The 224,600-nt window shown below is 68.7% G+C and carries 211 protein-coding genes, 2 tRNA genes, 3 pseudogenes and 2 riboswitches (2 of these 218 running past the window's edge); of the genes and pseudogenes, 95 read left to right on the top strand and 121 right to left on the bottom strand.

Annotation, left to right across the window (positions count from 1 at the left end):
* The 3 genes in view from leuD to ASF43_RS19200 are tightly spaced (each overlapping or abutting the next) and all read right to left on the bottom strand, a layout consistent with a single transcriptional unit that may run on beyond the window.
* Positions 1–302: the beginning of a 3-isopropylmalate dehydratase small subunit gene (gene leuD / locus ASF43_RS19210; protein WP_056184318.1), read on the bottom strand. It extends 334 nt beyond the left edge of the window; only the first 302 of its 636 coding nucleotides appear in the window; it begins with the start codon at positions 300–302; its stop codon lies off the left edge, out of view.
* A complete protein-coding gene (gene leuC, locus ASF43_RS19205) occupies positions 299–1,714 on the bottom strand; it encodes a 3-isopropylmalate dehydratase large subunit (RefSeq protein WP_056184316.1) in 1,416 nt (471 codons plus the stop codon). Before leuC ends, leuD begins: the two co-directional genes overlap by 4 nt.
* Positions 1,711–2,610, bottom strand: a complete 900-nt coding sequence (locus ASF43_RS19200) for an alpha/beta fold hydrolase (protein ID WP_056184619.1) — start codon at positions 2,608–2,610, stop codon at positions 1,711–1,713. Before ASF43_RS19200 ends, leuC begins: the two co-directional genes overlap by 4 nt.
* 99 nt (positions 2,611–2,709) lie before the next feature.
* On the opposite strand from ASF43_RS19200, the gene ASF43_RS19195 reads away from it, so the two are divergent.
* From ASF43_RS19195 to ASF43_RS19185, 3 genes are read left to right on the top strand one after another with little or no spacing between them, the layout of a single operon-like run.
* Positions 2,710–3,624, top strand: a complete 915-nt coding sequence (locus tag ASF43_RS19195) for a LysR family transcriptional regulator (RefSeq protein WP_056184314.1) — start codon at positions 2,710–2,712, stop codon at positions 3,622–3,624.
* Between the two features lie 38 nt (positions 3,625–3,662).
* Positions 3,663–4,118, top strand: coding sequence for a hypothetical protein (locus tag ASF43_RS19190; RefSeq protein ID WP_200932573.1), 456 nt, complete (start codon positions 3,663–3,665; stop codon positions 4,116–4,118).
* Positions 4,115–6,130 carry a tetratricopeptide repeat-containing protein gene (locus tag ASF43_RS19185; protein WP_056184310.1) on the top strand — a complete coding sequence of 672 codons (2,016 nt, stop codon included), beginning with the start codon at positions 4,115–4,117 and terminating at the stop codon, positions 6,128–6,130. The genes ASF43_RS19190 and ASF43_RS19185 overlap by 4 nt, the downstream gene beginning before the upstream one ends.
* 12 nt (positions 6,131–6,142) lie before the next feature.
* On the opposite strand, the gene ASF43_RS19180 is transcribed toward ASF43_RS19185, so the two are convergent.
* Positions 6,143–7,318 (bottom strand): patatin-like phospholipase family protein, encoded by a 1,176-nt coding sequence (locus ASF43_RS19180; protein WP_056184307.1) that lies wholly within the window; start codon positions 7,316–7,318, stop codon positions 6,143–6,145.
* Between the two features lie 173 nt (positions 7,319–7,491).
* Here ASF43_RS19180 and ASF43_RS19175 point away from each other — a divergent pair, with 173 nt between their 5' ends.
* Positions 7,492–8,178, top strand: a complete 687-nt coding sequence (locus ASF43_RS19175; protein ID WP_156373413.1) for a hypothetical protein — start codon at positions 7,492–7,494, stop codon at positions 8,176–8,178.
* Here the strand turns inward: ASF43_RS19175 and ASF43_RS19170 are convergent.
* Positions 8,164–8,892, bottom strand: a complete 729-nt coding sequence (locus tag ASF43_RS19170) for a tRNA-uridine aminocarboxypropyltransferase (RefSeq protein ID WP_056184303.1) — start codon at positions 8,890–8,892, stop codon at positions 8,164–8,166. The two genes, ASF43_RS19175 and ASF43_RS19170, sit on opposite strands and share 15 nt — an antisense overlap.
* Before the next feature lie 152 nt (positions 8,893–9,044).
* A complete protein-coding gene (locus ASF43_RS29975) occupies positions 9,045–9,203 on the bottom strand; it encodes a DUF3309 family protein (protein ID WP_082497970.1) in 159 nt (52 codons plus the stop codon).
* A gap of 161 nt (positions 9,204–9,364) precedes the next feature.
* On the opposite strand from ASF43_RS29975, the gene ASF43_RS19165 reads away from it, so the two are divergent.
* From ASF43_RS19165 to ASF43_RS19155, 3 genes are all read left to right on the top strand, one after another.
* The gene (locus ASF43_RS19165) at positions 9,365–10,336 is read left to right on the top strand and encodes a tripartite tricarboxylate transporter substrate binding protein (protein ID WP_056184301.1); all 972 of its coding nucleotides are present in this window, start codon (positions 9,365–9,367) and stop codon (positions 10,334–10,336) included.
* 89 nt (positions 10,337–10,425) lie between these two features.
* The gene (locus ASF43_RS19160; protein WP_056184299.1) at positions 10,426–10,671 is read left to right on the top strand and encodes a type II toxin-antitoxin system CcdA family antitoxin; all 246 of its coding nucleotides are present in this window, start codon (positions 10,426–10,428) and stop codon (positions 10,669–10,671) included.
* Positions 10,672–10,680: 9 nt separating this feature from the next.
* Entirely contained in the window at positions 10,681–10,938 is a 258-nt protein-coding gene (locus tag ASF43_RS19155; protein WP_082497968.1) for a CcdB family protein, read from the top strand.
* Positions 10,939–10,952: 14 nt separating this feature from the next.
* Here ASF43_RS19155 and ASF43_RS19150 read toward each other — a convergent pair whose 3' ends face one another.
* The 5 genes from ASF43_RS19150 to lptF all read right to left on the bottom strand — a co-directional run bounded on the left by ASF43_RS19150 (position 10,953) and on the right by lptF (position 15,808).
* Positions 10,953–12,116, bottom strand: coding sequence for a pyridoxal phosphate-dependent aminotransferase (locus ASF43_RS19150; protein ID WP_056184295.1), 1,164 nt, complete (start codon positions 12,114–12,116; stop codon positions 10,953–10,955).
* A 146-nt stretch (positions 12,117–12,262) separates the two neighbouring features.
* Entirely contained in the window at positions 12,263–13,204 is a 942-nt protein-coding gene (locus ASF43_RS19145) for a CysB family HTH-type transcriptional regulator (protein ID WP_056184292.1), read from the bottom strand.
* A 43-nt stretch (positions 13,205–13,247) separates the two neighbouring features.
* Positions 13,248–13,610 carry a sirohydrochlorin chelatase gene (locus ASF43_RS19140; protein WP_056184290.1) on the bottom strand — a complete coding sequence of 121 codons (363 nt, stop codon included), beginning with the start codon at positions 13,608–13,610 and terminating at the stop codon, positions 13,248–13,250.
* Positions 13,611–14,711: an LPS export ABC transporter permease LptG gene (lptG, locus tag ASF43_RS19135; RefSeq protein ID WP_056184617.1), complete on the bottom strand. Its 1,101-nt coding sequence runs from the start codon at positions 14,709–14,711 to the stop codon at positions 13,611–13,613.
* Positions 14,708–15,808 carry an LPS export ABC transporter permease LptF gene (gene lptF / locus ASF43_RS19130; RefSeq protein ID WP_056184288.1) on the bottom strand — a complete coding sequence of 367 codons (1,101 nt, stop codon included), beginning with the start codon at positions 15,806–15,808 and terminating at the stop codon, positions 14,708–14,710. Before lptF ends, lptG begins: the two co-directional genes overlap by 4 nt.
* Before the next feature lie 23 nt (positions 15,809–15,831).
* On the opposite strand from lptF, the gene ASF43_RS19125 reads away from it, so the two are divergent.
* The 4 genes from ASF43_RS19125 to ASF43_RS19110 all read left to right on the top strand — a co-directional run bounded on the left by ASF43_RS19125 (position 15,832) and on the right by ASF43_RS19110 (position 19,471).
* Positions 15,832–17,364, top strand: coding sequence for a leucyl aminopeptidase (locus tag ASF43_RS19125; RefSeq protein WP_056184287.1), 1,533 nt, complete (start codon positions 15,832–15,834; stop codon positions 17,362–17,364).
* 17 nt (positions 17,365–17,381) lie between these two features.
* A complete protein-coding gene (locus ASF43_RS19120) occupies positions 17,382–17,816 on the top strand; it encodes a DNA polymerase III subunit chi (protein ID WP_056184285.1) in 435 nt (144 codons plus the stop codon).
* Positions 17,813–18,151, top strand: coding sequence for a hypothetical protein (locus ASF43_RS19115; RefSeq protein WP_056184283.1), 339 nt, complete (start codon positions 17,813–17,815; stop codon positions 18,149–18,151). Before ASF43_RS19120 ends, ASF43_RS19115 begins: the two co-directional genes overlap by 4 nt.
* Before the next feature lie 117 nt (positions 18,152–18,268).
* Positions 18,269–19,471, top strand: a complete 1,203-nt coding sequence (locus ASF43_RS19110) for a branched-chain amino acid ABC transporter substrate-binding protein (protein ID WP_056184281.1) — start codon at positions 18,269–18,271, stop codon at positions 19,469–19,471.
* A gap of 59 nt (positions 19,472–19,530) precedes the next feature.
* On the opposite strand, the gene mnmC is transcribed toward ASF43_RS19110, so the two are convergent.
* Genes mnmC through ASF43_RS19095 form a run of 3 tightly spaced genes read right to left on the bottom strand, consistent with a single transcriptional unit; the run spans position 19,531 to position 22,186 of the window.
* Positions 19,531–21,366 carry an FAD-dependent 5-carboxymethylaminomethyl-2-thiouridine(34) oxidoreductase MnmC gene (gene mnmC, locus ASF43_RS19105; RefSeq protein WP_056184279.1) on the bottom strand — a complete coding sequence of 612 codons (1,836 nt, stop codon included), beginning with the start codon at positions 21,364–21,366 and terminating at the stop codon, positions 19,531–19,533.
* Positions 21,367–21,388: 22 nt separating this feature from the next.
* The gene (locus ASF43_RS19100; protein ID WP_056184277.1) at positions 21,389–21,661 is read right to left on the bottom strand and encodes an oxidative damage protection protein; all 273 of its coding nucleotides are present in this window, start codon (positions 21,659–21,661) and stop codon (positions 21,389–21,391) included.
* Positions 21,662–21,718: 57 nt separating this feature from the next.
* A complete protein-coding gene (locus tag ASF43_RS19095) occupies positions 21,719–22,186 on the bottom strand; it encodes an EVE domain-containing protein (protein WP_056184275.1) in 468 nt (155 codons plus the stop codon).
* A 128-nt stretch (positions 22,187–22,314) separates the two neighbouring features.
* Here ASF43_RS19095 and ASF43_RS19090 point away from each other — a divergent pair, with 128 nt between their 5' ends.
* The 6 genes from ASF43_RS19090 (at position 22,315) to ASF43_RS19065 (ending at position 31,757) form a co-directional block, all read left to right on the top strand.
* Positions 22,315–24,501 carry an ATP-binding protein gene (locus ASF43_RS19090; RefSeq protein WP_056184274.1) on the top strand — a complete coding sequence of 729 codons (2,187 nt, stop codon included), beginning with the start codon at positions 22,315–22,317 and terminating at the stop codon, positions 24,499–24,501.
* A gap of 9 nt (positions 24,502–24,510) precedes the next feature.
* Positions 24,511–24,987: a response regulator gene (locus ASF43_RS19085; RefSeq protein WP_056184272.1), complete on the top strand. Its 477-nt coding sequence runs from the start codon at positions 24,511–24,513 to the stop codon at positions 24,985–24,987.
* Complete coding sequence (locus ASF43_RS19080) at positions 24,984–26,918, top strand: response regulator (RefSeq protein WP_082497967.1); 1,935 nt, start codon at positions 24,984–24,986, stop codon at positions 26,916–26,918. The genes ASF43_RS19085 and ASF43_RS19080 overlap by 4 nt, the downstream gene beginning before the upstream one ends.
* A gap of 116 nt (positions 26,919–27,034) precedes the next feature.
* On the top strand, positions 27,035–29,986 hold the full coding sequence (locus ASF43_RS29970) for a PAS domain-containing protein (protein WP_200932572.1): 2,952 nt from the start codon (positions 27,035–27,037) through the stop codon (positions 29,984–29,986).
* Positions 29,987–30,133: 147 nt separating this feature from the next.
* Positions 30,134–30,427 (top strand): hypothetical protein, encoded by a 294-nt coding sequence (locus ASF43_RS19070; protein WP_056184268.1) that lies wholly within the window; start codon positions 30,134–30,136, stop codon positions 30,425–30,427.
* A gap of 262 nt (positions 30,428–30,689) precedes the next feature.
* Positions 30,690–31,757 carry a toll/interleukin-1 receptor domain-containing protein gene (locus tag ASF43_RS19065; RefSeq protein WP_056184613.1) on the top strand — a complete coding sequence of 356 codons (1,068 nt, stop codon included), beginning with the start codon at positions 30,690–30,692 and terminating at the stop codon, positions 31,755–31,757.
* A gap of 2 nt (positions 31,758–31,759) precedes the next feature.
* On the opposite strand, the gene mntP is transcribed toward ASF43_RS19065, so the two are convergent.
* Positions 31,760–32,329: a manganese efflux pump MntP gene (gene mntP / locus ASF43_RS19060; RefSeq protein ID WP_056184267.1), complete on the bottom strand. Its 570-nt coding sequence runs from the start codon at positions 32,327–32,329 to the stop codon at positions 31,760–31,762.
* 281 nt (positions 32,330–32,610) lie between these two features.
* Between mntP and ASF43_RS19055 the strand changes: the two genes are divergently transcribed.
* The 3 genes from ASF43_RS19055 to ASF43_RS19045 all read left to right on the top strand — a co-directional run bounded on the left by ASF43_RS19055 (position 32,611) and on the right by ASF43_RS19045 (position 35,062).
* A complete protein-coding gene (locus ASF43_RS19055) occupies positions 32,611–33,186 on the top strand; it encodes a hypothetical protein (protein ID WP_056184265.1) in 576 nt (191 codons plus the stop codon).
* Complete coding sequence (locus ASF43_RS19050; RefSeq protein ID WP_056184263.1) at positions 33,187–33,837, top strand: LanC-like protein; 651 nt, start codon at positions 33,187–33,189, stop codon at positions 33,835–33,837.
* 73 nt (positions 33,838–33,910) lie between these two features.
* Complete coding sequence (locus tag ASF43_RS19045; RefSeq protein ID WP_056184611.1) at positions 33,911–35,062, top strand: MFS transporter; 1,152 nt, start codon at positions 33,911–33,913, stop codon at positions 35,060–35,062.
* Here ASF43_RS19045 and ASF43_RS19040 read toward each other — a convergent pair.
* Entirely contained in the window at positions 34,956–35,909 is a 954-nt protein-coding gene (locus ASF43_RS19040) for a DMT family transporter (RefSeq protein WP_056184261.1), read from the bottom strand. The two genes, ASF43_RS19045 and ASF43_RS19040, sit on opposite strands and share 107 nt — an antisense overlap.
* A 126-nt stretch (positions 35,910–36,035) precedes the next feature.
* Between ASF43_RS19040 and ASF43_RS19035 the strand changes: the two genes are divergently transcribed.
* From ASF43_RS19035 to ASF43_RS19020, 4 genes are read left to right on the top strand one after another with little or no spacing between them, the layout of a single operon-like run.
* Positions 36,036–37,088 carry a methionine ABC transporter ATP-binding protein gene (locus tag ASF43_RS19035; RefSeq protein ID WP_056184609.1) on the top strand — a complete coding sequence of 351 codons (1,053 nt, stop codon included), beginning with the start codon at positions 36,036–36,038 and terminating at the stop codon, positions 37,086–37,088.
* Positions 37,081–37,752, top strand: coding sequence for a methionine ABC transporter permease (locus ASF43_RS19030; protein ID WP_056184259.1), 672 nt, complete (start codon positions 37,081–37,083; stop codon positions 37,750–37,752). The genes ASF43_RS19035 and ASF43_RS19030 overlap by 8 nt, the downstream gene beginning before the upstream one ends.
* Positions 37,753–37,781: 29 nt before the next feature.
* A complete protein-coding gene (locus tag ASF43_RS19025) occupies positions 37,782–38,570 on the top strand; it encodes a MetQ/NlpA family ABC transporter substrate-binding protein (RefSeq protein WP_056184257.1) in 789 nt (262 codons plus the stop codon).
* A 47-nt stretch (positions 38,571–38,617) separates the two neighbouring features.
* Positions 38,618–39,172 (top strand): NADPH-dependent FMN reductase, encoded by a 555-nt coding sequence (locus ASF43_RS19020; protein ID WP_056184254.1) that lies wholly within the window; start codon positions 38,618–38,620, stop codon positions 39,170–39,172.
* On the opposite strand, the gene ASF43_RS19015 is transcribed toward ASF43_RS19020, so the two are convergent.
* Together ASF43_RS19015 and ASF43_RS19010 are read right to left on the bottom strand one after the other, a co-directional pair.
* The gene (locus tag ASF43_RS19015; RefSeq protein ID WP_056184252.1) at positions 39,173–40,570 is read right to left on the bottom strand and encodes an MATE family efflux transporter; all 1,398 of its coding nucleotides are present in this window, start codon (positions 40,568–40,570) and stop codon (positions 39,173–39,175) included.
* Positions 40,567–41,163: a TetR/AcrR family transcriptional regulator gene (locus ASF43_RS19010; protein ID WP_056184607.1), complete on the bottom strand. Its 597-nt coding sequence runs from the start codon at positions 41,161–41,163 to the stop codon at positions 40,567–40,569. The genes ASF43_RS19015 and ASF43_RS19010 overlap by 4 nt, the downstream gene beginning before the upstream one ends.
* Positions 41,164–41,221: 58 nt before the next feature.
* On the opposite strand from ASF43_RS19010, the gene ASF43_RS31800 reads away from it, so the two are divergent.
* The 3 genes from ASF43_RS31800 (at position 41,222) to ASF43_RS19000 (ending at position 43,065) form a co-directional block, all read left to right on the top strand.
* The gene (locus ASF43_RS31800) at positions 41,222–41,584 is read left to right on the top strand and encodes a hypothetical protein (protein ID WP_235578301.1); all 363 of its coding nucleotides are present in this window, start codon (positions 41,222–41,224) and stop codon (positions 41,582–41,584) included.
* 107 nt (positions 41,585–41,691) lie between these two features.
* Positions 41,692–42,198, top strand: a complete 507-nt coding sequence (locus tag ASF43_RS19005; protein WP_056184250.1) for a disulfide bond formation protein B — start codon at positions 41,692–41,694, stop codon at positions 42,196–42,198.
* A 120-nt stretch (positions 42,199–42,318) separates the two neighbouring features.
* Positions 42,319–43,065 (top strand): hypothetical protein, encoded by a 747-nt coding sequence (locus ASF43_RS19000; RefSeq protein ID WP_056184249.1) that lies wholly within the window; start codon positions 42,319–42,321, stop codon positions 43,063–43,065.
* Between the two features lie 72 nt (positions 43,066–43,137).
* Here ASF43_RS19000 and ASF43_RS18995 read toward each other — a convergent pair whose 3' ends face one another.
* The 12 genes from ASF43_RS18995 to ASF43_RS18940 all read right to left on the bottom strand — a co-directional run bounded on the left by ASF43_RS18995 (position 43,138) and on the right by ASF43_RS18940 (position 56,591).
* Positions 43,138–43,752: a response regulator transcription factor gene (locus ASF43_RS18995; RefSeq protein WP_235578311.1), complete on the bottom strand. Its 615-nt coding sequence runs from the start codon at positions 43,750–43,752 to the stop codon at positions 43,138–43,140.
* 314 nt (positions 43,753–44,066) lie between these two features.
* Entirely contained in the window at positions 44,067–45,080 is a 1,014-nt protein-coding gene (locus ASF43_RS18990) for an aldo/keto reductase (RefSeq protein ID WP_056184247.1), read from the bottom strand.
* Positions 45,081–45,253: 173 nt separating this feature from the next.
* The gene (locus ASF43_RS18985) at positions 45,254–45,487 is read right to left on the bottom strand and encodes a hypothetical protein (RefSeq protein WP_056184245.1); all 234 of its coding nucleotides are present in this window, start codon (positions 45,485–45,487) and stop codon (positions 45,254–45,256) included.
* Positions 45,474–45,827, bottom strand: a complete 354-nt coding sequence (locus ASF43_RS18980; protein WP_082498016.1) for a hypothetical protein — start codon at positions 45,825–45,827, stop codon at positions 45,474–45,476. Before ASF43_RS18980 ends, ASF43_RS18985 begins: the two co-directional genes overlap by 14 nt.
* 95 nt (positions 45,828–45,922) lie before the next feature.
* A tRNA-Asn gene (locus ASF43_RS18975) sits at positions 45,923–45,998 on the bottom strand.
* A gap of 73 nt (positions 45,999–46,071) precedes the next feature.
* On the bottom strand, positions 46,072–47,313 hold the full coding sequence (locus ASF43_RS18970) for an MFS transporter (protein WP_056184241.1): 1,242 nt from the start codon (positions 47,311–47,313) through the stop codon (positions 46,072–46,074).
* A 74-nt stretch (positions 47,314–47,387) separates the two neighbouring features.
* Positions 47,388–48,029 (bottom strand): pseudouridine synthase, encoded by a 642-nt coding sequence (locus ASF43_RS18965; protein ID WP_056184239.1) that lies wholly within the window; start codon positions 48,027–48,029, stop codon positions 47,388–47,390.
* The gene (locus ASF43_RS18960; RefSeq protein ID WP_082497966.1) at positions 48,029–50,125 is read right to left on the bottom strand and encodes an ATP-binding protein; all 2,097 of its coding nucleotides are present in this window, start codon (positions 50,123–50,125) and stop codon (positions 48,029–48,031) included. The genes ASF43_RS18965 and ASF43_RS18960 overlap by 1 nt, the downstream gene beginning before the upstream one ends.
* A 31-nt stretch (positions 50,126–50,156) precedes the next feature.
* A complete protein-coding gene (gene gcvP, locus ASF43_RS18955; protein WP_056184237.1) occupies positions 50,157–53,039 on the bottom strand; it encodes an aminomethyl-transferring glycine dehydrogenase in 2,883 nt (960 codons plus the stop codon).
* Positions 53,040–53,045: 6 nt separating this feature from the next.
* The gene (gcvH, locus tag ASF43_RS18950) at positions 53,046–53,414 is read right to left on the bottom strand and encodes a glycine cleavage system protein GcvH (protein WP_056184235.1); all 369 of its coding nucleotides are present in this window, start codon (positions 53,412–53,414) and stop codon (positions 53,046–53,048) included.
* A gap of 37 nt (positions 53,415–53,451) precedes the next feature.
* Positions 53,452–54,576 (bottom strand): glycine cleavage system aminomethyltransferase GcvT, encoded by a 1,125-nt coding sequence (gene gcvT, locus ASF43_RS18945; protein WP_056184233.1) that lies wholly within the window; start codon positions 54,574–54,576, stop codon positions 53,452–53,454.
* Positions 54,577–54,623: 47 nt separating this feature from the next.
* Positions 54,624–54,723: riboswitch (glycine riboswitch) on the bottom strand.
* 4 nt (positions 54,724–54,727) lie between these two features.
* Positions 54,728–54,822, bottom strand: a riboswitch (glycine riboswitch).
* A 71-nt stretch (positions 54,823–54,893) separates the two neighbouring features.
* Positions 54,894–56,591, bottom strand: a complete 1,698-nt coding sequence (locus ASF43_RS18940; protein ID WP_056184231.1) for an electron transfer flavoprotein-ubiquinone oxidoreductase — start codon at positions 56,589–56,591, stop codon at positions 54,894–54,896.
* A 127-nt stretch (positions 56,592–56,718) separates the two neighbouring features.
* Here ASF43_RS18940 and ASF43_RS18935 point away from each other — a divergent pair, with 127 nt between their 5' ends.
* Entirely contained in the window at positions 56,719–57,501 is a 783-nt protein-coding gene (locus ASF43_RS18935; protein WP_056184230.1) for an SDR family oxidoreductase, read from the top strand.
* A gap of 3 nt (positions 57,502–57,504) precedes the next feature.
* Here ASF43_RS18935 and ASF43_RS18930 read toward each other — a convergent pair whose 3' ends face one another.
* The 4 genes from ASF43_RS18930 to eat all read right to left on the bottom strand — a co-directional run bounded on the left by ASF43_RS18930 (position 57,505) and on the right by eat (position 61,793).
* On the bottom strand, positions 57,505–58,092 hold the full coding sequence (locus ASF43_RS18930) for a peroxidase-related enzyme (RefSeq protein WP_056184228.1): 588 nt from the start codon (positions 58,090–58,092) through the stop codon (positions 57,505–57,507).
* Between the two features lie 69 nt (positions 58,093–58,161).
* Positions 58,162–58,965, bottom strand: coding sequence for an ethanolamine ammonia-lyase subunit EutC (eutC, locus tag ASF43_RS18925; protein WP_056184226.1), 804 nt, complete (start codon positions 58,963–58,965; stop codon positions 58,162–58,164).
* Positions 58,962–60,362 carry an ethanolamine ammonia-lyase subunit EutB gene (locus tag ASF43_RS18920; RefSeq protein ID WP_056184223.1) on the bottom strand — a complete coding sequence of 467 codons (1,401 nt, stop codon included), beginning with the start codon at positions 60,360–60,362 and terminating at the stop codon, positions 58,962–58,964. Before ASF43_RS18920 ends, eutC begins: the two co-directional genes overlap by 4 nt.
* A gap of 21 nt (positions 60,363–60,383) precedes the next feature.
* Positions 60,384–61,793 carry an ethanolamine permease gene (eat, locus tag ASF43_RS18915; protein ID WP_056184222.1) on the bottom strand — a complete coding sequence of 470 codons (1,410 nt, stop codon included), beginning with the start codon at positions 61,791–61,793 and terminating at the stop codon, positions 60,384–60,386.
* A 175-nt stretch (positions 61,794–61,968) separates the two neighbouring features.
* On the opposite strand from eat, the gene ASF43_RS18910 reads away from it, so the two are divergent.
* Positions 61,969–62,979, top strand: coding sequence for a helix-turn-helix domain-containing protein (locus tag ASF43_RS18910; RefSeq protein ID WP_200932571.1), 1,011 nt, complete (start codon positions 61,969–61,971; stop codon positions 62,977–62,979).
* On the opposite strand, the gene ASF43_RS18905 is transcribed toward ASF43_RS18910, so the two are convergent.
* Positions 62,969–63,523: a PAS and helix-turn-helix domain-containing protein gene (locus ASF43_RS18905; RefSeq protein ID WP_056184220.1), complete on the bottom strand. Its 555-nt coding sequence runs from the start codon at positions 63,521–63,523 to the stop codon at positions 62,969–62,971. The genes ASF43_RS18910 and ASF43_RS18905 overlap by 11 nt on opposite strands.
* A 77-nt stretch (positions 63,524–63,600) precedes the next feature.
* Here ASF43_RS18905 and ASF43_RS18900 point away from each other — a divergent pair, with 77 nt between their 5' ends.
* The 5 genes from ASF43_RS18900 to ASF43_RS18880 all read left to right on the top strand — a co-directional run bounded on the left by ASF43_RS18900 (position 63,601) and on the right by ASF43_RS18880 (position 67,489).
* Positions 63,601–64,413: a CoA transferase subunit A gene (locus ASF43_RS18900; protein ID WP_056184218.1), complete on the top strand. Its 813-nt coding sequence runs from the start codon at positions 63,601–63,603 to the stop codon at positions 64,411–64,413.
* A 2-nt stretch (positions 64,414–64,415) separates the two neighbouring features.
* Positions 64,416–65,051 carry a 3-oxoacid CoA-transferase subunit B gene (locus ASF43_RS18895; protein ID WP_056184216.1) on the top strand — a complete coding sequence of 212 codons (636 nt, stop codon included), beginning with the start codon at positions 64,416–64,418 and terminating at the stop codon, positions 65,049–65,051.
* Positions 65,052–65,062: 11 nt separating this feature from the next.
* Entirely contained in the window at positions 65,063–66,028 is a 966-nt protein-coding gene (tilS, locus tag ASF43_RS18890) for a tRNA lysidine(34) synthetase TilS (RefSeq protein WP_056184214.1), read from the top strand.
* A gap of 57 nt (positions 66,029–66,085) precedes the next feature.
* Complete coding sequence (locus ASF43_RS18885) at positions 66,086–67,357, top strand: aspartate kinase (RefSeq protein WP_056184212.1); 1,272 nt, start codon at positions 66,086–66,088, stop codon at positions 67,355–67,357.
* Between the two features lie 39 nt (positions 67,358–67,396).
* Positions 67,397–67,489, top strand: a tRNA-Ser gene (locus tag ASF43_RS18880).
* A 60-nt stretch (positions 67,490–67,549) separates the two neighbouring features.
* On the opposite strand, the gene ASF43_RS18875 is transcribed toward ASF43_RS18880, so the two are convergent.
* The 21 genes and pseudogenes from ASF43_RS18875 to ASF43_RS30840 all read right to left on the bottom strand — a co-directional run.
* Positions 67,550–69,007, bottom strand: a complete 1,458-nt coding sequence (locus ASF43_RS18875) for a nickel-dependent hydrogenase large subunit (RefSeq protein ID WP_056184210.1) — start codon at positions 69,005–69,007, stop codon at positions 67,550–67,552.
* Positions 69,004–70,014: a HupU protein gene (locus ASF43_RS18870; protein ID WP_056184208.1), complete on the bottom strand. Its 1,011-nt coding sequence runs from the start codon at positions 70,012–70,014 to the stop codon at positions 69,004–69,006. Before ASF43_RS18870 ends, ASF43_RS18875 begins: the two co-directional genes overlap by 4 nt.
* Positions 70,015–70,018: 4 nt before the next feature.
* A complete protein-coding gene (locus ASF43_RS18865; protein WP_056184206.1) occupies positions 70,019–71,470 on the bottom strand; it encodes a sigma-54 dependent transcriptional regulator in 1,452 nt (483 codons plus the stop codon).
* A gap of 32 nt (positions 71,471–71,502) precedes the next feature.
* Positions 71,503–72,567, bottom strand: coding sequence for a hydrogenase expression/formation protein HypE (gene hypE / locus ASF43_RS18860; protein ID WP_056184205.1), 1,065 nt, complete (start codon positions 72,565–72,567; stop codon positions 71,503–71,505).
* Positions 72,564–73,709 carry a hydrogenase formation protein HypD gene (gene hypD / locus ASF43_RS18855; RefSeq protein WP_056184203.1) on the bottom strand — a complete coding sequence of 382 codons (1,146 nt, stop codon included), beginning with the start codon at positions 73,707–73,709 and terminating at the stop codon, positions 72,564–72,566. Before hypD ends, hypE begins: the two co-directional genes overlap by 4 nt.
* Positions 73,706–73,930 carry a HypC/HybG/HupF family hydrogenase formation chaperone gene (locus tag ASF43_RS18850; protein ID WP_056184201.1) on the bottom strand — a complete coding sequence of 75 codons (225 nt, stop codon included), beginning with the start codon at positions 73,928–73,930 and terminating at the stop codon, positions 73,706–73,708. The genes hypD and ASF43_RS18850 overlap by 4 nt, the downstream gene beginning before the upstream one ends.
* Complete coding sequence (locus ASF43_RS18845) at positions 73,921–75,093, bottom strand: carbamoyltransferase HypF (RefSeq protein WP_304437966.1); 1,173 nt, start codon at positions 75,091–75,093, stop codon at positions 73,921–73,923. Before ASF43_RS18845 ends, ASF43_RS18850 begins: the two co-directional genes overlap by 10 nt.
* Complete coding sequence (gene hypB / locus ASF43_RS18840) at positions 75,050–75,895, bottom strand: hydrogenase nickel incorporation protein HypB (protein ID WP_056184199.1); 846 nt, start codon at positions 75,893–75,895, stop codon at positions 75,050–75,052. Before hypB ends, ASF43_RS18845 begins: the two co-directional genes overlap by 44 nt.
* 21 nt (positions 75,896–75,916) lie before the next feature.
* Positions 75,917–76,261 carry a hydrogenase maturation nickel metallochaperone HypA gene (locus ASF43_RS18835; RefSeq protein ID WP_056184198.1) on the bottom strand — a complete coding sequence of 115 codons (345 nt, stop codon included), beginning with the start codon at positions 76,259–76,261 and terminating at the stop codon, positions 75,917–75,919.
* The gene (locus ASF43_RS18830; RefSeq protein WP_156373411.1) at positions 76,254–77,393 is read right to left on the bottom strand and encodes a hydrogenase formation protein; all 1,140 of its coding nucleotides are present in this window, start codon (positions 77,391–77,393) and stop codon (positions 76,254–76,256) included. The genes ASF43_RS18835 and ASF43_RS18830 overlap by 8 nt, the downstream gene beginning before the upstream one ends.
* Complete coding sequence (gene hybE / locus ASF43_RS18825) at positions 77,386–77,889, bottom strand: [NiFe]-hydrogenase assembly chaperone HybE (protein WP_200932570.1); 504 nt, start codon at positions 77,887–77,889, stop codon at positions 77,386–77,388. Before hybE ends, ASF43_RS18830 begins: the two co-directional genes overlap by 8 nt.
* Before the next feature lie 32 nt (positions 77,890–77,921).
* On the bottom strand, positions 77,922–78,137 hold the full coding sequence (locus ASF43_RS18820) for a rubredoxin (RefSeq protein ID WP_156373410.1): 216 nt from the start codon (positions 78,135–78,137) through the stop codon (positions 77,922–77,924).
* A gap of 8 nt (positions 78,138–78,145) precedes the next feature.
* Positions 78,146–79,015 carry a hydrogenase expression/formation protein gene (locus tag ASF43_RS18815; RefSeq protein WP_056184192.1) on the bottom strand — a complete coding sequence of 290 codons (870 nt, stop codon included), beginning with the start codon at positions 79,013–79,015 and terminating at the stop codon, positions 78,146–78,148.
* A 4-nt stretch (positions 79,016–79,019) separates the two neighbouring features.
* Positions 79,020–79,523: a hydrogenase gene (locus ASF43_RS18810; protein WP_056184190.1), complete on the bottom strand. Its 504-nt coding sequence runs from the start codon at positions 79,521–79,523 to the stop codon at positions 79,020–79,022.
* A 22-nt stretch (positions 79,524–79,545) separates the two neighbouring features.
* Positions 79,546–79,851 carry a HypC/HybG/HupF family hydrogenase formation chaperone gene (locus ASF43_RS18805; RefSeq protein ID WP_056184188.1) on the bottom strand — a complete coding sequence of 102 codons (306 nt, stop codon included), beginning with the start codon at positions 79,849–79,851 and terminating at the stop codon, positions 79,546–79,548.
* 13 nt (positions 79,852–79,864) lie between these two features.
* Positions 79,865–80,482 carry a HyaD/HybD family hydrogenase maturation endopeptidase gene (locus ASF43_RS18800; protein WP_056184186.1) on the bottom strand — a complete coding sequence of 206 codons (618 nt, stop codon included), beginning with the start codon at positions 80,480–80,482 and terminating at the stop codon, positions 79,865–79,867.
* 2 nt (positions 80,483–80,484) lie between these two features.
* On the bottom strand, positions 80,485–81,219 hold the full coding sequence (cybH, locus tag ASF43_RS18795; protein WP_056184184.1) for a Ni/Fe-hydrogenase, b-type cytochrome subunit: 735 nt from the start codon (positions 81,217–81,219) through the stop codon (positions 80,485–80,487).
* Between the two features lie 25 nt (positions 81,220–81,244).
* A complete protein-coding gene (locus tag ASF43_RS18790; protein WP_056184182.1) occupies positions 81,245–81,832 on the bottom strand; it encodes a HupE/UreJ family protein in 588 nt (195 codons plus the stop codon).
* A gap of 35 nt (positions 81,833–81,867) precedes the next feature.
* A complete protein-coding gene (locus ASF43_RS18785) occupies positions 81,868–83,724 on the bottom strand; it encodes a nickel-dependent hydrogenase large subunit (RefSeq protein WP_056184180.1) in 1,857 nt (618 codons plus the stop codon).
* A 31-nt stretch (positions 83,725–83,755) separates the two neighbouring features.
* A complete protein-coding gene (locus ASF43_RS18780; protein WP_056184178.1) occupies positions 83,756–84,841 on the bottom strand; it encodes a hydrogenase small subunit in 1,086 nt (361 codons plus the stop codon).
* A 439-nt stretch (positions 84,842–85,280) separates the two neighbouring features.
* Positions 85,281–85,373: pseudogene (locus ASF43_RS30840) on the bottom strand (universal stress protein); the annotation flags it as partial.
* Here ASF43_RS30840 and ASF43_RS18775 point away from each other — a divergent pair.
* The 9 genes and pseudogenes from ASF43_RS18775 to fba all read left to right on the top strand — a co-directional run.
* Positions 85,372–86,109, top strand: a pseudogene (locus ASF43_RS18775) (RuBisCO large subunit C-terminal-like domain-containing protein); the annotation flags it as partial. The pseudogenes ASF43_RS30840 and ASF43_RS18775 overlap by 2 nt on opposite strands.
* 14 nt (positions 86,110–86,123) lie before the next feature.
* A complete protein-coding gene (locus ASF43_RS18770) occupies positions 86,124–86,558 on the top strand; it encodes a ribulose bisphosphate carboxylase small subunit (protein ID WP_056184175.1) in 435 nt (144 codons plus the stop codon).
* A gap of 9 nt (positions 86,559–86,567) precedes the next feature.
* The gene (gene cbbX / locus ASF43_RS18765; RefSeq protein WP_056184173.1) at positions 86,568–87,536 is read left to right on the top strand and encodes a CbbX protein; all 969 of its coding nucleotides are present in this window, start codon (positions 86,568–86,570) and stop codon (positions 87,534–87,536) included.
* Positions 87,514–88,287: an HAD-IA family hydrolase gene (locus ASF43_RS18760; RefSeq protein WP_369803298.1), complete on the top strand. Its 774-nt coding sequence runs from the start codon at positions 87,514–87,516 to the stop codon at positions 88,285–88,287. Before cbbX ends, ASF43_RS18760 begins: the two co-directional genes overlap by 23 nt.
* Positions 88,266–89,333, top strand: a complete 1,068-nt coding sequence (locus tag ASF43_RS18755) for a class 1 fructose-bisphosphatase (RefSeq protein WP_056184172.1) — start codon at positions 88,266–88,268, stop codon at positions 89,331–89,333. The genes ASF43_RS18760 and ASF43_RS18755 overlap by 22 nt, the downstream gene beginning before the upstream one ends.
* Positions 89,334–89,347: 14 nt before the next feature.
* A complete protein-coding gene (locus ASF43_RS18750) occupies positions 89,348–90,232 on the top strand; it encodes a phosphoribulokinase (protein WP_056184170.1) in 885 nt (294 codons plus the stop codon).
* A 1-nt stretch (position 90,233) separates the two neighbouring features.
* A complete protein-coding gene (tkt, locus tag ASF43_RS18745) occupies positions 90,234–92,252 on the top strand; it encodes a transketolase (RefSeq protein WP_056184168.1) in 2,019 nt (672 codons plus the stop codon).
* Positions 92,249–92,914 (top strand): phosphoglycolate phosphatase, encoded by a 666-nt coding sequence (gene gph, locus ASF43_RS18740; protein ID WP_056184167.1) that lies wholly within the window; start codon positions 92,249–92,251, stop codon positions 92,912–92,914. Before tkt ends, gph begins: the two co-directional genes overlap by 4 nt.
* Before the next feature lie 25 nt (positions 92,915–92,939).
* Positions 92,940–93,944, top strand: a complete 1,005-nt coding sequence (gene fba, locus ASF43_RS18735) for a class II fructose-bisphosphate aldolase (RefSeq protein ID WP_056184165.1) — start codon at positions 92,940–92,942, stop codon at positions 93,942–93,944.
* A 26-nt stretch (positions 93,945–93,970) separates the two neighbouring features.
* Here the strand turns inward: fba and ASF43_RS18730 are convergent, their stop codons facing one another.
* From ASF43_RS18730 to ASF43_RS18720, 3 genes and pseudogenes are all read right to left on the bottom strand, one after another.
* Positions 93,971–94,249 carry an XRE family transcriptional regulator gene (locus ASF43_RS18730; protein WP_200932569.1) on the bottom strand — a complete coding sequence of 93 codons (279 nt, stop codon included), beginning with the start codon at positions 94,247–94,249 and terminating at the stop codon, positions 93,971–93,973.
* A pseudogene (locus ASF43_RS31795) lies at positions 94,249–94,515 on the bottom strand (type II toxin-antitoxin system RelE/ParE family toxin); the annotation flags it as partial. The pseudogene ASF43_RS31795 and the gene ASF43_RS18730, both read right to left, overlap by 1 nt.
* Before the next feature lie 182 nt (positions 94,516–94,697).
* Positions 94,698–96,077 carry a sensor histidine kinase gene (locus ASF43_RS18720; RefSeq protein ID WP_082498014.1) on the bottom strand — a complete coding sequence of 460 codons (1,380 nt, stop codon included), beginning with the start codon at positions 96,075–96,077 and terminating at the stop codon, positions 94,698–94,700.
* 148 nt (positions 96,078–96,225) lie between these two features.
* Here ASF43_RS18720 and ASF43_RS18715 point away from each other — a divergent pair, with 148 nt between their 5' ends.
* Complete coding sequence (locus ASF43_RS18715; RefSeq protein WP_082497964.1) at positions 96,226–97,488, top strand: MFS transporter; 1,263 nt, start codon at positions 96,226–96,228, stop codon at positions 97,486–97,488.
* Positions 97,489–97,497: 9 nt separating this feature from the next.
* Here the strand turns inward: ASF43_RS18715 and ASF43_RS18710 are convergent, their stop codons facing one another.
* Genes ASF43_RS18710 through ASF43_RS18690 form a run of 5 tightly spaced genes read right to left on the bottom strand, consistent with a single transcriptional unit; the run spans position 97,498 to position 103,686 of the window.
* The gene (locus tag ASF43_RS18710; RefSeq protein WP_056184161.1) at positions 97,498–98,604 is read right to left on the bottom strand and encodes a DUF418 domain-containing protein; all 1,107 of its coding nucleotides are present in this window, start codon (positions 98,602–98,604) and stop codon (positions 97,498–97,500) included.
* A 15-nt stretch (positions 98,605–98,619) separates the two neighbouring features.
* Positions 98,620–99,699 (bottom strand): lytic murein transglycosylase B, encoded by a 1,080-nt coding sequence (mltB, locus tag ASF43_RS18705; protein WP_056184160.1) that lies wholly within the window; start codon positions 99,697–99,699, stop codon positions 98,620–98,622.
* Positions 99,696–101,768, bottom strand: coding sequence for a DUF3488 and transglutaminase-like domain-containing protein (locus tag ASF43_RS18700; protein ID WP_056184158.1), 2,073 nt, complete (start codon positions 101,766–101,768; stop codon positions 99,696–99,698). Before ASF43_RS18700 ends, mltB begins: the two co-directional genes overlap by 4 nt.
* On the bottom strand, positions 101,762–102,769 hold the full coding sequence (locus tag ASF43_RS18695; RefSeq protein WP_056184155.1) for a DUF58 domain-containing protein: 1,008 nt from the start codon (positions 102,767–102,769) through the stop codon (positions 101,762–101,764). The genes ASF43_RS18700 and ASF43_RS18695 overlap by 7 nt, the downstream gene beginning before the upstream one ends.
* Positions 102,766–103,686 carry a MoxR family ATPase gene (locus tag ASF43_RS18690; protein WP_056184153.1) on the bottom strand — a complete coding sequence of 307 codons (921 nt, stop codon included), beginning with the start codon at positions 103,684–103,686 and terminating at the stop codon, positions 102,766–102,768. The genes ASF43_RS18695 and ASF43_RS18690 overlap by 4 nt, the downstream gene beginning before the upstream one ends.
* 43 nt (positions 103,687–103,729) lie before the next feature.
* Between ASF43_RS18690 and ASF43_RS18685 the strand changes: the two genes are divergently transcribed.
* The 3 genes from ASF43_RS18685 (at position 103,730) to ASF43_RS18675 (ending at position 106,074) form a co-directional block, all read left to right on the top strand.
* Positions 103,730–104,683 carry a histone deacetylase family protein gene (locus tag ASF43_RS18685; RefSeq protein ID WP_156373409.1) on the top strand — a complete coding sequence of 318 codons (954 nt, stop codon included), beginning with the start codon at positions 103,730–103,732 and terminating at the stop codon, positions 104,681–104,683.
* 97 nt (positions 104,684–104,780) lie between these two features.
* On the top strand, positions 104,781–105,464 hold the full coding sequence (locus ASF43_RS18680) for a mobilization protein (RefSeq protein ID WP_056184151.1): 684 nt from the start codon (positions 104,781–104,783) through the stop codon (positions 105,462–105,464).
* Between the two features lies 1 nt (position 105,465).
* A complete protein-coding gene (locus ASF43_RS18675; protein ID WP_056184150.1) occupies positions 105,466–106,074 on the top strand; it encodes an ATP-binding cassette domain-containing protein in 609 nt (202 codons plus the stop codon).
* A 27-nt stretch (positions 106,075–106,101) separates the two neighbouring features.
* Here the strand turns inward: ASF43_RS18675 and ASF43_RS18670 are convergent, their stop codons facing one another.
* Positions 106,102–107,073 carry an SDR family oxidoreductase gene (locus ASF43_RS18670; RefSeq protein ID WP_235578299.1) on the bottom strand — a complete coding sequence of 324 codons (972 nt, stop codon included), beginning with the start codon at positions 107,071–107,073 and terminating at the stop codon, positions 106,102–106,104.
* Positions 107,074–107,343: 270 nt separating this feature from the next.
* Here ASF43_RS18670 and ASF43_RS18665 point away from each other — a divergent pair, with 270 nt between their 5' ends.
* From ASF43_RS18665 to ASF43_RS18640, 6 genes are all read left to right on the top strand, one after another.
* Positions 107,344–108,093, top strand: coding sequence for an electron transfer flavoprotein subunit beta/FixA family protein (locus tag ASF43_RS18665; protein ID WP_056184145.1), 750 nt, complete (start codon positions 107,344–107,346; stop codon positions 108,091–108,093).
* Positions 108,094–108,107: 14 nt separating this feature from the next.
* Positions 108,108–109,040 carry an electron transfer flavoprotein subunit alpha/FixB family protein gene (locus ASF43_RS18660; RefSeq protein WP_056184143.1) on the top strand — a complete coding sequence of 311 codons (933 nt, stop codon included), beginning with the start codon at positions 108,108–108,110 and terminating at the stop codon, positions 109,038–109,040.
* A gap of 82 nt (positions 109,041–109,122) precedes the next feature.
* Positions 109,123–110,910 carry an acyl-CoA dehydrogenase gene (locus ASF43_RS18655; protein WP_056184592.1) on the top strand — a complete coding sequence of 596 codons (1,788 nt, stop codon included), beginning with the start codon at positions 109,123–109,125 and terminating at the stop codon, positions 110,908–110,910.
* Between the two features lie 11 nt (positions 110,911–110,921).
* Positions 110,922–111,662, top strand: a complete 741-nt coding sequence (locus tag ASF43_RS18650; RefSeq protein ID WP_056184141.1) for an SDR family oxidoreductase — start codon at positions 110,922–110,924, stop codon at positions 111,660–111,662.
* A gap of 72 nt (positions 111,663–111,734) precedes the next feature.
* Complete coding sequence (locus ASF43_RS18645; protein WP_056184139.1) at positions 111,735–112,691, top strand: nitronate monooxygenase family protein; 957 nt, start codon at positions 111,735–111,737, stop codon at positions 112,689–112,691.
* Positions 112,692–112,695: 4 nt separating this feature from the next.
* Positions 112,696–113,829 (top strand): acyltransferase, encoded by a 1,134-nt coding sequence (locus tag ASF43_RS18640; protein WP_235578298.1) that lies wholly within the window; start codon positions 112,696–112,698, stop codon positions 113,827–113,829.
* A gap of 130 nt (positions 113,830–113,959) precedes the next feature.
* Here the strand turns inward: ASF43_RS18640 and ASF43_RS18635 are convergent, their stop codons facing one another.
* From ASF43_RS18635 to ASF43_RS18570, 14 genes are all read right to left on the bottom strand, one after another.
* On the bottom strand, positions 113,960–114,637 hold the full coding sequence (locus ASF43_RS18635; protein WP_056184137.1) for a glutathione S-transferase: 678 nt from the start codon (positions 114,635–114,637) through the stop codon (positions 113,960–113,962).
* On the bottom strand, positions 114,634–115,554 hold the full coding sequence (locus tag ASF43_RS18630) for a rhodanese-related sulfurtransferase (RefSeq protein WP_056184135.1): 921 nt from the start codon (positions 115,552–115,554) through the stop codon (positions 114,634–114,636). The genes ASF43_RS18635 and ASF43_RS18630 overlap by 4 nt, the downstream gene beginning before the upstream one ends.
* 4 nt (positions 115,555–115,558) lie before the next feature.
* Positions 115,559–115,921, bottom strand: coding sequence for a monovalent cation/H(+) antiporter subunit G (mnhG, locus tag ASF43_RS18625; protein WP_235578297.1), 363 nt, complete (start codon positions 115,919–115,921; stop codon positions 115,559–115,561).
* A gap of 103 nt (positions 115,922–116,024) precedes the next feature.
* Complete coding sequence (locus ASF43_RS18620; RefSeq protein WP_056184131.1) at positions 116,025–116,303, bottom strand: K+/H+ antiporter subunit F; 279 nt, start codon at positions 116,301–116,303, stop codon at positions 116,025–116,027.
* Entirely contained in the window at positions 116,300–116,788 is a 489-nt protein-coding gene (locus ASF43_RS18615; protein WP_056184130.1) for a Na+/H+ antiporter subunit E, read from the bottom strand. The genes ASF43_RS18620 and ASF43_RS18615 overlap by 4 nt, the downstream gene beginning before the upstream one ends.
* Complete coding sequence (locus tag ASF43_RS18610) at positions 116,785–118,476, bottom strand: monovalent cation/H+ antiporter subunit D (protein WP_056184128.1); 1,692 nt, start codon at positions 118,474–118,476, stop codon at positions 116,785–116,787. The genes ASF43_RS18615 and ASF43_RS18610 overlap by 4 nt, the downstream gene beginning before the upstream one ends.
* Complete coding sequence (locus ASF43_RS18605; RefSeq protein ID WP_056184126.1) at positions 118,473–118,826, bottom strand: Na+/H+ antiporter subunit C; 354 nt, start codon at positions 118,824–118,826, stop codon at positions 118,473–118,475. The genes ASF43_RS18610 and ASF43_RS18605 overlap by 4 nt, the downstream gene beginning before the upstream one ends.
* A gap of 4 nt (positions 118,827–118,830) precedes the next feature.
* On the bottom strand, positions 118,831–121,779 hold the full coding sequence (locus ASF43_RS18600; RefSeq protein ID WP_056184124.1) for a monovalent cation/H+ antiporter subunit A: 2,949 nt from the start codon (positions 121,777–121,779) through the stop codon (positions 118,831–118,833).
* 94 nt (positions 121,780–121,873) lie between these two features.
* Entirely contained in the window at positions 121,874–122,311 is a 438-nt protein-coding gene (locus ASF43_RS18595) for a VOC family protein (protein WP_056184122.1), read from the bottom strand.
* Between the two features lie 5 nt (positions 122,312–122,316).
* A complete protein-coding gene (locus ASF43_RS18590; protein ID WP_056184588.1) occupies positions 122,317–122,754 on the bottom strand; it encodes a VOC family protein in 438 nt (145 codons plus the stop codon).
* A 137-nt stretch (positions 122,755–122,891) separates the two neighbouring features.
* Positions 122,892–124,631 carry a cation acetate symporter gene (locus ASF43_RS18585; protein WP_056184119.1) on the bottom strand — a complete coding sequence of 580 codons (1,740 nt, stop codon included), beginning with the start codon at positions 124,629–124,631 and terminating at the stop codon, positions 122,892–122,894.
* On the bottom strand, positions 124,628–124,936 hold the full coding sequence (locus ASF43_RS18580) for a DUF485 domain-containing protein (protein ID WP_056184117.1): 309 nt from the start codon (positions 124,934–124,936) through the stop codon (positions 124,628–124,630). Before ASF43_RS18580 ends, ASF43_RS18585 begins: the two co-directional genes overlap by 4 nt.
* Positions 124,937–125,032: 96 nt before the next feature.
* Positions 125,033–125,779 (bottom strand): response regulator transcription factor, encoded by a 747-nt coding sequence (locus ASF43_RS18575; RefSeq protein ID WP_056184116.1) that lies wholly within the window; start codon positions 125,777–125,779, stop codon positions 125,033–125,035.
* Positions 125,776–127,752, bottom strand: coding sequence for a PAS-domain containing protein (locus ASF43_RS18570; protein ID WP_056184114.1), 1,977 nt, complete (start codon positions 127,750–127,752; stop codon positions 125,776–125,778). The genes ASF43_RS18575 and ASF43_RS18570 overlap by 4 nt, the downstream gene beginning before the upstream one ends.
* A 193-nt stretch (positions 127,753–127,945) precedes the next feature.
* Here ASF43_RS18570 and acs point away from each other — a divergent pair, with 193 nt between their 5' ends.
* Both acs and ASF43_RS18560 read left to right on the top strand, forming a co-directional pair.
* Complete coding sequence (gene acs / locus ASF43_RS18565) at positions 127,946–129,925, top strand: acetate--CoA ligase (RefSeq protein ID WP_056184112.1); 1,980 nt, start codon at positions 127,946–127,948, stop codon at positions 129,923–129,925.
* A 163-nt stretch (positions 129,926–130,088) separates the two neighbouring features.
* The gene (locus ASF43_RS18560) at positions 130,089–130,586 is read left to right on the top strand and encodes a hypothetical protein (RefSeq protein ID WP_156373408.1); all 498 of its coding nucleotides are present in this window, start codon (positions 130,089–130,091) and stop codon (positions 130,584–130,586) included.
* A gap of 7 nt (positions 130,587–130,593) precedes the next feature.
* On the opposite strand, the gene ASF43_RS18555 is transcribed toward ASF43_RS18560, so the two are convergent.
* The 13 genes from ASF43_RS18555 to ASF43_RS18495 form a co-directional block, all read right to left on the bottom strand.
* On the bottom strand, positions 130,594–131,148 hold the full coding sequence (locus ASF43_RS18555) for a hypothetical protein (RefSeq protein ID WP_056184109.1): 555 nt from the start codon (positions 131,146–131,148) through the stop codon (positions 130,594–130,596).
* A 19-nt stretch (positions 131,149–131,167) separates the two neighbouring features.
* A complete protein-coding gene (locus ASF43_RS18550) occupies positions 131,168–131,419 on the bottom strand; it encodes a GlsB/YeaQ/YmgE family stress response membrane protein (RefSeq protein WP_056184107.1) in 252 nt (83 codons plus the stop codon).
* Between the two features lie 135 nt (positions 131,420–131,554).
* A complete protein-coding gene (locus ASF43_RS18545; protein WP_056184105.1) occupies positions 131,555–133,516 on the bottom strand; it encodes an ABC-F family ATP-binding cassette domain-containing protein in 1,962 nt (653 codons plus the stop codon).
* 40 nt (positions 133,517–133,556) lie between these two features.
* Positions 133,557–134,429, bottom strand: coding sequence for a 50S ribosomal protein L3 N(5)-glutamine methyltransferase (gene prmB / locus ASF43_RS18540; RefSeq protein WP_056184103.1), 873 nt, complete (start codon positions 134,427–134,429; stop codon positions 133,557–133,559).
* Positions 134,426–135,604, bottom strand: coding sequence for a succinyl-diaminopimelate desuccinylase (gene dapE / locus ASF43_RS18535; protein WP_369803295.1), 1,179 nt, complete (start codon positions 135,602–135,604; stop codon positions 134,426–134,428). The genes prmB and dapE overlap by 4 nt, the downstream gene beginning before the upstream one ends.
* Complete coding sequence (locus tag ASF43_RS18530; protein WP_056184101.1) at positions 135,601–136,749, bottom strand: PilT/PilU family type 4a pilus ATPase; 1,149 nt, start codon at positions 136,747–136,749, stop codon at positions 135,601–135,603. The genes dapE and ASF43_RS18530 overlap by 4 nt, the downstream gene beginning before the upstream one ends.
* A 118-nt stretch (positions 136,750–136,867) precedes the next feature.
* Entirely contained in the window at positions 136,868–137,701 is an 834-nt protein-coding gene (gene dapD, locus ASF43_RS18525; RefSeq protein WP_056184100.1) for a 2,3,4,5-tetrahydropyridine-2,6-dicarboxylate N-succinyltransferase, read from the bottom strand.
* Between the two features lie 5 nt (positions 137,702–137,706).
* Entirely contained in the window at positions 137,707–138,924 is a 1,218-nt protein-coding gene (gene dapC, locus ASF43_RS18520; RefSeq protein WP_056184097.1) for a succinyldiaminopimelate transaminase, read from the bottom strand.
* Positions 138,925–138,956: 32 nt separating this feature from the next.
* On the bottom strand, positions 138,957–139,856 hold the full coding sequence (gene mmsB, locus ASF43_RS18515; RefSeq protein WP_255358132.1) for a 3-hydroxyisobutyrate dehydrogenase: 900 nt from the start codon (positions 139,854–139,856) through the stop codon (positions 138,957–138,959).
* A 12-nt stretch (positions 139,857–139,868) separates the two neighbouring features.
* A complete protein-coding gene (locus ASF43_RS18510) occupies positions 139,869–140,984 on the bottom strand; it encodes an enoyl-CoA hydratase/isomerase family protein (protein WP_056184096.1) in 1,116 nt (371 codons plus the stop codon).
* The gene (locus ASF43_RS18505; protein ID WP_056184093.1) at positions 140,981–142,135 is read right to left on the bottom strand and encodes an acyl-CoA dehydrogenase family protein; all 1,155 of its coding nucleotides are present in this window, start codon (positions 142,133–142,135) and stop codon (positions 140,981–140,983) included. The genes ASF43_RS18510 and ASF43_RS18505 overlap by 4 nt, the downstream gene beginning before the upstream one ends.
* Positions 142,136–142,145: 10 nt before the next feature.
* Complete coding sequence (locus ASF43_RS18500; RefSeq protein WP_056184582.1) at positions 142,146–142,496, bottom strand: lysozyme inhibitor LprI family protein; 351 nt, start codon at positions 142,494–142,496, stop codon at positions 142,146–142,148.
* A gap of 17 nt (positions 142,497–142,513) precedes the next feature.
* On the bottom strand, positions 142,514–144,043 hold the full coding sequence (locus ASF43_RS18495; protein WP_056184092.1) for a CoA-acylating methylmalonate-semialdehyde dehydrogenase: 1,530 nt from the start codon (positions 144,041–144,043) through the stop codon (positions 142,514–142,516).
* Between the two features lie 139 nt (positions 144,044–144,182).
* Here ASF43_RS18495 and ASF43_RS18490 point away from each other — a divergent pair, with 139 nt between their 5' ends.
* Entirely contained in the window at positions 144,183–145,139 is a 957-nt protein-coding gene (locus tag ASF43_RS18490; protein WP_082497963.1) for a LysR family transcriptional regulator, read from the top strand.
* Here ASF43_RS18490 and ASF43_RS18485 read toward each other — a convergent pair.
* On the bottom strand, positions 145,123–145,905 hold the full coding sequence (locus tag ASF43_RS18485; RefSeq protein WP_235578296.1) for a PEP-CTERM sorting domain-containing protein: 783 nt from the start codon (positions 145,903–145,905) through the stop codon (positions 145,123–145,125). The genes ASF43_RS18490 and ASF43_RS18485 overlap by 17 nt on opposite strands.
* A gap of 276 nt (positions 145,906–146,181) precedes the next feature.
* Here ASF43_RS18485 and smc point away from each other — a divergent pair, with 276 nt between their 5' ends.
* The 6 genes from smc (at position 146,182) to ASF43_RS18460 (ending at position 153,937) form a co-directional block, all read left to right on the top strand.
* Positions 146,182–149,709, top strand: a complete 3,528-nt coding sequence (gene smc / locus ASF43_RS18480; protein ID WP_056184088.1) for a chromosome segregation protein SMC — start codon at positions 146,182–146,184, stop codon at positions 149,707–149,709.
* A 25-nt stretch (positions 149,710–149,734) separates the two neighbouring features.
* Positions 149,735–150,784 (top strand): cell division protein ZipA C-terminal FtsZ-binding domain-containing protein, encoded by a 1,050-nt coding sequence (locus ASF43_RS18475; RefSeq protein WP_056184086.1) that lies wholly within the window; start codon positions 149,735–149,737, stop codon positions 150,782–150,784.
* Positions 150,785–150,792: 8 nt separating this feature from the next.
* Positions 150,793–152,829 carry an NAD-dependent DNA ligase LigA gene (gene ligA / locus ASF43_RS18470; RefSeq protein ID WP_056184580.1) on the top strand — a complete coding sequence of 679 codons (2,037 nt, stop codon included), beginning with the start codon at positions 150,793–150,795 and terminating at the stop codon, positions 152,827–152,829.
* Between the two features lie 6 nt (positions 152,830–152,835).
* The gene (locus ASF43_RS18465) at positions 152,836–153,126 is read left to right on the top strand and encodes a nucleotidyltransferase family protein (RefSeq protein WP_082497961.1); all 291 of its coding nucleotides are present in this window, start codon (positions 152,836–152,838) and stop codon (positions 153,124–153,126) included.
* Positions 153,119–153,292 carry a hypothetical protein gene (locus tag ASF43_RS30835; RefSeq protein ID WP_156373407.1) on the top strand — a complete coding sequence of 58 codons (174 nt, stop codon included), beginning with the start codon at positions 153,119–153,121 and terminating at the stop codon, positions 153,290–153,292. The genes ASF43_RS18465 and ASF43_RS30835 overlap by 8 nt, the downstream gene beginning before the upstream one ends.
* 99 nt (positions 153,293–153,391) lie before the next feature.
* Positions 153,392–153,937 (top strand): peptide deformylase, encoded by a 546-nt coding sequence (locus ASF43_RS18460; protein ID WP_056184083.1) that lies wholly within the window; start codon positions 153,392–153,394, stop codon positions 153,935–153,937.
* 18 nt (positions 153,938–153,955) lie between these two features.
* Here ASF43_RS18460 and ASF43_RS18455 read toward each other — a convergent pair whose 3' ends face one another.
* Genes ASF43_RS18455 through ASF43_RS18440 form a run of 4 tightly spaced genes read right to left on the bottom strand, consistent with a single transcriptional unit; the run spans position 153,956 to position 157,816 of the window.
* Positions 153,956–154,882, bottom strand: a complete 927-nt coding sequence (locus tag ASF43_RS18455) for a dihydrodipicolinate synthase family protein (protein ID WP_056184081.1) — start codon at positions 154,880–154,882, stop codon at positions 153,956–153,958.
* A gap of 28 nt (positions 154,883–154,910) precedes the next feature.
* A complete protein-coding gene (locus ASF43_RS18450) occupies positions 154,911–155,897 on the bottom strand; it encodes a TRAP transporter substrate-binding protein (RefSeq protein WP_056184079.1) in 987 nt (328 codons plus the stop codon).
* A gap of 31 nt (positions 155,898–155,928) precedes the next feature.
* On the bottom strand, positions 155,929–157,194 hold the full coding sequence (locus tag ASF43_RS18445; protein ID WP_056184078.1) for a TRAP transporter large permease: 1,266 nt from the start codon (positions 157,192–157,194) through the stop codon (positions 155,929–155,931).
* Between the two features lies 1 nt (position 157,195).
* Positions 157,196–157,816: a TRAP transporter small permease gene (locus ASF43_RS18440; RefSeq protein ID WP_056184076.1), complete on the bottom strand. Its 621-nt coding sequence runs from the start codon at positions 157,814–157,816 to the stop codon at positions 157,196–157,198.
* Between the two features lie 107 nt (positions 157,817–157,923).
* On the opposite strand from ASF43_RS18440, the gene ASF43_RS18435 reads away from it, so the two are divergent.
* Positions 157,924–158,583 (top strand): GntR family transcriptional regulator, encoded by a 660-nt coding sequence (locus ASF43_RS18435; protein WP_056184075.1) that lies wholly within the window; start codon positions 157,924–157,926, stop codon positions 158,581–158,583.
* A 3-nt stretch (positions 158,584–158,586) separates the two neighbouring features.
* On the opposite strand, the gene ASF43_RS18430 is transcribed toward ASF43_RS18435, so the two are convergent.
* Genes ASF43_RS18430 through map form a run of 3 tightly spaced genes read right to left on the bottom strand, consistent with a single transcriptional unit; the run spans position 158,587 to position 163,108 of the window.
* A complete protein-coding gene (locus tag ASF43_RS18430) occupies positions 158,587–159,600 on the bottom strand; it encodes a formylglycine-generating enzyme family protein (protein ID WP_056184073.1) in 1,014 nt (337 codons plus the stop codon).
* Between the two features lie 5 nt (positions 159,601–159,605).
* Positions 159,606–162,269, bottom strand: coding sequence for a [protein-PII] uridylyltransferase (locus ASF43_RS18425; protein WP_082497960.1), 2,664 nt, complete (start codon positions 162,267–162,269; stop codon positions 159,606–159,608).
* The gene (gene map / locus ASF43_RS18420) at positions 162,266–163,108 is read right to left on the bottom strand and encodes a type I methionyl aminopeptidase (protein ID WP_056184071.1); all 843 of its coding nucleotides are present in this window, start codon (positions 163,106–163,108) and stop codon (positions 162,266–162,268) included. Before map ends, ASF43_RS18425 begins: the two co-directional genes overlap by 4 nt.
* A 140-nt stretch (positions 163,109–163,248) precedes the next feature.
* Between map and purL the strand changes: the two genes are divergently transcribed.
* The 5 genes from purL (at position 163,249) to ASF43_RS18395 (ending at position 171,623) form a co-directional block, all read left to right on the top strand.
* The gene (gene purL / locus ASF43_RS18415) at positions 163,249–167,232 is read left to right on the top strand and encodes a phosphoribosylformylglycinamidine synthase (protein WP_056184070.1); all 3,984 of its coding nucleotides are present in this window, start codon (positions 163,249–163,251) and stop codon (positions 167,230–167,232) included.
* 19 nt (positions 167,233–167,251) lie between these two features.
* Positions 167,252–168,583 carry a cache domain-containing protein gene (locus tag ASF43_RS18410; RefSeq protein ID WP_056184067.1) on the top strand — a complete coding sequence of 444 codons (1,332 nt, stop codon included), beginning with the start codon at positions 167,252–167,254 and terminating at the stop codon, positions 168,581–168,583.
* Positions 168,576–169,214, top strand: a complete 639-nt coding sequence (locus ASF43_RS18405; protein WP_056184065.1) for a response regulator transcription factor — start codon at positions 168,576–168,578, stop codon at positions 169,212–169,214. Before ASF43_RS18410 ends, ASF43_RS18405 begins: the two co-directional genes overlap by 8 nt.
* Before the next feature lie 131 nt (positions 169,215–169,345).
* The gene (locus tag ASF43_RS18400; protein WP_056184064.1) at positions 169,346–171,418 is read left to right on the top strand and encodes a carbon starvation CstA family protein; all 2,073 of its coding nucleotides are present in this window, start codon (positions 169,346–169,348) and stop codon (positions 171,416–171,418) included.
* A 43-nt stretch (positions 171,419–171,461) separates the two neighbouring features.
* A complete protein-coding gene (locus ASF43_RS18395) occupies positions 171,462–171,623 on the top strand; it encodes a YbdD/YjiX family protein (RefSeq protein WP_235578308.1) in 162 nt (53 codons plus the stop codon).
* On the opposite strand, the gene mobA is transcribed toward ASF43_RS18395, so the two are convergent.
* From mobA to ASF43_RS18365, 6 genes are all read right to left on the bottom strand, one after another.
* Positions 171,593–172,225, bottom strand: coding sequence for a molybdenum cofactor guanylyltransferase MobA (gene mobA, locus ASF43_RS18390; protein WP_056184060.1), 633 nt, complete (start codon positions 172,223–172,225; stop codon positions 171,593–171,595). The genes ASF43_RS18395 and mobA overlap by 31 nt on opposite strands.
* A gap of 2 nt (positions 172,226–172,227) precedes the next feature.
* On the bottom strand, positions 172,228–173,343 hold the full coding sequence (gene moaA, locus ASF43_RS18385) for a GTP 3',8-cyclase MoaA (RefSeq protein ID WP_056184058.1): 1,116 nt from the start codon (positions 173,341–173,343) through the stop codon (positions 172,228–172,230).
* A 72-nt stretch (positions 173,344–173,415) separates the two neighbouring features.
* Positions 173,416–174,849, bottom strand: a complete 1,434-nt coding sequence (locus ASF43_RS18380) for an aldehyde dehydrogenase family protein (protein WP_056184057.1) — start codon at positions 174,847–174,849, stop codon at positions 173,416–173,418.
* A 25-nt stretch (positions 174,850–174,874) separates the two neighbouring features.
* Positions 174,875–175,342 carry a type II toxin-antitoxin system VapC family toxin gene (locus ASF43_RS18375; protein WP_082497959.1) on the bottom strand — a complete coding sequence of 156 codons (468 nt, stop codon included), beginning with the start codon at positions 175,340–175,342 and terminating at the stop codon, positions 174,875–174,877.
* Positions 175,335–175,574 (bottom strand): AbrB/MazE/SpoVT family DNA-binding domain-containing protein, encoded by a 240-nt coding sequence (locus ASF43_RS18370; RefSeq protein WP_056184055.1) that lies wholly within the window; start codon positions 175,572–175,574, stop codon positions 175,335–175,337. The genes ASF43_RS18375 and ASF43_RS18370 overlap by 8 nt, the downstream gene beginning before the upstream one ends.
* Before the next feature lie 119 nt (positions 175,575–175,693).
* Positions 175,694–178,129: a sodium-translocating pyrophosphatase gene (locus ASF43_RS18365; RefSeq protein ID WP_056184053.1), complete on the bottom strand. Its 2,436-nt coding sequence runs from the start codon at positions 178,127–178,129 to the stop codon at positions 175,694–175,696.
* A 239-nt stretch (positions 178,130–178,368) separates the two neighbouring features.
* Here ASF43_RS18365 and ppa point away from each other — a divergent pair, with 239 nt between their 5' ends.
* Positions 178,369–178,905, top strand: coding sequence for an inorganic diphosphatase (gene ppa, locus ASF43_RS18360; RefSeq protein WP_056184051.1), 537 nt, complete (start codon positions 178,369–178,371; stop codon positions 178,903–178,905).
* A gap of 8 nt (positions 178,906–178,913) precedes the next feature.
* Complete coding sequence (locus tag ASF43_RS18355) at positions 178,914–180,146, top strand: cystathionine gamma-synthase family protein (RefSeq protein WP_056184049.1); 1,233 nt, start codon at positions 178,914–178,916, stop codon at positions 180,144–180,146.
* A gap of 5 nt (positions 180,147–180,151) precedes the next feature.
* Here the strand turns inward: ASF43_RS18355 and ASF43_RS18350 are convergent, their stop codons facing one another.
* Positions 180,152–181,345 carry a GNAT family N-acetyltransferase gene (locus tag ASF43_RS18350; protein WP_056184047.1) on the bottom strand — a complete coding sequence of 398 codons (1,194 nt, stop codon included), beginning with the start codon at positions 181,343–181,345 and terminating at the stop codon, positions 180,152–180,154.
* Positions 181,346–181,622: 277 nt separating this feature from the next.
* Between ASF43_RS18350 and ASF43_RS18345 the strand changes: the two genes are divergently transcribed.
* Positions 181,623–181,961: a P-II family nitrogen regulator gene (locus tag ASF43_RS18345; protein ID WP_056184045.1), complete on the top strand. Its 339-nt coding sequence runs from the start codon at positions 181,623–181,625 to the stop codon at positions 181,959–181,961.
* Positions 181,962–181,982: 21 nt separating this feature from the next.
* Here ASF43_RS18345 and ASF43_RS18340 read toward each other — a convergent pair whose 3' ends face one another.
* From ASF43_RS18340 to ASF43_RS18315, 6 genes are read right to left on the bottom strand one after another with little or no spacing between them, the layout of a single operon-like run.
* Entirely contained in the window at positions 181,983–182,549 is a 567-nt protein-coding gene (locus ASF43_RS18340; RefSeq protein WP_056184043.1) for a TIGR00730 family Rossman fold protein, read from the bottom strand.
* A gap of 17 nt (positions 182,550–182,566) precedes the next feature.
* Positions 182,567–182,947, bottom strand: coding sequence for a diacylglycerol kinase (locus tag ASF43_RS18335; protein ID WP_056184042.1), 381 nt, complete (start codon positions 182,945–182,947; stop codon positions 182,567–182,569).
* The gene (locus ASF43_RS18330; protein ID WP_056184040.1) at positions 182,944–183,498 is read right to left on the bottom strand and encodes an RDD family protein; all 555 of its coding nucleotides are present in this window, start codon (positions 183,496–183,498) and stop codon (positions 182,944–182,946) included. The genes ASF43_RS18335 and ASF43_RS18330 overlap by 4 nt, the downstream gene beginning before the upstream one ends.
* Complete coding sequence (locus ASF43_RS29965; protein WP_162241825.1) at positions 183,495–184,190, bottom strand: DUF3106 domain-containing protein; 696 nt, start codon at positions 184,188–184,190, stop codon at positions 183,495–183,497. The genes ASF43_RS18330 and ASF43_RS29965 overlap by 4 nt, the downstream gene beginning before the upstream one ends.
* 4 nt (positions 184,191–184,194) lie before the next feature.
* On the bottom strand, positions 184,195–184,635 hold the full coding sequence (locus ASF43_RS18320; RefSeq protein ID WP_056184036.1) for a DUF3619 family protein: 441 nt from the start codon (positions 184,633–184,635) through the stop codon (positions 184,195–184,197).
* Positions 184,632–185,198, bottom strand: a complete 567-nt coding sequence (locus ASF43_RS18315) for an RNA polymerase sigma factor (protein ID WP_056184034.1) — start codon at positions 185,196–185,198, stop codon at positions 184,632–184,634. The genes ASF43_RS18320 and ASF43_RS18315 overlap by 4 nt, the downstream gene beginning before the upstream one ends.
* A 269-nt stretch (positions 185,199–185,467) precedes the next feature.
* Between ASF43_RS18315 and ASF43_RS18310 the strand changes: the two genes are divergently transcribed.
* From ASF43_RS18310 to ASF43_RS18285, 6 genes are all read left to right on the top strand, one after another.
* Complete coding sequence (locus ASF43_RS18310; RefSeq protein ID WP_056184032.1) at positions 185,468–187,255, top strand: acetolactate synthase 3 catalytic subunit; 1,788 nt, start codon at positions 185,468–185,470, stop codon at positions 187,253–187,255.
* 122 nt (positions 187,256–187,377) lie between these two features.
* On the top strand, positions 187,378–187,869 hold the full coding sequence (gene ilvN, locus ASF43_RS18305; RefSeq protein ID WP_056184029.1) for an acetolactate synthase small subunit: 492 nt from the start codon (positions 187,378–187,380) through the stop codon (positions 187,867–187,869).
* A 102-nt stretch (positions 187,870–187,971) separates the two neighbouring features.
* Positions 187,972–188,988: a ketol-acid reductoisomerase gene (gene ilvC / locus ASF43_RS18300; RefSeq protein ID WP_056184027.1), complete on the top strand. Its 1,017-nt coding sequence runs from the start codon at positions 187,972–187,974 to the stop codon at positions 188,986–188,988.
* 75 nt (positions 188,989–189,063) lie between these two features.
* Positions 189,064–189,879: a CDP-diacylglycerol--serine O-phosphatidyltransferase gene (pssA, locus tag ASF43_RS18295; protein ID WP_056184025.1), complete on the top strand. Its 816-nt coding sequence runs from the start codon at positions 189,064–189,066 to the stop codon at positions 189,877–189,879.
* Positions 189,880–190,065: 186 nt separating this feature from the next.
* Positions 190,066–191,772, top strand: a complete 1,707-nt coding sequence (leuA, locus tag ASF43_RS18290) for a 2-isopropylmalate synthase (protein ID WP_056184572.1) — start codon at positions 190,066–190,068, stop codon at positions 191,770–191,772.
* Positions 191,773–191,807: 35 nt separating this feature from the next.
* The gene (locus tag ASF43_RS18285) at positions 191,808–193,346 is read left to right on the top strand and encodes a 2-isopropylmalate synthase (protein ID WP_056184023.1); all 1,539 of its coding nucleotides are present in this window, start codon (positions 191,808–191,810) and stop codon (positions 193,344–193,346) included.
* Between the two features lie 62 nt (positions 193,347–193,408).
* Here ASF43_RS18285 and ASF43_RS18280 read toward each other — a convergent pair whose 3' ends face one another.
* The 6 genes from ASF43_RS18280 to ASF43_RS18255 all read right to left on the bottom strand — a co-directional run bounded on the left by ASF43_RS18280 (position 193,409) and on the right by ASF43_RS18255 (position 198,125).
* The gene (locus ASF43_RS18280; RefSeq protein ID WP_056184021.1) at positions 193,409–194,200 is read right to left on the bottom strand and encodes a peptidylprolyl isomerase; all 792 of its coding nucleotides are present in this window, start codon (positions 194,198–194,200) and stop codon (positions 193,409–193,411) included.
* Positions 194,201–194,210: 10 nt separating this feature from the next.
* Entirely contained in the window at positions 194,211–194,528 is a 318-nt protein-coding gene (locus ASF43_RS18275; RefSeq protein ID WP_056184571.1) for a BolA family transcriptional regulator, read from the bottom strand.
* Between the two features lie 20 nt (positions 194,529–194,548).
* Positions 194,549–195,115 (bottom strand): septation protein A, encoded by a 567-nt coding sequence (locus ASF43_RS18270; RefSeq protein WP_056184020.1) that lies wholly within the window; start codon positions 195,113–195,115, stop codon positions 194,549–194,551.
* A 4-nt stretch (positions 195,116–195,119) separates the two neighbouring features.
* Positions 195,120–195,530, bottom strand: a complete 411-nt coding sequence (gene msrB, locus ASF43_RS18265) for a peptide-methionine (R)-S-oxide reductase MsrB (protein ID WP_056184018.1) — start codon at positions 195,528–195,530, stop codon at positions 195,120–195,122.
* Entirely contained in the window at positions 195,527–197,017 is a 1,491-nt protein-coding gene (locus ASF43_RS18260; RefSeq protein ID WP_056184016.1) for a YdiU family protein, read from the bottom strand. The genes msrB and ASF43_RS18260 overlap by 4 nt, the downstream gene beginning before the upstream one ends.
* 67 nt (positions 197,018–197,084) lie before the next feature.
* Entirely contained in the window at positions 197,085–198,125 is a 1,041-nt protein-coding gene (locus tag ASF43_RS18255) for an AraC family transcriptional regulator (RefSeq protein ID WP_056184015.1), read from the bottom strand.
* Positions 198,126–198,245: 120 nt separating this feature from the next.
* Between ASF43_RS18255 and ASF43_RS18250 the strand changes: the two genes are divergently transcribed.
* From ASF43_RS18250 to ASF43_RS18170, 17 genes are all read left to right on the top strand, one after another.
* Entirely contained in the window at positions 198,246–199,961 is a 1,716-nt protein-coding gene (locus tag ASF43_RS18250) for a carboxylesterase/lipase family protein (RefSeq protein ID WP_056184013.1), read from the top strand.
* 94 nt (positions 199,962–200,055) lie between these two features.
* Complete coding sequence (locus ASF43_RS18245) at positions 200,056–201,699, top strand: 3-(methylthio)propionyl-CoA ligase (RefSeq protein ID WP_056184011.1); 1,644 nt, start codon at positions 200,056–200,058, stop codon at positions 201,697–201,699.
* Between the two features lie 96 nt (positions 201,700–201,795).
* The gene (locus ASF43_RS18240; RefSeq protein WP_056184010.1) at positions 201,796–203,028 is read left to right on the top strand and encodes a branched-chain amino acid ABC transporter substrate-binding protein; all 1,233 of its coding nucleotides are present in this window, start codon (positions 201,796–201,798) and stop codon (positions 203,026–203,028) included.
* A gap of 86 nt (positions 203,029–203,114) precedes the next feature.
* Positions 203,115–204,149, top strand: coding sequence for a branched-chain amino acid ABC transporter permease (locus ASF43_RS18235; RefSeq protein ID WP_056184007.1), 1,035 nt, complete (start codon positions 203,115–203,117; stop codon positions 204,147–204,149).
* Between the two features lie 2 nt (positions 204,150–204,151).
* Positions 204,152–205,444 (top strand): branched-chain amino acid ABC transporter permease, encoded by a 1,293-nt coding sequence (locus ASF43_RS18230; protein ID WP_056184005.1) that lies wholly within the window; start codon positions 204,152–204,154, stop codon positions 205,442–205,444.
* Positions 205,441–206,232 (top strand): ABC transporter ATP-binding protein, encoded by a 792-nt coding sequence (locus ASF43_RS18225; RefSeq protein WP_056184004.1) that lies wholly within the window; start codon positions 205,441–205,443, stop codon positions 206,230–206,232. Before ASF43_RS18230 ends, ASF43_RS18225 begins: the two co-directional genes overlap by 4 nt.
* 87 nt (positions 206,233–206,319) lie before the next feature.
* Entirely contained in the window at positions 206,320–207,015 is a 696-nt protein-coding gene (locus ASF43_RS18220) for an ABC transporter ATP-binding protein (protein WP_056184001.1), read from the top strand.
* A gap of 123 nt (positions 207,016–207,138) precedes the next feature.
* Complete coding sequence (locus ASF43_RS18215) at positions 207,139–209,238, top strand: 3-hydroxyacyl-CoA dehydrogenase NAD-binding domain-containing protein (protein ID WP_056184000.1); 2,100 nt, start codon at positions 207,139–207,141, stop codon at positions 209,236–209,238.
* A 28-nt stretch (positions 209,239–209,266) separates the two neighbouring features.
* Positions 209,267–210,442, top strand: a complete 1,176-nt coding sequence (locus ASF43_RS18210; RefSeq protein ID WP_056183998.1) for an acetyl-CoA C-acyltransferase — start codon at positions 209,267–209,269, stop codon at positions 210,440–210,442.
* Positions 210,443–210,444: 2 nt separating this feature from the next.
* Positions 210,445–212,265, top strand: a complete 1,821-nt coding sequence (locus ASF43_RS18205) for an acyl-CoA dehydrogenase (protein WP_056184569.1) — start codon at positions 210,445–210,447, stop codon at positions 212,263–212,265.
* 60 nt (positions 212,266–212,325) lie between these two features.
* A complete protein-coding gene (locus ASF43_RS18200; RefSeq protein WP_056183996.1) occupies positions 212,326–212,529 on the top strand; it encodes a hypothetical protein in 204 nt (67 codons plus the stop codon).
* A gap of 43 nt (positions 212,530–212,572) precedes the next feature.
* A complete protein-coding gene (locus ASF43_RS18195; RefSeq protein ID WP_056183994.1) occupies positions 212,573–213,367 on the top strand; it encodes an SDR family oxidoreductase in 795 nt (264 codons plus the stop codon).
* A gap of 11 nt (positions 213,368–213,378) precedes the next feature.
* A complete protein-coding gene (locus tag ASF43_RS18190; RefSeq protein ID WP_056183992.1) occupies positions 213,379–213,792 on the top strand; it encodes a PaaI family thioesterase in 414 nt (137 codons plus the stop codon).
* A 16-nt stretch (positions 213,793–213,808) separates the two neighbouring features.
* A complete protein-coding gene (locus ASF43_RS18185; RefSeq protein ID WP_056183990.1) occupies positions 213,809–214,825 on the top strand; it encodes an NADP-dependent oxidoreductase in 1,017 nt (338 codons plus the stop codon).
* Positions 214,826–214,850: 25 nt separating this feature from the next.
* Positions 214,851–216,491 carry an isovaleryl-CoA dehydrogenase gene (locus ASF43_RS18180; RefSeq protein WP_056183989.1) on the top strand — a complete coding sequence of 547 codons (1,641 nt, stop codon included), beginning with the start codon at positions 214,851–214,853 and terminating at the stop codon, positions 216,489–216,491.
* 8 nt (positions 216,492–216,499) lie between these two features.
* Positions 216,500–217,429 carry a glutathione S-transferase family protein gene (locus ASF43_RS18175; protein WP_056183987.1) on the top strand — a complete coding sequence of 310 codons (930 nt, stop codon included), beginning with the start codon at positions 216,500–216,502 and terminating at the stop codon, positions 217,427–217,429.
* A 14-nt stretch (positions 217,430–217,443) separates the two neighbouring features.
* The gene (locus ASF43_RS18170) at positions 217,444–218,346 is read left to right on the top strand and encodes an SDR family oxidoreductase (protein ID WP_056183985.1); all 903 of its coding nucleotides are present in this window, start codon (positions 217,444–217,446) and stop codon (positions 218,344–218,346) included.
* 4 nt (positions 218,347–218,350) lie between these two features.
* Here the strand turns inward: ASF43_RS18170 and ASF43_RS18165 are convergent, their stop codons facing one another.
* Both ASF43_RS18165 and ASF43_RS18160 read right to left on the bottom strand, forming a co-directional pair.
* Positions 218,351–221,344: a bifunctional diguanylate cyclase/phosphodiesterase gene (locus ASF43_RS18165; protein WP_056183983.1), complete on the bottom strand. Its 2,994-nt coding sequence runs from the start codon at positions 221,342–221,344 to the stop codon at positions 218,351–218,353.
* 166 nt (positions 221,345–221,510) lie between these two features.
* Positions 221,511–222,275 (bottom strand): hypothetical protein, encoded by a 765-nt coding sequence (locus tag ASF43_RS18160; protein WP_156373404.1) that lies wholly within the window; start codon positions 222,273–222,275, stop codon positions 221,511–221,513.
* A 197-nt stretch (positions 222,276–222,472) separates the two neighbouring features.
* On the opposite strand from ASF43_RS18160, the gene ASF43_RS18155 reads away from it, so the two are divergent.
* Positions 222,473–224,600: the 5' portion of a Tex family protein gene (locus ASF43_RS18155; RefSeq protein WP_056183980.1), read on the top strand. Its footprint extends 248 nt past the window's final position; 2,128 of the gene's 2,376 nt are visible here — the first part of the coding sequence; its start codon is at positions 222,473–222,475; its stop codon lies off the right edge, out of view.

The raw sequence follows: 224,600 nt of genomic DNA, 5'->3' as shown, positions 1-224,600 counted from the left end.
GCGTAGCTGGGCGCGACCACGGCGCGGATGCCGAACTGCTGCAGGCCCCACACGGCGTGCTCGCGGCTGGAGCCGCAGCCGAAGTTGGAGCCGCCGACAAGGATCTCCACGCCCGCGTAGGCGGGCTGGTTCAGCACGCAGTCCGGCCGCGGCCGGCCCTGCGCGTCGAAGCGCAGGTCGTAGAGCAGGCCCTCCTTCAGGCCCCTCTTGTCGATGCCCCGCAGGAACTGCTTGGGCATGATCTGGTCGGTGTCCAGGTTCTCAATGCGCAGGGCGGCGGCGCGGCCTTCGATGGTGGTCATGCGCGTGGCTCCAGGGTCCTGACGTCGGTGATGCGGCCGGTGACGGCGGCTGCAGCGGCCATGGCCGGGCTCATCAAATGCGTGATGGCGCCGCGGCCCTGGCGGCCTTCGAAGTTGCGGTTGGTGGTGGACGCGCAGCGCACGCCGTCGGCCAGCACGTCGTCGTTCATAGCCAGGCACATGGAGCAGCCGGGGTTGCGCCATTCGAAGCCGGCCTCCAGGAACAGCCGGTCCAGGCCCTCGGCCTCGGCTTCGGCTTTCACGGCGCCCGAGCCCGGCACGACCATGGCGCGCACGCCGCCTGCCACATGGCGGCCACGCACCACGCCGGCGGCGGCGCGCAGGTCTTCGATGCGGCCATTGGTGCACGAGCCGATGAACACGTGCTGGATGGGCGTGCCGGCCAGGGCCGCGCCGGCCGGCAGCTGGGTGTAGGCCATCGCGCGCTCGGCGCTGCTGCGCTGCGGGCCGGCGGGCAGGTCGGCCAGCTGCGGCACATGGCCGTCGATCGGCGCCACCTGGTCGGGGCTGGTGCCCCAGGTGACCTGCGGCGCGATGCCGCTGGCATCGAAGACGTGTTCGGCGTCGAAGGCGGCGCCCACGTCGGTGTGCAGGTCCTGCCAGGCGGCCAGGGCCGCATCGCGGTGCGGGCCGGCCAGATCGGGCGCACGGGCCAGCACGTAGTCGATGGCTTTGTGGTCGGGCGCGATCAGTGCGCCACGCGCGCCGGCTTCTACCGTCATGTTGCACAGCGTGAAGCGGGCCTCGACCGACAGCGCATCGATGGCGCTGCCGCTGTACTCGACCACGTAGCCGCGTGCGCCCTGGGCGCCGATGCGGCCGATCACGTGCAGCACCAGGTCCTTGGCGGTGGTGCCTGCGGGCAGTTGGCCGTCGATGCGGATGTGCATGCTCCTGGCGACGCGGTAGACCAGGGTCTGCGTGGCCAGCACGTGCTCAACCTCGGTGGTGCCGGTGCCGAAGCCCAGGGCGCCCAGCGCGCCGTAGGTGGTGGTGTGGCTGTCGCCGCAGATGATGACCATGCCGGGGCGCACCATGCCGTGCTCGGGCGCGATCACGTGCTCGATGCCCTGCAGCGCGTCGTTGGTGTCGAACAGCGGGATGCCGAAGTGTTCGCAGTTCTTCCTGAGGTTGCTGGCCTGCAGGGCCGAGGCGGTGTCGGCGATCACGCGGATCCTGCCGGGGTGCGTGGGAATGATGTGGCTGACCACGGCCACGTTCTGGCCCGGCATGGGCACGCCGCGGCCTTGCGCGTAGAGGCCGGCGAAGGCCTGCGGGCTGGTGTACTCGTTCATGAGGTGCAGGTCGCAGAACAGCAGGATGTTCTGTTCGTCGAGCGCGGCCACGGTGTGCGTGTGGACGAGCTTTTGGTAGAGGGTGCGGGCGGTCATGTCGTGCTCAAGAAAGGAAGGGCCTGGGCCAGCAGCGCGTCGGGCGCTTCCTCGGCGATGTAGTGGCCGCAGGGCAGGGGCTCGCCGCGCACATCCAGTGCCACGCGGCGCCATTCGTCCAGCGGCTGGAAGCAGCGGTGCACCACGCCGTCCGCGCCCCACAGCGCGAGCAGCGGCGCGGCCAGGCGCGTGCCGGCGTCGCGATCGGCACGGTCGTGGTCCAGGTCGATGCCGGCGCTGGCGCGGTAGTCCTCGCAGATGCCGTGCGCCGTGCCGGGCAGGGCCAGCGAGCGCGCGTACTCGGCCAGCGCGCGCGGGTCGAACGGCGCCAGGCCCGCACTGCGCCGGCCCATGACCTCGCGCACGTAGGCGGCGGGGTCGGCCTCGATCAGGCGCTCGGGCATCGGCGCGGGCTGGATCAAAAAGAACCAGTGCCAATAGGCGCGCGCGAAGGCTTCGCTGGTCTGCTCGTACATGGCCAGCGTGGGCGCGATGTCCAGCAGCACCAGGCGGCGCACGGCGGCGCCGTGGTCCAGCGCGAGACGGTGCGCCACGCGGGCGCCACGGTCGTGCGCCAGCACGTCGAAGCGCGCATGGCCCAGCGCCTGCATCACGCGCAGCATGTCGCGCGCCAGCGTGCGCTTGCTGTAGTTGGCGTGGTCCGCGTCGCCAGCGGGCTTGGACGAGTCGCCGTAGCCGCGCAGGTCGGCCAGCACCAGCGTGAAGCGCTCGGCGAGCGTGGGCGCCACCTTGTGCCAGATCGCATGCGTCTGCGGGTGGCCGTGCAACAGCAGCAGCGGTGCGCCCCGGCCGCCCGTGCGCACGCGGATGTGCACGCCCGCGTCGGTGGTGATGTCCTGGGTGGAGAAGCCGGGGAAGAGGTCGGTGGGGCGCATGTCGTCCTGTGGGTTCAAACGCGGTGGGTGCATCGTAGTCGTGAATACCGGAACCATAATGCGACCGAAAGGCAGTTGTTCAGTGCCTGAAAGTCATCAATGGATGGGTTCTCCGACCTCGCGTTTTTCGCCCAGGTGGCCAGGTGCGCCAACCTGACCGAGGCCGCGCAGCAGCTCGGCATCACGCCGCCGGCCGTCAGCAAGCGGCTGGCCGGCATCGAGCGGCGCCTGGGCGTGCGGCTCTTGCAACGCACGACGCGGCGCGTGGGCCTGACGCCCGAGGGCGAGACCTACCTGGTCGAGGGCGCGCGCGTGCTGGCCGAGCTGGAGGCGCTGGAGCGCACCGTGTCCGGCAGCCAGGCCGTGCCCAAGGGCCAGATGCGCGTGGCGGCCACGCTGGGCTTTGGCCGCAAGCACCTGGCGCCGGCGCTGTCCGCGTTTGTTCGGCGCTTTCCCGACGTCGAGGTGCAGCTGCAGCTGACGGACCGCCCGGTCGACCTGGTGGCGCAGGGGCTGGACCTGCAGATCCGCCTGGGCGAACTGCCGGATTCCACGCTCACGGCCCGGTTGCTGGCGCGCAACCGGCGCGTGCTGTGCGCGTCTGCAGCCTACCTGCACAAGGCCGGCACGCCGGAGCATCCGCGCGAACTGGCGCAACACGCGTGCCTCTTCATCCGCGAGAACGACGAGACCTTCGGTACCTGGCACCTGACGGCTGGCACGCGCTCGGAGACGGTCAAGGTGCGCGGGCCGCTGGCCGCGAACGACGGCGAATGCGTGGTGGGCTGGGCGCTGGACGGCCACGGCATCCTGATGCGCTCGCTGTGGGAGGTGGCGCCGCTGCTGCGCTCGGGCCGGCTGCGGCTGGTGCTGCCGCAGTGGGCGCTGCCGCCGGCGGACATCTACGCGGTGTTCCCGACCAGGAGCCACCTGTCGGCGAAGACGCGGGCGCTGGTGGACGATCTGCTGGCGGCGTTCGCTGTCCACCGCACAGCGGAAGACGGCGGCTGGTAGGCCGGGCGCCGGCCTTGATCCGGTGCTGCATTTGCTTCATGCTCCACCCCCCGGCGCCGGGCGCCACGCCCGCCCCCCACCACCAGGAGCCCAGCATGCGCCAGCGCTACCGACGCAAACCCGACCAGGCCGTGACCGCCGTGCAACTGAGGCTGGACACTGACGGCTTGCGCTACACCAAGTGGGGCGACACCCAGCGCGCAAGCAGAAACGACTGGCTGGTCGACAACGGTGGCGACGTCTACACCGTGGCGGCCGACAGCTTTGCCGCCACCTACCGCGAGCTGAGCCCCGGCCGCTGGCTCAAGACGGCGCCTGTCTGGGCCGAGCGTGCCGACCAGGCCGGCAGCGTGGCGACCAAGGAGGGCCGCACGCACCATGAGGCCGGCGACTGGCTGGTGTCCAACAACGAGGACGGCAGCGACGCCTACGCGATCAGCGCGGCCAGGTTCGCCGCCCTGTACGAGCCCGACCAGGACGGCAGCGCGCCATGACGCGCGCCTTCGTGATCCGCGGCTTCGGGGTCAAGAAGGACTCGGCCGGGCAGGCCATCGATTTCGAGCAGGTGCATGCGCAGTTGATCGCGCCGGCCCTGCAGCGCTGCGGCCTGGCCGGCAGCACCACGACGGAGATCGTGGACGCCGGCAACATCCGCGCCGACATGTTCGCGCTGATCCTGGAGGCCGACCTGGTGGTGTGCGACATCACCGTGCACAACGCGAACGTGTTCTACGAGCTGGGCGTGCGCCATGCGCTGCGCAAGAAGTGCACGGTGATGATCAAGGGCGACATCTCGCAGGACACCACGCCGTTCGACCTGTCGACCGACCGTTACCTGAAATACGAGGTGGCCCATCCGGCAGCGGGCGTGGATGCGCTCGTGGCCACCATCGAGGCCAGCCTGCGCTCGAACCGCGAGACCGACAGCCCGATCTTCCTGATGATGCCGGCGCTGCCCGAGGCCGACCCGTCGGCTGTGACGCTCGTGCCGCTGGACTTCATCGAGGAGGTCGAGCGCGCGGCCAAGTCGCGCGACAAGGGCTGGTTGCGCGTGATCGCGCAGGACCTGGCCGGCCAGCGATTCCAGCGCCAAGGGCTGCGCCGCGTGGCCCAGGCGCAGTGGCGGCTGAAAGACTGGGAGGGCGCGCGCAAGAGCTGGGAGACGCTGCGCACCACCCGGCCCGACGACATTGCGGCCAACCTGGCGCTGGCCAACATCTACGAGCGCCTGTACCGCGACAGCGGCAGCGACGCGCAGCTGGAGTCGTCCAACCAGGCCGTGCGCCGCGTGCTGGACAACGAGCACACCAGCAACACGGAGCGCGCCGAGGCCCTGGCGCTGCAGGGCCGCAACCTCAAGACGCTGTGGCGCGCGCGCCTGGCCGGCGCCAGGGACCCGGCGGCCGCACGGCTGGCGGCCCTGGACGCACGGGTGCTGCAGTCCTACGAGGCTTACCGCGAAGCCTTCCATGGCGACCTGAACGCGTTCTACCCGGGGCTGGCCGCGCTGCAGATGGGCCACATCCTGCTGTTGCTGGCGGCGCTGCCGACCTGGCGCAACCTGTTCAAGGGCAACAAGAAGGAAGCCGACCGCGCGCGCGAGGACCTGGAATCTGCACTGCCAGCGCTGGCGCATGTCGTGGCGGCTTCGATCCAGCGCACCATCGCACTGTCGCCCGATGACGCGTGGGTGCGCATTGCCGACGCAGACCTGCTGTTCCTGACCTTGCCCGAGGAAGAGCTGCAGGCCGACAACTCGGCGCTGGTGCAGGCCTACCGTGATGCCGTGCCGGCAGGTGACCCGTTCGCCTACGACGCGGTCACGGGCCAACTGAAGTTGTTCGCGCAACTGGGCCTGCGTGCGGACGCGGTGCAGGCCATCGTGCAGGCGCTCGATGCGCCCACCCGATCGGAGCCTGGCCATCTGGTGGTGTTCGCCGGCCATGGCATCGACAGGCCCGGCAAGCCGCCGCGCTTCCCGGCCAGCGCCGAGGCACAGGCGCGCAAACTCATCGGCGAGCGGCTGGCAGCCCTGCAACAGACCGCGACCGGGACCACGGCGCTGACCGTGTTGGCCAGCGCTGCGCCAGGTGCCGACATCCTGGCCCACGAACTGTGCCGCGACATGCAGGTGGCGGCCCGGCTCTGCCTGCCGATGCCGCAGGACGCCGTGGCGCAGCAGGTCTTCCCGGACGCCGACCACTGGCGCACACGCTTCCTGAAGGTCGTGGAAGCCCGTCAACAGGGCCGGCTGCAACTGTCCATCGACGCCGAGCTGCCGCGCTGGCTGCAGGGCCGGCCCGGCATCGACACCTGGGAGCGCGGCAACCGCTGGGTGATGCAGCTCGCGCAGTCCTGGGGCGCGAGCCGCGTCACGCTGCTGGTGCTGTGGGATGGCCAGGACAACGGCAAGACCGGTGGCACGGCGCACATGGTGCGCATGGCCAAGGCCAGCGGCCAATTCGAGCTGGACGTGATCGACAGCCGCCAACTGCTCGCGCCCTGACCCTCAGGCAGCTCACGACTGCGCCGCGAAGCCCTTGGGGAAATGGTCGGCTTTCACCAGCTTGGCGCCGGCCAGTCGGCCGATGCGGTCGAGCTCGGGGATGTTGTCGGGCTCGTCCATGGCCTCCAGCGTCTTCAGCGCCTTGGCGCTCAGCTTCTCGCCCAGGTGCTGCTCGCACCAGGCGCTTTGCATGAGCACGTTGTAGCGCAGGTAGCTGCACAGCGTGGGGCCGCCCAGCGGCGGCACGGCCTTGCCCATCTCGCGGTCGATGTCCCGCGCGGTCGGGCTGGTCGAGAGCCACTGCATGACCGTCTCCACCGTGTCGCTGCAGTCGTGCATGAGCGCGGCCAGCGACAGCACGGCGTGAAAGGCGGCCGTGCTCTGCAGGATGCCGGCATGGCCCACCTCGGCATTGGCCTTGCCCGTGCCCACCGAGACGACGAGCAGCTTATCGCCACCCACGGGCCAGTTGAGCCGGTAGCCGTCCATCGTGGCCGTCATCAGCGCCTGCAGCGCGGGGTTGTTATGCGGGCTCACGCCGCCGTCCACGAAGTCGCCATCCACGGGTTTCAGGCCGTTGGCGCCGCGGCCGATGCGGATGGTCTCGGGGTCGAAGAAGTGCGGCGCGGCGGTGCTGGCGCGCACGACCTGCCACAGCGGGTATTCGCCGTTCGGGATGGTCGTGGCCTGTGTGCCGGCCTTGAAGTAGCGCGCGTTGGGGTTGTTCGTGATGGGCCAGGTGCTGCCTGTGTCGAGCCGCTTGGAGACGACGAGCAGGCCGGTCTTGAAGTCGGCACTGTCCAGCCGGCGGTCACCGTACACGCCCAGCAGCGCCTCTTTGACCTTGTCGCCGTCGAACTTCGCGCGCAGCGCGCCCCAGCGCGTGAGCGTGCGCTTGAACACGAACTTGCCCAGGTTCATGTAGTGGCCGTGGACCTCGTCGACCGACATGCCCAGCGACAGCGCGCCCGCGATGATGGCGCCGGTGGACGTGCCGGCGATGAGGTCGAAGTAGTGGCTCAGCCGGAACAGCGGGTCGTTGCCATGCTGCAGGCGCAGCGTGGTCTCGATCTCGCGCAGCATGCCCAGCGTGAGCACGCCGCGCAGGCCACCGCCGTCCAGCGCGAGGATGCGCTTGGGGCCGACTTTCGGGTCCAGGTGTTCGGCAAAGCTGCGGTAACGGCTCATCGGAATGTCTCCTGCGTTGGAAGGGCGAAGTGGGTGGGCGCTGCGCGCCGCGCCAGATGCTAACGAGCAGCGCGGACGCGGGTGAACAAAATTTGCAGGGCGGCGCTCCAGCGCAGCGCGTGTGCCGCAGCGGATAGAGTCAGCTCCTTCACCACCCGCGCCCACGCACCACCATGAACCGTTTGGAGTCCGAGCTGAGCCGCTTGTATGGGCCGCGCGCATCCGGGCGTGCCGGCGATGCCGTGCGCGCCATGGTCCTGGAACTGGCGCGCCCGCCGAGCTGGGATGCGCTGGGCCGCGTGTGGCACGGCGTGCAGGCCGAGCTGGAACTGCCGGCGCCGGCCATTGCCGTGAACGGCACCGATGGGCTGCAGCTGTGGTTCTCGCTGGCCGAGCCGGTGGCGGTGGCGCGCGCGCAGCAGTTTCTGCAGGGCCTGCGGCAGCGCTTCCTGCCCGAGATCGCGCCAGAGCGCGTGCGGCTGTTGCTGGATGCGCCGGCTGTGCCGGCCGAGCAGGGGCACAGCGGCAACTGGTCCGCCTTCGTGGCGCCGGACCTGGCGCCCGTGTTCGCCGACACGCCCTGGCTCGACATCCCGCCGGGCGAGGAAGGTCAGGCCAACCTGCTGGGCGTGGTGGCCTCGGCCCGACCCGAGGCGTTCGACGCGGCCATGCACAAGCTCGGCCCGAACGAGCAGCTGGCCGCCAGCGCTGGCCAGCACCCGGCGACGGCGCCTGTCGCGCCCGGGCCTGGCGATGACGCGCCGCGGCGCTTCCTGCTGCAGGTCATGCACGACCAGACCGTGCCCATGGCCCTGCGCATCGAGGCCGCCAAGGCGCTGCTGCCTTCAGGCGGCCGCTAAAGCCTGCAGCCGCTGGTGGGCCGCACTGTCGCGGTCGACCGGCCGTTGCTGCTTGGCCTGCAGGTAGTGCTGCGTGAAGACGTCGAGGTAGGCCTGCAGCGTGTCGGCCACCCGTCCCTCGCCCGCCAGCGCGAAGCACAGCGCGGCCACCTCGCTGGTGCAGAAGTGGTCGTTGCGGCGCGAGCGGCGCAGCTTGTATTCGGATGCCCGGTCCGGCGCCAGGCTCAGCACCGGGAAACCCGCGAGGTAGGGGCTCTTGCCGAACATCTTGCGGGCCTCGGACCAGGTGCCGTCGAGCAGGATGAACAGCGGGCGCCTGGGCGATGCGGCATCGGGCGCAGGCAGATCGTTCACCACGCGCTCCGGCGGCGCGTACTCGCCCGGGAACACCACATAGGGCTGCCATTGCGGGTCGGCGAGCAAGGTCAGCAGCGCCGGGTCGACTTCGGTGCGTGCCCAGGTGAAGGCGAAGGTGTCGGCCACCACGTCGGCAATCAGCCAGCCGGTGTTGCTGGGCTTGAGCGGCTCGATGTCGGCCATCAGCAGGCACACACCGGCACGCGCGGGCACGGACGGCCGCAGCGCGCACAGGCAATGGCTGGGCAGCAGGCGGCAGCCAGGGCAGCGCTCGCTGCGCGAACCGCGGCGGGCCAGGAAGGGCTTGGCGCTGTGGAAGAGGCGCGCGGCGCGCAAGACGGATACGGCGTGGGGCATGCGGCATTGTCGGACCGCAGTGGTCAGGGCCTGGGGCAGTGTGCGCGCCCTCAATGCCTACGGGTGCTTGCGGGTGTGAAGCGGAGAGGGGTGCGCGCAGGGCCGCTGCGCGGAGGGGGGCGCAGCCTGTTGCAGGCTGCGCCTGTCATGCACTAGATGCGTCCCATGACGAGCAGGATGATCACGACCAACAGCACCAGGCCCAGGCCACCGCTGGGGTAGTAACCCCAAGACTTGCTGTGCGGCCAGGACGGCAGAGCACCGATGAGCAGCAGGATCAAGACGATCAACAGAATCAGCGACAGGGACATGGGTGTCCTCCTTGTGTTTATGGTGTATGCATGTTCGGCGCGCCGCTGACGGCTGTCCGCAGTCTGTCGGCGCGTACGTCGGTGAGGGTTTTCCTACGATGGGCGCACGTGCTTTGTCCCTAAGCTGCGCGCTGTCCCTCACCCGCCTGCGAAAGATCCCCATGCGCAACCGTCGTCTGTTCCTGGCCCGTTCCGCGAGTGCGCTCGCCGTGGTGGCTGCACCGTCCCTGTTGCGTGCGCAGGCCTATCCCGCCAAGCCCATCCGCTACATCTGCCCGTGGCCTGCCGGTGGCTCGACCGACGCGGTGATCCGGGCGCTGGCCGAGAGCGCGGGCCGCGCGCTGGGCACGACCATCATCGTGGACAACAAGCCCGGCGCCGGCGGCACACTGGGCGCCGTGGAGCTGGCCAATGCCAGGCCCGACGGCTATGTGCTTTCGCAGTTGCCGCATGGTGTGTTCCGCATCCCGCACATGCAGAAGGTGTCGTTCGACGTGCAGAAGGATTTCACCTGGATCGCCTGCCTTACGGGCTACACCTTCGGCCTGGTGGTGCCGGCGGACTCGCCGATCAAGTCCATCAAGGACTATGTCGAGTACGCCAAGGCCAACCCCGAGAAGCTGAGCTACGGCCACACGGGCGCCGGCACCAGCCCGCATCTGGCGATGGAGGAGTTCGCGCAGCGCGCCGGCATCAAGCTGATGAACGTGCCGTACAAGGGCAACGCCGACAACATGCTGGGGCTGCTGGGCGGGCATGTGATGTCGGCCAGCGATGCGACGGGCTGGGGGCCGTACGTCGAGTCCGGCAAGTTCCGGCTGCTGGCCACCTACGGCAGCAAGCGCACCAAGCGCTGGCCCAACGTGCCCACGCTGGACGAGCTGGGCTACCAGACGGTCTCCGACTCGCCCTTCGGCGTGTGCGGCCCCAAGGGCATGGACCCAGCCATCGTGCGCACGCTGCACGACGCCTTTCGCAAGACGCTGGAAGACCCGGCCGTGCTGGCCACCTTCGACAAGTTCGACCAGACGGTGATCTACAAGAACACCGAGGACTACACGAAGTTCGCGCGCGAGAGTTACGCGGCGGAGAAGGCGACGATCGAGCGGTTGGGGTTGGCGAACAAGGGTTAGCGATGGTTGGCCCGATCGGGCATGACAGGCCGCGTTCTTGCAGATATGCTGTCCTCGTGCGCACGTCATGCGCATGCAAGGAGTGTCCCGTGTCTGAACTCGCCGAACGCCGCAAGCGTGCCGTCAACCTGAGCCTGAGCGAGCACCTCGTCGAAGAGGCCCGGGCGTACAGCAGCAATCTGTCTGCAACCGTGGACGCGCTGCTGGCGGACTACATCGCGCAACAGCACCATACGCGCGCTAACCACCAACAGTGGGCCGACACTTGTACGGCGGGCTGGAATGCGGTGCACGACAAGGTCGGCTCCTTCGCAGATAAACATTCGACGCTGTAGGCGCTTGCCATGCCTCAGTTCGACGGCTACCGTCGGCGCGTGGTCGTGCCGCTGGTGCGACGTAATACCTTGCCGCGGCCGTCGCCAGTGCCCGGCTCGCGGCTGAATCCAGTGTTCCGGATCCTCGGCATGGATGTGGTGCTGCATCCGTTGGACACCGTGTCGGTGCACCTGGATGCCCTGGGCGACCTCGTCGCGTCCCTGGCCGAGCAGGGCCAGCAGGTCACCGATGCGATGGACGAACTGCTGACGCGATCCTGGGGATAGCCAGCCTCTTCACGCTACAGCTTCGCCAGCCGCTCCAGCGCCTCGCGCAGCGTCGCGTCCTGCTTGGCGTAGCAGAACCGCACCACGCGCTGGTCGAAGTCGTCGGCATAAAAGGCCGACAGCGGGATCGCCGCCACGCCGATCTCGTTGGTGAGCCACACGCAAAATTCGGCTTCGCTGAGCGTGCTGACGTCGGAGATGTCCACGCACTGGAAGAAGCTGCCTTCGCTGGGCATGAGCCTGAAACGCGTGCGCGCCAGGCCTGCGCGGAACAGGTCGCGCTTGGCCTGGTAGAACGCCGGCAATTGCAGGTAGCGGCTGGCGTCGGCCATGTAGTGCGCCAGGCCGTGCTGCACCGGCGTGTTCACGGCGAACACGTTGAACTGGTGCACCTTGCGGAACTCGGCCGTGAGCGCGGCGGGCGCGGCCACGACGCCGACTTTCCAGCCCGTTACGTGGTAGGTCTTGCCGAAGCTGGAGACCACGAAGGCGCGAGCCGCCAGCCCCGGGAAGCGCGCCGCGCTTTCGTGCGCACGGCCGTCGTAGACCATGTGCTCGTAGACCTCGTCGCTGATCAGGAAGACGTCGGTGGGTGCCAGCAGATCCTGCAGCTGGAGCATGTCCTCGCGCGACCAGATGGTGGCACTCGGGTTGTGCGGCGAGTTGACGAGGATGGCGCGCGTGCGCGGGGACAGCGCGGCGGCGATCTTGTCGAAGTCGGGGCGGAACGTGCCGGGCACGAGCGGCACGCGCACAACCGTGCCGCCGGCCAGCTCGATGTTGGGGATGTAGCTGTCGTAGCAAGGCTCCAGCACGATCACCTCGTCGCCGGGCCGCACGATGGCCAGGATGGCGGTGAGGATGGCCTGGGTTGCGCCGGCGGTGATGGTGATCTCATCCGCCGCGCTGTAGCGCCTGCCGTGTTGCGCTTCGATCTTGGCCGCCACGGCCTCGCGCAGCGCAGGCACGCCGGCCATGGGCGGGTACTGGTTCAGCCCCTGCTGCATGGCTGCGTGCACGGACTCCACCAGTTGCGGATCGCACGGAAAATCCGGGAAGCCCTGGCCCAGATTGACCGCGCCCTTTTCGGCGGCCAGCGCGGACATCACGGTGAAGATGGTGGTGCCCACCTTGGGCAGCTTGCTGTCGATGGCGGGGGTGCGGGGTGCTGTTGTCATGGGATGACCGCGTCGATCAAAGTCAAGGGGCGTCGGTTGCGGCAAGGCGCAATGCCAGGGCTGCCGCGGAACTGGCTTGCCAGGCCGCTGGCAGCGCCCCCTCGCAGGGGGTTGGCGGAGCGCGCAGCGCGGCGACTGGGGGTGGGCTAAAGTTCATAATCGTTGGCGTGGCCGGCCATGGCCTTGACCACGAGGTTGCGGTCCAGCCGGTCGCTCAGCAGTTCGGCGAAGCGGAACACGAAGTTGCGCAGGTAGGCGCCGCGCTTGAACGCCACGCGCGCGATGTTCACGCCGAACAGCTGGCCCGCCGGGCGTGACACCAGGTCGCTGTTGACGTCGTCGCGCACGGCCATCTCGGCCACGATGCCGATGCCCAGGCCCAGGCGCACATAGGTCTTGATGACGTCCGAGTCGATCGCCTCCAGCGCGATGCGCGGCTCCAGGTGGCGCTGCGCGAAGGCCTGGTCGATGCGCGTGCGGCCCGTGAACGAGGGGTGGTAGGTGATGATGGGCTCTAGCGCGATGTCTTCGAGCGTCAGGCGTTCCTTCAGCGCCAGCGGGTGGTCCTTGGGCAGGACCACGACGTGCTGCCACTCGTAGCAGGGCAGGGTCAGCAGCTCGGTGTAGTTGGACAGCGACTCGGTAGCGATGCCGATCTCGGCCACCTCGTCGATCAGCATGCGCGCCACCTGGTCGGGCGCGCCCTGGTGCAGGCTCACGTTGACCTTGGGATAGGCCTCGCGCAGCCTGGCCACGGGCACGGGCAGCACGTAGCGCGCCTGCGTGTGCGTGGTGGCGATCGAGAGCGTGCCGCTGTCCTCGGCGCTGAACTGCTCACCGATGCGCTTGAGGTTGCCGACCTCGCGCATGATCAGCTCGATGCTGCGCAGCACGTGCTGGCCGGGTTCAGTGATGCGTTTGAGGCGCTTGCCATGGCGGGCGAAGATCTCGATGCCGAGTTCCTCTTCCAGCTCGATGATGGCCTTGGAGACGCCGGGCTGCGAGGTGTGCAGCGCCTTGGCGGCCTCGGTGAGGTTCAGGTTGCGCCGCGCAGCCTCTTGTACGAAACGAAACTGGTGCAAATTCATAGTGAATTTCGACTAACAACGAAATTCATTATGCCCTAGGCGTCTATAGAGGCTGCAGTGCGATCTCGGCCATGAGCGCCACCAGCCGGGGGTTTTCGCCGACGGCAGGCATCACATCCAGGCGCAGGTCCGGGTGGCGTTCGCGCAGATCCCGCACGAGTTCGGGCAAGTCTTCGCGCGCGTGACGGCCGACGCCCAGAAACATCGGCAACACCTGGATGCTGGTCGCGCCCGCCCGGGCGAGTTCGGCGACGGCGGCTGCCAGATCGGGCGTGCACAGCTCCAGGTAGGCGCAGCGCACGGGGATGTGCGGCGCGGTGGCGGCGATGCGTGCGGCCACCGCTTCGATGGGCAGGCGCCAGAGCGGGTCGCGCGAGCCGTGGCCGAAGAGGACGATGGCGTGCATCTAGCGCCTCAGCACCAGCCAGCCGAACGCGGCCAGCGACACCATGGAATAGATCAGCCCCGGTGCCGCCGCCGTCAGCCAGGGCTGCCAGTTCTGCAGGTTGCCGACGTAGCCGAACACGTTGTTCAAGAGGAAGAAGCTGATGCCGGCCATCACGCCGCCGAACACGTAGCCGGCGATGCCGCCCTGGCGGAAGTGCAGGTAGGCGAAGGGCAGGGCCAGCACCACCATCACCAGGCAGCTGAGCGGGTAGAACACCTTGCGCCAGAACTCGATCTCGAAGCGCTGGGCCGATTGCTGGTTGGCGTTCAGGTGCTGGATGTACTGGAACAGGTCGATGGTCCGCATGCGGTCGGGCTTGAGCAGCGCGGTCGTGACCATCTCGTAGGTGATGCCGGTGGGCCAGCGCTCATTGGCCAGGTGCTGGCGCTCGATGCTGGCCTGCTGGTCCTGCGTGCGGTAGCGGGTGCGTTGCACGGTGGCCAGCTCCCAGGCGCCGGCCGCGAAGCGGGCGCTGCCGGCCTGCGTCACGGACAGCAGCGTGTTGGCGGCGTCGAACTCGAAGATGCGCAGGTTCTGCATGTCGCCGCTCGATGTGAGCGAGGCCACGTTGACTGCATAGGAATGGTCCTGCTGCCGCTCCTTGAGCCAGGCGCCGGTCTGGCCGATGGTGATGCGGCCCTGGTAGCGTGCCTTGAGCAACTGCGCCGTGCGGTCGGTCAGCGGTGCGATGTAGTCGCCGACCGCGAAGGTCAGCACCACGAAGGCGGCGCCGAGGGACAGCAGCGTGCGCAGCGCTCGCCATGGCCCCAGGCCGCTCGTGCGCAAGATGGTGTATTCGGAACTCTGCGCGAAGCGCGCCATCACGAAGATCGTGCCGATCAACAGCGTGATCGGCAGCAGCTCGTACAGATGGCTGGGCACCAGCAGCACCACGTACAGCAGCGCATGCGTGAGCTGGTAGCCCATGGCGCCGTACTTGCCCACGTCGGACAGTTCGTCGACGAAGTCGAAGAAGAAGAACAGCGCCAGGAAGCCCAGGGTGACGAAACCCACGGCGGTGAGCTGCTCGCGGTAGATCAGGCGGCGGATGGTTCTCATGCCGGCACTCCCGCGCGGCCGTGTCGCATCCAGGCCCACAGGCTGAAGCGGCTGTGGCGCATCCACAGCGCAGCCATGGTCAGCGCGAACACGCAACCGTGCAGCAGCAGCACATACGCGGCGAACGGCATGCGGCTGCTGGCGATCCAGCTCTGGCCCAGGTTGATCAGGTTGTAGTAGATGACGAACGCGAACAGCGCTAGCACCAGGTTGCCGGTGCGCGCCGAGCGCGCATTGCCGGTGGCCAGCGCGAGCGCGATCAGCAGGAAGTTGAAGGCCGCGATCGCGAAGCCGATGCGCCAGGAGAGCTCGCCCAGGTTCGCGGGCGTGGGCGCAGCCAGCAGCGCCAGGGTGGTCAATGCACGCGGGCTCAGCGTGGGGCTGTTCTGCGGTCCTTCGCCAATGCGCGTGCCGTACTCCTCGAAGTCGCTGACGCGCACGCCTTCCTTGCCGCTGGTGGTCTCCAGCCGCTGACCCTTGTTGAGGATCACGAAGCGGTCACCGTTGCGCAATTCGACGCGCGCCGTGCGGGCCGAGGTCACCGACTCCTTGCCCGGGTCGGTGGCCGAGAGGAACACGTTGTTGCCGATCTGGTCTTCCGGCGAATCCTTGTCGACGAAGAAGACCCGGCTGCCGTTGGCCGACTCCTGGAACTGGCCCGGTGTCACGCGCTCGATGTCGCTGCGCTGCTCGAAACGGCTTCGCAGTTCCAGGATCTGCTGGTTCGACCAGGGCCACACCAGCAGCGCCATGCTGGCGACCACGAGCAGCACCGGCCACGAGAAGCGCAGCAGTGGCTGGATCAGGCCCATCAGGCCCTGGCCGGCGGAGAACCAGATCACCATCTCGCTGTCGCGGTACATGCGCGACAGCGTGGCCACGGCGGCGATGAACAGGCTCAGCGTGAGGATGGTCGGCAGGTGGCCGAGGATGGTGTAGCCCAGCACCAGCATCACGTCCGAAGGGTTCACGCGGCCACGCGATGCGAGGCCCAGCGTGCGGATCAGCAGCATCGTCATCACGATGGTGATGAGGGCGACGAAGGTGGCGCCGAAACCCCGTGCGAGCTCCTTGCGAATGGAGGAATGGAATAACATCGCCGCCGAAAAAAGGCTGAATTATGAACTTCGAACTCAAGTCCCTGGACGCATCAGGTTGCGCCGCTGAAAAGTGCGATGCGCTGCTGGTGGTGGTGCCGGAGGGCTTCCAGGCGGGCAGCGACGCGCTGTCGGGCTGGATCGCCCAGGCGCGCAAGGCCGGGGACCTGGACAGCAAGGCCGGCAAGTCGCTGGCCCTGTACAAGCCGCAGGGCCTGGCGGCCACGCGTGTGATGCTCTGCAGCGTGGGCGAGGGCTCGGCGCGCCAGGTGCGCCAGGCGGTGGTCGGCGGCGTCGGCGCGCTGCGCACGGCCAAGCGACTGGTGCTGTGCTGCGCCGGCCCCTGGACCGAGGCCACGCTGCGCGCGGCCATCGCCGCTGTGGCCGATGCGAGCTATGTCTACACGGCCACGAAGTCCAAGCCCGAAGCGCGCGTGCTGGCTACCGTCGTCGTCGCCGTGGCCGATGTGCGCGAAGCGCGCGCCGCGTTCGACCAGGCCGTGGGCACGGTCGCCGGCATCGAGCTGGCCAAGGAATGGGGCAACCGGCCGGGCAACCATGCCACGCCGACCCTGCTTGCCAACGCCGCCAAGACGCTGGCGCGCTACCCCAGGATCAAGTGCGAAGTGCTGGGCCCGCGCGAGGTCGCCAAGCTGGGGATGGGCTCGTTCATGTCGGTGGCGCAAGGGTCCGAAGAGCCGCTACGCTTCATCGTGCTGCGCTATGACGGCGCAGCGCGCACCGTGGCGCCTACGGTGCTGGTCGGCAAGGGCATCACGTTCGACACCGGCGGCATCTCCATCAAGCCGGCCGGCGAAATGGACGAGATGAAGTTCGACATGTGCGGGGCGGCCAGCGTGCTGGGCGTGTTCCGCGCGCTGGCCGAGATCAAGCCGGCCATCAACGTGGTCGGCCTGATCCCGGCCGCCGAGAACATGCCCGATGGCCGCGCCGTCAAGCCGGGCGACGTGGTCACGAGCATGAGCGGGCAGACCATCGAGATTCTGAACACCGATGCCGAAGGCCGGCTGGTGCTGTGCGATGCGCTGAGCTATGCCGAGCGCTTCAAGCCTCGCGCCGTGATCGACATCGCCACGCTCACCGGTGCCTGCGTGGTGGCGCTGGGCGGTGTGCGCAGCGGCCTGTTCTCCAACGACGAGACGCTGGCCAACGCCTTGCTGGCGGCGGGCGAAGGCGCGCTCGACCCGTGCTGGCGCTTGCCGCTGGACGACGACTATGCCGACGGCCTGAAGACCAATTTCGCCGACGTGGCGAACGTGGCCGGCCGGGCCGGTGGCGCGGTCACCGCTGCCAAGTTCCTGCAGCGCTTCGCGGGCACGCGGCCCTGGGCCCACCTGGACATCGCCGGGACGGCCTGGAAGGGCGGCACGGCCAAGGGTTCGACGGGCCGCCCCGTTGGCCTGCTGCTGGGCTACCTGCTGGGCGACACCGCCACCGGTGCGCCACCCGTGCAGCCCACGCCCAAGCGCAAGGCGGCGGCCAAGCCGGTGCCGGCCAAGAGCGCGCCGGCCCGCAAGCGCCGCGCCGCGGCCTGAGCGCCGCCGGCGCGGCCATGACCGAGATCGCCTTTCACTTCAATGCACCCGACAAGCTGGCCTACGCATGCCGGCTGCTGCGCAAGGCCGTGATCGGCGGCGCGCAGGTGGTGGTGACCGGCGAGGACGACGCACTGCGCAGGCTCGACCAGCAGCTGTGGACCTTCTCTCCGCTGGACTTCGTGCCGCATTGCCTGGCCGATAGCCCGGCTGCCGTGCTGCAGGCCACGCCCGTCGTGCTGGCCGCGGACCTGCAGCGCGCACCGCACCACCAGGTGCTTGTGAACCTGGGAGACCGGGTGCCCGAGGGCTTCGAGCGTTTCGCGCGGCTCATCGAGGTCGTCAGTGGCCACGACGAGGACCGTGCCGGCGCGCGCGAGCGCTGGCGCCACTACGCAGCGCGCGGCTATGCCATCGTGCGCCACGACCTGGAACTGAAGGATTCGCCGTGAACGAAGCCCAGCCGCCCCGTACGCCGCCGCGCTTCGTGCCGGTGCTGACCGAGGTCGTGCACAGCGACGCGCCCGCGCCGTCCCCGCCGCCTGCGGGGCCGGCACGGACCGCACCGCTCGTGGACGTGCTCGAGGAACAACTGGTCCACCGCGTGATGCAGCGCGTGGACGTCTCGCTGGAGCGGCATCTGGACGACGCCGTGGCGGCCGTGGTGCTGCAGCACACGCATGCGCTCGTGCCGCGCCTGCGCGAGGAGATCGAGTTCATCGTGCGCCAGGCGGTGGCCGAGGCCGTTGCCGCAGAACTGGCCCAACGTCCAGCCCCAGGGCCGTGAAAACGGTCCGCACACCCTGCCGCAGATTTGTGCGGGCAGGGTTTGTGCGGCCCGTAACTTGCATGTGTGCCAGGGTATAAACCGTCACCTTTTGTTTTTTACCGTTCGGAGGAACTTATGCAGTTGAAATGGACCGCGATCGCCCTGGCCGCCATGATGGTTGCCGCTTGCGGCAAGAAGGAAGAGCCCGCTGCCACCCCGGCCGCGACGCCGGCCGCCACGGCACCCGCGGCCGCACCCGCAGGCGGGACCGTGACCGTGCGCATCGGCCATGTCGGCCCGACCAGCGGCCCGATCGCCCACCTGGGCAAGGACAACGAACTCGGCGCGCGCATGGCGATCGACGAGCTCAATGCCGCCGGCTTCAAGATTGGCGACAAGACCGCCAAGTTCGAGCTGCTCGCCGAAGACGATGCCGCCGATCCCAAGCAAGGCACCTCGGTCGCGCAAAAGCTCGTGGACAGCAAGATCCACGGTGTGGTCGGCCACCTGAACTCGGGCACCACGATCCCGGCCTCCAAGATCTACAGCGACGCCGGCATCCCCCAGATCTCGCCTTCGGCGACCAACCCCAAGTACACCCGCCAGGGCTTCAAGACCGCGTTCCGCGTGGTGGCTGACGACGTGCATCTGGGCAGCACGCTGGGCAAGTACGCCGTGGGCGAGCTCAAGGGCAAGTCCGTGGTGGTGATCGACGACCGCACCGCCTACGGCCAGGGCGTTGCCGAGGAATTCGAGAAGGCCGTGAAGGCGGCGGGCGGCACCATCGGCGGCCACGAGTTCACGACCGACAAGTCCACCGACTTCAACGCCATCCTGACCAAGCTGAAGTCCAACAAGCCCGACGTGCTGTTCTACGGCGGCATGGACGCGGTGGCCGGCCCGATGCTGCGCCAGGCCAAGCAGCTCGGCATCACCGTCAAGTTCATGGGCGGCGACGGCATCTGCACGAACGAGCTGGCCAAGCTGGCCGGCGACGCGCTCGGCGACAACCAGGTCGTCTGTGCCGAAGCCGGTGGTGTGGACGGCGACCTGAAGCCGGGCCTGGACAAGTTCAAGGCCGACTTCCAGGCCAAGAACAACGTCGACGTGAAGCTGTATGCGCCCTACGTCTACGACGCCGTGAAGGTCATCGCCACCGCGATGCAGAAGGCTGGTTCGGAAGACCCCGCCAAGTACCTGCCCGAGCTGGCCAAGATCGAATACAAGGGCATCACGGGCAACATCGCCTTCGACGAAAAGGGCGACATCAAGAACGGCGCGCTGACCCTGTACACGTACAAGGGCGGCACGCGCGAGCAACTGGCCGTCGTGCGCTGAGCACCCGGTTTGCGAGCTGATCGAAAAGGCCCTTCGGGGCCTTTTTCTTTTTCCGCGCGTCATCCCCGCCGTGGATCGAGCGCCGCCGCCAGGCGCCAGGGCAGGGACAGCGGTTCATGGTGCAGCCGTGCCACCAGCAGCTCGGCCGTCAGCAGCGCGAACGTCAGACCGCGCGCGCCCATGGCGGTGTGAACCCAGAGCCCGGGGCGCTCGATGGGATCGACGGGCCCGGCCAGCGGCAAGCGGTCGCGCGACGCGCAGCGCACGCCGGCCCACGCCTGTGGCGCCGGGCCGCCCTTCAGTTGCCGGGCTGCGTCGGGCAGCAGCTGGCCCAGGCGCTGCAGGTTGAAGCCCTGCTCTGCGGGGCGGATGTCGTCGGCTGCGTCGTCGCGCACGAAGCTCGCGCCGGTCACCCAGATCGGCCCGCCGTCATGCTGCGCATGCGGAATGAAATGGCCGTGGCCGTTGACGGGCCAGGGCGGCAGCAACGCCTGCGGCGGGCGCGGCCCGAAGCTCAGCTGGCCGCGGATGGCCTGCAGCGGCATGCCCAGGCCCAGCAGCTTCTGGCAGGCGATGCCGGCCGCCACCACGACCAGTGGCGCACTGGCCAGCGTTGCGCCCTGCGCATCGCGCAAGGCCCAGTCGTTGTCGATGGCGGCCAGCGTAGCGACTGCGGCGTTGCCGCGCCAGGTGATGCCCGGATGCCGCAGCAGCGCTGCCACCAGCCGTGCCGGCCGCACCCAGCCGCCCATGCCATGCCAGCGCGCCGCGCTGTCCAGTGGCAAGGCCGCAGCCTGCAGCTGCTGCGCATCGGCGGGGCGGCTCCAGCCATCGGCCGGCGCAGAGCCCGCAGCGCGTTCTTCACCGAGCTGGCGCGCGAGCACGCCGCAGGCCGCATAGTCTTCGCCCTCGACGAGCAGCTGGCGCAGCAGCGCCAGCGTGCAGCGTGCGCCGCTGCGCGACAGCTGCGACAGCACCGTGTCGTCGACCGAATCGTTGGGCGTGAACAGGCCGGCCGGCAGTCCGGAGGCACCGGCAGCTGGATGCGGCGCTGCATCCAGCACCTGGACTTGCCAGCCGCGCCGTGCCAGCTGCAAGGCAACGGTCGCGCCGGCCAGGCCGCCGCCGAGCACCACCGCCCGGCTGGGCGTGGGCGCGGGGCCGGTGTCCTGCAGCGCCGGGTCGCGGCGCTTGGGCGTCCACGGCGGGTTGTAGACGGCCTGCAGCCGGTCGCGCTTGGGCGGAACGCCCGCCACGCGTTCATGGCGAAAGCCGCATTGCGTCAGCGCGTCGCGCACCGATCGCGCAATGGTCCAGGTGGCCAGCTGCGTGCCGCGCCGGCAGCAGCGCACCAGGGCCTTCAGTGTGGGCAGGTCCCAGATGTCCGGGTTGCGCGCCGGGCTGAAGCCGTCCAGATACACGGCGTCGGCCGTGCATACCAGCGCGCGCAACATGGCGCGCGCATCGCCGATGGCCAGCGTCAGTTGCACGCGTCCTGCGTCCAGACGCAGCCGGTGTACCCCGGGGCGCAGGCCCCAATACTGCTCAGCCAGTTCCTGCGCCAGCGGCAGCAGCTCAGCCTGCCCGGCCACGTTGCGCAGCAGGTCGTCGGCCGATGCGGGAAAGGCTTCGACGGAGACGAAATGCAGTTGCTGCGGGCGGGCCGGGTCGGCGCGCCAGGCGGCCCAGGTGACAAGGAAGTTCAGCCCCAGGCCGAAGCCGGTCTCCAGCACCGTCCAAACCGGCTGGTGGGCCCAGGCGCCGGGCAGGCCGCAGCCTTGCAGGAACACGCCGCGCGCCTGGTGCAGGCCGGCTCCCGCTTCGGAGCGGTAGCGGTCGGCGAAGCGCGGGCTGTAGGGCGTGCCGTCGGCCAGCCATTCGACGGGCTCGGCCATGGGCAGGGTCGGGCTCAGCTTCTCAGTTGGCCGGTGGCACGTAGCCCTGGACCATGTCGGCGCCGGCGCCGAAGAAATGCGCCTCCATCTGGCGGGCCAGGTACTGGCGCGCGCGCTGGTCGGCCATGTTCAGCTTGTTCTCGTTGATCAGCATGGTCTGCTGGCGCAACCAGGCGGCCCAGGCCTCCTTGCTGACGTTCTCCCACAGGCGCTTGCCGAGCTCGCCGGGGTAGGGCGGGAAGTCCAGGCCCTCGGCCTCGTGGCCGAGTTTGATGCAGTTGACCATGCGTGCCATGTCGTTGTTCCTTGCGTGCGGGCCTGGTGCAGCCCGGAAAAGATGAGCCGTCGATTATCAATCGGCCAGCAGGCCGTCGACGATGCGCTTCCAATGCGCGGGCTCGACCGGCGTGATCGACAGCCGGTTGCCGCGCTTGAGCACCACCAGATCCTGCAGCGCCGGCTCTGCGCGCAGCTCGGCCAGCCCCAGCAGCCTCGTCTTGCGCACCGCCTGGACGTCCAGCAGCAGCCAGCGTGGCGCGTCGGGCTTGGAGGCAGCGTCGTGGTAGGGCGATTGCGGGTCGAACTGGGTCGGGTCCGGCCGCACGCCCGAGGCCACGCGCGCGATGCCGGCAATGCCGGGCTCGGGACAGCTGGAGTGGTAGAACAGCACGCCGTCGCCGACCTGCATGTCGTCGCGCATGAAGTTGCGCGCCTGGTAGTTGCGCACGCCGGTCCAGGGCACGGTGTGGCGCGGGGCGGCCATTGCGTCGTCGATGGAGCACTCGTCGGGCTCGGATTTCATCAGCCAGTAGCGTGTCATGGGGGTGTCGCCAGGGGTGGGGCCGCAGGATGCCACAGCCCTTGCACCGATGCATCGGTGCCCTCCTACACAGACGGCCCGCGCGGGCTGGCACACTCGCGCCTTATTTTCGCTTGCGATCGCTTCCCATGGCCGCCGTGGCTTCCGTTTCCGACCTGACCCAGTGCGATCTGGAGCCGATCCGATGGCCCGGCGCCATCCAGCCGCATGGGCGCATGCTGGTGCTACACGGGCAGACGCTGGCGCCCGTGGCCTGCAGCGCGCAATGGCCCGATGCGCAGCGCGACGCCGTGCTGGCAGCGCTGGACGTCGAAACCCTCGCCGCGTTGCCGCCGGGCGGCTCGCCGGTCGGGCTGGGGCGGCTGCAGCCCAGCGGCATGCCGCTGATCGATGTGGCCGCACACCGCACGCCCGCCCACGTGGTCGTGGAATGCGAGCCCGCCACGGCGGGCAGTAGCCGGCAGGACCCCCTGCATGCCCTGGTGCGCGACTTCCTGCCCCGGCTGCAGCGCGCGCAGACGCGACAGGAACTGTGTGAGCTGGCGGCCGGGGAGATCCGCCGGCTCACGGGTTTCGGCCGCGCCCTCGTGTATTGCTTCGACGAAGACGGCCATGGCCAGGTGCTGGCCGAGAGCCTGCAGGGCGGTTACGACAGCTACCTGGGCCACCACTTTCCGGCGACCGACATCCCGCAGCAGGCGCGCGCGCTGTACCAGCTGAACCGCTTCCGCCTGATTCCCGATGCGCGCTACGACCCGGTCGCGTTGGAGACCGTGGACGGCAGCGCCGCACGTGAAATCGACCTGTCGCAGGCCTTCCTGCGCAGCGTCTCGCCGGTGCATCTGGAGTACATGCGCAACATGGGCACGCTGGCCTCGATGTCGGTTTCCATCCTGGTCGAGGGCCGGCTGTGGGGCCTGATCTCCTGCCATGACCACGACCCGCGCCATCTGCCGGCGCAGACGCGCGTGGCCTGCGAACACCTGGGCCAGCTGCTGGCCCTGCAGCTGGAGGCCAAGGAGTCCAACGCCGACGCGGCCCAGCGGCTGGAGCTGCGCAAGCTCACGCTGGCCATCGTGGCCTACCTGGCCGACACCGATGCCTCGCTGCAGCGCCTGGCGCAGCATCCCGGGCTGCTGCGCATGGCCGGTGCCACGGGCGCGGCCGTGGTGCTGGACGACGCGGTCTGGTCCACGGGCGAGGTGCCAGCCGCTGCGCAGATCGAAGAGCTCGCGCGCTGGATCGTCGGCCTGGGTGTGGAGGCCTACGACAGCGACGAACTGGCGCGGCATTTCGCACCGGCCGCCGCCTATGCCGAGCGTGCGGCCGGCGTGCTTGCGATCTCGATCTCGCAGGTGCACCGCCATGTGATCCTGTGGTTCCGGCCCGAGATCGTGCGCACCGTGCGCTGGGCGGGCGATCCGCGCAAGTCGGTGGACGAGAACGGACGCATCCAGCCGCGGCGCAGCTTTGCGAGCTGGACGGAACAGATCCGCGGCCGTTGCGCGCGCTGGACCCCGGCGGAAACCGGCGCCGTGCGCGAGTTGCGCGAGGCCCTGATCGGCATCGTGCTGCAGCGCGCCGAAGAGATGGCCGCCGTCGCCACCGAGCTCGGCCGCGTGAACAAGGAGCTCGAGGCCTTCTCGTACACCGTCTCGCACGACCTGCGCGCCCCCATGCGCCACATCGCCGGGTACGTGGATCTGGTGCTGCAGCTCGAGGGCACGCAGATCGGCGCGCGCGGCCAGCGCTACCTGGGCCATGTGAAGGAAGCCGCGGCGTTCGCCGGCCAGCTGGTCGATGCCTTGCTCGACTTCTCGCGCATGGGCCGCGCCGCGCTGAAGCCGCGCGGCGTCGACACCGCCGTCATGGTGCGGGACCTGGTGCGCGAACTGGCGCGCCTGGAGACCGGCCGCACCATCACCTGGGACATCGCGCCCGACCTGCCCCGGCTGCATGCCGACCCGTTCCTGCTGCAGGTGGCCACGCGCAACCTGCTGGCCAATGCGCTCAAGTACACGCGCAAGCGCGAGGATGCGCACATCGCCGTGCGCAGCGTGCGCCGGCCTGAAGGCGAGGGGCTGGAGGTCCAGGACAACGGCGTCGGCTTCGAAATGCAGTACGTGGCCAAGCTCTTCGGCGTGTTCCAGCGCCTGCACGCGGCCGAGGAATTCGAAGGCACCGGCATCGGCCTGGCCAACGTCAAGCGCATCGTGGAACGCCACGGCGGCAGCGTCTGGGCCCGGGGCGCACCCGGCGCGGGTGCGGCCTTCGGCTTCACCCTGCCACAAGAGCAACCCAACAACATCACCTGAGGTGACACCATGAGCCAACCGCACAACGCGCTCAAACCCATCCTGCTCGTCGAAGACGACGCCCGCGACCTGGAGCTGACCCTGGTCGCATTGGAACGCAGCCAGCTGGCCAACGAGGTCGTGGTCCTGCGCGACGGCGCCCAGGCGCTGGACTACCTGCGCCGCGAAGGCCAGCACGCCGACCGCGCAGAAGGCAACCCGGCGGTGATCCTGCTGGATCTGAAGCTGCCCAAGGTCAACGGCCTGGAAGTGCTGGAGGCCGTGCGCGCCAGCCCCGCGCTGCGCAGCATCCCGGTCGTGATGCTGACCTCCTCGCAGCAGGAGGCCGACGTCGTGAAGAGCTACGAGCTGGGTGTCAACGCGTACGTGGTCAAGCCCGTGGAGTTCAGCCAGTTCGTCTCGGCCATCGCCGACCTGGGCATCTTCTGGGCCGTGCTGAACGAGCCGCCCCCGGGCTCGCTGCGCGCCAGCCGGCGGTATGAATGAATAGGCTGGCTGTCTTGCTGCTGGAGGACTCCGCGTTCGACGGCGAGTTGCTGCAGGAGGCTCTGCTCGCCGCTTACCCGCAGGCCACGTGCACGCTCGTGCGCACCGAGGCCGAGTTCACGCGCGCGCTGCGCGAGCAGCATTTCGACGCCGTGCTGTCCGACTACGAGGTGCCCGGCTTCGGCGGTGGCCAGGCGCTGCAGATCACGCGGCGCATGGCGCCGCAGCTGCCGTTCATCTTCGTGTCCGGCGTCATCGGCGAGGACAACGCCGTCGAGCTGATGCGCGGCGGCGCCACCGATTACGTCAGCAAGAGCCGCCTGGCGCGGTTGCCGCTGGTGCTGGACCGCGCGCTGCGTGAGGTCGGCGAACGCCAGGCGCGCGACCAGGCTGAACGCCGGCTGCGCGAGGCCGACCGGCTGTTCGGCCGCATCGTCGAGTCGCTGCGCGACTACGCCGTGATCCTGCTCGACGCGCAGGGCTGCATCACCAGCTGGAACCAGGGCGCGCAGACCATGTTCGGCTTCACGCGCGACGAGGTCGTGCACCAGCCCGCCACGCTGCTGCTGCCCCAGGATGCCGAGGCCGTCGACGGCTGGCGCCGCGATCTGCACGAGGCCAGCGAGCGACAGCGCGCCGTCAGGCAGCGGTGGATGCGACGACGCGACGGCTCGCCGCTGCTGGCCGAGGACGTGCTCACCCCGCTGCATGGCGAGGCTGGCGAGCTGCAGGGCTTTTGCAGCATCACGCGCGACACCACGGCCGACTACCTTGCGAGCCAGGCCCTGCGCGAGGCCAAGGAAGAAGCCGAGCGCGCCAACCAGGCCAAGGACCGCTTCATCGCCGTGCTGTCGCACGAGCTGCGCGCGCCGCTGGCCGCCGTGGCCTCCGCCATCCACCTGCTGGCCAAGACCGCGACCGTGCCCGAGCGCTACGGCGACCTGGTGCCCGTGATCCAGCGCAACGTCGCCGTCGAGGCCCGGCTGATCGACGACCTGCTCGACATCTCGGCCATCTCCAGCGGCAAGCTGGGCATCCAGCCGGCCGTGATCGACATGCACGGCGTGGTGCAGGAGGCCGTGCGCATGCTGGCCGGTGCCGTCGCCGAACGCCAGATGCAGATCGAGGTGGCGCTCGCGCCCGGCCCGGCACTGGTGCATGGCGACGCCGTGCGGCTGCAGCAGGTCGTCGCCAACCTGATCCGCAATGCCATCAAGTTCAGCGATCCTGGCGGCCGCATCGCGCTGCGCAGCCAGCTGCAGGACGGCCAGCTGGTTCTGGCTTGCAGCGACCAGGGCGTGGGCATCAGGGCAGAGGCCCTGGAGCGCATCTTCACGGCCTTCGAGCAGGCCGACCGCGACGTGGCGCGCGAGCGCGGCGGCCTGGGCCTGGGCCTGGCCATTGCGCGGCATCTGGCGCAGGCGCATGGCGGCGAGCTCGAGGTGCAGAGCGACGGGCCGGGGCAGGGTGCGTGCTTCACGCTGCGCCTGCCGCTCGCGCAGGGCCAGCCGAGCAGTGCGCCGGGGCCGGCCGGGCGTGCCGACGCACCCGCGGCCAGCCAGGGCGCGCGCGTGCTGCTGGTCGAGGACCACCCCAGCGCGGCGCGCGTATTGCAGCTGTGCCTGGAAGACTTCGGCTACGAGGTGGCGCACGCCAGCAGCGTGGCCGACGCGCTGCAGGCCGCGCAGGCACAGCCGTTCGACATCGTGCTGACCGATCTTGGCTTGCCCGACGCCAGCGGCGTGGAGATCGGCCGCGCGCTCAGCGAGCGGCTTCCCGTGGTTGCGTTGAGCGGCTTCGGCGCCGACACCGACCTGCGCAGCACGGCCGAGGCCGGCTTCTCCGGCCATCTGGTCAAGCCGGTCGATCCGGCGCAGGTCCATGCCCTGTTGCAGCAGGTGCTGGCCGCGGGCGGCAAGCCGGGCGGCTGAGCTTGCCGGCCGCAGCGCTCGAAAAATGGCCGGCAAACTAGAGCGATTCGTCCGCATGCGATACTGAATCGGGGCGATCCGCCGGGCATGGATGCGCCAGGATCACAGGCGCGACGATGAACGACAGAGACTTGCAGGAGGCCGGTGCGCCGCCCCTGGCGCACTTCCTTCCAGACGGAACACCCACGGCTGCGTTGTTGCGGGCGCGGGACTGGGCCGCCTCTTCCCTTGGCCACCCGCAGGGCTGGCCGCTGGCGCTGCGCGGCGCCGTGTCGCTGCTGCTCGACTCGCCCGTGCCCATGTGGCTGGCCTGGGGGCCCGACCTGGCCATGGTCTACAACGCACCCTATGCGCGCATGCTGGGCAGCAAGCACCCGGCCGCGATGGGCGCGCCCTTGCGCGAGGTCTGGGCCGAGATGTGGGCCGAAGTCGGCCCGCTGGTGGCCACTGCGCTGGCAGGCCAGGCGCTGTACCGGGACGACCTGCCGCTGCCGGCAAACCGCGAGGGCCGGCCCGTGCAGGCCTGGTTCACCTTTCTCTATCTGCCGCTGCGCGACGCCCACGGCGCCGTCCAGGGCCTGGCCTGCACGGTCTGGGAAACCACCGACAAGGTGCTTGCGCAGCACCGGCTGGCAGCCAGCGAGGCACGCCTGCAGGCGCTGACCCTGGCCAGCAGCAACGTGATCTACCGCATGAGCGCGGACTGGACGCGCATGCTGGAGCTCAACGGCCAGGGCTTCATCGCCGATGCGAGCGCGCCCGACAGCACCTGGCTGCAGAACTACATCCACCCCGACGACCGAGCCGGCGTGACCCGCGCGATCCAGGCTGCCGTGCAGTCCGGCAGCACCTTCGAGCTGGAACACCGCGTGATCCAGGTCGACGGCACGCTGGGCTGGGCGCTGTCGCGCGCGATCCCGGTGCGCGACGCGGCCGGGCACATCGTGGAGTGGTTCGGCACCGCCACCAACGTCACCGCGCGGCACACGGCGCAGCAGGCGCTGGAGCAGGCCAATGTCGACCTGCAGCAGCGCATCGCCGACACCGAGCTGCGCCAGGCGCAAAAGCGCGAGACCGAGGAGCGCTACCGCCTGGCGGTGCTGGCAACCAACGACGCGATCTGGGACTGGCGCCTGGCCGACGGCCAAGTGGTCTGGAACAAGGCCTTGTTCACGCTGTTCGGCCACACGCAGGAAGAGACCAGCGCCGACTGGTGGCTGGACCACATTCACCCCGAGGACCGGCCGCGCGTGGAGGCCAGCATCCACGACGTGATCGACAGCGGCCGCTTCGCCTGGTCGGACGAATACCGCTTCCAGCGCGCCGACGCAAGCTACGCCGACATCTTCGACCGCGGCACCGTGCTGCGCGACCCGCAGGGCCGGCCGCTGCGCATGATCGGCGCCATGCTGGACCTGTCAGAGCGCAAGGCCGCCGAGGCCGCGCTGCGCGAGAGCGAACGGCAGTTCCGCACCCTGTTCGAGACCATCGATGAGGGCTTTTGCGTCATCGAGTTCCTGGACGGCCCCGAAGGCCCGCTCAGCGATTACGTGCATGTGCTGGCCAACCCGGCCTACGCGGCCAACGCCGGCATTCCCGACGTCGTGGGCCAGCGCGTGCGCGAGATGGTGCCGCAGGAGGCCGATGCCTGGGTGGAGGTCTACCGCCGGGTGCTGCTGACCGGCGAGCCGGTCCGCTTCGAGCGCGAGCTCGTGCGCACCGGCCGTTACCTGGAGCTGGCCGCCCTGCGCGTGGAGCCTCCCGAGCGCCGCCAGGTCGCCGTGCTGTTCCAGGACATCACGGCGCGCCGCCGGGCCGAGCTGGCGCTGCGCGAGCTCAACGAGGTGCTGGAGAACCGGGTGGCCGAGGAGGTGGCCGAGCGGCTGCGGACCGAGGAGGCCCTGCGCCAGTCCCAGAAGATGGAGGCCGTGGGGCAGCTCACGGGCGGCATCGCGCACGACTTCAACAACATGCTGGCCGTGGTGATCGGCTCGCTGGACCTGCTGGGCCGGCGCTACGTCGGCGACGACGCGCGCGCGCGGCGCTATGTGGACGCGGCCAAGGACGGCGCCAAACGCGCCGCCCAGCTCACGCAACGCCTGCTCGCGTTCTCGCGCCAGCAGCCGCTCAAGCCCGAGCCCGTGGACGCCAACAAGCTCGTGGCCGGCATGTCGGACCTGCTGCGCCACTCGCTGGGCGGCGACGTGCGGCTGGAAACCGTGCTGGCCGGCGGCCTGTGGCGCGCCCACGCCGATCCGCACCAGCTCGAGAACGTGATCCTGAACCTGGCCGTGAACAGCCGCGATGCGATGGCGCTGGCCGAAGGCGGGCGCCTCACCATCGAGACCGCCAACTGCCATCTGGACGAGCGTTACGCGGCCGAGCACATCGGCCTGGCGCCCGGCCAGTACGTGATGATCGCGGTCAGCGACACCGGCTCGGGGATGTCGGCCGAGGTCATCGCCAAGGCGTTCGACCCCTTCTTCACGACCAAGGAGGTCGGCCGCGGAACGGGTTTGGGGCTGAGCCAGGTCTACGGCTTCGTCAAGCAGTCCGGCGGCCACGTGAAGATCTATTCGGAGGTCGGCCAGGGCACGGCGGTCAAGGTCTACCTGCCGCGCTTGGTCGGCGCGGCCGAGGCGGACACGCAGCTGGACACCAGGCCCGACGTGCCGCTCGGCGATGGCCAGGAACTGGTGCTGGTGGTGGAAGACGAGCCCGCCGTGCGCCAGTTCTCGGTCGAGGCGCTGACCGAACTGGGCTACCGTGTGCTGGAAGCCGACGGCGCTGCAGAGGCGCTCAAGCTCATCGACGCCCACCCCGAGATCACGCTGCTGTTCACCGACGTGGTCATGCCCGAGGTCAATGGCCGCAAGCTGGCCGACCAGGCCCGATTGCGCCGCCCCGGGCTCAAGGTGCTGTTCACCACCGGCTACACGCGCAACGCCGTGGTGCACAACGGCGTGCTCGACCCGGGCGTGCACCTGATCGGCAAGCCCTTCAACATCGACGAGCTCGGCGCCCGCGTGCGCGAAGTGCTGGACGCGCCGGAGCCGGCGGGCGAATAGCCGGACGCTTGCGCCTGGCGCGCGCCAAGCCACGACTCCACGACCCGGCTTCGTCCGACAAGGGCAGGCCGGCATGCCCGAGAGACTGGTGAGGCCCTTGCGGTCGGCAGGCGGCGCAACAGCACCATCCAACTTGTGGAGGCGGTCATGAAGATTCGGGACAAATTGCGTGGCGTGGGCGTGCCCGTGCCGGACGAGGCGCACAGCTACCGCACGGGCAAGGGCTGCCTGATGTGGTTGCCCGCCACGAATGGCGACGGCGAGCCGGCGATCTGCATCGTGGCCGTCAACGCCGAGCAGTACGAAGCCATGATGGCCGCCGGCCTGGCTGGCACTTGCGGCTGGAACTTCGACGACCCCTATGTCGAACCCGTGGTGCCGCAGGCCCTGGCACGGCGGACGGCCGCTCGGCGCGCCGGCGGTTGCGCGAGCGCGGCCTGAGCGCATCCGCGGGCTTGCGTCGGCTCGCACAATGGAGTCCCGCACCGCAGTCCAGTCGCGCGTGCGGTAGGCCAACGGGCGTGCCTGCCGCGCACCCCATTGCGCCGGCAAGGGAAAGGCTCGGCCCGCAAGACGGCGGAGCGCCTGGGGGGCGGCGCGGTGCCCTCTCGGATCGGGGCCTGCTTGCAGCCTGGCCCTGCATCGCGCCACACTCGGGGCCGTGCGACGGCGGAGGTGACCGTCACGCCATCAAGGAGTGAACGTGCCCGAACCCGATACCCGCCCGGTGACCCTGTTCTACAGCTACGCGCATGAGGACGAGGTGCTGCGCAAGGAGCTCGAAAAGCATTTGAAGCTGCTGGAGCGCAAGGGCCTCATCCGCCCCTGGCATGACCGCCAGATCAGGCCCGGACAGGAATGGGCGCAGGCCATCGACGAAAGCCTGGAGAGCGCCGAGCTGGTGCTGCTGCTCGTCAGCGCCGACTTCATGAACAGCGACTACATCTTCGGCGTGGAGCTCAAGCGCGCGTTGGAGCGGCATGCGCAGCAGTCCTGCGTGGCCGTGCCAATCGTGGTGCGGGCGGTGGATCTGGAGGGCGCGCCGTTCATGCACCTGCAGGGCCTGCCGACCGATCTGAAGCCGGTCGCTTCCTGGGCCAGCCAGGACGAAGCCTGGACCAATGTCGCCAAGGGTCTGCGCGTGACGGTCGAATGGATCCGTGGGCGGCGCCCGCCGGCCGCGGTGTCCGCGCCCGCCCCGCGGAGGCGCCGCGGGCCGGCCCAGGCAGGGGCAGTGCAGGCCGATGGTCTGCTCGACGAGGTCGTGGCTGGCGTCGTGCAGCAGATCGACACGGCCGAGCGATCGCGCAGCGGCCACGCCGTCGACCAGGCCCTGCGCCCGCAGTTGGCCGAAGAGACGCGCGCATTGATCGATGTGCGCGACGCCAAGCGCGTGCTGTGGGTCGACGACCGGCCCGACAACAACCGCGGCGAGATGGCGGTGCTGGCCAAGCTGCAGATCGAGGTCGTGGCCGTGCGTTCGACTGCCGAGGCGATGGCGCGCATCGATGCAGATGCGGCCGCCGGCGAGCGCTTCGACCTGGTGCTGACCGACTGGTCGCGTGCCGACGACGCTGAACCTGCGGCACTCACGCTCTTGCAGGCGCTGCGCGCCGAGCGCCACACCATGCCCGTGGTGGTCTACCACGGCGAGTTCCGCCCCGAGCGCCGCGCTGCCGTGGCGGCGCGCTGCACGGCGGCCGGTGCGTTGGGCGAGGCCGTCGTGCCGACCGAGCTCATGCGGCTGGTGCACGAGGCAATGGCGGGTTGAGGTCAGACCGCCGTCAAGTGCTCATACAAGATCACCAACCCGATCCCGATCAACAGCACGCCCCCGATCGCCTCGGCCCAGCGGCCGGCAACCTTGCCGAGCAGGTGGCCGACCATCACGCCGATGGTCACCATGACGAAGGTGGCGAAACCGATGGCGGCGGCAACCGGCACGATGTTCACGTTCAGGAACGCCAGGCCCACGCCCACGGCCATGGCATCGATGCTGGTCGCAAAGCCCGTGATGGCCAGCAGCCAGAAGCCGTGCCGCGTGGGCTTCTCGATTTCCTCGGCGTCTGGCGCCTGCAGGGCCGCGAAGATCATGCGCGCGCCCAGCACCGTCAGCAGCGTGAACGCGATCCAGTGGTCCCAGTTCTCGACGTAGCCTGCAGCGGCGTAGCCCAGCGCCCATCCGATGACGGGCGTGATGGTCTCGATCACGCCGAAGATGGCGCCCGTGCGCAGTGCCTCGGACCATTTGGGTTTCTGCAAGGCCGTGCCCTTGCCGACGGCGGCGGCGAATGCGTCGGTGGACATGGCCAGGGCCAGCAGTGCGGTGGAGGCGAGGTTCATGGTGGAGCTCGTTCTAGGGTGTCGCGCCGACGCGCAAGAGCACGATAGCACTGCCGCGCGGGGGCACGGTCGCCCCGGCCTTGGTGCTGCTGCAGGAGAACATAGACACTGAACCAGGCCCGGCATCGGCAGACCACCGCCTGCAGCAGATACATTTCGAGTGGCCAGCGCCAGCTCAGCCGAGCCCTTCGATGGCCGCGGCCGACAGCGGACGTCAAGGCGCCTGAGCTCTGGGCCAATGTCGTGCGCTCACGGCGCTGCCGCCGAATCGGGAGTGCGCCATGTTGTTTGAACCCGCGCGTCACGAAGCGCTTCAGCACCTGCGATGGGACGAAGCCAAGGTGCGCGCCTGCATCGAGCGGATCACTGCCGACGCAGAATCCAGGTTCACGCCGCAGGGCTGGTGGCCGCCGCACCCGCATGACGTGGATCCCGGCGACGGGCCACGAACGCCCCTCACACCACTGTATTTCGGTGCCTGCGGCGTGGTATGGGCGTTGCACTATCTGCAAGACGTTGGCGCGGTACGGCTACAGCGCAACTACCGGGATGCCGCTTCGTTGGCCGAGCTGATGGCGCGCAACGACACATGGCTGGGCGAGCGAGCAGCCGCGTACGCCGGATCTTTCATGATGGGCGAACTCCCCATTCGCCTGCTCGAATTCGCTACACAGCAGCGGCCTGCGACCGCCAATCGACTGGCCGCGTTGATCGCGGGCAACATGGAGCACCCGGCTCGTGAACTGATGGGGGGCTCGCCCGGCTCTCTGCTCGCCGCACACTTCCTGCACCGACGCACCGGCGATGAACGCTGGGCGGAACTCTTTCGCGGCACCGCGGCCTTGCTGTGGTCGTAATTGTTGTGGTCCGAGGAGTTTTCCTGCCACTACTGGACCCAGGATCTGTATGGCAGCCAGTCCACCTACATCGATGCCGTCCACGGCTTTGTTGGCACGGCATTGCCGCTGATTCGCGGCCGGGCCTTGCTAGCCGAAGCGGACTGGGCCGCGTGGCAAGGGTGCATCGAGAACACCGTGTTGCGCACCGCGACCTGGGAGGGGGGGCAAGCCAACTGGCGCGCACGGCTCACTTCCTTGCCCGGAAAACCATTGCTCATGCAGTATTGCCACGGCGCTCCGGGATTTTTGATCTGCCTGGCCGACATGCCTGGCCATGCGCTGGATGACGTACTCATCGCAGCTGGAGATGCGGTCTGGGCGGCAGGTCCGCTGACGAAGGGCTCTAACCTGTGCCACGGCACAGGCGGCAATGGCTATGCTTTCCTGAAGCTCTATGCCAGAACGCGCGACGCGATATGGCTGCAGCGCGCGCGGGCCTTCGCTGTGCACGGAATCGCGCAGACAGAAGCGCTGACGCAGAAGTACGGCAAGATGCGTTACTCACTGTGGACCGGCGACCCTGGATTTGCCATCTTTCTCTGGGACTGCCTTCGCGGCCGTGCCGCATTTCCCACGCTGGATGTGTTCGATGGGCTCACTGCTGCGTGACCGTTGGCCGGCCGGCACCTGGCCGCCACCGAAGCATGCGGCCGCGCCATGCGCGTCGGCTATCGTCGGTGCCATGCCTTTTTCCATCTCGAACGCGCGCACGCACTGGGCGGCGCGCCTGCTTTTCTTCGCCGCCGGATTCCTGTTTGCTGCCTGGGGGGTGCACATCCCGACCGTCAAGGAGACCTATGGCCTGGGTGTGGGCGCCATCGGCGGGCTGGTGCTGGCGGCCGGCCTGGGCTCGGTGCTGGGGCTCACGCAGGCCGGTTGGCTGATCGCACACCATGGCGCGCGCCGTGTGGCCTGGTGGGGCGGCCTGCTGTCGGCCGTTGCGCTGGTGCTGCTGCTGCGCATGCCGCATCCCGTGTTGCTGTGGGCGCTGCTGGCAGTGTTCGGTGCCGCGATGGGGCTGCTGGACGTGGCGATGAACGCCGATGCCTCGGAGCTGGAGCGCCAGGCGGGCCGGCCGCTGATGAGCGCCTTCCACGGCATGTTCAGCCTGGGCGGCATGGTGGGTGCCGGGGTGGGCGGGCTCATGTTCACCCTGCAGGTCACGCCGAACCTGCAGCTCATGGGCGCGGCCGTGTTCTGCACCGCGCTGCTGGCCTGGAGCGTGCGGCAGATGCTGCCGCTGGCGCCGCAGGCCGCGGCAGAGGCAGTGGCGCATGGCCGCTTCATGCTGCCGCGTGGCCGGCTGGCGCTGGTGGGCCTGTTGGGCGCGCTGGGCTTCGTGGTCGAGGGCGCGATGTACGACTGGAGCGTGCTGTTCCTGCAGACCGAGCGCGCCGCGCCGCAGGAGCAGGCGGCGCTGGCCTATGCCAGCTTTTCGGCCGCGATGGCGGCCACGCGCTTCGTGGGCGACCGGCTGCGCGCGCGCTGGTCGTCCGTGGGCCTGCTGCGCGCGAGCGCCGGCCTGGCGGCGGCGGCGCTGACGCTGGTGCTGCTGTCGGACAGCGTGGTGCTGGCGCTCATCGGCTTCGCGCTCGTGGGCGTGGGGCTGGCCAACGTGGTGCCGGTGCTGTTCAGCGCGGCGGCCCAGGTGCCGGGCGTGTCGCCGGCGCACGGCATCTCGGCCGTGGCGGCCGTGGGCTACTGCGGCTTCATGGCCGGGCCGTCCATCATCGGCTTCGTGGCGCACGGCAGTTCGCTGACGGTGGCGCTGGCGGCGGTGGTGGGCTGTGCGCTGCTGCAGGGTGCGCTGGCGCTGCGCGCATTGCGCGATTGAGGGCACGCTCGTACAGCGCCACGGCCAGGCCGGCGCCGCAGATGCACACGATGCCCAGCACCGTGATCGCGTCCGGCAACTGGCCGAACACGGCCCAGCCCAGGGCCGCGGCGCTCAGGATCTGCAGATAGCTGTACGGCGCCAGCAGCGTGGCCGGCGTGCGCGCATAGGCGGCTGACTGCAGGCCGTGGCCGATGGCACCCGTGACGCCGGTGGACAGCAGCAGGGCCCATTGCCACGGCGTGAGGTTCGGCGTCTGCCAGAACCAGGGCAGGGCGCAGCTCAGCGCCACGGTGCCGATCAGGCCGCCGTAGTAGTTGGTGGTGAGCGGGTCGTCCTGGGCCAGCCGGCGCGTAGCGATCTGGAAGCAGGCGAAGGTCAGCGCCGTGAGCAGGCCCAGCAGCACGCCCACGGTGTCCAGCCCCGCACCGGGCCGCACCACCAACAGCATGCCGCCGAAGCCCAGCACCACGCCGCACCAGCGGTGCAGCCGGTGCGGCTCGCGCAGCAGCCAGGGCGCCAGCGCCATGAGCATGATGGGCGCCATGAAGTTCATAGCGGTGGCCTCGGCCAGCGGCACGCGCTTCAAGACCGAGAAGAACAGCAGCGTGGATGCGATCATCAGCACGCCGCGCAGCAGCTGGCCGCCGAGCGAGGTGGTGCGCAGCAGGCCGCGCCCGCGCCGCGGCAGCAGCACGGCGCTGGAGAGCAAGGTGTGCACGGCATAGCGCACCCAGGCCACCATGAGGATGGGCACGCCGGCCAGGGCCAGGTATTTGCCGGTGGCATCCAGGCCCGACAGCATCCACAGGCCCGCCACGTGCAGCACGATGCCGCTTCGGTTCATATATTCATCTCGATATGTCCATCGAATTTAGTATTCGTTTGGCGAACTGGTAAAAACCCTTAGAGTCTCGCCCCTGCAGACAACAAGAGAGCTAGGCGCCACGAGGTGGTGACCGGCTTGGCGAAGATGATCGAGTTAAGGGGAATCTCCCAAACGTACCAGGGTGCCACAGGCCCGGTACAGGCCTTGCGCGGCATCGACCTGAACGTGGCCGCGGGCCAGGTGTTCGGCATCATCGGCCGTAGCGGCGCGGGCAAGAGCTCGCTGGTCCGCGTGATCAACCTGCTGAACCGGCCCACGGCCGGGCAGGTGCTGGTCGATGGCCGCGACATGACCACGCTGGATGAGGCCGCGCTGCGCGTGGCGCGCCGCGACATCGGCATCGTGTTCCAGCATTTCAACCTGCTGAGTTCGCGCACCGTGTACGACAACGTGGCGCTGCCGCTGGAGATCGCGGGCCTGGACAAGGCCGCGATCAAGCAGCGCGTGGCGCCGCTGCTGGACCTGGTGGGCCTCTTGGCCCTGGCCCGGCGCTACCCGGCCGAGGTGAGCGGCGGGCAGAAGCAGCGCGTGGGCATCGCCCGGGCGCTGGCGAACCGGCCCAAGGTGCTGCTGTCCGACGAGGCCACGTCTGCCCTGGACCCGGAGACGACGCGCTCCATCCTGGGCCTCTTGCGCCAGATCAACAAGGACTTCGGCCTGACCATCGTGCTCATCACGCACCAGATGCAGGTCATCAAGCAGGTGGCCGAGCGCGTGGCTGTGATCGACGCGGGCCAGATCGTGGAGCAGGGCCGCGTGATCGATGTGTTCTCGAACCCCCAGCACGCCACCACGCGCAGCCTCATCGAGGAGATCGTGCCGCAGGAGCTGCCGGACTCCGTGCTGGCGCGGCTGCGCACGCTGATGGGCGCGAGCCCCGCGGGCGAAGGCCAGGGCCTGCGTCTCGCGTTCGCAGGCGATGGTGCAGACCAGCCGCTGTTGACCGAGTTGGTGCGCCGCTTCGGGCTGGACCTGTCCATCCTGCACGGACAGATCGACGAGGTGCAGGGCCAGCCCTTCGGCACGCTGGCCGTGTTCGCGCGCGGCGCGGCCGACCAGCTGCAGGCCGGCATCGCGCATCTGCGGCAGGCGGGTGTGAGCGTGCAGCCCCTGGCGCAAGGAGTGGCCCATGTTTGATTTCCTCGAGACCTTCAACGCGCCCTTGCGCGAGATGTTCGTCACCTCGCTGTGGGAGACGGTGGTGATGGTCGGCATCTCGGGCCTGGCCGGCGCGCTGATCGGCGTGCCGCTGGGCGTGTGGCTGCGGCTCACGGACCATGGCGGCGTGCGCCAGAACGCGCCCGTGAACCGCACCGTGGGCGGCATCGTGAACGCGGTGCGCTCCACGCCGTTCATCATCCTGCTGGTGGCCATCATTCCGTTCACGCGCTTCATCACGGGCTCGTCCATCGGCACGGCCGCGGCCGTGGTGCCGCTCACGATTGCGGCCGCGCCCTTCGTCGCGCGGCTGGTGGAAACCGCACTGCGCGAGGTGGACCACGGCCTCGTGGAAGCGGCCCAGGCCATGGGCGCCAGCACCTGGCAGATCGTCTGGAAGGTGCTGCTGCCCGAGGCATTGCCCGGCATCGTGGCCGCGCTGACCATCACGCTCGTGAGCCTGACCGGCTACTCGGCCATGGCCGGCGCCATCGGCGGCGGCGGGCTGGGCGACCTGGGCATCCGCTACGGCTACCAGCGCTTCCTGCCCGAGGTGATGGCGGCCGTGGTGCTGGTGCTCATCGTGTTCGTGCAGGTGCTGCAGAGCGCGGGCGACTGGCTGGTGCGGCGCATCCGGCACTGACTCTCTTTTTCTTCAGGGACTTTTCAACAATGCAAAAACGTACGTTCATCTCCACCCTCGCACTGGCGCTGTTGGCCTCCACCGCCGCGGTCGCGCAGGACAAGACGCTCAAGGTCGGCGTCACCGCCGGCCCGCACGCGCAGATCTTCGAGCAGGTCAAGCGCATCGCCGAGAAGGACGGCTTGAAGCTGCAGGTTGTCGAGTTCAGCGACTACATCCAGCCCAACGCCGCGCTGGCCGCCGGCGACCTGGACCTGAACAGCTACCAGCACAAGCCCTTCCTGGATCTGCAGGTGGCAGACCGCGGCTACAAGTTCGTGGCGGTAGGCAACACGGTCAACTTCCCGATCGGGCTGTATTCCAAGAAGGTCAAGGACCTGAAGGACCTGAAGGAGGGCGCACGCTTCGGCATCCCGAACGACCCGACCAACGGTGGCCGCGTGCTGCTGGTGCTGCAGGACAAGGGCCTCATCAAGCTCAAGCCCTCGGCCGGCCTGAAGGCCACGCCGCTGGACGTGATCGAGAACCCCAAGAAGCTGCGCTTCGTCGAGCTGGAGGCCGCGCAGCTCGCGCGGTCGCTGGACGACCTGGATGCGGCGGCCGTCAACACCAACTTCGCGCTGCCGGCCGGCCTGAACCCCGCCAAGGACGCGATCGCGCAGGAGAACGCCAAGTCGCCCTACGTGAACGTGCTGGTCGTGCGCGCGCAGGACCAGGACAAGCCCTGGGTCGCCAAGCTGGTCAAGGCTTACCACTCGGCAGAAGTGCGCAGCTTCATCCAGACGGAGTTCAAGGGCACGGTGGTGCCGGGCTTCTGAAGTTCGCGTAAGGTGCTGGCTCCCTGAACATTCGAAAGGCAGATTCCATGGCCCAGATCAAGATCGCTGTCATCGTCGGCAGCTTGCGCAAGGACTCGTTCAACAAGAAGCTGGCCGACGGCCTGGCCAAGCTGGCCCCGGCGGACTTCGCGTTCGAGCATGTGGAGATCGGCGACCTGCCGCTCTACAACCAGGACGACGACGCCAACCAGGCCGATAGCGTCAAGCGCATCAAAGCGCAGATCAAGGGCGCGACGGGTTTGCTGTTCGTGACGCCGGAGTACAACCGCTCGATCCCGGGCGTGCTGAAGAACGCCATCGACCACGCCTCGCGGCCCTATGGCCAAAGCGCGTTCGCGGGCAAGCCGGCCGGCGTGATCGGCGCCTCGGTCGGTGCCATCGGCACTGCGTTGGCGCAGCAGCATTTGCGCAATGTGCTGGCCTACCTGGATGTGCCCACGCTGGGCCAGCCAGAAGCCTTCATCCAGGCCAAGGATGGTCTGTTCGATGCCGACGGCAGCATCGGCGAGGCCAGCCGCAAGTTCCTGCAGGGCTGGGTGGACAAGTACGTGGCCTGGGTGCGGCTGAACGCCGCCGCCTGATCAGCCGCGCGGCCGGTCCTGTGGCCGCGCGAACCAGGGCCAGGCGTTCAGCAGCGCATACGCTGCCAGCGCCACGACCATGATCACGAGCAGCGTGGGCAGCCCGGCACCCATCTTCAGCGCCAGGTGACCGGCCACGTAGACGATGGCCAGCCGCGCCGCACCGGCGACCAGGCTCCAGCCCATGCGCCGCGCGCCCTGAGACGCGAAGTACAGCGACAAGCCCAACCCGAACAGGCCATACGCCGGCCCGACCGTGCGCAGGTACTGCGTGCCCACGCGGATGGCCTCGGCGTTTTGCGTGAACAGGCCCAGCCAGGCGGCCGGGAACAGCGCGGCGGCCAGGCCCACGATGGCCGTTGCGCCAGCCGCCATCAGCGCGCCTGTCCACGCGACGCGACGTGCACGCACCAGCTGCCCCGCGCCGGTGTTCATGCCCACCATGGCGACCATGGCCGCGCCGAAGCCGAACACGATGGGGATCTGCAGGTATTCGAGCCGGATGCCCAGGCCGAAACCGGCCAGCGCGGGGCTGCCCAGCGGGCTGACGAGCGCCGTGGCCGTCAGCACCGAGAGGTTCAAGGTGATGTTGTTGACGATGGCCGGCCCGCCCACGCCCAGGATGTCGCGGAACAGCGGCCAGCGCAGCGTGTGCTTGAAGTGCAGCTTGACGCCGCCCGAGCCGCGCAGCACGGCCGTCAACATCACCGCCGCGGCGGCGACGTAATACAGAACCAGCGCCAGCCCGGCACCCATGATGCCCAGCGCGGGCAGCGGGCCCCAGCCGAAGATCAGCAGCGGCGAGGCCACGAGCAGCAGCAGCACGCCGCCCGACAGCACCAGGGCCGGCAGCGCCATGTTGCCGCTGCCGCGCAGCACACTGGCCATGCCATTGGCCAGCCACAGGAACACGGCACCGATGAAGATCGCGTTGGAATAGGCCAGGGCCGCCTGCTGCACCGGAAAGCTGCCCGTCATTGCGCGGTAAAGCAACGGCCCGCCCACCAGGCCGCCGAGCATGCACAGCAGGCCGAAGCCCAGCGCGATCAGCAGCGCATGCAGGGCCAGCGCCTCGGCCTTGTCGCGGTCGCCCGCGCCGATGGCGCGCGCAATCGCCGACGAGATGCCGCCGCCCATGCCGCCGGCCGACATGGTCTGCATCAGCATGACGAGCGGGAACACCAGCGCGGCGCCGGCCAGCGCGTCCACGCCGAGCAAGCCGACGAAGTAGCTTTCCAGGAAGTTGGCGGCGGCCTGGGAGAGCATCACGATGAGGTTGGGTGCGGCGAGCAACAACAGCGTGGGCAACACCGGGCCGTGCAGCAGGCGGGCGGAGCGGGCCTGGGCTGCGGCTGCCGCCTTGCTGCCAGGAGCGGTGGCGGAGGGCAGGGCGCTCATGTCGTGGACTCCGTGTTGCGCAGCAGTGCAGCGCGGGCGCTGGACAGGATCTCGTCCGAAATCGCATCGCCCTTGGTGGCGCGCGACAGCAGCAGCGCGCCGACCAGCAGCGCCAGGTCGGCCAGGGCCTGCTGCTCGGGATTCGGCGTGGTGTCGGGTTGCACGGCGGCCAGTCGCGCGGCCATGCCCTTCACCCCCGCCAGGTAGGCCGGCCGCACCGGCGCCTGCGGCTCGGCACGCGCCACATCGCCGGCGAGGGCGGCAGCGGCGCAGCTGCTGCCGGGCCGGTCGCGCGTGGCGGGCGCCAGGTAGCCCTCCACATAGGCACGGCGGCGCGCGGCGGCATCGGGCAGCTCGGCGAAACGCCGGTTCCAGCGCTCGCCCGAGCTTTCGAAGGCCTTGCTGCAGGCCACGGCGGCCAGGCCTTCCTTGGACGAGAAGTGGCCGTAGAAGCCGCCGTGCGTGAGGCCGGCCGCGGCCATGACCTCGGCCACGCTGACGCCGGCCAGGCCCTTCTCGCGGAACAGCCTGGCCGAAGCCTTCTCGATGGCGATGCGGTTCTGGTCGGTCTGCTGCTGGGATACGCGCGGCATGGCGGCTCTCTCCTGCGTCTGATAAATGATGAGCATCATAGATGGGATTGCAAAATAAATGTTGTCCATCATCTTTGAAGTGCTGCAGTCACTTCAGTGCGGCTTTACAGAACTTCACCGCGCGGATGTCGGCCACAGCGATCGCCGGCCGTTGAATGCAGGTCTCGTCATCCCCTTGTGGAGGTTCTGTATGAAGCGTCTGTCCTGTGCTGCCGTTCTGGCTTGCGTCGCATTGAGCGGCTGTGTCGTGGCGCCCGTGGGGCATGGCTACTACGGGCGCCGCCCGGTGGTGGTGGCTCCGGCCGTCGTGGGGCCGCCGCCGGTGGTGGTCGTGCGGCCCGGCTACGGGCGCGGCTATGACCGCTACGAGCGTCGCGACCACGAAGACGGCCGCGGCCGCGGCTGGCGTCGCGAGGATTGAACGCGCCGCGGAACTAAAACCGGCCGCCGTCCTCCATCGCAGCACAATACGCGGCGCCGCCCATCCGGGTGACGCCAAACAAGAAGTGCCGCTTGGAAAGGGTGGGAATGCTGTTGCGAATGTTGGACCAGTCACCGCGCAAGGTGCTGGCCTTAGTCAGTCTGGCCTGTGTGGCGTTGTTGGGTTTCGGGCTGTACCTGCAGCACGTGGTGGGCCTGGAGCCTTGTCCGATGTGCATCGTGCAGCGTTATGCCATGGTGCTGATCGCGATCGTGGCCGGCGTCACGGCGCTGCTCCGCAGCCGGGGCGCGTTGGTGGGTGGCGCAGTGCTGACACTGGCCCTGGCAGGCTTCGGCGCGTTCGTGGCGGCGCGCCAGAGCTGGCTGCAGTGGTATCCGCCTGAAGTGGCGTCGTGCGGGCGCGATTTCTACGGAATGATCGAGACCTTTCCGCTGCAGCGCGCGATCCCCATGATCTTCCGTGGTGGCGGCGATTGCGCGGCCATCGATTGGACCTTCCTCGGTGGCTCAATCGCAAACTGGTCATTCCTGTGTTTCATGGGCATTGCTGCCGTTGCGCTGGCACTGGTAGCGCGGCGCTTTGCACACCGTTGAGCACAGCGCGGTACACAACTGTCGGCGTCCGCCTACAAGCGTTCGTGCCCTAGCCTGACCGTGTGACCGGATGTCGGCGGAGTACCGTCGCGCATTGCACACACTCGGGAGTTCTCGTCCATGTCGATTGCGACGCTGCCCGCCGCCAAGGCGCCGCTGATTGGGGCCGACGCCATGACTGATTCGCCACCGCCAGCCCTGCACGAGGCGGCGCGCTACGCAGTGCTGCGGCGCATGGGCTCGGCGATCCGGCACCAGATCGCGGGGTCGCTGCAACCGGTCAGCATGCTGGCCTCGCTGCTGGAGCGCCGCATGCAGGCGCCAACGCCCAACGTCGAGGCCTTGCGCAAGAACGCCACCGAGATGAGCGGCCTGTCGCGCTCGGCCAGCAGCGAGTGCGTGGCCTTGATGAGCTGGGTGGCCCCGCACGATGGCGAACTCGTCGCGGTGGGCGAGGGTGTCGAGGACTGCTTGCACTTGCTGGCCACCGAGTTGTCGTTCCGTGGCTTCTCCGTCGTCAATGCCGCCGCAGGACAGGACGCACTGGTCGGCCGCCTCACGTTGCGCACGCTGCTGCCGGCCGCCCTCATGGCACTGACCGACAACGCTCCTGGTGCTGCGCAGGTGGAGGTTGCCGTGCAGACCTCGCCCGATGCGGTGACGGTGTCGCTGACGCTGACCCCGATCGAGCGAGACGAGCCGCCAGGCCGCGCCAAGGCGTATCGGAGATTGACCTGGCAGGACTTGGAAGCGCTTGCCGAGGATGAGGGCGTGGTGTTGCGTCGCAGCGACCAGGGCGTGGACCTGGTGCTGGCGCTGCAGCAGCGGCCGTCATCGGAAAAAGAGGCAGGGGTGCGGTGGAGCTGAGCCCGCACGCGTGTGTCGCGCGTCAACAAAAAAGGGCTCTTGCGAGCCCTTTTGTTTTGGTTCCCGGCGCGATCAGTCGATGAGCTTGTTCTTGAGCGCGTAGTAGGTCAGATCGCTGTTGGAGCTCAGGTTGAGCTTCTCCATGAGCCGTGTGCGGTAGGTGCTGACGGTCTTCACGCTCAACGACAAGGTCTTGGCGATATCGCCCGCTGTCTCGCCCTTGGCCAGCTTCAGGAACACCTGGAACTCGCGCTCGGACAACTGCTCGTGAGGGGCTTCATCGCCCTTGCGATTGATCTGCTGCGCCAGCAATTCAGCGACCGCTGGTGTGATGTAGCGCCGGCCCATGGCCACGGTGCGGATCGCGTTGACGATCTCCATCGGATCGCATTCCTTGTTCAGGTAGCCGCTGGCGCCCTGGCGGATCAAGTTCATCGCGTAATGTTCTTCCGGGTAGCCCGAAAGGATCAGGATGCCCAGGTCGGGTGCCTTCGCGCGAATCATGGCCAGCACGTCGATGCCGGTCTGCCCAGGCATGGACAGGTCCATCAACAACACATCCATCTCGGTGTTGCGCACCAGGTCGATGGCTTCGCGGCCACTTGCCGCTTCACCGACGACACGCAGATCCACATGATCCGAAAAGAACTGCCGCAGCCCGGACCGCACGATGGCATGGTCATCCACAATCCCGATTTTGATCATCTGGCTCTTTCCGTGAAGAGTGTTGTTGCTATCGGCTGAGTTGTACCGGCGGGTGCATTTCGCGTCTGTAGGACAGAAGCGTGATTTCCGCGGCGCAGGCGCCCAGGTACAGGGCGCGCGAGGTGTTTGGCGACGGCGCCGACACTCCAACCTGTCGATCTGCTTGGTGCGGGTACGGGCCGCACCGCCGTCAGCAATCGACTGTAGGTGTGCAGGGTGACAGCGCGACGACATGGCCCTGCATTCAGGGCCGAAGCACGTGACTTATTCACGATCATTTGATCCGTCGCAAGCGCTCAGCCCAAAGCCCGCGCGCGTCGCCCCGCCACGGGATAGGACGGGTCGGAATAACCGGGTGTGGACGGATGGCCGATGGGCACCAGGCTGTCGATGAGTGCCTCGTCTTCCCTCGTGAGTTGCGCGTCGATGGCGGGCAGGTAGTCCTTCCACTGCGCCAGGGTGCGTGGGCCGGCGATGACCGACGATACGGTGCCGCTGCCCAGCACCCATGCGGTGGCAAATTGCGCCAGCGTGATGCCACGCGCCAGCGCATGCGCCTGCAGTTGCTGCGCGATGCGCAGGGATTCTTCGCGGAACTCGGTTTCCAGCACGCGGCGGTCGCCACGGCCGACGCGGGTGTCCGCTGCCGGTGCAACGCCCGGAGCGTACTTGCCGGACAGCACGCCTCGCGCGATCGGGCTGTAGGGCACGACGCCGATTCCATGGTGGTGGCAGGCCGGCAATACCTCGACCTCCGGCATGCGGTTGAGCAGGTTGTAGTAAGGCTGGCACACGACCGGGCCGGGCATGTGGAGCCGCGCTGCCATGTGCACCGTTTCGGCAATGCGCCAGCCTCGAAAGTTGGAGATGCCCCAGTAGCGGATCTTGCCGGCGCGCAGCATGGCGTCCAGCGCGCGCAGCGGCTCTTCCAGGTCGAGGCCGTCGAAGTCGCGGTGCAGGTAGTAGATGTCGATGTAGTCGGTCTGCAGCCGCCTCAGGCTGTTCTCCACCTCCGCCAGCATCCAGCTGCGCGCGTAGTGGCTGTGGTTGACGCGATCCGACATCTTGTTGCCCACCTTGGTCGCCAGCACCCAGTCATGCCGTGTGGCGGGCAGGATCCGGCCCAGCATCTCCTCGGAGGCGCCCTGGGTGTAGACGTCGGCCGTGTCGATGAAATTCACGCCATGGGCATGGGAATGGGCCACGATGTCGGCTGCTTCTGGCTGCTCGGTCTGGTCGCCGAACATCATGGTGCCCAGGCACAGCGAAGAAACTTTCAGCGGGCTCTTGCCGAGGTTGCGGTACTGCATGGGGGTCTCGGCGCTCGCAACGCCTGCGTGTGGAAGAACCGCCCATCGTAGCCCGTTTGCCGCCGGCCGCCATCGGGCCGGCGATCGACCAAACGCCAACACCGCCCGACGTAAGCGTCAGGGCGGTGCAAATCTATCAAGTGAAGGAGGGTGGCGCGCCGGGCGCCGCCAGCTCAACGCGCCAGGAGGGCGTCGAGTTCCTTGCAAGAGGGTGCGCAGACGGCCTGCGACTTGCCCACCACCTTGCGGGTGCCCAGCTGCGATCGCAGGCGGTGCTTGCCGCACAGGAAGCACGACATCGTGGAGCCGCCCATCGAAGTACCAGCAGTGAAGGGCGAACCGGAGACCTTGGACTTGTAACGTAGCCCATCGGCCAATATTGCGGTTTTTGCTTCAGCTTTGGCCATTGGCAGAACTCTCCCTGGGTGATTGCATTGCGCGCTGGATGACGGCCCTGGCTTGTTGCTCGGCCGCCATGGATGCATCCAATGGCGAACGGCACAGGCCAGCGACCTCGTAATGCGTATTTTCGTACAACTCGGCCGCCGCCGGATGCGCACTCAGCAATGCCCCCAACGCATCGCCCGGCTTCGCTGCCGAAAGCGCCTGCGACAAGTGCGATACGACGTTCGCATACTGGGCGGGATCGACACGGACAGCGCTGCCTTCCAAGCGGTCGAGCAAAGCTGCCAGAACGCGCAAGGGCACCAAGTCCGTGTGCTGTGAGGAGGATTGCAGAGTGTTCATGTCTCTGGAGATGAGGGAGGAGGCTGCAAATTGCAAGCACCGCCCCATCCGCAAAGAGAAAGGCCCCGCACAGATGCGAGGCCTTTGCTTGTCTTTGGCTCCTCAACCTGGGCTCGAACCAGGGACCTACGGATTAACAGTCCGGCGCTCTACCAACTGAGCTATTGAGGAACGGTAGCCCATGATTATAGCCAGCTTTTTGGCCTTTTCGGGAGGCGCGCTTGTCGCCGCGCAAAAAAATGGATCAGCGCGTGGCGGCCTGCGGCGTCATGCCGGGCGGCGGCCCTTTGTGACCCAGCGCGAAACCGAGTTGCACGACGCCTGCGGCCAGGCCAAGCGCCGCACCGGTCTGCCACGCCAGGGTGTAGTTGCCCAGCAGGTCATAGACCAGCCCACCGCCGAACGCACCAAGGAAGCTGCCGACCTGGTGGCTGCAGAAGGCCACACCGGCCAACATGGCCTGCCAGCGCAGGCCGAACGTATCTGCGATCCAGCCCGACACCAACGGTGCCACGCCCAGCCACAGAAAGCCCATGACCGAAGCGAACACCAGCGTGCTCTCCACCGTGGGCAGGGTGCGGAAGTACCAGACCAACACCAGCGAGCGCACGAGGTAGATCATGCCCAGCAGCGCCTGCTTCGGCCAACGCCCGCCGGCCCAGCCGAAGAACAGGCTGCCCAGCACGTTGAAGCCGCCGATCAGGCCCAGCGCCTGCGCGCTCAGCATCGGATCCATGCCACACAGGTCGAGGTAGGAGGGCAGGTGCGTGGTGAGGAACACCAGCTGCATGCCACAGACGAAATACGCCAGCGCCATGACCACGAAGGGGTGGTGCCGCAGCGCCACACCTAGGGCTTGGCGCGCGTTCTGCTGCACGGCGCCAGCCAGCGGCACAGAAGCAGGAATGCGGTCGGCCCGGCCGGCGAACCAGGCGGCCGGCAGCATGGCCAGAGCCAGCACCACGAAGGCCGCCACGCCCATGCGCCAACCGTGTGCCTGGCTGACCACCTGGCCCAGCGGTGCAGCGACCAGCGCGCCCAGCGAGCCGGCGGCCGACACCAGGCCCAGGACCATGCTGCGGTGCGTGGCGGGCACGGCGCGCGCGGCCACCGCCATGGCCAGTGCGCTGCCGGTACAGGCCATGGCCGCGCCGATGGCGATGCCCGCGCCCAGCAACACGCCCAGCAAGCCCTGGGCGCAGGCCAGCAGCACCAGCCCGCAGAGGTAGAGCACCGACCCGCCCAGCAGCAGCGGGCGGAAGCCCACACGCACAGCCAGTGCGCCGGCGAACGGTTGCAGCAGACCCCAGGCCAGGTTTTGCACCGAGATGGCGATCGTGAAGTCCGACACCGAGATGCCGATGTCGCGCGTGAGCGGCGGCATGAACAGGCCGAGGCTCTGGCGCAGGCCCATGGCCATGCTCAGCATGAGCGAGGCGCCGATCAGGATCGGCAGGGCGGGGCGCAGGGCGGTCCAACGGGACATCGCTTGTTACTCGGTAGTGGGCGCAGCCAGCATAGCCCTGCGAATGCGCGCAGGCCTGTCGCCTGCGCGGCCCGTCAGAACGGCGCGGCGTGCTCGAAGCGCATCGGCGCCCCATGCACCGGATGCGCCAGCGCCAGGGCACAGGCATGCAGCAGCAGACGCGGCGCGCGCTGCTGCACGGCTTCGCCCGCATACAGCGCATCGCCCAGGATGGCATGGCCCTGCGCCGCCAGATGCAGACGCAACTGGTGCGAGCGGCCGGTGATGGGCTCCAGCGCAAGCCGGCTGCAGTCGGCATCGGCGTGCAACAGGCGCCAGCGCGTGCGGCTGGGCTTGCCTTTGACCGGATCGACGATGGACAGCGGCCGGCGTGGCCAGTCCAGGCGGATCGGCAAGTCGATCAGGCCCCAGCCGTCGCTGGATGCAGGCAAGGCCCAGCAGCCATGGACCACGGCTTCATAGCGCTTGGCGATCTGGCGCGATTCGAAGGCCATCGACAGGGCGCGCTGGGCAGCCGGGCCGCGCGCCATCAGCATCAGGCCCGAGGTGGCCATGTCGAGGCGGTGCACGATCAGCGCGTCGGGGTAGACCTGCTGCACGCGCGTGGACAGGGCGTCCTGCTTGTCCGGCCCGCGCCCCGGCACGGCCAGCAGGCCGGCCGGCTTGTCCAGCACCAGCAGCGCCGCGTCGGCGTGCAGCACGCGCAGGTCCTGCATCAGCCGGGGCTGCTGTCCTGGATCAGGCGCTGTACGGTCGCGCACAGTTCCTCGACATCGTTGGGCTTGTGGATCAGCGCGCGCGCACCTTCGGCCATGGCCTCTTCCTCGATGTCGGCCGTGACGTAGCCCGACGCCAGCGCCACGGGCAGGTCCGGCCGGATGCGGCGCGCCTCGCGCACCAGGTCGACGCCGCAGTAGCCGGGCATGTTGTAGTCGGTGACCAGCAGGTCGTAGGCCTGCGGGTGCTCCTGCAGCGCGGCGGCGGCGGCATGGGGATCGGAGAAACCGCTGACGCGAAAGCCGCGCCGCGTCAGCAGGCGGTCCACGAGAAACACCAGCGCCTGGTCGTCGTCCACGTACATGACGTGCTGCCCCTGGCCCTGGATGGTGGCGGCGGGTGGCGCCGGCTCGCTCGGCGGCGGTGCGGTTTCCGCCTGCGCCAGCGGAAAGTACAGCTTGAACACGCTGCCCTGGCCCGGCGCGCTGTGCACGTCCACGGCCCCGGCGTGGCTGCGCATCACGCCGTGCACCACGGCCAGGCCCAGCCCCGTGCCCTGGCCGACTTCCTTGGTCGTGAAAAAGGGTTCGAAGATGCGCTCCTGCGTGGCCTGGTCCATGCCCTTGCCGCTGTCGCGCACGGCCAGCGTCACGTAGTGGTTGTCCGCCAGGCCCAGGCGCGCGCACTGGGCCGCGCTCAGCTGCTCGTTCTCCAGTTCGATGCAGACCGAGCCGCGCAGCTCCCCGATGGACTGGATGGCGTTCGTGCACAGGTTCAGCACGGCCTGCTCGACCTGCGTGCGGTTGGCCAGCACGGGCGCGATGCCGGGGTGCACGTTGAGCTGCAGGTCCACGGCCGGCGGCAGCGTCACGCGCAGCAGGCGCTCGGTCTCGACCACCACCTCGGCCAGGTCCAGCGAAGTGCGCTTGGGCGCCTCGTTGCGGCTGAAGGTGAGGATCTGGCGCACGAGGTCGCGTGCGCGGCGGCCGGCCTTGTCGATCTCGCGCAGGCTCTCTTGCGCCGCGGCGTTCAGGCCGGCGTCCTCGCGCGCCAGCTCCACATTGCCCAGGATGGCATGCAGGATGTTGTTGAAGTCGTGCGCGATGCCGCCGGCCATCGTGCCCACGGCCTGCATCTTCTGCGACTCGCGCAGCTGGGCCTCCAGCGCGTTGCGCTGCGCGTCGGCGCGCTTGCGGCTGGTCAGGTCGCGGGCGAACAGCGTGGTGGTGTCGCCGAAGGCCACGCTGATCTCCACCGGCACGACCTTGCCGCCGGCAGAGACGGCCGTCATCTCGCCGAGCAGCGCCTGCGTGGAGATCTGGTGCATGGACTCCAGGGCCTCGGCCGCATCGGGAAAGAAGCGCTCAAGCGGGCTGCCCAGCGCCTCGGCCGGCGGGCATTGCAGCAGCGCGGCGGCGGTCGGGTTGAAGACGGTGATGCGCTGTTCGCGGTCCACGCACAGGATGGCGTCCAACGATGAATTGATGATGGCCTCGAGCCGGCTTTCGCTGTTGCGCAGCTGCTCGTTGCGCTGCTGCAGCTCGGCGCCGCTTTGGAGCAGCGCGCGCCGCTCCGTCAGCAGCGGCCCCTGGTCGATCACGGCGCAGATGTAGTGCGTGATTTCCTGCGCGTTGTCCAGCCGCGCGATGTGCAGGTCGCCCGTGATGAAGCCCTGCTCGCCGATGGCGAACACCACTTCCTTGGCCTCGCTGTGGCCCTGTTCGCGCGCCTGCCGGAAGGCCGCGCGCACCGTTGCCTCGCTGCCCGCGCTGACGAAAGGCATCAGGAAGTTCAGCGGCCGGTCGCGCTCGGTGGGCTGGAACGAGCGCTGGGCCATGGAGTTGCTCTGCACGACCAGGTCGTGCTCGTCGATCACCATCAGGGCCAGCGGCACGCTGGAGAACAGCGTCTCGAAGCGTTCGGACGCCGCCTCGGCCATGGACTGGCTGTAGCGCAGGACCTTGTTCTGGCTCTCCAGCTCGGCCTGGTAGTTGCGCAGGTCGCGGATCAGCTGGGGTAGCTGGTAGCCCTCGATGGCCGTGTCCGCCACGGGCGGTGGCGGCGGCGGCACATTGGGGCGGCGGCGTGCGGGCATCACGGGCGCATCCCCCGCCTGGCGCGCAGGGTCAGGCCTGGGCGTAGTCCACCACCGGCACGCAGCTGCAGAACAGGTTGCGGTCGCCGTACACGTTGTCGATGCGCGCCACGGGCGGCCAGTACTTGGCACGCCGCAGTGCCGGCAACGCGAACGCGCCGAGTTCGCGCGGGTAGGGGCGCGTCCACTCGGGCTGCAGCAAACGGGCCGCCGTGTGCGGCGCGTGCTTCAAGGGGTTGTCGTCCTGTGGCCATGTACCGTTCTCGATCTGCGCAATCTCAGCGCGAATCGCCATCATCGCATCGATGAAACGGTCCAGCTCATCCAGCGTCTCGCTTTCGGTGGGCTCCACCATCAGCGTGCCGGCAACCGGGAAGCTCAGCGTGGGCGCATGGAAGCCGTAGTCGATCAGCCGCTTGGCCACGTCCTCTGCCGTGACGCCGCTGGTCTTGGCGATGCCGCGCAGATCCAGGATGCACTCATGCGCCACATGGCCGTTGGCACTGGCGTACAGCGTGGGAAAGTGGTCCTTGAGCCGCGCGCTGATGTAGTTGGCCGAGAGGATGGCCGTCTCGGTCGCCTGCGTCAGACCGTCGGCGCCCATCATGCGGCAGTACATCCAGCTGATCGGCAGCACCGCTGCGTTGCCCAGCGGAGCCGCCGAGACCGCGCCCACGCCGCCATGGTCCAGCCCTGCCGTGTCGTGGCCCGGCAGGTAGGGCACGAGGTCTTCGACCACGCAGACCGGTCCCACGCCGGGCCCGCCGCCGCCGTGCGGAATGCAGAAGGTCTTGTGCAGGTTCAGGTGGCTCACATCACCACCGAACTCACCCGGCGCGGCCACGCCGACCAGCGCGTTCATGTTGGCGCCGTCCACGTAGACGCGGCCACCGTGCCGGTGCACCAGCGCGCACAAGTCCTTGACCTGGGTCTCGAACACGCCGTGCGTGCTGGGGTAGGTGATCATCACGCAGGCCAGCTTGTCGGCATGCTGTTCGCACTTGGCCGCCAGGTCGGCCATGTCCACATTGCCCTGGGCATCGCAGGCCGTCACGACCACGCGCAGGCCCACCATCTGCGCGCTGGCCGGGTTGGTGCCGTGCGCGGAAGACGGGATCAGGCACACATCGCGCTGCGCGTCGCCGCGCGCCTTGTGCCAGGCGCGGATGGCCAGCAGGCCCGCGTACTCGCCCTGCGAGCCGGCATTGGGTTGCAGGCTGATGCCGGCATAGCCCGTGGCCTGGCTGAGCCAGTCGCACAGCTGGCGCTCCAGCGTCGCATAGCCCTGCAACTGGTCGCGTGGCGCGAACGGGTGGATGTGCGCAAACCCGGGCCAGGTGATGGGGATCATCTCGCTGGTGGCGTTGAGCTTCATCGTGCAGCTGCCCAGCGGGATCATGCTGCGGTCCAGCGCCAGGTCCTTGTCCGACAGCGCGCGGATGTAGCGCAGCATCGAGGTCTCGCTTCGGTGCGTATTGAAGACCGGGTGCTCCATGAACACACTGCTGCGCCGCAGGGCGGCCGGGATGCGCGTGTCGGCATCCTCGAACGCGGCGAAAGCCGGCACCGCCGCAGCGTCGCCCGCGAACCAGGTCCACAGCGAGACCACGTCCTCGCGGGTCGTCGTCTCGTCCAGCGCGACCGACAGGCAGCCCTCGGCAATGGCCCGCAGGTTGGCATGGCCACGCTGGGCCCGGTCCAGGATGGCGTTGGTCGCATCACCGGTGCGCACGGTCAGCGTGTCGAAGCCGGTGGCGCTGGTGATCTCCAAGCCCATCTGCGCCAGGCCGCGCGCCAGGATGGCAGACAGCCTCGCCGTGCGCTCGGCGATGCGGCGCAGGCCATCGGGGCCGTGGTAGACGGCATACATGCTGGCAATGACGGCGGGCAGCACCTGGGCCGTGCAGATGTTGGACGTGGCCTTCTCGCGCCGGATGTGCTGCTCGCGTGTCTGCAGCGCAAGCCGGTACGCCGGCTGACCTTCGGCATCGATGCTGACGCCGACCAGGCGCCCGGGCAGCGAGCGCTTGAACGCATCGCGGCAGGCCATGTAAGCCGCATGCGGGCCGCCGTTGCCCATGGGCATGCCGAAGCGCTGCGTGGTGCCGACCACGATGTCGGCGTCCCATTCGCCAGGCGGCGTGAGCAGGGTCAGCGCCAGCAGATCGGCGGCCACGCAGAAGGCCGCGTCCTTGGCGTGGGCCGTGGCCACCAGCGCGCGCAGGTCGTGCACCGTGCCGTCGGTTGCCGGGTATTGCGCTAGCACGCCGAAGCAGTCGCCGTCCTGCAGCAAGGCTGCGATGTCGCCGACCACGACCGCGATGCCCATCGGCTCGGCGCGCGTGCGCACCACCTCGATGGTCTGCGGATGGCAGTCGGCCGCCACCAGGAAGCGGTTGCTCTTGCTCCTGACGCTGCGCTTGGCCAGCGTCATCGCCTCGGCGGCGGCCGTGGCCTCGTCCAGCATGGAGGCGTTGGCGATCGCCATGCCGGTGAGGTCCGTGACCATGGTCTGGAAGTTGACCAGAGCCTCCATGCGGCCCTGGCTGATCTCGGCCTGGTAGGGCGTGTAGGCCGTGTACCAGGCCGGGTTCTCCAGGATGTTGCGCAGGATCACGCCGGGCGTCAGCGTGCCGTGGTAGCCCTGGCCGATGAAGCTCTTGAACACGCGGTTTTGCTCGGCGATGGCGCGCAGTTCGGCCAGCGCCGCGGCCTCGCTCACTGCAGGCGGCAACTGCATGGGCGTGCTGCGCGCGATGCTGCGCGGCACGATGCCCGCGACCAGCTCCTGGCGCGAGAAGGAGCCGACCGCAGCCAGCATGCGCGCTTCGTCATCGGGCGTGATGCCGATGTGGCGGGCGATGAATTCCGAGGGGTTTTCCAGCTCGGCAAGGGGCGTGGCGCGGGTCGGCATGGCGGGTCAGTTGTTCGCGGCGAAGGTGTTGTAGGCGGTCTCGTCGAGCAGCGCGTCGAGTTGCGAGGCATCGGACAGCTTGACCTTGAAGAACCAGCCCGCGCCCGTGGGGTCGGTGTTGGCCAGGGCCGGGTCAGCGCGCAGCGCTTCGTTGACCTCGGTCACTTCGCCGGCCACGGGCATGTAGACATCGGCCGCGGCCTTGACGGATTCGACGACGCCGGCCACGTCCTTCTGCGCCAGCGTCTTGCCGACTTCGGGCAGATCGACATAGACCACGTCGCCCAGCGCGTCTTGCGCGTGCACGGTGATGCCGACGGTGGCGATGTCGCCCTCGACCTTGAGCCATTCGTGGTCTTCGGTGTACTTGATCATGGTGTGTCCTCGGGTTGAGCGTGGTGGCGTGGATGGTTCAGCCGCGGTGGTAACGCGGCGGCAGGAAAGGCATGGGGCTCACCTCCATGGGCACGGCCTTGCCGCGCACCATGGCGTGCACGCGTGTGCCGGGTGAAGCAAACGCCGTGCGGACATAGGCCATGGCGATGGGCTTGTCCACGCTGGGGCCGAGCAGGCCACTCGTCACTTCGCCGATGGCCTGGCCGTCGGTGGATTGCACAGCCGTGTGCTCGCGCACGGGCACGCGCTCCAGTGCGATGAAGCCCACGCGCTTGCGTTCGATGGGCGTGGTGCCGGCCAGCTGGCCCAGCACCTTGTCGGCGCCCGGGAAGCCGCCCGCGCGCTCGCCGCCGGCGCGCCGCACCTTCTGCATGGCCCAGTTCAGGCCGGCTTCGACCGGGCTGGTGGTGGTGTCGATGTCGTTGCCGTACAGGCACAGGCCGGCTTCCAGCCGCAGCGAATTGCGTGCGCCCAGGCCGATCGGCTGGACCTCAGGCTGGGCCAGCAGCGCGCGGGCCAGGGCCTCGGCCCGGTTGGCGGGGACCGATATTTCAAAGCCGTCTTCGCCGGTGTAGCCGCTGCGGGTGATATAGAGCGGCGCGCCGTCCCAATCGAAGGCGCCACCGGTCATGAACACCAGCCGGGGCACGCCCGGCACCAGGCGCGCCAGGGCGTTGACGGCCTTGGGGCCCTGCAGGGCCAGCAGGCCGTGATCGGGCAGTGGCACCACGTTGCAGCGCGTGCCGATGCGGGCCTGGATGTGGGCGATGTCGGCCACCTTGCAGGCCCCATTGACGATCACGAACAGATGGTCGCCGCGGTTGACGAACATCAGGTCGTCCAGGATGCCGCCGGCATCGTCCAGCAGCAGGCCGTAGCGCTGCTTGTCCAGGCCCAGGCCTATCACGTCGACCGGGATCAGGCTTTCGAAGGCGGCCGCCGCTTCGGGGCCGCGCAGCTGCAGCTGGCCCATGTGCGAGACATCGAACAAGCCGGCCGATGCGCGCGTGTGCAGGTGCTCGGCCATGAGGCCGGCGGGGTACTGCACGGGCATGCTGTAGCCGGCGAAGGGCACCATGCGGGCGCCCAGTTCGATGTGCAGCGCGTGCAGCGGGGTGTGGAGCAAAGCGTCCGTGGACATGGCGGATTCCTCGAGGCAGATACACGGCATGGCGCACGCGCACCATGGGCTGCCTCGCTGTCCGCTTTACCTGAGAGATTCGCCGCCTGCGCGGTTTGCCCCTTCGGTGGATCCACACGGGGTGGACCTCTCTCCAGTGAGGAAGGTCGAACGACCTGGGTCAGTCCTTTTGCCTGAGCGTTTGGACGGCTGGGTCCTGCGCCTTCGGCGGCCCTTGCAAGAAGGGCTCTCTCCTGACCGGGCGCATTCTACTGAGCTTGCTTGCGCGCCAGGCGTGCCGCAAAAGAAAAGGGCGCCTTGCGGCGCCCTGGTGGGCATCACATGCCCGAGTAGTTCGGCCCGCCGCCGCCCTCTGGCGTGACCCAGACGATGTTCTGCGTCGGGTCCTTGATGTCGCAGGTCTTGCAGTGCACGCAGTTCTGCGCATTGATCTGCAGCCGGTCCTGGTTGTTCTCGGTCTTCACGAACTCGTACACGCCGGCTGGGCAATAGCGCGACTCGGGGCCGGCATATTTGGCCAGGTTGATGTTCACCGGCACGCTGGCGTCCTTGAGCGTCAGGTGCGCCGGCTGGTGCTCGTTGTGGTTGGTGTTGCTGATGAACACGCTGGACAGCCGGTCGAACGTCAGCTTGCCATCGGGCTTGGGGTAGACGATGGGCTTGCAATCGGCAGCGGGCTTGAGGTAGGCGTGGTCGGGTTTGTCGCGCTTGAGCGTCCAGGGCACGTTGCCCTTGAGCACGAACTGCTCCACGCCGTTCATGATGGTCGCGACCGTTAGGCCCTTCTTGAACCAGGCCTTGAAGTTGCGCGCCTTGCGCAGCTCGGTGTAGAGCCAGCTCTTCTCGAAGGCCTCGGGGTAGCTGGCCAGTTCGTCGTGTTGGCGGCCGGCGGTCACGGCGGCGTAGGCGGCCTCGGCGGCCAGCATGCCGGTCTTGATCGCGGCATGGCTGCCCTTGATGCGGCTCACGTTCAGGTAGCCGGCCTCGCAGCCCACCAGCGCGCCGCCCGGGAACACGGTCTTGGGCAGCGACTGCAGGCCGCCGGCCGTGATCGCGCGGGCGCCGTAGCCCAGGCGCTTGCCGGGCTTGATGCCATTGGCTTCGTCGCCCTCCAGGTACCAGCGGATGTTGGGGTGCGTCTTCCAGCGCTGGAATTCTTCGAACGGGCTGAGGTAGGGGTTGCTGTAGTCCAGCCCGGTGATGAAGCCCAAGGTGACCTTGTTGTCCTCCATGTGGTAGAGGAAGGCGCCGCCATAGGTGTTGGCGTCCATGGGCCAGCCAGCCGTGTGCAGAACGAAGCCAGGCACGTGGCGCTTGGGGTCGATCTCCCAGACTTCCTTGACGCCCAAACCGTAGGTCTGCGGGTCGCGCCCGGCATCGAGCTTGAAGCGGGAGATGAGCTGGCGGCCCAGGTGGCCGCGCGCGCCTTCTGCGAACACCGTGTACTTGCCGTGCAGCTCCATGCCGATCTGGAACTCGTCGGTCGGCTCGCCGTCCTTGCCCACGCCCAGGTTGCCCGTGGCCACGCCCTTGACGGAGCCGTCGTCGTTGTAGAGCACCTCGGCGGCCGCGAAGCCGGGGAAGATCTCCACGCCCAGGTTCTCGGCCTGCTGCGCCAGCCACCGCGTGACATTGCCCAGGCTCACGATGTAGTTGCCGTGGTTCTGGAAGCACTGGGGCAGCAGGAAGGCCGGCGTGCGCACGCTGGCCTTTTCGCCCAGGAACACCATGGCGTCGTCGGTCACGGGCTGGTTCAGCGGGGCGCCGTCGGCCTTCCAGTTGGGCAGCAGCTCGGTCAGCGCGCGCGGGTCCATGATCGCGCCCGACAGGATGTGGGCCCCGGGCTCGGAGCCCTTTTCCAGGACCACGACAGAAACGTCCGTGCCCTTCTCGGCGGACAGCTGCTTGAGCCGGATGGCGGTGGCCAGGCCTGCAGGGCCGCCGCCGACCACGACCACGTCGTACTCCATGGCCTCGCGGGGACCGTACTGGGCCAGGATTTCTTCGTTCGTCATGTAGGGTGTCTCGATCTGTTGGTTGGCGCAAAAACGCCGGATTTTATTCGCGGCCCCACGTCTTCACAGGAGACGCCTAGGCGACACAATGGTTCGCTTGTCGATGTCCACCACAAGAGGTTCTTCCATGGCTTACAGCATCGATCTTTCCGGCCGGGTGGCGCTGGTCACGGGGGCGTCCAGCGGGCTGGGCGCGCAGTTCGCACGTGTCCTGGCGCGGGCCGGTGCTGCAGTGGTGCTGGCCAGCCGGCGCGTGGAGCGGCTCAAGGAGTTGCGCGCGCACATCGACGGCGAGGGTGGCGACGCCCATGTGGTCGAGCTGGACGTGACCGACCCGCATTCGATCCGCGCCGCCGTGGCACGGGCGGAGACCGAGGTGGGCTCCATCGACATCCTGGTCAACAACTCGGGCGTGGGTGCATCCCACAAGCTGGTCGACGTGACGCCCGAGGACTACGACGACATCATGAACACGAATGCGCGAGGCGCGTTCTTCATGGCCCAGGAGGTGGCCAAGCGCATGATCGCGCGCTCCAGCGGCGTGGCGCCGGGCAGCTTCACGGGTGGGCGCATCATCAACGTGGCGTCCATGCTGGGCCTGAAGGTCATGCCGCGTGTCGGCGTCTATGCGATGAGCAAGGCCACCGTGGTGCACATGACGCGCGCGATGGCGCTGGAGTGGGGCAAGCATGGCATCAACGTGAACGCCCTGTGCCCGGGCTACATCGACACCGAGATGAACCACGATCAGTGGTCCACGGATGCGGGGCGCAAGCGCATCGAGATGCTGCCGCGCAAGCGTGTGGGCAAGCCCGAGGACCTGGACGCGCTGATCGTCATGCTGGCCAGCGACCAGAGCCATTTCGTGAACGGCGCGGTGATCGCGGCGGACGACGGCTTTGCCGCCTGACGGCTACTTCTGCTTCGGCACGCGCCCCATCAAATAGAACTCGGCGTTCGGCTGCATGCCGGTGAAGCTGGCCATGCGGTTGGACAGCCCGAAGAACGCCGTGATGGCGCCGATGTCCCAGGCGTCCTCATCGGTGAAACCGTGCGCGGCCAGCGCGGCGAAATCCGCATCGTCGATCTCGTGCGAGCGTTCGCAAACCTTCATCGCAAAGTCCAGCATGGCGCGCTGGCGCGGCGTGATATCGGCCTTGCGCCAGTTCACCGCCACCTGGTCGGCCACCAGCGGCTTTTTCTCGTAGATGCGCAGGAGCGCACCGTGTGCCACCACGCAGTACAGGCACTGGTTGGCCGCGCTGGTGGTGGTGACGATCATCTCGCGGTCGCCCTTGGTCAAGGGGCTGCTGCGGCCCACGCTCTCCGGGTCCATCAGCGCATCGTGGTAGGCGAAGAACGCGCGCCACTCCGCTGGTCGGCGGGCCAGCGCCAGGAACACATTGGGCACGAAGCCGGCCTTCTCCTGCACTTCGAGGATCTTGGTGCGCAGGTCGTCGGGTAGCGTGTTGAGGTCGGGCAGGGGGTAGCGATCGGTCATTGGGTGTCTCCATTCCGGGCAGGGTCGCGATGCGCTCTTGTACCACCGGCGCCTACGAGAGGCGTGCCGTCAGCCTGGCAGTGGCAGTGGCGGCGGCGGGCTGGAGGAGGCCTGCTCCAGCACGGCCAGGTCGCTTTCGTCCTTGAGCTCGACGCCGGTCAGTCCGCGGCGCAGCGCCTCGCGCAGCAGCCAGGCCAGCTTGAAGGCTGCGGCGTCATAGGCCAGGCCCTGCGGCCGCACGTTGGAGATGCAGTTGCGCTGCGCGTCGTGGCGCCCGCGCGCGGGGCCGTGCGTGAGGTAGATGCCCAGGCTGTCGGGCGACGACAGGCCGGGCCGCTCGCCGATCAGCATGGCGGCCATGCGCGCGCCGAGCGCCTCGCCCACCTCGTCGGCCAGGGCCACACGCGCCTGCGCGGCGATCACCACGGGCGCGATGCGCAGGCTGGCCGGCAACTGCGTGCGCAGCGCGGCCAGCAGCGGCACGGCGTGGCGCGCCACGGCCAGCGAAGAGAGGCCATCGCCGATCACCAGGCAGAGGTCGCAGCCGGCTGCGGCTTCGGCGCGCAGCTGCTGCGCGTGCTCGGGGTCGAGCTGGCGGCCCAGGTCGGGCCGGCGCAGGTAAGTGCCGCGGTCGGCCGCCTGGCTGCGCACCGTGCGCGTGGCCCAGCCGGCGGCCTGCAGTTCTGCGGCCAGCGCGTCGGTGTCCAGCGCGGCATGGATCGCGTCGCGCGCCATCGCATGCGCCCAGCCGAAGCGCAGCGTCTCGTCGGTCGGCATGCCCTGGCCGGCGCGGCCCAGGGCCAGGCGCGCGGGCGTGGCGGCGCGCCATTCCTGCCATGCGTCGGCTGTGATGCCGGTGGGCGGGGCCGTCATGCCGTGCCTCCCAAGGCGGGCAGCCCGCCCATTCCTTGCAGCAGGCCGTTGGCGGCCGGCGGCGCCAGCCGGCCCGCGCTGTCGGTGATCTGCATGCGCTGCAGCCAGGCCTCGAACTCGGGCGCGCGCTTCAGGCCCAGCGTCTCGCGCAGGAACAGCGCGTCGTGGAACGAGGTGCTCTGGTAGTTCAGCATCACGTCGTCGGCGCCCGGCACCCCGATCTGGAAGCTCAGGCCGGCCGTGGCCAGCAGCACCATCAGCGTGTCCATGTCGTCCTGGTCGGCCTCGGCGTGGTTGGTGTAGCAGATGTCGCAGCCCAGCGGCAGGCCCATCAGCTTGCCGCAGAAATGGTCTTCCAGGCCGGCGCGGATGATCTGCTTGCCGTCGAACAAATACTCCGGCCCGATGAAGCCGACCACGGTGTTGACCAGCAGCGGCCGGTAGCGCCGCGCCAGTGCATAGGCGCGCGCCTCGCAGGTCTGCTGGTCCACGCCGTGGTGCGCGTTGGCCGACAGCGCGCTGCCCTGGCCGGTCTCGAAGTACATGACGTTGTCGCCCAGCGTGCCGCGGCCCAGCGCACGCGCGGCGGCGCAGGCCTCGTCCAGCAGCTCGGGCGTGACGCCGAAGGACAGGTTGGCCCTCTCGGTGCCGGCGATGGACTGGAACACCAGGTCCACCGGCGCGCCGGCCTCCATGAGCCGCAGCGTGTTGGTCACATGCGTGAGCACGCAGGCCTGCGTGGGGATCTGGAAGCGCTGGATCACCTCGTCCAGGAGGCGCAGCAGCCGGTCGAGCACGGGCAGGCTGTCGGACGCCGGGTTCAGCCCGATCACCGCATCGCCTGCGCCGTACAGCAGCCCGTCCAGCGTGGAGGCGGCCACGCCGCGCAGGTCGTCGGTCGGGTGGTTGGGCTGCAGCCGCACGGCCATGTGGCCGGGCAGGCCGATGGTGTTGCGAAAGCGCGTGACGACCTGGCACTTGCGGGCCACGGCGATCAGGTCCTGGTTGCGCATGAGCTTGGAGACGGCGGCCACCATTTCGGGCGTGAGGCCGGGCGCCAGCGCCGTGAGCGCGGCCGTGTTTGCAGCATCGGACAGCAGCCAGTTGCGCAGGTCGCCCACCGTGAGGTGCGCCACGGGCGCAAACGCGGCGGCATCGTGCGTGTCGACGATCAGCCGCGTGATGTTGTCGTCTTCGTAGGGCACCAATGCTTCGATGAGGAACTGCGTGAGCGGCGTGTCGGCCAGCACATGGCGCGCGGCCATGCGCTGCTGCGACGTGGCGGCGCCGATGCCGGCCAGGTAGTCGCCCGAGCGCGCCGGGCTGGCGCAGGCCATGACCTGGCGCAGGTCGTCGAAGGCGAAGACCTGGGTGGCGATGGTGGTGCGGTAGCGCATGGCAAAGACCTGTGGGCAGGGTCAGTGGGTTCCCGACAACATAGCATCGTGCGCGGCGGCTGCACGCTGGCTGGCCGTGAGCCTGAAATAGCCGTAGGCCAAAGCCATCAACGCCAGGAACAGCAGCGACAGCATGGTGTTGAACCACACCATGGCGCCCAGGCAGACCAGGCCCAGCCCCAGCGCAATGGCCGGGAACACGGGGTAGAACGGCGCGACGTACGGGCGGTGCAGGCCGGGCTCGCTGCAGCGCAGCTTGAACAGCGCGGCCATGGAGATCAGGTACATCACGATGGCGCCCAGCACGGCCATGGTCACGATGTTGGCTGTCAGCGTCTGGCCGCCGAAGGTGATCCACTCGTCGCTGAAGATGGCGGCCACGCCGATCACGCCGCCGGCCACCAGCGCACGGTGCGGCGTGTCGAAGCGCGGGCTCAGCGCCGCGAAGTAGGCCGGCAGGTAGCCGGCGCGCGCCAGCGCGAAGATCTGGCGCGAGTAGCCCATGATGATGCCGTGGAAGGACGCGATCAGCCCGAACAGACCGATCCACACCATCATGTGCAGCCAGCCGCTGTTGGCGCCCACCACCACCTTCATGGCCTGCGGCAGCGGGTCGTTGATGTTGGCCAAAGTCCGCCAGTCGCCCACGCCGCCGGCGAAGACCATCACGCCGAAGGCCAGCACCACCAGTGTGACGATGCCCGTGGTGTAAGCCAGCGGGATGGTGCGGTGCGGCTCGCGTGCCTCCTCGGCCGCCATGGCCGCGCCCTCGATGGCCAGGAAGAACCAGATCGCGAACGGGATGGACGCGAAGATGCCGGAGATCGCCTTGCCGTCCAGCACGTCGCCACCGGCCCAGCCGTGGGCCACGAAGTTGGCCATGGACCAGCCCGGCGAGACCACGCCCATGAACACCACCAGCTCGAAGATGGCCAGCAGCGTGACGAACAGCTCGAAGGTGGCGGCGATGCTGACGCCCACCCAGTTCAGCGCGATGAAGATCACGTAGGCGCCCAGCGCCAGCATCTTCGGGTCGATGCCCGGGAACTGCACGTTGAGGTAGGCGCCGATGGCCAGCGAGATGGCCGGCGGCGCGAACACGAACTCCACCAGTGTGGCGAAACCGGCGATGAAGCCGCCCGTCGGCCCGAAGGCGCGGCGCGCATAGGCGAAGGGGCCGCCGGCATGCGGAATGGCGGTGGACAGCTCGGTGAAGCTGAAGATGAAGGTCGTGTACATAGCCGCCACCAGCACGGTGGCGACCAGGAAGCCCAGCGTGCCGGCGGTGTTCCAGCCGTAGCTCCAGCCGAAGTATTCGCCCGAGATCACGAGCCCCACGGCGATGCCCCAGAGCTGCAGCGGCCCCAGGACTTTCTTGAGATGGCCGGTGGCCGGGACGGATGCAGCAGCAGCGGTGGGGATGGCACTCATGGCAGCAGGGCTCGGGCAGAGCGTGGAGGAGGAATGTGTCAATTGCAGCAGCGCAGCCGCGGCGCCGCTATCCGGTTTCGGAAAATCTGGCGCCCGGGCGTTCGTGCGGGGCGCGTACCGATGGTGTGGCACTGCTTTTGCGTATACCTTCGCACTGCCTTCCGGAGGGCCCCCAGTGCAGACGATCACCGCCGACCACGCTGCCGTCTACCAGGCGCGCCGCAGCACCGATGTGGACGAACACGCCACCCACATCTCGTCCTGGCGCCAGGAGTACGACCAGCTTTCGTGCGGCCATTTCACCGGCTTGGTGCGCGAGCTGTGGCTGGGCCATCCGCGGCTGCAGGTGTTTCACGAATTCACGGGCCAGCAGACCGCCCAGCGCTGCCGCCCCTGGCCGGGTTCGATCTGGTTCGGCATTCCCGATGGCATCAGCGAAGGGGCCTTGCATTTCTCCGGCCGGCTGCAGGGTGCCGACCGGCCGCGCACCATGATGGTGGCGCGGGCCGACGCCGGCTTCGTGCTGCGCACGCCGAAGCGCTTCGGCATCTACGGCGTGGTGCTGGATGAGGCCTGGCTGGCCGCGCAGTGCGAGGCGCTGGGCCGCGGCCCGCTGGTGCCGCAGGGCGTGGAGGTCTGCGCCACGGCCTTGCCGCCGCACCGCCACGTGGCGCTGTGCCAGACCATCGAGTCCATGCTGTCGCTGGGCGCGGGCGACGAGGCCCACCAGCACTGGGGCCGGCGCGCGCTGCAGATGTTGGGCGCGCAGCTGCTGCAGCTGATGGCCGATTGCCACGACGAGAACCAGCCGCAGGCCGCCAAGGCCGCGGCGCAGCGGCGGCTGGCCCTGGTGATGGCGGCGCGCGACATGGCCATCGACCCGTTCAACCACGCCATGTCGGTCGATGACCTGTGCCAGCGGCTGCACCTGACGCCGCGCACGCTGCACAACCATTTTTTGGCGACCGTGGGCACGGCGCCAGCCGACTTTTTGCGCACGGTGCGGCTCAACGCCTGCCGGCGCGAGCTGCGCCAGGCCGGCCCCGGCCCGGTACATGTGCAGGACGTGGCGGCGCAATGGGGCTTCTTCCACATGGGCCGCTTCTCGCAGGCCTACAAGGCGCTGTTCGACGAACTGCCGTCGCAGACGCTGCGCCAGTCGCAGCTGGCGGCGTTCAGCGCGTGACCAGCCGGTGCACCAGATCGGCGTTCGAGCTGGCGCCGTACTTGCGGATCAGCCGGGCGCGGTAGATCTCCACCGTGCGGTGGCTGATGGCCAGCGCGCGGCCGATCTCCTTGGACGTGAGGCCCTGCATCACGTGGGCCGCCACCTCGCGTTCGCGTGGCGTCAGTTCCATCTTCACGGCACGGCGCGCGCTCAGGTCCTCGAAGCTCCAGATGCCGGCCTCGTGCGGCGCCTGGCGGTCGAAGGCGCGCCCCGTCACATGGCACCAGAAAGTCTCGCCCTTGAAGCGCCCATCGACGCGCTGCATGATGCGTTCGTCGGCATAGAAACCCTTGGCGTTCATGATGGGCGTGATGCGCAGGCCGGTGCGCTCGTATTCGTCCGCGCTGGGGTAGAGCACGCGGAAGGACTGGCCGACCAGCTGGTCGCGCGTGGCGCCGAACATCTCGCACAGATGCTGGTTGCAGTCCACAATCGCCCGCTGGCGCGACAGCACCAGACCGATGGGCGCCAGGTCGAAGGCCATGCGGTAGTCGACTTCCATCGGGACTTCCCTTTACGAAAAACTACGTACTCGGCTACGTAGTATCGTTGCCGGCACCGACAGCAAAGGAGTACCTCGTGAACAAAATCTATCCTTCCGCCGATGCGGCGTTGAAGGGCATCGTCAAGGACGGCCAGCTCATGGCCGTGGGCGGCTTCGGCCTGTGCGGCATCCCCGAGGCGCTGATCGAGGCGCTGAAGGATTCCGGTGTCAAGGACCTGACCGTCATCTCCAACAACGCGGGTGTCGACGGCTTCGGCCTGGGCAAGCTGCTGGAGACGCGCCAGATCAAGAAGATGATCGCCAGCTACGTGGGCGAGAACAAGGAATTCGAGCGCCAGTACCTGGCCGGCGAACTGGAGCTGGAGTTCACGCCCCAGGGCACGCTGGCCGAGAAACTGCGCGCCGGTGGCGCCGGCATCCCGGCCTTCTTCACCAAGACCGGTGTGGGCACCCAGGTGGCCGAGGGCAAGGAGCTGCGCGAGTTCGACGGCGAGACCTATGTGATGGAGCGCTCGCTGGTGCCCGAGGTCGCGCTGGTCAAGGCCTACATCGCCGACAAGTCGGGCAACCTGCAGTTCCGCCGCACGGCGCGAAACTTCAACCCCGCTGCGGCCATGGCCGGCAAGATCTGCGTGGTCGAGGTCGAGAAGATCGTCGAGACCGGCGACATCGACCCGGACCACGTGCACCTGCCGGGCATCTACGTGCACCGCATCGTTCTGAACGCCACGCCCGAAAAGCGCATCGAGAAGCGCACGCTGCGCGCCGCCGCGCCGGTGGATGTGGCCGCTGCCAAGGTCGAGGCGCAGGCCGTGATCGCGCAGGCCGCCGCCGTCGACGAAGTCCCCGTGCCCAAGGTGCCGGTCAACAAACAAGCAGGAGTCTGAACATGCCCTGGACCCAAGACCAGATGGCCGCACGTGCGGCGCAAGAGCTGGAAGACGGCTTCTACGTGAACCTGGGCATCGGCATCCCGACCCTGGTGGCCAACCACACCGGCGACAAGGAGGTCTGGCTGCAGAGCGAGAACGGCATGCTGGGCATCGGCCCGTTCCCGACCGAAGAAGAGGTCGATGCCGACCTCATCAACGCCGGCAAGCAGACCGTGACGACGCTGCCCGGCAGCTCGATCTTCGGCAGCCACGACAGCTTCGCGATGATCCGTGGCGGCAAGATCAATTTGTCCATCCTCGGGGCCATGCAGGTCAGCGCCGAAGGCGACCTGGCCAACTGGATGATCCCCGGCAAGATGGTCAAGGGCATGGGCGGCGCGATGGACCTCGTGGCCGGCGTCAAGCGCGTGATCGTGCTCATGGAACACGTGGCCAAGAAGAAGGACGGCACGGAAGACCTCAAGATCCTGCCCAAGTGCACGCTGCCGCTGACGGGCGTGGCCGTGGTCGACCGCATCATCACCGACCTGGCCGTGCTGGACGTGACTCCCCAGGGCCTGAAGGTCGTGGAGATGGCGCCTGGCGTGACGCGCGAGGTGCTGCAGTCCAAGACGGGCGTCGAGCTCATCTGAGGGGGTAAGCCGTGAGCGGCTTCGCCGCCGCCATCGCGGCCTTCGCGCCCCGATTGCCACTGGCCGTGGCCTACAGCGGTGGCGCCGATTCCACGGCTCTGCTGCGCGCCTGCGCGGCGCGCTGGCCCGGCCAGGTGCACGCGGTCCATGTGCACCACGGCCTGCAGGCGGCGGCCGACGATTTCGAATCCCATTGCCGTAGCGTGTGTGCTGCGCTGGGTGTGCCGTTGGTGGTCGCCCATGTGCAGGCGCGCCATGCCAGTGGCCAGAGCCCCGAGGATGCTGCGCGCCGCGCGCGCTATGCCGCGATTGCCGAAGTGGCCGCGCGCGATTGGGCGCAGGGCGGCCCGCGCGACGTGGCGCTGGCCCAGCACGCCGATGATCAGGTCGAGACGATGCTGCTGGCGCTCAGCCGCGGCGCTGGCCTGCCGGGGCTGGCCGCCATGCCGGCGCAGTGGGAGCGCGACGGGCTGCGCTACCACCGGCCGCTGCTGGCCGTGCCGGGGCCGGACCTGCGTGCCTGGCTGGCGGAGCAGGGCGTCACCTGGATCGAAGACCCGACCAATGCCGACGCGGCCTTCACGCGCAACCGCATCCGCGCGCAACTGCTGCCCACGCTGGCGCGGGCCTTCCCGTCGTTCCGCGCCACCTTCGCGCGCAGTGCCGGCCATGCCGCACAAGGGCAGGCGCTTTTACGCGAACTGGCCGAGACGGACTTGCACGCGTTGGGCGTGCCACCGACCATTGCCGGCCTGCGCGCACTGTCCCGCGCGCGCCGCGCCAACGTGCTGCGGCATTGGCTCGTGAGCGTGCACGCCACGGCGCCCAGCACGGCGCAGCTGGACGAGTTGCTGGACCAGCTGGAGGCCTGCCGCACGCGCGGGCACGACATCCGGCTCAAGGTCGGCGCGCGCTTCGTGCGGCGCCGTGGCGATGTGCTCGATTGCTACAATCCCGCGCTTTCCGATTCAACCTAGGCGCACGCGTCACCCGGGCTTTCACCCAGTGTCAGAGGGGGCCGCGCCATCCATTCCATGGCATTGATCGTTCACAAATACGGCGGCACGTCGATGGGCTCGACCGAGCGCATCCGCAACGTCGCCAAGCGCGTCGCCAAGTGGGCCCGCGCCGGCCATCAGATGGTCGTGGTGCCCAGCGCCATGAGCGGCGAGACCAACCGCCTGCTGGGCCTGGCCAAAGAGCTGGCGCCTTCGCGTGCGGCCGACGCCTACCACCGCGAGCTCGACATGCTGGCCGCCACCGGCGAGCAGGCCTCGTCGGCACTTCTGGCGATTGCGCTGCAGGCCGAGGGCATGGAGTCGGTCAGCTACGCGGGCTGGCAGGTGCCGATCCGCACCAACAGCGCCTACACCAAGGCCCGCATCGAATCCATCGACGACCAGCGCGTGCGCGCCGACCTGGACACCGGCCGCGTCGTGATCGTGACGGGCTTCCAGGGCATCGACGAGCAAGGCCACATCACCACGCTGGGCCGTGGCGGCAGCGACACCTCGGCCGTGGCCGTGGCGGCCGCGCTCAAGGCGCAGGAATGCCTGATCTACACCGACGTGGACGGCGTCTACACCACCGACCCGCGCGTGGTGCCCGAGGCGCGCCGCCTGCAGACCGTGAGCTTCGAGGAGATGCTGGAGATGGCCTCCATGGGCTCCAAGGTGCTGCAGATCCGCTCGGTGGAATTCGCCGGCAAATACAAGGTGCCGCTGCGCGTGCTGTCCAGCTTCACGCCCTGGGACATCGACCTGGACGAAGAGTCCAAGTCCGGCACCCTGATCACATTCGAGGAAGACGAGCAAATGGAACAAGCCATCGTGTCGGGCATCGCGTTCAACCGCGACGAAGCCAAGATTTCCGTCCTGGGCGTGCCGGACACCCCGGGCATCGCGTACCAGATCCTGGGCGCGGTCGCCGACGCCAACATCGAGGTCGACGTCATCATCCAGAACGTGAGCAAGGACGGCAAGACCGACTTCAGCTTCACGGTGCACCGCAACGACTACGCCAAGACGCTGGACCTGCTCAAGGAGAAGGTCCTGCCCAAGCTCGGTGCGCAGGAAGTGGTGGGCGACGCGCGCATCTGCAAGGTCAGCATCGTGGGCATCGGCATGCGCAGCCATGTGGGGATCGCCAGCAAGATGTTCCGCTGCCTGAGCGAAGAGGGCATCAACATCCAGATGATCTCCACCAGCGAGATCAAGACCTCGGTCGTGATCGACGAGAAGTACATGGAACTGGCCGTACGCGCACTGCACCGCGCCTTCGATCTGGACCAGCCCGCCGCCGCCTGAAAACGGCCGATATCTCGTGGCATAATCGCCAGCTTTCCAGGAAACGTGACCGAGTGGCCGAAGGTGCTCCCCTGCTAAGGGAGTATGGGGTGTAGAGCCTCATCGAGGGTTCGAATCCCTCCGTTTCCGCCAGGACGCAAAGCCCCAAGTGGTTCATTCACTTGGGGCTTTTTCGTTGCCGCGCGCTATCTGTCAATGCACCGTGCAGACCATGCACGGATCGAACGAACGCACGATGTGCTGCACCGAGACCGGGGTCTGCTCCCCATCCTGCACGGGCGCGTTCTCCAAAGCCATCTCCAGCGCGCCGGGCGTGCCGGCCGCGTCGCGCGGCGAGAAGTTCCAGCTCGTGGGCGCGACGATCTGGTAGTTGGCGATGCGGCCGCCGCGCACCACGATCCAGTGGCCCAGCGCGCCGCGCGCGGCTTCCGACAGGCCGATGCCCTGGCCTTCGTCCGGCAGCACGGCGCTGTCGCAGTAGGGCTCGCCGGCCTTCAGTTGCTGCAGCCACGATTCCATCATCGGCAGCACGCGGGCCAGTTCCAGCGCCCGCGCCAGCACGCGCGTGAAGACTGTGCCGCCATGGCGCGCCACCACGTCCAGCACCAGCGGGTGCTGCGATGCCAGCTGCCGTGCGATGGCGCCGGTCTCCACCACCTCGCCGGCCAGCCGGGGCGCCTTGTTCCAGGTGTAGGCCGCTGGCTTGTCCACGTCCGGGCGGGTCTGGCCTTGCCACGGATGGCGCGGCGCGCCGCTGTCGTCCAGCCAGGCGTGGGTGGCGTCTTCGGTGATCGAGCGCGTGTCTGGTGCGCTCAGGGCCCCGCCCGCGCGCCACACGCCGGCCGCCAGCGCATGGCCGCCGCCGGGCTGGGCGTAGGCGCCGTAGCTCAGGTAGCGGCCCGGGCCGGTGCCCAGCCGTTCCAGCTCCAGGTCGCGCGCGATGGTGAGGAACAGGCGCAGGTCGCCGCGCTGCGAGTCCTGCGTGTGCCAGGCCCACAGCGCGCCTTCGCTGTCCAGCGCCGCCACGTCCTCGAGCGCCGCGCCAAACATCTGCTGCTCCAGGAAGCGGCGGAACGCGCGCACGCGGGCCAGCAGGCGCACGCGTTCGGCCGCGTCCACCGCGCGCGTGCTGCCGCCCGGCTCGATGCTTTGCGTGTGCGGCCACTTGCCGGCCAGCGTGCCGAGCAGCGTGAACCAGCGCTGGCGCGCGGCAATCGCCTGGCGCGTGTGCTCGCCGGTCTGTGGGTCGAAGCGGCGCTGGGCCTCGGAATGCCAGGGGCGGCTGGCGTAGACCGGCCGCATGAAGTCCGGCATGAAAAACAGATAGAAGTGCGTGAGGTGGTCAGCCAGGTTCTCGGTGGCCAGGATGAGGTTGGTCACATGCTGGCCGTTGGGCGGCGGTGCGATGCCGGCCAAGTCGGCCAGCGCACGGGCCGCCGCCACCGATTGCGACACCGAGCAGATGCCGCAGATGCGCGGCACATAGACCAGCGCGTCGTGCGGCGCCTTGCCGCTCAGGATCTGCTCGAAACCGCGGTACATGGTGGCGTTGACACGGGCCGAGCGCACGCGGCCGTCGGCGATGTCGAGTGCAACCTCCAGGTCGCCCTCGACGCGGTTGAAGGGGCCGACGAGAAGGCGCGTCGTCATTTGAGCCGAGTCTTCCGCGCCGCCGGCGCCACCACCAGATGGTCTGCCACCGCATTGAGCTTGACCCGCTTGGGCGTGGCCGACTTGGACAGCGAGGCCAGTGCCACGAACCAGGCCTTGGGCATGTCGGTCGGCAGGCCGATGGGGATGCCGGCCAGCTTGGGCGTCTGGTGGAACACGTGGCCCGGCTCCTGGAAGCCCGGCTCGGTGCAGGCGATGCAGGCGTAGCCGCCGCGCGTGCACGAGCCTTCACCGTTCCACAGCCGCGTGTTGCAGTCCGCATGCACCTGCGTGCCCTTGCAGCCCATGTGCTCCATCATGCAGCCCAGGTCGGACGGCTTCTCGGCGCTGGCCTTGAACTCGTAGTACTCGTTGCGCGTGCAGCCGTGGTGCACGAGCTGGTCGGCGTAGAAGCGCGGGCGGTGCAGGCTGTCGAGCGCACTGGCGTCGAAGCTTCCGGCCGCCAGCGCCATCAAGCTGTCGACCACCCAGTTCGGGTGCGTGGGGCAGCCCGCGATGTTGACCACGGGCAGGCCCGAGCGGCTGCGGAACTCGGCGCCCAGCAGGCCGCCGGGCCGGTCGTCCTCGTACTGCAGGCCGCAGGCATCGGTGGGGTTGTCGCCGCCGGCCGTCACGCCACCCCAGGCCGCGCAGCTGCCCACCGCCACCACGTTCTGCGCCACGGCGGCGAGCCGGCGCACCCAGTCGACCATGGGCAGGCCGGTGCCGGCCATCATGTGGAAGCGGCCCGTGCCATGCGGGCCGCGCAGCAGCGAGCCCTCGATGCACAAGGCGTCCAGCGCGCATTCACCGGCAAGGATGTCGTGCAGAAGTGCGGTCAGTTCGTGCCCGGTGCCCAGCGACAGCGCCGGGTGCCACAGCAGCTCGATGCCGGCGTCGCGGAACTGGCCGTGAAAGTCATTGGTGTCGGCGCACAGCAGCGACATGCTGCAACCACCGCAGCCGCCGGACTGCAGCCACAGCACCTTGAATGTCGGAGTCGGCATGGCGTTATCCCTCTAAACCGTAACGTTGCATCTTCGCGCGCAGGCCCACGCGCGACAGGCCCAGCTCCTTGGCCGCACGGGTCTTGTTCCAACGCTGGCGCAGCAGCGTTTCGCGCAGCACCATGGCCTCGATCGCGGCCAGGCGTTCGGCCAGCGTGCCGGCGTGCGGCAGCGCGTCCAGGCCGCCGGGCGCCGCGGCGCGCACCGTCTGGCCCTGCAGCACGCGTGGCGAGAAGGCGGTGGCCGGCACCTCGCCGCCATCGCTGAGCGCCACGGCGCGCGCGATTTCGTTGCGCAGCTCGCGGATGTTGCCAGGCCAGGGGTAGGCCAACAGGCAGGCCAGCGCCTCGCTCGACAGGCTGGCGCCAGGGCAACCCAGCTCGGTGCCGACCTCGCGCACCATGCGCTGCGCGATGGGGGCGATATCGCCGCTGCGCTCGCGCAGGGGCGGCATGGTCAGCACCACGCCGGCCAGCCGGTAGTACAGGTCTTCGCGGAACAGGCCGTCGCGTACGCGCTGCTCCAGGTCGCGGTGCGTGGCGGCGATCACGCGCACGTCCACCGGCACCGGGCGCGGCGCGCCCACGGGTCGCACCTCGCCCTCCTGCAGCACGCGCAGCAGCCGCACCTGGAGCGCGGCCGAGGTGTCGCCGATTTCGTCCAGGAACAGCGTGCCGCCATGGGCACGCTGGAACAGGCCGGGCCGGTCTTCATAGGCGCCCGTAAACGAGCCGCGCTTGTGGCCGAACAGCTCGGATTCAAGCAGCGAATCGGGGATGGCCGCGCAGTTCTCCACCGCGAACGGGCCTTCGGCGCGCGGGCTGGCGTAGTGGATGGCGCGCGCGATGAGTTCCTTGCCGCTGCCCGATTCGCCCAGCACCAGCACCGGCAGGTCGTAGCGCGCCACGCGCTCGGCCATGGCGCACACGGCGTTGAGCGGGCTGCCCGTGCCGCGTTCGATGCGCTCGAAGCCGAACACGCTGCGCGCCTGCGCGAGCTTGCTGGCCAGGCGCCGGCGCAGCACCGGCGTGGCGGTGCGCAGCTCCAGGTCGAGCTGGCCCATGCCGCGCTGTAGCGCCTGGGCCTCGGCCGCGTCGCGCACGGTCTGCAGCAGATGATGGGGCACCCAGGGCTTGAGCAGGTACTGGTGGATGCCGGCGTCGTTGATGCCGGCGATGATGTCCTGCGAATCGGTGTAGCCCGAGATCACGATGCGCACCGTGTCGGGCCAGCGTTCGCGCACTTCCTTGAGGAACAGCACGCCGGTCAACCCGGGCATGCGCTGGTCGCACAGGATCACGCTGACGGGCTGGCGCTCCAGGTGCACGCGGGCGGCGTCGGCGTCGCCCGCGGTGAGCACGATGAAGTCTTCGTCCAGCGTGCGGCGCAATGCGTCCTGCGAGCGCACCTCGTCGTCGACGACGAGGACGGTCGGGAGCTCGGGATCGTCGTGCATGAGGTCGAGGATTCCAGGAGCGCTGCGCCGCGTCAACAGATGCGCGGCAATTGCTCGCCGCTGAGCCAGTCCACCACGCGGCGGCCGCCGAAGCGCGTGTCCATCTGCACGAAGCCATGGGCGTCCTGCACCACGGTGCCGATGCGCGCCGCGGCACGCCCCAGCGGGTGCGCGTGCATCGCGGCCAGCACGGCCGCAGCCGCCTCGGGCGCGCAGATGGCCACCAGCTTGCCCTCGTTGGCCACGTACAGCGGGTCCAGGCCCAGCAACTCACAGGCCGCGTCCACCTGCGGCAGCACGGGGATGGCGGCCTCGTCGAGCAGCATGCCCACGCCCGACTGGCGCGCGATCTCGTTGAGCGTGGTGGCCAGGCCGCCGCGCGTGGGATCGCGCAGCACGCGCACGCCGCCGGGCGCGGCCTGCAGCATGGCGGCCACCAGGGTGTGCAGCGCGGCTGTGTCCGAGACGATGGTGGTCTCGAACTCCAGCGAGGCGCGCTTGGACAGCACGGCCACGCCGTGGTCGCCCACCGTGCCCGACAGCAGCAGCACGTCACCCGGCCGTGCATTGGCGCCGCCCGTGTCCACGCCGGGCGGCACCACGCCCAGGCCGGTGGTGGCGATGAACACGCCGTCGCCCTTGCCGCGCTCCACCACCTTGGTGTCGCCCGTGACGATGGGCACGCCGGCATCGCGCGCGGCCGCGGCCATGGAGCGCACGATGCGTTGCAGGTCGGCGAGCGGGAAGCCTTCTTCCAGGATGAAGCTGGCCGTGAGGTACAGCGGCGTGGCGCCCGACATCGCCAGGTCGTTGACCGTGCCGTGCACGCTCAGGCAACCCACGTCGCCGCCCGGGAAGAACAGCGGCGAGACCACGTGGCCGTCGGTCGCCAGCACCAGGCGCGCGCCGGGCGGCAAGGGGGGCGGCGTGAACACGGCGCCGTCGTTGCCTTGGGCCAGCCACTCGTTGTCGAACGCGGCGACGAACAGTTCGCGGATCAGCTGGGCCGCAGCGCGGCCACCGGCACCGTGGCCCATGTCGACCACGCCATGTTTGATGTCCAGCGGGCGGCTGTAGTCCTTCTTCGTGCTGCTCATACGACTTCCGCCACGACCGGGATGTCCTTGAAGCGCCCGTAGGAGTAATGCGCCGCGCAGGCCCCTTCGCTGGAGACCATGCACGAGCCCACCGGGTTCTCGGGCGTGCAGACGGTGCCGAAGATCTTGCAGTCCTGCGGCTTCTTCACGCCGCGCAGGATGGCGCCGCATTCGCAGGCCTTGTTGTCGGCGACCGACTTGTAGCCCAGGCCGAAGCGTTGCTCGGCGTCGAAGGCGGCGTAGCGAGGTTGCAGCCGCAGCGCGCTGGCCGGCACCTCGCCCAGGCCGCGCCATTCGAAGCTCTCGCGCAGCTCGAACACCTCGTCCATGAGCGCCTGCGCGTTGGCGTTGCCGCTGCGCGTGACGGCGCGCGTGAACTCGTTCTCCACCACGGCCCGCCCTTCGTTGACCTGGCGCACCAGCATCAGCACGGCCTGCATCACGTCCAGCGGCTCGAAGCCGGCGATGACGACAGGCTTGGCATAGGCCTGGGCAAAACCCTCGTAGGGTGCCGAGCCGATCACGATGCTCACGTGCGCGGGGCCGACGAAGCCGTCGATGGGCACGGTGCCGTACTGCCGCACCTCTGGCGATTGGAGGATGTGGGTGATGGCGGCCGGCGTCAGCACATGGCAGCACAGCACGCTGAAGTTGGAGAGGCCCTCGCGCGCCGCGTCGCGCACGACGAGTGCGGTCGGCGGCGTGGTGGTCTCGAAGCCGATCGCGAAGAACACCACCTCGCGCTGCGGGTTGGTGCGCGCAATCGCCAATGCGTCGGCCGCCGAATAGACCATGCGGATGTCGCCGCCGCGCGCCTTGGCCCGCACCAGCGACAGGCCGCCCGAGGCGGGCACGCGCATGGTGTCGCCATAGGTGCAGACGATGGCACCGTGCTCCAGCGCGAGCGCGATCGCCATGTCGATGCGGCCGATGGGTAGCACGCAGACCGGGCAGCCCGGGCCGTGCACCATGGTCACGTTGGCCGGCAGCAGGCCCACCACGCCGTAGCGGGAGATGGCATGCGTGTGGCCGCCGCAGAACTCCATGAAGCTGTAGCGCCGGCCGGGCAGGGCCTCCTGTGCCAACCGGTCGGCGATCTTGCGGGCGATGGCGCCGTCGCGGAACTCGTCGATGTACTTCATGGCTGTGCATGCGCCAGTTCGCCGAACAGGGCGAGCGTGCGTTCGGCCTCGGCCGGGTCGATCTGGCCGATGGCATGGCCGACATGCACGATCACATAGTCGCCCAGCTGCACGCCGTCCAGCAGCGCGATGGAAATGGTCTTGCGGATACCGCCCAGGACGACGATGGCCTGGTCGTCCGGTAGCAGCTCGGCGACCCGCGCGGGGATGGCTAGGCACATGAGGGGAGTCTTTCGATGCGAACGAAAGCGGGGGGTGTCAGGCGGCGCGCGGCCACCCAGGCCTGGCCCCAGGCCAGGCCGGCGTCGCCGCAGGCGTTGGCGATGGGGCGCAGCACGCGCAGGCCGGCGGCCTGCAGCCGGTGCGTCACGCCCTGGGTCAGCAAGGCATTGAGGAAGCAGCCACCGCCCAGGCAGACGGTGCGGCAGCCGGTGGCGTGTGCGGCATGCAGGGCCCAGCGGGCCAGGCCCTGGGCGAGCCGGTCGTGGAACCAGGCGGCGGCTTGGGGCACTTCGTCGGGCGGCGGCGCCCAGGCCAGCAGCTCGGCGAGCAGCGCTCGCAGGTCGAGCTGGTTGCGCTGTCCGCAACTGGCCTCGGCGTCGCGCAAGGGCAGGGCGCCGGTGTGCCGCGCGGCCGCCTGCTCCAGCGCGATGGCGGCCTCGGCTTCGGCCTGGCGCAGCGGGGCGATGCGCAGCGCCGCCGCCGCCGCATCGAACCAGCGGCCGGCGCTGCTGCTGGGCGGGCAGTTCAGGCCTTGGTCGAGCATGGCGCGCACGGTGCGGGCGGCGGTGGCGCCGGCCTGCGGTGCGAGCAAGGGCTCGATGGCGTCGCCGCGCCCCATGGCGTGCAGGGCCGCGGCCAGCGCGCGCCAGGGCGCGCGTGCGGCGGCATCACCACCGGGCAGGGCCAACGGCCACAGATGGCCCAGGCGTTCGAAGCGCGCACCCTCCACACGCAGCAGCTCGCCGCCCCAGGCGCCGCCGTCGTCGCCCAGGCCCACGCCGTCCAGCGCCAGGCCGATCACGGGCTCGTCCAATGCATGCTCGGCCAGCACGGCGGCGATGTGGGCGTGGTGGTGCTGCACGCCGATGGCGGGCACGCCCCATTGCGCGGCCAGGGCCTGCGCCAGCTGGGTGCTGTACAAATCCGGGTGCAGGTCGTGCGCGATGGCGTCGGGCCGCGCGCCGGCCACCAGCGCGTGCGCCGACTTCTCCAGCGCGCGGCAGGCGTCGGCGTCCTGCAGGTCGCCATGCAGAGCGGACCAGTGCAGGCCCGCGCCGTCGAGCCGGCAGGCGCGGTTCTTGAGCCAGGCCCCCAGGGCCAGCACGGTGGCCATGGTGTCAGCCGTGCGCGTGCGGATGTGCGTGACCATGGGCATGCGCATGCTGGTGGTCCATCACATGCACCAGCCAGTTCAGCCAGGCGTCCATGCCCTGGCCCGTGGTGGCCGAGAGCTGCAGTACGGCGATGTGCGGGTTCACCTGGCGTGCCGCCTCGATGCAGCGCTGGACATCGAACTGCACGTAGGGCAGCAGGTCCACCTTGTTCAGCACCATGAGCTCGGCCGCGGCGAACATGTCCGGGTATTTGAGCGGCTTGTCCTCGCCCTCGGTGACGGACAGGATGGCGACCTTGGCGGCCTCGCCCAGGTCCCACATCGCGGGGCAGACCAGGTTGCCCACGTTCTCGATGAACAGCAGGCTGTCGGGCTGGTCGTGCGCATGCGTGTGCAGCCGGGCGAAGGCGTCGGCCACCATGGGCGCGTCCAGGTGGCAGCCCTTGCCGGTGTTGACCTGGATGGCCGGCGCGCCGGTGGCGCGCACGCGGTCGGCGTCGAAGCTGGTCTGCTGGTCGCCCTCGATCACGGCCACGGGCAGGGCCGGGTTGCGCTTTTGCAGCGCCACGATGGTGGCGCACAGCAACGTGGTCTTGCCCGATCCGGGGCTGGAGACCAGGTTCAGCGCGGTGACGCCATGGGCCTCGAAGTGCGCGCGGTTGCGCTGGGCGATGCGGTTGTTGGCGCCCAGGATGTCGGTCTCCAGCCGGATGGCGCGCTCGGCGTTCATGCCGGGCACGGACACGCGCGCAGGGCCGGCGCCGTAGTGCAGGTCGCCGCTGGCGGCGTCCACCTGCGGGGCCGCGTGGGTGGGGGATGGGGAATCAGCGCAACCGCAGACGACGCACATCGTGTGTTCTCCTTGTTCTTGTCAATCTTCTACGAGCATTTCAACCACACGCAGCTCGGCGCCGCCCGTGGGCTGCACGCGGTAGTCGCCGCAGTGCGTGCAGGCGTCGCCGCGGCGGGCCAGTGGCGTGCTGCGCGCGCAGCCCATGCACCAGGCCTGGCCGGGCGGTTCGTCGAATTCGAAGCGCGCATCGGCCAGCCGCGTGCCGGGCGCAATTGCCTCCAGCGCGAACTGCAGCGCGCGCAGCTCCACGCCGGCCAGCGCGCCCACCTCCAGCCGCAGCAGCGTGACGCGCGCAAAGCCTTCGCGCGCAGCCGTGTCGTCCACCAGCTGCAGCACGCCACCGGCGAGGCTGGCCTCATGCATGGCCGGGCTCCGCGTCGATGACGAACGGTACGCAGGGGTCGTAAGCGGCCATGAGCGCAAGGATACGCCGCGTGTCCGCGGTTGCGGTGCGGCGCGGCAGTTGGGCTAGGGCCTGTGCCAGGGCGCCGCGCGCGTGGAAATTCCAGTCGGTCGGTGCGACCACGCTGCAGCGCTGCACGCGCGCCTGCGGCCCTGCGCCGTTCAACGTCACGCAATGGACCAGCAGGCCGCGCGCCGTCTCCACCCAGGCCAAGCCGGTGTGGCCGGTCAGGGCAAGCTGGCCAGCCTGCAGCCAGCGCGCGCCGCTGCGTGCCGGGCCGTCGGGCAGGGCCAGGCGCACGGCTTCCGCGAGCCGGGCTCCCAGGCGCAGCCAGGGGGTGGTGAAACGTTCCGCGTCACGCTGGTGCAGGCGCGTCCAGGGCCCGGTGTCTGCGCAGCGGCCTTGCCACAGCGGCGCGCGCGCGAAGGCAGCGTGCTGCAGCGCGCCCGCCAGTTCCTGCAGGCCGCCTGGATGCGCGTGCACGCGCAGCGCAGGAGCCCAAGGAATGGGCTGGTCGGCCGTGGCACGCGCGCGGTGCAGCAGGCGCGGCAGCCAGCCCCGCGCATGGGCCGCCCACAGCCCCAGCCAGTCGCGGGGCCCCAGTTCCCAGGCCTGCAGCCAGGCCTCGGCCGGCATGTCCAGCCAGTCGCGTGCCAGCCAGGCGGCGATGCCCTCGCGCTGCGCCGCCCAGGATGCGGGCGGCGCGGCTGTGCTGACCGGGCCGCTGCGCAGGGCCTGCAGGGCGCCAGCGGCCTCCGATGGTTCTGCCGTGTCGGCCAGATGGCGCGGCCATTCCAGGCCGATGCGGCGCAGGTGTTCGCGCAGCGTGTCGCTGCGCAGGCGCTCGGCCTGGTCGCTGTCCATCGCACGGGCTGCTCCGTGCGCAGCCTGCACGGCCAGCCCGGCGCACAGGCGGTGCGCGCTGCCGCACAGGTTGTGCACGTTGGCCAGCAGCTCGGGCAGCTCGCGGGCCAGACGCCCCTGCGTGAGCTGCGCCACCAGGTCGGGCCGGCTTGTGGCCAGGTTGCCGGGGGCCGCAAGGCCAGGGTAGAGCCGCAGGGCGCCGGTCCACGGCGCGCCGGCCTCATGCACGCGCTGCACCCTGGCCCAGCAGGAAGCTGCGCCGCCCCGGCGCCTCCACCGGCGCCTTGGCGTGGGCGCGCAGCGAATGCAACACGCTGCGCGCGGTCGCCAGTGCGGCGGCCTGGTCCTCGAACACCAGCACGGGCGAGAACAGCGAGCAGACGGCGTAGCTTCCCAGGCCCTCGTCGTGCATGCCGATGAAGGCAAAGCAGTGCGGCCCCACGTAGCGCGACGACGACAGGCCCAGCCGCTCGGGCCGATGCAGCCGCGCCAGCGGCAGCCAGACCAGGTTCATGAACCAGGGCGTCAACAACACGCCCATGGCGGCCGGCAGGGCGTGGTCCTGTGGGGGCTCGGGCTCGAAGCCCACGGCCGCCACCTGCAGCCCTGGGTGCAGCAGCGGCATGCCGTGCATGCGGGTGGCGGCGATGTGCTGGTACAGCGCGACCAGCGCTGCCACGCGCGCGCGCTCATCCCCGCCCTCTCCCAGGGGCAGAGCGGGCAAGGCCGGGCGCGGCGTGCCGGACGCGCCGCGCGTCATTGCGCCAGCACCATGAACTGATCCGCCTCGCCATCGCACTGCGGGCAGCGCCAGTGCGCGGGCAGCGCGGCGAAGGGCGTGCCGGGGGCGATCTGCCAGACCTCGTCGCCCTGCGCCGGGTCGTAGACCCACCAGCAGATCTTGCATTCCAGCCGGGCGTGCGCGGCCAGCGCGGCGCGGTCGCCGCCGTAGCTGCCTTCGAAGCGCTGCATGCCGTGCTTCATGCCTGCTCAACCCAGTCAAGCACGTCGCGCAGCCGCTCGTGCGAGTCTTCGAGGTCTTCGCGCGCGGCCTGGGCCACGTCGGGCAGGGCGCCCACCTCCACGGTGTTCAGGATCACGGCGTCCTCGGAGTTGTAGTACACGACGCGCCAGGTGTGCGGCATGCAGGTGTTGGTGATGCGGCAGTTGCCGTAGCCGCGCGAAAGGATCAGCACGCGGCCCGTGCCCAGGTGGTGGTCCATGAAACCGATGTCCTCCTGCGACATGGGCAGCAGCGTGAGGTTGATGACGCAGGGGGGCTGGCCCGGGCGCCAGTGCTGCCAGCGGTCTTCGATTTCGGCCAGCAGCAGCGGCGCGTTCTGCACATTGGGCGGCAGCGGGCCGTGCCAGCGCGGCACCTCGGCCCAGACATCCTGCGCGGCGGCCTGCTGCAGCGCCTCGGGCACCAGGCCCAGTTCCAGCCGGTCCGACACCACGCAGTCGCCGCGCGTCTCCACCACGCGCCAGACCCCGGCGAACACCGACTCCTGCACGCGCAGCTCGTCGTCGGCGCCCGGCAACGGCAGCACGCGCGCGCTGACTTCGCCTTCGCCCAGCACGGTGTTGAGCAACCGGCGGTCTGCCTCGGGCAGGTGGTCCAGCCGCACGACGCGGTTGCCGCCGTGGCCCAAAACCTGTTGCAGCGACCACAGCGCAGCCTGCAGCGCGGCCTTGGCCAGCGTCTGCCCGGCCAAATCTTCGGGCTCCGGCAGGAGGGGCTGGCGATAGGTCTGCATGCCCTGGGGCATGGCGATGTAGCGGAACTCGTCGGACTCTTCGGGCTGGCTGCCGGGGCCGATGCTGCGCACGGGGAGGGGGAAGTCCTTCATGGCGTCAACGGCAGGCGCTGCCCGCCGCATGGGCACTCACGAGCGGGATGCCGATGGTGGGCGCGCGGCCGGTGGGCATGGCCAGCGCGGCTTCCACGGCCTGCAGATAGTCGCCCCAGTCGTGCATGCCGGACAGCGTGGTCACGTATGCGCCGTCGCGCAGGAACAGCAGCGTGGGCCAGCGGTTGGAGCCGTAGCGCCGGGCCAGGGCATCTTCGCGCTCGCGCGGCACCACGGCGATCTCGAAGCGGCGCGAGGCACAGCGGCGCAGCTCGGGCAGCACCACGGCCACGTCCTGGCCCTCCGGAAAGCGCACGGCGTCCCCCGCGAACAGGACCACGCGGTCCCCACCCTGCGCGGCCCACGCGGCAATGCTGGTCTCGTCGACCCAGGCGGCGCCGTGCGTGTCGGCCAGGCGCGCGACCAGCGCCGACTGCTGGACGCCGGGGCGCGGGGCTTGCACGGGGAGCTGGATCACGGTCTCGTGGGCGGTGCTGGGCGAGTTCATACGGGCGATGCACAAAGGGGATTCAAGAGATCTCGCCTACCAGCGCACGCAGTTCGGCGGGCGCCATGGACGAGGGCAGGGTGAAGGCGGCGTCGCCCGATGCATCGCCGGCCATGGCCTGGGCCAGCAGGTCCAGCGTGGCCTCGATCTCGCGTGCGCGCGCGGCGTCCAGTTGTTCCTGGGCGCTGTCGAGGAACACCAGCAGCCAGTCGCCCACGGCCACGGGGCCGACCAGCGCCGTGCGCACCGTCCGCGTCTCGCCGCGGCCGCTGCACAGCGCATGGCCGGGCGTGCTGGACAGCACCTGCATGGGAAGGCCGATGCACATCCTCGAGCGCGACTCAGGCAGGGAAGAAGCGCGCGTCGCCGTTGCGATGGGCGGCAGCCGCATGCGGGCGCTGGGTCTCGTAGCGGTCGATCGCCAGCTCGCCCACGGTCACGGCCTCCTGCCGCGGCAGCGCCGTGCGGCGCGGCCGCGGGCAGGCGCCCCAGGTGCGCAGCCGGCCCACGCCCAGCAGCAAGGCCTTTTCCAGCGCCTGCCGCACGCTGGGGCGCAGGCTGCCGCCGTAGTCGTCCAGCTCCTCGGGCTGGCAGCCGACCAGCATCACCTGGCGCGGGTAGCGCTCGGTGAGCGCGGCCAGCGCCAGCACCTCCTGGAAGCCGGTCTGGTGCAGGCTCATCTTCTTGGCACCCAGGAAGCGCGGCACCTCTTCGTTTTCCACCAGCTTCAAGGTGCCCGGCGCCAGGCCGTAGTCCACCGCGTCGAAGATCATGAGGTGCGAGGCCGCCTGCACGTGCTGCACCAGGTACAGGCCCTGCGTGCCGCCGTCGATCAACTGCACATGCGGCGCGAATTCGTAGCGCTGCTGCAGTGCCTCGATGCAGCGCACGCCGAAGCCCTCGTCGGCCCACAGCACGTTGCCGATGCCCAGGATGCAGATGGTGTTGTGTGTGCTCATGATCAATCCTTGAAAGTACGGTGTCCCGAAACCATGGTGCTCACGACCGACGAGCGGCCCATGATGTCTTCGCGTATCGCGGCGTACACATGCACGATCACGAAGCACACCAGCCCCCACATGCCCATGCGGTGCCATGTGTGAACGTCCTGGGACTGGCCGAACAGCGGGATCACCCAGCCGAACAGCCGCTCCTGCCAGGAACCCATCTGCGCGCCCTCGCCATACAGCGCAAAGCCCGTGACCACCATGAACAGCGCCAGCAGCAAAAAGCCGAACACCATCGCGAAGCGCGCCAGCGGGTTGTGGCCCACGTAGCGGCCCGGCCGCGCGCCCACGAAGGCGTACCACTTCACCATGCGCCAGACCTCGACCCAGTAGTCGCGCCGCCACAGCGGCACCCAGAACAGCTCGCGCGCGTGGTGGTTGCCCACGATGGCCCAGTAGATACGCCCCAGCAGGCCCACGGCCAGCACATAGCCGGCGGCGAAGTGCGCAAAGCGGATGTAGCCCATGAGGTAATTGGCACTGGCCTCGCCCGGCTGCGTGGGCAGCGGCGCGCCGATGCAATAACCCGTGGCCGCCAGCACCGTGATGGCCAGCGCGTTGACCCAGTGCCACAGCCGCACCGGCGCCTCGTACACATAGACGGACTTGATCGAGGACGCCTGCGCGACCTCGTGCGCCTCGGGGTCGCCGGCCTGGGGGCGGGGGCTGGGGGGCAGGGTGGCGGACATGGGGCGTGCCTTCGGCTGTGTGCACCTACAGGCGAGTGGCCAGCATGGCCAGGCCGGCTGTGCCCAGTGCCGCAGCGGCGGCCTGGCGTGTCCAGATGGGCAGGCGTACCAGGGCGGTGCCGGCTGCCAGGCCGATGGCGTGCAGCAGCGCGGAGCCCAGCAGGATGCCGGCGGCCGTGGCCAGCAGGGCCGCGCCCGGCGCCAGTTCGCTGCCATGCGCGCTGCCGTGCAGCAGCGCCGCCACGCCGATGAGGGCCAGGCCCGCCGCTGGCGGCAGCCACGCGCCCGCCAGCAGCAGGCCGCCGAACAAGGCCACGCTGAGTGCCACGCCGGCCTCGGTGCCGGGCGGCACAACGCCCCACCAGGCCAGCGCGACGCCCGCCGCCAGCAGGGCCAGGAAGACGGCCGGCCCGACGAGCCGGCGACCCGCCGGCAGCGCCAGTACCGACCATGCGCCCACCGCCACCATGGCCAGCAGATGGTCCAGCCCCAGGAAGGGATGGGCCAGCGCCGCGGCAAAATCCGTGTCGTGGCCCGGGTGCGCGTGTGCCGCGCCCGTGGCCAGCATGGCCAGCACGGCGAACGCGCGAGGTGGGGTAACAGGCAGGGCCATGCGGCGTTCCTCTTGTGGTCGTTGTTGGCGTGTCATCAGCGCACCTTGACGCGCGTGAGTTCCTGCCCATCCGGGCTCATCACGTGCGTGGAACAGGCCAGGCAGGGATCGAAGGAATGCAGCGTGCGCAGGATCTCCAGCGGCTGCTCGGGGTCGGCCATGGGCGTGTTCATGAGGCTGGCCTCGAACGCGCCGATCTGGCCCTTGTGGTCGCGCGGGCTGCCGCTCCAGGTGGTGGGCACCACGCATTGGTAGTTCTCGATGCGGCCGTCCTGGATGCGGATCCAGTGGCCCAGCGCACCACGCGGCGCCGCCACACTGCCCACGCCCTTGGCCTCCTTGGGCCAGGTGGCCGGGTCCCACTTCTCGACATTCGCCGTGGCCGTGTCGCCAGCCTTGATGTTGGCGACCATTTCCTTGAAATCGTCAACCATCATCTCGGCGCAGTACTGCGATTCGAGTGCGCGGGCCAGCGTGCGGCCGATGGTGGTGGGCAGCAGCTGCTTCACGCCCAGCTGCGTCTCGGGCAGGCCCAGGGCTTTGGGGATGCCGCTGTTGATCATGGTGGCCGCGTGGTCCACCTGCGCCTTCACGCGCTGCACGTTCGGGTTCCCCTTGAGCGCATGCGCGTAGCCCAGGATGTAGCGCGACAGCGGGCCCACCTCCATGGCATGGCCGCGCCAGCGCGGCGACTTGATCCACGAGTACTTGGCGCTCTCGTCCAGTTCCTCGATGTGGGTGCGCGTGCCCTTGGTCTTGTCGCCCAGCGTGTAGTTGGGTTCGGTCACGCCGTCCCAGGGATGCAGGCCCCTGGATTCGTCGGCGTACTTGTACCAACTGTGCGGCACGAATTCCTGCACCTGCTCGGGGTCGCGCAGGTCCACGGGGTGGATCTCGTCCCAGTTGCCGTTGAGGATGGCGCCGCCGGGCAGCTGCTGCGTGTCCTTGCGGCCCATCACCTTCTCGTAGGTGCCGTAGTCCATCACGTTGGTGGCCGACAGGCCGCCGCCATACAGCCAGCCGGCCTGCTTGTACAGCGTGCCGATGGCGATCACATCGGGCACGTAGACGTTGTCGTTGAAGGTGACCATCTCCTGGATGCGCGCCTCCACGAAGTTCAGCCGCTCCATGTTGATGGGCGCGCCGGCCGCGCCGTCCTTGTCGAGGTTGATGGCGCAGGGCATGCCGCCCACCAGGTAGTTGGGGTGCGGGTTCTTGCCGCCGAAGATGGTGTGCAGCTTGACCCATTCCTTCTGCAGGTCCAGCGCCTCCAGGTAGTGCGTCACGGCCATCAGGTTGGCCTCGGGCGGCAGCACATAGGCCTTGTTGCCCCAGTAGCCGTTCATGAAGGGGCCGAGCTGGCCCGACTCGATGAACTTCTTGAGCCGGTTCTGGATGTCGCGGAAGTAGCCCGGCGAGCTCATCGGGTGCGCGGGCGACACCAGGTGCTGCAGGTCCGAAGTCTTCTTCGGGTCGGCCTTGAGCGCCGAGACCACGTCCACCCAGTCCAGCGCGTGCAGGTGGTAGAAGTGCACCGCGTGGTCGTGCACCTGCAGCGTCTTGGCCATCATCTCGCGGATGAGGTAGGCGTTCTTGGGGATCACGATGCCCAGCGCATCCTCCACCGCGCGCACCGAGGCCAGCGCATGGCAGCCCGTGCACACGCCGCAGATGCGCTCCACGAACGCCCAGGCGTCGCGCGGGTCGCGGCCCTTCAGAATCACCTCCAGCCCGCGCCACATGGTGCCGGTGGAGACGGCATTGCGGATCACGTTGTCGCTGTCCAGGTTCACCTCGCAGCGCATGTGCCCTTCGATGCGCGTGACCGGGTCCACGACGATGCGCCGCCCGGTGTTGTCCATGCGAAAACCCTGTGTCTCGTAAGCACCCATGTCGGCGTTCTCTTTCTTCTGGCTTGGGTGTTCAGTGGGCGGCGTTGGACGGGGCCGCCGTGGTCTTCTGCGTGGCGCGCTTGATGGCCGAGGCCGCGGCGTGCGCGGCAGCCGCAGCGCCCACCACGGCCGCGGCCGTGCCGCCGATCTGGTCGGCGTTGGCCTCGATGCCGAAGGCGTGGATGTCGGTCAGCCGGTCGTAGAACGAGCCCTTGTCCCAGAACCCGTCTTCGCTGCAGCCGATGCAGCCGTGCCCGGCCTGGATGGGGAAACTCGTGCCCTCGTTCCAGCGCACGGTGGAGCAGGCGTTGTAGGTGGTCGGCCCCTTGCAGCCCACCTTGTAGAGGCAGTAGCCCTTGCGCGCGGATTCATCGTCGAAGGCCTCGACGAACTGGCCGGCGTCGAAGTGCGGCCGGCGATAACACTTGTCGTGGATGCGCTGGCTGTAGAACATCTTGGGCCGGCCCTGGCGGTCCAGCTCGGGGATGCGGTCGAAGGTCAGCATGTAGGTGATCACGCCCGTCATCACCTCGGCGATCGGCGGGCAGCCCGGCACCTTGATGATGGGCTTGTCGAAGATCACCTTGTGCACCGGCGTGGCCTGCGTGGGGTTGGGTTTGGCCGCCTGCACGCAGCCCCAGCTGGCGCACGAGCCCCAGCTGATGATGGCCTTGGCGTCCTTGGCCACGTGCTTCAACTGCTCGATGAAGGGCTTGCCGCCGATGATGCAGCTCATGCCGTCCTGGTTCAGCGGCGGGTTGCCCTCCACGGCCAGGATGTAGTTGCCCTTGTACTTGGCCATGATCTCTTCGAGGATGGCCTCGGCCTGGTGGCCGGCGGCGGCCATCAGCGTGTCGTCGTAGTCCAACGAGATCATGGACAGCACCACGTCCTTGGCCAGCGGGTGCGCCGAGCGGATGAAGCTCTCTGAGCAGCAGGTGCATTCCAGCCCATGCAGCCACAGCACGGGCGTGCGCGGCTTGGTCTCCATGGCGTGGGCGATCTGCGGCACGAAAGCGGAGCCCAGGCCCAGCGAGGTGGCGGTGAGCGAGCAGTACTTGAGAAAACTGCGGCGCGAGATGCCCTGGCGGCGCATCACCTCGTAGAACGTTTCCATCGTCGGATGTCTCTGGTGGTTGTCGGCTTGTCGTGGGCCCCGACCAGCGGCGTGGCCGCCACCGGTCGTGACACTTTGCAAGGCGTGCGCCAGTTCGGAAGATGCAGGGGAAAACCCTTTGCGTATTCGGCAAGGTGTTGATTTGGATGAGCTTATGGCGGGAAGGCCTCTGGGTGCGGCCGTGCCCAGATCGTGGGGGTGGAAGTGAACTTGCCAATGCGGCTTGCGCGCTGGCAGCGCGGCGATCAGCGGTGCAGTGCGCCCGGTCGGCTCTGCACTACGCACCCGGCCGCCCGTTGAGATTGCCCTCCAGGCGGTATGAGATGCGCCATCTCAGCGCCGAACGCCGTGCCACCTTGGGCATGGCGAGTCGGCATGCATGCTGCGGCATGCGCCCGGCGTCCAACCCTGCTTGCGGCTCCCGCGCTCCGCGCCCGCGTCAGTGCGACAGCAGGACCGGCAGCGTCATGCTGTCCAGGACGGTTCGGGTCGCGCCGCCGAGCACCCATTCGCGCGCCCGGCTGTGGCCGTACCTGAACGTGACGGCCGCGACCATGGAAGACATGTACGAGCGCGCCGAGTTCGCCAAGGAGCTGGGCAGCGTGATCGTGATGATCGACCTGGTGATCGGCTACACGGCCATCCAGAGCATGAGCAACTGGGCGCGCAGGAACGACATGATCCTGCACCTGCACCGCGCGGGCCACGGCACCTACACGCGCCAGAAGAACCACGGCGTGAGCTTCCGCGTGATCGCCAAGTGGATGCGCCTGGCCGGTGTGGACCACATCCATGCCGGCACGGCGGTGGGCAAGCTCGAAGGCGACCCGATGACGGTGCAGGGCTACTACAACGTTTGCCGCGACAGCTACACCAGGACGGACCTGCCGCGCGGCCTGTACTTCGACCAGGACTGGGCCGACATCAAGAAGGTGATGCCGGTGGCCTCGGGCGGCATCCACGCGGGCCAGATGCATCAGCTGATCGACCTCTTCGGCGACGACGTGGTGCTGCAGTTCGGCGGCGGCACCATCGGCCACCCCATGGGAATCCAGGCCGGTGCGGTGGCGAACCGCGTGGCGCTCGAATCCATGGTCAAGGCGCGCAACGAAGGGCGCAACCTACTCAGCGAAGGGCCTTCCATCCTGCGCCAGGCCGCGCGCACCTGCAGCCCGCTCAAAGCGGCGCTCGACACCTGGGGCGAGATCTCCTTCAACTACCAGAGCACCGACAGCAGCGACTACGTGGCCACGCCGGCCATGGCTTGAAAGGAACCCGCACCATGATGACCAACCCCACGAGCCGCCTCACGCAGGGCCAGTTCAGCTTCCTGCCCGACCTGACCGACGCCGAGATCACCGCGCAGATCGACTACGGCCTGCGCCGTGGCTACGCCTGGAGCGTGGAGCACACCGACGACCCGCACCCGCGCAACACCTACTGGAACATGTACGGCAACCCCATGTTCGACCTGGCGGACGCGGCCGGCGTGCTGCAGGAGCTCAACGACTGCCGCGCGGCCTTCCCCAACCGCTACATCCGCATGATGGCCTTCGACTCCACACGCGGCGTGGAGACCATCGCGATGAGCTTCATCGTGAACCGGCCGGAGCAGGAGCCCGGCTTCGGCCTGGTGCGCCAGGAGGTGAATGGCCGCAGCATGCGCTACACGGTGCGCGGTTACGCGAACGAGCGGCCCGAGACGCAGCGTTACTGAGCGCCCACCATGCACCAGCCGCTGTACGCCATTCCCGGCAGCACCCCCGTGGCGCCGCAGCCGCATGCGCCTGCCTCGCCCACCGCGCGCACCGTGGCCGAGGTGCTCGCCCAGTCCGACGTGGAAGCCGTGCTGCGCGAGCTGGACGACGAGCTCGTGGGCTTGGCGCCCGTGAAGGCGCGCATCCGCGACATCGCGGCCCTGCTCGTGATCGACAAGCTGCGCGCCGCGCACGGGCTGGCGGCGCAGGCGCCCAGCCTGCACATGTGCTTCACCGGCAACCCCGGCACCGGCAAGACCACGGTGGCGCAGCGCATGGCCGCCATCCTGCACCGGCTGGGCTATGTGCGCAAAGGCCACCTGGTGGCCGTGACGCGCGACGACCTGGTGGGCCAGTACATCGGCCACACCGCGCCCAAGACGCGCGAGGTGCTCAAGCGCGCCATGGGCGGCGTGCTGTTCATCGACGAGGCCTACTACCTCTACCGCCCCGAGAACGAGCGCGACTACGGGCAGGAGGCCATCGAGATCCTGCTGCAGGTGATGGAGAACCAGCGCGACGATCTGGTGGTGATCCTGGCCGGCTATGCCGACCGCATGGCCACCTTCTTCCAGTCCAACCCGGGCATGAATTCGCGCATCGCGCACCACCTGGCGTTCCCGGACTATGCCGCGGGCGAGCTCATGCAGATCGCGCGTGGCATGCTGGCCACGCAGCGGTACCAGTTGGCGCCGGATGCCGAGCAGGCCTTCGGCCGCTACCTGGACCTGCGCGTGGCCCAGCCGCACTTTGCCAACGCGCGCAGCGTGCGCAACGCGCTGGACCGCGCGCGGTTGCGCCAGGCCAGCCGGCTGTTCGCCCAGCGCGACCGCGCCTGGAGCGCGGCCGACCTGCAGACGCTGGAGGCCGAGGACATCCTGGCCAGCCGCCTGTTCCAGACTGCGGAGACCGGCCATGCTGCAAGCCTTGGTCTTTGATGTGGACGGCACCCTGGCCGACACCGAGGCCACGCACCGCGCCGCCTTCAACCAGGCCTTTGCCGAAGAGGGCCTGGACTGGCATTGGGACGAGGCGCTGTACACCCGGCTGCTGGAAGTGGCCGGCGGCCAGGAGCGCATCGCGCACTACGCCCGGCGTCATCTCGGCATCGAGGAGCTGGACACGGCGCTGGTGCAGCGCCTGCATGCCCGCAAGACCCTGGCCTATGAGGCCGCCGTGGGCGACGGCGCGCTGACATTGCGGCGCGGCGTGCGTGCGCTGATCGACGAAGCCAGCCGCGCCGGCCTGCCACTGGCCATCGCCACCACCACCACGCCCGCCAACATCGATGCCCTGCTGCGCCACACCCTCGGCGCCGCATGGCGGCTGCGCTTCGCCGTGCTGGCCGATGGCCACAGCGCGCCGCGCAAGAAGCCCGATCCGCTGGCCTACCAGCAGGTGCTGGACGCGTTGGGCCTGCCGGCCCAGGCCTGCCTGGCGTTCGAGGACTCGGCCAACGGCCTGCGCGCCGCCACGGCCGCTGGCCTGCCCACCGTGGTCACGCCCACGCGCTACACCGCGCACCACGATTTCGGCAGCGCGCTGCGCGTGCTGCCCGACCTGGCCGGCGTGGACATCGCGGCGCTGCGCCAATGGCACGGGGAGGCCGCACGGCGCCCGTGCACGGCGCCCCATCGCGACAGGATTCGAAACCCACCGGAGACTCCATGCCCCACCACCACACGCTGACGCAGTACCTGATCGAGCAGCGACGACGGTTCCCCGATGCCAGCGGCGATTTCAACGCGCTGATCCTGGACGTGGCCCTGGCCTGCCGCGCCATCGCGCGCAGCGTGGCCCAGGGCGCCCTGGCGCAGACGCCGGCGGCCGGGCAGGTCAATGTGCAGGGCGAGGTGCAGCAGCCGCTGGACCTGGCCAGCAACGCGATCTTCTTGCGCACCAACGAGTGGGGCGGCCACCTGGCCGGCATGGTGTCGGAGGAGCTGGAGGCACCGCACCAGATCCCGGCCGTCCATCCGCGCGGCAAGTACTTGCTGGCCTTCGACCCGCTGGACGGGTCGAGCAACATCGACGTGAACGCCTCGGTGGGCAGCATCTTCTCGGTGCTGCGCGCGCCCGGCGACTGCGTGGCCAGCGGGCGCGATGTGGTGGAGGCCGACTTCCTGCAGCCCGGCAGCAGGCAGGTGGCGGCCGGCTACGCGCTGTACGGCCCCAGCACCATGCTGGTGCTGAGCGTGGGGCAGGGCGTGGCCGGCTTCACGCTGGACCCGAACCTGGGCGAGTTCATGCTCACGCACCCCGACATCCGCGTGCCCGAGGCCACGCGCGAGTTCGCCATCAACGCCAGCAACAGCCGCTTCTGGGAGGCGCCCATCAAGCGCTACATCGACGAGTGCCTGGCGGGCACCGCCGGCCCGCGCGACAAGGACTTCAATATGCGCTGGATCGCCAGCCTGGTGGCCGAGGCGCACCGCATCCTGATGCGCGGCGGCGTGTTCCTGTACCCGCGCGACACCAAGGCGCCCGGCGTGCCCGGCCGACTGCGCCTGCTCTACGAGGCCAACCCCATCGGCTTTCTGATCGAGCAGGCCGGCGGCCGCGCCAGCACCGGCCGCGCGGGCGTGCTGGCCGTGCAGCCCGAGGCCATCCACCAGCGCGTGGGCCTGGTGTTCGGCTCGCGGCTGGAGGTGGAGCGCGTCGAGCGTTACCACGCCGAGCCCGAGAACTCGCAGATCAACCCGCTGTTCGCCGAGCGCGGCTTGTTCCGCATCTGAAAGAAGAAAGAGCCATGTCCGAACGCCACCCCATCATCGCCATCACTGGTTCGTCCGGCGCCGGCACCACCTCCGTCACGCGCACGTTCGAGAACGTCTTTCGGCGCGAGGGCGTCAACGCCGCCATCGTGGAGGGCGACAGCTTCCACCGCTACGACCGCCAGGAGATGAAGGCCCGCCAGGCCCAGGCCGAAGCCGCAGGCGACCAGAACTTCAGCCACTTCGGCCCGGCCAACAACCTGTTCGCCGAGCTGGCCGGGCTGTTCGCCAGCTACGCCAAGGCCGGCACCGGCCAGCACCGCAAGTATCTGCACGATGCCGAGGAAGCCGCGCCCTACGGCCAGCAGCCCGGCACCTTCACGCCCTGGGAAGACCTGCCCGCCGGTACCGACCTGCTGTTCTACGAGGGCCTGCACGGCGCCGTGGTCACGCCCGAGGTGAACGTGGCGCAGTACCCCGACCTGTTGATCGGCGTGGTGCCCGTCATCAACCTGGAATGGATCCAGAAGCTGTGGCGCGACAAGCACCTGCGTGGCTATTCGGCCGAGGCCGTGACCGACACCATCCTGCGCCGCATGCCCGACTACGTGCACTACATCTGCCCGCAGTTCGCGCACACGCATGTGAACTTCCAGCGTGTGCCGGTGGTGGACACCTCCAACCCCTTCATCGCGCGCGACATTCCTGCGGCCGACGAGAGCATGGTGGTGATCCGCTTCGCCAAGCCCAAGGGGATCGACTTCCAGTACCTGCTAAACATGGTGAACGGCTCGTGGATGTCGCGCGCCAACACCATCGTGGTGCCCGGCGGCAAGATGGCGCTGGCCATGCAGCTGATCTTCACGCCCTTCATCTGGCGGATGATGGAACGGCGCAAGCGCGCGCTGGGAGGGGCCTGAGATGAACGCTCCCACGCCCCCCATCGCTCACCGACGCCTGGCCAACGCCCTGCGCATGCTGGCCGTCGACGCGGTCGAGCAGGCCAACTCCGGCCACCCCGGTGCGCCCATGGGCATGGCCGACATTGCCGAGGTGCTGTGGCGCCGGCACCTGCGCCACGACCCGGCCGATCCGCACTGGCCCGACCGCGACCGTTTCGTGCTGTCCAACGGCCATGGCTCCATGCTGCTGTATGGCCTGCTGCACCTCACGGGCTACGCGCTGCCCATGGACGAGCTGCGGTGCTTTCGCCAGCTGCACAGCAAGACCCCCGGCCACCCCGAGGTGGGCCTCACGCCCGGCGTGGAGACCACCACCGGTCCCCTGGGCCAGGGCCTGGCCAATGCCGTGGGCATGGCGCTGGCCGAGAAGCTGCTGGCGGCCGCGTTCAACCGGCCCGGTCACGCCATCGTGGACCATTCGACCTACGCCTTCGTGGGCGACGGCTGCCTCATGGAAGGCATCAGCCACGAGGCCTGTTCGCTGGCCGGCACGCTGCGCCTGTCCAAGCTCGTCGTGGTCTACGACGACAACGGCATCTCCATCGACGGCGACGTGCGCGGCTGGTTCCGCGACGACACGCCGCGCCGCTTCGAGGCCTATGGCTGGCACGTGATCGCCGGTGTGGACGGCCACGACGCGCAGGCCGTGCACGCCGCGCTGGAGCAGGCGCGCGCCCAGGCCCGGCAGCCCGACGGCCGGCCCACGCTGGTCTGCTGCCGCACCGTGATCGGCGAGGGCGCGCCCACCAAGGCCGGCGGCCATGACGTGCATGGCGCGCCACTCGGCGCCGCCGAAGTGGCCGCCACGCGGACAGCGCTGGACTGGACGGCCGCGCCGTTCCAGATCCCTCCCGACATCGCCGCCGCGTGGGACGCGCGCGAACGCGGCGCCCGGCTGCAGGCGGACTGGCAGACGCGCCTGGCGGCCTACCGTGCCGAGCACCCCGCGCTGGCGGCCGAGTTCGAGCGGCGCATGGCCGGTGAGCTGCCCCAGGACTTCCTGGACCGCCTGCCCGCGCTGCTGGCCGCCGTGCCCGCCGATGCCGTGGCCACGCGCAAGGGCAGCCAGCGCGCGCTGGACGCGCTGGCGCCGCTGCTGCCCGAGCTGTTCGGGGGCAGCGCCGACCTCACCGCCTCCAACCTCACCAACTTCAAGGGCTGCGTGCCCGCCGGCCGCGACCAGGCGGGCAACCACCTGAGCTGGGGCGTGCGCGAGTTCGGCATGGCCGCCGCGCTGAACGGCATGGCCCTGCACGGCGGCTTCATTCCCTACGGCGGCACCTTCCTGACCTTCAGCGACTACAGCCGCAACGCCATCCGCATGGCCGCGCTGATGCAGCTGCGCCTGGTGCACGTGTTCACGCACGACAGCATCGGCCTGGGCGAAGACGGGCCCACGCACCAGAGCGTGGAGCAGGTGCCTTCGCTGCGGCTGATCCCTGGCCTGGATGTCTGGCGCCCGGCCGATGGCCGCGAGACGCTGGTGGCCTGGCAGCAGGCGCTGCAGCGCGCAGACGGGCCCAGTGCATTGGCCCTGTCGCGGCAGAACCTGCCCGCGCTGACGGGCGCCGTGCCGGCCGGGCACATCGAGCGCGGCGGCTATGTGCTGGCCGACGCCGCCGCGCCGCGCGCCGTGATCCTGGCCACCGGCTCCGAGCTGCAGCTGGCCCTGCTGGCGCACGGAGCGCTGGCCGCGGCCGGCATCGCCACGCGCGTCGTGTCCATGCCCTGCACCAATGTGTTCGACCGCCAGCCGCGCGCCTGGCGCGACAGCGTGCTGCCGCCGCACCTGCCGGCTGTGGCGGTGGAGGCCGCGCACCCGGATTTCTGGCACAAGTACGTGGGCCGCGAAGGCCGCGTCATCGGCATCGCCAGCTTCGGTGAATCGGCGCCGGCCGCCGCGCTGTACACGCACTTCGGCATCACCGCCGCGCGCGTGGAGCTGGCCGTTCGTGAACTGCTGGAGGTACCCGTATGACACCGTTTGAACTCGTGCTGTTCGACCTGGACGGCACCCTCATCGACACCGCGCCCGAGATCGCCGATGCCGTCAACGACACGCTGGCCCGCTTCGACTTGCCGCACGTCTCGGTGGCGCGCGTGGCCCGCTGGATCGGCCACGGCACGCACGAGCTGCTGGTGCAAGCCCTCGCGGCACAGGGCGAGACGGGTGCGGGCATCGTGCGCGGCTCCGACAGCCTGCGCCTGGCCAGCCTGGAGTTCGATCGCTTCTATCTGGCGCGCTGCGGCACGCGCAGCACGCTGTACCCGCAGGTGCGCGAGACGCTGGCCGCCTTGCGCGGGCGCGGCGTGGCGCTGGCGCTGGTCACCAACAAGGAGGCGCGCTTCGCCCGGCGCCTGCTGGCCGCGCACGGCCTGGACCAGGCCTTCGACCGGCTGGTCGGGGGCGACTCGCTGCCCACCAAGAAGCCAGATCCTGCCGGCGTGCAGGCCTGCCTGGCCCAGTTCGGCGTGAACCCCGAACGCGCGCTGTTCGTGGGCGACTCGGCCATCGACGTGGCCACCGCGCGGGCCGCCGGCATCGCCGTCTGGGCTGTTCCCTATGGCTACAACCAGGGCCAGGCGATTGCCGCCAGCGCGCCCGACCGGCTCATCGACGGCATCTGCGCACTGCTCTGACTGCTCGAGAACCAAGGACGCCCCCATGCCTCTCGTCTCGCTTCGCCAGGTGCTGGACCATGCCGCCGAACACGGCTACGGCATCCCCGCCTTCAACGTCAACAACCTGGAGCAGATCCAGGCCATCATGGAAGCGGCGCAGGAGACCGACAGCCCCGTCATCCTGCAGGCCAGTGCCGGCGCGCGCCAGTACGCGGGCGAGCCCTACCTGCGCCACATGGTGCTGGCGGCGGTCGAGAGCCATCCGCGCCTGCCCGTGGTGCTGCACCAGGACCACGGCGCCTCACCCGCCGTCTGCCAGCAGGCCATTCGCTCGGGCTTCACGAGCGTGATGATGGACGGCTCCCTGCGCGAAGACGCCAAGACCCCGGCCCACTATGGCTACAACCTGGCCGTGACACGCCGCGTCTGCGAGATGGCGCATGCGGTCGGCGTCTCGGTGGAGGGCGAACTTGGCTGCCTGGGCTCGCTGGAAACGGGGTCGGCGGGCGAAGAGGACGGCGTGGGCGCCGAGGGCAAGCTCACGCACGACATGCTGCTGACCGACCCGGCGCAGGCGGCCGACTTCGTGCGCGAGACGGGCGTGGACGCGCTGGCCATTGCCATCGGCACCAGCCATGGCGCCTACAAGTTCACGCGCCAGCCCACGGGCGACATCCTGGCCATGGACCGCATCGCCGCCATCCACGCCGCCGTGCCCGACACGCACCTGGTGATGCATGGCAGCTCCAGCGTGCCGCAGGAATGGCTGGCCATCATCCGCGCCCACGGCGGCGAGATCCGCGAGACCTATGGCGTACCGGTGGAGGAGATCCAGCGCGGCATCGCCAGCGGCGTGCGCAAGGTCAACATCGACACCGACATCCGCCTGGCGATGACGGGCGCCATGCGGCAGAACCTGGCCGAGCACAAGAGCGAGTTCGACCCGCGCAAGGCGCTGGCGGCGGCGAAGAAGGCGGCACGCGGCATCTGCAAGGCGCGGTTCGAGGCGTTCGGGTGCGCGGGCAGGGGGGCGGCGGTGCTGGCGTAGGGGAGAAGCGCCTGCTACACCCTGTCTTACACCAGCTCGATCTGCAGCTTGCGGCCCACCAGCGCAGCGGCACGTTGCAAGGTCGACAGGGTGACGTCGCGTGTGGGGTCGAGCAAGCGGTCTACTTGCGAGCGGCTGGTTTTGAGCAGGATGGCCAGTCTCGCCTTGCTCAAGGACTGCTGCTCCATGGCCTGGGTCAGTTGCCAGACCACGACCTCCTTGATCGCCAGCGCCTGGTTTTCTTCGAAGCTGCCTTCTTCCTGGAGGAAGCTGTCCAGGCTGCTTCCGTGGTGCTGCTTGCTCATCATGTCAATTCCTTGAAGCGTTTGCGTGCCAAAGCCAGTTCGTCGTCGGGCGTCTTCTGGGTTTTCTTGATGAAAGCGTGCAGCGCGACCAGCACGCCATCGTCCAGGCAGACCAGCACGCGGGCAATGCGCCTGCTCGGCAACTCCGTGCGAACTTCCCAGAGCCCTTGGCCCATCGGGCGGCACAAGGGCATTGCGACTGGCCAACGCCATTGCGCCCGCATCAAGTCCTGGCCGATTGCCTGGAGATCCGGCGTCTCCAGCGCCTGAAGCCACTCGCGTACGGGCTACTTGCCGCTGCTGCTGCGGTAGAACACCAGCGGCGTCTTCTGTGGCTCGACCCTGGTCATGTCTCACCCGTTCTGTGCGCTTGTACCACATAAGGTGCATGCTTGCTGGCGCCGCTGCGCGCGGACGCACTGCGCGACCGAAGCCGTTCTCCCGGGGTTCAGGCCCCCGCCAGCGGCAACTCCAGCACGAACTCTGCCCCGCCATCCGGGTGGTTGCCGCCGGTCAGCTCGCCGGCGTGCTGCTCCACGATGCCGTAGCTGATCGACAGGCCCAGGCCCGTGCCCTTGCCCACGGGCTTGGTGGTGAAGAAGGGGTCGAAGATGCGGCCCAGGTTCTCTTCGGCGATGCCGGGGCCGTTGTCGCGCAGGCGCAGGCGCACGCAGCCTTCGGCCAGCTCGACGGTGATCCACAGCTGCACCGGCACGTGGCCGGCGGCGGTGGCCGCGTCCAGGGCGTTCTGCAGCAGGTTCATGAGCACCTGCTGCAGCTGGCCCGCGCTCCCACTGACGGTGACGGCCGGGGTGCCGTCCCAGTGCACGGCGAAATCGACCTGCGCGCCCTTGCGGATCCACAGGATGGCGCGCTCGATCACCCCGTTCAGCGGCACGGCGGCGCGCGCCTCCGGGTCCATGGCCGAGAAGCGCTTCAGGCCATTGACGATGTCGGTGGTGCGCTGCGCGCCTTCCAGCGTGCCCTCGATCAGCGAGGGCAGGTCGCCCAGCAGGTGGTCGATGCGCAGGCGCTTGCGCAGCGCGGCCAGGGCCTCGCGCGGCGCACCGGCATCGACGGCGGCCAGGTACTCGCGCAGGCGCTGCAGGTAGCGGTCCAGCGCATGCACGTTGCCCAGCACGAAGCTGATCGGGTTGTTCAGCTCGTGCGCCACGCCGGCCACCAGGCGGCCCAGCGAGGCCATCTTCTCGGAATGGACGAGCTGCTGCTGCGCGCGCTTGAGCGCCTCGTGCGCCGCGCGCAGCTCCTGGTAGGCACGCTTGAGCTCGGCCGTGGGCCGGCCGACGAACACCGTGCCCAGGCGCCGACCATTGGCCGCCGTGCGCGGCGTGCAGTTGGCGTCCACCGGCACCGCCTGGCCGCGCGCGTCCAGCAGGTTCAGCTCCATGGTCGCGCCCTGGCGCGAGGCCCGCGCGTTGGCCAGCAGCGCGCGCACGCGCTGCTTGCTGGCATCGTCGGCGAACAAGGTCTCGAAGGGCAGGCCGCGCAGCTGGTCCTGCGTGCGGCCGGACAGTTCGCACAGCGCGGCATTGGTCTGCTCGACGCTGCCGGCCGCGTCGCAGACGATCAGCACGTCGGTCATGGCCGTGATCACGCTGAGCACGAACTGCTGGGACTGCTCCAGCTCGGCGTTCTTCTGCTCCAGCGCGATCTCGTCGTCGATGAGCTTGGAATAGACCTCGTCCATCTTCTGGATCACGTCGATCCACACGGCTTCGTCCACGCCGGGCAGGCCGTCGGTGGTGTCGCGCGGTTCCTGCTGCTTCTGACGCAGCAGGGCGGTGCCGGAGATGCGTTCCGAGGGCATGGTGGCGTGCGGCGGCAAGGCCAAGTGGCGGTGGGCGCAGTGTCCCTCAATCCCGGGGCGGCCGCATAATCCGCCCGCTCGCACCCTGACTGCCCGATGCGGCCAGTGCCCTTGTGCGGTGCTTCCATCCCCTGCCTTGCCTTTCGCCATGACCTCCAACGACGCCGCGCCCGGCGGGATCTACCGCCACAGCGGCTTCGTCGCGTTCATGACGGCGCGCGTCGTGGCCGTGTTCGCCACGCAGATCCAGGCCGTGGTCGTGGCCTGGCAGGTGTACGACCTCACGCGCGAGCCGCTGGCCCTGGCCTACGTGGGGCTGGCGCAGTTCCTGCCCATGCTGTGCCTGCTGCTGCCGGCCGGCGACCTGATCGACCGCTTCGCGCGCAAGCCCATCCTGGCTGCGGCCTGGGCCGTGTCGGCGCTGTGCAGCGCCATGCTGTGGTGGCTGTCGGGGCACGGCGTGGCCGGTGTGTCGGGCATCTACGCCGTGCTGGTGCTGTACGGCTGCGCGCGTGCGTTCGCGGGGCCGGCGCTGCAGAGCCTGCTGCCGCAGATCGTGCCGCGCGCGCAGCTGGCGCAGGCCATCGCCGTGAACAGCATGCTGATGCGCACGGCCAGCATCGCCGGGCCGCTGCTCGGCGGCGTGCTATACGCATGGGGCGGCGGCGAGCTGACCTACCTGGTGTGCCTGGCCGGCTTCGTGCTGGGCAGCGTGCTGCTGGCGCGCGTGGCGTTGGCCCATGCCGAGCCGCCGGCCGTGGCGCAGGGGCGCATGTGGCAGCGCTTCGGCGTCGGCATCCGCTTCATCTGGTCGCGGCCCGTGATCCTGGGCACGATCTCGCTGGACCTGTTCGCCGTGCTGCTGGGCGGCGTGGTGGCGCTGCTGCCGATCTATGCGCACGAGGTGCTGCACGTGGGGCCGCAGGGCCTGGGCGCGCTGCGCAGCGCCATGGCGGTGGGCGAGGTGGGCGCCGGCCTGTACCTGAGCCTGCGCCCGCTCCAGCGCCACGTGGGCATGACCATGTTCGCAGCCGTGGCGGTGTTCGGGCTGGCCAACCTGGTCTTTGCGCTGTCGACGGGGTTCTGGCTGTCGATGGGTGCGCTGCTGGTCGCCGGCATGGCCGACATGGTGAGCGTCTACATCCGCGGCGCGCTGGTGCAGTTCTCCACGCCCGACGCCATGCGCGGGCGCGTGCAGGCGGTCAACATGTTGTTCATCGGCTCGTCCAACGAGTTGGGCGAGTTCCGCGCGGGCACCAGCGCGGCCTGGTTCGGCGCCGTGCCGGCCGCCGTCCTGGGCGGCCTGTGCACGCTGGGAGTGGTGGGCGCCTGGACGCGCATCTTCGGCACGCTGCGCCGGCTCGACCGCTTCGAGGACGCGGCCCAGGCCGATCTGGCGCGCAGCGGCTGAGACAAGCCTTCAGCGCCGCCCCATCCACGTCTCCAGCGGCCAGCGCCTGGTGCTGTGCGCCGCGGCCAGCAGCGCCAGCAGCCACCAGCCCAGGCAGGCCAGCACCATCTGTGCCGTGCTCAACGCCATCGCCAGGCCCGCGCCGGAGAACAGCGCCAGGCACAGCAGGCTGTGGCCCACGTACAGCGTGAGGGTGCGCTGCCCCAGCGGGCTGAGCCATCGGCACCAGTGCGCCCGGCCGCCCGAAGACGCCAGGGCCAGCGCCGCCAGATAGCAGGCCGCCACAGGCAGCGCGATGACGTCGCCTGCGGCGTCGATCCAGATGCGGGGCAGGTCCCAGGGCTGGGTCACGGCGCAGCCCCAGCCGTACAGGACCGACAGGCCCAGCAGCACCGGGCCGCTGCGGCGCAGCCCGCGCCGCAGCGTGGGGCGCCAGCGGCGGTGCGTCAGCAGCCGCAGGCGCGCGCCAGCCACGCCGCAGGCCATGCACAGGTAGACCACAGGGGCGGCCAGGATGGCGCCGACCAACTGGCTGGTGCCGTAGGCCAGCGCATTGAGCTGCAGGAACTCCCAGGCGCCGCGAGCCGTGGCCAGGGACGTGAGCTCCGGCTCCTCCGTGGCGAGGGGCGGGAGCAGCAGGAGTGCCAGGAAGACCAGCTTGGCCAGCAGCGCCCAGGCCAGCGTGCGCCACAGGTGACGGCGGAACCGGCGCCAGGGCAGGTGCAGGCGGCGCAGCAGCAGCCTGCCCAGCAACGCATACAGCGTGAGGATGTCGCCGAAGTAGACGAACAGGCCATGCACGATGCCCAGCCCCAGCAGGCGGCGGTTGCGCACCAGCGCACGGCGCCGCGCCGCGGGCCGGTCGCGCCCGCGCGCCGCCAGCCACGCCGACATGCCGAACACGAAGGCCAGCATCGCCATGCCCTTGCCCTGCAGCAGCGCGCCCACCAGGCCCTGCACGGCACCGGCCAGCGCGCTGTCCTGCGGCATGCGCTCGCCCAGCATCGGCCCCCAGGGCGCGGCGGGGTATCCGATGGCATTGAGCACCAGCACGGACACCATCGCCAGCGCGCGCACGGTGTCGGGCAGGGTCTCGCGATGCAGCGGCGTGCGCATGTGGGCCTTGGGTGGCTAGCGCTCCAGCGCGGCCTTGACTTCCTGTCCCAGGTCCAGCACCGACATCGCGTAGTAGCTGGACCAGTTGTAGCGCGTGATCACGTAGAAGTTTTCTGTGCCGGCCACGTACTGCGGCGCGTCGCCGCCGTTTTGCAGCTCCACCAGCGCCAGCGGGCCGGCGTGCTGCAAGGCCTCGCCCTCCAGCACCGCGCCCTTGGCCTGGAAGCTGGCCACGCTGAAGGTGGGCAGGATGTCGGGCGCCATCAGCGTGCCCATGTCCAGCCGCGCGGTGTCGAACCGCACCGGGTAGACCGAGGGCATGCCCGGCTGCCATCCGAAGGCCTTGAAGTAGTTGGCCACCGAGCCGATCACGTCGTCGGCGCTGTGCAGCAGGTCGACCTTGCCGTCGCCGTCGTAGTCCACCGCGTAGCGCACCCAGCTGGACGGCATGAACTGCGGCATGCCCATGGCGCCTGCATAGCTGCCGCGCCAGCTGTGCGGGTCCACGCCGGTGCGGTGCGACAGGCTCAGCAGCTGCTCGAGCTCGCCCTTGAAGAAGGCCTGGCGCTCGGCCGCGCGCGGGTGCGCCCGGGGAAAGTCGAACGCCAGCGTGGCCAGCGCGTCGATGACGGGGAAGTTGCCGGTCTGCTGGCCGTAGATGGTCTCCACGCCGATGATGCCGACGACGATCTCGGCCGGCACGCCGAACTCCTGCTCGGCGCGCTCCAGCGTGGCGCGGTGCTCCTGCCAGAAGCGCACGCCGGCGCGGATGCGCACCGGGTCGATGAAGCGGCTGCGGTACACGCGCCAGTTCTTGGGTGTGCCGCTGGGCGCCGGCGTGATGAGGCGCACCACGCTGGGCAGCAGCCGGGCCTGGCCGATGGCCTGGCGCACCCATTCGACGTCCAGGTCGCGGCGTGCGGCGATGTCCTCGGCCTCGCGCAGCACGTCGGCCCGCGTGGCGTAGAGCGGGCCGGCCGCTGCGGCCTTGGCGGGGGCGGGGCGTGTCTTGCGTGGCGCGGTCTGGGCCTGCACCGGGGCGGCGAGCAGGGCAGCGGTCAGCAGCCACAGGCTGTGGCAAAGCAGTCGGGTCATGGGGTCGGGGGCGAGAGGTCGGCGGGGGAAGGTACGGGCGCGGGGGCGGTCTTGGGGTCGGGCCAGCGCAGGGCCTTGAAGCCGCGCCGCAGCGCAGCCAGGCTGGCGGCAGGGTCGGCTGCGTAGCGCTGCGACTCCATCTGCAGCAGCCAGGCCTGGATGGCTTCGGCCTGCGGCTGGGCCGCGGATTGTCGCAGCGCCTGGGCCATGCGGCGCGGCGGCGCGTGCTCCGGCAGCGCCACGCCCGCCGCGCCCAGCTGCGCGCGGGCCTGCTGCAGCAGGCGCAGCCAGGGGTCGTGCTGGCGCCGCTCCCACAGCGCCCAGCCGACCCCACTCAGGCTGGCCAGCACCAGCAGCGCCGAGAGCACGGTGGCCAGGTCCTGCCAATCCGGCGCGTCGAAGCCCAGCTCGCGCAGCAGGTCGAGCTGGCGGCTCTGCGTGTAGTTCAGCACCCACTGGTTCCAGCGGTTGTTGACGGCTTCCCAGGCCGCGCGCATGCGGGCCGCCACATCGGGGCTCACGCTGCCGATCGCGTTGGCAAACATGCCCTGCGGCGCGCGCAGCCGCTGCAGGCTGCCGATGCGGCCGGGCGAGACGGCACCCGTCGGGTCCACACGCAGCCAGCCCTGGCCCGCCTGCCACACCTCGGCCCAGGCGTGGGCGTCGCTCTGGCGCACCGTCCAGTAGCCGTCCATCGCGTTCATGTCGCCGCCCTGGTAGCCGGTGACGATGCGTGCCGGCACGTCCAGCGCGCGCATCAGCACCACGAAGGCCGAGGCGATGTGCTCGCAAAAGCCCTGCTTGCGGTCGAACCAGAATTCGTCGGCCGTGTGCTGGCCGTAGACGCCGGGCTCCAGTGTGTAGAGGTAGCCGCCGCTGCGCAGGCGCTCCAGCGCCGCGCCCACGAGCACGGCCGCGTCGGCCTCGGCGTAGCGCGGGTCGCGCCGCATCTCGGCGGCCAGGGCCAGCGTGCGCGGGTTGAAGCCGGGCGGCAGTTGCAGGTCGGCCAGCAGCTCGTTCGTGCGCCGCAGGGGCCCGTAGCGAAAGTCGACGTAGCTCTCGGCGCGGTAGCGCAGCAGGTCGGTCACGGGGCGCGTGGCCAGCCACTGCAGTTCGCCGGTCTGCAGGCTGTTCATGTTGGCCATCTCGGGCCGCCGCGGCGCGGCGTCCAGGGTCATGAGCCAGGGCCGGTTGTGCGGCTCCAGCGTGACCTCGTAGGCGACGGGCGCGCCGGACACGCGCAGGCTGCGATGGGGCGCCGTGCCGAAGCCCAGGTCGCCACGCGCGGGGCGCCATTCACGCCCGTCGAACTCCGACAGGACGGGGCCGCGGAAGTACAGGTCGCGCTGCGGCGGCGCCTGGCCTTCGAAGCGGATGCGCATGGCGATGCCGTCGTCCAGCGCCAGGCTGGCCATGTTGCCCACGACCATGGAGGACGACAGCCCGCTGCGCCCGCTCATGGCATCGCTCGGGATGCCCCACAGCGGCGCCAGCCGGGGGAACAGCAGGAACAGCAGCAGCATGATGGGCGCGCCGGCCAGCGCCATCCAGCCAGCCTGGCGCGCGGACGCGGCCAGTGGCGGGCGGCCCACCGGCATGTGGGCGTTGACGAGCGCGGTCAGCAGGCCCAGCAGCGCCAGCAGCATCGCGAATGCCGTCAGCAGCGACTGCGAGAAGAAGAAGCTCGTGAGCATCGTGAAGAAGCCCAGGAAGAACACCACGAAGGCGTCGCGCCGCGCGCGCAGCTCCAGCGTCTTCAGGGCCAGCAGCACCACAAGGAGCGTCACGCCGGCATCGCGGCCCAGCAGCGTGCGGTGCGACAGGAAGGTCAGCGCCAGCGTGGTCGCCAGCAGGCCCAGCAGCCACCAGCGCGAGGGCAGGGGCCGCGCATGCCAGGCCAGCCAGCCGCGCCAGGCCAGCACGCAGGCTACCAGGGCGCTGCACCAGGCAGGCAGGTGGTCCACCTGCGGCAGCACGATCCAGGCGATCACGACCAGCAGGAACAGCGTGTCCCGGCTCTCGCGCGGCAGTCTGGCGAGCGCCGCTGGCGCATGCAGGCGGCTCAGCATGTGGCCAGGGCCTCCAGGCAACGCCGCTTGTGGGCCTCGCCACTGCCAGGGCGCACCTCGATGCCGGGCAGGCGCAGGCCGTATTGCAGGTCCAGGTGGTCGGCCTGCAGCACCCAGGCGCACAGGCGGGCCAGGCGCGGCTCCGTGTCCAGGCCACCAGCGGCGTCCAGGTCCAGCCACAGCTCCTCGCGCTGCGCCTGCTGGCTGTCGCGGCTGACCAGTTCGCCGGCCTTGGCGGCCTTCTTCCAGACCACGAGCTTGAGCGGGTCGCCGCGCCGGTAGCCACGCACGCCGTCGTACTCGCCCACGGCCTGGGCCTGGCGGGCCATGGCGCCGCCCGAGCGCGGCTCGCCGGGCGGCAGCGGCGGCGGGTGGGCTTCGGGCCGCGGGTAGACCAGCACCTGCGCGGCCGGCCGCCAGATCGCCCAGACGCGGAAGGTGCCGAGCGGAAAGCGCGTCTCCAGCGTCAGCGTGGGCACGCGCTGCAGCCCGCGCCGGGTCGGCGCGAACGCCACATGCACCTGCGCGCTGCCGCCGGCCGGCACATCGACAAAGGCCCAGTGCCGTGTCTCCAGCAGGCTGGCCGCGATGCCGTGGCGGTGGCTGGCGCGCGTGCTGGACAGCTGCAATGTGAGCGTGGTGCTGGTGCCCAGGAACTGCGGCTCGGGCGGCAGCAGGTGCAACTGCAGGCCGCGCAGCGTGGCGTGGCCGACGTGCATGCCGACCAGCGCACAGCCGGCCAGCAGGAAGGTCAGCAGATAGCCCAGGTTCAGCTGGTAGTTGATGGACGCGAGCAGCAGCAGCAGCACGGTGGCACCCAGCATGAGGCCGGCCGGCGTGGGCAGGATGTAGACGTTGCGCTGCGTCAGCGCCAGCGTGTCGGTGAGCGGCAGGCGCGCCTGCCACCAATGGCGAAAAGCGGCGCGCAGGCGTGCCAGCGGGTGCGGCGCGCGCAGCGGCGGCAAAGGCGCGGAGCTGGCGGCCGACGTGCCCGGGCTCATGCCAGCGGCGTGGCCTCGACCATGGCACGCACCTGTTCCACGGCGCCGCGGCCGGCGTCGTTCACGGGCACCAGCCGGTGCGCGATGGTCTGCGGCAGGATGGCCTGCACGTCGTCGGGCGCCACGTAGTCGCGCCCGCTCAAGAGCGCCTGGGCCTTGGCCGCGCGCACCACGGCGATGCCGGCGCGCGGCGACAGGCCTTGCAGGAACCAGCGGCCCGAGCGTGTCGCGGCGATCAGGTCCTGCAGGTAGTCCAGCAGCGGCGGCGCGGCATGCACCGCGAGCACCTGCTGCTGCAGCGCCTGCAGCTCGGCGGCCGTCAGCAGGCTGGGCAGGGCATCGACCAACTCGCGCCGGTCGTGGCCGGCCAGCAGCTGGCGCTCGGCTGCGCGGTCCGGGTAGCCGATGGAGATGCGCATCAGGAATCGGTCGAGCTGCGACTCGGGCAGCGCGAAGGTGCCGAGCTGGTCCTGCGGGTTCTGCGTGGCGATCACGAAGAAGGGGCGTGGCAAAGGCCGCGTTGCGCCCTCCACCGTGACCTGCTTTTCCTCCATGGCCTCGAGCAGTGCGCTCTGCGTCTTGGGGCTGGCGCGGTTGATCTCGTCGGCCAGCAGGATCTGCGTGAACAGCGGGCCGGCATGGAACACGAACGCCTCCTTGCCGCGCTCGTAGACCGAGACGCCGGACAGGTCGCTCGGCATCAGGTCGGAGGTGAACTGCACACGCGAGAACTGCAGGCCGAAGGTGCGGGCCAGCGCATGGGCCAGTGTGGTCTTGCCGACGCCCGGCACGTCCTCGATCAGCAGGTGGCCGCCGGCCAGCAGGCAGGCCACGCAGTCCTGCACCTGGGTGGCCTTGCCGACGATCACGGCATTGAGCTGGCGCAATAGGGCTGCGACTTTCTCTTGTACGATCATCGCGGGCACCTTACTCCAAAAACCAGACGCGAGACGACAGACCTTGTACACGACCGGATACTTCAGCCACCGCGATTGCTGGAAGCACGAGATGGGTCCCGGTCATCCGGAATGCCCGGAGCGCCTGGACGCGATCGAGGACCGTCTGCTCATCACCGGCGTCGGCGATGCGCTGGACCGGCGCGAGGCGCCGATCGCCACCGCTGGCGACCTGGAGCTGGCCCATGGCCGCATGCACGTAGCCGCGCTGCGCGGCATGACCGACAGCCTGCAGGAGCAGATCATCGCGGGCGGCCCCACGCATGCGCAGATCGACCCGGACACCAGCCTGAACGTGCACACCTGGAACGCGGCCCTGCGCGCGGCCGGCGCCGCCATCGCAGCGACCGACGCCGTGCTGGCCGGCGAGATGGAGAACGCGTTCTGCTCGGTGCGCCCGCCCGGCCACCACGCCTGCCGCGACCAGGCCATGGGCTTTTGCTTCTTCAACAACGTGGCGCTGGCGGCGCGCTATGCGCTGGAACGCCACGGCCTGTCGCGCGTGGCGATCGTGGACTTCGACGTGCACCACGGCAACGGCACCGAGGACATCGTGGCCGGCGACCCGCGCATCCTGATGGTCAGCTTCTACCAGCATCCGTTCTATCCGATGGACGCACCGCACTCGGACGCAGCCAACCTCGTGAACCTGCCCGTGCCGGCCTACACGCGCGGCATGGACATCCGCGAACTGGTCGAGTACGGCTGGATGCCGCGGCTGGAGGAGCACCGGCCCGAGATGATCTTCATCAGCGCCGGCTTCGACGCGCACCGCGAGGACGACATGGGCCAGCTGGGCCTGGTCGAGCAGGACTACGCCTGGATCACCGGCCGCATCAAGGAGGTGGCGCTGCGCCATGCCAGGGGCCGCATCGTGAGCTGCCTGGAAGGCGGCTACCACCTGGGCGCGCTGGCGCGCAGCGTGGAAGCGCACATCCGCGTCCTGGCCGATCTGTAACAGGCGCGGCTCGCGCAGGGGCTGCCGCTACCATCGTGTGGTGCGCCCCGGACTTCATGGGGCCACGCCACAACACACACCCAGGGAGTTCACACACATGGCAGACATCCACTTCATCGGCGGCGAAAAAGGCGGCGTCGGCAAATCGCTGACGGCCCGCGTGCTGGCCCAGTACTTCATCGACAAGCAGCTCCCGTTCGTGGGCTTCGACACCGACCGCTCGCACGGCGCGCTGCTGCGCTTTTACGCCGACTACGCATCGCCCGTGTCCATGGACCGCGCCGAGGCGCTGGACGCCATCGTCGAAGCGGCTGCCGCCGAACCCGGGCGCCGCGTGCTGGTCGACCTGGCGGCCCAGACGCACGACACGCTCGCGCAGTGGATGGAAGAAGCCAGCCTGCTGGCCGTGGCGGCCGAGGAGGGCATCCAGCTGCACTACTGGCATGTGATGGACGCCGGCAAGGACTCGGCCGACCTGCTCAAGAAGCTGCTCGACCGCTTTGGCAACGGCCTGCAGTACGTGCTGGTGCGCAACCAGATCCGTGGCACCGACTTCTCGGTGCTCGACAAATCGGGCCAGGAAGCGCGTGCGATCGAGCTGGGCGCCAAGGTCGTGAACCTCAAGAAGCTCAGCGAGTCGGCGCTGCTCAAGATCGACGACGCCAGCAGCAGCTTCTGGAAGGCCTCCGTGGCCGGCGGCGGCCTGGGCCTGCTGGACCGCCAGCGCGTCAAGACCTGGCTGGCCGACACCTACCGCGAGTTCGAAAAAGCCGGCCTCTGAGATGCAGGTCGAGCGCCTGCGCTTCGCGTACCCCGGCGAGCCGGTGCTGGTGCGTGACTGGTCCGCCACGATCGCGCCGGGCATCACCGAGCTGCATGGCGACACGGGCAGCGGCAAGACCACGTTGCTGCGCGTGCTGGCGGGCGAGCTGCCCGCCGCCGGGCGGCTGACACTGGGCGGCGCCGTGCTGGCCGAGGCGCCGGATCGCTACCGGCGACAGGTCTTCTACATCGACCCGGGCACCGAGCGATTCCACGCGCTCACCGGGCGAGCCTGCATCGCGGCGCTGGCCGAGGGCGACGCCGGCTTCGACGGTGCGCGCTGCGAGGCGCTGGTGCAGGGCTTCGGGCTGGAGCCCCATATCGAAAAGCCGCTGTACATGCTGTCCACCGGCTCGCGGCGCAAGGTCTGGCTGGCGGCAGCCCTGGCATCGGGCCGGCCGCTGACCCTGCTGGACGAGCCGACCGCCGCCCTGGACAGCGGCTCGATCCGCCACCTGTGGTCGGCATTGGCGGACGTCGCCGCCCGGCGAGACCGCGCGGTGCTGCTCGCGAGCAGTGAACGCATCGAGGGACTGCCCTTGGCGGCCAGCATCTTCCTGCCGCTTTGAACCGATGGCGCCGCGCAGGCGCGGCGATCAATCCCGCTCGCGCGCCCGCACGATCAGCACGGCGCCGATCGCCACGGCACCAAGCAGGGCCACGCCCAGCGCGAGCTGCATGTGCGACACGGGCGCTGGCGGCTTGGGGCTGCCATGCACGGCCGGGTAGCGCGACGCATCGAACAGGTTGCCCTGCGAGATCGGCGTGCGCTCGGCCTTGGCCAGCGCGCGGTCGGTGACCCATTTGGCGATGCGGCCGACCAGCCCAGGCACGGCAGCCTGGGCCAGGCGGCCCGGCAGCGACGGCACGCCCAGCCACGTGGTGGGGCGCGGCTTGCGTGCCAGGCGCACGATGACCGCGGCCACGTGGTCCGGATCGGACATGCCCGGCGGGCCGCTCAGGCGGCGGCCCGTGAAATTGGCGCCGTGGCGCAGGCCCGGCGTATTGACGAAGGCGGGCGCCACGTCGCAGACGTGCACACCGGGGGTGTCCGACAGCTCCGCACGCAGCGTGGCCGACCAGCCGCGAAGGCCGAACTTGCTGGCCACGTAGGCAGCGGCATAAGGCGTGGGCACCCAGCCGCCGAGCGAGATCATGTTGATGAGCACACCGGCGCCCTGGCTGCGAAAGTGCGGCAGCACGGCATGGGCACCGTGCATGTGGCCCAGCAGGTTGGATTCGATGACGCGGCGATGCGCCTCCATGGGCGTGGCCTCGAACCGGCCGATGGCGCCGACACCCACGTTGTTCACCCAGACGTCGATGCCGCCGAAGCGGCGCAGCGCGGCTGCGGCGAGCGCGCGCACGGCCTTGGCGTCGGCGACGTCGGTCGGCACGACCAGTGCCTGCGCACCCAGACGCATGCATTGGGCGGCCACGAGTTCCAGGGCTTCGGGGTTGCGCGCAGCGAGCACGACGCGGGCCCGCTGGCGGGCAAAGGCCAGAGCCGTCGCGCGGCCGATGCCGCTGGATGCTCCGGTGATGACGACGACTGGAGAGGTTGGCATGGGAGATGACATGCTGGAAGCAGGCCGCGCTGGGCTGTTGTGATCTGGTGCGCACAGCATAGAGCCAACGGCGGCCATCGGCGTAGGACGCGTGCGCATGATGTGGACCGCCGGCAACGGCCTCGACGCTGGCCGGGGCCCGCGGCTGACGGCGGCGTGGGTGGTCGCACAGGTAACACCCACGCCCTGCGGTGCCCAATAGCGCGGCATAGAATCGTGCGGTTTGTCTCAGTGTCCGCAATTCGAGCAACTTCAAGAGGAGTCACATCAATGAAGATCCTGGTCCCCGTCAAACGCGTGGTCGACTACAACGTCAAAGTCCGTGTCAAGAGCGATGGCAGCGGCGTCGACATCGCCAACGTCAAGATGAGCATGAACCCGTTTGACGAGATCGCGATCGAAGAAGCGGTGCGCCTGAAGGAAAAGGGTGTGGCCACCGAGGTCATTGCCGTCTCCTGCGGCGTGCAGCAATGCCAGGAAACCCTGCGCACCGCCATGGCCATCGGCGCCGACCGCGCCATCCTCGTGCAGACCGACGCGGAGCTCCAGCCGCTGGCCGTCGCCAAGCTGCTCAAGGCCGTGGTCGACAAGGAGCAACCCGGCCTCATCATCCTGGGCAAGCAGGCCATCGACGACGACTGCAACCAGACCGGCCAGATGCTGGCCGCCCTGGCCGACCTGCCCCAAGCCACCTTCGCGAGCAAGGTCGAAGTGTCGGGCGAGAAGGTCAAGGTCACGCGCGAAGTCGACGGTGGCCTGGAAACGCTGGAGCTGTCCACGCCTGCGGTCATCACCACCGACCTGCGCCTGAACGAGCCGCGCTACGTGACGCTGCCCAACATCATGAAGGCCAAGAAGAAGCAGCTGGACACCTTGAAGCCGGAAGACCTGGGCGTGGACGTGGCCAGCAAGCTCAAGACGCTCAAGGTCAGCGAGCCGCCCAAGCGCAGCGCCGGCATCAAGGTGCCCGACGTGGCGACCCTGGTTGCCAAGCTCAAGAACGAAGCCAAAGTCATCTGAGGAGCAAGAACCACATGACCACTCTCGTCATCGCAGAACACGACAACGCCAGCATCAAGGGCGCCACCCTGAACACCGTCACCGCCGCAATCGCCTGCGGTGGTGACGTGCACGTGCTGGTGGCCGGCCACAACGCGGGCGAAGCCGCCAAGGCTGCAGCCCAGATCGCCGGCGTCGCCAAGGTGCTGCACGCCGAATCCGCCGGCCTGGCCCATGGCCTGGCCGAGAACGTGGCCGCGCAGGTGCTGGCCATCGCCAGCAACTACAGCCACATCCTGCTGCCCGCCACGGCCAGCGGCAAGAACATCGCCCCGCGCGTGGCCGCCAAGCTGGACGTGAGCCAGATCAGCGAGATCATCAAGGTCGACAGCCCCGACACCTTCGAGCGCCCGATCTACGCCGGCAACGCGATTGCCACGGTGCAGAGCGGCGATGCCGTCAAGGTCATCACGGTGCGCACCACGGGCTTCGACGGCGCGGCTGCCACCGGTGGCTCGGCTGCTGTCGAAAGTCTGAATGCATCGGCCGACAGCGACAAGGTCAGCTTCGTGGGCTCCGAGATCGCCAAGAGCGAGCGCCCCGAACTGACGGCCGCCAAGATCATCGTCTCCGGTGGTCGCGCGCTCGGCTCCTCCGAGAAGTTCAACGAGGTCATGACGCCGCTGGCCGACAAGCTGGGCGCGGCGATCGGCGCCAGCCGCGCGGCGGTGGACGCGGGCTACGCGCCCAATGACCTGCAGGTCGGCCAGACCGGCAAGATCGTGGCGCCGCAGCTGTACATCGCGGCCGGCATCTCGGGCGCCATCCAGCACCTGGCCGGCATGAAGGACAGCAAGGTCATCGTGGCGATCAACAAGGACCCGGAGGCGCCGATCTTCTCGGTGGCCGACTACGGGCTGGAGGCGGACCTGTTCACGGCCGTCCCCGAACTGGTCAAGGCACTGTGAGGGCCTGAACCGTCCAGGGTCAGCGCACAAGGGCATCGCACCGCGATGCCCTTTTTTCATGGAAGAACAAGAGGAGATGCAGATGGCTTACGTCGCGCCACTGAAGGACATGCTGTTCAACATCCGCCACCTGGCGGGCATCGAGCAGATCGCCCAGCTGCCGGGCTTCGAGGACGCTGGTTTCGAGACGGCGCAGGCCGTGCTCGAGGAGTCGGCCCGTTTCAACCAGGACGTGGTCGCGCCGCTCAACGAAGCCGGTGACCGCAACCCCTCGTCCTGGAAGGATGGCGTGGTCACGACGACGCCTGGCTTCAAGGACGCGTTCAAGCAATTCACGGCCGGCGGCTGGCAGGGCCTGCAGCACCCCGGCGACTTCGGCGGCCAGGGCCTGCCCAAGACCATCGGCGCGGCCTGCGTGGAGATGCTGAACTCGGCCAACCTGAGTTTCGCGCTGTGCCCGCTGCTCAGCGACGGCGCCATCGAGGCGCTGCTGACGGCCGGCAGCGACGAGCTGAAGACCACCTACCTGGACAAGCTGGTCAGCGGCGAATGGACCGGCACCATGAACCTGACCGAGCCCCAGGCCGGCAGCGACCTGGCGATGGTGCGCACGCGCGCCGAGCCGCTGCCCGACGGCCGCTACAAGGTGTTCGGCACCAAGATCTTCATCACCTACGGCGAGCACGACATGGCGGACAACATCGTCCACCTGGTGCTGGCGCGCGTGCAGGGCGCGCCCGAGGGCGTGAAGGGCATCAGCCTGTTCGTCGTTCCCAAGTTCCTCGTGAATGCCGATGGCAGCCTGGGTGAGCGCAACGACGTGCGCTGCGTGAGCATCGAGCACAAGCTGGGCATCAAGGCCAGCCCCACGGCCGTGCTGCAGTTCGGCGATGCGGGCCACGGCGCGATCGGGCAACTGGTGGGCGAGGAGAACCGCGGCCTCGAATACATGTTCATCATGATGAACGCGGCGCGCTACGCCGTGGGCGTGCAGGGCATCGCCGTGGCCGAGAGCGCCTACCAGAAGGCTGCTGCCTTTGCGAAAGACCGCGTGCAGAGCCGCCCCGTGGACGGCAGCGTGGCCGCCAGCGCGCCCATCGTCCACCACCCCGACGTGCGCCGCATGCTCATGACCATGCGCGCGCTGACCGAGGGCTGCCGCGCCATGGCCAGCGTGGCCGCCGCAGCCTACGACGCCGCGCACCACCATCCCGATGCGGACACGCGCAAGCAGAACCAGGCCTTCTACGAGTTCATGGTGCCGCTGGTGAAGGGCTACAGCACCGAGATGAGCCTGGAGGTCACCTCGCTGGGCGTGCAGGTGCACGGCGGCATGGGCTTCATCGAGGAGACGGGCGCGGCGCAGTTCTACCGCGACGCGCGCATCCTGCCCATCTACGAGGGCACGACTGCGATCCAGGCCAACGACCTGGTGGGCCGCAAGACCGCACGCGACGGCGGCAAGGGCGCCAAGGCCATCGCGGCGCAAATCGAGACGACAGAGGCTGAACTCGCCAAGAGTGGCAGCGACGACGCCAAGGCGGTGCTGCGTCGCCTGGCCGCTGCGCGCCAGGCCTTCGTGGAGGTGGTGGACTTCATCGCCGGCCATGGCAGGAGCGACCCCAACGCCGCCTACGCCGGCTCCGTGCCCTACTTGCTGCTGGCCGGCAACCTGGTGGCCGGTTGGCAACTGGCGCGCGCGCTGCTGGTGGCCGAGCAGCAGCGCGGCGAGGACGCCGCCTTCATGCAGGCCAAGATCGTCACGGCGCGCTTTTACGCCGACCACATCCTGACCCGCATCCCGGGCCAGCGCGACGCCATCGTCGACGGTGCGGGCAGCGTGACCGCGCTGGCGCTCGACGCGTTCTGAGGGCTGGCGCCATGGCGACACCCTTATCCGGCCCCCAGGTGGCCCTGGTCATCGGCGCTGGCGACGCCACCGGCGGCGCCATCGCGCGGCGCTTCGCGCGCGAGGGTTACATCGCCTGCGTGTCGCGCCGCTCGGCCGACAAGCTGCAGCCGCTGGTCGATGCCATCCGCGCCGAGGGCGGCCAGGCCCACGGCTATGGCAGCGATGCGCGCAAGGAGGAAGACGTGGCGGCGCTGTTCGAGCAGATCGAGGCCACGCACGGCCCGATCGAGGTGCTGGTGTTCAACATCGGCGCCAACGTGCCCTGCAGCATCCTGGACGAGACCGCGCGCAAGTACTTCAAGATCTGGGAGATGGCCTGCCTGAGCGGCTTCCTGAATGCACAGCAGGCGGCGCGGCGCATGGTGGCGCGCGGGCACGGCACCATTTTGTTCACGGGCGCCACGGCGGCGCTGCGCGGCGCTGCCAACTTCGCGGCCTTCGCCGGGGCCAAGCACGCGTTGCGCGCGCTGGCCCAGAGCATGGCGCGCGAGCTGGGGCCGCGTGGCGTGCACGTGGCGCACGTGGTGGTCGACGGCGCCATCGACACCGAGTTCATCCGCAGCAACTTCCCGCAGCGCTATGCGCTCAAGGAGCAGGGCGGCATCCTGGACCCGGAGCACATCGCCGAGAACTACTGGTACCTGCACAGCCAGCCGCGCGACGCGTGGACGTTCGAGCTGGACCTGCGCCCCTACATGGAACCTTGGTGACGCCCGCGGGTACCCGGCAACGCACAGGGCGTCAATAATCCTGCCGCTTCCATCTCGAACAACGGAGACGCAATGTCCAAGCTTCCCGCCCCCCTGAACGCGCTGCCGCTGCCCATCATCGGCTCGCCGCTGTTCATCATCAGCAACCCCAAGCTCGTGATCGCGCAGTGCACGGCCGGCGTGGTGGGCTCCATGCCCGCGCTGAACGCGCGGCCGGCCGAGCAACTCGACGAGTGGCTGGCCGAGATCACCGAGACGCTGGCCGCCTGGGACCGTGACCACCCGGACCAGCCCGCCGCGCCGTTCGCCATCAACCAGATCGTGCACAAGTCCAACGAGCGGCTGCAGCACGACATGGAACTGTGCGTGAAGTACAAGGTGCCGATCATCATCACCAGCCTGGGCGCGCGCGAGGACGTCAACGCCGCGGCGCACAGCTATGGTGGCGTGGTGCTGCACGACATCATCAACAACAAGTTCGCGCGCAAGGCCATCGACAAAGGCGCCGACGGCTTGATCGCCGTGGCAGCCGGTGCCGGCGGCCACGCGGGTGTGAAGAGCCCTTTCGCGCTGATCCAGGAGATCCGCCAGTGGTTCGACGGGCCGATCGCGCTGTCGGGCAGCATCGCCACCGGCGGCGCGGTGCTGGCGGCGCAGGCCATGGGCGCCGACTTCGCCTACATCGGCTCGGCGTTCATCGCCACCGAGGAAGCGCGTGCGGCCGAGGAATACAAGCACGCCATCGTGTCCGGCAGCTCCGACGACATCGTCTACAGCAACCTGTTCACGGGCGTGCACGGCAACTACCTGGCGGCCAGCATCCGCGCGGCGGGGCTGGACCCGGAGAACCTGCCGGTCAGCGACCCGAGCGCGATGAACTTCGCCAGCGGCAGCAGCAAGCCCAAGGCCTGGAAGGAGATCTGGGGCAGTGGCCAGGGCATCGGCGCCATCGACAAGGTGCGCCCGGCGGCCGAGTACATCGCGCAGCTCAAGCGCGAGTACCAGCAAGCGCGCGCCCGCCTGCTCTGAACCGATGCGTTCGATCTCCCGGCCGGTGCCCATGGCACCGGCTTTTTCGCGCCTGGGCGCGGCCGATGCGATCAAGGGCCTGGCGTGCCTGCTGATCGTCTGGCACCACCTGGCCTTCTACGGGCCGATGTCCGATGTGGCGCGGCCGCTCGCGCCCGGGCTCATCGACTGGCTGTACGCAGATGCGCGCCTGGCCGTGCAGGTGTTCCTGGCCGTTTCGGGCTTCCTGCAGGCACGCGGCATGGGCCTGGGCCGCTGGCCGGCCGGTGCGCCGCTGCACTGGGTGGGCAGGCGCTATGTGCGGCTGGTGGTGCCGTATTCCGTCGCGCTGCTGCTCGCCGTGCTGGCGGCGGCCTGCGCGCGCGCCGCCCTGGGCGACCATCCCGCGGTGCCGGCCGCGCCGCAGTGGCCACAGCTGCTGGCCCATCTGCTGTTGCTGCAGGACCTGCTCGGCATCGACGCGCTGTCGGCCGGTGTGTGGTACGTGGCGATCGACTTCCAGCTGTTCGTGCTAACGGTTGTGCTATGCGCGGCCGGGCGCAGCCTGCAGCGCCGCTGGCCCGGACTGCGCGCCCCCGAGGTCTGGGCGGTGGCCGGGGCCGCGGCCGCCTCGCTGCTGTGGTTCAACCGCGATGCGCGGCTGGACGCGACTGCGCTGTACTTCATCGGCGCCTATGGCCTGGGCCTGCTCGCGGGCTGGGCCACGCGCAGCGCCCGGCCCGTGCCAGCGCTGGCGGCGGTCGCGGCGCTGGGCCTGGCGGCGCTGGCCATCGACTGGCGTGGCCGCATCGCGGTGGCACTGGCAACGGCCTTGCTGCTGGCCCTTCTGCAGCGCCACGGCTTGCCGCGCGGCTGGCGCGTACCGCAGGTGCTGGAGCGGCTGGGCCAGGCCTCGTATGCCGTGTTCCTCGTGCACTTCCCGGTCATGTTGCTGGTCGCGAGCGTGTGGAGCACCCTCTGGCCCACGCAGCCGCTGGCCCATGCGCTGGGCATGGCCGTGGCGTTCGCGCTGTCGCTGCTGGCCGGCCGGCAGCTGCACCGGCTCGAAACCCGGCTGGCCCGCCCGCGCATGGCGTTGGGCGTGCAGCTGGCCCTGGTGGCGACCAGCCTGTTGGTCATCCGTCTCAGCGCCACCTGAGGGTTCCCCTCTGGCTCGCACAGGCGGCCATGGCGCTGGGTTCGACGCACTGCAAGGAGTCTGCATGACAAGGTGCATGGCCATGCGCCTGGACTGACACGGGGCCGCGCGCCTGTTGGCGGTGCAAAACCTACGCGTGCGTTGCTGCGCTGAAGAGGAGCGGCGCATCGCCAACCTGCCAGGGGGCGAACCTGGGCATGGCGCGCTCGAACAGGGCCGAAGCCTGCCAGTCCCGCAGCCAGGCCTGCACTGCCGGCCAGGGTTGGGCTGCGAACCAGTCTGGCGCGACGGCAGCAAACTGGCGCAGGAACGGCGCCAGCGCCATGTCGGCCAGCGTCGCATGCCGGCCGAACAGGAAGGGTGCGGCGGCCAGCCGATGCTGCAGGCCGTCGATGAAGGGCCGGGCAGCTTCGCGTGCCCGCGTGCCGTCGGGCTCCTGGTGACGCTGCGGGTACTTGTAGCGGTCGAGCAGGGGCTTGAACTGCGTGTCGTTGTCGGCCACCAGCGCCAGCATCTGCGCCAGATCTCCCTCGCTCGGCACCAGCCACCCGAGCGGATCGTGCCGGCGCAGCGCCCACAGCATGATGTCCAGGCTCTGGTCGATGACCGTGCCGTCCTGCAGGGCCAGCACGGGCACCGTCGCCTTGGGCGATGCATCCCGCAGCGCCTGCGGCTTGTCGCGCAGCACGACCTCGCGCAGTTCGCAGGCCTGGCCGCTGGCCAGCAGCGCGAGCCGGGCACGCATCGCATAGGGGCAGCGCCGGAACGAGTACAGGATGGGCAGGCCCGCGCCCGAAGCGGCCGTCATGGCAGCGTGGCGCCCACGTGGGGCGTGCCGCGCGCTGCGGCCAGCACCACCTGGCGCTGGCGTTCGCGCAGGCCCTGCTGTTCGGCTGCGCTGCGCGTGCCGGCGCAGTGCGCGCACTGCACGCCCTCAACGAAGAGGGGCGAGGCCTGGTCCGCCGGGCTCAACGGCAACCGGCACGAACGGCACAGCGCATGCGAGCCGGGCGCCAGCCCATGGCCCACGGCCACGCGCTCGTCGAACACGAAGCACTCGCCGCGCCACCGGCTGTCTTCGGGCGGCACGGTTTCCAGGTAGGCCAGGATGCCGCCCTGCAAGTGGTGCACTTCGTCGAAGCCCTGCGCGCGCAGCAGGGCCGAGGCCTTCTCGCAGCGGATGCCGCCGGTGCAGAACATCGCCACCGGCGGCTTGCCGGCCAGCAGGCCGCCCGGCGCGGACTGCGCCTGCACCCAGGCCGGCCAGTCGGTGAAGGCTTGCGTGTGCGGATCGACGGCGCCGGCGAAGCTGCCGATGCCGACCTCGTAGCCGTTGCGCACGTCGATCACCACCACGTCGGGCCGCGCGATCAGGGCGTTCCAGTCGCGCGGCGCGACGTAATGGCCGGCCTGCTCGACCGGCGAGATGCCGGGCACGCCCATGGTGACGATCTCCGCCTTGCAGCGCACCTTGAGGCGGTAGAAGGGCATGGCGTCGCAGGCGGCGGTGCGTAGCATCAGCTGGGCCAGCCGCGGGTCGGCACGCAGCCAGTCCAGCACGGCCTTGACGGCTTCGTCGGGCCCGGCGATGGTGCCGTTGATGCCTTCCTCGGCCAGCAGCACGTTGCCGCGCACACCCAGCGCTTCACAGCGTGCGCGCAGCGGCGCCACCCATTGCGCGCAGTCGGGCAGCGCGGCGAAGCAGTAGAACGCTGCGGTCAGCACGCTGTCAGACCGTCGGGTCGGTGCCTGCGGCCTTCTGCGCGGCGCGGGGCAGCCTGGCGCCGCTCTGGCGGTCGCGGAACAGCGCGGCGCGCATCAGAAAGATGGTGGTGACGGGCGCCGTCAGTGCCACGAACAGCGCGATCAGCACGGCGTGCAGGAACAGGTTCGTGCCCTGTACCGAGAAGTACACGATGGTCGCGATCATCACGCACCAGGCGCCGGCCGTCGCGCCCAGGGTGGGCGCGTGGATGCGGTTGTAGAAGCTGGGCAGGCGCACCAGGCCGAACGAGCCGATGGCGGCGAAGGCCGCGCCCAGCACCGCGAAGAAGGCGGTGAGGATCTCCGCCCAAAGCGGCAATGCATTCACTTGACGCCTCCGTACCATTGCGCGAGACCAAGCATTGCGCCGTCGGCCTCATGATCGAAGGCACTGGGCCGACCCCCGCAAGCGGGGCCCCTCGTCCTCGCGTTCATTCGATCACCTCCCCACGCAACAGAAACTTCGCCAGCACCGTCGAGCCGACGAAGCCGAACAGCGCGATCAGCATCGCGGCCTCGAAGTACACGTTGCTGGCGTAGACGATGCCCAGCACCAGCATGGTCAGCATGCCGTTGATGTACAGGCAGTCCAGCGCCATGACGCGGTCCTGCGCGCTGGGGCCGACCAGCAGCCGGTACAGCGCGCAGAGCATGGCCAGCGCCAGCAGGAACAGCGCGATCTTCAGGCCCCAGAACAGAACGGGTGTCATTGGAAGATCTCCAGCAGGGGGCGTTCGTAACGCTGCTTCAGGCGGGCCACGAATTCCTCTTCGTCGACGAGGTCGAACACGTGGATGAGCAAAGTGGAGCGGTCGAACGACAGTTCTCCCCAGGCCGTGCCCGGCGTCAGGCACATGATCATGGCCAGCACGGCCAGGCCGTTGGGGTCGCGCAGTTCCAGCGGGATCTGCACGAAGTAGCCGTTCAGGCGCGCGTTGCGCCTGGTCAGCACCAGGCGGGCCACGTTCAGCGCCGACACCAGCATGTCGACGATGGCGTCGCCGGCCAGGCGCAGCGCCACGACGGGCCTGCGCATGCGCACGGTCGCGGGGCGCAAACTGCGCGTGAGCAGCGGCACGACGATGGCCAGGATGGCGCCGGACAGCAGCGTCGTGGCATGCAGCGACTGGTGCAGCAGCACCCAGACGATGAGCAGGGTGCCCGACAGCGGGGGCGAGGGGATCAGGCGTTTCATCGCGCGTTCTCCTTGGGCGGCGGCGGTACCTGCCGTGCGTCCGCCACCGCATGGCGGTAGACCAGCGAGGAGCGCAGTGCGTCGGCCGTGGCCTGGGCGTGCTGCATGATCGGCCCGGCGCCCACGGTCACACCGATGCTGGCGGCCAGCAGCACGGCGACCGGGATCACCTCGAGCGCCGGCAGCGAGGGCAGGTTGGCATGCGGCTGGTTCCAGAAATGCCGGATGCCGGCGCGGCATAGCGCCACCAGCGTGAGAAAGCCCGCGACGATCAGCAGGGCCATGAAGGCCACACCCGCATTGCCCAGCTCGCGCGCCTGCAGCAGCCCGGCCAGCATCGCGAACTTGCCGACGAAGCCCGACAGCGGCGGCAGCCCGGCCAGCAGCAAGGTGCAGACGATGAACGCAATGCCCAGGAAGGCCACGCCGGCCGGGATGGCCCGGCCGTACAGCGCCTGCGCGTCGTCGTCCAGGTTCACGTCGGACATCAGCCGCAGGTCTTCGCCGAGGAACGGTGAGTCGTCGGCCGCGGCATGCGGCGCCACGCTGGAGCCATTGCGCCAGCGCTCGATCATGTCGATGAGCAGAAAGAACGCGCTCACGGCCAGCGTGGAGCTGATGAGGTAGTACAGCGCGCCGGCCCAGATCGCGCTGCGGCCCAGGCCGATGGCGGCCAGCAGCGTGCCGGCCGAGACCAGCACGCTGTAGGCGGCCAGCAGCGCCAGCCGCTGCGTGCCCAGGATGCCCAGCGCACCGACGAACAGGGTGGCGATGCCGATGGCCACGATGGCGGTCTGCCCGAACTGGGCCGAGGCGCTGGCGTCGGGCGCGAACAGCACCGTCCACAGCCGCAGCACGGTGTAGACGCCGAGCTTGGTCAGCAGCGCGAACACCGCGCCCACGGGCGCCACGGCCGCGCTGTAGGCCGGCACCAGCCAGAAGTTCAGCGGCCAGGCGCCGGCCTTGGCGAAGAAGGCCGTGGCCAGGATGGCCGCCGCCGCATGCACGAGGCCGCGGTCCGCCGGGTCCAGCGCGGCGATGCGCACCCCCAGGTCGGCCATGTTCAGCGTGCCGGTCACGCCGTACAGCATGGCCGCGCCGATCAGGAACAGGAAGGACGCCGCCAGGTTGATCGCGATGTAGTGCAGCCCGGCCTGCACGCGCAGACGGCCCGAGCCATGCAGCAACAGACCGTAGGACGCGGCCAGCATGACCTCGAAGAACACGAATAGGTTGAACAGGTCGCCGGTCAGGAACGCGCCGTTCAGCCCCATGAGCTGCAGCTGCAGCATCGGGTGGAAGTGCACGCCGGCCCGGTCCCAGCGCGAGGTGGAGTAGATGGACGCGGCGAACGCGATCACGCCGGTCAGCGCGACCATCATGGACGAGAGCCGGTCGGCCACCAGCACGATGCCGAACGGCGCCATCCAGTTGCCGGCCAGGTAGACGCCGATGGAGCCGGGGCCGTCGCCGGTCTCCGGCGCGTTGACCCAGCGCAGCAGCGCCAGCGCCACGAGCAGGCCCAGCACGCCGGAGATCACGGTCAGCGTGGCCTTGGTGCGGCGCTGGCGCTCCTCCAGCATCAGCATCAGCGCGGCCGTCAGCATGGGCAGCAGGATGGGCGCAGCGATCAGGTGCGGCATGCTCAATTCCAGCAGCCGGTCGAGCAGGCGAATCGCGTCCGTCATTCCTGGGCTTCCTGGCGTTCAGCGCCGTCCACGTGGTCGGTGCCGGTCAGGCCGCGCGAGGCCAGGATCACGACGAGGAACAGCGCCGTCATCGCGAAGCCGATCACGATGGCCGTCAGCACCAGGGCCTGTGGCATCGGGTCGGCCGTGTTCGCCAGCGTGGAGATGGTGCCGGGCACGAGCACGGGCTCGCTGTCGACCTTGAGCCGGCCCATGCTGAAGATGAACAGGTTCACGGCGTAGGACACCAGGGTCAGGCCCATGATGACCTGGAAGGTGCGCGGGCGCAGCAGCAGGTAGACCCCCGAGCTGGTCAGCACGCCGATGGCGATGGCCAGGACCATTTCCATTTTTCTAAGTGTCTCCATGCGAAGTTGACAGGGCCGCGCGTGCTTCGGCAGCGCGTTCCTCATGTTCCTCTGCCCAGCGGTGGCTGCGCACCGACTGGTGCGCCAGGCTGGTCAGGATCAGCATCGTGGAGCCCAGCACCAGCGCGAACACGCCGGTGTCGAAGAACAGCGCGCTGGGCACATGCAGCTCGCCCAGCACGGGCAGCGTGACATGGGCCGTGTGCGTGGTCAGGAACGGGTAGCCCATCACGATCGCGCCGCCGCCCGTCGCCAGCGCCAGCAGCAGGCCGGTGGCGATCCAGCGGCGCGGGTAGATGCGCAAATGCTCCTCCACCCATTCCGTGCCCGACACGATGTACTGCAGCAGCAGCGCGACCGACATCACGAGGCCGGCCACGAAGCCGCCGCCCGGCGCGTTGTGGCCGCGCATGAAGAAGTACACCGACACCAGCACCGCGAGCGGCAGCAGCAGCCGCACCAGCACGGCCGGCACCATGAGGTAGCCGACGGCCGTGTCCTTGGCCAGGCGCGGGTTCAGCAGGTCGCTGCTGCCGTCGTCGGACTGCGCCCGCTGCTGCAGCGGCAGCGCCATGGACTCGGGCGCGGGCCGAAAGCGCCGCAGCAGCGCGTAGACCGTCAGCGCCACGATGCCCAGCACCGTGATCTCGCCGAAGGTGTCGAAGCCGCGGAAGTCCACCAGCATCACGTTGACGACGTTGGTGCCGCCGCCCTCGGTCAGCGCGCGGTCCAGAAAGAAGGGCGAGATGCTCTGCGGGAAGCGCCGTGTCATGACCAGCCAGGCCAGCGTGGCCATGCCGGCCCCTGCGGCCGCCGCGATGGCCAGGTCACGGCCGCGCCGGCCCCAGGGCCGGATGCGGTCGCGCGCAGCCTGCACGGTGGCCTTGTTGCGCATGGGCAGCCAGCGCAGGCCCAGCAGGATCAGCACCGTGGTCACGGCCTCGACCACCAGCTGCGTCAGTGCCAGGTCGGGCGCCGAGAACCAGATGAAGGTCAGGCAGCAGGTCAGGCCCGCGCCGGCCGCGAGCATCAGCGAGGCCAGCCGGTGGAACTTGGCCTGCCAGGCCGCGGCCAGCGCGCAGACGCCGCCGATGATCCAGGTCATCGCGAACATGGGCGAGAACGGCAGCGGCGGGCGTTCGCCCGGGCCCGCGGGCACGAACCACAGCGCGGCACCCGCACCGGCCAGCGCCACGCAGACCATGAGCAGCAGCTGCGTCTGCAGCCGGTTCGTGGCCAGGATGCGGCGGCTGCGGCGGCCGACTTCGGTCAGGCGCGCGAGCAGGTTCTCGAAAATGCGCTGGCCGTCCAGCACGTGCAGCACCGGCGTGTGCGCCAGGCCGCCGGTCTCGCGCCTGCGCCGCTGCAGCAGGTACAGCGCGGCACCGCCGGCCAGCGCCACCAGGCTCATCACCAGTGGCAGGTTGAAGCCGTGCCAGATGGCCAGGCTGTACTCGGGCAGCGTGCCGCCGACCACGGGCGCGGCGGCAGCGGCCAGCATGGGGCCGACCGACCACTCGGGCACCACGCCGACGATCAGGCAGGCCAGCACCAGCAGCTCCACCGGCACGCGCATCCAGTGCGGCGGCTCGTGCGGGGGCTTGGGCACGGCGCCGATGCACGAAGGGCCGAAGAACACGTCAAACACGAAGCGCGCCGAATAGGCCACGCTGAAGATGCCGGCGATCGTCGCCAGCACCGGCAGGCTGCGGTCCACCCAGGGCGTGGAGGCCAGGAACACGGTCTCGGCGAAGAACATCTCCTTGGACAGGAAGCCGTTCAGCAGCGGCACCCCGGCCATGGACGCGCTGGCGATGATGGCCAGCAGGCCCGTGATCGGCATCAGCTTGAGCAGGCCGCTGAGCTTGCGGATGTCGCGCGTGCCGCTTTCGTGGTCGATGATGCCGGCGGCCATGAACAGCGAGGCCTTGAAGGTGGCGTGGTTCATGATGTGGAAGACCGCGGCCACGGCGGCCATGGGGCTGTTCAGGCCCAGCAGCAGCGTGATCAGGCCCAGGTGCGAGATGGTGGAGTAGGCCAGAAGGGCCTTCAGGTCACGCTGGAACATGGCCACGTAGGCGCCCAGCAGCAGCGTGATGGCGCCGGCCCCGCCGACCAGCCAGAACCACAGCTCGCTGCCGGCCAGTGCCGGCCACAGCCGCGCCATCAGGAACACGCCCAGCTTGACCATGGTGGCCGAGTGCAGGTAGGCCGAGATCGGCGTGGGCGCGGCCATGGCGCGCGGCAGCCAGAAATGGAACGGGAACTGCGCGCTCTTGGTGAACGCGCCCAGCAGCACCAGCACCAGCGCCACCGGATACAGCGGGTGCGCGAGGATCTGCGGCCCCGAAGCCAGCACCACGTCCAGGTCGTAGCTGCCCACGATGCGGCCCAGCACCAGCACGCCGGCCAGCAGCGCGAGGCCGCCCGCGCCCGTGACGGTGAGCGCCATGCGTGCGCCGCGCCGCGCGTCCTTGCGGTGGTGCCAGTACCCGATGAGCAGGAACGAGAACAGGCTGGTCAGCTCCCAGAACAGCACCATCTGCACCAGGTTGCCCGACAGGACCACGCCCATCATCGAGCCCATAAAGGCCAGGAAGAACGCGAAGAAGCGCGGCGCGGGGTCCGAGGCCGACAGGTAGTAGCGCGCGTACAGCACCACCAGCGCACCGATGCCGGTCACCAGCATGCAGAACAGCCACGCGAAGCCGTCCAGGCGGAACACGAGATTCACGCCGAGTGTGGGCAGCCACAGGTACTCCTCGCGCAGCACCTGCCCGCCGGTGATCTGGGGGAACAGCCAGGCGGCCTGGATGGCGCAACCCAGGGCGATCAGGCCGGCCAACGTGGCCTCGCGGTTGCGGGCGTTGGACGGCATGAACATCGCAAGGACACTGCCGATAAAGGGGATGAGGACGAGCAGGGCCAGGGACATTGCGATCGATTTTATCGATCGGTCATGGCAAGCCCTTTGTGGATTCCCGCAGCGGGTAAGTCTTTTCCCCTGCGCGGGCCGGGCTTTGCGCCGCTCAGGGCGGCCAGGGGTCGTAGCTACCGAAGTTCCAGATGTGGCCCTCGGGGTCGGCGCAGGTGAAGCCGCGCCCGCCGTAGTCCTCGTCCTTGATGTCGAGCAGGATCGTCGCGCCCGCAGCCTTGGCGCGCGCGTACATGGCGTCGGGGTCGCGCACCACGAGGTAGGAGCTTTGTGTCTCGGCGCCGCCGATCTCGTCGGGCTGGCGGATCAGCGCGCCCCAGGGCGTGGGCTTCTTGCCGACCGAGCCCAGCATGACCATGCCGCTGCCCAAGGTCAGCTGCGCATGCGCGATGCCGCCGTCGTCGTCGGGGTAGACGGCCTGGCGCTCGAAACCGAAGGTGTTGCAGAGCCAGTCGATGGCGGCCGGCGCGTCGCGGTAGCGCAGGCAGGGGATGACGGTGGCGCGCGTGGGCCTGGCGGGTGCGGCGGCCATGGCGGTCAGGCCTTGGCCGAGCAGTTGAACATCCAGCAGATCCCGAAGCGGTCGGTCAGGCTGCCGAAGTAGTCGCCCCAGAACATCTCCTGCAGCGGCATCTGGACCGAGCCGCCGGCCGACAGAGCGGCGAACAGCCGGTCGGTGTCGGCGCGGGTGTCGGGCTGCAGGTTGATGTGCACGTTGTTGCCTTGGCGCAGCGTGAAGCCCATGGACTCGGGCGCGTCCGTGCCCATCAGCACGTGGTCGCCCAGCGTCGCCAGTTCCACGTGCATGACCAGCGCCTTGTCTGCCTCGGCCATCGCCGGCTGGCCCGGTGCGGCAGGCACCTCGCCCATGCGGTGCAGGCCGCCGATGAACTCCCCACCGAACACCGTGCGGTAGAAGTCGAACGCCGACTCGGTCTGGCGGTTGAAGTTGAGGTAGGTGCTGACGCGGGCCATGGCGATCTCCTTGAAATGCTGGAGTGTGTACGACGAAGCGGCCTGCCGCCAATCGACACCGCGCAACAGACAAGCTTCTGCGCCGCAGCCATGAAAAAGGCCGTCGCGAGGACGGCCGTCTCAAGAGCGCGCGGAACTCAGTGCCCCGATGCGCCCGAAGCCCCCAGGCCCGTTTCCGAGCGCACCTGCTGCGCAGGGAACAACGCGCGTTCCCTGGCGGCCTGCGCGCTGCGGTCGGTGACCGAGAACAGCCAGATGCCCACGAAGCCGATGGTCATCGAGAACAGGGCGGGCGATGCGTACGGGAACGGCGCGGAGCCGGCGGGGTGGCCCAGCGTGGCCTCCCACACCGAGGGCGACAGCACGGTCAGCAGCACCGAGGAGATCAGGCCCAGGAAGCCACCGACCACGGCGCCGCGCGTCGTGCAGTCCTTCCACAGGATCGAGAGGAACAGCACCGGGAAGTTGGCCGAGGCCGCCACCGCGAAGGCCAGCGAGACCATGAAGGCGATGTTCTGCTTCTCGAACGCGATACCCAGCACCACGGCCACGACGCCGAGCGCCAGCGTGGTGATGCGCGAGACGCGCAGCTCGGATGCGCTGTCGGCATTGCCCTTCTTCACCAGCGTGGCGTACAGGTCATGCGACACGGCAGACGCGCCTGACAGCGTGAGGCCGGCCACCACCGCCAGGATGGTGGCGAAGGCCACGGCCGAGATGAAGCCGTAGAACACGTTGCCACCCACCGACTTGGCCACCAGCACGGCCGCCATGTTGGACGCGCCGGAGCCGCCGTGGATGATGCCGGTCACCGTGTTGGCGAACTCGGGGTTGGTCAGCACCAGCGTGATGGCGCCAAAGCCGATGATGAAAATCAGCAGGTAGAAGTAGCCGATCCACACCGTCGCCCAGCCCACCGACTTGCGCGCTTCCTTGGCGTCGGGCACGGTGAAGAAGCGCATCAGGATGTGCGGCAGGCCGGCCGTGCCGAACATCAGCGCCATGCCGAAGGAGATCGCCGAGATCGGGTCCTTCACGAAGCCGCCCGGGCCCATGATGGCTGCCCCGATGGCGGCTGCCTCGGCCGGCGTCTTGCCGCCGTTGGCCGCGATCTGCGTGCGCACCTCGATCGACTTGGCGAACAGCGCCTCGGGCGAGAAGCCGAACTGCGCCAGCACCATGATGGCCATGAAGGTCACGCCCGACAGCAGCAGCACGGCCTTGATGATCTGCACCCAGGTAGTGGCCGTCATGCCGCCGAACAGCACGTAGACCATCATCAGCGCGCCGACGATCACCACCGCGATCCAGTAGTCCAGCCCGAACAGCAGCTTGATCAGCTGCCCTGCGCCCACCATCTGCGCGATCAGGTAGAAGGCCACGACGACCAGCGTGCCGGAGGCCGCGAACGCACGGATCGGGCCGGGCTGGAAGCGGTAGCCCGCTACGTCGGCGAACGTGAACTTGCCCAGGTTGCGCAGCCGCTCGGCCATGAGAAAGGTGAGGATGGGCCAGCCCACGAGAAAGCCGATGGCGTAGATCAGCCCGTCGTAGCCGGTCGCCATCACGGCGGCCGAGATGCCCAGGAACGAGGCGGCCGACATGTAGTCGCCGGCGATGGCCAGCCCATTCTGGAAGCCCGTGATGCCCCCGCCCGCCGTGTAGAAGTCGGAGGCCGACTTGGTGCGGCCGGCAGCCCACTTGGTGATGTAGAGCGTGCCGACCACGAAGATCGAGAACATGCCGATCGCGATCCAGTTGGTGGGCTGCTTGGCCACCTGGCCGACGTCGCCGCCGGCAGCCTGGGCCAGGTTGGCCACCAGGGCTATGGCCAGCGCGGCGCCAGCCAGGCCGAAGAACTTGCGTGCGGAGATCATTTGGCGGCGTCCTTCAGGATCTCGGCCGTGTCGCGGTCGAACTCGCCGTTGGCACGGCGGATGTAGAAGATGGTGATGGCGATGGTGAAGAGGATCACGCCCAGCCCGATGGGGATGCCGATGGTCGTGACGCCGGCGCCGATGGGCTTGGCCAGGAAGGGTTTGTCGAACGCGATCAGGCCGATGTAGCCGTAATAGACGATCAGCATGAGGATCGTCAGCAGCCAGCCGAAGCGGTTGCGTTTGCGCTTGAGCGCCAGGTACTTGGGATGGGACTGGATTCTGTCTACCACGGGATCGCGCATCGTTGTCTCCGGAAGTGAGTGCAGCGCGATTCTTCAATGCGCCCCGTGCGGGTGGGGCGCTTCGCAATCATTCGTCACATTGGGCTGCGATTGCGCTTACTCCCAGCTGACATCGGCCGCGAACAGGTAGCCCGCGCCGTACACGGTCTTGATGATCAGCGGGTCGTGCGCGTCCGCTTCGATCTTGCGGCGCAGCCGCGAGATGCGCACGTCGATGCTGCGGTCGGTGGGCAGCAGGTCGCGCTCGCCCATGAGCTGCTCGCGCGTGAGGATCTGGTGCGGGCGCTCGACGAAGCAGCGCAGCACCTGGGTCTCGGCCGTGCCCAGCAGATGCTCGGTGCCGTCGGGCGCGCGCAGCACGTTGGCCGCGCAATCGATGCGCCAGCCCAGGAAGCTCGCATAACGCCGCTGGCCTGTGGACGTGCCCGATGCCAGGCTGCGCCGGCGCAGGATGCTGCGCACGCGCGCCACCAGCTCGCGCGACTCGAAGGGCTTGGTCACGTAGTCGTCCCCGCCCAGCTCCAGGCCCATCACGCGGTCTGCCGTGTGGCCACGCCCGGTGAGGATCAGCACGCCGGAGCTGGAGCCGGCCGTGATGCGGCGCATGAGATCGATGCCGTCCATGTCCGGCAGGCCCAGGTCCACGATGCACAGGTCGGGCTTTTCGAACTGCAGCCGGCGCAGCACGGCGCCGCCGGTGGCGAACACCTCGCAGGCGAAGCCGAAGTCGCGCAGGGCCGCCAGCACGAGCTTGGCCACGTCGGCGTCGTCCTCGATGACGTAGATCAGCGCGGGCGGTGCGCTGGTGTCGTTGGCCGTGCGGCGGCCGGTGTCTGCACTCATGTTCTTCCTCGTTCGATGGCGGCGGCCAGCTGCTCGGTCGTGAAGGGCTTGCGCAGCAACGGGGCGCCGGGAAGCTGCGGCCAGGCGTCGGGCACGTTGCCCGTCATGATGACGACGGACTGCGCGCGCCGGCCTTCGCGCGCGGCGCGCGCGACCTGCACGCCGTCGTCGGGGCCGGCCATGACCAGGTCGGTCAGCACCAGCGAGATGCCCTCGGTGGCCTCCAGCAGCTTGCACGCCTCCGGCGCGCGCTCGGCCTCCAGCACCACGTAGCCCAGCTCCAGCAGGTTGCGCCGCACCACGCGGCGCACCTGGGCGTCGTCGTCCACCAGCAGGGCCAGGCCGCGCTGGCGCGGCAGCGCGCTGGCAGCCGGGCCGATGTCGTCGTCATCGTTGCCCGCGGGAGGCTGGGCGGCCGGCAGCCAGACCGAGATCGTGGTGCCCACGCCGGGCGTGCTGTGCACGTCCACGGCGCCGCCGGATTGCTTGATGAAGCCGTACACCACGGCCATGCCCAGGCCCGTGCCCTGGCCGGGGCGTTTGGTCGTGAAGAAGGGATCGAACAGGTGCGCCAGGGTGGCGGGGTCCATGCCGGCGCCGTTGTCCTGCACGTCGATGCGGATGCAATCGCCGGCCGACAGCTGCAGCGGCGCGGCGATGCTGGCGTCGATGCGTGTGGCGCAGGCGCGCAACTGGATGCGGCCGGGCCGCGCACCGCCTTCGCAGGCATCGCGCGCGTTCAGCACCATGTTGATCAGGGCCTGCTCGAGCAGCGTGGCGTCGATCCAGCTCCACAGCGGTGTGTCGCCGACCGCGATGTCCATCTGCAGCGTGTCGGGCAGCACACGCCGCACCAGGCCGGCCACGGTCTCGATCAGCGCGCCCACGCTGACGGCAGCGGCCTCCAGCGGCTGGCGCCGCGCGAAGCTCAGCAGGCCCTTGACCAGGTCGGCGCCGCGCCGCGCCGCGCCCAGCGCGGGCATGACGTACTCGGCCGTGGCCTCGTCGTCGGGCCGCGCCTGGGCCATGGCCGCCAGGTTGCCGATGATCACGGTCAGGATGTTGTTGAAGTCGTGCGCCAGCCCGCCCGTCATGTTGGTCAGCGATTCCAGCTTGTGCGCGCGCGCCAGCAGCACCTGCGAGCGGCGCTCGTCGGTGATGTCGAAGGTCAGCTCGAAGCAGCCGCCGACGCCGCCGTCCGCCGTGCGCTCGGGGACCAGCGTCGTGCGCACCATGCGGCGCTGGCCCTGGTGCGTGACCAGCTCGTACTCGAAGCTCTGCGAGCTGCCGCGCATGGCGCGCAGCACGTGCGGGCGCACGACGGCGTAGACCGCATCGCCCAGGAAGGCGCGGGCGCTCACGCGTGTGGGCGACTGCGTGTCCACGCGGAACCAGTCGTGGTAGCCGCGGTTCAGGTAGCGGTAGACCCGGCTCGCGTCGAAGAAGCCGACCAGCGCAGGGATTGAGTCCATCACCAGGCGCACGCGCTGCTCGCTGCGCTGCAGCTCGGCCGTGCGCTCCACCACGCGGGCCTCCAGCTCGGTGTTGTGCGCGCGCACGGCGTCCTCGGCCTGGCGCTGGGCGGTGATGTCGGTGTAGAGCGTGACGAAGCCGTGGCCTGGCACGGGCTCGCCCCGGATGCGCAGCACGCGGCCATCGGGCCGGGTGCGCTCGATCTCGTGCGGTGCGAAGGTCTGCGCCGCCGCCACGCGTTCGGCCACCTGGCGCGCCGGGTCGCCGGGGCCGTATTCGCCGCGCCGTGCGTTGAAACCGATGAAGCTCGCGAACGGCGCGCCGACGAAGCCCATGGCCTCGGGGAAATCCAGCAGTTGCAGGTAGGCGCGGTTCCAGGCCACGAGGCGCAGCTCGCTGTCGAAGATGGACAGACCCTGGTCCAGCAGGTCCAGGCCGGCCTGCAGCGTCTGGTAGCGCGCCAGCGGTTCGGCTTCCGGGGGAGGGTCGACAGGCATCATGGCGGTGCCGAGCGTAACGCCTGATGCACCAGGGTGGCGCGCTGCAAACATTCGTCATGTTTGGGCTACCGTGCTGCAACGTTCCTCGGTCATCCTTGCGCCACCGCGCCGGGCTGGCCGGCTGGCAATGCGATCATCGCCAGCGCGCCGCAGGCCAGCCGGCCGCCCCCCTTCATTCGCCCAAGGAGACGACATGTCCGAGACCGCCACCCCGACCGCCGCCAAGTTGTACGCGCCACCCGAAGCCCTGGCGCGCAACGCCCACGTGTCCGGCCGTGCCGCCTACGACAAGCTGGTGGCCGAGGCCGAGAGCGACCCAGAGGCCTACTGGGGCCGTCTGGCGCGCGAGTTCATCACCTGGAAGACACCGTTCACCAAGGTGCTGGACACCAGCGGCGCGCCGTTCTTCAAGTGGTTTGCCGACGGCACGCTGAACGTGTCGTACAACTGCCTGGACCGCAATGTGGAGCGCGGCCTGGGCAACAAAACCGCGCTCATCTTCGAGGCCGACGACGGCCAGGTCACCCATGTGAGCTATGCCGACCTGCTGGTGCGCGTGTGCCGCATGGCCAACGCGCTGCGCTCGCTGGGCGTGAAGAAGGGTGACCGCGTCGTCATCTACATCTCCATGTCGGTCGACGGCGTGGCCGCGATGCAGGCCTGCGCGCGCATCGGCGCCATCCACTCCGTGGTGTTCGGCGGCTTCTCGGCCCAGGCGCTGCGCGACCGCATCGCCGATACCGGCGCATCCATCGTCATCACGGCCGACCAGCAGGCGCGCGGGGGCAAGCAGCTGCCGCTCAAGGCCATCGTCGACGAGGCCATCGGCCTGGGCGGCTGCGAGAGCGTGCGCAACGTGCTGGTGGCGCGCCGCACCGGGGGCGCCGTGCCGTTCCAGGCGCCGCGTGACCTGTGGCTGCAGGAGCTGACGGACGGCCAGTCCGACACCTGCGAGCCCGAATGGGTGGAGGCTGAGCACCCGCTGTTCCTGCTCTACACCTCGGGCTCGACGGGCAAGCCCAAGGGCGTGCAGCACTCCACGGGCGGCTACCTGCTGCAGGCCGCGGTCACCACCAAGTGGACCTTCGACCTGAAGGCCGACGACGTCTTCTGGTGCACGGCCGACATCGGCTGGGTCACGGGCCACAGCTACATCACCTACGGCCCGCTGGCCCTGGGCGCGACCGAGATCGTGTTCGAGGGCGTGCCCACCTACCCGGACGCCGGCCGCTTCTGGAAGATGGTGCAGGACCACAAGGTCACGGTCTTCTACACCGCGCCCACGGCGATCCGCTCACTGATCAAGGCCGCCGAGGCCAGCGACGCCGTGCACCCCAAGAGCTACGACCTCTCCAGCCTGCGCATCCTGGGCTCGGTGGGCGAGCCCATCAACCCGGCCGCCTGGGAGTGGTACCACCAGCATGTGGGTGGCGGCCGCTGCCCCATCGTGGACACGTTCTGGCAGACCGAGACCGGCGGCCACATGATCACGCCGCTGCCGGGCGCCACCGACCTGGTGCCCGGCTCGTGCACGCTGCCGTTCCCGGGCATCACGGCCGCCATCGTCGACGAGACCGGCAACGACGTGCCGAACGGGCAGGGCGGCATCCTGGTCGTCAAGCGCCCCTGGCCCGGCATGATCCGCACGATCTGGAACGATGCCGACCGCTTCGTGAAGAGCTACTACCCGCCCGAGCTCAAGGGCTACTACCTGGCGGGCGACGGCGCGATCCGCGACGCCAGGACGGGCTATTTCACGATCACGGGCCGCATCGACGACGTGCTGAACGTGTCCGGCCACCGCATGGGCACGATGGAGATCGAGTCGGCCCTGGTCGCCAAGACCGACCTGGTGGCCGAAGCCGCCGTGGTGGGCCGGCCCGACGACACCACGGGCGAGGCCATCTGTGCCTTCGTGGTGCTCAAGCGCCCACGCCCGCACGGCGACGAGGCCAAGGCCATCGCCAAGGAACTGCGCGACTGGGTGGCCAAGGAGATCGGCCCGATCGCCAAGCCCAAGGACATCCGCTTCGGCGACAACCTGCCCAAGACCCGCAGCGGCAAGATCATGCGGCGCCTGCTGCGCTCCATCGCCAAGGGCGAGGCCATCACCCAGGACACCAGCACGCTGGAAAATCCGGCCATCCTCGAGCAGTTGTCGCAGGTCAACTGAGCCACCTTTCATCCTTAAAAGTGCTGAAAGATTTCAGTTTCCAGACGGGCCAAGTGACAAATTCGATCTGAATCAATTACAAATTACTTCTTTGCGTGCTGCGCACAGCGTCGAATTTGGCGTGGGTGCCGCGCGGGTGTCGATGCACTGGAGGAAGTCGGACGTGTCAGAACTGATCGTGGTCATGGTGGGCGGTGTCGCAGCGTTCATGTTGTGGCGGGGGCTCCGAAACCGGGCCCAGCAACCTGACTTCCAGGTGGCCGGCTCGTCGTTCGGATCGGTCTCCAGCCCCGTCCCGCTGGACACGCACCAGTGGCCGCATCTGGGGCGCTTCGATTTCGAGGTGCTCAGCGGCCCGCGCCACCAGCCTGCGCTGCGCCACGCCCTGGAGCAGCTGGGCGAGCATTGCGTGGCCACGCTGCGTGCGGGCGACGGCGCCGAACACAACATCGGCGCGCCCGTGGAGGTGCTGGTCGAGGACGTGCGCGTCGGCTACCTGTTGGATGGCGACGCGACGCGCTTTCACCGCCGGCTGGCCTATGAGGGGCGGCCCGGCCAACTGAGCCAGTGCGACGCCAGGATCACGGTGGACGATGCGACGCGCCGCGTGGACAAGCGCACCTACGCCATCTTGCTGGACTTGAAGCCCTTCCGGCACTGAAGCCGGTTCAACCCTGGCGCCGGCCCAGGCGCTGCAGCAAGGTTTTGCGCGGTGCCGGCACTGGGGGCGCGGCCGGTGCCGGCAACGCCAGTTGGGCCTTGCGCGCCACGCGCACGCAGTCCTTCAAGTGTTCCTCGCCCAGGAAACGGATCGCGCTGTAGCCGACCAGAGCCGACACCGCCTGGCCGGCCAGCGGCACGTATTTGGCGGCCTGGCCGGCCGTGAGCCGCAGGCCGATGGTGGTGGCGGCCTTGAGCACCAGGTCGCGCGTGATGAACTTGCCGATCAGCACCGAGCCGACCAGGCCCACGGCCTTTTGCACCTGCTCGCGCTGGTGGGGGTCCAACTGGTCGATCTGGTCTGGCGTGAGGCCGAACTCGGCGTTGATCGCCGGGATCAGGCGGGACAGCAGGGCGGCGTCCACCGCCCAGTCCAGGCCCGGCACGGGCACGGTGCCCGCCGCTGCCGCCACCAGCGCCCGGCGGTGCAGCAGCTTGCGGCTGCGCCGCACGGCGTCCGTCAGTTGCGGATCGCCGTCTGCGAAGTCCAGTGCGGTGGGCATGGCTTCGCGGTTTTCTGGATCAGGACTTGCCCTTGACCATGCCGTAGATCACCAGCAACACGATCGCGCCCACGATGGACGCGATCCAGCCAGCGGCGGCGCCGGGCTGGTACCAGCCCATCTGTTGGCCCAGCCAGCTGGCGCCAAAGGAGCCGGCGATGCCCAGGATGGACGTCATGACGAGGCCGAGCTTGTCGTCACCCGGCTTGAGTGCCCGAGCCAGCAGGCCCACGATGAAGCCGACGATGATGGTTCCGATGATGGAGAACATGGCGTGTGTACAAAAAGTTGAAAGCCAGGGCAATGTACCTGATGCCCGCCCGGCTCCCACGCCTTGTGCGACCGCATGGCTGTCAGACGGCGCGCCTGTTGTATGTGGGCCGGCGCAACGCCGCCGGCCCACGCGTCAGGAGGTTTCCAGCTGTTCCGACAGGCCCAGCCACTCCTCTTCCTGCCGCGCAAGCTGGTCGGTCACCTGCTTGAGCTTGCGGCCGGCCTCGGCCATGGCGGCCGGCGAGGGGTTCTGCATAAGCTGCGCCTCGAGCGCTGCCTTCTCCGCGTTCAGCGCCGCCATGCTCAAGTCCAGTTTCTCGATCTGCTTGCGGATCGGGCGCAGGCGCTCGTTCTGTGCCTGGCGCTGCTGTGCGTCCTGCTTGCGCTGGGCCGGCGCCGGCGCGGGTGCCGCCACCGCCGGGGCTGCCGCGGGCGCGTGCTTCAACGCCTCGCGCTGGCGCTTGGCTTCGTCGAGCAGGTAGCGCTGGTAGTCGTCCAGGTCGCCATCGAACGGGCTGATGCCGCCGCGCGCGACCAGCCAGAACTCGTCGCAGACGGCGCGCAGCAGTGCCCGGTCGTGGCTGACCAGCATCACCGTGCCTTCGAACTCGTTGAGCGCCATGGACAGCGCCTCGCGCGTGGCCAGGTCCAGGTGGTTGGTCGGCTCGTCCAGCAGCAGGAGGTTGGGGCGTTGCCACACGATCATGCACAGCACCAGGCGGGCCTTTTCGCCGCCGCTCATGCTGCCCACGGCCTGCTTGACCATGTCGCCGCTGAAATTGAAGCCGCCCAGGAAGCTGCGCAAGTCCTGCTCGCGCGTGGGCTGGCTGCCCAGCTTGCCGGCGGCCTGCGTCTCCTTGACCAGGCGGATCATGTGCTCCAGCGGGTTGTCGGCCGGGCGCAGCACGTCCAGCTCCTGCTGCGCGAAGTAGCCGATGTTCAGGCCCTTGCCTTCGGTGATCTCGCCCAGGATGGGCTGCAGCGCGCGCGCCACGGTCTTCACGACCGTGGACTTGCCCTGGCCGTTCGCGCCCAGGATGCCGATGCGCTGGCCGGCCAGCACCGACTTGCTGACCTTCTGCACGATGACGGTGGGCGGCGTGCCTTCGGGGGCATCCTCGGGCGCCGGGTAGCCGAAGCTCGCGTCCTGCATGGCCAGCATGGGGTTGGGCAGGTTGGCCGGCTCCTTGAACTCGAAGCTGAAATCGGCCTCGGCCAGGAGCGGCGCTACACGCTCCATGCGCGCCAGCGCCTTGACCCGGCTCTGCGCCTGCTTGGCCTTGCTGGCCTTGGCCTTGAAGCGGTCGATGAACTTCTGCAGGTGGGCGATCTTTTCCTGCTGCTTGGCAAAGCTTTGCTGCTGCAGCGCCATCTGCTCGGCCCGCATGTCCTCGAACTTGCTGTAGTTGCCGCCATAGCGGTTGAGCTTGGCGCTCTCGATGTGGACGGTGACGTCGGTCACCGCGTCCAGGAATTCGCGGTCATGGCTGATGATCAGCAGCGTGCCCTGGTAGCGCTTGAGCCAGGCCTCCAGCCAGACCAGCGCGTCCAGGTCCAGGTGGTTGGTGGGCTCGTCCAGCAGCATCAGGTCGGAGGGGCACATCAGCGCACGGGCCAGCTGCAGGCGCATGCGCCAGCCGCCCGAGAAGCTGTCGACCGGGTTGTCGAGCTCCGTGGTCTTGAAGCCCAGGCCCAGGATCAGCGCCTGCGCGCGCGCGCGGGCGTCGTGTGCACCTGCGTCGTGCAGCGCCATGTAGGCGTGTGCCATGCGCTCGCCGTCTTCGCTGGCCTCGCTGGCCGTCACTTCGGCCTGTGCGGCCAGCAGCACCACGTCGCCATCGACCACGAAGTCGGTGGCGCCCTGCGAGGTCTCGGGCATGTCCTGCGCGACCTGGGCCAGCCGCCACTGCGGCGGCACGAAGAACTCGCCGCCGTCCTCGTGCAGGCTGCCGTTCAGCAGCGCGAACAGGCTGGACTTGCCGGCGCCGTTGCGGCCGACTAGACCGGCCTTCTCGCCGGGGTTGATGACGGTGGAGGCGCTGTCGAGCAGCACCTTGGTCCCGCGGCGCAGGACGACATTCTTCAGGGTGATCATGTGAACCGCCGCTCCATGCAAGCGGCGCTCGTTGAGAGTTTCAGAGGTTGGCGAGGGCTTCGCCGGTGACCAGCAGAACCTGGTCGTCGCCGGCGCTTGTCTCCAGCCATACCACTTCGAGTCCCGCAAAAGCGGCTTCGAAATAGGCCCGTTCGTTGCCGATTTCCAGCACCAGCACGCCGTGTGCCGGCATTTTCGCAGACAGGCCGGCCAGCAGGCCACGGATGAAGTCCATGCCGTCGGCGCCACCGGCCAGCGCCAGCGCCGGCTCGGCCCGGTATTCGGCCGGCAGTGCCTGCATGCTGGCGCTGTTCACATAGGGCGGGTTGCACAGCACCAGGTCGTAGGGGCCCTCGGTCTGCGCCAGGCCGTCGGACTGCAGCAGGCGGATGCGCGCGGCCAGGCCGTGGCGGTCCACATTGATGCGGGCGACGGCCAGCGCATCTGGCGAGATGTCGGCCGCGTCCACCGTCACGTCGGGCCAGGCCATGGCGGCCAGCACGGCCAGGCTGCCGTTGCCGGTGCACAGGTCCAGCACGCGCTGCGTGTGCGGGCCGAGCCAGGCGTCGAAGCTGCCATCGGCCAGCAGCTCGGCGATGAAGGAGCGCGGCACGATGGCGCGCTCATCCACGTAGAAGGGCACGCCCTGCAGCCAGGCCTCCTGCGTGAGGTAGGCGGCGGGCTTGCGCGTGGCGATGCGCTGGTCCAGCAGGGCCTGCACCGCGGCCTGGGCTTCGGGTGCGACGGGCTGGTCGGCCACGTCGTCGAGCGCATCGAGTGGCAGGCCCAGGCGCCACAGCACCAGCCAGGCGGCCTCGTCGAACGCGTTGGCCGTGCCATGGCCATAGGCGACGCGGGCCGCGTCCAGCTGCGCGGCGCCGGCCTCGATCAGGGACAAGACCGTCTGCGTCACGTGATCGAGGCGTCCAGCCGCTCCAGCACGCCGCGGTAGATCGCGGTCAACGGTTCGATGTCGGCCACGCGCAGGTGCTCGTCGATCTTGTGGATCGTGGCGTTCGGCGGGCCGAGTTCGATGACCTGCGGGCAGATCTTGGCGATGAAGCGGCCGTCGCTGGTGCCGCCCGTGGTCGACAGCTCGGTGGTGATCCCGGTCTCGGCCAGGATCGCGGCGCGCACGGCCTCCACCAGCGTGCCGGGTGTGGTCAAAAAAGGCAGGCCGCCGACCGTCCAGTCCAGCCTGTACTCCAGCCCATGGCGGTCCAGCACCTCCCGCACGCGCTGCTGCAGGCCCTCGGCCGTGGATTCGGTGCAGAAGCGGAAGTTGAAGTCGATGACGACCTGGCCCGGGATCACGTTGCTCGCGCCCGTGCCGCCGTGGATGTTGCTGACCTGAAAGCTGGTCGGCTGGAAGAAGCCGTTGCCGCGGTCCCACTCGATCGCGGCCAGCTCGGCCAGCGCGGGCAACGCCTGGTGGATGGGGTTGCGCGCCAGCTGCGGGTAGGCGATGTGGCCCTGGATGCCCAGCACCGTGAGCTTGCCGCCCATGGTGCCGCGCCGGCCGTTCTTGACCATGTCGCCCGTACGCTCCACCGAGGTCGGCTCGCCGACGATGCACCAGTCGATGCGCTCGCCGCGCGCGCGCAGCTGGTCGCAGACCACGACCGTGCCGTCCCGGGCCGGGCCTTCCTCGTCGCTGGTCAGCAGCAGCGCGATCGACAGCGCCGGGTCGGGCGTCGCGGCCAGGAAGCGCTCGATCGCCACCACGAAAGCGGCCAGCGAGGTCTTCATGTCGCTCACGCCCCGTCCATAGAGCTTGCCATCGCGGTGCGTGGGCACGAAGGGGTCGCTGCTCCACTGCTCCAGCGGCCCGGTGGGCACGACGTCGGTGTGGCCGGCCAGCACCAGCGTGCGGCCGCAGGCGGCGTCACGCCGGGCGGCCGCGCCGCGCCGCACGGCCCACAGGTTGGTGACGCGAAAGTCGGCCGGGCCGCTGGTGATGGTCTCGCAGGCAAAACCCAGGGGTGCCAGGCGTTCGGCGATCAGCGCCTGGCATTGGCCGTCGGCGGGCGTGACGGAGGGCTGGGCGATCAGTTGCTCGGCCAGGCGCACGGTCTCGTTCAGGGTCATGGGGTCTTGACGTCCAGCGTGATGTCGGTGAAGGAGGGCTGGTCATCGTCGTCCGGCGCGGCCTCGATGGCCGAGGCGCCGCGCGTGAAGTCGTTTTGCAGCCGCCACAGCAGGTTGGTGGCCGAGTCGGCATGCGCCAGCCCCTCCTGGCGCTCGACCACGCCTTCCGTGACGAGCTGCGCAATGTGGCCCTCGAAGGTCTGCGAGCCCTCGGCGATGGATTTCTCCATGGCTTCCTTGACGCCGGAGAAATCGCCGCGCTCGATCATCTCGGCCACGAGCCGCGTGTTCAGCATGATCTCCACGGCCGGCACGCGCTCGCCGCGCACGGTGCGCAACAGCCGCTGCGACACCACGGCCTGCAGGGCCGAGGCCAGGTCGCTCAGCATGGTGGGGCGCACCTCGACGGGGTAGAAGTTCAGGATGCGGTTCAGCGCCTGGTAGCTGTTGTTCGCATGCAGCGTGGCCAGGCACAGGTGGCCGGTCTGGGCATACGACAGCGCGGCCGACATGGTCTCGCGGTCGCGGATCTCGCCGATCAGGATCACGTCGGGCGCCTGGCGCAGCGCGTTCTTCAGAGCCACCTGCAGCGACTGCGTGTCGGTGCCGATCTCGCGCTGGTTCACGATGGACTTCTTGTTGCGGAACAGGAACTCGATCGGCTCCTCGATCGTGAGGATGTGGCCGCTCTGGCGCTGGTTGCGGTGGTCCAGCATGGCGGCCAGCGTGGTCGTCTTGCCAGCGCCCGTGGCGCCCACCACCAGCAGCAGCCCGCGCTTGCGCAGCACCAGGTCGGCCAGCGACATGGGCACGTTCAGCGCGGAAAGCTCGGGGATCTCGCTGTTGATGTAGCGCACGACCACGGCGCAGCTGCCGCGCTGGCGCATGGCGCTGACGCGAAAGCGCCCGACGCCGGGCTGCGACACCGCCAGGTTGAGCTCGCCGGTGCGGTCCAGCTCCTCCATCTTGTCGGCCGAGACGACCTCGGCCAGCAAATTGCGCGGTGCGTCGAAGGGCAGCAGCTGGCTGTTGATCGGCACGGTCAGACCGTTGATCTTGAGCTGCGCGGGCGCGTTCGCCGACAGGTACAGGTCGGAGGCCTTCTTCTCCTGCATCAGGCGCAGGATGCGTTCCATGGTGCTCATGCTGGCGCTCCGAAAAGCCGAATCATGACGCCGAATGCCGCCCGCAGTCCAAGCCGCTCGCGGCGCCCCCTTGAGGGGGTTGGCGGAGCACGCAGCGCGGAGACTGGGGGTGGTCCATTCAATCGCGCAGCAGGTCGTTCAGGCTTGTTTTCGAGCGCGTCTGCGCATCGACCGTCTTCACGATCACGGCGGCATAGGTCGTGTAGTCCTTGCCGGCTGCCGTCTTCTTGGGCAGGCCGCCACTGATGACCACGCTGCCCGAAGGCACGCGGCCGTAGACGATCTCGCCCGTGTCGCGGTTGAAGATCGGCGTGCTCTGGCCGATGTACACGCCCATGCCCAGCACCGAGTTCTCCTCGATGACCACGCCTTCGACGACTTCGGAGCGCGCGCCGATGAAGCAGTTGTCCTCGATGATGGTGGGGCCGGCCTGCAGCGGCTCCAGCACGCCGCCGATGCCCACGCCGCCGGACAGGTGCACGTTCTTGCCGATCTGGGCGCAGCTGCCCACCGTGGCCCAGGTGTCGACCATGGTGCCTTCGTCCACATAGGCGCCGATGTTCACGTAGCTGGGCATCAGGATCGCGCCCTTGGCGATGTAGCTGCCGCGGCGCGCCACGGCGGGCGGCACCACGCGCACGCCGGTGGCCTTCATCTCTTCAGCCGACAGGTGCGCGAACTTGGTCTGCACCTTGTCGTAGAAGCCGAGCTGGCCGGCCTGGATGACCTCGTTGTCCTTCAGGCGGAACGACAGCAGCACGGCCTTCTTGATCCACTGGTGCACCGTCCACTGGCCCACGGACTCGCGCGTGGCCACGCGCAGCTTGCCGGTGTTGAGCTCGGCGATCACGGTCTCGACAGCGTCCTGGACTTCCTTGGGCGCAGCCTGGGGCGAGAGGCTGGCGCGGTTGTCCCAGGCGGTGTCGATGATGGTTTGAAGCTGTTGGCTCATGGTGATCAGGTTCTGGATTGGATGAATTGAACGATGCGCTGTGCGGCTTCCACGCATTCGGCGGTTTCGGCCACCAGGGCCATGCGGATGCGGCCCTGACCGGGGTTGGACCCGGCCGTCTCGCGCGCCAGGTAGCTGCCGGGCAAAACCGTGACATTGTATTGAGCGAGCAAATCCCGGGCGAAGCGCGCGTCGCTGCCCACGGGGTCTTCGCCCGGGCGCAGCGGCACGCCGGCCCACAGGTAAAAGCTGGCGTCCGGCAGGCGCACGTCCATGACTTCGGCCAAGAGCGGCGTGACCGCCGCGAACTTCTCGCGGTACAGCGCGCGGTTGGCCTCGACATGGGCCTCGTCGTTCCAGGCCGCGATGCTGGCGGTCTGCACCACGGGGCTCATGGCACTGCCGTGGTAGGTGCGGTAGAGCTGGAACTGCTGCATCACACGCGCGTCGCCGGCCACGAAACCCGAGCGCATGCCGGGCACGTTGCTGCGCTTCGAGAGGCTCGTGAAGGCCACGATGTTCCGGAATTCGCTGCGGCCCAGTTCGGCTGCTGCTTCCAGGCCACCCAGCGGAGGGGTGTCGCCGAAGTAGATCTCGCTGTAGCACTCGTCGGAGGCGATCACGAAGCCATGCCGGTCCGACAGATCGAACAGCTTGCGCCATTCGTCCAGCGGCATCACGGCGCCGGTGGGGTTGCCGGGCGAGCAGACGAACAGCAGCTGCGTGCGGGCCCAGACGTCCGCGGGCACGCTGTCCCAGTCCACCGCGAAATTGCGCGCCGGGTCTGACGGTGCGTAGTAGGGCTCGGCCCCTGCCAGCAGCGCCGCGCCTTCGTAGATTTGATAGAACGGGTTGGGACACACCACGGTCGCACCCTGGCGCGTGGGATCCACGATGGTCTGCGTGAACGCGAACAAGGCCTCGCGCGAGCCGTTGACCGGCAGCACCTGGGTGGCCGGGTCCAGTGCCAGCCCGTAGCGGCGCTGCAGCCAGCGCGTGAACGACTGGCGCAGCGCGGGCGTGCCGGCCGTCGGCGGATAGCCGGCCAGGCCGGCCTTCAAGTCACCGGCCAGCGCGGCCTGGATGAAATCGGGCGTGGGGTGCTTGGGCTCGCCGATGCCCAGGCTGATGGGCCGCAGGTCGGCGGGCAGCGTGACGTCGGCGAACAGTTGGCGCAGCCGTTCGAAGGGGTAGGGCTGCAGGCGGGCGAGCAGGGGATTCATGGGGCGCGATTATCAGCGCGCCCAGCCCGGCCTCAGGGCTTCTGCAGAGACTTCAGCACGCTGGAGAAATCGAGTGCGCCATGGCCGGCCAGGCTGTGTGCCGCGTACAGGTTGCGCGCCAGGCCGCCCAGCGGAGTGGCGGCCTTCACGGCGGCGGCGGTCTCCTGCGCCAGGCCCAGGTCTTTCAACATCAGATCGGTGCCGAAACCGCCGGCATAGCCCTTGGATGCGGGCGCGGTCTCCATCACGCCGGGCATGGGGTTGTACTTCTCCAGCGCCCAGTTGCCGCCGGAGCTGCGGCGCATGATCTCTGACAGCACCTTGGGGTCCAGCCCATTGGCCACGCCCAGCGCCAGCGCCTCGGAGGTGCCGATCATGAGGATGCCGAGCAGCATGTTGTTGCAGATCTTGGCGGTCTGGCCGGCACCGGCGTCGCCCGCGTGGAAGATGTTGGCGCCCATCTTCTCCAGCAGGGGGCGGGCCCGTTCCAGGTCGGCCTGGGTGCCGCCGACCATGAAGGTCAGCGTGCCGGCGATGGCGCCGCCGGTGCCGCCGGAGACCGGGGCGTCGATCACGGCGATGCCGCGTGCGGCGCCGGCTTGTGCCACCTTGCGCGAGCTGGCCGCGGCAATCGTGCTGCTGTCGATGACAAGAGTGCCGGGGGCGATCTTCGCCAGCAGGCCGGTTTCACCCAGGTACAGCGATTCGACATGCTGGCTGGCCGGCAGCATGCTGATGACGACTTCGGCGCCTTCCAGCGTGGCGTCGGCCGAGGCGGCGATCGTGAGGCCGTCGGCCGCGAACTTGGCGCGGGCCGCCTCCGACAGGTCGAAGCCGCTGACGTCGTGGCCGGCCTTCTTGAGGTTCAGGGCCATCGGGCCGCCCATGTTGCCCAGGCCGATGAATGCGATCTTCATGCTGCGTGTCTCCATTGATGTGGTTGTTCAGGTGAGGCCGACGAGTTCAGGCGCCATCTCGCCACGCGGGCGCAGGTGGTCTTCGACGAAGGCGGGCGTGATGTCGGCCAGGGTGGCGGGGCTCCACTTCGGGTTGCGGTCCTTGTCGACCAGCACGGCGCGGATGCCCTCGGCGAAATCCTTGTGCGCGCAAAAGCCCAGCGAGGCCCGGTATTCGAGACGGAACACTTCCGCCAGCGACATGCGCGGCACACGCTGCCACAGCGCGAAGCTGACCGCCGCCGAACTGGGCGCGCCCTTGGCGAAGGCCTTGGCCGCGTTCTGCAGCCAGGGGTCGTCGCTCTGCAGCGCGGCCAAGCGCGCGGCGATGTCCTGCAGGTCTTCGCCGGCCATCAGGGTGTTGATGGTGTCGAAGTGCTCGCGCAGCTTGGAGGCCGGCGCTTCGGCGCCCTGGCCGGCGGCGATCAGGATGCGCGAGAGCGTGGCGCGGTTGGCCTGGTCGTCGTCAGCCCATGCAGTGGCGGCGATGGTCGCCCGCACCTCAGCCTTGCGCTCGTGCGCCACCAGGTGGTCGGCCTGGCCCACGAACAAGGCATCGTTGGCGTTGAAGTTGGCCGCCGTCAGCGCCAGGAACAGCCCGGTGCGGCCCGGCATGCGGCGCAGGAACCAGCTGCCGCCGACGTCCGGGTACAGGCCGATGTTGATCTCGGGCATGGCCAGCCGGCTCTGCGGCGTGACCACGCGGTGTGAGGCGCCGGCCAGCAGGCCGATGCCGCCGCCCATCACGATGCCGTGGCCCCAGCACACAAAGGGCTTGGGGTACGTGTGGATCAGGTAGTCGAGTTCGTACTCCTCGCCGAAGAAACGCTCGGCATACTCGTTGCGCGCCGGCCCGCAGTCGAGCAGCGTCTGATAGAGCTGGCGCAGGTCGCCGCCCGCGCAGAAGGCCTTCTCGCCCGCCGCGTCCAGCAGCACGCCGGCGATCGCCGGGTCGGCTGCCCAGCCGCGCAATTGCGGCGTCAGCAGCCGCACCATGGCGACGGACAGCGAATTGAGCGACGCAGGCGCGTTCAGCGTGGCCACGCCGAAGCGCTTGCCGCCTTCGGTCTTAATTTCATCGAACAGGACTACGGATTCAGTCATCGGATGTCCACGTCGCTTTCCAGCAGTTTGCGCGCCACGATGAGGCGCATGATCTCGTTCGTGCCTTCCAGGATCTGGTGCACGCGCGTGTCGCGCACCAGCCGTTCCAGCGGGAATTCGGCGAGGTAGCCGTAGCCGCCGTGCAGCTGGAGCGCGTCGTTGCAGACGTTGAACCCGGCATCGGTGGCGAAGCGCTTGGCCATGGCGCAATAGGTGCTGGCGTCGGCATGGCCAGCGTCCAGTTTGCTGGCCGCCAGCCGCACCATCTGCCGCGCCGCGACCAGCTCGGTCGCCATGTCGGCCAGCTTGAACTGCAGCGCCTGGAAGCTGGCCAGCGGCTTGCCGAATTGCTGGCGCTCGTGCAGGTAGCGGCGTGCCGCGTCCAGCGCGCCCTGGGCCGCGCCCACCGAGCAGGTGGCGATGTTGATGCGCCCGCCGTCCAGTCCTTTCATGGCGATGCGAAAGCCCTCGCCTTCCTCGCCCAGCAGGTGGTCGGCGGGGATGCGCACGTTGTCGAAGGCGATGGTGCGCGTGGGCTGGCTGTTCCAGCCCATCTTGTGCTCCTTCTTGCCGTAGCTGATGCCGGGCGCATCGGCCGGCAGCGCGAAGGCCGAGATGCCCCCCGCACCGCCGCCGCCCGTGCGCGCCATCAGCACCAGCACGTCGGTGGCGCCAGCGCCGGAGATGAAGGCCTTGCCGCCGTTGATCACGTACTCGTGGCCCTGCAGCTCGGCGCGCGTCTTCAGATTGCCCGCGTCGGAGCCGGCACCGGGTTCCGTGAGGCAGTAGGACGCCAGCTTGCGCCCGCTGGTCAGGTCTTCGCCCCAGCGCTCGCACACGGCAGGCCGGCCCCAGCTGCCCAGCATCCAGGTCGCCATGTTGTGGATGGTGATGAAGGCCGTGGTCGAAGGGTCCACGGCGGCCATCTGCTCGAACACCAGCGTGGCGTCCAGCCGCGGCAAGGCCAGGCCGCCGATGCGCTCTGGCGCGTACAGGCCGCAAAAGCCCAGCTCGCCGGCCTTGCCAATGGCCTCGCGCGGGAAGATCTGCTCGCGGTCCCACTGCGCGGCATGGGGCGCGAGCTCGCTGGCAGCGAAGGCGTTGGCCGACTCGGCAAACGCGCGCTGTTCCTCGGTCAGTTCAAAGTTCATGCGGTCTCGCTCATGGGGACGCCGGTGGCTCCGGACGGAGCTTGTGCCGTCGTTCCTGCGTCTGCTCGGTCAGGCATTCATGGTAGCGACGCGGGCCGTCGGGCTGCTGTTCGAAGGCGCGCGTGGCCTGCTTGCAGGTGGCGTTGCGCTGCTGCATCCAGGCGCTGTGTTCGCGGCGCAGTCGTGCGCGTTCGGCGGCAGGCAGCGCCTGCATCGCGTCGCTGTAGGCCACGCCCATTGCCACGTCCGCCGCCTGGAAGTCGCGCAGCGCGCAGGCATTGACCTGCTCCTGCGTGCCGCCCGGCACACAGGCGGCGCCGGCCTGGGCCCACGCCGCGCCGCCGAGCGGCAGCACCAGCATGGCCAGCCACCAGCGCCTCACTTCAGGCTGATCGTCGTGTTGACGCCCTGCGAGACGGTGCTGTCGTCGAACCAGCGCTCGGTGATGGTCTTGGTCTGCGTGTAGAACAGGATAACCTGCTTGCCGTAAGGGCCCAGGTCGCCGAGCTTGGAGGCGCGCGAGCCGGAGAACGAGAACAGCGGCACCGGCACCGGGATCGGCACGTTGATGCCGATCTGGCCCACGTCGATGTCTTCCTGGAAGCGGCGCGCGGCGGCACCGGATTGCGTGAAGATGGCCGTGCCGTTGCCGTTCGGGTTGCTGTTGATGAGCGCGATGGCCTCGTCGATGGTCTCGGCGCTGGCCAGGCACAGCACGGGGCCGAAGATCTCCTGGTCGTAGATCGCCATGCCGGGCTTCACGCCCGAGAAGATCGTCGGCGCGACGAAGTTGCCCTTCTCATAGCCGGGCACGGTGGGCTTGCGGCCGTCCAGCTCCAGCGTGGCGCCGTCGGCCACGCCGCGTTCGATGAGGCCGGTCACGCGGTCGTAGGCGGCGCAGGAGACCAGGGGCCCCACGTCCACGCCCTTGTCCGTGCCGGCGCCGATTTTCAGCGTCTTGGCCTTCTCCACGAAATCAGGGATCCAGTTGCGCGCCTCGCCCACCAGCACCGCGACCGACACGGCCATGCAGCGCTGGCCCGCGGCGCCGAAGCTGGCACCGGCCAGCGCGTTCAAGGTCTGCTCCTTGTTCGCATCGGGCATCACGATGGCGTGGTTCTTCGCGCCCATCATGCATTGCGCGCGTTTGCCGTTCAGCGTCGCGCGGTTGTAGACATGCGTGCCGACCTTGGTCGAGCCCACGAAGCTGATGGCCTGGATGTCCGGGTGGTCGCAGATGGCGTTGACGGCCGCCTCGCCGCCGTGCACCACGTTCAGCACGCCGGGCGGAATGCCGGCTTCCAGCGCCAGTTCGCACAGGCGCATGGTGACCATCGGGTCCTGCTCGGAAGGCTTGAGCACGAAGGTGTTGCCGGTGGCGATCGCCATTGGGAACATCCACAGCGGGATCATGGCCGGGAAGTTGAACGGCGTGATGCCGGCGCACACGCCCAGAGGCTGCAGCAAGGTGTAGGTGTCGACGCCGCTGGCCACGTTGTTGGCCAGCTCGCCGAGCTGCAGGTTGCCGATGCTGGCGGCGTGCTCGACCACTTCGAGGCCGCGGAACACGTCACCCTCGGCATCGGGCAGCGTCTTGCCCTGTTCGGCCGTGAGGATGGCGGCCAGCTCGGCCATGTTCTCGCGGATCAGCTGCTGGTACTTGAGGAAGATGCGGGCGCGCGCGCCGATCGGCGTCTTGCGCCAGGTCTTGAATGCGGCCTTGGCCGAGGCTACGGCGGCGTTGATTTCGTCCGGCGTGGCGAACGGCACGCGGGCCAGCACTTCCTGCGTGGCGGGGTTCACGATGTCGCGCCACTCGCTGCTGCGCGATTCGACGAACTTGCCGTCGATCAGCAGCTTGACATGGGGCACCGCGGGCGCGGCGACGGAGGCGGGGAGTGCGGACATGGGTGGAGTCTCCTGGTGGTGGCGCCTGGCGGCGCAATGCGTGAAGCGGATCGCGACGGCGCATGCTACATGTGCAAATTTCTAGCGGCAAGAGCGATTCGGGCTCACCGGGTCTGCAAATTTGCACAATACTGCGGCCATGGACTGGGACCACCTGCGCTACTTCCTCGAATTGGCGCGCACGCGCAAGCTGAGCTCGGCGGCGCGACGCCTGGATGTGCAGCACACCACGGTCGCACGCCGGATCCGCGCGCTGGAACAGGCCGTCGGCGCTCCGCTGTTCATGCGCACGGGCGGCGAATACCAAGTGAGCGAGCAGGGCCGCCGCCTGCTGCCGCATGCCGAGGCCATGGAGGCGGCCTGCCGGACCATCGCTGGCGCGGCGCCAGAGCGCACGGGTGCGCTGTCGGGCCTGGTGCGCATCGGCGCGACCGAGGGCTTCGGGACGGTGGTGCTGGCGCCGGCACTGGCCCGCTTCGGGCAGCAGCATTCGCAGCTCGTGATCGACCTGCTGGCCGTACCGCGCAGCGTGAACCTGTCGCAACGCGAGGCAGACATCGTGATCTCGCTGGAGCGGCCCGCACGCGGCAACGTGGTCGTGAGACGGCTGTGCAACTACGTGCTGCGCCTGTACGCATCGCCGCGCTACCTCGCCACGCACCCCGTGATCGCGACGCGCGAAGACCTGCAGCAGCATGTGTTCATCAGCTATATCGACGACCTGCTGTTCAGCAAGGAATTGCGCTACCTGGCCGAGCTGTGCCGCGCCGAGCGCTTTGCCCTGCGCAGCACCAGCGTGCTGGCCCAGCACCAGGCCACGGTGGCCGGCGCGGGCATCGCGGTGCTGCCGGCCTTCATCGCGGACGGCGACGCCCGGCTGCAGCAGGTGCTGCCGGGGCAGGCGCGATTCGAGCGCACGTTTTGGATGTCGATGGCGTCGGAGAACCGGCCGTTGGCGCGCATGCAGGCCGTGTGGGCCATGCTTGTCGACATGGCCGAGGCCAACGCGCCCCTGCTGGCCGGCCAATCGTCGGCAAGCGACGGCGGGCAAGGGCCCGCGCGGCTGGCCGATGCGAGGCTCAGCGCCGACGGATGAAGGCCAGGCCCATCAGGCCCAGGCCCATCAGCGCCAGGGACGCCGGCTCAGGCACCACGTTCTCGGTATTGCCGAGCGAGGAGCCGTTGCCGCCGCCCGAGTAGCGGCCGGACGGGTTGAAGTTGGCGTCACCCGTGTAGGTCAGCGCGCGTGGATCGAAATACTCCGCTGCTGTGCCGCCCACGATGCGCAGGCTGGCGCTGACCGTGCCGTTGCCGATGTCGCCGTCGACGAAGCTGGCGCTGTTGAAGCGCAGGTCCAGGAACAGCTCGCCAGTCTGCGCGTCCAGCACTTCGGCGTCGCTACTGGCCGGGTGCGTGTAGTTGACTGGCGTGGTGTAGCCCGCGAACAGCTTGCCCCAGGCCTGGCTGTAATCCAGGCTTCCGTCGGCCTGCAACACGATGCCGCCGAACACATAGGTCAGCTCGCGGCCCGCGGCGGCGAATCCGGTGTCGCCGTTGATGCGGTAGATCTCGCCGGCACCCTGCAGGTAATAGGTGCCGAAAGTGCCGCCGTTCTGCTGGTCCGTGTAGACGTCGTTGAATACGAGCGCTGAGCTGTAGCTGTTGGCCGCGATGGCGCCGCCGACGCTGCTGGTCCTGGAATACCACTGCGTAAAGTCGAACTGGGAGATGAAGTCGACTTCACCGCCATCGGCGTAATCGGGGTTCCAGGTGATTCCACTGGCTGTGATCGGCGCCGCCTGCGCCGCGGCCCCGAGAGCCGCCATGGCGACGCCCGTGATCCATCGTTTTGCTGATCGCATTGCTAGACCTTTCTTGTGCGCCGCCGCAACACGCATGACGCACGGTGATGGTTTGAACACATATTGCATACAGTGTAGATGTGTATGCAAAAGAATTATTGCATGTTTTGGACAAGTCCAGAGGCAATCTCAAATCGAGTACACAAATAGCGTCAATTGGTTACGTCGGGATAACAATGGCTAGCCGATAAAATCCCCGACCGGTCGACAGCGGCCTGTTCCGAGCCTGCGCCTGCGCGCTCGCGGTGATTTCTGCAACATGAGCGAGGGTCTTTCTTGCGCCTCAACTCCATCAAGCTGGCCGGCTTCAAGTCCTTCGTCGAGCCCACCAATTTCATGCTGCCCGGCCAACTCGTCGGCGTGGTCGGCCCCAACGGTTGCGGCAAGTCCAACATCATGGATGCGGTGCGTTGGGTGCTGGGCGAGAGCAAGGCCAGCGAGCTGCGCGGTGAGTCCATGCAGGACGTGATCTTCAACGGCACGACCTCGCGCAAGCCGGCCAGCCGCGCCAGCGTGGAACTGGTGTTCGACAACGGCGACCACCGTGCCGGCGGCCAGTGGTCGCAGTTCGGCGAAATCGCCGTTAAGCGCGTGCTGACGCGCGACGGCACCAGCAGCTACTACATCAACAACCAGCCCGTGCGCCGGCGCGATGTGCAGGACGTGTTCCTGGGCACGGGCCTGGGGCCGCGCGCCTACGCCATCATCGGCCAGGGCACGATCAGCCGCATCATCGAATCCAAGCCCGAGGAACTGCGGCTGTTCCTGGAAGAGGCGGCCGGTGTCTCCAAGTACAAGGAGCGCCGTCGCGAGACGGAGAACCGGCTGTCGGACACGCGCGAGAACCTCACCCGCGTCGAAGACATCCTGCGCGAGCTCAACGCCAACCTGGATAAGCTGGAGAAGCAAGCAGAGGTCGCCCAGCGCTACAACAGCCTGCAGGCCAGCGCCACGCTCAAGCAGCACCAGCTGTGGTTTTTGAAGCGCGCCGACAGCGAGGCCGACCAGGCCCGGGTGCAGGCCGAGGGCGCGAACGCGATGACGGCGCTGGAGGCCCGCGTCGCCGACCTGCGCCACATCGAGGCCGAGTTGGAGGCCATCCGCCAGGCGCACTACGCGGCCGGCGACCACGTCAATCAGGCGCAGGGCAAGCTGTACGAGGCCAGCGCCGAGGTCGGTAAGCTGGAGAGCGAGATCCGCTTCGTGGTCGAAGGCCGCCAGCGTGTGGAGCAGCGGCTGGTCACGCTCAAGGAGCAGATCGACCAGTGGGGCACGCGCAAGAGCGATGCCGAGGCCGAGATCGAGAACCTGTCCACCCAGGGCTCGCAGGCCGAAGAAGCGGCCGAAATGCTGGCCGCCCAGGTCGAGGAGCAGGCTGCCCGCCTGCCGGACCTGGAAGAAGCACATGCCCAGGCCCAGGCCAGGGCCAACGAACAGCGGACCAGCGTCATGCAGGTCCAGCAGCAGATCCAGGTGCTGGCCGCCGACCAGCGCAGCATCGAGGAGCAGTCGCGCCAGCAGAACCAGCGCCGCGAGCGTCTCGTGACCGACCAGCGCGCGCTGGCCGTGCCCGACGAGAGCCGGCTGGCGCAGTTGCAGCAGCAACTGGCGCAGGCGCAGGAAGCCGCTTCCATCGCCGACGCGCGCCTGCACGAGTTGCAGGACAGCGTGCCGCAATTGGACGAAGAGCGCCGCACGCGCCAGCAGGCCGTGAACACCGAGTCGGCACGCCAGGCCGAGCTGTCGGCCCGCTCCGATGCGCTCAAGGCCTTGCAGGAGAAGGTGCGCACCGACGGCAAGCTGGTGCCCTGGCTGTCCAGGCATGGCCTCGATGGCCTGCAAGGCATCTGGAGCCGTATCCACATCGAGCAGGGTTGGGAGAACGCACTCGAAGCCGCGCTGCGCGAGCGCCTGGGCGCGCTGGAGGTGTCGCGGCTGGAGATGGTCGGCGGCTTCCTGGGCAGCCAGGGCGCCGACGGCCCGCCGGCCAAGCTGTCGTTCTACAGCCCGCCGGGGGCGCCCGTGGCCGACGCGGCGGGCAAGCTGCCGCGCCTGTCGGACCTGCTGCGCCTGGGCGATGCGGCCCAGCGCGCGCTGTTCGCCGAGTGGCTGCATGGCTGCTACACGGCCGAGAACTTCGCGCAGGCGCTGGCGCAGCGGGCCCAGCTGCAGCCGGGCGAGGTGATCTACGTGCCGTCCGGCCACGCGGTCAGCGCACACAGCGTGAGCTTTTATGCGCAGGACTCCGAGCAGGCCGGACTGCTGGCCCGCGCGCAGGAGATCGAGAACCTGGACAAGCAGCTGCGCGCCCAGGCGCTGATCGGCGAAGAGTCGCGCACGGCCCTCGTGCGCGCCGAGGCCGCCTATGCCGACGCCTCGCAGCGCCTGGTCGGCGCGCGGCGCGAGGCCGCCGAAACGCAGAACAGCGCCCATGCCTTGCAGGTCGAGACATTGCGCCTGACGCAACTGGCCGAGCAGACCCGCGCGCGCAACGAGCAGCTGAGCGGCGACCTGGCCGAGGTCGATGCCCAGCTCGAAGACTTGCAGGAGCGCCGCATCACGGCCGAGGCGCGTTTCGAAGAGCTGGACATGCAGCTGGCCGACAGCCAGGAGCGCCACGCCCAGCTCGACGAACGCGTGATCGAGGCCCAGCGCAAGCTGACCGAATCGCGCGAACAGCAGCGCAGCCTGGAGCGCCAGGCGCAGGAGGCCCAGTTCTCGCACCGCAGCCTGGGCGCGCGGCGCGACGAACTCAGCCGCGCCATCGCCGTGGCCGACCAGCAGACGCGCGCGCTGCACGACGAGGACCAGCGCGCGCGCGAGGAGTTGTCGCGCCTGTCCGATGCGGCCGCCCAGGCCGGCCTGCAGAACGCACTGGCGCTCAAGCTGGAGCGCGAAACGGCCTTGGGCGCGCGCCGCAGCGAATACGACGACCTGACCACGCGGCTGCGCGGCAGTGACGAGGCCCGGCTCAAGCTGGAACGCGAGCTCGACCCGCTGCGCCAGCGCATCACCGAGTTCCAGCTCAAGGAACAGGCCGCACGCCTGGGCGTAGAGCAGTACAACCAGCTGCTGGCCGAGGCCGAGGTCGACCTGGCGGTGCTGGCCCAGTCGATCACGGAAGGCAATGTGCGCCTGAGCGGCCTGCAGTCCGAGATCGACCGCCTGCACCGCGAGATCGCGGCGCTGGGCGCCGTGAACCTGGCGGCGCTGGACGAGTTGACCGCCGCGCGCGAACGCAAGCAGTTCCTCGACGCGCAGACCGCCGACCTGACCGAGGCCATGACCACGCTGGAAGACGCGATCCGCAAGATCGACAACGAGACGCGCGAGCTGCTCTCGGGCACCTTCGACACCGTGAACGGGCATTTCGGCCGCATGTTCCCCGAGCTGTTCGGCGGCGGCAATGCGCGGCTCGTGATCACAGGCGACGAGATCCTGGACTCGGGCGTGCAGGTGATCGCCCAGCCGCCGGGCAAGAAGAACCAGACCATCCATTTGCTGTCCGGCGGCGAGAAGGCGCTGACCGCCATCGCGCTGGTGTTCGCGATCTTCCAGCTGAACCCCGCGCCGTTCTGCCTGCTGGACGAGGTGGATGCGCCCCTGGACGACGCCAACACCGAGCGCTATGCCAAACTCGTCACCGCCATGAGCCGCGAGACCCAGTTCCTCTTCATCAGCCACAACAAGATCGCCATGGAAATGGCCAAGCAGTTGATCGGCGTGACCATGCAGGAGCAGGGCGTCTCGCGCATCGTGGCCGTCGACATGGAGTCGGCGCTTTCCATGGCCGAAGCGGCCTGAACCCACAACAACAACAGGAGTTCCGATGAGCAGCACGCTGCAGATCGGCTTGGCAGTGGCGGGCGGCGTCGTGCTGGCCGCCATCGTGGCGCACAGCGCCTGGTCTTCGCGCAGGAACGCGCCCCGGCGGCCCGACCCGGAGCCGGCCGACTCCGTCGCCCCTGCACTTGCGCCCGCGCTGGACGGTGAGCGGCGCGAGCCCGGTTTCGACGACGCGCTGGGCGCCTTGCCCATGCCCTTGCCGGCCGACCGCCGGTCCGGGCTGGACCCGCTGATCGACGTGATCGCGCCCATTGCGATCGATACGCCCGTCTCCGGCGACGCCGCGCTGGCCGCCACGCCCAGCACGCGCCGCGTGGGCAGCAAGCCCTTCGCGCTCGAAGGCCGCAACAGCACGACCCAGGTGTGGGAAACGCCCGTGGCCGGCCAGCGCTACGACGCCCTGCAGGCCGGCGTGCAACTGGCCAACCGCACGGGCGCGCTCAACGAGATCGAGTTTTCCGAGTTCGTCATGAAGGCGCAGGGCTTTGCCGATGCGATGAATGGCGCGCCGGAGTTCCCCGACATGCGCGAGGAAGTGGCGCGGGCGCGCGAACTGGACCAGTTCGCCAGCAGCCACGACGCGCAACTGAGCTTCACGCTGCGCGCCGTGAACGCGGCCTGGAGCCCGGGCTACCTGCACCAGAACGCCGCGCGGCTGGGCTTCGTGGCCGGCCTGATCCCGGGCCGCATGGTGCTGCCCTCGGCCACGCCCGGCATGCCGCCCATCCTGGGCCTGAGCTTTGACGCCCAGGCGGCTCTGGCCGAGGACCCGGACCAATCCGCGCTGCGCAGTGTGACGCTGACGCTGGACGTGCCGCAGGTCGAGCGCGCCGAGCAGCCCTTCGTGCGCATGCGCGAGGCCGCCGCGGCCCTGGCCCAGGCCATGGACGGCGTGGTCACCGACGATGCGGCCCGCCCGCTGGCGCGCGAGGCTATGGACGTGATCGGCTCCGAGCTCGAGCAGCTCTACGACACGCTGGACGCACGCGACCTGTCGGCGGGCTCCGCGCTCGCGCGGCGCCTGTTCAGTTGACCGCCGCCATGGCCGACGACGCGGCGCTGGTCCAGCAGCTCAAGGCCCAGCTGCAGCGCTACGCCCACCGCTACTACGTGCTGGACGACCCGGAAGTGCCGGACGCCGAGTACGACCGTATCTACCAGCAGCTCGAAGCGCTGGAAGCTGCGCATCCGGAACTCGTCACGCCCGACTCGCCCACGCAGCGCGTGATCGGCGCCGTGCTGCAGGGCCTCAAGCCAGTCACGCATGCCGTGCCCATGCTGTCGATCAAGACCGAGACCGACACCACGCCGGCCGGCGCCCTCAAGTTCGACACCAGCGTGCGCAATGCGCTCAAGCTGCCCGAGGACGCGCCGCCGCTGGCCTATGCCGCCGAGCTCAAGTTCGACGGACTGGCCATCAACCTGCGCTACGAGCAGGGCGTGCTGGTGCAGGCCGCCACGCGCGGCGATGGTGAGACGGGTGAAGATGTGACGCACACCATTCGGACCATCAAGGCCATCCCGCAGTACCTGAAGCATGGCAACGCGCCGGTGCTGGAGGTGCGCGGTGAGGTCTTCATGCGGCGCGACGATTTCGAATCGCTCAACGAGCGCCAGCGCGAGGCCGGCGGCAAGACCTTCGTGAACCCACGCAACGCCGCGGCCGGTGTGGTGCGCCAGCTGGACGCCGGCATCGCCATGCAGCGCCCGCTGAGCTTCTTTGCCTACGGCCTGGGCGACGTGCAGGGTTGGGAATTGCCGGCCACGCACTCGGCCATGCTGGACGCGCTGGGCGCCATGGGCGTGCCCGTCAACACCGACCGCCAGGTGGTGCAGGGCGCCCAGGGCCTGGCCGATTTCCATGCGCTGATCGCCGCCGCGCGCGACAGCCTGCCCTTCGACATCGACGGCGTGGTCTACAAGGTGGACGACCGCGCGCTGCAGGCGCAGCTGGGCTTCAAGTCGCGCGAGCCGCGCTGGGCCGTGGCGCACAAATACCCGGCGCAGGAGCAGATCACGCGCTTGAACGACATCGAGATCCAGGTCGGCCGCACCGGCAAGTTGACACCCGTGGCCAAGCTGGAGCCCGTGTTCGTGGGCGGCACCACTGTCAGCAACGCCACGCTGCACAACCTCTTCGAGCTGCGGCGCAAGCGCGTGCGCATCGGCGACCGCGTGATCGTGCGCCGGGCCGGCGACGTGATTCCCGAGGTGGTGGGCGTGGTGCCGGCCGAGCGCCAGGCCTACGTGCCCAACTTCCGCATGCCCCGGCAGTGCCCGGTCTGCGGCAGCGCCGTGGTGCGTGAGCGCGAAGAGGTCAACCACCGCTGCTCGGGCGGCCTGTTCTGCGCCGCGCAGCGCAAGCAGGCGCTGCTGCATTTCGCCGGCCGGCGCGCCATGGACATCGAGGGCCTGGGCGATAAGCTGGTCGACCAGCTCGTGGACGGCGGCCTGATCCGCACCTTGCCCGAGCTGTATACGCTGGGCCTGGCCAAGCTGGCGGCGCTGGACCGCATGGCCGACAAGAGCGCGGCCAACCTGGTCAAGGCGCTGGAGGACAGCAAGACCACCACGCTGGGCCGCTTCCTGTACGCGCTGGGCATTCGCCACATCGGCGAATCCACGGCCAAGGACCTGGCCAAGCACTTCGGCAAGCTCGACAGCATCATGGACGCGACGCCTGAGCAACTGCTGGAGGTCAACGACGTCGGCCCCATCGTCGCGGCGAGCCTGCACACCTTCTTCGCGCAGCCGCACAACCGCGAGGTGGTGGAGCAGCTGCGCGCCGCTGGCGTGCACTGGCCCGAGTCGGAAGGCCTGGCCGCCCAGCGCGCGCCGCAGCCCCTGGCCGGCAAGACCTTCGTGCTGACCGGCACGCTGCCCACGCTCACACGCGACGAGGCCAAGGAGCGGCTGGAAGCCCTGGGTGCCAAGGTGGCCGGTTCCGTCTCCAAGAAGACCGACTACGTGGTGGCGGGCGAGGAGGCCGGCAGCAAGCTGGAAAAGGCGCAGCAGCTGGGCATCACGGTGCTGGATGAGGCGGGGATGCTGGCCTTGCTGGAACAGCTGCCGACATAATCTTTCATGGATTGCGCATCTGCCCTGCAACTGCTCGCGCTACACAAGGCTGCTCTGGCCGAGCGGTTTGCTGTGCGCGATCTGGCGCTGTTTGGCTCGTTTGTGCGCGGGGAGGCCCATGCGCAGAGCGATGTGGACGTGCTCGTGGCTTTCCACGGCCCGGCCACGGCAGAACGCTATTTCGGCCTGATGTTCTACCTGGAAGATTTGCTGGGCCGATCCGTCGACCTGGTGACCGACAAGGCCTTGCGCGCCGAGCTGCGCCCGCATGTCGAGCGGGACGCAATCCATGTCTGAGCAGCAGCGCGCTGCGGCTTGGCAGGCGGCCATGGCAGCGGGCGGCGTGCAACTGGAACTGGGTGAAGGCGTGAACTACACCGCCGCGACTCTGGTCGAGATCACACGGGTGGCGAGGGAAGACATGCACAGCGGCAAGCCCATGGACCCGGATGTCCTCCCCTGAGCTGCCCATCCGCCTACCAGCGCATGCACCTGTCTCGGCATGTTCTGAGCATCAAGAAACCAGACTGAAGTCGCGTCCAACGCGCCGGGAGAATTTGAATTGACCGTCCGCGACATCCTGAAGATGGGCGACCCGCGCCTGCTGCGCGTCGCGCAGCCCGTGTCCAGCGAGTCCTTCGACTCCGACGCGCTGCACCTGCTCGTCTCCGACCTGTTCGACACCATGCATGCCGTCAACGGCGCCGGCCTGGCAGCGCCGCAGATCGGGGTCGATCTGCAACTGGTGATCTTCGGCAGCAACGACCCCAACCCGCGCTACCCGGATCGGCCCATCGTGCCGGTCACCGTGTTGTGCAACCCGGTCATCACGCCCTTGGGCGATGCGCAAGAAGAGGATTGGGAGGGTTGCCTGTCCGTGCCCGGCCTGCGGGGCGTGGTGCCGCGCTTCTTGAAGATCCGCTACACCGGCTTCGATCAGTATGGCGACGCCATCGACCGCACGGTGGAAGGCTTCCATGCCCGTGTCGTCCAGCACGAGTGCGACCACCTGATCGGCAAGCTCTACCCGATGCGGGTGCGCGACTTCACGAAGTTCGGCTTCACCGAGGTGCTGTTCCCCGGCATCGCCGCCAACGAGGACGACTGAGCCGGGGCGGCCTGGCGCTCAACGCCCCGTAATGCCCACGTCCGGCAGCACCGGCCGGTTGGCGAGCGCCTTCTTCATGATGGTTTCCACGTGCTGCTTGTCGGCGGGCGGCAGCTCCAGCCGCGGCGGGCGGGTGCGGTAGGTGCCGCGGCCCAGGATGTGTTCGCACAGCTTGATGCACTGCACCAGGTCCGGCCGCGCATCCAGGTGCAGGATCGGCATCAGCCATTCGTAGAGCGGCATCAGCTCCTCGAAACGACCTGCCTTGGCCAGCCGGAACAGGGTCTCGCCTTCCTTCGGGAACGCGTTGGAGATACCTGAGACCCAGCCCACCGCGCCCATGGCCACGCTCTCGACCACCACGTCGTCCAGGCCGGCAAACAGCACGAAGCGGTCGCCGACCATGTTGCGTGTGTCGATGAAGCGGCGCGTGTCGCCCGAGCTGTCCTTGAAGCAGACGATGGTCTCGCAATCGGCCAGCGTGGCCAGGATGTCCGGCGTCACGTCGTTCTTGTAGATCGGCGGGTTGTTGTAGACCATCACCGGCAGGTCGGTGGCCTTGGACACGGTGCGAAAGTGCGCCGCCGTCTCGTGCGGCTTGGACGAGTAGAGCAGCGCCGGCATGACCATGATGCCGTCCACGCCGATGCGGGCCGCTTCCTTGGCCGTCTCGCAGGCGAAGGCCGTCGTGAACTCGGCGATGCCGCAGATCACGGGCACGCGGCCCTTGGCCACGGCGCGGCCCGCTTCCATGATGGAGATCTTTTCCTTCGTGCTCAGCGAGCAGTTTTCGCCCACCGTGCCGCAGACGATCAGGCCTGAGACGCCGTCGGCAATCAGTGCGTCCATGACCTTGGCGGTGGCGTCCACGTCGACCGACATGTCTTCGCGGAACTGGGTGGTGACGGCGGGGAACACGCCCTGCCAATTGACTTTGGGGCTCATGGTTTGCCTCGTTGGTGGTGAAGAAAAGTTACAGGGTGGCGCCGGTCTTGCGCAGCTCGGCGATGGCCGGCGCCTTGGGCAGCCACAGCGCGTCGAAGGCCTTGATGCTGGCTTCCACATTGGCGGCCGGCTCGGTCTTCATCGCGATGCCGCTGGCCTTGAATTTCTCGATCAGGCCGGGCTCGGTGCTGGCGATCTCGGCAATCTGCGCGTCCAGCGACTTGGCGACCTGCTCGCGGATCAGTTCCTTGTCCTTGTCCGGCAGCGCGGCCCAGACGCGGCCCGAGACCAGCGGCGCGAACGGCATGAACAGCGCGTTCATCTGCAGGATCACCTTGGACACCTTGTCGAAGCGCGCATTCCACGAGAACTCGATGTCGGCCTCCAGCGCATCGACCTGGCCATTGGCCATGGCGTCGAACACCTGCGGCGTGGGGATGGGCGTGGGCGCGGCGCCCATGGACTGGTAGAAGTCGCGGTAGACCGGCGTAGGGTTGATGCGCAGCTTCAGTCCCTTGAGGTCGGCCGAGCTGTTCAGGTCCTTGGTCGAGAACACCGAGCGCATGCCCGTGATGCCCCAGCCCAGGCCGATGCAGCCGGTCTCACGCGGCAGCACTTCCAAGAGCTTGAGTGCGGCCGGCGTTTTGACCAGCTTGGCCACGCTGGCCGTGGAGCGCACGAGGTAGGGCGCGTTGATCGCCGCCACAGTGGACACGCGCGAGCCGAGTTCTGCGGCCTGGATCCAGCCCATGTCGAGCGCGCCGGACTGCAGCTGCTGCATCATGGCCGACTCGTTGCCGAGCTGGCCCGAATGGAACACCGTGACCGAGAAACGGCCGCCGCTTTCCTTCTTCAGCGCCTCGCCGAAGGCCGTGGCGGCACGGTTCCACGAGTGGCCGGCCGGCGTGATCAGGCCGATGCGGAACTCCTTGGTTTGCGCGCGCAGCACGGGGCTGAACGCGAGCGATGCGGCAGCGGCGCTGCCGGCGACGAAAGAGCGGCGGGAAACAGTCATGGCGAAGACTCCGGGGGAGGGGTGAAGGAAACTACTTGAGGAGGCCGAGCGACAGCCAGGGGAAGATGGAGAGCAGCACCAGCGCCACGCAGCAGATCAGGAAGAACGGCAGCGTCACGATGAACATCTTTCCGGGCTTGGCACCGGTCACCGCTGCGGCGACGAAGAAGCTCAGCCCCACGGGGGGCGACATCAGGCCCAGCACCAGGTTCACCACCACCACCACGCCGAAGTGGCGCGGGTCGATGCCATAGACCTCGGTGGCGATCGGCAGCAGGATGGGCACGGTCATGATCAGTCCCGGAATGCCGTCGATCACGGTGCCGATCACCAGCAGGATCACGTTGGTCATCAGCATGAAGGTGATCGGGTCTTTGGCCACCGTCTGGATCCACACCGCCGTGGCCTGCGGCACCTTGCCGAAGATCAGGATCCACGAGAACACGGCCGCCGCCGCCACCAGGAACAGCACGATGGCCGAGTAGATGCCCGAGCGCACCAGCATCTCGGGGATCTGGCTGAAGCGGAACTCCTTGGTGATGTAGCGGCCCACCAGCGCCGAGGCCACCGCCCCGACGGCCGCCGACTCGGTGGGATTGGCCATGCCGCTCAGGATGGAGCCCACGATCACGATGGGGATCAGCAGCGTGGGGCTGGACACCAGCACGGACCTGGCGCGCTGGCGCAGGCTCTGCCGTTCGCTGCGTGGGTACTCGTAGATCAACCCCATCAGCGCGATGACGACGAAGAACAGCACCGTGAGCAGGATGCCGGGCAGGATGCCGGCGATCAGCATGTCGCCCACCGCCACCTGGGCCAGCACGCTGTAGACCACGAACATCACCGACGGCGGAATGATCGGCCCCAGCATGCCGCCATACACCGTGAGCCCGGCCGCGAAGGTCTTGTCGTAGCCCTTCTTTTCCATCTCCGGCACCATGATCTGCGACATGATGGCCACCTGCGCCGTGGCCGAGCCGATGATGGACGAGACCAGTGCATTGGCCAGGATGTTCACGTAGGCCAGGCCACCCTTGACCGAGCCGACGAAGGCCATGGCCAGCTCCACCAGGCGGCGCGTGATGCCGCCGCCGTTCATGATCTCGCCGATCAGGATGAAGAGCGGGATGGCGATCAGTCCGTAGCTGTCGACCCCGCCGAACATTTGCATCGGGAAGGACTGGAACAAGAGCGGGTTGTGGCTGTCCCAGATGTAGAACATGCCGGCCAGGCACAGGCAGATGCCGATCGGCACGCCGACAAACATGATGGCCAGGAAGAAGAGGGTGGTCAGCATCTCAGTTCACCACCGCGTCGGCATCGGATGCGGGGAAGCCGCTGTGCCGGCGCCTGGGCTGCCAGCCGATGTCCTCGATCAGGTTGGCCGCGGCGTGCAGGCTCAGCGTGGCGGAGAACAGCGGCAGGATGGTCTGCAGCAGCCAGGTCGGCCAGTTCAGCGTCTGCGTGCGCTCGGTGTAGAGGAAGTTGAACGAGCTGCCGGCGAACTCCTTCGCGTCGAACCCTGCGCGTGCAATGCCGATCGGGTCCATCCAGAGCCAGCACATCACCAGCATGGCCAGGCCGAAGAACAGCACGCCGAACCCCGCGAGGAGCTTGAACCCGCGCGCCAGCCGCGCGCCCAGCTTCTCGGTCAGCAGCGTCACGGCGAAATCCATGCGCAGCCGCGTCATCGCCGAGCCGCCGACGAAGGTAAGCCACACGACGGAGTACACGGCCGCCTCGTCGATCCAGTAAATCGGCATGCCGGTGTAGCGCGTGACCACGTTCACGAGGATCAGCACCAGCAGCAGCGCCATCAGCCACAGGATCAGCTGGCGCTCCACACGCAGCACGACGCCAGAGGCGTCGAGCACCAGAGTGGACAACCTGCCGCGCCGCCATGGGGCATCGTGCTGCATCTTGGGTATTCCTTGAGAATATTTTAAATATATTAGCCGTATGCTAGAGTTCAAAGCAAGTTGGGTGCCACGATTTCGCACCCGTGCTTACCCGAGGAACCGACGCCGTGACCCAGAAGAAGGCCCCCGCGCCCAGGCGGCGCGACGCCGACATTGCCTTCGACGCCATCGAGGCCATGATCTCCACCATGGGCCTGCCGCCCGGCAGCCCGATCGTGGAGGCCGAGATCTCCGAGCGCGTCGGAATCGGCCGCACACCCGTGCGCGAGGCGCTCATGCGGCTGATGTCCATCGGCCTGATCGTGCAGCAACCCCGGCGCGGCCTGCTCGTCTCGCCGATCGACCTGGCCAACCACCTCGATGCCATCCTCACGCGGCGGGTGCTCGAGCGCGTGATCGCCTCGTGCTCGGCGCGCCGCGCCAACGCCGCCGAGCGGCAACTGATCGTCGAGGGCGCCGACCGCATGGTGGCCGCCGCCGCACGCGACGACCTCAAGGCCTACATGCGCGCCGACCACGACCTCGACGTGGCAAACCACGCGGCATGCCGCAACACCTCGGCCGTCACGGCCGTGGTGCCGCTGGTCACGCAGTGCCGGCGCTTCTGGTACGCCTACCAGCACGCGGGTGAGATCAAGGAGGGTGCGCGTTGCCACGCGCTGCTGGCCGCCGGCATCGCCAACGGCCGCGAAGTCGAGGCGGTGCAGGGCGCGGACGCGCTGATGGACTATCTGGAAGCCTTCACGCGGCGCGTGATCGACAACTGAGCGTCAGGGGGCTTCGAGCACCAGGCGGATGCCCACCAGCGTGTAGCGCGTGGTCGGTGCGTTCCAGTTCCGGTAGCTGCAGCGCGCGTACAGCGGCCAGGTGTGCCACGAGCCCCCGCGCCGCACCTTGACGCCGCCGTCCTCGGGCCCTTGCGGGTCGGTTTGCGGCATGCGGGCATAGGCGTCCGGTGCGTACCAGTCTGCCGTCCATTCCCACACATTGCCCAGCATGTCGTGCAGCCCGAAGCCGTTCGGCGCGAACGTACCCACCGGCGCCGTGAAGACGAAACCATCGTGGAACGGGGACGCCTGCGGTTGCCACTGCGGCCACAGCACGGCGGCATCGCGGTCGAACACATTGGCCTGGCCGCGCAGCGCGTCCGGCACGGGGTGCTGGCGGGTGTCGCCGGCCCTGCAGGCGTATTCCCATTCGGCCTCGGTCGGCAGGCGGTAGCGGCGGCCCTCCTGGCGCGACAGCCAGAGCGCCAGGGCCTGTGCGTCGTGCCAGGTGACATTGACGACCGGGTGGTCCGGGCCCTGCGCGAAGCCTGGGTTGCGCCATGAATAGCGTGGATCGCGGCCTTCGAACGCATCGCCGCCCGCGCTGGTGGGCGCCGGGTGGGCGGGGTTGTAGCCATAGCCTCCGGTCCCGTCGGCGATGGATTCGGGCACATGGCCGGAGCGCTGCAGGAACGCAGCAAACTGGCCGACCGTGAGCTCGTGCTGCGCCATGTAGAACGGCCGCATGATGCGGACCTCGTGCACCGGTGCCTCGTCGGCCAGATCCCTCAGGCGCTCGGGCTCGACCGCGGGATACAGACGCTGCAGCGTCTCGAAGGGCACGGCGCTGCCCATGGAGAAACTGCCGGCGGGCACGAGGACCAGGCGCATGCCCAGGGTGTTGACGACCACGTCGCCGGGGGCGGCCATCGGGGGGGCGGGTGCGGCACAGCCCGCGAGCAGCAGGCCCGCCGCGCACATGGTGCGCCAGCCTGTCGCCAGAGCGTGGCGCTGCATGCGGCTCAGGCCAGTGCTTCGAGCAGCTCGGTCTCGATCTCGATCTGCATGCGGTTCTGCTGCAGCGCAGGCCCATGCACGAGGAAGGTATCTTCCACGCGCTCGCCCAGGGTCGTCACCTTGGCCAGCTGCACGCTGATGTCGTGGTGCGCCAGCACGCGGGCCACCAGGTACAACAGGCCGGGCCGGTCGCTGGCCGAGATGCCGAGCAGCCAGCGCTGGGCCTTGTCGTCGGGCTGCAGGTCCACGCGCGGCGCGATCGGGAAGCTCTTGACGCGGCGCGACACGCGGCCGCGGCCAGGCGCGGGCAGCGGGCCGTCGGCTTGCAGCGCCAGCAGCAGGTCGGCCTCGACCATGCTGGTCAGCTCGCGGTAGTGCTCGGGCAGCATCGAGGTGACCACCTGGAACGTGTCCAGCGCGAAGCCGTTCTTGGCCGTGTGCACCTTGGCGTCGACGATGGAGAAGCCGCCCTGGTCGAAGTAGCCGCAGATGCGCGCGAACAGGTCGGAGCGGTCGGCTGTGTAGACCATCACCTGCAGGCCTTCGCCCACCGGCGACTGGCGTGCACGCACGATCGCCGAGGGCCGGTCTTCCAGGCCGTCGGGCATCTGGCCGGGCCGCACGTGGCGCGCGAGCTGGCGCGCGTGCCAGGCGATGTCGGCGGCGTCGTGGCGCATGAAGTAGCTGACGTCCAGGGTGTCCCACAGCACCTTGTGCGACTCGAAGGGCTCGGCATGCAGGGCCAGCAGCACCAGCGCCTCGCGCTTGCGCGCTTCGATCTCGGCGTCCGGGTCGGGGGCACGGCCGCCCAGCGCGCGCAGCGTGTAGCGGAACAGGTCCTCGAGCAGCTTGCCCTTCCACGCGTTCCAGACCTTGGGCGAGGTGCCACGGATGTCGGCCACCGTCAGCAGGTACAGGGCTGTCAGGTAGCGCTCGTTGCCCACGCGCTTGGCGAAGGCGTTGATCACGTCGGGGTCCGACAGGTCGGCCTTTTGCGCGATGCGCGACAGCGTGAGGTGCTCGGCGACCAGGAATTCGATGAGCTTGCTGTCCTGCCGGTCGATGCCGTGCAGCAGGCAAAAGCGCCGCACGTCGCGCGCGCCGACTTCGGAATGGTCGCCGCCGCGGCCCTTGGCGATGTCGTGGAACAGCGCGGCGATGTAGAGGATCCAGGGCTTGTCCCAGCCCGCGGCGAGCTGCGAGCACGAGGGGTACTCGTGCGCATGCTCGGCCATGAAGAAGCGGCGCACGTTGCGCAGCACCATCAGGATGTGCTGGTCCACGGTGTAGACGTGGAACAGGTCGTGCTGCATCTGCCCCACGATCTTGCGAAACACCCACAGGTAGCGGCCCAGCACCGAGGTCTGGTTCATCAGCCGCATGGCGTGCGTGATGCCGGCCGGCTGCTGCAGGATGCGGCGGAAGGTCTCGCGGTTGACCGGGTCGTTGCGAAAGCGCGCCGTCATGAGGCCGCGCGCGTTGTACAGCGCGCGCAGCGTGCGGGCCGACAGGCCGCGGATGCCGACCGTGCTCTCGAACAGCAAAAAGGTTTCGAGGATGGCGTGCGGATGCCGGTGGTACAGGTCGTCGCTGGCCACCTCGATCATCCCGGCCTTCTCATAAAAGCGCTCGTTGATCGGCCGCAGCGCATGCGTGGAAGGGTTCAGCCGCTCCTCGATGTTGAGCATCAGGATCTGGTTCAGCTGGGCCACGGCCTTGGCCGCCCAGTAGTAGCGGCGCATGAGCTGCTCGCTGGCGCGCACCAGGGCCATGGAGCCGTCGGACGCTTCGGACCGGTAGCCGAAGGACTCGGCCACGGCCGTCTGCAGGTCGAACACCAGGCGGTCTTCGCGCCGGCCTGCGATCAGGTGCAGGCGTGCGCGGATCAGGCTCAGCAAGGCCTCGTTGCGCTTGATCTGCCGCACTTCGAGCGCCGTGGCCAGGCCGGTGCGCACGAGTTCGTCCCAGCTCCTGCCCAGGCCTGCGGCCTTGGTGATCCACAGGAGCAGCTGCAGGTCGCGCAGGCCGCCCGGCGATTCCTTGCAGTTGGGCTCCAGCGAATACGGCGTGTTCTCGAACTTGTTGTGGCGCTGGCGCATTTCCAGCGTCTTGGCGACCAGAAAGGCGCGCGGGTCCATGGCCCTTTGCAGCTGCTTGCCGAACAGGGCGTACAGGCCGGTGCTGCCGGCGACCAGGCGCGATTCGAGCAGCGAGGTCTGCACGGTCACGTCTTTCTCGGCCTCGGCCAGGCATTCCTTGATGTTGCGCACCGACGAGCCGATTTCCAGGCCGGCGTCCCAGCAGCTGCCGATGAAGCCTTCGATGCGCGACTTCAGCGCTGGCGATTGCTCGGGCGAATCGCCGTCGGGCAGCATCAGCAGCACGTCCACATCCGAGTAGGGGAACAATTCGCCGCGACCGAAGCCGCCCACCGCGATCAAGGCGAAGGTGTTGTCGAAGCCGGCGCGCTCCCACAGCGTGCGCAGCGCGTCGTCGGCCAGCCGGGCCAGGCTCTGCAGCGTGGCGTGCACGCCGCGCGTGCTGGCGCCGGAATCGCGCACGGTCTTGAGCAGCTCGGACTTGCGCTGCTGGTACTGGGCGCGCAGCGCAGGCAGCTCGAGCGGCGCGGCTAGCGGCGCGGCCTGGTCGACGGCGGGCAGGCTGCTCAAGCTGCGACGGCCGGGGTGGGTTGAGCCAGGGCCTGAACGAAGGCCGGAGGGGCCAGGCTGCCGGCCGACAGGGTCAACACTTCGTAGCCGGTCTCGGTGACCAGCACCGTGTGCTCCCATTGGGCGGACAGGGAATGGTCCTTGGTGACGATGGTCCAGCCGTCCTTCTCGGGGCCGTCCTTGATTTCGCGCCGGCCGGCGTTGATCATGGGCTCGATGGTGAAGGTCATGCCGGGCTTGAGCTCTTCCAGCGTGCCGGGCCGGCCGTAATGCAGCACCTGCGGCTCTTCATGGAAGACCTTGCCGATGCCGTGGCCGCAGAACTCGCGCACCACCGAGAAGCCCTGGCTCTCGGCGAACTTCTGGATGGCGTGGCCGATGTCGCCCAGCCGGGCGCCGGGCTTGACCTTCACGATGCCGTGCCACATGGCGTCGTAGGTGACGGACACCAGGCGCCTGGCCGCGATGGAGCCTTCGCCGATGATGTACATGCGGCTGTTGTCGCCGAACCAGCCGTCCTTGGTGATCACGGTGACATCGATGTTCATGATGTCGCCCTTCTTGAGCGGCTTCTCGTTCGGGATGCCGTGGCAGACCACGTGGTTGAGCGAAGTGCACAGCGAAGCCGGGTAGGGCGGGTAGCCGGGCGGCTGGTAGCCCACCGTGGCCGAACGCGTGCCCTGCACGTCGACCATGTAGGCATGGGCCAGGCGGTCGATTTCCTTGGTCGTCACACCGGCTGCGACGTGGGGGGTCAGGTAGTCCAGCACTTCGGAGGCCAGCCGGCAGGCCTCGCGCATGCCAGCGATGCCGGCGGCGTCTTTGATGGTGATGCTCATGGTGCGGAATTATCCCACTCGGGTTTTCCATGGGAAGCCGTCGCTAAAATTGCCGACTTTTCCGCTTCCGGGCGGCGCCGGGCAGCCCCATTCAGCGGTTGTCAGGGGCGCCACCCGCCACCACCCACAGGCCGCCCAACGTGACCTCGCACCTGATCCAGCTCGAAGGCGGTAACGCCCTGAGCGACTTCCGCGTCCAGCAACTGCTTCCCCGCCTGCAGGCGGTCCACGAGAAGATCACCGGGCTGGCTGCCCGCCATGTGCACCTGGTGCTGGCCGATGCGCCGCTGGATGCTGCGGCGGCCCAGCGCCTGGGTGCGCTGCTGGACTACGGCGATCCCTACAGCGGCCCGCAGGACGGGCCGGCGCTGGTCGTCACGCCGCGCCTGGGCACGGTCTCGCCCTGGGCCTCCAAGGCGACCGACATCGCCCACAACTGCGGCCTGCCCGTGCGCCGCATCGAGCGCATCACCGAATACCGGCTGGTGCTCAAAAGCGGCTTGCTGGGCGGCAAGCCCGCCCTGGGCCCCGAGCAGCTGCAGGCCGTGGCCGCGCTGCTGCACGACCGCATGACCGAGAGCGTGCTGGCCGACCGCCAGCAGGCCGAGCGCCTGTTCGCCACGCTGCAGGCTGCCCCCATGGCGCGGATCGACGTGCTGGGCGGCGGGCGCGGCGCGCTGGAATCGGCCAACAAGGAATTCGGCCTGGCGCTGGCCACCGACGAGATCGATTACCTGCTGGATGCTTTCACCAAGCTCAAGCGCAACCCGACCGACGTGGAACTCATGATGTTCGCGCAGGCCAACAGCGAGCATTGCCGGCACAAGATCTTCAACGCCAGGTTCACCATCGACGGCGAGGACCAGGCGCTGAGCCTGTTCGGCATGATCCGCAACACGCACCAGCTGGCGCCGCAGCACACGGTGGTCGCCTACTCCGACAACGCCTCCGTGATGGAAGGCAGCCAGGTCGAGCGCTTCGTGCCGGGCGAGGGCGGGGCTTACGCCAGCCAGAGCGCGCTGCACCATGTGCTCATGAAGGTGGAGACGCACAACCACCCGACGGCGATCTCGCCCTTCCCGGGGGCGTCCACGGGCGCGGGCGGCGAGATCCGCGACGAGGGCGCGACGGGCCGCGGCTCCAGGCCCAAGGCCGGGCTGACCGGCTTCACCGTCTCCAAGCTCTGGCCTGCCGAGGGTGATGACGCGTATGGCAAGCCCGAGCACATCGCCAGCCCGCTGCAGATCATGACCGAGGGTCCGCTGGGTGGCGCGGCCTTCAACAACGAGTTCGGCCGGCCCAACCTGCTGGGCTACTTCCGCGAATACGAGCAGACCGCCCCCTCCGACGTGGACAGCCTGCGCCGCGGCTACCACAAGCCCATCATGATCGCGGGCGGCCTGGGTGCCATCGCGGCCGACCAGACCAGGAAGATCCAGTTCCCGGCCGGCGCGTTGCTGATCCAGCTCGGCGGCCCCGGCATGCGCATCGGCATGGGCGGCAGCGCGGCCAGCTCCATGGCGACGGGCGCGAACGCGGCGGAGCTGGACTTCGACTCCGTACAGCGCGGCAACCCCGAGATCGAGCGCCGCGCGCAGGAGGTCATCAACCGCTGCTGGCAGCTCGGCGCGGAGAACCCCATCCTGGCGATCCATGACGTGGGTGCGGGCGGCCTCTCCAACGCCTTCCCGGAGCTGACCAACGACGCCGGTCGCGGCGCCCGCTTCGAGCTGTCGGCCGTGCCGCTGGAAGAGTCGGGCATGGCGCCCAAGGAAATCTGGTGCAACGAGAGCCAGGAGCGCTATGTCCTGGCGATCGCACCCGAGTCGCTGGAGCGCTTCTCGGCGTTCTGCGCCCGCGAGCGCTGCCCGTTCGCCGTGGTCGGCCGCGCCACCGAAGAGCGCCAGCTGGTGCTGGCGGCCGAGGACGCGCCGGTCGACATGCCCATGGAAGTGCTGCTCGGCAAGCCGCCCAAGATGCACCGCGATGTGCAGTCCGTGGCGCGCCAGTTCGCGCCGCTGGACCTGAACGACGCGACGCTGCAACAGGCCGTGATCGACGTGCTGGCGCACCCGACGGTCGCGTCCAAGCGCTTCCTGATCACCATCGGCGACCGCACCGTGGGCGGCCTGTCGCACCGCGACCAGATGGTCGGCCCGTGGCAGGTGCCGGTGGCCGACTGCGCCGTGACGCTGGCCGACTACGCAGGCTTCGCAGGCGAGGCCATGAGCCTGGGCGAGCGCACGCCCCTGGCCGTGATCGACGCGCCAGCCTCGGGCCGCATGGCGGTCGCAGAAGCCATCACCAACCTGCTGGCCGCGCCGATCGAACTGCCGCGCGTGAAGCTGTCGGCCAACTGGATGGCCGCCTGCGGCCAGCCCGGCGAAGACGCCGCACTGTATGCCACGGTGAAGGCCGTGGGCATGGAGCTGTGCCCCGCACTCGGCATCTCGGTGCCGGTCGGCAAGGATTCGTTGTCCATGCGCACCCAGTGGTCCGATGCAGGCCAGGCCAAGCAGGTCAGCTCGCCGGTCAGCCTGATCGTCACGGCCTTCGCCACGCTGGCCGACGTGCGCGGGACGCTGACACCGCAACTCGATGCGACCGAAGCCGACAGCACGCTGGTGCTCATTGACCTGGGCCGTGGCCAGCACCGCATGGGCGGCAGCATCCTGGCGCAGACGCTGGGCCAGGTGGGCGATGTGGCGCCGGACCTGGACGACCCCAAGGACCTCGTGGCGCTGGTCGCCGCGGTGAACGAGTTGCGCAGCCAGGGCCGCATCCTGGCCTACCACGACCGCAGCGACGGCGGCCTGCTCGCCACCGTCTGTGAAATGGCCTTCGCCGGCCATGTCGGCGTGGCGCTGAACGTGGACATGCTGGTCACCGAAGGCGACGGCATCAGCGACAGCCGTGCCGAGTACGGCGACGCAAAGAACTGGGCCAGCCAGGTCTCGGCCCGGCGCGAGGAACTGACACTCAAGGCCTTGTTCAACGAGGAGCTGGGCGTGGTGCTGCAGGTGCGCACCAGCGAGCGCAACGAGGTGATGCAGGTGCTGCGCACGCACGGCCTGTCCAAGCACAGCCATTTCATCGGCAAGACGCGGCCCGCCGGCGGAGCGATCGACGCGGGCGTGGGCGAGATCCAGGTCTGGCGCGACACAAGGGCCGTGTTCAGCGCGCCGCTGGCCGACCTGCACCAGGTCTGGGACAGCGTTAGCTGGAAGATCTGCCAGCAGCGCGACAACCCGGCCGGTGCGGACGCCGAGCACGCCGCCTGCGGCGCGCCCGAGGACACCGGCCTGCACGTGGCGCTGACGTTCACGCCGACGACCGCCGTGGCACCAGCCCTGCTCAAGAGCCGCCCCAAGGTGGCTGTGCTGCGCGAGCAGGGTGTGAACTCGCATGTGGAAATGGCCTGGGCCTTCACGCAGGCCGGCTTCGAGGCCTTCGACGTGCACATGACCGACCTGCAGACCGGCCGCATGGACCTGGCGCAGTTCCAGGGCCTGGTGGCCTGCGGCGGCTTCAGCTACGGCGACACGCTGGGCGCGGGCATCGGCTGGGCGCGGTCCATCACCTTCCACCCGCAGCTGGCGGCGCAGTTCCAGGCCTTCTTCGGCCGGGGCGACACCTTCGGCCTGGGCGTGTGCAACGGCTGCCAGATGTTCGCCGAGCTGGCCGACATCATCCCGGGCGCGCAGGCCTGGCCGCGCTTCACCACCAACCGCAGCGAGCGTTTCGAGGCGCGGCTGTCGCAGGTGGAGGTGCTGGCCTCGCCCAGCCTGTTCTTCCACGGCATGGCCGGCAGCCGGCTGCCGATCGCGGTGGCGCACGGCGAGGGCTTTGCCAACTTCTCGCAGCGCGGCGATGCGGCCAGGGCGATTGCCGCCATGCGCTACACCGACCACCGGGGCCAGCCCACCGAGGCCTACCCGACCAACCCGAACGGCAGCCCCGGCGGCCTGACGGCGGTGACCACGGCCGACGGCCGCTTCACGGCCATGATGCCGCACCCCGAGCGCGTGTTCCGCAACATCCAGATGAGCTGGACACCTGGCGACAAGAGCGCGGCCAGCCCCTGGATGGAGATCTGGCACAACGCGCGGCGCTGGGTGGGCTGAGCTGAAGCGGGCGCCTGCGATGCGGCTGCGGACCAAGATCGGCCTGCTGGCCATCCTGCCGCTGCTGGCCTCGCTGGCGCTGATCGCGCTGGCCATGCGCCACCAGGAGCGCGAGCTGGCCCGCCGCGAGCACGCCATGGTCGAGCGCGCCTACATGGACGCGCGGCGCGACGAGCTGCGCAACTACGTGGCGCTGGCCGCCAGCACGGTGCAGCCGTTGTACGACCGCGGCGGCAACGACCCGGCCGAGCGCGCGCAGGCGCTGCAGCTGCTGGCCTCGCTGGACTACGGGCGCGACGGCTACTTCTTCGTCTACGACCTGCAGGGCAAGGTCCTCATGCACTCGCGCCAGCCCGAACTGCTGGGGCAGGACCTGTGGGAACTGCGCGACCAGCAGGGCCGGCCCACGATCCAGCAACTGATCGCCAGGGCGCGGGCGGGCGGCGGCTTCGTCGACTACCTGTGGCGCCAGCCCTCCAGCGGCGAGCTGCGGCCCAAGCTGGGCTATGTGATCGCCTACGAGCGCTGGGGCTGGATGCTGGGCACGGGCTTGTACCTGGACGGCATCCACGCCACGCTTGGCAGCCTGGAGGCCGAGGCCAATCGCAACATCGCCGCCACCATGCTGTGGATCGCGGGCTCCGCCGTGTTCGGCATCGCACTGATCAGCGCGGGCGGCCTGGCACTGAATGTGTCGGAGCAGCGGGTGGCCGACCGCAAGCTGCGGCTGCTGGCGCGGCAGGTGCAGCAGTCGCAGGAGGACGAACGTGCCCACCTGGCGCGCGAGCTGCACGACGGCATCAGCCAGACCCTGGTGTCGACCAAGCTGCTGGTCGAGGCTGGCCTGGACAGCGGCGACCGCGTGCCGCTGGCCCAGGCGCTGGAGCGGCTGAACGGCAGCCTGAATGAAGTGCGCCGCATCTCGCACCGGCTGCGCCCGGCGCTGCTGGACACACTGGGCCTGCCGGCCGCCCTGCAGCACCTGGGCCAGGAATTCGAGGACGCGGGCGGCGCGCTCGTGACCGTGCACGTGGAAGGCGAGGCGCGCGAGCTGCCGGTGGAGGCCAAGACCGCGCTGTTCCGCATCGCGCAGGAAAGCCTGACCAACGTGGCCAAGCACGCGCACGCGAGCCAGGTCGAGCTGACGCTGGATTTCACGACGCCGGGCCAGCTGCAGATGCGCATCCGCGACGACGGCTGCGGCTTCGACGACCAGGCCGTGCACCAGCACCCCGAGCAGGGCATCGGCCTGCGCAACATGCGCGAGCGCCTGGCGGCCATCGGTGGCTGGCTGCACATCGAGACCCGCCCCGGGCATGGCACGCAGATCGAGGCCCAACTGCATGGCTGACACCGACCCCGGCGTGATCCGCATCCTGCTCGTGGACGACCACCCCATGGTGCGCGAAGGGCTGCGCGCGCGGCTGTCCAGCGCGCCGGGGCTGCTGGTCGTGGGCGAGGCCGCCGACGCGGCCGAGGCGCTGGTGCGGCTGGCGGACTGCGCGCCCGACGTGGTGCTGCAGGACGTGGGCCTGAAGGACGGCAACGGCATCGACCTCGTGCAGGCCATGCTGGAGCGCCAGAGCGGCCTGCGCGTGCTGATGTTCAGCATGTACGACAACCCCGAGTACGTACAGCGTGCGCTGCAGGCCGGCGCGCGCGGCTACGTGCTGAAGGACGCGCCGGCCAGCGAGATCCTGGCCGCCATCGACGCCGTGGCCGCGGGCGGCACCTTCCTGAGCCCGGCGGTGTCGCGCCGGCTGTTCCGCACCCAGCAGCCGCGGCCCATCCTGTCGCCGCGCGAGGGCGAGATCCTGGCCGCGCTGGGCCGCGGCGAGTCGAGCAAGCAGATCGCCACCGCGCTGGCGCTCAGCGTGCGCACGGTCGAGGCGCACCGCCAGAGCATCAAGCGCAAGCTGGACCTGGCCGGCCAGGCCGAACTCATCAAGTACGCCGTCGAGCATTCCGGCGTCGCGCGCTAACCGGGTTATCCCTTAGGTATTGCCGCGTGCCCGCGCACGCGGTGCAACGGATGCGGCTGGACAGCCCGCACAACATACTGCCCGGCGCGTTGCGGCCCGCGGGTGTGGCCGCCATCAAAAGAGGAGACAGCATGTCCGGTATCCACCGCCACCTTGTGTGGTTCATCGTCGCCATCGTCGGCGCGTTCGCCCTGGGCACGGTCGCACTCGCAAGAGGCGAGGCCATCAACGCCCTGTGGATCGTGGTCGCCGCCCTGTGCGTCTACGCCATCGCCTACCGCTACTACAGCCTGTTCATCGCCGACAAGGTGCTGGGGCTGGACGCGCGCCGCAAGACGCCTGCGCACCGCCACAACGACGGGCTGGACTACGTGCCCACCGACAAGAACGTGCTGTTCGGCCACCACTTCGCCGCCATTGCCGGAGCGGGCCCGCTGGTCGGGCCGGTGCTGGCCGCGCAGATGGGCTACCTGCCCGGGCTGCTGTGGATCCTGGCCGGCGTGGTGTTCGCCGGCGCGGTGCAGGACTTCATCGTGCTGTTCGTCTCCACACGGCGCGACGGCCGCTCGCTGGGCGATTTGATCAAGCAGGAGATGGGCATCGTGCCGGGCATGATCGCGCTGTTCGGCACCTTCATGATCATGATCATCATCCTGGCGGTGCTGGCGCTGATCGTGGTCAAGGCACTGGCCGAATCGCCCTGGGGCACCTTCACCGTGGCGGCCACCATCCCGGTGGCGGTCTTCATGGGCGTGTACCTGCGGTACATCCGGCCCGGGCGCATCGGCGAGATCTCGGTCATCGGCTTCGTGCTGCTGATGCTGGCCATCTTCGGCGGCCAGGCCGTGAGCCAAAGCAGCTACTGGGCGCCGCTGTTCACCTTCGACGGCACGACGCTGACCTGGATGCTGATCGGCTATGGCTTCATCGCCGCCACGCTGCCGGTGTGGCTGCTGCTGGCGCCGCGCGACTACCTCTCCACCTTCCTCAAGATCGGCACCATCCTCGCGCTGGCCGTCGGCATCGTGTTCGTGGCGCCCACGCTGCAGATGCCGGCCATGACGCAGTTCGTTGCCGGCAACGGCCCGGTGTGGTCGGGCAGCCTGTTCCCGTTCCTGTTCATCACGATTGCCTGCGGTGCGGTGTCGGGCTTCCACGCGCTGATCTCCTCGGGCACCACGCCCAAGATGGTCGACAACGAAAGCCACATGCGCTTCATCGGTTACGGCGGCATGCTGGCCGAGTCCTTCGTCGCCGTGATGGCGCTCGTGGCGGCCTCGTGCATCGAGCCCGGCATCTACTTCGCGATGAACAGCCCGGCCGCACTGGTGGGCACCACGCCCGAGGCCGTGGCACAAACGATCTCGGGCTGGGGCTTCTCGGTGACGCCCGACATGCTCATCCAGACCGCCAAGGACGTGGGCGAGACCACCATCCTGGGCCGCACGGGCGGCGCGCCGACGCTGGCCGTGGGCATGGCGCACATCCTGCACCAGGCGCTGGGCGGGCCGGGGATGATGGCCTTCTGGTACCACTTCGCCATCCTGTTCGAGGCGCTGTTCATCCTGACCGCCGTGGACGCGGGCACGCGCGCCGGGCGCTTCATGCTGCAGGACCTGCTGGGCAGCTTCGTGCCGGCCCTGGCGCGCACCGACTCGCTCCCGGCCAATCTGGTGGCGACCGCGCTGACCGTGGCCGCCTGGGGCTATTTCCTGTACCAGGGCGTTGTCGACCCGCTGGGCGGCATCAACACGCTGTGGCCGCTGTTCGGCATCTCCAACCAGATGCTGGCGGCCGTGGCGCTGATGTTGGCCACCGTCGTGCTGTTCAAGATGAAGAAGGACCGCTACGCCTGGGTCACCATCGCGCCGGCCTGCTGGCTGCTGGCCTGCACGCTGACGGCGGGCTGGCTGAAGATCTTCTCGGCCGACCCCAAGGTGGGCTTCCTCGCGCATGCCAGCCGCTACGCCGACGCGCTGGCGCAGGGCCAGCTGCTGGCACCGGCAAAGACGGCCGAGGCGATGCAGCGCATCGTGTTCAACGACCGGCTGGACGCAGCCCTGTGCGGCCTGTTCATCTTCGTCGTGCTGAGCGTGCTGGTCTACAGCGTCAAGTCGGTGCTCAAGGCGCGCGCCGCGCGCCAGCCGACCGTGCAGGAGACACCTTACGAGGCGCTGCCCATGGGCGCGGCCGCCCGTGGCTGAGGCCGGCGGCCTGCTCGGCGACATCGGGCGCGCCGGGCGCTACATGGCGCAGAGCCTGCGCCTGATGGTGGGCGTGCCGGACTACGGCACTTACGTGGCCCACATGCAGGCCACGCACCCGGACCAGGCGCCGATGAACTACGAGGAGTTCTTTCGCGAGCGCCAGGCTGCGCGCTATGGTGCGCGCATGGGGCGCTGCTGCTGAACCTGCGCCCGTTCCAGCGCGCGCAGTTCGTCCAGCGTGTTGGCATTGGCGAAGGCGTCGGCGTCGTCGAACGGCACCTCGATGCAAGCGTGGCGCGCCAGCCAGGCGCCGATCTTGCGGCCGTCCTGCGCCAGGAACGCGGCGAGGTCGGCCCGCAGCGCGGACTGCACGAGGCTGAACACGGGCTGGCGGCGCATGCGGCCTTCGGCATCGGGCGCGCAGGCCACGGCCACCTGCGCGTGGGCATCGCACGCGGCCTGCGCCAGCCGGGCCACGAGATCCCGCGGGAACGCAGGGCTGTCGCAGGGCACGGTGGCCAGCCAGGGCGTCGTGCAATGGGTGAGGCCGGTCAGCAGCCCGGCCAGCGGGCCGGGGTAGTCGGGCAGCGTGTCGGCATGGACCGGCCAGCCGAAGGCGGCGTACAGGCCCAGGTGGCGGTTGGCATTGAGCAGCAGCGGCCCGACCTGCGGCGCCAGGCGCTGGGCCGCATGCCGGGCCAGTGGCACGCCCCCGAAGCCTTGCAGCCCCTTTTCCAGCCCGCCCATGCGCGCGCCCTGGCCGCCTGCGAGCACCAGGCCCGTGATGTCGCGGCGTTCGACCACGCTCAGCCGCCGATGTAGCTCATCTCGATGCGCTTGACGCCCGGGGCGGGCAGTGCGCCGGAGCCGCGCAACTCGGAGTAGCGGTCCGCGCGGCCCTCCCAGATGCCGGCGATGGCATGCGCGAGATCCGCGTCCGTCGCGTCGCCGCGCAGCAGGCTGCGCAGGTCGTGGCCGCGGCTGGCGAACAGGCACAGGTAGAGCTGGCCCTCGGTTGACAGGCGTGCGCGGTTGCAGTCCTGGCAGAAGGCCTGCGTCACGCTGCTGATCACGCCGATCTCGCCAGTGCCGTCGGCATAGCCCCAGCGCTCGGCGGTCTCACCCGGGGCAAAGGCTTGCAGTGGCACCAGGGGCAGTTCTGCCGAGAGGCGCGCCACGACTTCGGCCGAAGGCAACACCTCGTCCATGCGCCAGCCGTTGCTGGCGCCCACGTCCATGTATTCGATGAAGCGCAGCACGGTGCCGCTGCCGCGGAAATGCCGCGCCATGGGCACGATCTCCTGCTCGTTCGTGCCGCGCTTGACGACCATGTTGACCTTGATCGGCCCCAGGCCCGCGTCGCGTGCGGCGTCGATGCCGCGCAGCACGTCAGCCACAGGGAAGTCGACGTCGTTCATCTGGCGGAACACGGTGTCGTCCAGCCCGTCCAGGCTGACGGTCACGCGGTTCAGGCCGGCCGCCTTGAGGCTGGCGGCCTTGCGCGCGAGCAGCGAGCCGTTGGTCGTGAGCGTGAGGTCCAGCGGCTCGCCATCGACGGTGCGCAGGGCCGCCAGTTGCTCAATCAGATGCTCGATGTTCTTGCGCAGCAATGGCTCGCCGCCCGTGAGCCGGATCTTGCGCACGCCTTGCGCCACGAACACGCGCGCCAGGCGCGTGATCTCCTCGAAGCTCAGCAGGGCCGCATGGGGCAGGTAGGGGTAGTCCTTGCCGAAGACTTCCTTGGGCATGCAGTAGCTGCAGCGGAAGTTGCAGCGGTCGGTCACGCTGATGCGCAGGTCGTGCAGCGGGCGGTGCAGGCGGTCGAGCAACACGCCGGGCACCTGCTCGCGCAGGTCGGCCGGTGCCCGCAAGGGCATGGGCAGGGCGGACTCGGCCCGCAAGGGAATGACGCGGTGGGTCATGCGCTCGATTGTGCAGCAGGGGGTATGTCCCGGCCTCGGCCATGTTGTCGGGACACGGCGCCATGCCGGCCGTCAGCCGTGCTTGACGGCGACGGTCTTCAGCGTCGTGAAGCCGTACAGCGCCTCGAAGCCCTTCTCGCGGCCGTAGCCTGAGCTCTTGACGCCGCCGAAGGGAAGTTCCACGCCACCACCGGCGCCATAGTTGTTGATGAACACCTGGCCGCTGCGCACGCGGCGCGCCATGCGGAACTGGCGGGCGCCGTCGCGTGTCCAGACGCCGGCCACCAGGCCAAACTGCGTGGCGTTGGCCAGTTGCACGGCATGGTCTTCATCGCGAAACGACATCGCTGCCAGCACCGGGCCGAACACTTCCTCCTGCGCCAGGCGGTGGTCCACCGGCACGTCACGCAGCAGCGTGGGCGCCTGGTAGAAGCCGGTCTCTGGCGCCTCGTCCACCACGCGGCCCTCGGCCACGACCGGGATGTCGGCCGCGTGCGCGTCGGACAGGAAGTCCCACACGCGCTGCTGCTGGCTGGCGCGGATCAGCGGGCCCACGTCCAGGTCCATCGCGGCCGGGCCGACGCGCAGCTTCTCGAAGGCCGCGCCCAGCCGCTCCAGCAGCGGCTCGTACAGCGACTGCTCGACCAGCAGCCGCGAGCCGGCCGAGCAGGTCTGGCCTGCGTTCTGCACGATCGCGTTGATGACGGTCGGAATCGCCTGGTCCAGGTCCGCATCGGCAAACACGATCTGCGGGCTCTTGCCGCCCAGCTCCAGCGTGACGGGGCAATGCCGCTCGGCGGCGACCTGCTGGATCAGCGTGCCGATCTTGGGGCTGCCGGTGAAGCTGATGTGGTCGATGCCCGGGTGCCGCGCCAGCGCGTCGCCGACCTCGTGCCCATAGCCCGTCACGATGTTGATGGCCCCGGCCGGAAACCCGGCCTCGGCCGCCAGCTCGGCCACGCGCAGCAGCGACAGGCAGGCGTCCTCGGCCGGCTTGACCACGCACACGTTGCCGGCGGCCAGCGCGCCGCCCACGCTGCGGCCGAAGATCTGCATGGGGTAGTTCCAGGGGATCACATGGCCCGTGACGCCATGCGGCTCGCGCCAGGTGAAGACGCTGTAGCCGTCCTGGTACGGGATGGTCTCGCCGTGCAGCTTGTCGCAGGCACCGGCATAGAACTCGAAATAGCGCACCAGCGCCAGCGCATCGGCGCGGGCCTGCTTGGTCGGCTTGCCGCAGTCGCGCTGCTCGATGGCGGCCAGCTCGTCGGCGTGGTCAGCGATCTTCTCGGCCAGGCGCATCAGCAGCCGGCTGCGGTCGGCGGCCGAGACCTTGTGCCAGATGCCGTCCAGGCACTGGCGCGCAGCATGCACGGCGGTGTCGATGTCCTGCGCGTTGCTGCGCTGGATCTCTTCGAACGGTTGGCCGTCGGACGGGTCGATCACCGGGATCGTGCGGCCGGACGAGGAGGGGACGAACGCGTTGGCGATGTAGTTCAGGGGCATGGTGCGGGCCGATCAATGAAGTCTGTCAGGGCGAGACGATCTCGAGCTTGGGGTAATAGTTGCGGTAACGCTTGGCATCGCGTGTCAGCAGGCGCAAGCCGCTCACGAGCGCATGCGCGCCGATGTAGAAGTCAGGCAGCGGCGAACGTACGCGGCCGGATATGGTCCCAGGCGCACTACGGTACGCGCGAAAGGCCTGGCCTGCGAGGAAAGCCGCGTCCCAGGGCAGGGGATCGCGCCGCAGCGGCAGGCCGGCCAACGCGGCCTCCAGCTCGGCGGCGCGCTCGAACCGCGGGCTCAGCTCGGCCAGGATCAGCGGATTGATCACCAGTGCCGCCTCGTCGCCCAGCCGCGCCAGTTGGTCAATGGACCAGTCGGCCCACTGCGGATCGTCGCCCAGCACGTCGATCAGCACATTGCTGTCGACCAGCGTGGCAGGCCGAACGAGGTAGCGCGCGTCGGGCTCGGCGACGCGGTGGCGCGCCTCAGCCACGCAGGAAGCGCATGAACTCGTCCGTGCCCATGCCCTTGAACTGCGCCGCTGTGGCGCTGCCGCGAGCAGCCTGGAACGCGGCGCGCACCGGCGATGCCTTGGGTCGCATGCGTCGCAGCACGACCTCGCCATTGGGGCGCACTTCGAATTCGACTTCGCTGTTGGGGTGCAGGCCGGCCTGTTCGCGCACGGCCTGGGGAATCGTGACTTGGCCTTTGCTGGTGATTTTCATGGCGCTCCGCCCATTCTTACTTGTAATGGTAAGAATCTTACTCGCTCGCTGGTGCTCGGCATTGCCTGAATTGAAAAAGCCCGCGCGATAGCGGGCTTGGGCGTCGTCGCACCGCAAGGCTATTGCACGACGACCTCCACGCGACGCGCCTCTGCGGGCGGCCCGCCCGCCTGCGTCTGCGCCGGCTTGCTGAGTTCGATCTTGTCCTCAGCTACCCCGGCCGCCTTCAGCGCATCGCGCACGGCCACGGCACGCTGGCGGGCCAACTCCGCGTTCTTCTCGGGGTCACCGCTCGCATCGTGGTACCCGCTGACCACGGCCCGCTTGCCGGCCGCGACGGCCGTGGCCACCTCCGCCAGCGCCGCGCCGCTGCCGCCGGCCAGGTCGGCCTTGCCGGTGGCGAAATAGAACTTGACGACGCCGTTTTCCACGCGGAACGAAGCCGCTTCGCCAGCCGCCATCGTGGTGGCCGCAAGTGCCGACGCCACAGGCCCGCCGTGGAACTGCATCACCAGCGGCACGATCAGCAGCGCCACGATGTTGATGATCTTGATCAGCGGGTTCACGGCCGGGCCGGCCGTGTCCTTGTACGGATCGCCCACGGTGTCGCCGGTCACGGCGGCCTTGTGCGTCTCCGAGCCCTTGCCGCCGTGGTGGCCGTCTTCGATGTACTTCTTGGCGTTGTCCCAGGCGCCGCCACCCGTGCACATGGAGATCGCGACGAACAGGCCGGTGACGATGGTGCCCATCAGCAGCCCGCCCAGCGCGGCCGGCCCCAGCAGCAGGCCGACCAGGATGGGCACGACCACCGGCAGCAGCGAGGGGATCATCATTTCCTTGATGGCCGCCGAGGTCAGCATGTCGACCGCCTTGCCGTACTCGGGCTTGGCCGTGCCTTCCATGATGCCGGGGATGTCGCGGAACTGGCGTCGCACCTCGACCACCACCGATCCCGCCGCACGGCCCACGGCCTCCATGGCCATGGCGCCGAACAGGTAGGGGATCAGACCGCCGATGAACAGCCCGATGATGACCATGGGGTTGGACAGGTCGAAGGTGATGACGCGGCCGTAGGCCTCCAGCTTGTGCGTGTAGTCGGCGAACAGCACCAGCGCGGCCAGGCCGGCCGAGCCGATGGCATAGCCCTTGGTCACGGCCTTGGTGGTGTTGCCCACGGCGTCCAGCGGGTCGGTGATGTCGCGCACGCTGCTGGGCAGTTCGGCCATCTCGGCGATGCCGCCGGCGTTGTCGGTGATGGGGCCGTAGGCATCCAGTGCCACCACGATGCCGGCCATGCTCAGCATGGAGGTGGCTGCAACGGCGATGCCGTACAGCCCGCCCAGCGCATACGACACCCAGATCGCGATGCAGACGAAAATTACCGGCCAGGCCGTGGAGCGCATGGACACGCCCAGGCCCGCGATGATGTTGGTGCCATGGCCTGTGGTGGAGGCCTGCGCGATGTGCTGCACCGGCTTGTATTGCGTGCCCGTGTAGTACTCGGTGATCCAGACCAGCGCGGCCGTCAGCACCAGGCCCACGACGCAGGCACCGAACAGCTTCATCTGGCTGCCGGTGGCGGCGATGGCGTTGTCCGGGATCAGCCAGGTGGTCACGAAATAGAAGGCGACCAGCGACAGCACGCCGGCCACGGCCAGGCCCTTGTACAGCGCCGGCATCACGTTCTTCATGCCCGGCGAGGCCTTCACGAAGAAGCAGCCGACGATGGACGCGACGATGGATACCGCGCCCAGCGCCAGCGGGTAGACCACCATGTTGGCACCCCCGCCCGTGACCACCAGCGCGCCGAGCACCATGGTTGCGATCAGCGTGACCGCGTAGGTCTCGAACAGGTCGGCCGCCATGCCCGCGCAGTCGCCCACGTTGTCGCCCACGTTGTCGGCGATCACGGCCGGGTTGCGCGGGTCATCCTCGGGAATGCCGGCCTCGACCTTGCCCACCAGGTCGGCGCCCACATCGGCGCCCTTGGTGAAGATGCCGCCGCCCAGCCGCGCAAAGATGGAGATCAGCGACGAACCGAACGCAAAGCCGATCAGCGGGTTCAGCAGCTCTGCCGACTTGCCACCTGCCGGCACGGCCCCACCGCTCAGGAACCAGTAGAACGCCGTGACACCCAGCAGGCCCAGGCCCACGACCAGCATGCCGGTGATGGCCCCGCCGCGAAACGCCACGTCCAGCGCCGGCCCGATGCCGCGCGTGGCCGCCTGCGCCGTGCGCACGTTGGCGCGCACCGAGACGTTCATGCCGATGAAGCCGCAGGCTCCCGAAAGCACTGCGCCGATGAAGAAGCCGACGGCGGTCTTGGCGTCCAGGAACAGGCCGATCAGCACGGCGAGCACGACGCCCACGATGGCGATGGTCTTGTACTGCCGGGCCAGGTAGGCTGCAGCTCCCGTCTGGATCGCCGCGGCGATCTCCTGCATGCGGGCGTTGCCCGCGTCCTGCGACAGAATCCAGCTGCGGGCCCAGAAGCCGTAAGCCACGGCAATGAAGCCGCAGCCAAGCGCCAATATCAGCGCCGAGTTGCCAGTCATATAAGGTCTCTCCTCGCTTGTTCTTTGCTCGAAAGGGGCACAACGCCGGCGGTGCCCCGCTGCGTTGCTTCCTCGTCGTGCTCATGAACCCTTGCGGTCGAGACGATTGGCCAACCGGCGCAATATAAAAGCAAAAACCGGGAACGCCAGTCTTGACGGCGTCTTCTCTGACGCGGCACCCGTAAAATCAGGGTTTCTCCCCAGGCTGCAGCCTGATTCCTCAACCTCCAAGAAGCACCATGTCCCTCGACAAAGTCTCCCCCGGCAAGAACATTCCCGAATCGTTCAACGTGGTCATCGAGATTCCGATGAATGCGGACCCGATCAAGTACGAAGTGGACAAGGAATCCGGCGCGATCTTCGTCGACCGCTTCATGACGACCGCCATGCACTACCCCAGCAACTACGGCTACGTTCCGCAGACGCTAAGCGGCGACGGCGACCCGGTCGACGTGCTGGTGATCACCCCGTACCCGCTGTTCCCCGGCGTGGTCGTGCCCTGCCGGCCGCTGGGCATCCTGATGATGGAAGACGAAGCCGGCGTGGACGGCAAGGTGCTGGCCGTGCCCACCGACAAGGTGCTGCCCATCTACAGCCACTGGAAGAAGGTGGACGACGTGAACCAGATGCGCCTGAAGGCCATCAGCCACTTCTTCGAGCACTACAAGGACCTGGAAGCGGGCAAGTGGGTCAAAGTGCTGGGCTGGGAAGGCCTGGACGCGGCCAAGAAGGAAGTGCTGGACGGCATCGAGGCCTACAAGAAGGCCAACGCCTGAGCGACCGGATGGCATCCGAAGGCATCAGCACGGGCATCGTGCATTCCGACCGGCGCTTCGGCGTCGAGCACGGCGGCGTGCACAAGCCCATCCACACCTCCACCCAGTACGGCTTCGACCGCGTCGAAGACCTGATCGGCGTGTTCCAGGGCACGCTCAAGGGTGGCTACAACTACGCGCGCCAGGGCACGCCGACCACGGCTGCGCTGGAAAGCCAGATCACGCGTCTGGAGCAAGGCGTGGGGACGGTGTGTTTCGGGACCGGCATGGCGGCCATCAGCGCAGTGTTCCTGACGCTGCTGCGCGCGGGCGACCACCTGGTGGCCAGCCGGTTTGTCTTCGGCAATACGAACAGCATCTTCGGCACGCTGCGCGCGCTGGGCATCACGATCACCACGGTCGATGCGACCGACGCAGCGGCCGTCGCGGCCGCCGTGCAGCCGAACACGCGCATGGTGTTCGTCGAGACGATCGCCAACCCCGGCACGCAGGTGGCTGACATGCCGGCGATCGGCCAGCTCTGCGCCGAGCGCGGGCTGCTGTTCGTGGTCGACAACACCATCACCTCGCCGGCGCTGTTCCGGCCCAGGAACGTGGGCGCCGGCCTGGTCGTGCAATCGCTGACCAAGACCATCGCTGGCCACGGCCAGGCGCTGGGCGGCGCCGTGACGGACACCGGCCTGTACGACTGGCAGGCCTACCCGAATATCTTCGATGCCTACCGCAAGGGCGACACGAAGCAGTGGGGGCTGTCCCAGGTGCGCAAGAAGGGCCTGCGCGACATGGGCGGCAACCTGTCGTCCGAGCATGCCCACCAGATCAGCCTGGGCGCCGAAACGCTGGCCCTGCGCGTGGCGCACTGCAGCGCGACGGCGTTGACACTGGCGCGCTACCTGCAGGCGCACGAGGCGGTTGTCGCCGTGCACTACCCGATGCTGGAGTCGCATCCGCAGCACGCATTGGCGCGCAGCCTGTTCAGCGCCGGCTCCTGGCTGCTGTCGTTCGAGCTGAAGGACACCGCGGCCTGCCTGCAGTTCATCGACCGCCTGCGCCTGCCGATCAAGGCAACCGGCCTGGGCGACACGCGCACGCTGATCATTCCGGTCGCGCCGACCATCTTCTGGGAAGCCGGGGCCGAAGTGCGCGCGTCCATGGGGATCGCCGATGGGCTGATCCGGCTGTCGGTGGGCCTGGAAGACAGCGCCGACCTGCTGACCGATTTCGAACAGGCCCTGGGCTGATCGGCCTACTGCGGCTCTGACGACTGGCGGAACGGCGTGCGGCCGGCCAGCTCGTCCAGGTAGCCCGCGATGCCCTGGCCTTCGCGTTCCAGGAAGCGTTCCACCGCATCGGCAAACGCCGGGTGCGCCAACCAATGCGCGCTGCTGGTGCGCACCGGCATCAGCGCGCGCGCCATCTTGTGCTCGCCCTGCGCACCGCCTTCGAAGCGTCGGTAGCCGTGCGCGATGCACCAGGCCAGCGGCTGGTAGTAGCAGGCCTCGAAGTGCAGGCAGTCCACGCGGGCCAGTGCGCCCCAGTAGCGGCCGTAGGCCACACGCTCCTCCCGGTCCAGACCGATCAGGCTGCTGGCGATGGGCTGCCGCTCGTCGCCCTCACCGTGCTCCGCGATGAACATCAGCCAGTTCTCGGGCATGTCCTCTGCCATGCGGGCGAAGAAGCTGCGTTGCAGATAAGGCGCGTTGCCGTGTTCGAGGTAGGTGCGCTCGTAGCAGCGGTAGAAGAAGTCCCAGTCGGCCGGCGCGATGTCGCGGCCCTGCGCCCAGCGAAAGCGCACGCCGGCCTCGTCGACCTTGCGGCGCTCCTGCCGGATCTTCTTGCGCTTGTCCTGTGCCAGGCTGGCCAGGAACGCGTCGAACCCATCGAATGGCAGGCCCGTGGCAGGCGCCGCGTTCTGCCAGTGGAACTGGACCGTGTGCCGCAGCATCAGGCCCGCATCCACGCAGGCCGCCTGGTCCTCGGTGCTCGTGAACAGCAGGTGCAGCGACGACAGGCCTTCGCTTTCGCACCACGCCACCGCAGCCTGCAGAAGGCCAGCCCGGCTCTCGGCATCACGCGCGAGCAGGCGCGCGCCAGGCACGGGCGTGAAGGGCGGTGCGATCAGTGCCTTGGGGTAGTAGGGCAGGCCGTGGCGCTGGTAGGCATCGGCCCAGGCCCAGTCGAACACATACTCGCCGTAGGAGTGGTCCTTGAGGTACAGGGCGCAGGCCGCCTGCAGGCAGTCGCCGCGCCACAGCGTCAGGAAGCGCGGCGTCCACCCCGTCTTGGGCACCGCACTGCGGCTGGTCTCCATGGCCAGCAGGTAGGCATGGCGCATGAAAGGGCTGGGATGCGGTTGCGCAGCCAGCAGGCCGTCCCACTGCTCAGCCGTGACGTGCCGCGCCGAATCCAGGATACGGATCACGTCAGCGGGCTTGGACATGTCCCGTCCTGTCCACGCACACTGTGCCGTCGCTCGTCACGCTCGATGGGAGATGCCAGTTCATTGCGCCGCATGATGCCGTGAATCCGGTGGCCCGCGCATCGCTCGGGTCATGGCCCGTGTGCACCGATGCGGCGCGCGGACGGCCTACCTCTGGCCCGTGGAGCCCAAACCACAGCGTTCGCTTGGGGAATTGCGCCTGCACACTGCGGCCTGGGCAAGGATTGGCGCTATCCTATTGCCAGCAAATTCGCGTACGAACCCCCGAAAGATTCGCATGAAACAGATCACCGCCATCGTCAAACCGTTCAAGCTCGAAGAAGTGCGCGAAGCCCTGGCGGAATGCGGCGTGACCGGCCTGACCGTGACCGAGGTGAAGGGCTTCGGCCGCCAGAAGGGGCATACGGAGCTGTACCGCGGTGCTGAATACGTCGTCGACTTCCTGCCCAAGGTGAAGGTGGAGATCGTGGTCAAGACCGACGATGTCGACCGCTGCGTGGAAGCCATCGTGCGCGCCGCGCGCACCGGCAAGATCGGCGACGGCAAGATCTTCATCACGGCCGTCGAGCGTGTCGTGCGCATCCGCACCGGTGAAGAGGACGAGTCGGCCGTCTGAGCGCGCTGCGCTGGCCACACTTCAGATCTGGTCGAGGCGCGTTGCGACGGCCACGCCCGCATCGTTCACCAGGCTCTCGAGCAAGCGCTCGGCGTCGCTGTCCACGCGAATCAGGTCCATCTGCCAGTCATTGACGAACTGCTGTTCCACGGTCGTCCGCAGGAACGCGAGCAAGCCGTCGTAGATCCCGCCCACGTTGAGCAGGCCCACGGGTTTGTCGTGGTAGCCGAGTTGGCGCCAGGTCCACACTTCGAAGAACTCCTCGAAGGTGCCGATGCCGCCAGGCAGGGCGATGAAGGCATCGGCGCGCTCGGCCATCAGCCGCTTGCGCTTGTGCATGGTGTCCACCACATGCAGCTCCGTGCAGCCGCGGTGCGCCCACTCCTTCTCGACCAGTGCTTTCGGAATTACGCCGACCACGGTGCCGCCTGCCGCCAGCGTGGCGTTGGCCACCACGCCCATGAGGCCGTTGAGGCCGCCGCCATAGACCAGCTGGCCGCCATGCGCGCCGATCCAGCGGCCCACCAGGCCGGCCACCTCGGCATACGCCGGCTGCGCGCCCGGCCTGGAGCCGCAATAGACGCACATGGAAAACGCGGGCCGGGTCAAATGAATCGCTCCCACAGCGCCGCAATCCAGATGCCGGCGGCCAGCAACAACGCCAGCAGCACGGCGGCGCTGCCCAGATCCTTTGCCTGCCGTGACAGGTCATGGCGCTCCTGGCCGATGCGGTCGACAGCCGCTTCGATCGCGGTGTTCAGCAATTCGACGACCAGCACCAGCACGACACTGGCTGCGAGCAAGGCTGTCTGCATCCAGGTCGTGCCGAGCCAGAACGCCGCGGGCACCAGCACGCAGGCTGCCACGGCCTCCTGGCGGAAAGCGGACTCTGTCCAGCCCGTGCGCAGCCCGGCAAGCGAGTAGCCCAGCGCGTGCCAGACGCGGTCCAGCCCCTTGCGGGACTTGTAGAACCGTTCGGTGCTCATCGGCTGAGCGGCCTGGAGTTCACGAGGCGCGTCCCGGCCAACGCGTCATGCCAGAACTGGCATTGCGGATGGAAGCGGCTGGCAATCGCCCACACCGCCACCCAACCGAGCACCAACACGAAGGACTCGCCGGCAGGCAGGCCGAACGGCGCCATGCAGGCCAGCGGCGGCACGAACCACAGCCAGCTCAGCACGTAACGCAGCAACGCGCGCGGCTGGCTGATGGCGCGCCCGTCGCGGCCCACGACGCGGATGTTCCAGGTCTTCATGGCCAACGTCTGCCCCTTGGCCCAGAACCAAGTGAAGTAGATGCCGAAGATCACGAACAGGAACGCCTGCAATGCAAACCGGTTGTCCAGCGCGTGCCGCGTCTGGCTGAGGGTGCCGAACAGGTAGCCTGCCAGGAAGACAACGCCAAACATCAGCATGCCTTCATACAGCCAACACGCCATGCGCCGCCACAGGCCAGGCGCCTGCAACATGGCAGGCTCCAGGGGCTCGCGAGCAGGGGGGGGCGCGGCGTGACCAGCAGGGCTGGGCTGCGCCGTCATCGGGCCGGCGTGCCGTGCTCTGCAGCATGGCGGTCGACCTGGGGCAGCAAGGTCCGTGGATCAATCTGGTGCGGGGCGGCGGAGATTCTGGGCATGGCGGCATTGTCGGTCTTGGCGGGCAGCCGGGTCAGGCGCTCGGTCGGCACGGGCCGCACGGCAATGGCAGCGCCCAACATCGGGCGGTGCGGCGCCTGTTCGGCCAGCTTGTGCCGCTCATCCTCGCTCAGCGCCTGGTAGGCCTGCCACTTGGCCTGCTTGTCATCGGTGGACAGCTTGCCTGTGGCGACGAAATTGAGACGGGCCTGGCTACGTTCGCTGGCAGTCAGCGTGCTCCATTCGCCCATGCGCTCGTTGAGCTTGCGTTGCTCGTTCGCAGGAAGCTTGTGGAAATTGCGCGATAAGGCGATCCATTTGCGCTTGTGCGCCGTCGTAAGGCTGCTCCAGGTACTGGCCAGTGGCTTCAGTGCCTGGCGCTGGGACGCCGACAGCTCGTTCCAACGCGGAGCGCTTTCCGCGGCCGAGCTCGCTGTTGGCTGGGTAGTAGCACTGGTCCGCGCACCAGTTTGGGCCCAAACCGTGGACCCGGCCATGCACAGGCCGATGCCAACCACCATGCCAGCCGCCGCGGCACGCCGTCTTGCACCGCGCAATGGCCGTTCAGCCCAAACAGGCAGTTGCATACGCACCAGCACGGTGTCAGGGCTGCGTGGACGGACCGTCGTGCTTAAGGAACTGCATGAAGCCCTGGTCGGCATACGCGGCAGGGGGCAAGTCGTCGGTCAGCAGCGCGGCATCGATCTCTGCAACTTCGTCCGCGCGGTTGTCGTTCTGGGTCACGTAGATGGCCAGCAAGCCCGCCACGAGTGCCAGCAGGGGCAAGGCTGCAGCCACACGGCTCCACAGGCCCGGCCGTTCGGCATCATGGAAATGCAGGGCGGCCGCGCCGCCGCTGGACATGGCGACGCCACTGGCGACCACTGTGCTGGCGATCTTGCGCTGCGCAACGGCCTGCTGGCGTGCGACGCGCAGCCGCTCCAGGATGTCGTGCTCGATCTCGGCATTGGCTGCAGACAGCCGCGTTGCGATCCTGCGGCCGATCTGGTCGTACGGAAGTGTTGCAGTGGCTTGGTTCTTCATAGGTGGATCCCTTTGGCGGTCAAGGCCCGGCTCAGGGCAGCGACAGCCCGCGAACAGTGTGTTTTCACGCTGCCCTCGGAGCAGCCCATGGCGGCAGCCGTCTCGGCAACGTCCATCTCCTCCCAGTAACGCATCAAAAATGCCTCTCGTTGACGGCCGGGGAGATCCTGGACTGCGCTTTCGATCTCCCGCAGGATCTGTGCCCGGCGCATCGAGTCTTCGGCACTCTCCGTCCGTTCGGATCCGCCATCGAGCACCAAGGTTTCCAGCAGGTCGAAATTGCCGTCCTCGCCAGCGGACTCGAAATCGCTGAGATTGGAGAACAGGGCATTGCGCGTCTTTTGGCGCCGGAACCAGTCCAGCGTGCAGTTGGACAGGATGCGCTGGAACAGCATCGGCAATTCATTGGCGGGCTTGTCGCCGTAGTGCTCGGCCAGCTTCATCATGCTGTCCTGCACGATGTCCAGCGCCGATTCCTCGTTGCGCACGTGGTAGACGGAGCGTTTGAAGGCCCGTCGTTCGACGCTCTTGAGGAATTCGGAGAGTTCTTTTTCAGTGGCCAAGACAGCAAGCCGTGGGCTGTTTGATCGTCGCAGCGCCGGGGCGCGGCAGCGGCGGATTATGGCACCGCGAGATTTGCACACCGTTCTGCGCGGGGCCTGGCGGGAAGCAATGCGATAATCCTGCCCGCTACTCAACAAGCAAACGGGTCAAGGTCCGGCGGCACACGCAGTACGCCCATGGCCTTGGTCTCAAGTCCCGACGGCTTTCCACAAGAAAGCGCGAAGGGGCACCCAAGGTATTTCGTTAGAGAAATTCGCAAAGGTTCATCATGGAAATCTCAAAAGCCGAACTCAAGTCGGCAGCCGCCGCATCCTCGCCCCTCGCGCAATCCGGCCCCCAGGAACTCATGGGCGCCGAAATCCTCGTCAAGGCCCTGCAGGCCGAGAACGTCAAGCACATCTGGGGCTACCCCGGTGGCGCGGTGCTCTACATCTACGACGCGTTCTACAAGCAGGACACGATCCAGCACGTCCTGGTGCGCCATGAACAGGCTGCCGTGCACGCCGCCGATGGCTACGCCCGTGCGACCGGTGACGTCGGCGTGGCCCTGGTCACCTCCGGCCCGGGCGTCACCAATGCGATCACCGGCATTGCCACGGCCTACATGGACAGCATCCCGATGGTGATCATCACCGGCCAGGTGCCCACGCCGGCCATCGGCCTGGACGCCTTCCAGGAATGCGACACCGTTGGCATCACGCGCCCCATCGTCAAGCACAACTTCCTGGTCAAGGATGTGCGCGACCTGGCCATGACGGTCAAGAAGGCCTTCCACATCGCGCGCACCGGCCGTCCCGGCCCGGTGGTGGTGGACATCCCCAAGGACGTGTCCTTCAAGAAGGCGCTGTACGCGGGCTACCCCGAGACCGTCGAGATGCGCTCGTACAACCCCGTGCGCAAGGGCCACGGCGGCCAGATCCGCAAGGCTTTGCAGTTGCTGCTCACGGCCAAGCGCCCCTACATCTACACCGGCGGCGGTGTGCTGCTCTCCAACGCCACCAACGAACTGCGCACGCTGGTCGACATGCTGGGCTACCCGGTCACCAACACGCTGATGGGCCTGGGCGCCTACCCGGCCAGCGACCGCAAGTTCGTCGGCATGCTGGGCATGCACGGTACGCTGGAAGCCAACAACGCGATGCAGAACTGCGACGTGCTGCTGGCCGTCGGTGCGCGCTTCGACGACCGCGTGATCGGCAACCCCAAGCACTTCGCGCAGAACGAACGTAAGATCATCCACATCGACATCGACCCGTCGAGCATCTCCAAGCGCGTGCGCGTGGACATTCCGATCGTGGGCGACGTGAAGGACGTGCTGACCGAGCTGATCGCCATGGTCCGCGAGTCCGAGATCAAGCCGGACAGCGGCGCGCTGGCGGCCTGGTGGGAGCAGATCGAGACCTGGCGCAAGCGCGACTGCCTCAAGTACAACCGTGGCGCCACCGACGTCATCAAGCCGCAGTACGTCATCGAGACCCTGTGGAACATGACCAAGGACGTGGAAACCTACATCACGTCCGACGTGGGCCAGCACCAGATGTGGGCCGCGCAGTACTACCGCTTCGACGAGCCGCGCCGCTGGATCAATTCCGGTGGCCTGGGCACCATGGGCGTGGGCATTCCCTATGCCATGGGCATCAAGCTGGCCAAGCCCGAGGCCGAAGTGTTCTGCGTCACGGGCGAAGGTTCGGTGCAGATGTGCATCCAGGAGCTGTCCACCTGCCTGCAGTACAACACGCCCATCAAGATCTGCTCGCTGAACAACCGTTACCTGGGCATGGTGCGGCAGTGGCAAGAGGTGGAATACGCCGGCCGCTACAGCAGCAGCTACATGGACGCCTTGCCTGATTTCGTGAAGCTGGCCGAGGCCTACGGCCACGTCGGCATGCTGATCGAGCATCCCCGCGACGTGGAACCAGCGCTGCGCGAGGCGCGCAAGCTCAAGGACCGCACGGTGTTCATGGATTTCCGCACCGACCCGACGGAAAACGTGTTCCCCATGGTCCAGGCCGGCAAGGGCATCACCGAGATGCTGCTGGGCTCCGAAGACCTGTAAGCCAATCCGTCCGGCTGCGCCGCAGCGCGGCCGGACTCCTTTTCAACGACGAATCTATTGCCTGCCGAGCCTGCGCATTACCGTGCGCGGGGGAGGGCAGCGAAAAGAGGAATCTGCATTCCATGAAACACATCATCGCAGTGCTGCTGGAAAACGAAGCCGGCGCACTTTCCCGCGTGGTGGGCCTGTTCTCGGCCCGCGGCTACAACATCGAATCGCTGACCGTCGCGCCGACCGAGGACCCGAGCCTGTCGCGCATGACCATCCAGACGGCCGGCTCCGACGAGGTGATCGAGCAGATCACCAAGCACCTGAACCGGCTGATCGAAGTGGTCAAGGTCGTCGACCTGACCGAAGGCGCCTACACCGAGCGCGAGCTCATGATGGTGAAGGTGCGCGCGGTTGGCAAGGAGCGCGAGGAGATGAAGCGCATGGCCGACATCTTCCGCGGCCGCATCATCGACGTGACCGAGAAGAGCTACACCATCGAGCTGACGGGCGACCAGGGCAAGAACGACGCTTTCCTGGAAGCCATCGAACGCAGCGCGATCCTGGAGACGGTGCGCACCGGCTCCAGCGGCATCGGCCGCGGCGAGCGCATCCTGCGCGTCTGACATCAAGCATCCGCATGCGCCTGCTGGCAGGCTCGGCGTGAGCGGATCGCGTTTTGCGAGGCTGCCAGAGGCAATCCGCCAAACCATTTTGGAGAAATGACTATGAAGGTTTTCTACGACAAGGACTGTGACCTCTCCCTGATCAAGGGCAAGACCGTCACCATCATCGGCTACGGCAGCCAGGGGCATGCGCACGCGCAGAACCTGAACGACAGCGGCGTCAAGGTGCTGGTCGGCCTGCGCAAGGGCGGCGCCTCCTGGGCCAAGGTCGAGAAGGCTGGCCTCAAGGTCGCCGAAGTCGCCGAGGCTGTGAAGGCTGCCGACGTCGTCATGATCCTGCTGCCCGACGAGCAGATCGCAGCCGTCTACAAGAAGGACGTGGAGCCGAACATCAAGCAAGGCGCGTCGCTGGTGTTCGCCCACGGCTTCAACGTGCACTACGGTTTCGTCCAGCCGCGCGCCGACCTCGACGTCTGGATGGTGGCGCCCAAGGCCCCCGGCCACACGGTGCGCGGCACGTACACGCAAGGTGGTGGCGTGCCCCATCTCGTGGCCGTGCACCAGGACAAGTCGGGCAAGGCCCGTGACCTGGCGCTTTCTTACGCCATGGCCAACGGTGGCGGCAAGGCCGGCATCATCGAAACCAACTTCCGCGAAGAAACCGAGACCGACCTGTTCGGCGAGCAGGCCGTGTTGTGCGGCGGCACCGTCGAGCTGATTAAGGCCGGCTTCGAGACGCTGGTGGAAGCCGGCTACGCGCCCGAAATGGCGTACTTCGAATGCCTGCACGAGCTCAAGCTGATCGTGGACCTGATCTACGAGGGCGGCATCGCCAACATGAACTACTCGATCTCGAACAACGCCGAGTACGGCGAGTACGTGACCGGCCCGCGCATCGTCAATGACGAGACGAAGAAGGTCATGAAGCAGGTGCTGAAGGACATTCAGACCGGCGAGTACGCCAAGAGCTTCGTGCTGGAAGCCGCTGCCGGCCAGCCCGCACTGATCAGCCGCCGCCGCCTGAACGCCGAGCACCAGATCGAAGTCGTGGGCGAGCAGCTGCGTGCGATGATGCCCTGGATCAAGAAGAACAAGCTGGTCGACCAGACCCGCAACTGATCCACGGTTCACCGTGATCCCTCAAGGCCACTTCGGTGGCCTTTTTCAATTGATCTGCTCCACTACACTCGTCCCATGCATGATGGCAATGATTCCGCACTGAGCGTCCAGGACGAAGCGCTGCCGCGCAAGCGCCGCAAGGGCATCTACATCCTGCCCAACCTGTTCACGTTGGCGGCGCTGTTCGGCGGCTTCTACGCAGTCGTGATGGCCATGAACAACCGCTTCGACCTGGCGGCCGTGGGAGTGTTCTGCGCCATGGTCCTGGACAGCCTGGACGGCCGCGTGGCGCGCATGACCAACACGCAAAGCGCTTTCGGCGAACAGATGGATTCGCTGTCCGATATGGTGTCGTTCGGTGCCGCGCCGGCCTTGATCGCTTATGAGTGGACGCTGCGCGGAGCAGGGCGCTGGGGTTGGATCGCAGCTTTCGTTTATTGCGCCTGCGCAGCGCTGCGCCTGGCGCGATTCAATGTCAACACGGCCGTGGTCGACAAGCGCTGGTTCCAGGGCCTGCCCTCGCCAGCGGCCGCGGCTTTGGTGACGGGATTCATCTGGCTCATGACCGAGCTGGAAGTGGCGCGCACCGACGTCACCTGGTTCATGTTCGCGCTGGCCCTGTATGCCGGGTTGACCATGGTGACTAACGTGCCGTTCTACAGCTTCAAGGACGTGCAGATGAAAAAGAGCGTGCCCTTCGTCGTGATCGTGCTGATCGCACTGGGCATTGCCATCGTCAACATCCATCCGCCCATCGTGATGTTCGGCCTGTTCATGGCCTATGGCGTGAGCGGCTACGTGGTCTATGGTTTGCGCAAGATGAAGGGCCAGCAGACCAGCGTGATCAGCACGTCGACCGACGAGCCGGACGAACGCGGTTTGCACAAATGACACGCGCAGCGCCAAGCTGTGCTAGAGTGCGCCGCATGCAATTTTTCGCGCTAGCCCTACTAATCATCCCCCACGGGCGGAGACGGTAGCGCACGCGCAAACCTTTGTCGAAACGGCCCGTCTGCACCAGCAACGGGCCGTTTTGCATTTGCGTTGCTGGTTTTCCAAAGTTCCGAGGACAGCATGATGTTGAAGAATCCCGCCAGCAAGTACCAAGCCTTCCAACCCGTGCGCCTTGCCGACCGGACCTGGCCCGATGCCGTCATCACCCAGGCGCCGATCTGGCTCAGCACCGACCTGCGCGACGGCAACCAGGCCCTGATCGAGCCCATGGACGGCGAGCGCAAGCTCAAGATGTTCCAGGCCCTGGTGAAGATCGGGTTCAAGGAGATCGAGATCGGTTTCCCGTCGGCCTCGCAGACCGAGTTCGACTTCGTGCGCAAGCTGATCGACGAGAACCTGATCCCTGAAGACGTCACGATCCAGGTGCTCACGCAGGCGCGCCAGCCGTTGATCGAGCGCACCTTTGAATCCCTGCAGGGCGCACCGCGCGCCATCGTGCACCTGTACAACGCCACGGCGCCCATCATGCGCCGCGTGGTGCTCGGCATGGACGAGGACCAGATCGTCGCGCTGGCCGCCGAGAACGCCACGCTGTTCCGCGAGCTGGCCGCCAAGCAGCCTGACACGCGGTGGACCTTCGAGTACTCGCCCGAGATGTTCTCCGGCACCGAGCTGGCGTTCTCCAAGCGCGTGGTCGATGCCGTGACCGAGGTCTGGCAGGCCACGCCCGAGCGCAAGTGCATCATCAACCTGCCCTCGACGGTGGAGCATTCCACGCCCAACATCTTTGCCGACATGATCGAGTGGATGCACCGGAACCTTGCGCGGCGCGACGGCATCGTGCTCTCCATCCACCCGCACAACGACCGCGGCACCGGCACAGCCGCTGGCGAATTCGCCCTGATGGCGGGCGCGGACCGGCTCGAAGGCTGTCTGTTCGGCAACGGCGAGCGCACCGGCAACCTGGACGTGGTCAACGTTGCGTTGAACCTCTACACGCAGGGCGTGCACCCGAACCTGGATTTTTCCGAGATCGACGAGATCCGCCGCGTGGTCGAGCACTGCAACCAGTTGCCCGTGCACCCGCGCCACCCGTATGTGGGCGACCTGGTTTACACCTCGTTCTCGGGCTCGCACCAGGACGCGATCAAGAAGGCCTTCTCGGCGCGCAAGGAAGGTGACGTCTGGGAGATCCCTTATTTGCCGATCGACCCCAAGGACCTGGGCCGCACCTACGAGGCCGTGATCCGCGTGAACAGCCAGTCCGGCAAAGGTGGCATCGCCTACCTGCTCGAAAGCGAGTTCGGCCTGGAGTTGCCGCGCCGCCTGCAGATCGAATTCAGCCAGACCGTGCAGCGCGTGATGGACGCCCAGGGCAAGGAACTCACGGCGCACGACCTCTGGACGCTCTTCGAAAAGGAATACGGCCTGCATGGCGTGGACGCGCCGCAGCATCGCATCCAGGAGCAGCGCGACGCGCAGGGCGCGACCAACGTCAAGCTAGCAGCGCAAGTGGCCTACGGCGGCGCGCAAGTGCAGCTCGAAGGTGAAGGCACCGGCCCCATCGACGCGTTCGTCGATGGCTTGCAGAAGGCCACGGGCCAGCAGGTGCGTGTGCTCGACTACCACGAGCACGCCATCGGCGCCGGTGCGAACGCCAAGGCCGTGGCCTACCTGGAGCTGCGCATCAACGACGGACAGACCCTGTTCGGCGTGGGCATCGACGCCAACATCGTCTCGGCCTCGCTGATGGCCATCGTCTCCGGCCTCGCCCGGGCGACGGGCGCGCACAATCCACTGGCCGAAGAAGCCATGGCCGGCACGCGCTGAGCGCGGCGGCCCACCCCACGAGACAGGAGCACACGATGACCGACAAGCTGATCATTTTCGACACTACCTTGCGCGACGGCGAGCAGTCGCCCGGCGCGTCCATGACGCGCGACGAGAAACTGCGCATCGCGCGCCAGCTGGAGCGCCTGAAGGTCGACGTGATCGAGGCCGGCTTCGCGGCCAGCTCCAACGGCGACTTCGAATGCGTGCAGGCGATTGCGCGTGCGGTGCGCGAGTCCACCATCTGCTCGCTGTCGCGTGCCAACGACCGCGACATCTCGCGTTCGGCTGAGGCGCTGAAAGATGCCGAGCGCGCCCGCATCCACGTGTTCCTCGCCACCTCGGCGCTGCACATGGAAAAGAAGCTGCGCATGACGCCTGACCAGGTCTTCGAGCAGGCCAAGCAGTCGGTGCGCTTCGCGCGCAACCTGCTGTCGGACATCGAGTTCAGCCCCGAAGACGGCTACCGCAGCGACCCGGACTTCCTGTGCCGTGTGCTCGAGGCCGTGATCGCCGAGGGCGCGACCACCATCAACGTGCCGGACACCGTGGGCTACGCCATCCCCGAGCTCTACGGCAACTTCATCAAGAACCTGCGCGAGCGCATTCCGAACAGTGACAAGGCGATCTGGTCCGTGCACTGCCACAACGACCTGGGCATGGCAGTTGCCAACTCGCTGGCCGGCGTCAAGATCGGCGGCGCGCGCCAGGTCGAGTGCACCATTAATGGACTGGGCGAGCGGGCCGGCAACTGCTCGCTCGAAGAAGTCGTCATGGCCGTGAAGACCCGCAAGGACTACTTCGGCCTGGACCTGAACATCGCCACCGAGCACATCGTGGCGGCCAGCCGCATGGTCAGCCAGACCACGGGCTTCGTGGTGCAGCCCAACAAGGCCGTGGTCGGCGCCAACGCGTTCGCCCATGCGTCGGGCATCCACCAGGACGGCGTGCTGAAGGCGCGCGACACCTACGAGATCATGCGGGCCGAGGACGTAGGCTGGACCACCAACAAGATCGTGCTGGGCAAGCTGTCGGGCCGCAACGCCTTCAAGCTGCGCCTGCAGGAGCTGGGCGTGCAGATGGAGAGCGAGGGCGACATCAACGCCGCCTTCGCCCGTTTCAAGGACCTGGCCGACCGCAAGAGCGACATCTTCGACGAGGACATCCTGGCGCTGGTCAGCGAGGAGAGCGTGGCCCACGAGCAGGAGCAGTACGCCTTCGTATCGCTCAAGCAGCACAGCGAGACCGGCGAGAGGCCGCAGGCCGAGGTCGTGTTCACGGCGCAGGGCGCGGAGGTGCGCGGCAGCTCGGACGGCAACGGCCCGGTCGACGCGTCGCTCAAGGCCATCGAGTCGCACGTCAAGAGCGGCGCCGAGATGGTGCTGTACTCGGTCAACGCCATCAGCGGTTCGACCGAGAGCCAGGGCGAGGTCACGGTACGCTTACAGAACAGCGGCCGCGTGGTCAACGGCGTGGGCGCGGACCCGGACATCGTCGTGGCCTCGGCCAAGGCCTACCTGTCGGCGCTGAACAAGCTGCACAGCAAGGCCGAGCGGGTGCCGGCGCAGGGCTGATCACGGCACCACCAAAACAAACGGCCTCCCGCAGGAGGCCGTTTTACATGGGGGCAGGGCGCTTACTCGACCTTGGCCTTGGCGCGCAGCTCCTGCTGGAACGCCGACATCTTCTGCTGCACGAGCTGCTGGCCGATCTGCGGCTTGACCTGCTCGAGCGGAGGGAACTCCTGGGCGCGCTCGTCGTTCAGCCGGATGATGTGGTAGCCGAACTGCGTCTTGACCGGCACGTCGGTGGTCTGGCCCTTCTTGAGCTTGACCATGGCGTCGCCGAATTCCTTCACATAGCCCGACGGGTCGGCCCAGCCCAGGTCGCCGCCGTTGGCGCCGGAGCCTGGGTCCTTCGAAGACTTCTTGGCGATGTCCTCGAACTTGCCGCCCTTCTTCAAGCTGGCGATGATGGCCTTGGCCTGATCTTCCGTTTCGACCAGGATGTGCTGGGCCTTGTATTCCTTGCCGCTGCCGGCCTGGGCTGCCTTGACCTTGGCGTACTCGGCCTCGATCTCGGCATCCGTCACGGGGTTGCTCTTCTGGTAGGAGACCAGCAGCTCACGCACCAGCAGCGACTGGCGCGCGAACTCCATCTGCGCCTTGAAGTCGGGCGTGGCTTCGAGGCCGCGCTTCTGCGCTTCCTGCATGAAGATCTCGCGCATGATGACTTCCTCGCGCAGCTGGCCTTCCTGGTCCGGCGTGACGGGGCGGCCGGCGCGGGACATCTGCTCGGCCAGCGCGTCCATGCGGGCCTTGGGCACGGCCTGGCCGTTCACGATGGCGATGTTCTGTGCCAGGGCTGGCGCAGCGGCCGCGCCCAGCACAATGGCTGCCGCAACTGCGGAGAACAGGGATTTCTTCATGGGTGTTTCCTTAAGGGTTGGAAGGCGGTACCGCGGCATGCTGCGGGGCCGCGGCCGGGTGCACTGGCGACAACACTTCGATAGCGATGGCGTGCACGCCCTGGGCGATCATTTGGCGCAGCGGATCATACACAAGGCGATGCTGCGCGACGCGGCTCAGGCCGGCAAAGAACGGTGAAGCGACACGCACGCGAAAGTGCGTGCCGAAGGGGTCCGGGCCAGCCCCGGCATGGCCCGCATGTGCGGCGCTTTCGTCCACGACTTCGAGCTGTGTGGGGGCCAATGCCTGCTGCAGTACCTGCTGCATCTGGGCGGCGGTGACGGTCATGGCGTGTTCGGAGTGCGGCATCAGGGATTCGGTTCCTCGGCCTTCACCTCGGCCAGCTTGTCGTCGGACGGCAAGTGCCGCGAGACGTAAATGCCCTGGCCGACGATGAAGGCCAGAGGAAAGACGTAGCCCCACAGCTTGAAGTTGACCCACTGCTCGGTGCTGTAGAACAGCGCGACGTAGGCATTCACGGCCGACATGAGCAGGCAGTACACGATCCAGGCCCAGTTCAGCCGCATCCAGATGGCGTCGGGCAGCTCGAGCTGGCTGCCCAGCATCATCTTCAGAAAGTTCTTGCGCAGCACCCAGACCGTGAACGCCAGGCCGATGGCCATGGCCGCGTACAGCACCGTGGGCTTCCACTTGATGAAGCGGTCGTCGTGCAGTGCCAGGGTCAGCGCGCCGAACACCAGCACCAGGGCCAGCGTGACCTTGTGCATGGTCTGCAGCTTGCGCTCCAGCGCGTAGGTGATGCCCATCTGCAGCACCGTGGCGCCCATCAGCACGGCCGTGGCCGTGTAGATGTCGGACAGCTTGTACGCGCCGAAGAACAGCAGGATCGGGAAGAAGTCGAGCAGGATCTTCATGGGCTCACTTGTCCTCGAATTGCAGCGAGGCCGAGTTCATGCAGTAGCGCAGGCCGGTGGGCGTGGGGCCGTCCGGGAACACATGGCCCAGATGCGCGCCGCAGTTGGCGCAAACGGTCTCGGTGCGCGTCATGCCGTGGCTGCGGTCGACGATCTCCTCGATCGCGCCGGGCACGGCTTCCTGCGAGAAGCTGGGCCAGCCGCAGCCAGCGTCGAACTTGGTACCAGAGTCGAACAGCTTGGCGCCGCAGCAGACGCAGTGGTAGCTGCCGTCGGCCCAGTGCTGGTCGTACTTGCCGGTGTGGGGCCGCTCGGTGGCGGCATGGCGCGTGACCTGGAAGGCGGCGGGCTCGGCGCCCTTCTGGGCCAGCAAGGCTCGCCATTCGGCGTCGGTCTTTTCAACGGGTCGGGTCATGATGAGCAACTGATCTCGATGGAAGAAGCCCAGTCGGGCGGGAAATCGGCATAGGCTTCGCTGCCGGGGTGTTCGTCATATGGGGTCTGCAGCAGGCACAGCAAGCGCTCGACCTCGGAGAAGTCCTTGGCCTTGGCCTGCTGGATGGCCTGCTCGGCCAGGTGGTTGCGCAGTACGAATTTGGGGTTGACCGCCAGCATGCTGGCGCCGGCCTGGGGCAGGTCGGCACCGGCCAGGCGCTGCAGGTAGGTGGCCGACCAGGTGTCGAACGCGCCGCGGTCCGGGAACAGGTCGCGCACCGGCTCCAATGTGGCGGCCGTGGCGCCCTGGGCGACGGCGTGGGAGAGCCGGCGCCAGAAGATCGTGTAGTCGGTGCGCTGGGCGGCCAGCAACTGCAGCGTGGCATCGAACAGGGTGCGGTCGTCGTCGCGCGGATTGGCCAGGCCCAGCTTGGCACGCAGCGCGGATTCCAGCGCGGCCGGGAACGCCGTCTTGTAGGTTTCCAGCGCGGCCAGCGTCACGTCCTGGTCCTCGATCAAGGGCAGCAGCGCCTGGCCCAGGCAGAACAGATTCCAGTAAGCCACGTTGGGCTGGCGATTGAAGGCGTAACGACCCTGGCTGTCGCTGTGGTTGCAGACATGGCCGGGATCGAACGCGTCCAGGAACTGGAACGGGCCGTAGTCGATCGTGAGGCCCAGGATGCTCATGTTGTCCGTGTTCATCACGCCATGGCAAAAGCCCACGGCTTGCCATTGGGCGGCCATGGCGGCAGTGCGCGCCGTCACGTTTTGCAACAAGGCCGCATAGGGGTGCTCGGCGGCGCGGCAGTGCGGGTAGTGGCGGTCGATCACGTAGTCGGCCAGCGCACGCAGGGCGGCATGGTCGCCGCTGGCCGCGAAATGCTCGAAGTGACCGAAGCGGATGAAGCTGGGCGCGACGCGCGCGACCACGGCGGCCGTTTCCACGGTCTCGCGCTGGATCGGCGCGTCCGAGCCCGTCACGCTGAGCGCGCGCGTGGTGGGGATGCCCAGGCCGGCCATGGCCTCGCTGCACAGGAATTCGCGGATGGACGAGCGCAGCACGGCACGGCCGTCGCCGCCGCGCGAGTAGGGCGTGCGGCCCGCACCCTTGAGCTGCAGTTCCAGGCCGGCGTCCGTCTCGCCGAGCATGATCGCGCGGCCGTCGCCCAATTGCCCGGCCCAGACGCCGAACTGGTGACCGCTGTAGACGCTGGCATAGGGCGCGCTGCCGGGCAGGAGCTGGTTGCCGGTCAGGGCTTGCAACGCCTCGTCGGAGGCCAGCCAAGCCGGCTCCAGCCCCAGCGATGCCGCCACGCGCTCGCTGCGGCTCACCCAGTAGGGAGCGGGCAGCGGCGTGGGCTGCAGCCGCGTGTAAAAGGCGGGGCCAAGCCGGGCGAAGCCTTCTTGCCAGGCAAGGGCGGCCGGTTCAGCCAGGGCGGCGTCGGCCGCGTCGGTAGGAAGGCGCATGCCCCGATTCTCCCGTACCCGAGGAAACCCCGGCCCCATGAGGCCAACCACCCCCGTCGCCTGCGTGTCAGGCGCCGATGCGGGCCCGGTACTGGGCCGGTGGCACGCCGAACCATCGCTTGCAGGCACGGTGGAAGTTGCTGCTGTCCCCGTACCCCAGCAGGTCCGCCACATCGGACAGGCTGTGGCGCTCTTCGGCCAGGTATTGCTGGGCCAGTTCGTGGCGGGTGTCGTCGAGCAGGGTCTGGTAGGACACGTGCTCCTCCTGCAGCCGGCGCTGCAAGGTACGTTCGGCCAGACCCAGTTCCCTGGCAATCACCTCGCGCCGCGGCTCGCCCTGCTGCAGGCGCCGCGCGATCTCGGCGCGCACGCGGCTGGCCGTGCTGGTCTGGCCGAGTTGTGCGAGCTGCTTGTCCAGCCGGGCCTCCAGCATGTCGGCCAGCTCGGCGTCGTAGGTGGGGATGGTGCGCCTGAGGTCGACGCTTGCGATCAGCATGCGGTTAGCTGGTGCGTCGAAGCGCAGTTCGCAGCCGAAGGCGGCCCGGTGCGGCGCATCGTTGCCCGGCCGGGGGTAAGCCAGTTCGACCAGCGCGGGGTCGAACTCGGCACGCGTGAGCCATTGGCACAGCATCAGCGTGGCCAGCATCGCGTACTCCACGCGCTGGCGCGGGATCGGCAGCGTGCCGCCCGTGTGTGCGGTCGACAGCCACTGGCCACGCGCATCGGCCTGCAGCGTGAAGGCAGTGGCGTCCGAGATCACAGCCATGTAGCGTGCCAGGTGCGTCAGCGCGCCTTGCAGGTCGGGGCTGCAGCTCATCACATGGCCCACGGTGCCGGTATTGCTGTGTGTGGCCGCCAGGCTGCGCTGCAGGCCCAGCGTGGGCTTGCCCACGCGCGCCACCGCCCGCTGCCACAGCCGCGTGATCTGGTCCACGGGCACGCGCGCGTGCTGGCGGTGCAGTGCGGCGGCGTCTAGGCCCGCGTCGCGCAGCAGCACGGGCACGTCCAGGCCCTCGGCCGCAAACATGGCCAGCACGCCGGCCAGCCAGGCGGCCGAGCTGGTGCGCACGGGGGCATGGGGTTGTCCCTGGGAGGCTCCTGATGTCATGGATCTGGCGCGCTTGGGATAACGGAAAGGGACCGGGCCGTCCCTAGACTGCCCGCAGCGCCGCAGTATGGACGAGCTGACTTTGCAGGTGCAATCCAGATAACCGACAGGAGACACGACATGAAGACGAGCCCACTCGCGAAACCCCTCGGTGCATTGGCCCTGGCGGCCTGCGCATGCCTCACCGCTTGTGGCGGCTCGGACGACGATGCGCCCACCGTGCGCGACACGGCCGCCGGCAAGCTCGAAGGCGTGGACGACAGCGCGCGCAACGGCACCTGGGCCTGGAAGGGCGTGCGCTTCGCCCAGCCACCGGTGGGCAGCCTGCGCTGGCGCGCGCCGCAGGAACTGGAGCGCTGGACCGGCGTGCGCCCCGCCACGCAGTTCGGCCCGGCGTGCCTGCAGATTGGCCGCATGTTCGGCCCGGGCGCCAACAACACCTTCGACGAGACCATCGCCAGCACGCTGGGCCAGCCGCTGGGCAGCGAGGACTGCCTCACGCTGAACATCTGGCGTCCGGCGACGAACGACACCAAGCTGCCGGTGCTGCTGTTCATCCACGGCGGCAGCAACATCTCGGGCTACACGGCCGACCCGCTGTACGACGGCGCCGCGCTAGCCAAGGCCGCCAACGCCGTGGTGGTCACGGCCAACTACCGGCTCGGCGTGCTGGGCTTCTTGAACATGCAGCAGCTCAACGTGGGCGGCACGGCCGGCGACGACTCGGGCAACTTCGCGCTGCTCGACAACCTGGCGGCGCTGCGCTATTTGCAGAAGAACATCGCGGCCTTCGGCGGCGACCCGGACAACGTCACGCTGTCCGGCGAATCGGCCGGCGCCAACAACGTGCTGGCGGTCATGACCTCGCCCATGGGCAAGGGCCTGTTCCACAGGATGTTCGCCATGAGTGGCGGCATCTCGCTGGCCGGCAACCTGCCGGCCGGCACCTCGCCGGCGCTAAGCCCGCTGCCGGTCTGGCAGGCGCATGGCGAAGCCGTGCTGCTGAACCTCGTGGTGGCCGATGGACTTGCGGCCGACCTCACGGCCGCCAGGGCCTACGTCGCCACCCGCACGCCAGCGCAGATCGCCGACTACCTGCGCGCCAAGGACGGCAAGGCCGTGCTGGCCACCGCGCTCGCCAAGGGCCTGAACACCGGCAACCCGATCCCGGACGGCACGGTGGTGCCGACCGACCCGATCGCCAGCATCGCCGCCGGCCAACATGCCAAGGTGCCCACGCTGATCGGCAACACGCGCGAAGAGGGCAAGCTGTTCGGCGGCCTGCTGCCCTTGTTCGGCGGCAAGCCCGGCTATATCGTCGACGACGCGACGCGCTTCCTCATGATGGCCCGCTTCGACCCCGACGCCGCCACCACGCTGACCACGGCCAGCATCGTCGATGCGTCCTACCTGCCAGTCACCACACCCGGCACGGGCTACAACGCCGCCACCGGCCTCATCACCAAGGCCTTGTTCGAGGCCAACAGCCAGAACCTGCTGTCCACGCTCAAGACGCAGCAGAGCAACCTGTGGCAGTACCGCTTCGACTGGGCGCAGGAGGCTTACCCCTGGAACGAGGTCTATGGCGCCGCGCACGCGTTCGACCTGGCCTTCATGTTCGGCAACTTCGGCCCCTCGGTGGTCGGCAACGTGATCGGCGGCAACGCCAACCGCGCCGGCCGGCTGGCGCTGTCGAACGCCTTCATGGCCAGCCTGGGGGCCTTCATGCGCAACGGCGACCCGAACGCCGCCGCGCTGGGCACGGCCTGGGCGCCGTGGCCGTCCAGGCTGTTGCTGGACGCCACGCCGAGCGCCACGGCGATCACGGTGCAGTGACCCTGGGCAGGGCGGGGAAGTACGGGTGAATCCCGGGCATCCCCACCCTTACGATGCAGCCCTCTCACACCACCGTGCTTTCCTAGGAGTTCCCATGCTGGGCTTGATGCAGAACCAACCGCTGTTGATTTCCGGGCTGATCGATTTCGCCGAGCGCCACCATGGCGACGGCGAGATCGTGTCGCGCCGCGTGGAAGGCGACATCCACCGCTACGCCTGGCGCAACGTGGCCGAGCGCGCGCGCCAGGTCGCTAACGGCCTGGATGCCTGGAAGCTGGGCTTCGGCGACCGCGTCGCCACGCTGGCCTGGAATGGTTACCGGCACCTGGAGCTGTACTTCGGCGTCAGCGGCTCGGGCCGCGTGCTGCACACCATCAACCCGCGCCTGCACCCGGACCAGATCGCCTGGATCGCCAACCACGCCGAAGACCAGGTGCTGTTCTTCGACCTGAGCTTCCTGCCACTGGTGCAGGCCGTGCACGCCCGGTGCCCCACGGTCCAGCATTGGGTCGCCATGTGCGATGCCGACAAGCTGCCCGAAGACAGCGGGATCCCCGGCCTACAGAGCTACGAGACCTGGCTGGCCGACCAATCCACCACCTACCGTTGGCCCAGCTTCGACGAGAACACCGCGTCGAGCATGTGCTACACCAGCGGCACCACGGGCAACCCCAAGGCCGCGCTGTACAGCCACCGCTCGACAACTCTGCACGCCTATGCGGCCGCGCTGCCCGACGTCATGAGCATCAGCGCACGCGACGCGATCCTGCCGGTCGTGCCCATGTTCCACGTCAACGCCTGGGGCATCCCGTATTCGGCCGCGCTGACCGGCGCCAAGCTGGTGTTCCCCGGCCCGGCCATGGACGGCAAGTCGATCTACGAACTCATGGAGTCGGAGAAGGTCACCTACGCTGCCGGCGTTCCCACGGTCTGGCAGATGCTGCTGCTGCACATGAAGCCAGCGGGCCTGAAGTTCTCCACGCTCAAGCGCACGGTGATCGGCGGCTCGGCCTGCCCGCCAGCCATGATCAATGCCTTTCGCGAAGACTACGGCGTGGAGGTGCTGCACGCCTGGGGCATGACCGAGATGTCGCCGCTGGGCACGTTGTGCACGCTCAAGAACAAGCACCTGGACCTGCCGGCCGACGAGCAGATGAAGATCCTGCTCAAGCAGGGCCGCGCGATCTACGGCGTGGACATGAAGATCGTCGGCGCCGACGGCGCCGACCTGCCGCACGACGGCAAGGCCGCGGGCGACCTGCTGGTGCGCGGCCCCTGGGTGGTGCGCGAATACTTCAAGGGCGAGGGCGGCTCGCCGCTGGTCGAGGACGCGAATGGCGATGTCTGGTTCCCCACCGGCGACGTGGCCACCATCGACGCCGATGGCTTCATGCAGATCACCGACCGCAGCAAGGATGTGATCAAGTCCGGCGGCGAGTGGATCAGCTCCATCGACATCGAGAACATCGCCGTGGCCCACCCGGCCGTGGCCATGGCCGCTTGCATCGGCGTGTTCCATCCCAAGTGGGACGAGCGGCCCATCGTGGCCGTGGTGAAGAAGCCGAACGCCGACGTCGGCCGCGAAGAGCTGCTCAAGTTCTACGAGGGCAAGACGGCCAAGTGGCAGATCCCGGACGACGTGGTCTTCGTCGACGCGATCCCGCTGGGCGCCACCGGCAAGATGCTCAAGACCCGGCTGCGCGAGCAGCTCAAGGACTACCGCCTGCCGGGCCTCTGACCCGCCTGTGACAACCGATAGGGAATCACCTGAGCGGTGCCCCTGGGGATTACTTGTAACCTGCGCAACGTTTTTTCAAGAACCTGGAGACAGCTGATGAAATTTTCCATGCGGATCCTTGCAGCCTCGGCGCTGATGGCCTGTGCAATGGGCGCCTCGGCCCAAAAGGGCGAGACCGTCAAGATCGCCTGGATCGACCCGCTGTCCGGTCTCATGGGCCCGGTCGGCAACAACCAGGTCAAGAGCTTCCAGTTCTTCGCCGAGAAGTTCAACGCCAGCAACCCGGCCGGCGTGAAGTTCGAGGTCGTTCCCTTCGACAACAAGCTGAGCCCGGCCGAGAGCCTGAACGCGCTGAAGGCCGCCATGGACCAGGGCGTGCGCTACATCACGCAGGGCAACGGCTCCTCCGTGGCCGCCGCGCTGATCGACGCGATCGACAAGCACAATGCGCGCAACCCCGGCAAGGAGGTGATCTACCTCAACCACTCGGCCGTGGACCCGGACTTCACCAACAGCAAGTGCAACTACTGGCACTTCCGCTTCGACGCCGACACCTCCATGAAGCTGGAGGCGCTCACCAGCTACATGAAGGACCAGGCCGACGTGAAGAAGGTCTACCTGCTCAATCAGAACTACTCGCACGGCCACCAGGTCGCCAAGTTCGCCAAGGAGATCATGGCGCGCAAGCGGCCCGACGTGCAGTTCGTCGGCGAGGACCTGCACCCGCTGGCCCAGGTGCGCGACTTCGCGCCCTACGTCGCCAAGATCAAAGCGTCCGGCGCCGACACCGTCATCACCGGCAACTGGGGCTCCGACCTGGCGCTGCTCGTGAAGGCTGCCAACGAAGGCGGCTACACCGGCAAGTTCTACACCTACTACACGGGTGTGACCGGCACCCCCACGGCACTGGGCCAGGGCGGCGCCGGCCGGGTCTACCAGGTGGCCTACAACCACTACAACATGGGCGGCCAGATGGGCCAGTGGGCCGAGGAGTTCAACAAGAAGTTCAAGGACGATTTCTACACGGGCTCGGTGATCCACATCTTCAACGCGCTGGGCGAGGCCATGGCCAAGGCCAAGTCCACCGACCCGGTGAAGGTGGCTGCCGCGCTGGAGGGCCTGAAGTTCAAGAGCTTCAACGGCGACGTCGAGATGCGCAAGACCGACCACCAGCTGCAGCAGCCGCTGTACCTGTCGGTCTGGCAGAAGACCGATGCCAAGAACCCCTACAGCGTCGAAGGCACGGGCATGACGCTGGCCCCGGTCAGGACCTTCGAGTCCTACGTTTCCAGCACGCCCACCAGCTGCCAGATGAAGCGGCCTGGATGAATTCAGCGTGGTTCCGCGGGCGGTGCCATGCCGCCCCCCGGCCCGATCCAGAGGTTCTGGCTCGGGCCTTTTTTTGAGGTGGGGTAATGGAGTTCTTCACGATCTCGATGCTGAACGGGCTGAGCTACGGTCTGCTGCTGTTCATGCTCAGTTCCGGCCTGACGCTGATCTTCAGCATGATGGGCGTGCTCAATTTCGCGCATGCCAGCTTCTACATGCTGGGCGCCTACGCCGGCTACACGGTGTCGCAACTCGTCGGCTTCTGGCCGGCGCTGGTGCTAGCGCCCATCATCGTGGGCGTGTTGGGCTCGTTGTTCGAGCGCTTGTGCCTGCGCAAAGTACACAAGTTCGGCCACGTGCCCGAGCTGCTCGTCACCTTCGGCCTGTCCTTCGTGATCCTGGAGATTGTGCAACTGGTCTGGGGCCGCACGGCCGTCCCGTTCACACCGCCGCCTTCGCTGCGCGGCCCGGCCTTTACATTGGTACAGCACTCCGTCGACGGTTTGCGCCTGGTCTGGGGCGCGGCGCCGGCCGAGATGTGCACGGCGGCCGATGCCGCCGTCCGCGTGGTCTGCTCGCCGTTCCCGGCCACGCGCGGGTTCATGATGCTGGTGGCGGTGCTGATGCTGGTAGCCGTCTGGCTGCTGCTCACGCGCACGCGCATTGGCCTGGTGATCCAGGCCGCGCTGACGCACCCCGAGGCCGTGGAATCGCTGGGCCACAACGTGCCGCGCGTGTTCATGATGGTGTTCGGCGCCGGTGCCGGGCTGGCCGGGCTGGCCGGCGTGATCGGCGGCTCCACATTCGTGACCGAGCCAGCCATGGCGGCCACGGTGGGCTCTATCATCTTCGTGGTCGTCGTGGTGGGCGGCATGGGCTCGCTGTCGGGCGCCTTCCTCGCGTCCATCCTGATCGGCGTGATCCAGACCTTCGCAGTCGCCATGGACAACTCGCTGCTGAGCCTGCTGCGCAGCCTGGGCATGGAGCCGGGCCCCGAGGCCAGCAGCAACCCGCTGCTCACGCTCACGGTGTCGCAGGTGGCGCCCATCCTGCCCTACCTGTTCCTGGTGCTGATCCTGATCTTCCGGCCCAAGGGCCTGCTCGGAAGCCGGGAGGGTTGACCATGAGCCGCACCCACTACAGCTTCAAACCCCTGAACGTCGGCCGGTTCGTCGTCTGGGGCCTGTTTGCGCTCGTCATGGCGGTCGTGCCGCTGATCTTCACGAGCAACCTGTCAGCGACCATGCTGTCGCAGATGGGCATCGCGATCATCGCCTGCCTGTCCTACAACATGCTGCTGGGGCAGGGCGGCATGCTGAGCTTCGGGCATGCGGTCTACACGGGCCTCGGCTCCTATGTCGCCATCCATGCGCTGAACATGGTCAGCCGGGGCCAGCTGCCGATCCCGGTCAGCCTGCTGCCCATCGTCGGCGGCATCGCCGGCATGTTCTTCGCGGTGCTGTTCGGTTTCGTCACCACCAAGAAGGCCGGCACGCCGTTCGCGATGATCACGCTGGGCATGGCTGAGCTGGTGTTTGCCATGTCGCTGATGTTCTCGGGCTTCTTCGGCGGCGAGGCCGGCGTGAGCGGCGACCGCGTGGCCGGCAAGCCCTTCTTCGGCATCACCTACGGGCCACAGATCCAGGTGTATTACCTGATCGCGGTCTACACCTTCGTCTGCGTGGCTGCCATGTACGCCTTCACGCGCACGCCGCTGGGCCGCATGCTGAACGCGGTGCGCGACAACGCCGAGCGCGTGGAGTTCATCGGCTACAACACGCGGCGCGTGCGCTACATCGCCTTCATCATCGCGGGCTTTTTCGCCGGCATCGCGGGTGGCCTGGGCGCGCTGAACTTCGAGATCGTGACGGCCGAGGTCGTCGGGGCAGGGCGCTCGGGTGGTTACCTGCTGTTCACCTTCCTGGGCGGGGCCACCTTCTTCTTCGGCCCCATCATCGGCGGCATCCTGATGGTGCTGGCCTTCGTGCTGCTGTCCGAGTTCACCAAGGCCTGGCTGCTGTACCTGGGCCTGGTGTTCCTGTTCATGGTCATGTATGCGCCGGGCGGCATCGCCAGCCTGATCATGATGAACCTGCGCGTGGCGGCCTTCGGGCAGTTGCGCAGGCTGTGGACTTCGTACCTGGCGCTGGGCACCACGGCGTTGGTGCTGCTGGCCGGCGCCGCCGCCATGATCGAGATGATCTACCACCTGCAACTGGGCGCGACCATGGGGCCGGAGCTGCGCTTCCTGGGCGCCAGCCTCAATGTGCACAGCGTGGACAGCTGGTTCGGCTGCATCTTCGTGCTGTTGACCGGCATCGGCCTGTTCGAGGTGGCGCGCCGCAGCTTCATGGTCGACTGGGGCGATGCGCAGGTTGAGATCGAACGAGAAATCAAGCGGCGGGAGGCCCTGTGACGCAGCCGTCATCCAACACGGGCTACGCGCTCGAACTGAACGACCTGAAGAAGAGCTTCGGCAAGACCGAGATCATCCGCGGAGCGAACCTCAAGGTGGCGGCCGGCGAACGCGTGGCCATCATCGGCCCCAACGGCGCCGGTAAGTCCACGCTGTTCAACCTGATAAGCGGGCGCTTCGGCGCCACCAGCGGCGAGATCAAGCTCAACGGCCAGCGCATCGACGGCCTGGCGCCGTACGAGATCAACCGGCGCGGCCTGTCGCGCAGCTTCCAGGTGTCCAACCTGTTCACGCGGCTGTCGGTGTTCGAGAACATCCGCTGCGCCGTGCTGTGGTCGCTGGGCTACCGCTACGCGTTCTGGAAGTTCCTGGCCGACCTGAAGGACGCCAACGAACGTGCCGACCAGGTGCTGCACATGATCAAGCTCGACAAGAAGCGCGACGTGCTGGCCATGAACCTGACCTACGCCGAGCAGCGCGCCCTGGAGATCGGCCTCACGATCGCCGGTGGCTCCAGCGTTGTGCTGCTGGACGAGCCCACGGCCGGCATGAGCAAGAGCGAGACCACGCGCTTCATCCAGCTGATCCGCGACGTGACGGTGGGCAAAACATTGCTGACCGTGGAGCACGACATGGGCGTGGTGTTCGGCCTGGCCGACAAGATCGCCGTGCTGGTCTATGGCGAGGTGCTGGCCTTCGACACACCCGACGCGGTGCGCGCCAACCCGCGCGTGCAGGAGGCGTACCTCGGGTCCGTCCTGGCCGAGCAACAGGCGGGAGGCCACTAAGGATGAAACCCCCACGCTCATCGTTTCACGTATCGCCGCCCCCCAAGGGGGCGCATCAATGCCTTCGGGCGGCCGGGCGCCTTTGAAATGCTAAAGATCGAGAACCTGCACGCCTACTACGGCAAGAGCCATGTGCTGCATGGCGTGAACTTCGAGGTCGGCGCCGGCGAGATCGTGGCCCTGCTGGGCCGCAACGGCTCGGGCCGCTCCACCACGGCCAAGGCCATCATGGGATTGGTCGATTGCGAGGGCAGCATTGCCTGGAAAGAGCAGCCCATCCAGGGCCGCAAGGCTTATGAGATTGCCCACCTCGGCATCGGCTACGTGCCCGAGAACCGCGACATCTTCCCCACGCTGACCGTGCACCAGAACCTGATGCTGGGCCAAAAGAGCGGCGCCAAGAACAGCCGCTGGGGCTTCGACGACATGTACGGCATGTTCCCGCGGCTCAAGGAGCGCCAGCACACCGAGGCCGGCGTGCTGTCGGGCGGCGAGCAGCAGATGCTGACGCTGTGCCGCGCGTTGATGGGCGACCCCGACCTCATCATCATCGACGAGCCCACCGAGGGCCTGGCGCCCAAGATCGTGGAACTGGTGGGCGAATACCTCAAGGCGCTGAAAGCGCGCGGCATCTCGGTGTTGCTGATCGAGCAGAAGCTGACGATTGCCATGAGCATCTCCGACCGCGCACTGGTCATGGGCCACGGCAGCATCGTGTTCCAGGGCACGCCCGAGGCGCTGCGTGCCGACGCCTACATCCGCAAGGAATGGCTGGAAGTCTGATCCGCCTGGACACAAGCCGTCACAAGTCGCGCGTGGGACAAATCCTCTCCCACGCGCACACTTTCGTTCCCTAGAATCCACAAAAAAGAACGCTCGTTCTTTTCAATCCCAAGGAGCCCTGCCATGACCGCTGCCTACGCAGTCCACGGTGACGTCGCCGTCATCAGCCTGAACAATCCGCCCGTCAACGGCCTGGGGCTGTCCACCAGGCAGGGCATCACCGACGGGCTGGCCAAGGCCAATGCCGACGGCAACGTCAAGGCCATCGTCATCACGGGCGCCGGCAAGGCCTTCTCGGGCGGTGCCGACATCAAGGAATTCGGCACGCCCAAGGCGCTGGCCGAGCCGAATCTGCTGAGCGTGATCCTGGCGGTCGAGAACTCGTCCAAGCCCGTGGTCGCGGCCGTGCACTCGGTTGCCATGGGCGGCGGCCTGGAACTGGCCCTCGGCTGCCACTACCGCATCGCCGCGCCCGGCTGCAGCGTGGCGCTGCCCGAGGTCAAGCTGGGCCTGGTGCCCGGCGCCGGTGGCACGCAGCGCCTGCCGCGCGTGCTGGGCGTGGAAGCCGCACTTAACATGATCGTGAGCGGCGAGCCGATCAAGAGCGAGATGCTGGCCTCGTTGCCCGGCCAGAAGCTGTTCGACAAGATGGCGGCCTCGCCCGAGACGCTGGCCGACGAGGCACTGGCTTACGCGCGCTCGGTGGCCGACGCGCGCCCGCTGCCGCTGGTGCGCAACCTGCCGTGCAAGCACCCCAAGGGCGACGCCTACTTCCAGTTCGCGCGCAACATGGTCAAGGGCATGGCGAAAAACTTCCCGGCGCCCGCCAAGTGCGTGGACACGGTGGAAGCTGCCACCAAGATGAAGTTCGACGCCGGCATGGCGGCCGAGCGCGAGGCCTTCATCCATCTGATGTGGACGCCCGAGTCTCGCGCGCTGCGGCATCTGTTCACCTCCGAGCGCGCCGCGTCCAAGATCCCCGATGTGCCCGAGGACACGCCGCTGCGCAAGATCGAGAAGGTGGCCGTCATCGGTGCCGGCACCATGGGCGGCGGCATCAGCATGAACTTCCTGAACGTCGGCATCCCCGTTGTGATGCTGGAGATGAAACAGGACGCGCTGGACCGCGGCGTCGCCACCATCCGCAAGAACTACGAAGCCCAGGTCAAGAAGGGCAAGCTCAAGGCCGACAAGTACGAGCAGCGCATGGCGCTGCTCACCACCACGCTGAGCTACGACGAGATCGGTTCGGCCGACCTGGTCATCGAGGCCGTGTTCGAGGACATCGGCGTCAAGGAGAAGGTGTTCACCGAGCTCGACCGCGTGATGAAGCCCGGCGCCATCCTGGCCAGCAACACCTCCACGCTGGACGTGGACAAGATCGCCTCCTTCACCAAGCGGCCGCAGGACGTGGTGGGCCTGCATTTCTTCAGCCCCGCCAACGTGATGAAGCTGCTGGAAGTGGTGCGCGGCGCCAAGACCGCCAAGGATGTCATGGCCACCGTGATGGCGGTGGCCAAGAAGATCAAGAAGACGGCCGTGGTCTCGGGGGTGTGCGACGGCTTCATCGGCAACCGCATGATCGAGCAGTACGGCCGCCAGGGCGGCTTTTTGCTGGACGAAGGCTGCACGCCCGAGCAGGTCGACAAGGCCATGGAGAAGTTCGGCATGGCCATGGGCCCGTTCCGCATGGGCGACCTGGCCGGCAACGACATCGGCTGGGCCATCCGCAAGCGCCGCTATCAAGAGAAGCCGGACATGAAGTACAGCAAGACGGCTGATCTGCTGTGCGAGAAGGGCCGCTTCGGCCAGAAGACCGGCGCCGGCTGGTACGACTACGTGCCCGGCAAGCGCGACGCGATCCCGAACGCCGAGGTCGTGCAGATGATCGAGGAGCACCGCAAGTCGCTGGGCATCACGCCGCGCAAGATCTCGGACGAAGAGATCGTGCAGCGCCTGGTGTTCGCGCTGGTCAACGAGGCCGCGCACATCCTGGAGGAAGGTATCGCCAACAAGGCCAGCGACATCGACGTGGTCTACATCTTCGGCTACGGCTTCCCCGTGCACCGCGGCGGCCCCATGCTGTACGCGGACCAGGTGGGCCTGTTCAACGTGGTGCAGGCCATGCAGCGCTTTGCGCAGAACCCGCTGGACGATGCCAAGTTCTGGCAACCCGCACCGCTGCTGGCGCGGCTCGTGGCCGAAGGCAAGACCTTCAACTGATCGCCATCATCCATTTCAAGGAATTGCCATGACAAACGCCGTCATCGTCTCCACCGCCCGCACGCCGCTCGCCAAGAGCTGGAAGGGTGCCTTCAACATGACCTATGGCCCCACGCTGGGCGCCCACGCCGTGCAGCATGCGGTGCAGCGCGCCGGCATCGACGGCGCCGAGGTCGAGGACGTGATCATGGGCATGTCGCTGCCCGAAGGCACGACCGGCGGCAACGTCGCGCGCCTGATCGCGATCCGCGCCGGCCTGCCCGTCACCACCTCGGGGCTGACCATCAACCGCTTCTGCTCGTCGGGCCTGCAGTCCATCGCGCTGGCGGCGCAACGCATCATCGCCGGTGAGAACGACGTGCTCGTGGCTGGCGGCCTGGAGAGCATCTCCTGCGTGCAACAGGAGCTGAACCAGCACATGGCCGTGGACCCCGAGCTCAAGGCCATGAAGCCCGAGATCTACTGGAACATGCTGCAGACCGCCGAGCAGGTGGCCAAGCGCTACAACATCGGCCGCGATGCGATGGACGAGTACGGCGCCGCCAGCCAGCAGAAGGCCGCCGCCGCGCTGGAAGCCGGCCTGTTCAAGGACGAGATCGCGCCCATCACCGTGACGGCCGGCGTGGCCGACAAGGTCATGGGCCTCATGACCAAGAAGGTCACGGTGGAGAACGACGAGGGCATCCGCGCCGGCACCACCTTCGACGGCATCCACGGCCTGCGTTCGGCGCTGCCGGGCGGGCTGATCTCGGCCGGCAACGCCAGCCAGTTCTCCGACGGTGCGGGCGCCTGCGTGCTGATGCACGAATCGCTGGCGCAGAAAAAGGGCTTGCAGCCGCTGGGCCGATTTCTGGGCTTCGCGGTCGCGGGCTGCGAGCCGGATGAAATGGGCATCGGCCCCGTGTTCGCCATCCCCAAGGTGCTGGCGAAGCTGGGCCTTTCGGTCGGCGACATCGACCTGTGGGAGCTCAACGAAGCCTTCGCCGTGCAGGTCATCTACTGCCGCGACAAGCTGGGTATCCCGGCGGACCGGCTGAACGTCAACGGCGGCGCGATCGCGGTGGGCCACCCCTACGGCGTTTCGGGCCAGCGGCTCACGGGCCATGCACTGATCGAAGGCAAGCGCCGCGGCGCCAAGAAAGTCTGCGTCACCATGTGCATCGGCGGCGGCATGGGTGCGGCCGGCGTGTTCGAGGTGCTGTGACCGTGGCGCTGCGCCCCACGCTGGACTTCCTCCTCTACGACTGGCTGCAGGCCACCGACCTGGCCGGACGCACGCGCTACGCCGAGCACACGCGCGAGACCTTCGACGCCGTGCTCGACACCTGCGAGCGCATCGCGCGCGAGAAGTACGCGCCGTTCAACCGCCTCGTGGACACCGAGGAGCCCCGATTCGACGGCGAGAAGGTGATCCTGCCCGCGGCCAGCCATGCCGCGAACCGGGCCTATGCCGATTCCGGCATGCTCAGCGCCGCGCAGGACTACGAGGAGGGCGGCATGCAGCTGCCTTACACCGTGGAGGCTGCGGCCAACGCCTTCTTCGCGCTGGCCTCGGTCAGCATCAACTCGGCGCTGCTCACCAAGGGCAATGCCAACCTGCTGCTGGTGCACGGCACCGAGCTGCAAAAGGCCGTGTTCGCGCGCAACGAGTTCGCAGGGCGGTTCTCGGGCACGATGTGCCTGTCCGAGCCGCAGGCCGGCTCCTCGCTCTCGGACATCACCACGCGTGCGCTGCCCGACGGCGCCGATTTCCAGGCCGATCCGCTCGGCCCGCGCTACCGCCTCACCGGCAACAAGATGTGGATCTCCTCGGGCGAGCACGAGCTGACCGAGAACATCGTGCACCTGGTGCTGGCCAAGATCCCGGGGCCGGACGGCAAGCCGATTGCCGGCACGCGCGGCATCTCGCTGTTCATCGTGCCCAAGAAGCTGGTCGATACCGATGGGCAGCTGACTGGCGAGCGCAACGACGTGGCGCTGGCCGGCCTGAACCACAAGCTCGGCTGGCGCGGCACGACGAACACGCTGCTCAATTTCGGCGAAGGCAAGTTCCCGGTGCGTGGCGGCGCTGGTGCCATCGGCTACCTGGTTGGCCAGCCGCACGAAGGCCTGCGCTGCATGTTCCACATGATGAACGAGGCACGGATTGCGGTGGGCACTTCGGCCGTGATGCTGGGGCTGGCGGGCTACTACGCCTCGCTGGACTACGCGAAGAACCGCCCCCAGGGCCGGCCGCAGGGCAAGGCCGGCAAGGACGCTGCCGCGCCGCAAGTGCGCATCATCGAACACGCCGACGTCAAGCGCATGCTGCTGGCGCAGAAGTCGTACGGCGAGGGCGCGCTGGCGCTGGAACTGTACTGCGCACGCCTGGTCGACGAGCAGCGCACGGGCGACGCCGCGGCAGTGGACGAGGCGCGGCTGCTGCTGGAGGTGTTGACGCCGATCGCCAAAAGCTGGCCCAGCGAATGGTGCCTGGAGGCCAACTCGCTGGCCATCCAGGTGCACGGCGGCTACGGCTACACGCGCGATTTCCCGGTCGAGCAGTACTGGCGCGACAACCGCCTCAACATGATCCACGAAGGCACGCACGGCATCCAGGCCATGGACCTTCTGGGCCGCAAGGTGCTGATGGAAGAGGGCCGGGGCTTGCACCTGCTGTCGGCGCGGCTGGAGCAGACGGCGGCACGTGCAGCCGGACAAGCGCACCTGGCGACCGAGGTGGCCTCGCTGCGCGACGCCTGGAGCCAGGTCCTGCAGGCCACGCGCGCCGCCTGGGAGGGCGGCGAGCCCGTGCGCACACTGGCCAACGCCGTGCCCTACCTGCAGGCCTTCGGCCACGCCGTCATCGCCTGGATCTGGCTCGACGTGGCCTGCAGCGTGCCGGCCGATGGCGATGCGCGTGCCCAGGGCCGGCTGGCGGCCATGCGCTTCTTCTACCGTTACGAACTGCCCAAGATCGGCGCCTGGCTGGACGTGGTGGCGCGACGCGACAGCACCTGTCTGGACCTGGCCAAAGACGCGTTCTGACGCCAACCCACGGGCCACGCCGGTGACAACCCGCGCGTGGCAGCTTGGGTACAGTGCAGCATGACATCACCTCAAACCCTCAAGCGCCTGCACAAGTGGATCTGGATCCTGATCTACGGCGGCCTGCTGACGCTGGTGCTCGGCCTGGCCACCCAGCGCGTGGACCACGCACTGGGCATCACCATCGCCGTGGCCGGCGGCGTGGTGGCCGCCGTGGGCTTTGCGCTGATCTTCGTGCGCGCCCGCATGAAGGCAGAGCCCTGACCAAAGCGCTGACCGATCGACCCACAACGAACCGAGGAGCACCATGAGCCGCAACATCCAACAACTCTTCGACCTGACCGGCAAGACCGCGCTGGTCACCGGCGGCTCGCGCGGCCTGGGCCTGCAGATGGCCCACGCGCTGGGCGAGGCCGGCGCCAAGATCATGCTCAGCGCGCGCAAGGCCGACGACCTGGAGCAGGCGACCGCCGAGCTGCAGGCGGCCGGCATCGACGCGCGCTGGATCGCTGCCGACTGCGGCAAGGAAGAGGACACGCGCCGCCTGGCCGACGAAACGCTGCAGCGCATGGGGGCGATCGACATCCTGGTCAACAACGCCGGCGCCAGCTGGGGCGCGCCGGCCGAAGAGCACCCGGTCGCCGCCTGGGACAAGGTCATGAACCTCAATGTGCGCGGCTACTTCATCTTGTCGCAGCAGGTCGCCACGCGCTACATGATCCCCAAGCGCAGCGGGCGCATCATCAACATCTCGTCCATCGCCGGGCTCAACGGCAACCCGGTCGGCATGAAGACGCTGGCCTACAACACATCCAAGACGGCCGTGCTCGGTTTCACGCAGACGCTGGCGGCCGAGTGGGGCAAGTACGGCATCAACGTGAACGCGATCTGCCCCGGCTTCTTCCGCACCAAGCTCGCCTCCGGCCTGATCGACCAGCTCGGCGAAGACAAGATGAAGGCCGGCGTGCCGCTGCAGCGCCTGGGCGACGACGAAGACTTGAAGGGCATCGCGCTGCTGTACGCCAGTGCGGCAGGCAAGCACATCACGGGCCAGTGGATGGCGGTGGACGGCGGCGTCAGCGTGGTGCTCGGCGCGGCTTGAAGGGCGGCGGCATGAGCATCCCCTACGGCACGCCCGTGCCTTTCATCGACCACCTGGGCATCACGCTGGAGCATTTCGAGAACGGCCGGTCCGAGATGCACTTCACGGCGCGGCCCGAGCACCTGAACACGCACGAGGCCACGCACGGCGGTGCCTGCATGACCTTGCTGGACGTGGCCATGGCCGCGGCCGCGCGCAGCCTGGAGACCGGCATGGGCGTGGTCACCATCGAGATGAAGACCAGCTTCATGCGGCCGGCCCAGGGCCCGCTCGTGGCCATGGGGCAGGTGCTGCACCGCACCGGGCGCATGGCCTTCGTCGAAGGGCGCATCCAGGACGCGCAGGGCCAGCTCTGCGCCCATTCCACGGCCACCTTCAAGTACGTGCCGCGCTCGCCCACCACCCACGTCATCCCGACCGACTGATCCCAAGGAGACCCGCATGCCCAAGAACCAACAAGTCCTGCTCGACAACCGCCCCGAGGGCGAGGCCACCACCGGCAACTTCAAGCTCGTCGATGCCGAAACGCCCGCGCTGGCCGACGGCCAGGTGCTGGTGCGCCACCACTACATGAGCCTGGACCCATACATGCGCGGCCGCATGAACGAGTCCAAGAGCTATGCCCAGCCGCAGCCGCTGGGCCAGGTCATGCAGGGCGGCACGGTGGGGGAGATCGTGGAGAGCCGGCACCCCAGGTACGCCGTGGGCGACAAGGTCGTCGGCTTCGGAGGCTGGCAGAACTACAGCGTGGTCGATGCCAACGTGCCGGGCAGCCTGCGCAAGGTGGACACCACGCACGTGCCGCTGTCGCACTACCTGGGCGCGGTCGGCATGCCGGGTGTCACGGCCTGGTACGGCCTGGTCAAGATCATCGCGCCCAAGGCCGGCGACACGCTGGTCGTCAGCGCAGCCAGCGGCGCGGTCGGCAGTGCCTTCGGTGCCCTGGCCAAGGCGCGCGGCTGCCGCGTGGTCGGCATCGCGGGCGGGCCTGACAAGTGCGCTTACGTGCAGGACGAACTCGGTTTCGACGAGTGCATCGACTACAAGGTGCACGGCGACGTGAAGAGCCTGTCGGCCGCGCTCAAGGCGGCCTGCCCGGACGGCATCGACGGCTATTTCGAGAACGTGGGCGGCATGGTCCTGGACGCCGTGCTGCTGCGCACCAACGCCTTCGCCCGCATCGCACTGTGCGGCATGATCGCCGGCTACGACGGCGCGCCGCTGCCGCTCACCAACCCCTCCGTGCTGCTGATCAACCGCATCAAGCTCGAAGGCTTCATCGTCAGCGAACACATGGAGGTCTGGCCCGAGGCCCTGGCCGAGCTCGGCGGCCTGGTGGCCAGCGGCAAGCTGCGCCCGCGCGAGTCGGTGGCCGAAGGTCTGGCGGCCGCGCCGCAGGCCTTCCTGGGTTTGCTGAAGGGCAAGAACTTCGGCAAGCAGCTGGTCAAGCTGATCTGAGGCTGCAACGGCCCGGGAGACGGTGATGCACGGCACGCACGAAGTCTTCAACCAGAGCACGCCGCTGGCGGACTACGACCTGTTCGCCACGAACGCGCCATTGCGCGACGCGCTGCGCTTCAACGCGCCGAGCCTGCAACTCGCACCGCTCGAAGCCCTGGGCCGCGAGCTCGGCTCGTCGACCATGCAGGGGCACGCGCGGCTGGCCAACGTGCACCCGCCCGCGCTGCGCACGCACGACCGCTTTGGCCACCGCGTGGACGAGGTCGAGTTCCACCCAAGCTACCACGCGCTGATGGCTGCCGCCGTGGCGGCCGGCCTGCACGGCACGCCCTGGGCCGGTGGCGTTCACGCCCATGTGCAGCGCGCGGCCGGCTTCATGCTGTTCACCGAGCTGGAGCCGGCCGTGCTGTGCCCCATCTCCATGAGCTACGCCGTCACCCCGGCGCTGCTGGGCAACGCCTCTGTCTACGCCGATTGGGCGCCCAGGCTGCAAAGCCGCTGGTACGACCCGGCATTGAAGTTCATCACCGACAAGCCCGGCGCGACCATGGGCATGGGCATGACCGAGAAGCAGGGTGGGTCGGACGTGCGCGCCAACACCACGCAGGCGCGCCGCGATGGCCGCGACGCCTGGGGCGAGCGCTACGCGATCACGGGCCACAAGTGGTTCTTCTCGGCACCGATGTGCGACGCCTTTCTGGTGCTGGCCCAGGCGCCGGCCGGCCTGACCTGCTTCTTCCTGCCGCGCGTGCTGCCGGACGGCTCGCGCAACGCGATCCGCATCCAGCGCCTGAAGGACAAGCTGGGCAACAAGGCCAACGCGAGTTCCGAGGTCGAGTTCGACGAGGCCCAGGCCTGGCTGGTCGGCGACGAGGGCCGTGGCGTGCCGCAGATCCTGGAGATGGGCACCATGACCCGGCTGGACTGCGCGCTGGGCACCAGCGGCCTCATGCGCCAGGCCCTGGCGCTGGCCGTGCACCACACGCGCGGGCGCCAGGCCTTCGGCAAGCGCCTGGTCGACCAGCCGCTGATGCGCAACGTGCTGGCCGACCTGGCGCTCGAATCCGAGGCCGCTACGGCCCTTGCGCTGCGCCTGGCGCGCGCGTTCGACCGGCCCGACGATGGGCACGAGCAAGTGATGGCCCGTGTGCTCACGCCTGTCGCCAAGTTCTGGACCTGCAAACGCGGCAGCGGCTTCGGCCAGGAAGCCATGGAATGCCTGGGCGGCAACGGCTACGTGGAGGAGGGCGGCCATGGCGTCATGGCCCGCATCTACCGCGAGATGCCGCTCAATTCCATCTGGGAAGGCGCGGGCAACATCATGGCGCTGGACCTGCTGCGCGCCCTGCGCAAGGGCGACGCGGGCGCCGCACTGGCGGCCGAGCTCGCCCCGGCGCGCGGTGCCCATGCCGCGCTGGACCGGCTGGCCGACGACCTGCCGCAGCGCATCGAACAATTGCAGGGCGAGGCCGAGGCCCGGCGCCTGGCCGAAGACGTGGCGCTGGCCGTGCAGGCCGCGCTGCTGGTGCAGCATGCGCCGGCCGCCGTGTCATCCGCCTTCTGCACCACCCGCATCGCGGGCGATTGGGGTCGCAGCTTCGGCACCTTGCCGAGCGGCTGCGATCTCGACGCCATTTTGGACCGAGCCCTGCCGACCAACTGAGGAACCCCATGCCCGACCTGATCCTGCACCACTACGCGACCTCCCCCTTTTCCGAAAAGATGCGGCTCATCCTGGGCCACAAGCAGTTGGCGTGGAAGTCCGTCCACATCCCGCCCATCATGCCCAAGCCCGATGTGCAAGCGCTGACCGGCGGCTACCGCCGCACGCCGGTGCTGCAGGTCGGCGCCGACATCTACTGCGACACCGGGCTGATCTGCGACGTGCTGGAACACCATCAGCCAGTGCCCAGCCTGTACCCTCCGCAGCACAAGGGCCTCACGCGCATCATGGCGCAGTGGGCCGACAGCACGCTGTTCTGGGCCGCCATGGCCCATGCGATGCAGCCTTCCGGCCTGGCCGACATGTTCGGCCAGCTGCCGCCGGAGGCCGGCAAGGCCTTCGCCGCCGACCGTGGCGCCATGGCGGCGGGCATGGCGCGGCTGCGGCCGGCCGACGCCACGGCCGCGCTCAAGTCCTACCTGCGCCGGCTATCGGAGACGCTGGAGACACAGGACTACCTCGTCGACGCCGTGCCCGTGCTGGCCGACTTCTCGGCCTACCACCCGCTGTGGTACGTGCGCACGCGCACACCGTCCACGGCTGGCGTGTTCGAGCCGTTCCCGTCCGTGCTGGCGTGGATGGACCGCATCGCCGCCATCGGGCACGGGCAACCAGAGAAGATGACGTCGGCCGAGGCCATCGCCGTGGCGGCCGCGGGCGAGCCGCTGCCCGTCGCGGGCGAGACCTTCCAGGACGACCACGGCATTGCGCTGGGCAGCCGCGTCACGGTCACGGCCGAAGCCTTCGGGCCGGAGCCGACGGAGGGCGAGCTGGTCGCTGCCACGCGCATGCACTTCACGCTGCGGCGCCAGGACGCGCGCGCCGGTACCGTGCACGTGCATTTCCCGCGCATCGGCTTCGTGCTGCGCGCGGCCTGACGGGAGCCCGTGCCTTGATCACCGACTTCAACAACAAGACCGCCGTGCTGACCGGCGCGGGCTCGGGCTTCGGCCTGGAATGCGCACGCATCGGCGCGCGGCTGGGCATGCGCCTGGTGCTGGCCGACGTGCAGCAAGAGGCGCTGGACCGCGCCGCGGCCGAGATCGAAGGCCTGGGCGCCGAGGTGCTGGCGTTCCGGCTCGACGTGTCCAAGGCAGACCAGGTCGAGGCGCTGGGCGCTGCCACGCTGGCACGCTTCGGCGCGCCTCACCTGGTGTTCAACAACGCCGGCGTGGGCACGGGCGGCCTGGTCTGGGAGAACACCGCGCGCGATTGGGAATGGGTGATCGGCGTGAACCTCATGGGCGTGGCCCATGGCGTGCGCGTGTTCACGCCCATGATGCTGGCCGCGGCCGCCCGTGACCCGGCCTGGCGCGGCCACATCGTCAACACCGCGAGCATGGCCGGCCTGGTCAACGCGCCCAACATGGGCATCTACAACGCCAGCAAGCATGCGGTGGTCGCGCTGTCGGAAACGCTGTACCAGGACCTGGCCCTGGTCACCGACCAGGTCGGCGCCTCGGTGCTGTGCCCGTTCTTCGTCTCCACGGGCATCCATGCCAGCGAGCGCAACCGCCCGGACGCGCTGGCCGCCGACGCGCCCACGCGCAGCCAGCTGGTGGGCCAGGCCATGATCGACAAGGCCGTGGGCGCGGGCAAGGTGTCGGCGGCGGAGGTCGCGCAGAAAGTGTTCGATGCCGTCGCGGCGAACCAGTTCTACGTGTACAGCCACCCGCGCGCCATCGGCTCGGTGCAGGTGCGCATGGAAGACATCCTGCAGCAGCGCAACCCGACCGACCCGTTCGCCCACAAGCCCGAGCTGGGCGTGGAGCTGCGCAAGGCGCTGCGCGGCTGATCGCTCAGTGCAGGTTGCGGAAACGGCTGTGGTCGAACATGTCGACCTGCAGCACGTCGTCATCGGTCTTGTCGAGCAGGTAGGTGTAGCTCAGCAGCTCCGCGTCCTCGATGAAGCTGGCCGACGACGAGGCCGCCAGCAGCCGCTCGGGTGACTGCGGCCGGGCCACGGCGAAGCCCTGCACGTAGTCCACGCCGATCTCCACCAGCGTGCGCACCGTGGCCAGGTCTTCGGCCCACTCGGCCACCGTGCGCATGCCCAGGTTGCGGCCCAGGTTCACGATGGCCTCGACGATGGCCACGTTGGCCGGGTGCTTGTTCATGTTCACGATGAAGCTGCCGTCGATCTTGAGCAGGTCGGCCGGCAGTTCCTTCAGGTACGAGAACGAGGTGTAGCCCGCGCCGAAATCGTCCAGCGCCACCTTGGCGCCGTAGCTGCGCACCTTGTCGATGAAGCGGCGTGTGTTGTTCAGGTCGTGCAGCGCCACACTCTCCGTGATCTCGAAGCACAGGTGGCCGGCCACATGGATGTTGCGCGCCAGCATGGCGTACACGTCGTGCATGAACTTCTCGTCGTTCAGCGAGGCGCCCGACAGGTTCAGGCAGATGAAGCGCGTGTTCTTCAGGCGCTCCAGGTGCGTGTTGAGCCAGCTCAGCGTGGCCGACAGCACCCAGCGGTCGATCACCCCCATGCGGCCGCTGTTCTCGCCGGCGGCGATGACGCGGTCCGTCGGCACGAGCTTGCCGTCGGGCCCGCGCATGCGCAGCAGCACTTCGAAATTGAGCGAGGCATGCGGCGCGTTCAGCGACATGATGGGCTGCATCTCCAGGAACAGCCCGTCGGTCGCGGCATTGGACGACAGGCGCTCCACCAGCCGCAGTTCGGCCTCGTGCTCGCGGAAGGCGACCGCATTCTTCTCGTACACGACCAGCCCGTCCTGGTGCCGGGCCTTGGCCTCGCGGCAGGCGCGGTCGGCGGTGGAGACGGCATCCTTCAGGCGCGTGCCGGGGCTGACCTCGATCAGGCCGATGGAGCCGCGCACATGGAAGGCCTTGTCGCCCACGCGGTAAGGCGTGCCACCGATGGTGGAGACGATGCCCTGGCAGATCACGGTGGCCAGCGGCGTGCGCGTATCGGGCATCACGATCAGGAACTCATCGCCGCCCATGCGCCCCATGACCATGCCACCGGACAACAGCGTGCTGACCCGCGTGCAGACCTGCTGCAGCACCTCGTCGCCAGCGTTGTGGCCGAACAGGTCGTTGATGAGCTTGAAGCGGTCCAGGTCCAGGTAGGCCAGGGCTAGTGGCCGCTGCTCGCCCAGGTCGGCCAGCGTGCGTTCCAGCGTGCGCTCGATGCCGCGCCGGTTCAGCACCTTGGTCAGCGAGTCGTTGTTGGCCATGAACTGCAGCTCTTCGGTGGCGCGCGATTTCTCGGTCACGTCCTGCAGCGAGCCTTCGATCTTGTCGCGCGCCAGCGCCGCCTTGACCAGGTAGCGCTTGTAGCCATTGGCGCCCAGCACTTTGCGCCCCCGCAGTTCGAGCTCGCCATGGCCCTGGGCCTGCACCAGGTGGTAGAGCTGCGTCCAGGCGCCGTCGTGGAAGTACTGCAGCCAGGCATGGCGCCCCGGACTCAGCACGTCGGGGCCCAGCATCTCCAGCAGGGCCGGGTTGGCGCTCGTGAAGCGGCCTTGCAGATCCAGCGTGAACAGGCCGATGGGAATGGCCTCGTAGGTGTGTTCCAGCTCGGCCTGCGCTTCCAGACGCTGGTTGTGCTCCTGGCGCATCTGCTCGGCAATCGCCAGCGAGGCCAGCAGGCTGGACGACAGCGCGGCTGTCACGCTGTTGACCGCGCCGATCATGCCCTTGACGCCGATCGCCGCGGCCACCACTTCATACAGCGTGGCGCCCAGTGTCACCACCAGCGAGGCGCTGTACCACATGGCCACGCGCGAGCGCGTGCGGTAGAGGATCTGCCCCAGCAGGAACACGGCGATGCAGATGGCCATGCCCGTAGCCGCCCAGGTGAAGGGCAGGGCCGTGGCATAGGGCAGGGTGGCCGTGATCACGAGCAACGGCAGGGCCGGCCACATGATGGCCCGCAGCATGAAGGCGTAGCCGATCTTGGCCAGGTCTTCGCGGAACAACTCGCGAAAGAGCGTCGCGGTGACCGCGTAGCACACGGCGATGGTCATGATCCGCATGCGCAGCACCCACTCCGTGGGCACGGTGCGGCCCAGCCACTGCGTGTCCCACCCGGCGGACAGCGCCGCCATGCGCAGGTTGACCAGCAGCCAGACCGCGAACAGCACGTACAAGCCACGCCGGTTGACGAGGGCGGTGGTCAGCACGAACAGGGCCAGCACGATCAGCCCGCCGTCCAGCAGGCCAGCGTTGCGGTGGAATTCGAAGCCGGAGCTGGCCAGGGCCGTGGTCGGCCAGTCCAGCACGGTGATGCGCGCCGGGCCGACGAACTGCGCCTTGCACAGCAGCGCCGGCGGGTTGCCTGCGGACGCCAGCCGCAGCGCGAAGCCGGCCTTGAATTGCGTGAGCGCGCCGGCGCTGTTGGCGCGGCCTGCCGTGCCCAGCGACGCCAGCGTTTCGGCGTTCCAGCAGCTCAGGTCGGTGGCGTGGCGCGAGGCGAACTCGATGCTGCTGGTGGTGGGCTCGACCTGCTGCTCGTTCAGCGCCACGAGCAGCCAGAACGGGCGCTCGGACAGTTGCGTGTCGTGCAGCGCGACGGGGGCCGGTGCCGTGGGGTCGGACAGCAGGGCCAAGGCCTGCGCGGGCGTCAGCGAGACTTGTGCGTCAGGCGCCTGCGCGACCCGGAACGCCAGGCTGCGCGCGCCAGGTGTGTCGCCGTACTGGTGCGTCCAGAACAGCAGGGCGATCGCACTGACGACGGCCAGCAACGCCGGCAGGCCATAGACGCCGATGGCGTACATCGCCCGGTCGAGCCCGGTGTTCAGCTGAAGAAGCCATCGCTTGCTGCCTTGCATGTTGTCGTCTGCGCTCCCGGTACCCCGAACTTGGATGCGGCCGACCCATCGATAGGCCACAAATTGAAACAAATTATGAGGGTATTCGGCGACAACTGCATCCAATCCTGGCGCTTGCGCAAGAAACTGGGCAGCCACGGGCATTTGTCACATGCCCGGGAGCCGGTCAACCGTGCATCTGTAGCATGCGCCGTACAGATGCCGACATGGCGGCCATCTCCGTGTGCTCCGGCTCACGCAGGTCGATGTCCACATGCCGGGTGCGGTACACAAAATCGAACAACGGGTGCCGCGCCCCGGCCCAGCGTTGCTCGGCGCCGGCTACTTCGAAACACATGATGCGGTGTGGCAGATTGCCGACATGCGCCAGTGGCACGTAGCCCAGCGCCGGGTCCACGTCCTTGAACATCAGCCGTTCGTACTGCCGGTCGATCGGCGTGCGGGCGGTGATGACCATCCAGTCGATGCCGTTCTGCTGGCAATACAGGAAGAATGCCTTGAACAGCACCGTCTTCACGGCGCGGCCCTGGAACTGCTCGGTCACGCCCAGGCGCGTGGCCTCGGCCAGCGTGCCGTGGCGCAGGTGCGGCGGCAGGGTGATGGACTGCTCCAGCGGCAGCGGCTCCAGCAGGTTGGTCTGGATGCGCATGGTGCCCAGCGCCGCGCCGTCCAGCTTGGACTCTGCGAGCAGCACGACGGCGCCGTCCATGGTGTCATGCGGCTCGGGCCGGCGCAGGGTCTCGGCGAAGGCCGGCACATGGCGTGCATAGGCGCTGTGCCGGATCTGCACGGCCTTGCGCAGGTCGGCCTCGGAGCGCACCAGGCGCACACTGAACGGCAGGCGCTCGGAGACCATCGGCGACGCCAGGGCGAACTGCATGTCCGCCCAGGACGGTGCAGTTTGCGGCCCGATGTGTTCATTCAACTTCACGGCATTCCTCCTCAGCCGGCCCGTGCTGCGACCACCGCACCACCTGAACCGCCCAAACATGTCAGTGAATGTAAATTTGTGTGCGCCGCCACCGAGGTCGCGCTTTGGATGAACCGTCTGTAGGTGTTTGGGAGACACGCCGGAGGCCAAAAGGGCGTGTGGCAAACTGCCGCCCCTTGCCCACTCAGCAGACCAGGATGCAGAAAATCTTTCGCCAGCTCGCCGCCGAAATCAAGATCCGCGAGGACCAGGTCAAGGCCGCGGTCGAGCTGCTCGACGGCGGCGCCACGGTGCCTTTCATCGCCCGCTACCGCAAGGAAGTGACGAACGGGCTGGACGACATCCAGCTGCGCGAACTGGAGGCCCGGCTGGCCTATCTGCGTGAACTGGAAGACCGGCGCGAGGCCGTCCTCAAGAGCATCGAGGAGCAGGGCAAGCTCACGCCGCAGCTGCGCGCCGCCATCGAGGCCGCGGCTTCCAAGCAGGAAGTCGAAGACCTCTACCTGCCGTACAAGATCAAGCGCCGCACCAAGGGCCAGATCGCCCGCGAGGCCGGCATCGAGCCACTGGCCGACCAGTTGTTCGCCAACCCCACGCTGGTGCCGGCCGATGCGGCTGCCGCCTTCGTCAAGACCGAGAAGGGCGAGAACGGCGACGACTTCACCACGGTGGCCGCCGTGCTGGACGGCGTGCGCGACATCCTCTCCGAGCGCTGGGCCGAAGACGCCGCGCTGGTGCAGGGCCTGCGCGCCTGGCTCTGGAACGAAGGCCTGCTGCAGAGCAAGCTGGCGAGCGGCAAGGACGAGAACAACGCCGACGTCGCCAAGTTCCGCGACTACTTCGATTACGACGAGCCCATCGGCCGCGTGCCTTCGCACCGCGCGCTGGCGGTGTTCCGTGGCCGCGCGCTGGACATCCTGGACGCCAAGCTGGTGCTGCCCGAGCCCGAGCTGCCCGCCAGTGCCAAGCCCGGCATGCCCGTGCCCAGCCTGGCCGAGGGCCGCATCGCGCTGCACCTGGGCTGGAGCCACCAGGGTCGCCCGAGCGACGACCTGCTGCGCAAGTGTGTGGCCTGGACCTGGCGCGTCAAGCTGTCGCTGTCGACCGAGCGCGACCTGTTCACGCGCTTGCGCGAAGACGCCGAGAAGGTCGCCATCAAGGTGTTTTCGGACAACCTGCGCGACCTGCTGCTGGCCGCACCCGCTGGCCCGCGCGTGGTCATGGGGCTGGACCCGGGCATCCGCACCGGCGTGAAGGTCGCCGTGGTCGACGCCACGGGCAAGCTAGTCGATACCGCGACGGTTTACCCGCACGAGCCGCGCCGCGACTGGGAAGGCGCGCTGCATACGCTGGCCCAGTTGTGCGCCAAACACGGCGTGAACCTGATCGCGATCGGCAACGGCACGGCCAGCCGCGAGACCGACAAGCTGGCGGCCGACCTGATGAAACGGTTGGAAAAGGCGCTGCCCCAGGGCCAGGCCCTGCAGCGCGTGGTGGTCAGCGAAGCCGGGGCCTCGGTGTATTCGGCCAGCGAGTTCGCCTCGCAGGAGATGCCCGACGTGGACGTGAGCCTGCGCGGCGCCGCCAGCATTGCGCGCCGTTTGCAGGACCCGCTGGCCGAGCTCGTGAAGATCGACCCGAAGTCCATCGGCGTGGGCCAGTACCAGCACGACGTGAACCAGGGCGACCTGGCGCGCACGCTGGAGGCGGTGGTCGAGGACTGCGTGAACGCGGTCGGCGTGGACCTGAACACGGCCAGCGTGCCGCTGCTGTCGCGCGTGTCGGGCCTGACGCCCAGCGTGGCCAAGGCGGTCGTGCGCTGGCGCGAGAGCCATGGCGCGTTTGCGAGCCGCCAGCAGTTGCTGGAGGTGACGGGCCTGGGCCCCAAGACCTTCGAGCAGAGCGCGGGCTTCCTGCGCATCCGCGGCGGGACCAACCCGCTGGACATGACCGGCGTGCACCCCGAGACTTATGCGGTGGTACAGACCATCCTCGCGCACACGGCCAAGCCCGTCCAGGAACTCATGGGCCGCGCCGAAATGCTCAAGACCCTGAAGCCCGAGCTGTTCGCGAATGCGCAGTTCGGCGTGATCACGGTCAAGGACATCCTGTCCGAGCTCGAGAAGCCCGGCCGCGACCCTCGGCCCGACTTCAAGGTCGCTCGCTTCAACGATGGCGTGGAAGACATCAAGGACCTCACCGAGGGCATGGTGCTGGAGGGCACGGTCAGCAACGTGGCCGCGTTCGGTGCCTTCGTCGATCTGGGCGTGCACCAGGACGGCCTGGTCCACGTGAGCCAGCTCTCGCACAAGTTCGTCGACGATG

It is taken from the genome of Pseudorhodoferax sp. Leaf267, assembly GCF_001422405.1.
Classification (GTDB): domain Bacteria; phylum Pseudomonadota; class Gammaproteobacteria; order Burkholderiales; family Burkholderiaceae_C; genus Pseudorhodoferax.
Note: the sequence above shows the minus strand (reverse complement) of the source record. Positions and strands in the feature narration are given on the sequence as shown.

Coding starts and splice junctions, on each gene's coding strand:
- leuC (WP_056184316.1), bottom strand. CDS start 1,714: ATGACCGCCCGCACCCTCTACCAAAAGCTCGTCCACACGCACACCGTG.
- ASF43_RS19200 (WP_056184619.1), bottom strand. CDS start 2,610: ATGCGCCCCACCGACCTCTTCCCCGGCTTCTCCACCCAGGACATCACC.
- ASF43_RS19195 (WP_056184314.1), top strand. CDS start 2,710: ATGGATGGGTTCTCCGACCTCGCGTTTTTCGCCCAGGTGGCCAGGTGC.
- ASF43_RS19190 (WP_200932573.1), top strand. CDS start 3,663: ATGCTCCACCCCCCGGCGCCGGGCGCCACGCCCGCCCCCCACCACCAG.
- ASF43_RS19185 (WP_056184310.1), top strand. CDS start 4,115: ATGACGCGCGCCTTCGTGATCCGCGGCTTCGGGGTCAAGAAGGACTCG.
- ASF43_RS19180 (WP_056184307.1), bottom strand. CDS start 7,318: ATGAGCCGTTACCGCAGCTTTGCCGAACACCTGGACCCGAAAGTCGGC.
- ASF43_RS19175 (WP_156373413.1), top strand. CDS start 7,492: ATGAACCGTTTGGAGTCCGAGCTGAGCCGCTTGTATGGGCCGCGCGCA.
- ASF43_RS19170 (WP_056184303.1), bottom strand. CDS start 8,892: ATGCCCCACGCCGTATCCGTCTTGCGCGCCGCGCGCCTCTTCCACAGC.
- ASF43_RS29975 (WP_082497970.1), bottom strand. CDS start 9,203: ATGTCCCTGTCGCTGATTCTGTTGATCGTCTTGATCCTGCTGCTCATC.
- ASF43_RS19165 (WP_056184301.1), top strand. CDS start 9,365: ATGCGCAACCGTCGTCTGTTCCTGGCCCGTTCCGCGAGTGCGCTCGCC.
- ASF43_RS19155 (WP_082497968.1), top strand. CDS start 10,681: ATGCCTCAGTTCGACGGCTACCGTCGGCGCGTGGTCGTGCCGCTGGTG.
- ASF43_RS19150 (WP_056184295.1), bottom strand. CDS start 12,116: ATGACAACAGCACCCCGCACCCCCGCCATCGACAGCAAGCTGCCCAAG.
- ASF43_RS19145 (WP_056184292.1), bottom strand. CDS start 13,204: ATGAATTTGCACCAGTTTCGTTTCGTACAAGAGGCTGCGCGGCGCAAC.
- ASF43_RS19140 (WP_056184290.1), bottom strand. CDS start 13,610: ATGCACGCCATCGTCCTCTTCGGCCACGGCTCGCGCGACCCGCTCTGG.
- lptG (WP_056184617.1), bottom strand. CDS start 14,711: ATGAGAACCATCCGCCGCCTGATCTACCGCGAGCAGCTCACCGCCGTG.
- lptF (WP_056184288.1), bottom strand. CDS start 15,808: ATGTTATTCCATTCCTCCATTCGCAAGGAGCTCGCACGGGGTTTCGGC.
- ASF43_RS19125 (WP_056184287.1), top strand. CDS start 15,832: ATGAACTTCGAACTCAAGTCCCTGGACGCATCAGGTTGCGCCGCTGAA.
- ASF43_RS19120 (WP_056184285.1), top strand. CDS start 17,382: ATGACCGAGATCGCCTTTCACTTCAATGCACCCGACAAGCTGGCCTAC.
- ASF43_RS19110 (WP_056184281.1), top strand. CDS start 18,269: ATGCAGTTGAAATGGACCGCGATCGCCCTGGCCGCCATGATGGTTGCC.
- mnmC (WP_056184279.1), bottom strand. CDS start 21,366: ATGGCCGAGCCCGTCGAATGGCTGGCCGACGGCACGCCCTACAGCCCG.
- ASF43_RS19100 (WP_056184277.1), bottom strand. CDS start 21,661: ATGGCACGCATGGTCAACTGCATCAAACTCGGCCACGAGGCCGAGGGC.
- ASF43_RS19095 (WP_056184275.1), bottom strand. CDS start 22,186: ATGACACGCTACTGGCTGATGAAATCCGAGCCCGACGAGTGCTCCATC.
- ASF43_RS19090 (WP_056184274.1), top strand. CDS start 22,315: ATGGCCGCCGTGGCTTCCGTTTCCGACCTGACCCAGTGCGATCTGGAG.
- ASF43_RS19085 (WP_056184272.1), top strand. CDS start 24,511: ATGAGCCAACCGCACAACGCGCTCAAACCCATCCTGCTCGTCGAAGAC.
- ASF43_RS19080 (WP_082497967.1), top strand. CDS start 24,984: ATGAATAGGCTGGCTGTCTTGCTGCTGGAGGACTCCGCGTTCGACGGC.
- ASF43_RS29970 (WP_200932572.1), top strand. CDS start 27,035: ATGAACGACAGAGACTTGCAGGAGGCCGGTGCGCCGCCCCTGGCGCAC.
- ASF43_RS19070 (WP_056184268.1), top strand. CDS start 30,134: ATGAAGATTCGGGACAAATTGCGTGGCGTGGGCGTGCCCGTGCCGGAC.
- mntP (WP_056184267.1), bottom strand. CDS start 32,329: ATGAACCTCGCCTCCACCGCACTGCTGGCCCTGGCCATGTCCACCGAC.
- ASF43_RS19055 (WP_056184265.1), top strand. CDS start 32,611: ATGTTGTTTGAACCCGCGCGTCACGAAGCGCTTCAGCACCTGCGATGG.
- ASF43_RS19045 (WP_056184611.1), top strand. CDS start 33,911: ATGCCTTTTTCCATCTCGAACGCGCGCACGCACTGGGCGGCGCGCCTG.
- ASF43_RS19040 (WP_056184261.1), bottom strand. CDS start 35,909: ATGAACCGAAGCGGCATCGTGCTGCACGTGGCGGGCCTGTGGATGCTG.
- ASF43_RS19035 (WP_056184609.1), top strand. CDS start 36,036: ATGATCGAGTTAAGGGGAATCTCCCAAACGTACCAGGGTGCCACAGGC.
- ASF43_RS19030 (WP_056184259.1), top strand. CDS start 37,081: ATGTTTGATTTCCTCGAGACCTTCAACGCGCCCTTGCGCGAGATGTTC.
- ASF43_RS19025 (WP_056184257.1), top strand. CDS start 37,782: ATGCAAAAACGTACGTTCATCTCCACCCTCGCACTGGCGCTGTTGGCC.
- ASF43_RS19020 (WP_056184254.1), top strand. CDS start 38,618: ATGGCCCAGATCAAGATCGCTGTCATCGTCGGCAGCTTGCGCAAGGAC.
- ASF43_RS19015 (WP_056184252.1), bottom strand. CDS start 40,570: ATGAGCGCCCTGCCCTCCGCCACCGCTCCTGGCAGCAAGGCGGCAGCC.
- ASF43_RS19010 (WP_056184607.1), bottom strand. CDS start 41,163: ATGCCGCGCGTATCCCAGCAGCAGACCGACCAGAACCGCATCGCCATC.
- ASF43_RS31800 (WP_235578301.1), top strand. CDS start 41,222: ATGTTGTCCATCATCTTTGAAGTGCTGCAGTCACTTCAGTGCGGCTTT.
- ASF43_RS19005 (WP_056184250.1), top strand. CDS start 41,692: ATGCTGTTGCGAATGTTGGACCAGTCACCGCGCAAGGTGCTGGCCTTA.
- ASF43_RS19000 (WP_056184249.1), top strand. CDS start 42,319: ATGTCGATTGCGACGCTGCCCGCCGCCAAGGCGCCGCTGATTGGGGCC.
- ASF43_RS18990 (WP_056184247.1), bottom strand. CDS start 45,080: ATGCAGTACCGCAACCTCGGCAAGAGCCCGCTGAAAGTTTCTTCGCTG.
- ASF43_RS18985 (WP_056184245.1), bottom strand. CDS start 45,487: ATGGCCAAAGCTGAAGCAAAAACCGCAATATTGGCCGATGGGCTACGT.
- ASF43_RS18980 (WP_082498016.1), bottom strand. CDS start 45,827: ATGAACACTCTGCAATCCTCCTCACAGCACACGGACTTGGTGCCCTTG.
- ASF43_RS18970 (WP_056184241.1), bottom strand. CDS start 47,313: ATGTCCCGTTGGACCGCCCTGCGCCCCGCCCTGCCGATCCTGATCGGC.
- ASF43_RS18965 (WP_056184239.1), bottom strand. CDS start 48,029: ATGCAGGACCTGCGCGTGCTGCACGCCGACGCGGCGCTGCTGGTGCTG.
- ASF43_RS18960 (WP_082497966.1), bottom strand. CDS start 50,125: ATGCCCGCACGCCGCCGCCCCAATGTGCCGCCGCCGCCACCGCCCGTG.
- gcvP (WP_056184237.1), bottom strand. CDS start 53,039: ATGCCGACCCGCGCCACGCCCCTTGCCGAGCTGGAAAACCCCTCGGAA.
- gcvH (WP_056184235.1), bottom strand. CDS start 53,414: ATGATCAAGTACACCGAAGACCACGAATGGCTCAAGGTCGAGGGCGAC.
- gcvT (WP_056184233.1), bottom strand. CDS start 54,576: ATGTCCACGGACGCTTTGCTCCACACCCCGCTGCACGCGCTGCACATC.
- ASF43_RS18940 (WP_056184231.1), bottom strand. CDS start 56,591: ATGACGAACGAAGAAATCCTGGCCCAGTACGGTCCCCGCGAGGCCATG.
- ASF43_RS18935 (WP_056184230.1), top strand. CDS start 56,719: ATGGCTTACAGCATCGATCTTTCCGGCCGGGTGGCGCTGGTCACGGGG.
- ASF43_RS18930 (WP_056184228.1), bottom strand. CDS start 58,092: ATGACCGATCGCTACCCCCTGCCCGACCTCAACACGCTACCCGACGAC.
- eutC (WP_056184226.1), bottom strand. CDS start 58,965: ATGACGGCCCCGCCCACCGGCATCACAGCCGACGCATGGCAGGAATGG.
- ASF43_RS18920 (WP_056184223.1), bottom strand. CDS start 60,362: ATGCGCTACCGCACCACCATCGCCACCCAGGTCTTCGCCTTCGACGAC.
- eat (WP_056184222.1), bottom strand. CDS start 61,793: ATGAGTGCCATCCCCACCGCTGCTGCTGCATCCGTCCCGGCCACCGGC.
- ASF43_RS18905 (WP_056184220.1), bottom strand. CDS start 63,523: ATGGAAGTCGACTACCGCATGGCCTTCGACCTGGCGCCCATCGGTCTG.
- ASF43_RS18895 (WP_056184216.1), top strand. CDS start 64,416: ATGCCCTGGACCCAAGACCAGATGGCCGCACGTGCGGCGCAAGAGCTG.
- ASF43_RS18885 (WP_056184212.1), top strand. CDS start 66,086: ATGGCATTGATCGTTCACAAATACGGCGGCACGTCGATGGGCTCGACC.
- ASF43_RS18875 (WP_056184210.1), bottom strand. CDS start 69,007: ATGACGACGCGCCTTCTCGTCGGCCCCTTCAACCGCGTCGAGGGCGAC.
- ASF43_RS18870 (WP_056184208.1), bottom strand. CDS start 70,014: ATGCCGACTCCGACATTCAAGGTGCTGTGGCTGCAGTCCGGCGGCTGC.
- ASF43_RS18865 (WP_056184206.1), bottom strand. CDS start 71,470: ATGCACGACGATCCCGAGCTCCCGACCGTCCTCGTCGTCGACGACGAG.
- hypE (WP_056184205.1), bottom strand. CDS start 72,567: ATGAGCAGCACGAAGAAGGACTACAGCCGCCCGCTGGACATCAAACAT.
- hypD (WP_056184203.1), bottom strand. CDS start 73,709: ATGAAGTACATCGACGAGTTCCGCGACGGCGCCATCGCCCGCAAGATC.
- ASF43_RS18850 (WP_056184201.1), bottom strand. CDS start 73,930: ATGTGCCTAGCCATCCCCGCGCGGGTCGCCGAGCTGCTACCGGACGAC.
- ASF43_RS18845 (WP_304437966.1), bottom strand. CDS start 75,093: ATGCGCATGCCCATGGTCACGCACATCCGCACGCGCACGGCTGACACC.
- hypB (WP_056184199.1), bottom strand. CDS start 75,895: ATGTGCGTCGTCTGCGGTTGCGCTGATTCCCCATCCCCCACCCACGCG.
- ASF43_RS18835 (WP_056184198.1), bottom strand. CDS start 76,261: ATGCATGAGGCCAGCCTCGCCGGTGGCGTGCTGCAGCTGGTGGACGAC.
- ASF43_RS18820 (WP_156373410.1), bottom strand. CDS start 78,137: ATGCAGCGCTTCGAAGGCAGCTACGGCGGCGACCGCGCCGCGCTGGCC.
- ASF43_RS18815 (WP_056184192.1), bottom strand. CDS start 79,015: ATGAAGGACTTCCCCCTCCCCGTGCGCAGCATCGGCCCCGGCAGCCAG.
- ASF43_RS18810 (WP_056184190.1), bottom strand. CDS start 79,523: ATGAACTCGCCCAGCACCGCCCACGAGACCGTGATCCAGCTCCCCGTG.
- ASF43_RS18805 (WP_056184188.1), bottom strand. CDS start 79,851: ATGTGCATCGGCCTTCCCATGCAGGTGCTGTCCAGCACGCCCGGCCAT.
- ASF43_RS18800 (WP_056184186.1), bottom strand. CDS start 80,482: ATGAGCACACACAACACCATCTGCATCCTGGGCATCGGCAACGTGCTG.
- cybH (WP_056184184.1), bottom strand. CDS start 81,219: ATGTCCGCCACCCTGCCCCCCAGCCCCCGCCCCCAGGCCGGCGACCCC.
- ASF43_RS18790 (WP_056184182.1), bottom strand. CDS start 81,832: ATGGCCCTGCCTGTTACCCCACCTCGCGCGTTCGCCGTGCTGGCCATG.
- ASF43_RS18785 (WP_056184180.1), bottom strand. CDS start 83,724: ATGGGTGCTTACGAGACACAGGGTTTTCGCATGGACAACACCGGGCGG.
- ASF43_RS18780 (WP_056184178.1), bottom strand. CDS start 84,841: ATGGAAACGTTCTACGAGGTGATGCGCCGCCAGGGCATCTCGCGCCGC.
- ASF43_RS18770 (WP_056184175.1), top strand. CDS start 86,124: ATGATGACCAACCCCACGAGCCGCCTCACGCAGGGCCAGTTCAGCTTC.
- cbbX (WP_056184173.1), top strand. CDS start 86,568: ATGCACCAGCCGCTGTACGCCATTCCCGGCAGCACCCCCGTGGCGCCG.
- ASF43_RS18760 (WP_369803298.1), top strand. CDS start 87,514: ATGCTGCAAGCCTTGGTCTTTGATGTGGACGGCACCCTGGCCGACACC.
- ASF43_RS18755 (WP_056184172.1), top strand. CDS start 88,266: ATGCCCCACCACCACACGCTGACGCAGTACCTGATCGAGCAGCGACGA.
- ASF43_RS18750 (WP_056184170.1), top strand. CDS start 89,348: ATGTCCGAACGCCACCCCATCATCGCCATCACTGGTTCGTCCGGCGCC.
- tkt (WP_056184168.1), top strand. CDS start 90,234: ATGAACGCTCCCACGCCCCCCATCGCTCACCGACGCCTGGCCAACGCC.
- gph (WP_056184167.1), top strand. CDS start 92,249: ATGACACCGTTTGAACTCGTGCTGTTCGACCTGGACGGCACCCTCATC.
- fba (WP_056184165.1), top strand. CDS start 92,940: ATGCCTCTCGTCTCGCTTCGCCAGGTGCTGGACCATGCCGCCGAACAC.
- ASF43_RS18730 (WP_200932569.1), bottom strand. CDS start 94,249: ATGAGCAAGCAGCACCACGGAAGCAGCCTGGACAGCTTCCTCCAGGAA.
- ASF43_RS18720 (WP_082498014.1), bottom strand. CDS start 96,077: ATGCCCTCGGAACGCATCTCCGGCACCGCCCTGCTGCGTCAGAAGCAG.
- ASF43_RS18715 (WP_082497964.1), top strand. CDS start 96,226: ATGACCTCCAACGACGCCGCGCCCGGCGGGATCTACCGCCACAGCGGC.
- ASF43_RS18710 (WP_056184161.1), bottom strand. CDS start 98,604: ATGCGCACGCCGCTGCATCGCGAGACCCTGCCCGACACCGTGCGCGCG.
- mltB (WP_056184160.1), bottom strand. CDS start 99,699: ATGACCCGACTGCTTTGCCACAGCCTGTGGCTGCTGACCGCTGCCCTG.
- ASF43_RS18700 (WP_056184158.1), bottom strand. CDS start 101,768: ATGCTGAGCCGCCTGCATGCGCCAGCGGCGCTCGCCAGACTGCCGCGC.
- ASF43_RS18695 (WP_056184155.1), bottom strand. CDS start 102,769: ATGAGCCCGGGCACGTCGGCCGCCAGCTCCGCGCCTTTGCCGCCGCTG.
- ASF43_RS18690 (WP_056184153.1), bottom strand. CDS start 103,686: ATGATCGTACAAGAGAAAGTCGCAGCCCTATTGCGCCAGCTCAATGCC.
- ASF43_RS18680 (WP_056184151.1), top strand. CDS start 104,781: ATGGCAGACATCCACTTCATCGGCGGCGAAAAAGGCGGCGTCGGCAAA.
- ASF43_RS18675 (WP_056184150.1), top strand. CDS start 105,466: ATGCAGGTCGAGCGCCTGCGCTTCGCGTACCCCGGCGAGCCGGTGCTG.
- ASF43_RS18670 (WP_235578299.1), bottom strand. CDS start 107,073: ATGCCAACCTCTCCAGTCGTCGTCATCACCGGAGCATCCAGCGGCATC.
- ASF43_RS18665 (WP_056184145.1), top strand. CDS start 107,344: ATGAAGATCCTGGTCCCCGTCAAACGCGTGGTCGACTACAACGTCAAA.
- ASF43_RS18660 (WP_056184143.1), top strand. CDS start 108,108: ATGACCACTCTCGTCATCGCAGAACACGACAACGCCAGCATCAAGGGC.
- ASF43_RS18655 (WP_056184592.1), top strand. CDS start 109,123: ATGGCTTACGTCGCGCCACTGAAGGACATGCTGTTCAACATCCGCCAC.
- ASF43_RS18650 (WP_056184141.1), top strand. CDS start 110,922: ATGGCGACACCCTTATCCGGCCCCCAGGTGGCCCTGGTCATCGGCGCT.
- ASF43_RS18645 (WP_056184139.1), top strand. CDS start 111,735: ATGTCCAAGCTTCCCGCCCCCCTGAACGCGCTGCCGCTGCCCATCATC.
- ASF43_RS18640 (WP_235578298.1), top strand. CDS start 112,696: ATGCGTTCGATCTCCCGGCCGGTGCCCATGGCACCGGCTTTTTCGCGC.
- ASF43_RS18635 (WP_056184137.1), bottom strand. CDS start 114,637: ATGACGGCCGCTTCGGGCGCGGGCCTGCCCATCCTGTACTCGTTCCGG.
- ASF43_RS18620 (WP_056184131.1), bottom strand. CDS start 116,303: ATGACACCCGTTCTGTTCTGGGGCCTGAAGATCGCGCTGTTCCTGCTG.
- ASF43_RS18615 (WP_056184130.1), bottom strand. CDS start 116,788: ATGAAACGCCTGATCCCCTCGCCCCCGCTGTCGGGCACCCTGCTCATC.
- ASF43_RS18610 (WP_056184128.1), bottom strand. CDS start 118,476: ATGACGGACGCGATTCGCCTGCTCGACCGGCTGCTGGAATTGAGCATG.
- ASF43_RS18605 (WP_056184126.1), bottom strand. CDS start 118,826: ATGGAAATGGTCCTGGCCATCGCCATCGGCGTGCTGACCAGCTCGGGG.
- ASF43_RS18600 (WP_056184124.1), bottom strand. CDS start 121,779: ATGTCCCTGGCCCTGCTCGTCCTCATCCCCTTTATCGGCAGTGTCCTT.
- ASF43_RS18595 (WP_056184122.1), bottom strand. CDS start 122,311: ATGGCCGCCGCACCCGCCAGGCCCACGCGCGCCACCGTCATCCCCTGC.
- ASF43_RS18590 (WP_056184588.1), bottom strand. CDS start 122,754: ATGGCCCGCGTCAGCACCTACCTCAACTTCAACCGCCAGACCGAGTCG.
- ASF43_RS18585 (WP_056184119.1), bottom strand. CDS start 124,631: ATGATCTCCGCACGCAAGTTCTTCGGCCTGGCTGGCGCCGCGCTGGCC.
- ASF43_RS18580 (WP_056184117.1), bottom strand. CDS start 124,936: ATGCGCGATCCCGTGGTAGACAGAATCCAGTCCCATCCCAAGTACCTG.
- ASF43_RS18575 (WP_056184116.1), bottom strand. CDS start 125,779: ATGAGTGCAGACACCGGCCGCCGCACGGCCAACGACACCAGCGCACCG.
- ASF43_RS18570 (WP_056184114.1), bottom strand. CDS start 127,752: ATGATGCCTGTCGACCCTCCCCCGGAAGCCGAACCGCTGGCGCGCTAC.
- acs (WP_056184112.1), top strand. CDS start 127,946: ATGTCCGAGACCGCCACCCCGACCGCCGCCAAGTTGTACGCGCCACCC.
- ASF43_RS18555 (WP_056184109.1), bottom strand. CDS start 131,148: ATGCCCACCGCACTGGACTTCGCAGACGGCGATCCGCAACTGACGGAC.
- ASF43_RS18550 (WP_056184107.1), bottom strand. CDS start 131,419: ATGTTCTCCATCATCGGAACCATCATCGTCGGCTTCATCGTGGGCCTG.
- ASF43_RS18545 (WP_056184105.1), bottom strand. CDS start 133,516: ATGATCACCCTGAAGAATGTCGTCCTGCGCCGCGGGACCAAGGTGCTG.
- dapE (WP_369803295.1), bottom strand. CDS start 135,604: ATGACCCTGAACGAGACCGTGCGCCTGGCCGAGCAACTGATCGCCCAG.
- ASF43_RS18530 (WP_056184101.1), bottom strand. CDS start 136,749: ATGAGCACCATGGAACGCATCCTGCGCCTGATGCAGGAGAAGAAGGCC.
- dapD (WP_056184100.1), bottom strand. CDS start 137,701: ATGAGCCAACAGCTTCAAACCATCATCGACACCGCCTGGGACAACCGC.
- dapC (WP_056184097.1), bottom strand. CDS start 138,924: ATGAATCCCCTGCTCGCCCGCCTGCAGCCCTACCCCTTCGAACGGCTG.
- mmsB (WP_255358132.1), bottom strand. CDS start 139,856: ATGGAGACACGCAGCATGAAGATCGCATTCATCGGCCTGGGCAACATG.
- ASF43_RS18510 (WP_056184096.1), bottom strand. CDS start 140,984: ATGACTGAATCCGTAGTCCTGTTCGATGAAATTAAGACCGAAGGCGGC.
- ASF43_RS18505 (WP_056184093.1), bottom strand. CDS start 142,135: ATGAACTTTGAACTGACCGAGGAACAGCGCGCGTTTGCCGAGTCGGCC.
- ASF43_RS18500 (WP_056184582.1), bottom strand. CDS start 142,496: ATGCTGGTGCTGCCGCTCGGCGGCGCGGCGTGGGCCCAGGCCGGCGCC.
- ASF43_RS18495 (WP_056184092.1), bottom strand. CDS start 144,043: ATGTCCGCACTCCCCGCCTCCGTCGCCGCGCCCGCGGTGCCCCATGTC.
- ASF43_RS18490 (WP_082497963.1), top strand. CDS start 144,183: ATGGACTGGGACCACCTGCGCTACTTCCTCGAATTGGCGCGCACGCGC.
- ASF43_RS18485 (WP_235578296.1), bottom strand. CDS start 145,905: ATGCGATCAGCAAAACGATGGATCACGGGCGTCGCCATGGCGGCTCTC.
- ASF43_RS18475 (WP_056184086.1), top strand. CDS start 149,735: ATGAGCAGCACGCTGCAGATCGGCTTGGCAGTGGCGGGCGGCGTCGTG.
- ligA (WP_056184580.1), top strand. CDS start 150,793: ATGGCCGACGACGCGGCGCTGGTCCAGCAGCTCAAGGCCCAGCTGCAG.
- ASF43_RS18465 (WP_082497961.1), top strand. CDS start 152,836: ATGGATTGCGCATCTGCCCTGCAACTGCTCGCGCTACACAAGGCTGCT.
- ASF43_RS30835 (WP_156373407.1), top strand. CDS start 153,119: ATGTCTGAGCAGCAGCGCGCTGCGGCTTGGCAGGCGGCCATGGCAGCG.
- ASF43_RS18455 (WP_056184081.1), bottom strand. CDS start 154,882: ATGAGCCCCAAAGTCAATTGGCAGGGCGTGTTCCCCGCCGTCACCACC.
- ASF43_RS18450 (WP_056184079.1), bottom strand. CDS start 155,897: ATGACTGTTTCCCGCCGCTCTTTCGTCGCCGGCAGCGCCGCTGCCGCA.
- ASF43_RS18445 (WP_056184078.1), bottom strand. CDS start 157,194: ATGCTGACCACCCTCTTCTTCCTGGCCATCATGTTTGTCGGCGTGCCG.
- ASF43_RS18440 (WP_056184076.1), bottom strand. CDS start 157,816: ATGCAGCACGATGCCCCATGGCGGCGCGGCAGGTTGTCCACTCTGGTG.
- ASF43_RS18430 (WP_056184073.1), bottom strand. CDS start 159,600: ATGCAGCGCCACGCTCTGGCGACAGGCTGGCGCACCATGTGCGCGGCG.
- map (WP_056184071.1), bottom strand. CDS start 163,108: ATGAGCATCACCATCAAAGACGCCGCCGGCATCGCTGGCATGCGCGAG.
- ASF43_RS18410 (WP_056184067.1), top strand. CDS start 167,252: ATGCGGCTGCGGACCAAGATCGGCCTGCTGGCCATCCTGCCGCTGCTG.
- ASF43_RS18405 (WP_056184065.1), top strand. CDS start 168,576: ATGGCTGACACCGACCCCGGCGTGATCCGCATCCTGCTCGTGGACGAC.
- ASF43_RS18400 (WP_056184064.1), top strand. CDS start 169,346: ATGTCCGGTATCCACCGCCACCTTGTGTGGTTCATCGTCGCCATCGTC.
- ASF43_RS18395 (WP_235578308.1), top strand. CDS start 171,462: ATGGCGCAGAGCCTGCGCCTGATGGTGGGCGTGCCGGACTACGGCACT.
- moaA (WP_056184058.1), bottom strand. CDS start 173,343: ATGACCCACCGCGTCATTCCCTTGCGGGCCGAGTCCGCCCTGCCCATG.
- ASF43_RS18380 (WP_056184057.1), bottom strand. CDS start 174,849: ATGCCCCTGAACTACATCGCCAACGCGTTCGTCCCCTCCTCGTCCGGC.
- ASF43_RS18370 (WP_056184055.1), bottom strand. CDS start 175,574: ATGAAAATCACCAGCAAAGGCCAAGTCACGATTCCCCAGGCCGTGCGC.
- ASF43_RS18365 (WP_056184053.1), bottom strand. CDS start 178,129: ATGACTGGCAACTCGGCGCTGATATTGGCGCTTGGCTGCGGCTTCATT.
- ppa (WP_056184051.1), top strand. CDS start 178,369: ATGTCCCTCGACAAAGTCTCCCCCGGCAAGAACATTCCCGAATCGTTC.
- ASF43_RS18355 (WP_056184049.1), top strand. CDS start 178,914: ATGGCATCCGAAGGCATCAGCACGGGCATCGTGCATTCCGACCGGCGC.
- ASF43_RS18350 (WP_056184047.1), bottom strand. CDS start 181,345: ATGTCCAAGCCCGCTGACGTGATCCGTATCCTGGATTCGGCGCGGCAC.
- ASF43_RS18345 (WP_056184045.1), top strand. CDS start 181,623: ATGAAACAGATCACCGCCATCGTCAAACCGTTCAAGCTCGAAGAAGTG.
- ASF43_RS18340 (WP_056184043.1), bottom strand. CDS start 182,549: ATGTGCGTCTATTGCGGCTCCAGGCCGGGCGCGCAGCCGGCGTATGCC.
- ASF43_RS18335 (WP_056184042.1), bottom strand. CDS start 182,947: ATGAGCACCGAACGGTTCTACAAGTCCCGCAAGGGGCTGGACCGCGTC.
- ASF43_RS18330 (WP_056184040.1), bottom strand. CDS start 183,498: ATGACGGCGCAGCCCAGCCCTGCTGGTCACGCCGCGCCCCCCCCTGCT.
- ASF43_RS18320 (WP_056184036.1), bottom strand. CDS start 184,635: ATGAAGAACCAAGCCACTGCAACACTTCCGTACGACCAGATCGGCCGC.
- ASF43_RS18310 (WP_056184032.1), top strand. CDS start 185,468: ATGGAAATCTCAAAAGCCGAACTCAAGTCGGCAGCCGCCGCATCCTCG.
- ilvN (WP_056184029.1), top strand. CDS start 187,378: ATGAAACACATCATCGCAGTGCTGCTGGAAAACGAAGCCGGCGCACTT.
- ilvC (WP_056184027.1), top strand. CDS start 187,972: ATGAAGGTTTTCTACGACAAGGACTGTGACCTCTCCCTGATCAAGGGC.
- pssA (WP_056184025.1), top strand. CDS start 189,064: ATGCATGATGGCAATGATTCCGCACTGAGCGTCCAGGACGAAGCGCTG.
- leuA (WP_056184572.1), top strand. CDS start 190,066: ATGTTGAAGAATCCCGCCAGCAAGTACCAAGCCTTCCAACCCGTGCGC.
- ASF43_RS18285 (WP_056184023.1), top strand. CDS start 191,808: ATGACCGACAAGCTGATCATTTTCGACACTACCTTGCGCGACGGCGAG.
- ASF43_RS18280 (WP_056184021.1), bottom strand. CDS start 194,200: ATGAAGAAATCCCTGTTCTCCGCAGTTGCGGCAGCCATTGTGCTGGGC.
- ASF43_RS18275 (WP_056184571.1), bottom strand. CDS start 194,528: ATGACCGTCACCGCCGCCCAGATGCAGCAGGTACTGCAGCAGGCATTG.
- ASF43_RS18270 (WP_056184020.1), bottom strand. CDS start 195,115: ATGAAGATCCTGCTCGACTTCTTCCCGATCCTGCTGTTCTTCGGCGCG.
- msrB (WP_056184018.1), bottom strand. CDS start 195,530: ATGACCCGACCCGTTGAAAAGACCGACGCCGAATGGCGAGCCTTGCTG.
- ASF43_RS18260 (WP_056184016.1), bottom strand. CDS start 197,017: ATGCGCCTTCCTACCGACGCGGCCGACGCCGCCCTGGCTGAACCGGCC.
- ASF43_RS18255 (WP_056184015.1), bottom strand. CDS start 198,125: ATGACATCAGGAGCCTCCCAGGGACAACCCCATGCCCCCGTGCGCACC.
- ASF43_RS18250 (WP_056184013.1), top strand. CDS start 198,246: ATGAAGACGAGCCCACTCGCGAAACCCCTCGGTGCATTGGCCCTGGCG.
- ASF43_RS18245 (WP_056184011.1), top strand. CDS start 200,056: ATGCTGGGCTTGATGCAGAACCAACCGCTGTTGATTTCCGGGCTGATC.
- ASF43_RS18240 (WP_056184010.1), top strand. CDS start 201,796: ATGAAATTTTCCATGCGGATCCTTGCAGCCTCGGCGCTGATGGCCTGT.
- ASF43_RS18235 (WP_056184007.1), top strand. CDS start 203,115: ATGGAGTTCTTCACGATCTCGATGCTGAACGGGCTGAGCTACGGTCTG.
- ASF43_RS18230 (WP_056184005.1), top strand. CDS start 204,152: ATGAGCCGCACCCACTACAGCTTCAAACCCCTGAACGTCGGCCGGTTC.
- ASF43_RS18220 (WP_056184001.1), top strand. CDS start 206,320: ATGCTAAAGATCGAGAACCTGCACGCCTACTACGGCAAGAGCCATGTG.
- ASF43_RS18215 (WP_056184000.1), top strand. CDS start 207,139: ATGACCGCTGCCTACGCAGTCCACGGTGACGTCGCCGTCATCAGCCTG.
- ASF43_RS18210 (WP_056183998.1), top strand. CDS start 209,267: ATGACAAACGCCGTCATCGTCTCCACCGCCCGCACGCCGCTCGCCAAG.
- ASF43_RS18200 (WP_056183996.1), top strand. CDS start 212,326: ATGACATCACCTCAAACCCTCAAGCGCCTGCACAAGTGGATCTGGATC.
- ASF43_RS18195 (WP_056183994.1), top strand. CDS start 212,573: ATGAGCCGCAACATCCAACAACTCTTCGACCTGACCGGCAAGACCGCG.
- ASF43_RS18190 (WP_056183992.1), top strand. CDS start 213,379: ATGAGCATCCCCTACGGCACGCCCGTGCCTTTCATCGACCACCTGGGC.
- ASF43_RS18185 (WP_056183990.1), top strand. CDS start 213,809: ATGCCCAAGAACCAACAAGTCCTGCTCGACAACCGCCCCGAGGGCGAG.
- ASF43_RS18180 (WP_056183989.1), top strand. CDS start 214,851: ATGCACGGCACGCACGAAGTCTTCAACCAGAGCACGCCGCTGGCGGAC.
- ASF43_RS18175 (WP_056183987.1), top strand. CDS start 216,500: ATGCCCGACCTGATCCTGCACCACTACGCGACCTCCCCCTTTTCCGAA.
- ASF43_RS18165 (WP_056183983.1), bottom strand. CDS start 221,344: ATGCAAGGCAGCAAGCGATGGCTTCTTCAGCTGAACACCGGGCTCGAC.